This window comes from Pseudomonas sp. DWP3-1-3b3 (assembly GCF_049896305.1).
Classification (GTDB): Bacteria; Pseudomonadota; Gammaproteobacteria; order Pseudomonadales; family Pseudomonadaceae; genus Aquipseudomonas; species Aquipseudomonas azotoformans_A.
In genome coordinates this window covers 57063-287748 of record NZ_JAFCUA010000005.1, presented here as the reverse complement: position 1 = coordinate 287748, position 230686 = coordinate 57063, and the positions used below count along the sequence as shown (strand labels likewise).

General features: G+C 57.5%; 176 protein-coding genes and 8 pseudogenes (2 of these 184 only partly in view). 82 read left to right on the top strand and 102 right to left on the bottom strand.

What is annotated here, in order from left to right; all coding sequences use genetic code 11:
• Nucleotides 1–630, bottom strand: partial view of an SDR family NAD(P)-dependent oxidoreductase gene (locus ACP7BX_RS17530; protein WP_426129126.1) — the 5' portion only. The gene continues 120 nt to the left of window position 1, outside the view; 630 of the gene's 750 nt are visible here — the first part of the coding sequence; its start codon is at nt 628–630; its stop codon lies beyond the left edge, outside the window.
• Between the two features lie 303 nt (nt 631–933).
• Here ACP7BX_RS17530 and ACP7BX_RS17525 point away from each other — a divergent pair, with 303 nt between their 5' ends.
• The 4 genes from ACP7BX_RS17525 to ACP7BX_RS17510 all read left to right on the top strand — a co-directional run bounded on the left by ACP7BX_RS17525 (nt 934) and on the right by ACP7BX_RS17510 (nt 7893).
• Entirely contained in the window at nt 934–2151 is a 1218-nt protein-coding gene (locus ACP7BX_RS17525) for an MFS transporter (RefSeq protein ID WP_426128934.1), read from the top strand.
• Between the two features lie 62 nt (nt 2152–2213).
• Nucleotides 2214–3329 (top strand): efflux RND transporter periplasmic adaptor subunit, encoded by a 1116-nt coding sequence (locus tag ACP7BX_RS17520; RefSeq protein WP_426128936.1) that lies wholly within the window; start codon nt 2214–2216, stop codon nt 3327–3329.
• Nucleotides 3330–3347: 18 nt separating this feature from the next.
• Entirely contained in the window at nt 3348–6449 is a 3102-nt protein-coding gene (locus tag ACP7BX_RS17515; protein WP_426128938.1) for a MexW/MexI family multidrug efflux RND transporter permease subunit, read from the top strand.
• Nucleotides 6450–6459: 10 nt separating this feature from the next.
• Nucleotides 6460–7893, top strand: a complete 1434-nt coding sequence (locus tag ACP7BX_RS17510) for an efflux transporter outer membrane subunit (protein ID WP_426128940.1) — start codon at nt 6460–6462, stop codon at nt 7891–7893.
• Nucleotides 7894–8245: 352 nt separating this feature from the next.
• Here the strand turns inward: ACP7BX_RS17510 and ACP7BX_RS17505 are convergent, their stop codons facing one another.
• Entirely contained in the window at nt 8246–11473 is a 3228-nt protein-coding gene (locus tag ACP7BX_RS17505) for an ATP-binding protein (RefSeq protein WP_426128942.1), read from the bottom strand.
• A 210-nt stretch (nt 11474–11683) separates the two neighbouring features.
• On the opposite strand from ACP7BX_RS17505, the gene ACP7BX_RS17500 reads away from it, so the two are divergent.
• Entirely contained in the window at nt 11684–12538 is an 855-nt protein-coding gene (locus tag ACP7BX_RS17500) for an EAL domain-containing protein (RefSeq protein WP_426128944.1), read from the top strand.
• Nucleotides 12539–12629: 91 nt separating this feature from the next.
• Nucleotides 12630–16268 carry an ATP-binding protein gene (locus ACP7BX_RS17495; protein WP_426128946.1) on the top strand — a complete coding sequence of 1213 codons (3639 nt, stop codon included), beginning with the start codon at nt 12630–12632 and terminating at the stop codon, nt 16266–16268.
• A gap of 1 nt (nt 16269) precedes the next feature.
• Here the strand turns inward: ACP7BX_RS17495 and ACP7BX_RS17490 are convergent, their stop codons facing one another.
• The 7 genes from ACP7BX_RS17490 to ACP7BX_RS17460 form a co-directional block, all read right to left on the bottom strand.
• The gene (locus tag ACP7BX_RS17490) at nt 16270–16899 is read right to left on the bottom strand and encodes a response regulator (protein ID WP_426129128.1); all 630 of its coding nucleotides are present in this window, start codon (nt 16897–16899) and stop codon (nt 16270–16272) included.
• Nucleotides 16900–17022: 123 nt separating this feature from the next.
• A complete protein-coding gene (locus ACP7BX_RS17485; RefSeq protein WP_426128948.1) occupies nt 17023–18030 on the bottom strand; it encodes a fimbrial protein in 1008 nt (335 codons plus the stop codon).
• A gap of 58 nt (nt 18031–18088) precedes the next feature.
• Nucleotides 18089–20497, bottom strand: a complete 2409-nt coding sequence (locus ACP7BX_RS17480; RefSeq protein ID WP_426129130.1) for a fimbria/pilus outer membrane usher protein — start codon at nt 20495–20497, stop codon at nt 18089–18091.
• A 176-nt stretch (nt 20498–20673) separates the two neighbouring features.
• Nucleotides 20674–21396, bottom strand: a complete 723-nt coding sequence (locus ACP7BX_RS17475; protein WP_426128950.1) for a fimbrial biogenesis chaperone — start codon at nt 21394–21396, stop codon at nt 20674–20676.
• A gap of 54 nt (nt 21397–21450) precedes the next feature.
• On the bottom strand, nt 21451–22041 hold the full coding sequence (locus ACP7BX_RS17470; RefSeq protein WP_426128952.1) for a fimbrial protein: 591 nt from the start codon (nt 22039–22041) through the stop codon (nt 21451–21453).
• Between the two features lie 394 nt (nt 22042–22435).
• The gene (locus tag ACP7BX_RS17465; protein ID WP_426128954.1) at nt 22436–22981 is read right to left on the bottom strand and encodes an aldehyde dehydrogenase family protein; all 546 of its coding nucleotides are present in this window, start codon (nt 22979–22981) and stop codon (nt 22436–22438) included.
• Between the two features lie 293 nt (nt 22982–23274).
• The gene (locus ACP7BX_RS17460) at nt 23275–23469 is read right to left on the bottom strand and encodes an aldehyde dehydrogenase family protein (RefSeq protein WP_426128956.1); all 195 of its coding nucleotides are present in this window, start codon (nt 23467–23469) and stop codon (nt 23275–23277) included.
• Nucleotides 23470–23533: 64 nt separating this feature from the next.
• On the opposite strand from ACP7BX_RS17460, the gene ACP7BX_RS17455 reads away from it, so the two are divergent.
• Nucleotides 23534–24684, top strand: a protein-coding gene (locus tag ACP7BX_RS17455) for an IS3 family transposase (protein ID WP_426128958.1) whose coding sequence is annotated in 2 segments (ribosomal slippage) — nt 23534–23777 and nt 23777–24684 — 1152 coding nt in all. Because the reading frame shifts where the segments join, the coding sequence is not laid out codon by codon here.
• Between the two features lie 175 nt (nt 24685–24859).
• Here the strand turns inward: ACP7BX_RS17455 and ACP7BX_RS17450 are convergent.
• Genes ACP7BX_RS17450 through ACP7BX_RS17440 form a run of 3 tightly spaced genes read right to left on the bottom strand, consistent with a single transcriptional unit; the run spans nt 24860 to nt 28327 of the window.
• Nucleotides 24860–26668, bottom strand: coding sequence for a GldG family protein (locus ACP7BX_RS17450; RefSeq protein ID WP_426128960.1), 1809 nt, complete (start codon nt 26666–26668; stop codon nt 24860–24862).
• 4 nt (nt 26669–26672) lie between these two features.
• Complete coding sequence (locus tag ACP7BX_RS17445) at nt 26673–27407, bottom strand: ABC transporter permease (RefSeq protein WP_426128962.1); 735 nt, start codon at nt 27405–27407, stop codon at nt 26673–26675.
• On the bottom strand, nt 27407–28327 hold the full coding sequence (locus ACP7BX_RS17440; protein ID WP_426128964.1) for an ABC transporter ATP-binding protein: 921 nt from the start codon (nt 28325–28327) through the stop codon (nt 27407–27409). Before ACP7BX_RS17440 ends, ACP7BX_RS17445 begins: the two co-directional genes overlap by 1 nt.
• A gap of 238 nt (nt 28328–28565) precedes the next feature.
• On the opposite strand from ACP7BX_RS17440, the gene ACP7BX_RS17435 reads away from it, so the two are divergent.
• The 4 genes and pseudogenes from ACP7BX_RS17435 to ACP7BX_RS17420 all read left to right on the top strand — a co-directional run bounded on the left by ACP7BX_RS17435 (nt 28566) and on the right by ACP7BX_RS17420 (nt 32083).
• The gene (locus ACP7BX_RS17435) at nt 28566–29414 is read left to right on the top strand and encodes a hypothetical protein (protein ID WP_426128966.1); all 849 of its coding nucleotides are present in this window, start codon (nt 28566–28568) and stop codon (nt 29412–29414) included.
• A gap of 24 nt (nt 29415–29438) precedes the next feature.
• Nucleotides 29439–30293, top strand: a pseudogene (locus ACP7BX_RS17430) (transposase); the annotation flags it as partial.
• 460 nt (nt 30294–30753) lie between these two features.
• Nucleotides 30754–31023 carry a hypothetical protein gene (locus ACP7BX_RS17425; protein WP_426128968.1) on the top strand — a complete coding sequence of 90 codons (270 nt, stop codon included), beginning with the start codon at nt 30754–30756 and terminating at the stop codon, nt 31021–31023.
• Nucleotides 31024–31115: 92 nt separating this feature from the next.
• Nucleotides 31116–32083: pseudogene (locus ACP7BX_RS17420) on the top strand (DUF932 domain-containing protein).
• 80 nt (nt 32084–32163) lie between these two features.
• Here the strand turns inward: ACP7BX_RS17420 and ACP7BX_RS17415 are convergent.
• Nucleotides 32164–32417 (bottom strand): annotated as a pseudogene (locus tag ACP7BX_RS17415) (helix-turn-helix domain-containing protein).
• 198 nt (nt 32418–32615) lie between these two features.
• On the opposite strand from ACP7BX_RS17415, the gene ACP7BX_RS17410 reads away from it, so the two are divergent.
• From ACP7BX_RS17410 to ACP7BX_RS17400, 3 genes are all read left to right on the top strand, one after another.
• Nucleotides 32616–33059, top strand: coding sequence for a hypothetical protein (locus ACP7BX_RS17410; RefSeq protein ID WP_426128970.1), 444 nt, complete (start codon nt 32616–32618; stop codon nt 33057–33059).
• Nucleotides 33060–33223: 164 nt separating this feature from the next.
• On the top strand, nt 33224–33757 hold the full coding sequence (locus tag ACP7BX_RS17405; RefSeq protein ID WP_426128972.1) for a hypothetical protein: 534 nt from the start codon (nt 33224–33226) through the stop codon (nt 33755–33757).
• A 659-nt stretch (nt 33758–34416) separates the two neighbouring features.
• Nucleotides 34417–35418, top strand: coding sequence for a fimbrial protein (locus ACP7BX_RS17400; protein ID WP_426128974.1), 1002 nt, complete (start codon nt 34417–34419; stop codon nt 35416–35418).
• A gap of 858 nt (nt 35419–36276) precedes the next feature.
• On the opposite strand, the gene ACP7BX_RS17395 is transcribed toward ACP7BX_RS17400, so the two are convergent.
• The 4 genes from ACP7BX_RS17395 to ACP7BX_RS17380 all read right to left on the bottom strand — a co-directional run bounded on the left by ACP7BX_RS17395 (nt 36277) and on the right by ACP7BX_RS17380 (nt 40199).
• A complete protein-coding gene (locus tag ACP7BX_RS17395) occupies nt 36277–37074 on the bottom strand; it encodes an aldolase/citrate lyase family protein (RefSeq protein ID WP_426128976.1) in 798 nt (265 codons plus the stop codon).
• A gap of 11 nt (nt 37075–37085) precedes the next feature.
• Nucleotides 37086–37868, bottom strand: a complete 783-nt coding sequence (gene hpaH, locus ACP7BX_RS17390) for a 2-oxo-hept-4-ene-1,7-dioate hydratase (protein WP_426128978.1) — start codon at nt 37866–37868, stop codon at nt 37086–37088.
• A 96-nt stretch (nt 37869–37964) separates the two neighbouring features.
• Nucleotides 37965–39272, bottom strand: a complete 1308-nt coding sequence (locus ACP7BX_RS17385; RefSeq protein WP_426128980.1) for an MFS transporter — start codon at nt 39270–39272, stop codon at nt 37965–37967.
• A 51-nt stretch (nt 39273–39323) separates the two neighbouring features.
• Nucleotides 39324–40199 carry a polysaccharide deacetylase family protein gene (locus ACP7BX_RS17380; protein ID WP_426128982.1) on the bottom strand — a complete coding sequence of 292 codons (876 nt, stop codon included), beginning with the start codon at nt 40197–40199 and terminating at the stop codon, nt 39324–39326.
• Nucleotides 40200–40307: 108 nt separating this feature from the next.
• Between ACP7BX_RS17380 and ACP7BX_RS17375 the strand changes: the two genes are divergently transcribed.
• Both ACP7BX_RS17375 and ACP7BX_RS17370 read left to right on the top strand, forming a co-directional pair.
• Nucleotides 40308–41246, top strand: a complete 939-nt coding sequence (locus ACP7BX_RS17375; protein WP_426128984.1) for a LysR family transcriptional regulator — start codon at nt 40308–40310, stop codon at nt 41244–41246.
• A gap of 346 nt (nt 41247–41592) precedes the next feature.
• Entirely contained in the window at nt 41593–42765 is a 1173-nt protein-coding gene (locus ACP7BX_RS17370) for an L-dopachrome tautomerase-related protein (protein WP_426128986.1), read from the top strand.
• A 137-nt stretch (nt 42766–42902) separates the two neighbouring features.
• Here the strand turns inward: ACP7BX_RS17370 and ACP7BX_RS17365 are convergent.
• Nucleotides 42903–43827, bottom strand: a pseudogene (locus ACP7BX_RS17365) (extracellular solute-binding protein); the annotation flags it as partial.
• Between the two features lie 14 nt (nt 43828–43841).
• Here ACP7BX_RS17365 and ACP7BX_RS17360 point away from each other — a divergent pair.
• Nucleotides 43842–44201, top strand: a complete 360-nt coding sequence (locus tag ACP7BX_RS17360; RefSeq protein WP_426128988.1) for a hypothetical protein — start codon at nt 43842–43844, stop codon at nt 44199–44201.
• Nucleotides 44202–44972: 771 nt separating this feature from the next.
• Here ACP7BX_RS17360 and ACP7BX_RS17355 read toward each other — a convergent pair.
• Nucleotides 44973–45839, bottom strand: a complete 867-nt coding sequence (locus ACP7BX_RS17355) for a DNA-binding protein (protein WP_426128990.1) — start codon at nt 45837–45839, stop codon at nt 44973–44975.
• A gap of 78 nt (nt 45840–45917) precedes the next feature.
• Here ACP7BX_RS17355 and ACP7BX_RS17350 point away from each other — a divergent pair, with 78 nt between their 5' ends.
• The gene (locus ACP7BX_RS17350) at nt 45918–47078 is read left to right on the top strand and encodes a site-specific integrase (protein WP_426128992.1); all 1161 of its coding nucleotides are present in this window, start codon (nt 45918–45920) and stop codon (nt 47076–47078) included.
• 214 nt (nt 47079–47292) lie between these two features.
• On the opposite strand, the gene ACP7BX_RS17345 is transcribed toward ACP7BX_RS17350, so the two are convergent.
• The 3 genes from ACP7BX_RS17345 to ACP7BX_RS17335 are packed head-to-tail and all read right to left on the bottom strand — an operon-like array spanning nt 47293 to nt 50982.
• The gene (locus ACP7BX_RS17345; protein ID WP_426128994.1) at nt 47293–48327 is read right to left on the bottom strand and encodes a hypothetical protein; all 1035 of its coding nucleotides are present in this window, start codon (nt 48325–48327) and stop codon (nt 47293–47295) included.
• On the bottom strand, nt 48327–49193 hold the full coding sequence (locus tag ACP7BX_RS17340) for a TniB family NTP-binding protein (protein WP_426128996.1): 867 nt from the start codon (nt 49191–49193) through the stop codon (nt 48327–48329). The genes ACP7BX_RS17345 and ACP7BX_RS17340 overlap by 1 nt, the downstream gene beginning before the upstream one ends.
• Entirely contained in the window at nt 49183–50982 is a 1800-nt protein-coding gene (locus tag ACP7BX_RS17335; RefSeq protein WP_426128998.1) for a Mu transposase C-terminal domain-containing protein, read from the bottom strand. Before ACP7BX_RS17335 ends, ACP7BX_RS17340 begins: the two co-directional genes overlap by 11 nt.
• Before the next feature lie 739 nt (nt 50983–51721).
• On the opposite strand from ACP7BX_RS17335, the gene ACP7BX_RS17330 reads away from it, so the two are divergent.
• The 3 genes from ACP7BX_RS17330 to ACP7BX_RS17320 all read left to right on the top strand — a co-directional run bounded on the left by ACP7BX_RS17330 (nt 51722) and on the right by ACP7BX_RS17320 (nt 55901).
• Nucleotides 51722–52027 (top strand): helix-turn-helix domain-containing protein, encoded by a 306-nt coding sequence (locus ACP7BX_RS17330; protein ID WP_426129000.1) that lies wholly within the window; start codon nt 51722–51724, stop codon nt 52025–52027.
• Nucleotides 52028–52321: 294 nt separating this feature from the next.
• Nucleotides 52322–54226, top strand: coding sequence for a hypothetical protein (locus tag ACP7BX_RS17325; RefSeq protein ID WP_426129002.1), 1905 nt, complete (start codon nt 52322–52324; stop codon nt 54224–54226).
• Nucleotides 54171–55901, top strand: coding sequence for a chemotaxis protein (locus ACP7BX_RS17320; protein ID WP_426129004.1), 1731 nt, complete (start codon nt 54171–54173; stop codon nt 55899–55901). Before ACP7BX_RS17325 ends, ACP7BX_RS17320 begins: the two co-directional genes overlap by 56 nt.
• A gap of 12 nt (nt 55902–55913) precedes the next feature.
• Here the strand turns inward: ACP7BX_RS17320 and ACP7BX_RS17315 are convergent.
• Nucleotides 55914–56729 (bottom strand): annotated as a pseudogene (locus tag ACP7BX_RS17315) (transposase); the annotation flags it as partial.
• 344 nt (nt 56730–57073) lie between these two features.
• On the opposite strand from ACP7BX_RS17315, the gene ACP7BX_RS17310 reads away from it, so the two are divergent.
• The 6 genes from ACP7BX_RS17310 (at nt 57074) to ACP7BX_RS17285 (ending at nt 68930) form a co-directional block, all read left to right on the top strand.
• On the top strand, nt 57074–59026 hold the full coding sequence (locus ACP7BX_RS17310; RefSeq protein ID WP_426129006.1) for an ABC-three component system protein: 1953 nt from the start codon (nt 57074–57076) through the stop codon (nt 59024–59026).
• 2 nt (nt 59027–59028) lie between these two features.
• Nucleotides 59029–59622, top strand: a complete 594-nt coding sequence (locus ACP7BX_RS17305; protein WP_021492903.1) for an ABC-three component system middle component 1 — start codon at nt 59029–59031, stop codon at nt 59620–59622.
• Nucleotides 59619–62612 (top strand): AAA family ATPase, encoded by a 2994-nt coding sequence (locus tag ACP7BX_RS17300; RefSeq protein WP_426129009.1) that lies wholly within the window; start codon nt 59619–59621, stop codon nt 62610–62612. The genes ACP7BX_RS17305 and ACP7BX_RS17300 overlap by 4 nt, the downstream gene beginning before the upstream one ends.
• 1428 nt (nt 62613–64040) lie before the next feature.
• Complete coding sequence (locus tag ACP7BX_RS17295; RefSeq protein WP_426129011.1) at nt 64041–65294, top strand: tyrosine-type recombinase/integrase; 1254 nt, start codon at nt 64041–64043, stop codon at nt 65292–65294.
• An 11-nt stretch (nt 65295–65305) separates the two neighbouring features.
• Complete coding sequence (locus tag ACP7BX_RS17290) at nt 65306–66826, top strand: tyrosine-type recombinase/integrase (RefSeq protein ID WP_426129013.1); 1521 nt, start codon at nt 65306–65308, stop codon at nt 66824–66826.
• Nucleotides 66804–68930: a hypothetical protein gene (locus tag ACP7BX_RS17285; protein WP_426161314.1), complete on the top strand. Its 2127-nt coding sequence runs from the start codon at nt 66804–66806 to the stop codon at nt 68928–68930. Before ACP7BX_RS17290 ends, ACP7BX_RS17285 begins: the two co-directional genes overlap by 23 nt.
• Before the next feature lie 814 nt (nt 68931–69744).
• Here the strand turns inward: ACP7BX_RS17285 and ACP7BX_RS17280 are convergent.
• From ACP7BX_RS17280 to ACP7BX_RS17230, 11 genes and pseudogenes are all read right to left on the bottom strand, one after another.
• Nucleotides 69745–70800: a hypothetical protein gene (locus ACP7BX_RS17280; RefSeq protein WP_426161313.1), complete on the bottom strand. Its 1056-nt coding sequence runs from the start codon at nt 70798–70800 to the stop codon at nt 69745–69747.
• A 93-nt stretch (nt 70801–70893) separates the two neighbouring features.
• The gene (locus ACP7BX_RS17275; protein ID WP_426129019.1) at nt 70894–72921 is read right to left on the bottom strand and encodes a UvrD-helicase domain-containing protein; all 2028 of its coding nucleotides are present in this window, start codon (nt 72919–72921) and stop codon (nt 70894–70896) included.
• 2 nt (nt 72922–72923) lie between these two features.
• Nucleotides 72924–74966 carry an ATP-dependent nuclease gene (locus ACP7BX_RS17270; RefSeq protein ID WP_426129021.1) on the bottom strand — a complete coding sequence of 681 codons (2043 nt, stop codon included), beginning with the start codon at nt 74964–74966 and terminating at the stop codon, nt 72924–72926.
• 92 nt (nt 74967–75058) lie between these two features.
• Nucleotides 75059–75382 carry a hypothetical protein gene (locus ACP7BX_RS17265; protein ID WP_426129023.1) on the bottom strand — a complete coding sequence of 108 codons (324 nt, stop codon included), beginning with the start codon at nt 75380–75382 and terminating at the stop codon, nt 75059–75061.
• Nucleotides 75383–75524: 142 nt separating this feature from the next.
• Nucleotides 75525–76115, bottom strand: a complete 591-nt coding sequence (locus ACP7BX_RS17260; protein ID WP_426129025.1) for a hypothetical protein — start codon at nt 76113–76115, stop codon at nt 75525–75527.
• A gap of 480 nt (nt 76116–76595) precedes the next feature.
• Nucleotides 76596–77642 carry a ComEC/Rec2 family competence protein gene (locus tag ACP7BX_RS17255; protein ID WP_426129027.1) on the bottom strand — a complete coding sequence of 349 codons (1047 nt, stop codon included), beginning with the start codon at nt 77640–77642 and terminating at the stop codon, nt 76596–76598.
• A 9-nt stretch (nt 77643–77651) separates the two neighbouring features.
• Nucleotides 77652–80201: a hypothetical protein gene (locus tag ACP7BX_RS17250; protein ID WP_426129029.1), complete on the bottom strand. Its 2550-nt coding sequence runs from the start codon at nt 80199–80201 to the stop codon at nt 77652–77654.
• Nucleotides 80202–80559: 358 nt separating this feature from the next.
• Nucleotides 80560–80973 (bottom strand): DCL family protein, encoded by a 414-nt coding sequence (locus tag ACP7BX_RS17245; RefSeq protein ID WP_426129031.1) that lies wholly within the window; start codon nt 80971–80973, stop codon nt 80560–80562.
• An 81-nt stretch (nt 80974–81054) separates the two neighbouring features.
• Nucleotides 81055–83937 carry a UvrD-helicase domain-containing protein gene (locus tag ACP7BX_RS17240; RefSeq protein ID WP_426129033.1) on the bottom strand — a complete coding sequence of 961 codons (2883 nt, stop codon included), beginning with the start codon at nt 83935–83937 and terminating at the stop codon, nt 81055–81057.
• A gap of 221 nt (nt 83938–84158) precedes the next feature.
• Nucleotides 84159–85511 carry a DUF6602 domain-containing protein gene (locus ACP7BX_RS17235; protein WP_426129035.1) on the bottom strand — a complete coding sequence of 451 codons (1353 nt, stop codon included), beginning with the start codon at nt 85509–85511 and terminating at the stop codon, nt 84159–84161.
• A 413-nt stretch (nt 85512–85924) separates the two neighbouring features.
• A pseudogene (locus tag ACP7BX_RS17230) lies at nt 85925–86380 on the bottom strand (DNA/RNA non-specific endonuclease); the annotation flags it as partial.
• Nucleotides 86381–86729: 349 nt separating this feature from the next.
• Here ACP7BX_RS17230 and ACP7BX_RS17225 point away from each other — a divergent pair.
• Complete coding sequence (locus ACP7BX_RS17225) at nt 86730–87932, top strand: M48 family metalloprotease (RefSeq protein WP_426129037.1); 1203 nt, start codon at nt 86730–86732, stop codon at nt 87930–87932.
• Nucleotides 87920–93376, top strand: a complete 5457-nt coding sequence (locus ACP7BX_RS17220; RefSeq protein ID WP_426129039.1) for a WGR domain-containing protein — start codon at nt 87920–87922, stop codon at nt 93374–93376. The genes ACP7BX_RS17225 and ACP7BX_RS17220 overlap by 13 nt, the downstream gene beginning before the upstream one ends.
• A 392-nt stretch (nt 93377–93768) precedes the next feature.
• On the opposite strand, the gene ACP7BX_RS17215 is transcribed toward ACP7BX_RS17220, so the two are convergent.
• From ACP7BX_RS17215 to ACP7BX_RS17205, 3 genes are read right to left on the bottom strand one after another with little or no spacing between them, the layout of a single operon-like run.
• On the bottom strand, nt 93769–94857 hold the full coding sequence (locus ACP7BX_RS17215; RefSeq protein WP_426129041.1) for a hypothetical protein: 1089 nt from the start codon (nt 94855–94857) through the stop codon (nt 93769–93771).
• Nucleotides 94854–95837: a hypothetical protein gene (locus ACP7BX_RS17210; protein WP_426129043.1), complete on the bottom strand. Its 984-nt coding sequence runs from the start codon at nt 95835–95837 to the stop codon at nt 94854–94856. The genes ACP7BX_RS17215 and ACP7BX_RS17210 overlap by 4 nt, the downstream gene beginning before the upstream one ends.
• Nucleotides 95838–95847: 10 nt before the next feature.
• The gene (locus ACP7BX_RS17205) at nt 95848–97524 is read right to left on the bottom strand and encodes a hypothetical protein (RefSeq protein ID WP_426129045.1); all 1677 of its coding nucleotides are present in this window, start codon (nt 97522–97524) and stop codon (nt 95848–95850) included.
• 266 nt (nt 97525–97790) lie between these two features.
• Here ACP7BX_RS17205 and ACP7BX_RS17200 point away from each other — a divergent pair, with 266 nt between their 5' ends.
• Nucleotides 97791–98660, top strand: coding sequence for an isocitrate lyase/PEP mutase family protein (locus tag ACP7BX_RS17200; protein ID WP_033902205.1), 870 nt, complete (start codon nt 97791–97793; stop codon nt 98658–98660).
• A gap of 103 nt (nt 98661–98763) precedes the next feature.
• Here the strand turns inward: ACP7BX_RS17200 and ACP7BX_RS17195 are convergent, their stop codons facing one another.
• Nucleotides 98764–99663 (bottom strand): alpha/beta fold hydrolase, encoded by a 900-nt coding sequence (locus tag ACP7BX_RS17195; RefSeq protein ID WP_426129047.1) that lies wholly within the window; start codon nt 99661–99663, stop codon nt 98764–98766.
• A 105-nt stretch (nt 99664–99768) separates the two neighbouring features.
• On the opposite strand from ACP7BX_RS17195, the gene ACP7BX_RS17190 reads away from it, so the two are divergent.
• The 3 genes from ACP7BX_RS17190 to ACP7BX_RS17180 all read left to right on the top strand — a co-directional run bounded on the left by ACP7BX_RS17190 (nt 99769) and on the right by ACP7BX_RS17180 (nt 102883).
• A complete protein-coding gene (locus ACP7BX_RS17190; protein ID WP_426129049.1) occupies nt 99769–100671 on the top strand; it encodes a LysR substrate-binding domain-containing protein in 903 nt (300 codons plus the stop codon).
• A 235-nt stretch (nt 100672–100906) separates the two neighbouring features.
• A complete protein-coding gene (locus ACP7BX_RS17185) occupies nt 100907–101170 on the top strand; it encodes a peptidoglycan-binding domain-containing protein (RefSeq protein ID WP_314526705.1) in 264 nt (87 codons plus the stop codon).
• 9 nt (nt 101171–101179) lie between these two features.
• On the top strand, nt 101180–102883 hold the full coding sequence (locus ACP7BX_RS17180; RefSeq protein WP_426129051.1) for a peptidoglycan D,D-transpeptidase FtsI family protein: 1704 nt from the start codon (nt 101180–101182) through the stop codon (nt 102881–102883).
• Here ACP7BX_RS17180 and ACP7BX_RS17175 read toward each other — a convergent pair.
• Nucleotides 102880–103761, bottom strand: a complete 882-nt coding sequence (locus ACP7BX_RS17175; protein ID WP_426129053.1) for a LysR family transcriptional regulator — start codon at nt 103759–103761, stop codon at nt 102880–102882. The two genes, ACP7BX_RS17180 and ACP7BX_RS17175, sit on opposite strands and share 4 nt — an antisense overlap.
• A 294-nt stretch (nt 103762–104055) precedes the next feature.
• Here ACP7BX_RS17175 and ACP7BX_RS17170 point away from each other — a divergent pair, with 294 nt between their 5' ends.
• On the top strand, nt 104056–105090 hold the full coding sequence (locus ACP7BX_RS17170; RefSeq protein ID WP_426129055.1) for a D-cysteine desulfhydrase family protein: 1035 nt from the start codon (nt 104056–104058) through the stop codon (nt 105088–105090).
• Nucleotides 105091–105105: 15 nt separating this feature from the next.
• Here the strand turns inward: ACP7BX_RS17170 and ACP7BX_RS17165 are convergent, their stop codons facing one another.
• Nucleotides 105106–107715 carry a hypothetical protein gene (locus ACP7BX_RS17165; protein ID WP_426129057.1) on the bottom strand — a complete coding sequence of 870 codons (2610 nt, stop codon included), beginning with the start codon at nt 107713–107715 and terminating at the stop codon, nt 105106–105108.
• 215 nt (nt 107716–107930) lie between these two features.
• On the opposite strand from ACP7BX_RS17165, the gene ACP7BX_RS17160 reads away from it, so the two are divergent.
• On the top strand, nt 107931–108704 hold the full coding sequence (locus ACP7BX_RS17160; RefSeq protein WP_426129059.1) for an SDR family NAD(P)-dependent oxidoreductase: 774 nt from the start codon (nt 107931–107933) through the stop codon (nt 108702–108704).
• Here the strand turns inward: ACP7BX_RS17160 and ACP7BX_RS17155 are convergent.
• Nucleotides 108689–109603: a LysR family transcriptional regulator gene (locus ACP7BX_RS17155; protein WP_426129061.1), complete on the bottom strand. Its 915-nt coding sequence runs from the start codon at nt 109601–109603 to the stop codon at nt 108689–108691. The genes ACP7BX_RS17160 and ACP7BX_RS17155 overlap by 16 nt on opposite strands.
• A gap of 373 nt (nt 109604–109976) precedes the next feature.
• Here ACP7BX_RS17155 and ACP7BX_RS17150 point away from each other — a divergent pair, with 373 nt between their 5' ends.
• Nucleotides 109977–111299, top strand: a complete 1323-nt coding sequence (locus tag ACP7BX_RS17150; RefSeq protein ID WP_426129063.1) for an OprD family porin — start codon at nt 109977–109979, stop codon at nt 111297–111299.
• On the opposite strand, the gene ACP7BX_RS17145 is transcribed toward ACP7BX_RS17150, so the two are convergent.
• Nucleotides 111300–111782 carry a winged helix-turn-helix transcriptional regulator gene (locus tag ACP7BX_RS17145; protein ID WP_016975712.1) on the bottom strand — a complete coding sequence of 161 codons (483 nt, stop codon included), beginning with the start codon at nt 111780–111782 and terminating at the stop codon, nt 111300–111302. It abuts the gene before it with no gap.
• A gap of 107 nt (nt 111783–111889) precedes the next feature.
• Between ACP7BX_RS17145 and fabF the strand changes: the two genes are divergently transcribed.
• From fabF to ACP7BX_RS17130, 3 genes are all read left to right on the top strand, one after another.
• Nucleotides 111890–113158, top strand: a complete 1269-nt coding sequence (fabF, locus tag ACP7BX_RS17140) for a beta-ketoacyl-ACP synthase II (RefSeq protein ID WP_426129065.1) — start codon at nt 111890–111892, stop codon at nt 113156–113158.
• Between the two features lie 65 nt (nt 113159–113223).
• Nucleotides 113224–113604, top strand: coding sequence for a RidA family protein (locus tag ACP7BX_RS17135; protein ID WP_038843294.1), 381 nt, complete (start codon nt 113224–113226; stop codon nt 113602–113604).
• Nucleotides 113605–113674: 70 nt separating this feature from the next.
• Nucleotides 113675–115654, top strand: coding sequence for a peptidase U32 family protein (locus tag ACP7BX_RS17130; protein WP_426129068.1), 1980 nt, complete (start codon nt 113675–113677; stop codon nt 115652–115654).
• Here ACP7BX_RS17130 and ACP7BX_RS17125 read toward each other — a convergent pair.
• Complete coding sequence (locus ACP7BX_RS17125) at nt 115632–116534, bottom strand: DMT family transporter (protein ID WP_426129070.1); 903 nt, start codon at nt 116532–116534, stop codon at nt 115632–115634. The two genes, ACP7BX_RS17130 and ACP7BX_RS17125, sit on opposite strands and share 23 nt — an antisense overlap.
• A gap of 109 nt (nt 116535–116643) precedes the next feature.
• Here ACP7BX_RS17125 and ACP7BX_RS17120 point away from each other — a divergent pair, with 109 nt between their 5' ends.
• The 3 genes from ACP7BX_RS17120 to ACP7BX_RS17110 all read left to right on the top strand — a co-directional run bounded on the left by ACP7BX_RS17120 (nt 116644) and on the right by ACP7BX_RS17110 (nt 118806).
• On the top strand, nt 116644–117084 hold the full coding sequence (locus ACP7BX_RS17120) for an Lrp/AsnC family transcriptional regulator (RefSeq protein WP_426129072.1): 441 nt from the start codon (nt 116644–116646) through the stop codon (nt 117082–117084).
• Between the two features lie 99 nt (nt 117085–117183).
• The gene (locus ACP7BX_RS17115) at nt 117184–118035 is read left to right on the top strand and encodes an NmrA family NAD(P)-binding protein (protein WP_426129074.1); all 852 of its coding nucleotides are present in this window, start codon (nt 117184–117186) and stop codon (nt 118033–118035) included.
• A gap of 312 nt (nt 118036–118347) precedes the next feature.
• A complete protein-coding gene (locus ACP7BX_RS17110; protein ID WP_178952735.1) occupies nt 118348–118806 on the top strand; it encodes an REP-associated tyrosine transposase in 459 nt (152 codons plus the stop codon).
• A gap of 236 nt (nt 118807–119042) precedes the next feature.
• Here ACP7BX_RS17110 and xylB read toward each other — a convergent pair whose 3' ends face one another.
• From xylB to ACP7BX_RS17085, 5 genes are read right to left on the bottom strand one after another with little or no spacing between them, the layout of a single operon-like run.
• Nucleotides 119043–120503 (bottom strand): xylulokinase, encoded by a 1461-nt coding sequence (gene xylB / locus ACP7BX_RS17105; protein WP_426129076.1) that lies wholly within the window; start codon nt 120501–120503, stop codon nt 119043–119045.
• Between the two features lie 6 nt (nt 120504–120509).
• Nucleotides 120510–121511 (bottom strand): LacI family DNA-binding transcriptional regulator, encoded by a 1002-nt coding sequence (locus ACP7BX_RS17100; protein ID WP_426129078.1) that lies wholly within the window; start codon nt 121509–121511, stop codon nt 120510–120512.
• Nucleotides 121512–121533: 22 nt separating this feature from the next.
• Nucleotides 121534–122466 (bottom strand): ABC transporter substrate-binding protein, encoded by a 933-nt coding sequence (locus ACP7BX_RS17095; RefSeq protein ID WP_426129080.1) that lies wholly within the window; start codon nt 122464–122466, stop codon nt 121534–121536.
• 29 nt (nt 122467–122495) lie between these two features.
• Complete coding sequence (locus ACP7BX_RS17090; RefSeq protein ID WP_016975702.1) at nt 122496–123473, bottom strand: ABC transporter permease subunit; 978 nt, start codon at nt 123471–123473, stop codon at nt 122496–122498.
• On the bottom strand, nt 123466–124998 hold the full coding sequence (locus ACP7BX_RS17085) for a sugar ABC transporter ATP-binding protein (protein WP_426129082.1): 1533 nt from the start codon (nt 124996–124998) through the stop codon (nt 123466–123468). Before ACP7BX_RS17085 ends, ACP7BX_RS17090 begins: the two co-directional genes overlap by 8 nt.
• A gap of 281 nt (nt 124999–125279) precedes the next feature.
• Between ACP7BX_RS17085 and ACP7BX_RS17080 the strand changes: the two genes are divergently transcribed.
• From ACP7BX_RS17080 to ACP7BX_RS17070, 3 genes are read left to right on the top strand one after another with little or no spacing between them, the layout of a single operon-like run.
• The gene (locus ACP7BX_RS17080) at nt 125280–126620 is read left to right on the top strand and encodes a sensor histidine kinase (RefSeq protein ID WP_426129084.1); all 1341 of its coding nucleotides are present in this window, start codon (nt 125280–125282) and stop codon (nt 126618–126620) included.
• Entirely contained in the window at nt 126605–126988 is a 384-nt protein-coding gene (locus ACP7BX_RS17075) for a response regulator (protein WP_016975699.1), read from the top strand. Before ACP7BX_RS17080 ends, ACP7BX_RS17075 begins: the two co-directional genes overlap by 16 nt.
• 10 nt (nt 126989–126998) lie before the next feature.
• Complete coding sequence (locus ACP7BX_RS17070) at nt 126999–128195, top strand: EAL domain-containing response regulator (protein ID WP_426129087.1); 1197 nt, start codon at nt 126999–127001, stop codon at nt 128193–128195.
• Here the strand turns inward: ACP7BX_RS17070 and ACP7BX_RS17065 are convergent.
• On the bottom strand, nt 128181–129026 hold the full coding sequence (locus ACP7BX_RS17065) for a LysR family transcriptional regulator (protein WP_061436892.1): 846 nt from the start codon (nt 129024–129026) through the stop codon (nt 128181–128183). The genes ACP7BX_RS17070 and ACP7BX_RS17065 overlap by 15 nt on opposite strands.
• A 114-nt stretch (nt 129027–129140) precedes the next feature.
• Between ACP7BX_RS17065 and ACP7BX_RS17060 the strand changes: the two genes are divergently transcribed.
• Together ACP7BX_RS17060 and ACP7BX_RS17055 are read left to right on the top strand one after the other, a co-directional pair.
• Nucleotides 129141–129845 (top strand): haloacid dehalogenase type II, encoded by a 705-nt coding sequence (locus ACP7BX_RS17060; protein WP_426129090.1) that lies wholly within the window; start codon nt 129141–129143, stop codon nt 129843–129845.
• A 3-nt stretch (nt 129846–129848) separates the two neighbouring features.
• Nucleotides 129849–130637, top strand: coding sequence for an aldolase (locus ACP7BX_RS17055; protein WP_314526758.1), 789 nt, complete (start codon nt 129849–129851; stop codon nt 130635–130637).
• Nucleotides 130638–130669: 32 nt separating this feature from the next.
• Here the strand turns inward: ACP7BX_RS17055 and ACP7BX_RS17050 are convergent, their stop codons facing one another.
• Nucleotides 130670–131470 carry an alpha/beta fold hydrolase gene (locus tag ACP7BX_RS17050; RefSeq protein ID WP_426129092.1) on the bottom strand — a complete coding sequence of 267 codons (801 nt, stop codon included), beginning with the start codon at nt 131468–131470 and terminating at the stop codon, nt 130670–130672.
• A 144-nt stretch (nt 131471–131614) separates the two neighbouring features.
• Here ACP7BX_RS17050 and ACP7BX_RS17045 point away from each other — a divergent pair, with 144 nt between their 5' ends.
• A complete protein-coding gene (locus tag ACP7BX_RS17045) occupies nt 131615–132472 on the top strand; it encodes a cupin domain-containing protein (RefSeq protein ID WP_426129094.1) in 858 nt (285 codons plus the stop codon).
• On the opposite strand, the gene ACP7BX_RS17040 is transcribed toward ACP7BX_RS17045, so the two are convergent.
• Nucleotides 132434–133432 (bottom strand): succinylglutamate desuccinylase, encoded by a 999-nt coding sequence (locus tag ACP7BX_RS17040; protein ID WP_426129096.1) that lies wholly within the window; start codon nt 133430–133432, stop codon nt 132434–132436. The two genes, ACP7BX_RS17045 and ACP7BX_RS17040, sit on opposite strands and share 39 nt — an antisense overlap.
• A 90-nt stretch (nt 133433–133522) precedes the next feature.
• On the opposite strand from ACP7BX_RS17040, the pseudogene ACP7BX_RS17035 reads away from it, so the two are divergent.
• Nucleotides 133523–134062 (top strand): annotated as a pseudogene (locus ACP7BX_RS17035) (TetR/AcrR family transcriptional regulator); the annotation flags it as partial.
• On the opposite strand, the gene ACP7BX_RS17030 reads toward ACP7BX_RS17035, so the two are convergent.
• From ACP7BX_RS17030 to ACP7BX_RS17000, 7 genes are all read right to left on the bottom strand, one after another.
• Complete coding sequence (locus ACP7BX_RS17030; protein ID WP_426129098.1) at nt 134018–135016, bottom strand: DMT family transporter; 999 nt, start codon at nt 135014–135016, stop codon at nt 134018–134020. The pseudogene ACP7BX_RS17035 and the gene ACP7BX_RS17030 overlap by 45 nt on opposite strands.
• Nucleotides 135013–135711, bottom strand: a complete 699-nt coding sequence (locus tag ACP7BX_RS17025) for an ABC transporter permease (protein WP_177114152.1) — start codon at nt 135709–135711, stop codon at nt 135013–135015. Before ACP7BX_RS17025 ends, ACP7BX_RS17030 begins: the two co-directional genes overlap by 4 nt.
• Before the next feature lie 7 nt (nt 135712–135718).
• Nucleotides 135719–136423, bottom strand: a complete 705-nt coding sequence (locus ACP7BX_RS17020; RefSeq protein WP_426129100.1) for an ABC transporter permease — start codon at nt 136421–136423, stop codon at nt 135719–135721.
• Nucleotides 136423–137277, bottom strand: coding sequence for a transporter substrate-binding domain-containing protein (locus ACP7BX_RS17015; protein ID WP_025999693.1), 855 nt, complete (start codon nt 137275–137277; stop codon nt 136423–136425). The genes ACP7BX_RS17020 and ACP7BX_RS17015 overlap by 1 nt, the downstream gene beginning before the upstream one ends.
• A 25-nt stretch (nt 137278–137302) precedes the next feature.
• Nucleotides 137303–139297, bottom strand: coding sequence for an aminotransferase class I/II-fold pyridoxal phosphate-dependent enzyme (locus tag ACP7BX_RS17010; RefSeq protein WP_426129102.1), 1995 nt, complete (start codon nt 139295–139297; stop codon nt 137303–137305).
• 158 nt (nt 139298–139455) lie between these two features.
• Nucleotides 139456–140205, bottom strand: a complete 750-nt coding sequence (locus ACP7BX_RS17005; protein WP_177075091.1) for a CDP-diacylglycerol diphosphatase — start codon at nt 140203–140205, stop codon at nt 139456–139458.
• Nucleotides 140206–140265: 60 nt separating this feature from the next.
• Nucleotides 140266–141249, bottom strand: coding sequence for an aldo/keto reductase (locus tag ACP7BX_RS17000; RefSeq protein ID WP_426129105.1), 984 nt, complete (start codon nt 141247–141249; stop codon nt 140266–140268).
• A gap of 113 nt (nt 141250–141362) precedes the next feature.
• Between ACP7BX_RS17000 and ACP7BX_RS16995 the strand changes: the two genes are divergently transcribed.
• Nucleotides 141363–142283, top strand: a complete 921-nt coding sequence (locus tag ACP7BX_RS16995) for a LysR family transcriptional regulator (protein ID WP_426129107.1) — start codon at nt 141363–141365, stop codon at nt 142281–142283.
• A gap of 3 nt (nt 142284–142286) precedes the next feature.
• Here the strand turns inward: ACP7BX_RS16995 and ACP7BX_RS16990 are convergent, their stop codons facing one another.
• From ACP7BX_RS16990 to ACP7BX_RS16980, 3 genes are all read right to left on the bottom strand, one after another.
• The gene (locus tag ACP7BX_RS16990) at nt 142287–142421 is read right to left on the bottom strand and encodes a hypothetical protein (protein ID WP_256348987.1); all 135 of its coding nucleotides are present in this window, start codon (nt 142419–142421) and stop codon (nt 142287–142289) included.
• Between the two features lie 11 nt (nt 142422–142432).
• Nucleotides 142433–142594: a hypothetical protein gene (locus ACP7BX_RS16985; protein WP_010210501.1), complete on the bottom strand. Its 162-nt coding sequence runs from the start codon at nt 142592–142594 to the stop codon at nt 142433–142435.
• Between the two features lie 69 nt (nt 142595–142663).
• Nucleotides 142664–143209, bottom strand: a complete 546-nt coding sequence (locus ACP7BX_RS16980; RefSeq protein WP_033902169.1) for a hypothetical protein — start codon at nt 143207–143209, stop codon at nt 142664–142666.
• Nucleotides 143210–143667: 458 nt separating this feature from the next.
• On the opposite strand from ACP7BX_RS16980, the gene ACP7BX_RS16975 reads away from it, so the two are divergent.
• From ACP7BX_RS16975 to ACP7BX_RS16965, 3 genes are all read left to right on the top strand, one after another.
• The gene (locus ACP7BX_RS16975) at nt 143668–145077 is read left to right on the top strand and encodes a circularly permuted type 2 ATP-grasp protein (RefSeq protein ID WP_028616117.1); all 1410 of its coding nucleotides are present in this window, start codon (nt 143668–143670) and stop codon (nt 145075–145077) included.
• 2 nt (nt 145078–145079) lie between these two features.
• Entirely contained in the window at nt 145080–146030 is a 951-nt protein-coding gene (locus ACP7BX_RS16970; protein ID WP_016975680.1) for an alpha-E domain-containing protein, read from the top strand.
• Between the two features lie 108 nt (nt 146031–146138).
• Nucleotides 146139–146567: a nuclear transport factor 2 family protein gene (locus ACP7BX_RS16965; protein WP_426131121.1), complete on the top strand. Its 429-nt coding sequence runs from the start codon at nt 146139–146141 to the stop codon at nt 146565–146567.
• Here ACP7BX_RS16965 and msrA read toward each other — a convergent pair whose 3' ends face one another.
• From msrA to msrB, 3 genes are read right to left on the bottom strand one after another with little or no spacing between them, the layout of a single operon-like run.
• A complete protein-coding gene (gene msrA, locus ACP7BX_RS16960) occupies nt 146568–147263 on the bottom strand; it encodes a peptide-methionine (S)-S-oxide reductase MsrA (protein WP_426131123.1) in 696 nt (231 codons plus the stop codon).
• A 15-nt stretch (nt 147264–147278) separates the two neighbouring features.
• A complete protein-coding gene (locus ACP7BX_RS16955; RefSeq protein ID WP_426131124.1) occupies nt 147279–148997 on the bottom strand; it encodes a cytochrome c biogenesis protein DipZ in 1719 nt (572 codons plus the stop codon).
• 32 nt (nt 148998–149029) lie between these two features.
• A complete protein-coding gene (gene msrB, locus ACP7BX_RS16950) occupies nt 149030–149530 on the bottom strand; it encodes a peptide-methionine (R)-S-oxide reductase MsrB (protein WP_314530064.1) in 501 nt (166 codons plus the stop codon).
• Between the two features lie 141 nt (nt 149531–149671).
• Here msrB and ACP7BX_RS16945 point away from each other — a divergent pair, with 141 nt between their 5' ends.
• A complete protein-coding gene (locus tag ACP7BX_RS16945) occupies nt 149672–150382 on the top strand; it encodes a response regulator transcription factor (RefSeq protein WP_033902163.1) in 711 nt (236 codons plus the stop codon).
• The gene (locus tag ACP7BX_RS16940) at nt 150379–151845 is read left to right on the top strand and encodes an ATP-binding protein (RefSeq protein ID WP_426131125.1); all 1467 of its coding nucleotides are present in this window, start codon (nt 150379–150381) and stop codon (nt 151843–151845) included. The genes ACP7BX_RS16945 and ACP7BX_RS16940 overlap by 4 nt, the downstream gene beginning before the upstream one ends.
• Here the strand turns inward: ACP7BX_RS16940 and ACP7BX_RS16935 are convergent.
• The 3 genes from ACP7BX_RS16935 to ACP7BX_RS16925 form a co-directional block, all read right to left on the bottom strand.
• Nucleotides 151808–152740, bottom strand: coding sequence for an alpha/beta fold hydrolase (locus ACP7BX_RS16935; protein WP_426131126.1), 933 nt, complete (start codon nt 152738–152740; stop codon nt 151808–151810). The genes ACP7BX_RS16940 and ACP7BX_RS16935 overlap by 38 nt on opposite strands.
• An 80-nt stretch (nt 152741–152820) precedes the next feature.
• Nucleotides 152821–155076 carry an ATP-dependent DNA helicase gene (locus ACP7BX_RS16930; RefSeq protein WP_426131127.1) on the bottom strand — a complete coding sequence of 752 codons (2256 nt, stop codon included), beginning with the start codon at nt 155074–155076 and terminating at the stop codon, nt 152821–152823.
• The gene (locus ACP7BX_RS16925; protein WP_426131128.1) at nt 155073–156719 is read right to left on the bottom strand and encodes a VRR-NUC domain-containing protein; all 1647 of its coding nucleotides are present in this window, start codon (nt 156717–156719) and stop codon (nt 155073–155075) included. Before ACP7BX_RS16925 ends, ACP7BX_RS16930 begins: the two co-directional genes overlap by 4 nt.
• Nucleotides 156720–156905: 186 nt before the next feature.
• Between ACP7BX_RS16925 and ACP7BX_RS16920 the strand changes: the two genes are divergently transcribed.
• Complete coding sequence (locus tag ACP7BX_RS16920; RefSeq protein WP_033902158.1) at nt 156906–157130, top strand: YgdI/YgdR family lipoprotein; 225 nt, start codon at nt 156906–156908, stop codon at nt 157128–157130.
• Nucleotides 157131–157170: 40 nt separating this feature from the next.
• On the opposite strand, the gene ACP7BX_RS16915 is transcribed toward ACP7BX_RS16920, so the two are convergent.
• The 8 genes from ACP7BX_RS16915 to ACP7BX_RS16880 all read right to left on the bottom strand — a co-directional run bounded on the left by ACP7BX_RS16915 (nt 157171) and on the right by ACP7BX_RS16880 (nt 167824).
• Nucleotides 157171–158583, bottom strand: a complete 1413-nt coding sequence (locus ACP7BX_RS16915; RefSeq protein WP_426131129.1) for a polyurethane esterase — start codon at nt 158581–158583, stop codon at nt 157171–157173.
• 35 nt (nt 158584–158618) lie between these two features.
• On the bottom strand, nt 158619–159947 hold the full coding sequence (locus ACP7BX_RS16910) for a TolC family outer membrane protein (protein WP_177078478.1): 1329 nt from the start codon (nt 159945–159947) through the stop codon (nt 158619–158621).
• A gap of 2 nt (nt 159948–159949) precedes the next feature.
• A complete protein-coding gene (locus ACP7BX_RS16905) occupies nt 159950–161263 on the bottom strand; it encodes an HlyD family type I secretion periplasmic adaptor subunit (protein ID WP_426131131.1) in 1314 nt (437 codons plus the stop codon).
• On the bottom strand, nt 161260–163011 hold the full coding sequence (locus tag ACP7BX_RS16900) for a type I secretion system permease/ATPase (protein ID WP_426131133.1): 1752 nt from the start codon (nt 163009–163011) through the stop codon (nt 161260–161262). The genes ACP7BX_RS16905 and ACP7BX_RS16900 overlap by 4 nt, the downstream gene beginning before the upstream one ends.
• Nucleotides 163012–163113: 102 nt before the next feature.
• Nucleotides 163114–163482: an AprI/Inh family metalloprotease inhibitor gene (locus ACP7BX_RS16895; RefSeq protein ID WP_033902152.1), complete on the bottom strand. Its 369-nt coding sequence runs from the start codon at nt 163480–163482 to the stop codon at nt 163114–163116.
• Nucleotides 163483–163531: 49 nt separating this feature from the next.
• The gene (locus tag ACP7BX_RS16890) at nt 163532–164980 is read right to left on the bottom strand and encodes a serralysin family metalloprotease (protein ID WP_038850501.1); all 1449 of its coding nucleotides are present in this window, start codon (nt 164978–164980) and stop codon (nt 163532–163534) included.
• 366 nt (nt 164981–165346) lie between these two features.
• Complete coding sequence (locus ACP7BX_RS16885; protein WP_426131136.1) at nt 165347–166450, bottom strand: P1 family peptidase; 1104 nt, start codon at nt 166448–166450, stop codon at nt 165347–165349.
• A 9-nt stretch (nt 166451–166459) separates the two neighbouring features.
• Entirely contained in the window at nt 166460–167824 is a 1365-nt protein-coding gene (locus ACP7BX_RS16880; protein WP_038850497.1) for an APC family permease, read from the bottom strand.
• Nucleotides 167825–168023: 199 nt separating this feature from the next.
• Here ACP7BX_RS16880 and ACP7BX_RS16875 point away from each other — a divergent pair, with 199 nt between their 5' ends.
• On the top strand, nt 168024–168809 hold the full coding sequence (locus ACP7BX_RS16875) for a helix-turn-helix transcriptional regulator (RefSeq protein WP_269130545.1): 786 nt from the start codon (nt 168024–168026) through the stop codon (nt 168807–168809).
• Nucleotides 168810–168833: 24 nt separating this feature from the next.
• Here ACP7BX_RS16875 and ACP7BX_RS16870 read toward each other — a convergent pair whose 3' ends face one another.
• The 4 genes from ACP7BX_RS16870 to ACP7BX_RS16855 are packed head-to-tail and all read right to left on the bottom strand — an operon-like array spanning nt 168834 to nt 172608.
• On the bottom strand, nt 168834–169913 hold the full coding sequence (locus tag ACP7BX_RS16870) for a polyamine ABC transporter substrate-binding protein (RefSeq protein ID WP_426131138.1): 1080 nt from the start codon (nt 169911–169913) through the stop codon (nt 168834–168836).
• A gap of 60 nt (nt 169914–169973) precedes the next feature.
• Nucleotides 169974–170315: a cupin domain-containing protein gene (locus tag ACP7BX_RS16865; RefSeq protein WP_065891006.1), complete on the bottom strand. Its 342-nt coding sequence runs from the start codon at nt 170313–170315 to the stop codon at nt 169974–169976.
• Nucleotides 170316–170342: 27 nt separating this feature from the next.
• Nucleotides 170343–171749: an NAD(P)/FAD-dependent oxidoreductase gene (locus ACP7BX_RS16860; RefSeq protein WP_426131141.1), complete on the bottom strand. Its 1407-nt coding sequence runs from the start codon at nt 171747–171749 to the stop codon at nt 170343–170345.
• 49 nt (nt 171750–171798) lie between these two features.
• The gene (locus ACP7BX_RS16855) at nt 171799–172608 is read right to left on the bottom strand and encodes a helix-turn-helix domain-containing protein (protein WP_426131143.1); all 810 of its coding nucleotides are present in this window, start codon (nt 172606–172608) and stop codon (nt 171799–171801) included.
• A gap of 257 nt (nt 172609–172865) precedes the next feature.
• Between ACP7BX_RS16855 and ACP7BX_RS16850 the strand changes: the two genes are divergently transcribed.
• Complete coding sequence (locus tag ACP7BX_RS16850; protein WP_014718395.1) at nt 172866–173138, top strand: DUF1652 domain-containing protein; 273 nt, start codon at nt 172866–172868, stop codon at nt 173136–173138.
• A gap of 135 nt (nt 173139–173273) precedes the next feature.
• Here the strand turns inward: ACP7BX_RS16850 and ACP7BX_RS16845 are convergent, their stop codons facing one another.
• Nucleotides 173274–175721, bottom strand: coding sequence for a UvrD-helicase domain-containing protein (locus tag ACP7BX_RS16845; protein ID WP_426131145.1), 2448 nt, complete (start codon nt 175719–175721; stop codon nt 173274–173276).
• 218 nt (nt 175722–175939) lie between these two features.
• Between ACP7BX_RS16845 and ACP7BX_RS16840 the strand changes: the two genes are divergently transcribed.
• On the top strand, nt 175940–176635 hold the full coding sequence (locus ACP7BX_RS16840) for a pirin family protein (protein ID WP_314530089.1): 696 nt from the start codon (nt 175940–175942) through the stop codon (nt 176633–176635).
• A gap of 41 nt (nt 176636–176676) precedes the next feature.
• Here ACP7BX_RS16840 and pgm read toward each other — a convergent pair whose 3' ends face one another.
• The 4 genes from pgm to ACP7BX_RS16820 form a co-directional block, all read right to left on the bottom strand.
• A complete protein-coding gene (pgm, locus tag ACP7BX_RS16835) occupies nt 176677–178320 on the bottom strand; it encodes a phosphoglucomutase (alpha-D-glucose-1,6-bisphosphate-dependent) (protein ID WP_177110116.1) in 1644 nt (547 codons plus the stop codon).
• Nucleotides 178321–178426: 106 nt separating this feature from the next.
• Entirely contained in the window at nt 178427–179833 is a 1407-nt protein-coding gene (locus tag ACP7BX_RS16830) for a PLP-dependent aminotransferase family protein (RefSeq protein WP_426131148.1), read from the bottom strand.
• Nucleotides 179830–181239 carry a hypothetical protein gene (locus ACP7BX_RS16825; RefSeq protein ID WP_426131248.1) on the bottom strand — a complete coding sequence of 470 codons (1410 nt, stop codon included), beginning with the start codon at nt 181237–181239 and terminating at the stop codon, nt 179830–179832. The genes ACP7BX_RS16830 and ACP7BX_RS16825 overlap by 4 nt, the downstream gene beginning before the upstream one ends.
• Nucleotides 181240–181948: 709 nt before the next feature.
• Complete coding sequence (locus tag ACP7BX_RS16820; RefSeq protein ID WP_033902139.1) at nt 181949–182971, bottom strand: zinc-dependent alcohol dehydrogenase family protein; 1023 nt, start codon at nt 182969–182971, stop codon at nt 181949–181951.
• A gap of 247 nt (nt 182972–183218) precedes the next feature.
• On the opposite strand from ACP7BX_RS16820, the gene ACP7BX_RS16815 reads away from it, so the two are divergent.
• Together ACP7BX_RS16815 and ACP7BX_RS16810 are read left to right on the top strand one after the other, a co-directional pair.
• Complete coding sequence (locus ACP7BX_RS16815) at nt 183219–184133, top strand: LysR substrate-binding domain-containing protein (protein WP_028616088.1); 915 nt, start codon at nt 183219–183221, stop codon at nt 184131–184133.
• A 189-nt stretch (nt 184134–184322) separates the two neighbouring features.
• Nucleotides 184323–184631: pseudogene (locus ACP7BX_RS16810) on the top strand (MerR family transcriptional regulator); the annotation flags it as partial.
• Between the two features lie 13 nt (nt 184632–184644).
• Here the strand turns inward: ACP7BX_RS16810 and ACP7BX_RS16805 are convergent.
• Nucleotides 184645–185688, bottom strand: a complete 1044-nt coding sequence (locus ACP7BX_RS16805; protein ID WP_426131150.1) for an NAD-dependent epimerase/dehydratase family protein — start codon at nt 185686–185688, stop codon at nt 184645–184647.
• 143 nt (nt 185689–185831) lie between these two features.
• Complete coding sequence (locus tag ACP7BX_RS16800) at nt 185832–186995, bottom strand: L-dopachrome tautomerase-related protein (protein ID WP_426131152.1); 1164 nt, start codon at nt 186993–186995, stop codon at nt 185832–185834.
• A gap of 573 nt (nt 186996–187568) precedes the next feature.
• Between ACP7BX_RS16800 and ACP7BX_RS16795 the strand changes: the two genes are divergently transcribed.
• The 5 genes from ACP7BX_RS16795 to ACP7BX_RS16775 are packed head-to-tail and all read left to right on the top strand — an operon-like array spanning nt 187569 to nt 195104.
• Nucleotides 187569–189989, top strand: coding sequence for a TonB-dependent receptor plug domain-containing protein (locus ACP7BX_RS16795; protein WP_426131154.1), 2421 nt, complete (start codon nt 187569–187571; stop codon nt 189987–189989).
• 44 nt (nt 189990–190033) lie between these two features.
• Nucleotides 190034–191644, top strand: coding sequence for an ABC transporter substrate-binding protein (locus tag ACP7BX_RS16790; RefSeq protein ID WP_426131250.1), 1611 nt, complete (start codon nt 190034–190036; stop codon nt 191642–191644).
• Nucleotides 191641–192591: an ABC transporter permease gene (locus tag ACP7BX_RS16785; protein WP_426131156.1), complete on the top strand. Its 951-nt coding sequence runs from the start codon at nt 191641–191643 to the stop codon at nt 192589–192591. Before ACP7BX_RS16790 ends, ACP7BX_RS16785 begins: the two co-directional genes overlap by 4 nt.
• Before the next feature lie 3 nt (nt 192592–192594).
• Nucleotides 192595–193494, top strand: coding sequence for an ABC transporter permease (locus ACP7BX_RS16780; RefSeq protein WP_426131158.1), 900 nt, complete (start codon nt 192595–192597; stop codon nt 193492–193494).
• The gene (locus tag ACP7BX_RS16775; RefSeq protein ID WP_426131160.1) at nt 193491–195104 is read left to right on the top strand and encodes a dipeptide ABC transporter ATP-binding protein; all 1614 of its coding nucleotides are present in this window, start codon (nt 193491–193493) and stop codon (nt 195102–195104) included. Before ACP7BX_RS16780 ends, ACP7BX_RS16775 begins: the two co-directional genes overlap by 4 nt.
• On the opposite strand, the gene ACP7BX_RS16770 is transcribed toward ACP7BX_RS16775, so the two are convergent.
• Complete coding sequence (locus ACP7BX_RS16770; RefSeq protein ID WP_426131162.1) at nt 195085–196050, bottom strand: LysR substrate-binding domain-containing protein; 966 nt, start codon at nt 196048–196050, stop codon at nt 195085–195087. The two genes, ACP7BX_RS16775 and ACP7BX_RS16770, sit on opposite strands and share 20 nt — an antisense overlap.
• 110 nt (nt 196051–196160) lie before the next feature.
• Here ACP7BX_RS16770 and ACP7BX_RS16765 point away from each other — a divergent pair, with 110 nt between their 5' ends.
• On the top strand, nt 196161–196385 hold the full coding sequence (locus ACP7BX_RS16765) for a DUF2790 domain-containing protein (protein WP_426131164.1): 225 nt from the start codon (nt 196161–196163) through the stop codon (nt 196383–196385).
• Here the strand turns inward: ACP7BX_RS16765 and ACP7BX_RS16760 are convergent.
• The 7 genes from ACP7BX_RS16760 to ACP7BX_RS16730 all read right to left on the bottom strand — a co-directional run bounded on the left by ACP7BX_RS16760 (nt 196382) and on the right by ACP7BX_RS16730 (nt 203787).
• Nucleotides 196382–197638 (bottom strand): OprD family porin, encoded by a 1257-nt coding sequence (locus ACP7BX_RS16760; protein ID WP_426131166.1) that lies wholly within the window; start codon nt 197636–197638, stop codon nt 196382–196384. The genes ACP7BX_RS16765 and ACP7BX_RS16760 overlap by 4 nt on opposite strands.
• 39 nt (nt 197639–197677) lie before the next feature.
• Entirely contained in the window at nt 197678–199012 is a 1335-nt protein-coding gene (locus tag ACP7BX_RS16755) for an MFS transporter (RefSeq protein ID WP_426131168.1), read from the bottom strand.
• A gap of 54 nt (nt 199013–199066) precedes the next feature.
• Nucleotides 199067–199828, bottom strand: coding sequence for a 1,6-dihydroxycyclohexa-2,4-diene-1-carboxylate dehydrogenase (locus tag ACP7BX_RS16750; protein ID WP_426131170.1), 762 nt, complete (start codon nt 199826–199828; stop codon nt 199067–199069).
• Nucleotides 199829–199838: 10 nt separating this feature from the next.
• Nucleotides 199839–200861, bottom strand: coding sequence for a benzoate 1,2-dioxygenase electron transfer component BenC (benC, locus tag ACP7BX_RS16745; RefSeq protein ID WP_426131172.1), 1023 nt, complete (start codon nt 200859–200861; stop codon nt 199839–199841).
• Between the two features lie 10 nt (nt 200862–200871).
• Complete coding sequence (benB, locus tag ACP7BX_RS16740; RefSeq protein WP_426131174.1) at nt 200872–201360, bottom strand: benzoate 1,2-dioxygenase small subunit; 489 nt, start codon at nt 201358–201360, stop codon at nt 200872–200874.
• Complete coding sequence (locus tag ACP7BX_RS16735; RefSeq protein ID WP_426131176.1) at nt 201357–202733, bottom strand: Rieske 2Fe-2S domain-containing protein; 1377 nt, start codon at nt 202731–202733, stop codon at nt 201357–201359. Before ACP7BX_RS16735 ends, benB begins: the two co-directional genes overlap by 4 nt.
• Nucleotides 202734–202839: 106 nt before the next feature.
• Nucleotides 202840–203787, bottom strand: coding sequence for an AraC family transcriptional regulator (locus ACP7BX_RS16730; protein WP_426131178.1), 948 nt, complete (start codon nt 203785–203787; stop codon nt 202840–202842).
• A 408-nt stretch (nt 203788–204195) separates the two neighbouring features.
• Between ACP7BX_RS16730 and mexE the strand changes: the two genes are divergently transcribed.
• From mexE to ACP7BX_RS16710, 4 genes are all read left to right on the top strand, one after another.
• Entirely contained in the window at nt 204196–205437 is a 1242-nt protein-coding gene (gene mexE, locus ACP7BX_RS16725; protein ID WP_033901191.1) for a multidrug efflux RND transporter periplasmic adaptor subunit MexE, read from the top strand.
• A gap of 15 nt (nt 205438–205452) precedes the next feature.
• The gene (locus tag ACP7BX_RS16720; RefSeq protein WP_033901161.1) at nt 205453–208632 is read left to right on the top strand and encodes an efflux RND transporter permease subunit; all 3180 of its coding nucleotides are present in this window, start codon (nt 205453–205455) and stop codon (nt 208630–208632) included.
• On the top strand, nt 208629–210044 hold the full coding sequence (locus tag ACP7BX_RS16715; protein WP_178953037.1) for an efflux transporter outer membrane subunit: 1416 nt from the start codon (nt 208629–208631) through the stop codon (nt 210042–210044). The genes ACP7BX_RS16720 and ACP7BX_RS16715 overlap by 4 nt, the downstream gene beginning before the upstream one ends.
• Before the next feature lie 232 nt (nt 210045–210276).
• On the top strand, nt 210277–210801 hold the full coding sequence (locus ACP7BX_RS16710; RefSeq protein ID WP_426131181.1) for a hypothetical protein: 525 nt from the start codon (nt 210277–210279) through the stop codon (nt 210799–210801).
• A 58-nt stretch (nt 210802–210859) separates the two neighbouring features.
• On the opposite strand, the gene ACP7BX_RS16705 is transcribed toward ACP7BX_RS16710, so the two are convergent.
• Together ACP7BX_RS16705 and ACP7BX_RS16700 are read right to left on the bottom strand one after the other, a co-directional pair.
• On the bottom strand, nt 210860–211240 hold the full coding sequence (locus ACP7BX_RS16705; RefSeq protein WP_426131183.1) for a hypothetical protein: 381 nt from the start codon (nt 211238–211240) through the stop codon (nt 210860–210862).
• A gap of 262 nt (nt 211241–211502) precedes the next feature.
• Complete coding sequence (locus tag ACP7BX_RS16700; RefSeq protein WP_426131185.1) at nt 211503–212525, bottom strand: AraC family transcriptional regulator; 1023 nt, start codon at nt 212523–212525, stop codon at nt 211503–211505.
• Nucleotides 212526–212694: 169 nt separating this feature from the next.
• Between ACP7BX_RS16700 and efeU the strand changes: the two genes are divergently transcribed.
• The 4 genes from efeU to efeO (ACP7BX_RS16680) are packed head-to-tail and all read left to right on the top strand — an operon-like array spanning nt 212695 to nt 216911.
• Nucleotides 212695–213540 carry an iron uptake transporter permease EfeU gene (gene efeU / locus ACP7BX_RS16695; protein ID WP_426131187.1) on the top strand — a complete coding sequence of 282 codons (846 nt, stop codon included), beginning with the start codon at nt 212695–212697 and terminating at the stop codon, nt 213538–213540.
• Between the two features lie 10 nt (nt 213541–213550).
• On the top strand, nt 213551–214753 hold the full coding sequence (gene efeO / locus ACP7BX_RS16690; protein ID WP_426131189.1) for an iron uptake system protein EfeO: 1203 nt from the start codon (nt 213551–213553) through the stop codon (nt 214751–214753).
• Between the two features lie 14 nt (nt 214754–214767).
• Complete coding sequence (gene efeB, locus ACP7BX_RS16685; protein WP_426131191.1) at nt 214768–216066, top strand: iron uptake transporter deferrochelatase/peroxidase subunit; 1299 nt, start codon at nt 214768–214770, stop codon at nt 216064–216066.
• Between the two features lie 26 nt (nt 216067–216092).
• On the top strand, nt 216093–216911 hold the full coding sequence (gene efeO, locus ACP7BX_RS16680; protein ID WP_016979902.1) for an iron uptake system protein EfeO: 819 nt from the start codon (nt 216093–216095) through the stop codon (nt 216909–216911).
• A gap of 62 nt (nt 216912–216973) precedes the next feature.
• On the opposite strand, the gene pssA is transcribed toward efeO (ACP7BX_RS16680), so the two are convergent.
• A complete protein-coding gene (gene pssA / locus ACP7BX_RS16675; RefSeq protein ID WP_426131194.1) occupies nt 216974–218317 on the bottom strand; it encodes a CDP-diacylglycerol--serine O-phosphatidyltransferase in 1344 nt (447 codons plus the stop codon).
• Between the two features lie 125 nt (nt 218318–218442).
• On the opposite strand from pssA, the gene ACP7BX_RS16670 reads away from it, so the two are divergent.
• Both ACP7BX_RS16670 and ACP7BX_RS16665 read left to right on the top strand, forming a co-directional pair.
• A complete protein-coding gene (locus ACP7BX_RS16670; RefSeq protein ID WP_426131196.1) occupies nt 218443–219006 on the top strand; it encodes a TetR/AcrR family transcriptional regulator in 564 nt (187 codons plus the stop codon).
• A 53-nt stretch (nt 219007–219059) separates the two neighbouring features.
• The gene (locus ACP7BX_RS16665; RefSeq protein WP_426131198.1) at nt 219060–219539 is read left to right on the top strand and encodes a DUF1348 family protein; all 480 of its coding nucleotides are present in this window, start codon (nt 219060–219062) and stop codon (nt 219537–219539) included.
• 32 nt (nt 219540–219571) lie between these two features.
• On the opposite strand, the gene ACP7BX_RS16660 is transcribed toward ACP7BX_RS16665, so the two are convergent.
• Both ACP7BX_RS16660 and ACP7BX_RS16655 read right to left on the bottom strand, forming a co-directional pair.
• Nucleotides 219572–220729: a PQQ-dependent sugar dehydrogenase gene (locus ACP7BX_RS16660; RefSeq protein ID WP_426131200.1), complete on the bottom strand. Its 1158-nt coding sequence runs from the start codon at nt 220727–220729 to the stop codon at nt 219572–219574.
• Between the two features lie 12 nt (nt 220730–220741).
• Nucleotides 220742–221056, bottom strand: a complete 315-nt coding sequence (locus tag ACP7BX_RS16655; protein WP_426131202.1) for a hypothetical protein — start codon at nt 221054–221056, stop codon at nt 220742–220744.
• A gap of 184 nt (nt 221057–221240) precedes the next feature.
• On the opposite strand from ACP7BX_RS16655, the gene ACP7BX_RS16650 reads away from it, so the two are divergent.
• Together ACP7BX_RS16650 and ligD are read left to right on the top strand one after the other, a co-directional pair.
• Nucleotides 221241–222071: a Ku protein gene (locus tag ACP7BX_RS16650; protein WP_028616049.1), complete on the top strand. Its 831-nt coding sequence runs from the start codon at nt 221241–221243 to the stop codon at nt 222069–222071.
• 3 nt (nt 222072–222074) lie between these two features.
• On the top strand, nt 222075–224534 hold the full coding sequence (gene ligD, locus ACP7BX_RS16645; RefSeq protein ID WP_426131204.1) for a DNA ligase D: 2460 nt from the start codon (nt 222075–222077) through the stop codon (nt 224532–224534).
• A gap of 21 nt (nt 224535–224555) precedes the next feature.
• Here ligD and lpxO read toward each other — a convergent pair whose 3' ends face one another.
• Entirely contained in the window at nt 224556–225455 is a 900-nt protein-coding gene (lpxO, locus tag ACP7BX_RS16640) for a lipid A hydroxylase LpxO (RefSeq protein ID WP_010210619.1), read from the bottom strand.
• 251 nt (nt 225456–225706) lie between these two features.
• Nucleotides 225707–227017 carry a Wzz/FepE/Etk N-terminal domain-containing protein gene (locus ACP7BX_RS16635; protein ID WP_314530145.1) on the bottom strand — a complete coding sequence of 437 codons (1311 nt, stop codon included), beginning with the start codon at nt 227015–227017 and terminating at the stop codon, nt 225707–225709.
• A gap of 318 nt (nt 227018–227335) precedes the next feature.
• On the opposite strand from ACP7BX_RS16635, the gene ACP7BX_RS16630 reads away from it, so the two are divergent.
• Nucleotides 227336–227722 carry a TIGR03067 domain-containing protein gene (locus tag ACP7BX_RS16630; protein WP_426131206.1) on the top strand — a complete coding sequence of 129 codons (387 nt, stop codon included), beginning with the start codon at nt 227336–227338 and terminating at the stop codon, nt 227720–227722.
• Between the two features lie 137 nt (nt 227723–227859).
• Here the strand turns inward: ACP7BX_RS16630 and ACP7BX_RS16625 are convergent, their stop codons facing one another.
• Complete coding sequence (locus ACP7BX_RS16625) at nt 227860–228672, bottom strand: class I SAM-dependent methyltransferase (RefSeq protein WP_426131208.1); 813 nt, start codon at nt 228670–228672, stop codon at nt 227860–227862.
• A 155-nt stretch (nt 228673–228827) separates the two neighbouring features.
• Between ACP7BX_RS16625 and ACP7BX_RS16620 the strand changes: the two genes are divergently transcribed.
• On the top strand, nt 228828–230066 hold the full coding sequence (locus tag ACP7BX_RS16620) for an MFS transporter (RefSeq protein ID WP_314530238.1): 1239 nt from the start codon (nt 228828–228830) through the stop codon (nt 230064–230066).
• A 142-nt stretch (nt 230067–230208) separates the two neighbouring features.
• Nucleotides 230209–230686: the 5' portion of an ABC-F family ATPase gene (locus tag ACP7BX_RS16615; RefSeq protein WP_026000030.1), read on the top strand. 1109 nt of this gene lie beyond the right edge of the window; the window shows 478 of its 1587 coding nt (coding positions 1–478); the start codon lies at nt 230209–230211; its stop codon lies beyond the right edge, outside the window.

The following is a 230686-nucleotide window of genomic DNA, read 5'->3' as shown; positions in this document are numbered from 1 at the left end:
AATCGCTTCAATTTGCTGACGAAAGGCATCCTCGAAAAAACCGCTCGCGCGCACGCCCTCGGTTACGACCAGACCTGGATTTACGGAATTGACGCGAATATTCTTCGGCCCTAACTCATTGGCAAGGGTCTTGGTAATGGCATCCACGGCGCCCTTGGACGCGGTATATATCGTCGAGTTGGCGGGAGTGAATGAGGTGACGCAGGAGCTGATATTGATAATGCTCCCGCCCTCTGGGTTGAACACCTTGACCGCCGCCTGTGTGCATTGGATTAGCCCCAGTACGTTGAGATTGAACTGGCGGTGAAACTCTTGCTCGTTGATCTCGGCCAGTGGGCCAGTAGCATAGACGCCGGCATTATTGACTAGAATATCCAAATGCCCATGCTCATGTGCGATTGTCTTGAACAATGTTTTCACGTCGACACTGTTCGAAACATCAGCTTGTACCGCATAAGCCCTGGCACCCGTCTGAAGAATTTCGACGACCACATGGTCGGCATCTTCGCGACTATGCGCATAGTTTACGATGACTGTGGCGCCGTCCTTGGCCAGTTGCTTGGCAATCGCCGCACCGATGCCCTTCGATGCTCCAGTCACCGATGCGACTTTCTTGTGCAGCCTTCTCATATTCGTACCCTTCTGCTGGATCAAATGGATCAATCCAGCTTAGAAGCAATACCTCTGCCAGTTAATAGCTAGGCCTCCAAAAAAGCTTTGCGATCGTCCAGCTATCGAAGCGCTGCCGCAGATTTGCCGATCACCGCTGGCGCAAACCCTGGACGATGACGAATGAAGCCTGGGGTTTCGGGCATGGTGCCCATCGCTCTGACCCGTATCATGTGCCGAGGGGCAAATCCCTCGAAAACCCTTCTACATCCCTCTGGCAAACATCCACTCGGCAAAAGCCCTGAGCGCTGGGCTGGGAGACTCATGTCCGTCGATATCACTAAACACGGCTCCAAAGGCCTGTTGTTTTTTCTTGCGCTGTCGCTGACCGCAGCGCTCATGAACAGCAGCGCACCCACACCGCTTTACCCGTTTTACCAAGACCACCTGCGGCTCAATTCCGTGGACTTGACGTACATATTCGGCGCCTACGGTGCCGGTGTTTTGCTGGCTTTGATGACCCTGGCGCGCATCGCCGGGCATGTCAAAGACCAGCGTTTTCTGCTGCTGCCAGCCATTGCACTGGTGCTGATCGGCGCCTGGCTGTGTGCTGCATGTGATTCGCTGTGGGCCCTGTGCGCCGCGCGCGTTATTTCGGGGCTGGGTGCGGGAATCATGACCACCGCTGTGAACGTGACGCTCGTCAGGTTCGGCCCGCTCGACAACGGCAAGCTGGCGGCGACGCTGGCCACGTTAGCGATGATCATCGGACTGGCCCTCGGCCCGGTGCTTAGCGGTGCCGCGTTGCAACTGAACCTGTACCCGGCCAGCCTGCCCTTCTGGTTGATCATGGCATTGGTGACTGCCGCCGCCGTCGGCGTATTGCTGCTCTGGCCGCGCCACGCGATCCAGGCTAACACTCTTGTGCACCACCAACAGTCGTCGTTACGCGAAGGTTTGCGGGGTATTGGTCGGCCTTTCCACTTGTGTGCTTGGTCAGTGTTTTTTAGCTGGTCGTTCACGGCCTGCGTCTTCGTGATCGGCCCCGGCGCTGCCGAACAACAGCTGGGCCTGAGTGATCGCGGAGTGTTTGGCTACAGCATGGCCGTTTACCTGCTGATTGCAGGAGCCAGCCAGCTATATTGCAAACGCCTGGAGGCGGCGCATGCGCTGCGTTCAGGGCTGCTCGTCCAGTGTGCAGCCTTCCTGCTCTTGCTGACGGCATTCTCGATTCCTTCGCTGACGCTCGCTGCACTGGCCCTGGTGATCGGCGGCTATGCCTATGGCGCCATCTTTGTCGGCAGTGCGCGGCTGATCAATCAACTGGCACCCGCCAACTGCCATGCCAAGTTGGTGGCGTATTTCTATATGACCATCTACCTGTTCAACGCAGTGCCCATTCCGCTTGGGCTGCTGGTGGACTCGATTGGGCTGGCCCCGAGCGTTCTCGCCGCCTTGATGTTTTTTCTTGGGCTCGGTGCCGTGCTGGTGGTTCTCGCCACACGCGCCCGACTACCTCACGCACATCAACAAGCTCGTTGAATGCTCGTCACCGTTGAGCCCCTCGGGCTCTTAATTTGTTGTCTTACGTCGGTACCAGAATCATGAATAAAAAACTCACAGTGTGCGTCACGATTGCCGCAGTGCTCGCCATTGGCGGAGCCGTCGGCTTGTACCGGCAATCCACCACCGCTCGCCCCGCTGCTGCGGCGAATGCCGCACCGGCGCCTGCGATCCAGGTGGCCGTCGCCACAGCAACGCAGGCCGATATGCCCAACACCGCGGCAGGTATCGGCGAACTTGAAGCCACCCGCCAAGTCATGGTCACCGCCGAAAGCGGGGGGCTGGTACGTGCCATTGCGTTCCAACCGGGCGAGCAGGTGAAAGCCGGGCAAACCCTGGTGCAACTCAATGACGCGCCGGAACAAGGCGAGCTGACCAGACTCCAGGCCCAGGCCGCCAATGCCAAGGCCCAGTTGCAACGGACACAGCGTTTGCTGCCTCAACAAGCGGCGACGCAAGAGGAACTGGATCAGGCGCAGTCCACCTACTCCCAGGTGTTGGCCGATATCGTACGGATCAAGGCGCTGATCGATCAAAAACGCATCAAGGCGCCCTTCACCGGCGTGCTGGGTGTACGCAAGGTCAACCTGGGCCAGTTCGCGCAGGCCGGCGACGCCATGGTGTCGCTGACCGACGCGCAGACGCTGTACGCCAACATCACCTTGCCCGAACGCGCGCTGGCGCAACTGAAAACCGGCCAGGAGATGAGCATCAGCGTCGATGCCTACCCGCAACGCCCGTTCAAGGGCCGTGTCAGCACCCTCGAACCGCGCATCGACCCGGGCACCCGCACTGTGCTGGTCCAAGCCACGGTGCCGAACCCGGATAACCTGCTGACGCCAGGCATGTACGCCCAGGGCGAAGTGCATTTGCCAGCCAAAAAAGACGTGATCAGCGTGCCCGAAACGGCCGTGAGCTACAGCGCCTTCGGCGACTTTGTCTACGTGGTCGAGGGCGCTGATACGCAACTGATCAACACCGTCCGCCAGGTCTACGTGAAGACCGGTGACCGCACCGAAGGCCGGGTCGTGTTGCTTGACGGCGTAAAGGCTGGTGATCGCGTGGTTACCTCCGGCCAGTTGCGCCTGAGCAGCGGTGCCTCGGTACGCATCGCGCTCAAGGACACCGTCGGGCTTGATCAAGCCTCGAGCCGCTGAGACACCAAGGATCTAAAAATGAAATTTACCGACTTGTTCGTACGGCGCCCGGTGTTGGCGCTGGTGGTCAGCACCCTGATTTTGTTGATGGGGCTGCTGGCCATAAACAACCTGCCGATTCGTCAGTACCCCCTGACGGAAAGCTCGACGCTGACGATCACCACGCAATACCCCGGTGCTTCGCCGCAACTGATGCAAGGCTTCGTCACCCAGGCCATCGCGCAATCTGTCGCCACGGTGGAAGACGTCGACTACATGAACTCGACATCGACCCAGGGCAAAAGCGTGATCACGGTGCGCATGAAGCTCAATGCCGACTCCAACAAGGCCATGACCCAGGTGATGGCGAAGGTCAACGAGGTCAAATACCGCTTGCCGGAGCAGGCTTACGACCCCGTTATCGTGAAATCCTCCGGTGAAGCCACAGCCGTGGCCTATGTGGGCTTTTCCAGCCCGACCCTGTCCACCGCCGCACTCTCGGACTACTTGCAGCGCGTGGTGCAACCGCAACTGTCTTCCATCGAAGGGGTCGGCAGCATCAACCTCAGCGGCGGGCAGACAATGGCCATGCGTATCTGGCTGGATGCCAATCGCATGGCAGCCCATGGTATTTCTGGCAGCGATGTGGCCCAAGCCCTGTTGAATAACAACGTGCAGGCTGCGCCCGGCCAGGCCAAGGGTTTGTATGTGGTGTCGGATATCCAGATCAACACCGACCTGGTCGATGTCGCCGAGTTTCGCCAGTTGGTGGTCAAGTCCAGTGCAGCCGCTGTGGTACACCTGAGCGATATCGCCACGGTGGAACTGGGCGCCGCGTCCACCGACACCAGCGCTACCATGGACGGTGTTCAAGCAGTGTTTTTCGGCCTGAATGCCGCGCCCAATGCCAACCCGCTGGTGATCGTCAAGAAGGTAAATGAATTGCTGCCGGGGATCCGCGCCAACCTGCCGCCGGACGTGAAAGTCGCTGTGCCGTTTGAGCTGGCACGTTTTATCAGCGCATCGATTGATGAAGTACTCGGTACGCTGGGCGAAGCCATCGCCATCGTGGTGCTGGTGATTTTCTTGAGCCTGGGTTCGGCGCGGGCAGTGATCATTCCGGTGGTCACCATTCCCTTGTCGATGTTGGGTGCGGCCGCATTCATGTCGATGTTCGGGTTCAGCATTAACTTGCTGACCTTGCTGGCGATGGTATTGGCTATCGGCCTGGTGGTGGATGACGCGATCATTGTGGTGGAGAACGTTCACCGTCATATCGAAGAAGGCAAGTCTCCCACATATGCAGCCCTGCTGGGCGCGCGTGAGGTGGCAGCGCCGGTGATTGCGATGACCCTGACGCTGGCGGCCGTGTATGCGCCCATAGGCCTCATGGGCGGGATGACCGGCTCGCTGTTCAAGGAGTTCGCCTTCACCTTGGCCGGCTCGGTGGTGGTCTCCGGCATCATCGCGCTTACGCTGTCGCCGGTCATGAGCTCACTGCTGCTCAACAGCCAGATGAACGAAGGCTGGATGGCCCGCAAGGCCGAGAGATTCTTTCATCGCCTCGGCAACGTGTACGGCCGGGTGCTGGATCTGTCGCTGCACCACCGTTGGGTCACCTTTACGATTGCGGTCATCGTGCTGATCAGCGTGCCCTGGCTATACAGCCGTGCCCAAACCGAACTGGCGCCCACCGAGGACCAGTCCACGGTGTTAACGGCCATCAAGTCTCCACAAAACGCCAACATCGACTACGTCGAGAAGTTCGGCAAACAGTGGAACGAAGCTATGGGGACATTGCCGGAGCAGAGCAACCTGTGGCTGGTCAATGGCAGCAACGGCGTATCCAACAGCATCGGCGGGGTCAACTTCGTCGATTGGGAAAAACGTAAGCGCAACGCCGACCAGATTCAGGGCGATATGCAGAACCGCGCCAACACCATCGAGGGCAGCAACGTCTTTGCCTTCCAGTTGCCTTCACTGCCGGGCTCGACCGGTGGTCTGCCGGTGCAGATGGTGATTAAGAGCGCCGGTGACTACAGCGTGGTCTATGAGGCGATGGAAGCACTCAAGCACGCCGCACGTGAAAGCGGCTTGTTCATGGTGGTCGACAGCGACCTGGACTACAACAACTCGGTGATCAAGATCAAAGTCGATCGTACCAAGGCCAACAGCCTGGGCGTGACCATGAAGGATCTGGGTGACACCCTGGCGGTGCTGGTTGGCGAAAACTACGTCAACCGCTTTGCCATGGACGGCCGCTCCTACGATGTGATCCCGCAGAGCCTGCGCGGTGAGCGGCTGACGCCAGAAGCGCTGTCACGCTTTTATGTAACCAGCGCCACCGGTGGCCAAGTACCGCTGTCCAACCTGGTCAGCGTCTCCACCGGAGTTGAGCCCAATCAACTGACCCAGTTCGACCAACTCAACTCGGCGATCTTCCAGGCGATTCCCAACCCGGGCGTGTCCATGGGCGACGCGGTGAAGTTCCTCGAGGCGCGAGCCAAACTGCTGCCGCCGGGTTTCACCTACGACTGGCTTTCGGATGCACGCCAATACCATCAGGAAAGCGGCGCGCTGGTCATGGCGTTCCTGTTCGCAATCATCGTGATCTATCTGGTACTCGCTGCGCAGTATGAAAGCCTGCGTGACCCGTTGATCATTCTGATCAGCGTGCCGATGTCGATTTGCGGTGCCTTGATTCCACTGGCCCTGGGCATGGCGACTATCAATATCTACACGCAGATCGGCCTGGTGACCCTGATCGGCCTGATCAGCAAACACGGCATCCTGATGGTGGAGTTCGCCAATGAGATGCAGTTCAAGCAGGGCCTGGACCGGCGTGAGGCGATTCTGCACTCGGCGAAGATGCGTTTGCGGCCGATCCTGATGACCACGGCGGCGATGGTGGCGGGCTTGATTCCGCTGCTGTTCGCGTCCGGTGCTGGCGCCCATAGCCGCTATGACCTGGGCCTGGTCATCGTCGTGGGCATGTTGGTGGGCACGCTGTTCACCTTGCTGGTTTTACCGACCATGTATTCGTTCATTGCCGTCGACCATCGTACGGCGGCCACCACTCCCCGCGCCCTTGCGCTGGGCGCTGCCGATGCAGCCGACGCCGCCATGGCCCATCCCGTGTAAGGAGAGACACATGCATTCCTTCAAGACCTTCGTGCTTCACCCGCTGGTGCTGCTGGCCTGTTCGGCCTGGATGACGGGCTGTACCGTTGGCCCTGACTACCACGCCAGTCACGACCCCGCGGTACAACTGACTCAAAGCCCCGACGCGGCGCTGTATAGCAACACACGCCTGCAACAGGACTGGTGGCGGCAGTTCCAGGACCTGCAGCTAGATGCGTTGATTCATCAAGCGTTGTCACGCAACCATGACCTGCGCATCGCCCGAGCCCGGTTGCTGGAGGCGCGTGCGGTGCTGGACCAGCGTCAGCTAGACCAACTGCCCACAGTGACCGCCAGCGGGGATTATTCCCGTAGTCTGTCCCAGGCCAACCCCGGCCCCAGTGGTGAGCGCAACCTTGCCAAGACTTATCAGACCGCCCTGGATGCCCAGTGGGAGCTGGACTTGTTCGGCCGGCTGCAGCGCTTGTCGGAATCGTCTTCGGCACGCGCCGAGGCGGTCGCGGCAGACTTGGCACAGACACGCATCGTGGTGACTGCCGAAGTGGCGCGTCACTACTTCGAGATGCGTGGCGCACAACGCCAACTGGCGGTGGCCCGCGCCAACCTGCGCAATCAGGAAAAGACCGTCGAATTGGTCCAGGGCCGGGTCGATGCCGGACGCGGCACCGCCGACGAACTGGCCAGCGCCCTCGCCGAGCGCGCACAGGTGCAGGCCACTTTGCCAGGCCTGGAAACCCGTCAAGCGCTCAGTCGTTATCGACTGGCCGTATTGACGGGCTCGAGGCCCATTGACCTGCAAGCGCTGACCGAGCTGAAAGCCTTGCCGGCACTGGTCACACGCTTGCCAATTGGCCAGATCAGCGACTTGTTGCGCCAGCGCCCCGATGTTGCCAGCGCTGAACGCACACTGGCGGCCTCGAACGCTGACATTGGTGCAGTGACCGCCGAGCTTTACCCAAGTGTCGACCTCGGAGGTTTTCTCGGCTTCGTGGCCTTGCGCGGTGGGGATTTGGGCGACAGCGGCAGCCGCGCGTTCAGCGTGATGCCCTCGGTCAGTTGGCCAGCACTGCACCTGTTCAGCGTCAAGGCCCGGCAGCGCGAAGCCCAGGCGCGTGGAATGGGCAGCCGGGCGCGTTATGAGCAAGTGGTACTGAATGCGATTGAGGAAACCGAGAGAGCGCTGACGACCTATAGCCTGTCGCAACAACGGGTTCGCAGCCTGGCTGAAGCAGCCTCGCAGAGTGAACGCGCAGCGCGACTGGCACACGCGCGGTATGAAGCCGGCGGCGCGAAGTATCTGGTAGAGCTGGACGCTCAGCGCACGCAGTTGAAAGCTCAGTATACGCTGAGCCAAGCTGAAACAGCATCGTACCTCAACGTGGTGCAACTCTATAAGGCGCTGGGCGGTGGCTGGCAGGCACCTGAACCGCTAGTATCGAACTGACATACCCAGTGCCGTCCCTGACAGGGCGGCACTTGCACGCCTTCAAACCAGCAATTGCGAGTTCTATTCGCAAAGTTTTAGCCTTGCCTAGCGCCAACGCGCTACGAATCCGATGCATCAAGCGAACCGCCTGTGCGCTGCAATGCCGCGCCTCCAAGTTTCCGCTACGTGCCCCCCCCCACATAAAGACCGGCCAGAAAGGGTTTCCGGTACAGCGACCGGCCAAATGAGCACCACCCTCATTATTGTTGATCAATGCAGCTGAGTGTCATGACTGACTCATCAAATCGCCCGCCCATTCATATATCGCATAAGCCACACTTTAAAGAGTGCCGTCAACCTGCAGTCTTACTCATAAGCGCGCGACGGCCTCTCCGACCCGCTGGATAAATTCAGTCATCTTTTCGCTCGAACGGATGAAACCATCGCGCGCTACAGCAGCCTCCAACTCACGCGCAGCCTGAATCAGCACTTTGGCCTTTCCTACTGCTAAGGCACCACGGACACGATGAAGCAGACGAACCGCTTCCTGATCATCCTCATCGGCCCCCAACGCTTTTAGCTCGGCCAGATCTTGCGCAATGGTTTGGAGAAATAACTCCAGCATACGCGCCGGCACATGAAGATCGTCGCTCAGGTGGAGAGTGTTGGATACTTGCAACACATCAGGATCGAACACACTGCGCAAACACAGATAAAGACCTTGAATATCCATCGGTTTGGACAACCAACTGTTCATGCCTGCGCGAATACAACGCTCACCCTCCTCCCGAAGTGCGTTGGCGGTTATGCCAATGATTGGGATGTCCGAGTCACGCTGACGCAGCGTCTCTGTCAGCGTGTAGCCGTCAATGATCGGCATATTGACGTCGGTAAGCAGTACGTCATAGCCGCGGACATCCAGTTGACGCAGGGCCTGAGCACCATCGGGCACGACATCCACCAAGCAACCGATACGTTCCAGCTGTTCCTTAATCAGTATTTGGTTGACGAGGTTGTCTTCGGCAACCAGCACGGCTAGTCCAAGTTGCATCCGGACCGCAGGGGCTAGTTCATCCCGACACACTGCGGACTCTCCGGTAATAGCCATCGTTAAAGCGTGGAGGATGCCCGTGACGCAGGTTTGATTCACGACTACGTCATGCCCGATAAATTGAGGAATACAACTGAAATCGTGTTGGGCAAAGACTTTGACTGCAGCGTAACAAGTGCCCACCAGTTGCTCAGGCATCACCTGTAAAATAACATCGGGCATTGTACTGGACTCGCCAGCCATGACGCACGTCTGCGCGCCGTAGGACTCAAACCAGGCACAAAGATTATCTGTAAGAGCGTCGTAGGGCGTGTGGACATCAATGCACTTGCCAGAGAGCGCGGGCAAGGGTGGCCTGGTCGTTTCTAAGGTGTCAAGTTTCAGTTCAAACACAAACTCGCTGCCTTCGCCAGGCGTGCTGTCGACGATCAGTCGCCCCTGCATCAAATGGCTCAGCTGGGTACAAATGGATAGCCCAAGCCCTGTACCGGCCACCATATTTAGTTCACGATTAGCCTGGTAAAAGCGCTCGAACAATTGCGCCAGGACCTCCTCGGTCATGCCCGGACCAGTATCGACGACGCGCCACTGCAATCTGGCATCATTATCAGACCCGCTCGGCGCGAGAAACACAGCCACATGCCCAGTCTCGGTAAATTTGATTGCGTTGCTCAATAAGTTGCCCACGACCTGCTGGATACGCAAGCGGTCCCCCTGCACCAAGGCAGGCACACGAGGGTCAATGCAGCAGTACAATACTAAGCCCTTAGCTGCCGCCATTGCCGAGAAGCCGCGGACAGTCTCTTCGAGCATTTCCAGTGGCGCAAACGCGACCGATTCGAGCACTAACTGGCCGGCCTCAATTTTGGACAGGTCCAGCACATCGCTGATCAGGTGCAACAATAGTGCAGAAGAGCTGTCGATGGTACGCAAGTAGGCGCTTTGGCGCTCGTCCAGCGACGTCATGCTCAAAAGTTCAAGGGTGCCGAGTACACTGTATAACGGCGTACGGAGTTCATGGCTGAGAGTTGCGACGAAATGGCTTTTTTGTGCGTTCGCCGCGTCTGCCGCCTTACGCGCCCTGAGCATCGAGGCTGTCGCTTCTCGATGGGTGGAAATATCAGTGAATGTACAGAGCAATACGCTCTCCCCCTGATATTCGGTCGGGGTGTAACGCACATACAGGGCTCGCGCGCCCAATACCATGCACCCCTCTCCCGACAGCGGACTCGCCTGCTCGAACAGAGGCCAGTGCTCCATCAGTTGCTCAAAGTCCGCGGGATCGCCCAGCCACTCTAGATACAAGCTGTTTTGCGTTACAGGCTCGATTCCAGGCCATTTGACCACACACAATGCCAACGGCACCGTTTGCAGCAGTGAGTGATTGAAATCGTGATTGACCAGCAACTCCCGAAAGTCATTACTCGCCGGCACGACAATGCGCCGCCGATACCACTGGCTGAGCGACCAACCGAAAATGGCGCACAGGATCAGCAACCCGAGAAGTCCGAACAATTGCCAACGTGCATCCAGCAACATGTCCTCATAGGAAATTCGATACAGCGCCCGCCAGGTGCCAAAATCTCCCGCACTGCGCTTGATCAGAAGCCCGGATGAGGTCAGATGAACGCCGTTTTCATACAGATAAATCTGCTGAGAGCGCACATCGCCCACCACCCGCGTGCCGTCGGGCGCGACAATGTCCACGGCATCAAACAACGGTAGATCAAAATATTGCTTTTCTATCCTCACTCTTTGGGTCACGAACTCGTCCCAATTCAGCAACGTGGCCGCGACCAGTTCCCGAGGGGGTCCGTCGGGCTCCCAGACACTGACCTCAACCCGACCCGAGACGTAACCTAGGATCTGCTGGATGTCCTTGCCGCCCATGAAGTGCTGAGCGGGACTCCATCGTACAATCAGGTCACTGCTACGTGCGGGGAGCCTAAGTGTAGCCTGCTTTACCTTGGCCAGCACTTTGGAAAAAGAGGCGTTTTCGGAGTGATGTTCGGTGCTATCGACATTGATGGACGGGACGGCAATCTCAAAGTTGCCTAGCGGATCAAACAGGAACATCTGTGGGGGCTTGAATGTAGTGCCCCTCCAAAAGTCACCATGCACATTCGATAGCGCAATCGCCAATTGCAATTGCTGACTCAGTACCGCGCTATTGACATCCGCAACCTTGATAGGCAGTGCGGCCGAAAATGTCGTCGGGAATTGCGAGGACTGCCCCTCATAAACACGCAGATCGCCCTGACACCAGCGGTCAGTGACATATCCCTGTGGAGTAAACATCGGTTTGTATTCGAGCTGACTGCTGGCCTTGATCACACGTAGCAGGAAAACTTCATGATCGGACGCACGACTTACCAGACGCATGAAGTGATAGTCAACCTTAAGTACTTCTCCGCGGATGACCTTGTAGGTCACCCAGTAGCCGGTCACCGCAAAGAACACCACCAACAGCAGCATTATTAGCAAACCGAAGCTGAGGCGCAGCGAAACTTTTTCCAGTTTGCCAACGGTCGACTGCCTATAGCGCATCTTCGATTTCGCCTATTCGGAGCATAGAAAGATCATATCCTTAAATACCGATTGGGAGCTGACTGAGCAGTGAAAGGGTTCAGGTGAGTCTATAGGTTTTTCATCGATGGGTAAGACTAGTCCTACATGACATCTCGAAACCGCTGACATACGTAGTTTATCGTTTTCTCCAGAATTGATTATAGTCATTCTCAGCAGGGTTTTGTTTGTATGAGCTCCTATACGTTAATAACACCCGGCATAGGTCAGGTCTTGAGCCCTGCGCCAGCAATTCATCCTGATGAAATGGAATTGCGCCGAGCTTTATCGGATAGTGAATTTGTTGCTTTCTATCAACCGCAGTTCTCGCTGGAGAAAAACATCGTGGTGGCGGTAGAGGTACTCGCACGCTGGAGGCATCCGCAACGAGGGCTGCTGCCACCCGGTTATTTCTTGGAAGCCATTGAACATTATGGCCTGCTCGAAGAATTGTTCCTGCGCCTATTCGAGCAAGGACAAATCATGCGCCGCAAATTGGAGTGTTTAAATCTGCCTCTAAAAATGTCCTACAACCTTCATCCCAGACAATTGAACAACCCAATACTGATCGATGCAATCAAAGTGCTGTTAAAAGCACATGAATGTCCCGCCCAATCCATCACCTTCGAGATCACTGAAACGAGCCCGCTTGAGCTAACTCACGTAGTTACACGCAACCTGTTGCAACTGAGGGCCACTGGATGCGGTTTATCCATGGATGATTACGGAGCAGGGTACTCTTCGTTGGAGCGTCTTTGCGATATCCCCTTCAATGAATTGAAACTGGACGCCAGCTTCGTGCGTAAACTCGAAACGCACGCACCCTGCAAATCCGTCATCACCCACACCGTGACCCTTGCGGATTCCTTAGGCCTTGCGTTGGTAATCGAGGGCGTAGAAACCCTGACTCAGCTCAATTGGCTCAAAGCCATGGGCTGTTCAATGATCCAGGGTTATGTCATCGCACCGCCGATGGACGATAAAGAATTACTGTCCTTCCTCCTCGAAAACCTTTCCGGCTCCCGGGTTGTATCGGCTTCCTTTTAAACGGTTTCCTCCCGTCCATCATCTCTAACCGACTGGTCATTTCCGTGGCCGGCCTGGTCGCTTACGGCATTTGCAGTCGGGTATCAGCTACATGTTCAACAACTCCTCCCTTTGTGTCTTCTTAACACTCCTGTTACCAGCGATAACGTGTACAGCGCAGAGCGAAGCTCCCATATCTGCGCCACTGCCGCATCTGCTCAGTCAAATGAACGAGCCCCCACAGAAGCTCGATCTGTCGGAGCGGGATTGGGCCTGGCTGCGTCAGCGGCGCACCTTAACGCTCGGCGTGGTCGCTCCTTTTGAACTGCCGTTCGACATGATCTACAGCAGCGGTGAATACGAAGGCATCAGTGCCGACGTGATGTCAATGATCAAACAGCAATTAGGCGTAAACGTAAAGGTCATCAAATATGCGAGCCGTGCAAAAGCGACAATCGCATTAAGGGCTGGAGAAATAGACCTGATCAGCCGCTCCAGCAACTACGATCGCGATTCACCCAATACCGTGGTAACCCATCCCTATAGCATCAACGCTCCATCGCTTTATCGACGACCGGAAGAGGAGGGTCCAATACCTTTTGACCTAAAAGGTCTCACGGTGGCCGTCTCTAAGGACTACCTGCCCTATTCAGAGTTGGTTGAGCGCTACCCACAAGCGCAATTTTTCGTCTACAAAAACACATCTCAAGCCATGGCCGCCGTGGCATTCCAGAATATCAATATCTTTTTAGGCGATTCCGTTTCTAGCCATTATCTGATCAATCACAGCTTCTTCGGTTACTTGAAATTCGTGCGCTTCATCAAGATGAAATCGGGTGGCTACTGCTTTCTACTTCGGGACGATGATCAGCGACTGCTGAGTATTCTAAACGCGTCGCTCAGCTCTTTTGATCCACTCCGAATGAGCTACGTGGTGAAGCGCTGGACGGGCGGCGGCACAATAACGCCCGACGACAATGTGCAGCTATCGGATCAGGAGAAACACTGGATCGCGAAACATCCAGTGGCACGTTTCATGGTCAACGATGATATGGCCCCGTCTGCATTCTTCGGCGCCAATGGGCACTTCAATGGTGTGATTTCTGACCTATTCGACATCATCACACAGCGCACCGGCCTACAGTTCGAAATCCATCGCACCGACAGCTTCCAGAGCATTCAAGACGCGTTGCGCGAGGGCGATACCGATCTGGCGGTATTGACCCCCAGCGCTCAGCGTTTGAGCCACTTCCGCTTTAGTCATCCATTCGCGACGAGCTCATTTGCGTTAGTCATCCCGAGCAACGTCTCAGGGCGCGAACACTCGAGCCTTAGCGCCCTGGCCGGCAAGCGCCTGGCCATTGTCAAGGGCCACGTGTTGATAGACAGCATTCGACACGATTATCCGGATATTCAACTGCTAACGCCTTCCAACAACCTAGAAGCGATGAGCATGGTCGTCGGTGGGCAAGCAGATGTCGCGTTGATGACCCTATCCATGGCTCGCTACTACACCGCACGTCTATATGAAAAACAATTGCGTGTCGCCGGTATAGTCGATTTACGTGCGGCTAACGCCAACTTCGCCATGCGCCGTGGCGATACGGAGTTGCAGACAATCCTCGACAAGGCGTTGCTCAGCATTCCGCCTGACGAGCTCAACGCAATCACTATTCGCTGGCGAGCTAACGCAGCCATGAGTGGTCAGACCTGGCGTGACTACAAGCGCGTCATAGTGGAGATCGTATTCTGTGCCGCACTCATACTACTGATTTCGATCGTCAGGATCATTCAGCTACGTCGTCAGATCCGGCGACGAGTAATGGCGGAGAAAGCATTGAATGATCAACTGGAATTCTTGCAAACCCTCAACCATGCTATGCCAGTGCCAGTGTACGTCCGCGACCGTGAAGGACAATTGCTGTCCTGCAGCCGAAGCTATGAACATGTCATGCAATTGTGCCAATCCCAGTTATTGGGAAAGACGGCATTACAGATGCCGAATGATACTCGGGTACTTGCACCCTCACTCCACCAGAGCTACTTGCAAGCGATGGAGGACGGCATGGCCATCGAACAGCAGTTGGAGATCACCGTTGCAGGGCAGCTGCATGTCATTGACCATTGGATTCAGCCCTATCGCAACTCCAACGGTGCCATCGCTGGAGTTATCTGTGGATGGCAGGACGTTTCCCAGCACTATCAGCTAATAGAGCAGTTGCAGCACGCAAAGGATCAGGCCGACGAAGCTAACCGCGCAAAAACCCAATTTCTCGCGACCATGAGTCATGAAATTCGCACGCCCATGAGCGCCGTAATCGGAACCCTGGAATTGGCGCTCAAACGCGCCGACAACGGCGTACTGGACCGACAGAATATCGATATTGCATACACCTCCGCCAAGAACCTACTGGAGCTGCTGGGCAACACCCTGGATATTGCGCGTATAGAGTCCGGCCGTCTGAGTTTCTCGCCACGTAGGGCCAATCTCAAGAACCTGGTAGAAATGGTTACTCGAGTGTTCGAAGGACTGGCCAAGAAAAAGAACTTGCCGCTTGTTCTGGAGATCGATGCCGCCACCACCCAGGATGTATCGATCGACCCCCTGCGCTTCAAGCAAATACTCTCCAATCTGGTGAGCAATGCGATCAAATTTACTGAACGGGGCCGCGTGACCATCCGGCTGATTTGTCGTGCCATGGATAACGGGCAGGTGCTTGATATGCACCTGCAAGTCCAAGACAGCGGAGTTGGGATCCGGAAAGAAGATCACCAACATCTCTTCCGGCCTTTTGCACAGATAAATCAATCGGACCTATCCATACACCGCGGCAGCGGCTTGGGTCTGGTAGTTTCACGTTCCCTTTGTGAAATGATGGGCGGCCGGCTGGATCTGGTCAGCGCGCCAGGACAAGGCACCACGGCGAACGTCACCCTCAAGCTCGAGGTGCTGCCGACGTTGCTGGAGGAGCAAATCCCTGATACCCAGCCCTCTGAGACGCCCAAGAGTCGGGCCATTCGTACGCTAATCGCCGATGACAACGTCTTGAACCGACAGATGTTACGTGCCCAGTTGGAATATCTCGGTTGCACAGTCATCGAGACCGCCAATGGCGTAGAAGCCCTGGAGGCATGGCGACGACACCCCATCGACTGGTTAATAACGGACTACCATATGCCGCTCATGGACGGCGTTGAACTGACACTAGCAATTCGTCACGAAGAGCAGCACCGCAAACCCGGGCACTTGACAATCTTGGGGCTCACGGCCGACGCCCAGCAAGGGGAAATGGATCGATGCATGAATGCGGGGATGGGTGATTGCCTGATCAAGCCTGTCAGCTTGGCAATTCTGGAGCAGCGGCTTGCTGCACTGCCATCGTCCGGCAGCGCTGATCGGGCGGCCATGAAAAGCACGCTGCAACATCCAATCTTCGACATGAACCTGCTCAAGTCCATCACCAGAGGCAACCCGATGATCGTCGAGCAGTTCTGGACAGAACTCAAGCGCAGCAATCACCGGGACTTAGAAGAATTGCGCATGCTGTCTGAAACGCGTGATAACGCAGAGCTCTCGAAGTTATCTCACAGAATGCGCGGCAGCGCTGCGTTGATGCACAACTACTACCTACGTGAGAAATGCCGGGAGCTAGAGCGCTGCTGCGAGTATGAGCATGACGCGGTGACGGAGTTGATTCAGGAGATAGAGAGAGAGTTGTTGCGGGTTCAATGCATGCTGGAACCGCAATAAATTAAGCCAAACCGTTGCGCTTGGCTAACTCGCCCAGCGCAATCAAATTCTCTACGCTCAACTTGCGCTGCAAGCGAATTTTGTATGTGCTGACGGTCTTGTGGTTGATCATCAGTTCATCCGCAATTGCTTGGTTGCCCATACCTCGCGCCAACAACTTCAGCACAGTGATTTCACGGTCAGACAGCTGAGCTATCAGCAGACTCTCTTCACTGGCAGCACGAGTGTTTTCACGCAGCAGGTGAATGGTATTTACCGGAAAGTAACTGTAGCCCGATAGCACCGCCTTGACCGCCCCCACCAGTTCATCCAGATTGTCGTCCTTGCACACAAAACCTGAGGCTCCCGCTTGAAGTGAGCGCATGGCGAAGTTTCGTGTGTCGCCGGAGGTGAGGATCAGGACCCTCGTTGAAATACCAATCGCCTTCAGGTGCGCAATTACCGAGAGGCCATCCATTTTTGGAATACTCAAATCTAGGACGACCAGATCCGGAAGCAACTTGCGGATTACCTCTACCGCATCCACTCCATTATCCACCTCAGCGACAATCGTATGCCCCTCACGCTCGAGCATGACGCCTACTGCCATACGCATCAGAGGGTGATCGTCGACGATGACTATGTTGCCCATGAGGACATACTCCAGATGTTTGGAAAGGTAAATTATACGCTCATAGCTGGATAAAAACTGGCACTCGGCTTTCAACACTGCCAATGTTATTACCTCCTACAGGATCCTAAGTCTAAACGGACCTCACTCATAAACCAAATTAACCAAGACACCCGCTTTGATCAGGCCAGGCGTCATTTTGGCACCAATGCGTTTGTAGCGTGCCGTCAGTTGTTTGGTCAAGCTTCCACCGGCGGGGCCCACCGCACCTACTATATTCGAATTTGATCCGCTCAACTGCGGACCGAATTGGACAGGGTTAAGCCCATCCAAAATTTGGATAGCCAATCCATCAGCATTGCCTTGGCCCGTGGCAGACACTAGGTTTGAACTTGTATTATTCGCACTGTAAGCATCTGTCATGAAAAACCTCACTGGGTAGGCAGTAAATGAATCCGAGCATTTCAGATTCAGACTGAAGGCTGTATCACCCCCGGTATCACCCGCACTTGCAAATTGAGAGAAATTCGTACTTGGCAATTTCACTGCGCCAGGTGACGTTATGTTGCAAGATTTTATTTTTGCAATAATTGAAGACCCCGACGTAGAGGTCACCCCCATACCAATGTAGCCTGGAGTGGTTTTGAATACTGAGTTCACGACATCAAATGAGGGAATAGAGTAAGCACCAGGCTTGATGTTATTACTTCCAATCAAAAGCCTTATTCTAACCCCTAAACTGACAGGCTCATTAACAAACCACACAACCGACGATGAAGTCCACGTAACAAAGTCGGCACCTGAAACCGCCCCCCAGTTACCACTTTTGTATTGAAGCTCCATAATATAAGCGATACCCGCTGTAGCGCTCGCATATATATCATACATTTTCCCGCCAAAAACAGTAACACCTACCTTTTGGCCACTAGCCCTATGTTCAAATGAGTACACCCCACTACCGTTGCATGTCGTCAAGCGAGGATTGATCGCAACATGCCAATCTGAAGAAATCATAGTTCCAACAGCAGCATCCCCCTGAATACTCATTCTGGTCGGCAAATCAATACTTAACTTTGCCGGAGAGCCACAAGTGATATCCGCCCAGCAATTAAAACTAAACAATAAAAAACATAACAATACATACGACCTCATCACATCACCTCATAACAAAGTAAACACCACAACATGCCTCACCACTAGTAGAGTAAATCTACTTACTTGGAACGCAGGACACTGTGTACTTCTCATACATCAACTCTTTGTTTACCTCTGGGACTAGGTAATCCACATGGCAACTGCCACTCCCCCATTTCACGTCAAAGCTCCCTTTATCGCCAACACCAAACACCAGCAGCCTGGACGCCCCATCAAGACTGCCAAGCAGCCGACCATCGTCTCCGATCGCTTGCGCTCCAAACGGAACTTTTTGACCATCACTCATGTGTAATTCGAACTGGATTCTCCGTCCGGTTTCAGCTCGAAACTTTGTTTTTACTACCGCACCACGGGTGGGAATCACTTGTTGTGACGTCTCTGCGAACTCAAGACTGCTCCCAAACGTCGACGTTTCTAGGTTGATCCAGTTATAGCGATATGGCTGTGCGTATGGCACAACTGCATACCCTTGTCTGTCGGTGCGCACCACATTGGATGCATCAACGCCAATACCTTCGGTACCAGACACTTCCACCAACGCGAACGTTTCACCAACAGGCTGCCCAAGGGTGAGTCCCCCACTGTGAACAACCACCGAACCGGAAGCCCCGAGATCCAAATGCTTGTTGTCACGACCTTGCCCATAGTTGCCGTTGACTTTTCCCGTCGGTGTATCCCAGTTCAAACCTACGCTGCCTGAACTACCGCCGATCTTGCTATGGCTGCCTTGCGCCGAGTAACTCAGCGTGTTCGCGTCATTCAAGTTCCCAGAGACACCGGTCTGAACCGAAGAATCACCCTGGTTCGAGGCGGTGACGCTGGAGTACAGACGTTGCGATCTCCGCTTGTCGCCAAAGGGGATACTGAACGACGCAGTCATCTGGTTATCGACGCGCTGACGACTACCCTGCCCTTCCGTCCGGGACACTGCGAAGCTGTAGCTCACGTCCGAATAACTACCGTTATATCCGAACTGCCAGCGACGAGTTCGACCTACACGATTCCAGTAACTGGTCTCTCCGATACTCAGAAATAACGAACCACGGCTTGCAAGCGTCTGGTTGACGTTTATGTCGAAACGGCTTTTCTGTAGTCCATAGTAAGGCGTACTGATCTGGTCCTGCTCATCAACGTGCTGGCTGAAGGTTCGATAGGATTCCGTCGAGTAGCGATAGCCCACCATCGTAAATGTGGTATCAGTTTCGCTGAGAGTCTTGGAGTATAGAAAGCGAGCACTCTGACCCACGCTCTTACGGCCGGAGCGAGCCTGAGAACTGCTATTGGTGGCGTCGAAAGACACACCGCCCCACGGCGAGTTTACGCCCATCCCGAGGTTGAAGGCCTTATAGGCCTGAGCGGCGATCAAACCGCCGTAACCTGTGAAGTTGTCTGTGACCCCATACACCAGCGTGCCCTGGGTAAACTTGGGCGCGGGTTTGCCCTCTGCTGTATAATGCCCGGCCACCAGATTGTAGCGGACGCTGCCACGACGAGTCATGACGGGAAGGTAGGAGTATGCCTGTGTAAAAGTACGCTCGCGCCCGTCCGTCTCGATGATCTTGATGGTCAAGTCACCGTTGGAACCACTGGGGAAAATGTCGCCGATCTCAAACGCCCCCGCAGGCACCGTCGTCGAATAAATGACGTAGTTATTCTGGCTAATCTCTACAGTCGCATTTGTCTCGGCGATACCACGCACAACAGGCGCAAAACCTACTTCGTCATCGGTCAACATGCCCAGTTCAGAGGAGAGTTGCGCTCCCTTGAAGAGAACGCTGTCGAAGATTTCACCTTGACTGTACAACTCACCCGCCGCAAGCGTTCCTTTCATGCTGACAACGTCGCGCTCGACATAACTGCGGTTGCTGGTGAACTTGTCACGTGTGCCCGTAGAGCCGGAAATAGACGAATCATTACGAAAGCGCCAAGCACCGATATTGAAGCCATTGCGCAGGCCAATGTAACGGTAGTCGCTGGTATACCCTTGACTAACGTTGCGACTGAAGTTGGCCTGGTAGTTAGAATAAAATGCAGTAATACCGTGATCCCACAATGACGGATCTACGTACCCACGGGAGTGACGCTGAATGTATGCTTGGGGCATGCTGATTTGTAGCGCAAACGCGCTCACATCAAATTCAGCTGCCGCACCAGGGACGATCGAATCGAGAGGAACAGGCGATCTGTCTTCGCTTTTGGCTGCGACCAAGTTTTCCCGCTCAAGGCGTGCAACATCGACGCCAACCGCTTTGAGCAAGCTCAGAGGAATAACCGGCTTAACCTCACCATCTTTCCCATTAGCTGCAAACTCAATATTCTGACGCAGCATCAATTGTTGATTAAGGTAAATATCGACATCGTAACGACCAGGGGCAACCGAACTTCCCTGTTCGAAATATTTCAACTCTACCGGTGCACTTTGCTTATTTAAAAACGCGCCGTTAAACTCAACTGCATACGTCATCGCAGGAACTGAAGCCCCCACCACTGCTAAACTGGGCGTACTTAAACCTTCCAGAAGCGCAATAACATGCCGCCCTCTTAATCGAAAAACCCACATATAATGCTACCTCAAAGCCACCTGCATGCCGACACTGGAATCCACCCCTCAAACAAAAGCATCTAAATAACTAAAAAACATTAATTAGCACGCACTTCCGCCGTATAACTATTAGGCGCACCATAATCATTAATGGTTACATAGTCGACGCGAGATGCACTTTTAGCCGGTACTGCAGCGTTGGCATTGATCAGAAACCTAGAAACCTCACCAGGACCGACCATTTTGGCGCTAACCGGATATCTCTTACCGGAATGCGTTATCCAAACCTCACCGAACGATATATAGAATGGAGAATGATTAGTCGCCACCAGCCAAGATTTGCTAGCCTCATTAATGATCTTCCACTTCAACTGCTTGGATGATTCCTCTACCGAACCGAATAGCCCCTCGGGTCGATAAAAAATCTTGATTCGCTGACGAATGGCAATTTGGAGCGTGTTGTCGGCTTCGGACTTTTGAGGAATTTCCTGAACACTTAACCAAAAAACTGATTCTTTATCCGATGGCAAACCTTTGCCCGCGTAGAATATACGCAAATTTTGCTGTTTTTTACTGGCAAGTCGACTCAGTGCTGGTGTCAATGCAAACGGCACATCCTGTTCGGAAAAGGACTGATCGGGATCAATCCACGACTGCACCATGATATCTTTTTCACCATCATTCTTAACCATGATGGTGGTTTCCTTGAACTTTTGTTGGTATACAATTCGTGTCCCACCCAACAATATGCCCGCACTTGCAATAGCACTCGATAGTAACACCACCCCTACCAGTAAAAAGCTAAGGACCAACTTAATCATATCACTCCCCTCATAAAGCCGGAGAAGCAACTTAATACTTCTCCGGCTAGCGTTTTATTGGTACGTCAGGGTAAACGGCAGCTCGCCATTGGCCGTACCTGCTTGCATTACGTCGCCATTGGCTACATAGGCGGCACGCAAGTTCAAGCTGGCGGAATAATTGAAGGCAGGACCGGTACCAGTCTTAATCAGAGGCGCGTCAAACTTACCATTACCACCAAGATTGATTAGGGTGTTGCTCGAGTTATACATGCCGATACCAACGCCCGTTGCTGTACCAGTGGTTTTCAACAGGTTATTATTTTTCAGGTCAACGCCCGAACCCGAGTTCGGATCAAACTGGACACTTACAGTCGTTAACCCGGTGCCGGTACCGCCACAATCAAGATTGATATTAATGGCTGTTCCCGCAACAATCCCAGTGGGCGTACCACTCAAAGAGTCCATACTCACTTTTCCCATTTTTACGTCGTAAACTTGATTTCCTTTGGGCCCTGTCACACTAGTGCCGGCACCAGCAGTAGCAGTGCAAGAAGCCGCAGTGATCTCCCCGGTAAAGTTGATGGTACCGTCCGACGCCATCGCAGAAGTTGCGAATAGGCCAACGATGGATGATGCGAGAATTCGCCGAAATGAAATAGACACAGAGGTATACCTTCTAGGTTGGCAGAAAATAAGATGGCTTTGCTTTCTAAATGAGAGCTCACCAATCCTAATTTTTCTTAGAAATACGTCCAACCACCGAAATCCGCGCAAGGCCATAGAAATATCGACACGCTAAGTAGGATTATTCCTACAACACAAAGAAACGCACACCCACCACCACTCCACCATCATAGAGATTTAAATCAGTGTCTTTTAGGGTATTTTACTATTGAAAAAGTGTTAAATATTCTATAGAAGAGGGCCGTACGACCAGTTAACCTATCAGTCTGAAGACTGAAATAATTGGAGACGCTTCTGCACTCAGAATATCTCTCTGGCTAAGTTGATGTGGCAATGCGCGGAAATCAGCGCCCCCCTTTATTAACTTTACACCTCAAAATATTAATTCTCCGAGAACCAGGCTTCCGGTACTTGCGCTTAAACAGTAATCGTCTTGACTTAAGTGTATACACTCAGCGTTTCCCGGCAGAATCCCCCGTGCAATCCCACTAATTTTATACACTCCAAACGCCGTGCCATCGGTGATATTTGAATAGCGATTAATCCATACCGAGCCAGCCTCCAAATGCGCAGCATTTTCCATAGCATGCTTGAGGTTGCCGGTGTAGATGCCGGACGCCAAGCCATAATCGGTGTCGTTCGTCTGCGCAATAATCGCTTCGTAATCCTCCCGCACAATCAGCGATAACACTGGTTCGAAAATTTCCTCCCGACAAATACGCATGTCATCTTTCGCCAGGATTAGCATCGGCTGAGTGAAGAAACCATGTTCGCAGCCAGGAACGGTGGCACGCACTCCGCCCGCGAGCAATTCGGCGCCTTCGTCCAGACCCAGTTTGATGTAGTCTAATGCGCGCCGCCATTGCCTGGCTTTGATCAGACAACTGAGCCGGGCACCATCATCCAGCGGATGATCCAACACTGACGCGCATAAACGAGACAATCAGCTTCTGCTGGAATGCCGAAGCGATATCCACATGAACGAACAAGCGTGTCCCGGCCAGAAAGGACCGACCATCGTATGGATGGCAGCAAACGTGGCATTGTCCACTACAACATCAATATCCTCGATATCCTCAAATACGATGTTCGCGCTCTTACCCCCTAACTGTAACGATTAGGGGATCAAAGTACTGCTCCTGCGATCTCTCCCAAGCACGTAACCATATTGACGACACCTGCCGGGAAGATTTTGTTGATCAACACCCCAGCTCAAGCGTCGATAAGATGCATTTCAACAGGCTTCAACACCACTGAATTGCCCGCCACCAAAGCTGGCGCGATCTTGAATACGGCCATGATCGCCGGCGCGTTCCAGGGGATAATTTGCCCGCAAACACCCAGCGGCTCACGCCTAGTAATAGCAAAGCCACCGGCAATCTCACGGTCTAAGTCTTCATGCGCCATGATCGAATCGCCCCGGGTTTCCTAGATATCTCTTTGCCTTAAACTGAGGCTATTAGGAGGTGCCATGAGCAACCCGCGTTACCCCGAAGAATTGAAAATCCAAGCGGTCAACCAAGTGACCGAAAAGAAGCTGCCTGTCGCTGATGTAGCGGCCCGTCTCGGCGTGTCGACGCATAGCCTCTATGCCTGGATAAAGCGCTACAGCAAACCTCAAGAAGAACGGCAGCAGGACGATGATCAGCACGCTGAACTGCGGCGTCTGCGAGCGGAACTCAAACGGGTCACTGAAGAGCGAGACATCTTAAAAAAGGCCGCCGCGTACTTTGCCAAGGAGTGCGGTTGAAGTACGCCTTTATCAAGCAGTGCGCCGGTGACTATTCGATTCGACGGCATTGCCTGACGCTGAAAGTCCATCCCAGCGGTTATTACGCCTGGCTGTCTGAGCCGCAATCGGTACGCGCCAAAGACGACCAGCGCCTGCTGGGTTTGATCAAGCATTCCTGGCTGGAGAGCGGCGGCGTTTATCGCTATCGCAAAATCCATGACGATCTGCGCGAGGTCGGTGAAAACTGTGGTCGCTATCGTGTGGCGAAGCTGATGCGTCTTGAAGGGCTGCGCTCTCAGGCAGGGTATCGACGCCGCCCTGGAAAGTACGGCGGTAAGCCAGCGATCGCCGCACCCAATTTGCTCAAGCGCCAGTTCAATGTCGTGGAACCCAACAAGGTTTGGGTCACAGACATAACCTACATTCGTACGTATGAAGGCTGGCTGCATTTGGCTGTGGTGCTGGATCTGTTTTCTCGTCAGGTTGTTGGTTGGTCAATGAAATCGCAGATGACCAGTGATTTGGCCATTGATGCGTTCCTGATGGCGATTTGGAGGCGTAAACCGAAGCAAGAGGTGATGGTTCATTCCGACCGAGGCAGCCAGTACAGCAGCTCCGATTGGCGCAGTTTTTTGAAGGCGAACAATTTGGTTGCAAGCATGAGTCGCCGAGGGAACTGTCATGACAACGCCGTGGCCGAGAGCTTTTTCCAGCTTCTGAAAAGAGAATGGATCAAGCGGAAAATTTACACCACACGGGAGGATGCTCGTAGCGATGTGTTCGATTACATCGAAATGTTCTACAACTCAAAACGCCGGCATGGTTTCAACAATCAGCTGTCACCGGTAGAGTTTGAAAAGCGTCATGCAATGAGCTTGCTAGGTGTCTAAAGAATTCGGGGCGATTCAACCTTCGAAGTACCGGTGACCAACGCAATCTTACTATGCAGCTTTTTCATCTCTATTTCCTTTCCCAACGAGTTCAACAACATTGAATCCAGCCTAGGAGCATCGACCAGAGGAATTAATTGCCAGCACTCCATAAAAGCTTCGCAATCGTCCAGCCTCAGCGCCTGCGCCATAGCCACGCACAAAAATAGACAAGGGACAGCAGTAATGGTATCAGCACAATGTTGAACAATTTGACCTGCGCCCCCAATTGCTCGACTTGAACAGTGAGCTGCCGGACAACCTGCCGCATTTTCTGTTCAAGGGCGACTTTTTCTGAGCGAAATTGAGCCAGGGTGGCTTCCTGTTCCGCCGTCAAAGTAACGTTGTTTTGTTGGGCTACCACCAGTGTATTCAGGTGTGCCTCGGTTTCATCCAGCTTGGTTTGCAGATCACGGCTCATGTACCGAAAGTGCTCGCCCGCCCGTTGCTGCAACTTTTCAACAACGCTGAAGGTACGTCTATAGCGGCCACGGGAGCGTAGACTGATCAATGCATCCGACCCCGAGAGGCTATCGATTGCGTTGAGCACTAACACGCTGTTGTCGGCCCAAGGCATGCTAACCGAACCGCGACTTTGAGGCTCGGTCCACAGGTTGTCGCTGAGCACGTCGGTATCGGCCACAACTACGACGTTGATGTGTTCCGTCTGAGTAATCGCCCCAGGTGGTTCTGCGAATGCCGAACTTGCCGGCCCTTGCAGACGCACCGCGATTAAATAGCGCTCACCGTCAGCCTTGAAAGAGTTGGTCAGCTCTTCCGGGTGTTCAAGGTGATCAAGACGCGCTGCCTTGTACAGCATTGCCTGATCCGAGCTGTGCAGCAGTGGCCTCAAGTTGGTGGTTGCGCCAGGCAACGCGCTCAACACGCCGGCAGTGGTCAGATTGAGACTGCCTAGCCCGGCAGTGATCACGTCTTCCTGATTCATAGCCACGGGCGATAAACCTAACGCCGTAGGTTGCCAGATCGTCTCGGCGCTATGGGCCAACGACACATACTGCCCGTAGCGACCATCACCTAGCACATAACCCGGCATCAGTTTGATACCCCATGCCTTGAACAGAGGTGTTAGGTCAGAGGACTTGTCTTTGCTCGGGATACCAAAATAATAAACACCTCGGTCCTGCTCACTGTAAGGGTCGACGAACACCAGTAACCGCCCGCCACGCAGCACAAACTGATCGATACCACGTAGCGTTGCCGTGGACAAATGCTTGGGATGCACCAACATCAACACCTTGATTTCGCCGGGAATGCTATCGACGTCTTGCGCCAGTTCATGAACGTCGAAAAGCTTTTCAATCTCGGTGTAAATCCTCCAAGGCTGCCGCTCGCGCCCCGCCTCTACATTGAAGCCCCCCGACAGTGGCAACGAAGACATCAATCCGATCACTGGCCGCTCAGCACGCGACAGACTATTCACTAACCGGCTGATGTCGTACTCAAGAAACCCTTGTTGGTCCAGCGTAAAAAAAGGGATGCTAGCGTGGTGGTCCACCGTATCGGCTATGGCGAGCCCGAAGTAAACCGGCGCTCCACCTTTGCCAATAGGTACGGCTTGCATGCCAAGATTTTGTGCATGGGTTTCGTCCGTCGAAAACGGCGCCGGGTCGATGACATGCAGGCGCAACATCCCATTCGAAGCACGTTCGTATTCACGCAGCAAGGTTTCGATACGCACGCCGTAACTGCGCATGACGGGCAAGTCTCGGGCCGCCTGGCGGGAAAAGTAAAAGTACACGTCGGTTGGTTTAGCCACCTCCTGGATAATCTGCAGGGTGCCGGGACTGAGGGTGTAGAGTTGCTGCTCAGTCAGATCCAGACGCAGGGTCGGCAATCGCGGTGCCAATTCAAAATTCACCGCGATAAAGCCGCAAAGAATGATTGCCACTCGCTGGCATGTACGGATCAAGGGTCTGAAAAACATGGCGTCACACCGCCTTCTTCAATTCGACCACCATTACCGTCGCTGCCAACCAACCAATAATCAGGCTAATGAAATACAACAGGTCACGTGGCTCGACCACGCCGCGGCACAGACCTTGGAAATGCGCGATGAAACTCAACGATGCAAGCCCTTCTAGCCAGGCCACTCCTACCCAACTGCGAAACACATCCAGCACCGCCTCAGAACCACAACCGATAAAGATCAAACAAACCGCCATGGTCATCAAGAAGGCCACAAGTACATTTTTGGTCAAAGCCGACATGCAACCGCCAATGGCCAGGCAAGCCCCTGCCAACATCCAACTGGCCAGGTAACCACAAAGAATCACGCCATTGTCAGGATCCCCCAGATAGTTAACCGTCAACACCAACGGAAACGTCAACATAAGCGCAAAACCACTGATCAGCCACGCAGCCAAGAACTTCGCGATTACGGCGTCAGTCGCGCTGATTGCCATGCACATCAGCAACTCGATCGAACCGGTATGGCGCTCCAGCGACCACATTCGCATGGCCAGCGTCGGTAGTAGCAATACGTAGAGCCAGGGCAGATAATCGAAGAACGGTGCCAGATCGGCCTGGTTGCGCTGGTAGAAGTCACCTAGGTAAAAGGTGCTGACCCCGCTGAGAGTCAACAACAACAGGATGAACACATAAGCAACTGGCGTAATGAAATAGCTGTACACCTCGCGTTTGAGTAACGGCCAACGCGTGCTCATTACAGCGACTGCCGGGTAAGCAGGCGAAAAACATCTCCAAGCGACCCTCGCTCAACCTCCTGGCGAGGTACGTTCCATCCACGTGTGAGGATCAGCGAGTTGATCCCCGGCAATATGGTCGACCCCGGCCGTGCGAGGACGCGTACACTGTAGGGCTCCGGGCCCGCTTCGATACCCGCAACGCCTGGGAGCATTGCTAACGTCATAACATCCAAAGTCTGTGTGGCATACAACATCACAGCCTGGTGATAACGTGAGCGGCTTTCCAGTTCGCCGGGCGTGCTGTCAGCCAAGAGATACCCCTTGTTCATGACCAGCACACGCCCACACAACGCAGTGACTTCCTCCATGACGTGAGTGGAAATGATCACGATTTTATCACGTGCCATTTCCTTGATTTGCTGGCGCACACGGTACTTCTGATTGGGGTCGAGGCCGTCTGTGGGCTCATCCAGAATCAGGACTTTAGGATCGTGAAGCATCGCCTGGGCCAAGCCGATTCGGCGGCGAAAACCTTTAGAGAGAATATTGATGGTCTGCCCGCGCACCTCAATCAACTCGAACTGCTCGAGCATGGCCGCTACGCGCAGTTTTTTGTCTCGGCCCCGATACCCACGCATTTCAGCGATGAAATTCAAGAAACCTGATACGGACATTTCGTTGTAAGAGTTGCCGTTCTCTGGCAAGTACCCCATCAACCGTTGCGCATGTCGGGGGTGGCGACGGATATCAAAACCGCACAGGTTGGCAGTGCCCGAACTGGGTGAAATAAAACCGGTGAGCATACGCAGAGTCGTAGACTTGCCGGCACCGTTGGGACCCAGGATCCCAAGCACCTCACCGGATACGGCCTGGAAAGATAGGTCCGCGACCGCAAGAGACTTGCCAAATCGCTTGGATAAATGTGTTATCTCAATCATGAAAGTCGGATCACCTGCTGAAGCACATTAAAAGCGCGTTTAGGTGCGCTCTCTGTTTCGCGCTGCACAATAACCGCAGAATGCACACTATGAAACAGCGGTTCTGGCGAATCCGAATCGTCCTTGCTGCGTGTCGAATTATCTGTTGCAGAGTGCGGATTATCTGACAAAACTTCGTGGGCGATCTGCGTATTCTGGACGCTGAAAAGTCCCCCAGTCTCACTGAGCCGAATCCCCCATGCTGTTGCGAACACTAGAAATACCCGATGAGCAAGGCCGATCACTGAATGCAGTGCTGCTTTGCGGTTTTATTGCGAACACAAGCAACCAGCAGTTCCTGGTCTATAGCCTCAACGAGAAGGTTGCAGATGATCTGATCAAGATCTACCTGGCACCGATGGAAGGTGGAGGCATGGAGCGAAATATGTGCAACGCCTCGTCCGAGGATGTCATGGCCGCCACCGCTACACTCAAACGCATCATCCACGACGCCTGCAGCCCACAGGCAAGGCAAACCGACAACAATTACTCGTTGCTGGACATGACTGATGCACAAATTCGTTGCGAGCGCGCGCACCTCCATCACAGCCTGAAAATCAGTGAACACTGGTTGATGAAACTGCTAGCGTTCAATCCCGGTGCGCAGCAAGGCATTGAGACGTCAGCAACACAGGCAAACGTTACTTCGAAAACGCAGGAATATTCCCTTCCCCCGATGCCACTAAGACCACATGTCGAATCCCCGTCTCCCTCATCTGACAGGGCTATCTCACTCACGCCCATCGTGCAGAAAGTTATCTCTCACGATTGCAACGAGTACTCCTCGGCAGTCGGGCCAGAACCCACCCACTCGCAGAAGATCGAGACCAACCTCAAATCACTGATCGCAAGCGTGACCCAGCACAAGGAAACACTGCTGGGTAAATTTGTAATGCTTGATGAGCGTTTGCGTGAACTCAAACAGCGAGAAGAGAACATGGCCGTGCGCGAACATTCCCTCGCCAGTCGCGAAGAGGAACTAATCGCCGGCATGGATGCGCTGAAAATGGCGGAAGAGCAGCTTAATTTCCTGATGAAAGATAGTTGAATACGTCACAAGCGCGCTTATTGACTAAGCACTCGTGCTGTCAGTGAATACCTCAGTACTCGATGAGGAGCCGCTCGCTGAAGCTCCCCCTAAACGCTTCTCACTGACTGATCCTTTAGTCCGTTGGACGGCCGCCCCGAGCGGCCCCGCGTTTTTCGTCTGTTCCAAGAAATACCTGATTGATGTTGAGCATGGCGTGATCATGGATATAGAACCGACCACAGCTCATCGAACGGCCGAGGTCGAGAGCACCAAAACTATGATTGATCGAGTCGAAGACTTGTTCGACAGCAAACTTGACCTCTTAATCGGTGAGAACGCATACGGCCAGAACCGATGTTGGCCTGAATGGTAGAAAAGAAAGATATCGAACCGCATGTGCCGGTTTGGGACAAAACCGAGCGCAAGAACGACAGTCTTTCGAGCACCGATTTCCGCTGGAATGACGATACATAGGAGTACTCCTGCCCGGCCAGTAACCCATTGCTAAGCGAATGGCGAGCCTTCAAAAATGAGCGCTCACATATAACCAAAGCCAACACCATCATCTTCCGATCCAGGCAGACCGACTGAACGATGCGCCCTAAGAAATCCAAGTGCAACTCTAATACTGCGTTTCGTAGGATCGACCGCAGCGTCCCTGAAGCAGCTCGGGATACGGACCGGCGCATTGCAGTAACACCGGCGTATCAGCACTCTCGTCACGAACGTTAAAAGGTCGAAACGTTGTTTGCTCACCTCAACCGCATCCTGAAATTGAATCGCTTGCTACTACGTGGCATGAGGTACGCGACGGATGAGTTTATGCTGGCCGCTGCGGTGCAGAACCTACAACGGCTGACCAAATTTTCATATCAAGAGCCAGCAGTCACGAGATAGGTGCGCCTGCGCCAAGCGAAAAAAACCTCAAATTAACCCAATAATAGAGCAGCAACGGTCAACGAATGGCCGAAAAACTACTCAATGTGGTGAGTAGGCTTTCCAGTGTGTGTCGTGACAGAGTTTAGGCGATCTGGAAATCCGAATTTTTCAACAGAATCGACCGAAAGCGCAAGTTTGGGAGTAGCAGCTCTCGGCCAAAAGCAGTGACTCAGCATCGACAAAATCAGAGCCGATTAAGTTGGTTGAGGGCTACGCCCACGATGCACGTTGATTCGCCTAGACTGCGCTGAGCTGTCTACAAACCCACTAATCAAATCAGTCGTCAAAGACGCATATTCGATTCGAAAAGAAAATAAACCTACATCATTGCTATGACGCCCACACCATGGAGCCCCAAAACATGTCATTTCAGTGCCCTCGCTGTAACTCACCTAAAATCGCTTCGTGACATCACGCCATGAAAATTTTTGCAACCATCGGTACGGTCGGCGGTGCAGCGCGCGGCATCGGTGCAGCACTTGGCAGTCCGGTGGGGGCTACCATCGGAGTTATTGCAGGCACGTTCGGAGTTACCATCGGCGCCATTTCTGGCGCCATCTTCGGCGGGCTTGTTGGCGGCGCTGGCGGCTGTGCCTTAGGCGCTCAACTCGGCGATAAGCTTGACCGCCATATACTCGCCCATAATCTCTGCTTAATCTGCGGGCATCGCTTCAACCTCCCTGCTTAATCAGTCTTCTACTCCTTTCTTTCTATAACGTACGGACACCGCCACGCGATGCGAGGCGTTTACGCTAACTTGTACACTAAGGAACATTAATCATGACTCCTCAAATCGAACAAATGGCTTACGTTGGCGCGCCCCTGGCACGGCCTCGGCCGTCAACTGACACAGAAACAGCCGGTAGACGTCTGGCAGCGCGAAGCCGGTATGGACTGGCAGATTCAGGAAAGTTCGGTTCACTTTAAGGCCGACGCTGTCGGCCATGCAGCATTCACTCATTCCCGGAATAGAAGGTGCTGTACCGTTCCGACACAAAGGCTCCGCTGTCGGTGGTTTCCAATCGCTACCAAATTGTTCAGCCACGTGAGGTGATGGAGTTCTGTCGAGATCTGACCGAAGTGTCCGGCTGTGAGCTGGAAACCGCTGGAGTGCTCAAAGGCGGCCTTAAGTTCTGGGCGCTAGTACGAACTGGACAAAGCACCGCACTGAAGGGCAACGATCAAGTAAACGGCTATTTGTTGCTGGCGACGTCCTGTGACGGAACGCTCGCCACTACAGCCACGCCGACCACCGTTCGCGTGGTCTGCAACAACACTTTGACCAACACCCTGGAGGGCAACACACGCGCCATCAAGGTGCAGCACAGCACACGGTTCGATGCCCGGTCCGTCAAAAAACAATTGGATCTAGCGATCTCGCAATGGGACGAATTCATGTATTGCATACGCATACTGGCCGAGTGCAAAGTACAGTGGCATAAAGCTATGTGGTACTACATGAACGTACTGTATGACGTAACGCCCGTGATCGAATTACCTGAAGTCCTTCACAACGAAAGCGCACTGCGCAAGGTACAAAATTTGTACGAAGGGCACCGCCGTGGCGCAACGCTTGAGTCGGCGAAAGGCACTGCCTGGGACCTGCTCAACGCAATGACCGAGTATATCGATCACGAACACAGAGCACGGGGCAACGAATACCGCATGGACTACGCCTGGTTCGGCCAGGGGGCGCAAATCAAGTCAAGCGCCACGCATTGGAGACAGCTCTGCAACTCGCGACCTGAAGTGCCCTCTCCCCTCAACCATAGCGCCCGTCAGCATCCAGCTCAACGGCCGTTTTTGTGTGCGCAACCATATGACGGAATCACAAGCCTGCCTCGAAAAGTAAGTCTGACAGCTTACATTGCAACGCAGTTGCAATCAGGAGAATGTTCAAAAATGTAACATTTCTTTCTCCTCGCTCAATTTTCCCATGTGGAAGCGATCAATCCCAGCAGCATCTGCCAAGGCTTCTTGCGACAGCATATGTCCTAGTCGTCGCGCACGTACTACCTCACCAAGAGCTACCAGGTCACCGTCTTTAACGTAGTTTGCAGAGATTCTTACCGTAGTGAAAATTGTCGCGCTATGATGCTTTAATCGACACGGTATTTACGACCCTTTTGGCATTTCTATAACGCTGAGCATAGCTAGCTGAGGCTTTTCCTACCCCCTACATAGAGAATGTGAAATGTATCTCTACCGACCGTAAATGAATTAAATGACTCTCAAATAGAAACATTTCTAAAAGCCAAAAAATCTTTTGAGATTGTAAGCTTGCGAGGCCTATTTACTAAAAGCGAGGCAATTATCGAAAAGAGGATAGAAAGTCTAAATTTAAAGTGCCGAGTAAAAATCGATATTAAAGGTGCTATCGCTCAAGGTGGAATTCTGCGCACTATGATTGGAATAGCTTTACCTGCCGGCGCCACCTTAGCAGCCACGGGCTACCGTGGCCAGCAATGGCCACACTCTAGCAACCTACAATCCCAACTACAAAATCATAAAAGGCTACATCAACAAAAAACTAACAATCGCTCACAAGAAATAGCAGTCGAGCCAATCATCTATTCCCCTGCACATACTTCAGAATTTAATATATTGAAAACAAAATCAGTTATACTAAAAGCAGCCAGCTGTATTGCGTTCGCGCTTTCATTGAAGGCACAAGCTGAAGTTGACTACGGGTATATGTATCCACCCGTGCTGCCCAATGAATAAAGCATGAATAATATGCACTATGCCATTCCCTGCGCAGAGGCAAAAAACAAGTATGGTGCAAATTCTACCGCTCTACCTGGTACACGCTGCCTAGGAGTATTACCCAGTGGAATGCACAACAGCAACGCAACATCACCTTTAGTAACCACATCAGCGGCAAATGCGTGCGAGGTACTTGCCGTGCATCCAATGGATCAGGCATCTATGGCATTTACGACCAAGATCTCAGCTTTAGCCTCTCCATTTACTATTGCATCTATAAAAATGAGGATGGCTATCCGATTGCTTATCGAATGGATGGTGGGCCAAATAAAATGGGGAAAGCGGTTACCTACGCTCATACCCGTTCAACACTTCAGAACTTCTTGCTTGATCATGGTATTAGTAAGGCAAGCTCAAGAGACGCGGTTGCTGCTTACTTACTGGATTCAAATGTTAAGAGCTATTCGCCACTCGATGACGCGCCATGGGTCGAAAAGACACTAATGACAAAACCCATAAAATCTATCCTATTAAAAGAAGCTTGGTGCAATCCGCGTGCAGACGATGAATGTACCATCAATGGAGATAAAGTGCTCAAGGCGGAGCTCAAGCGATACTTGCCAACCGTCTATGAACTGGAAGTGCTCAACGCCGGTGGGTACTGCGAATATCCGATTTGTTATGACAAAAATGATATGCCTGTCGTAATCAATTAAAAATAGAAGCATGGCAAAAACTCCATGCCTCTATTTTTAACTCCTCACCGAGATCATTACTGCCAATCTAGGGATACTCCGATCAATTTGCCGCTCGCCTGCGGCAAGTCGGAAACTCTCTAGGCAAACAGCGTTATTCGCTGAAAATCGAGCGATATTTAGTGCAGAAGGGCGTTTACGTCGATCTTCTGTGTCAAGAATACACCTCCGCCTTATCCCTGCCCGCTCAACATCATGATTGATTTGTGCATCCAGTACGCTTTAAAGGGCTGCATCACATGATTGGTCATGGCGTCATCTGGCAGCGGTTTCCCACAGGGCATTCTCAAGTCAAATCCGCTTCTCAAACGCACTCCGACTCAGGAGCCCCCCCCCTTTGCGAGTTAAGACAATGGACCAGTACGAAAAATATCCACGCGCGCCTAAAACACAAGCAGTTCAAAGCCTTTTTTACCCAGAGAAAGACTTTTCCTACATACAAGATAGAAAATTCTTACACCCAGCTTTCACTTTCAGGCCTCATAATCATCATGGTCTTTGAAAGTGATAGGTTTTGAACTCTTATAAGAAAGTCAAAGCATGCGATCAAAGCATGCGAAAGGTAGCCTATTAAGCACAGACAACAGCAAGTCGAAATTCTTTACGGACACTTAACTCTTATGAAAAAACTATTGCTAACCATTATTTTTTTGAGCGGGCAAGCACTGGCAACTACATGCACCTTCAGCAACCTTGCTATTCCTGTGCAAATCCTCTCGATCACTAAGAGGGATAGTGCTCTACCGCTTATGATTTCAAGTACTTGGCATGAAATCCATGGCGGGCTCACCACCTGCAGTGATTATAAAGATCAGCGCTTTTTCACACTCTCTAATAACATCGTTGCTACGACATCGCAGAGCATGACCTTCGAGGGTGAGTCATATCAAATATATAGCTCAGGCGTAGACGGTATCGGTCTGATTATGAGCGCAGCCGACATTAACTCTCCTTACAAACCTTTTACATCTACTGAACTCATTCTATCTGACGCACCGACCACCACGCCCCCACTAACGACCAACAGCAAATACAGAGTTAGGTTTGTTGCAACTAAAAAACTACCTGCCAAAACGATAAACTTACCCTCGATTGATGTAATGCGCCACGGTATATTTATGAATGGTTATTTTGGCTGGGGCACTATCTCAACACAAAGCGCTACTATAAATGTGACGTACCCCAGCTGCAAATTAAATATACCAACGACTGTAAAGCTGCCCATAGTCGCTAGTCAAAGTTTTGACTCGTCGGTTGCTACTGCAGGAGACACACCTTTTTCAATAGAGTTAAACTGTGGGTCTGGATCGGCAGTAGGCGATGTTAAATACACCCTAACCGATATCTCATCACCGACAAATACTACGTCAACATTGGATTTGGCAAAAAACCCAAATTCAGCCTCCGGTATAGGTATTCAGATTCTGGAGGGCAGTATACCTGTTAGATTTGGCCCGGACTCGCCAGAGCCAGGAACTACAAACCAAAGAAACTTTGGCACACTAACCGGCACAAATGACCGATTCAGCAAATCATTTGTAGTTCGTTATATAAGAACCGCATCCCCCCTCGTCGCAGGCAAAGTAAATGCCGGCATGAGCATAACGCTATCTTATCAATAAACAGTGCTCCCACGAAATTATAGTTGGGCCGATCATCTATTGGCCCTCTCATGCAACCGATTTATTAAACTACGCCACCCACAAATTTTGCTAAATAATAGCCAAGACGGTTACCCTACGTGCCATTTCTTGAACCTTGTGCGCATGAGCCATTTAACCTTTTCTAGTCGAATAGATAACGTTCACGAAGACTTCGATCCCAAACTCTCTGGCACAATCGTCAGGTATTAATCCACAGTTTTTAAACACCCGTCATCGGGCGATTAAAGATGACGTCTAGGGTATAGGGCTCGGTGTCCCCAGCGCCTATCCGTTTCACTTATCAGTGCGACATCTCCCCATACAGCGCCATTGAAACTTCATCAAAAACAGAGCCCTGAGCACAGGGCAGTGCAGACTTCTGTCCGCCACAAACACACAGCAACCGTAGGGTCTTATAAGTCTCGCAGAATGTAAACGTGGAACGTCAAGTACTGACCCTCAAGACTAGATCTACACCGTCCGCTTTTGGCCGATGACTGCCCGTCGCGAAATTCAGTACACGAACATTCGCCGCCATCCGATATTCACCGGTCAATGGCCGGTGTTGGCGCATCAGCCGTATCGAAGACAGGACGGGTGAGACAAGCTCTCCAACCCCCATTTCGAAAACTAACTATTACATGAGCACCCAACGAAGAACTCAATATTAGAGTAGAGTCAGCATGCGACCTCGCGTTACGAATATTATCATTTGGGGGGGGCAATATTTACGCCCCCATAAAAACCCAGAAAAATAAAGAAAAGGTCAAATGTACAGCCCGCCATAAGCTAGCTCTTTAATACCAGGAATACTCCCGACCAGCACAAATAACTTACTCATCTTGGCTTATACTCACCATCGCCCTCTGACACCGTAGAAAGCTCGCTCGCTAATTTTTCAGCACTACGTGCCAAGATGCCAACATCGACTCCAACCGCAACAAATGTCGCACCGAGCGTAAGACATCTTCGGGCAAAGTTAACATCGAGTGTTAAAATGCCTGATGGTTTTCCAATTCGTTTCAGGCGTTTGATTGCATCTTCAATCGCATTAACAACAGCAGCACAATTGGGCTCTCCGGGAAAACCAAGACTAGCAGCAAGATCCGCTGGCCCGATGAATACGCCATCCACTCCTTCAATCAAGGCGATTTTTTCCAGTCTTTCGAGAGACTCTGCCGTTTCGACCTGGACCAACAGGCAAAGCTCCTCACGCGCGCGCTGGGCATAGCCGTCAATCCGGCCAAACCGGGTTGCACGTGTCAAACCAGAAACACCGCGAATACCTTCAGGCGGATAACGCATGGCCGCCACAGCACTTTCAGCCTCTATCTCATTCTGTACGTAGGGAATCAGCAAGGTCTGAGCGCCAATATCCAGAAAGCGTTTGATTAGAACGGCGTTATTGCTCGCTGGCCTGACAATGGGATTTACAGGATAGGGGGCAAGCGCCTGTAGCTGAGGAAGAACACTCAGTACATCGGAGGGTGAATGCTCTGTATCTAAAAGAAGCCAGTCAAAGCCTGTCGCCGCAACAACCTCGGCAACATAACTTCCGGGCAAACTGCACCATAATCCAATTTGCTTGCGTCTTTGCGCGATTGCATGCTTGAAGTGATTGACAGGAATTTGCACCTGGCACCTCTCTATTTAAATGATACGCCGATAGCCCCAAGCGGACCAAAATCCGCGTGAATCACATCACCTTTAGAAATATCGACTGGTCGCGTAAACGAACCGCAGAGCACAATCTGGCCCTTCTCCAGTTTCCCGCCCACGGTATGAAGTTTATTCACCAGCCATGCGATGCCAGCCGCCGGGTGCCCCATGATTGCGGCTGATACACCGGACTCTTCGATGATGCCGTTCTTCGAAAGCGTGGCACCTATCCACCGAACATCCACATCCATTGGACGAATTGTGCGCCCTCCAACGACTATCGCTCCAAAGGCGGCATTGTCGGCAATAGTGTCGGTGATCGCCCGCGGCACCTCGGTCCGATAATCAATTATTTCCATTGCAGGTGTCACGAATTCGGTAGCACGCAAGACATCGTAAATTCGGGTGCCTGGCCCTTCGAGGTCCTCGCCCATAATAAATGCCAGCTCAACTTCAAGGCGTGGTTTCAAGAATCCGGCAGCGTCTATGCAGGCACCGTCGTTGTAAAGAACATCGTCAAGAATACGGCCGTAATCCGGTTCAGTCATGTTCGATGCCTGCTGCATAGCTCTGGATGTCAAACCGATCTTGTGCCCGATTACGTGGGCACCTTTAGCAATCCTGAAGTCCGCCCAAAGAGCTTGTATTTGATAGGCATCCTCAATTTCTATATTCGGAAAAGTCTTACTCAATTGCGCAATTGGCTTTCGTTCAATTTCTGCTTGCATAAGTTGAACGGCGGCGCTGTGGCGTTCGATTTCGCTCAGCATGTTGACCTCCTCTACAAATTAAGAATTCACTACTTAACGACAGTATTAATTGAATTTTTCACTATGTGCCTTCCTTCCGATCAAATAAAGCGCGCCTCAATCTTCGTTCGCAATTTTTCGCAGAATTATCGCCAAGAGGCCTGCAATAAATAGACATCCCGCCAACACTGCGAGACCCGCCGTGAAGTTCCCCGTTTCTTCTTTCAACCACCCCATAATCCACGGGCCTAAAAACCCGCCAAGAGTGCCAATAGAATTGATGAGCGCGAGCCCGCCAGCCGCCGCAACGCCTACGAGGTAGCGCGACGGGATTGTCCAGAAAACGGCGCGGGCAGCGTTCACGCCTACCAATGCGATAGTCAACCCCACTAATGAAAATACAAACGACTGTGTGAGGAAGGAAACAAAGAACCCTACGCATGCAATCATGCAGGTGAGCGTTACGTTTTTGATCCGACGGCCGTTCTTGTCGACGTAAGCAGCCCAAGCGATCATTACAAAGACCGCAAAGAGATAAGGAATAGCGGTCAAAAAGCCGACAGTGACGTTCGAAAAATCCTCCTGCTTGATAATCTGTGGCAACCAGACTTGCACACCGTATGATCCGATGGAGAATCCCAGATATATACCGCTCAGTATCCAGACACGAATATCGGAAAGTACAGATCGCATATTGGTGGCGGGTTTTACACGTTGTTCGTTAGCTACCAGCCTGACTACGAGCTCCCGCTCATGAGGCATGAGCCATGAAGCTTTACCGGGAGAGTCAGCCAGTAGTTTTGCAACAAAGAGTCCAAGAGCAACGCAAGGGAGTGACTCTATTAAACACATCCATTTCCACCCAGCAATACCCAATACACCATCAAAATTGAGTAACAAGGCGGAGACGGGTGCGCCTATAAAAGAAGACGCTGGGATCGCGATTAAAAACCAACCAATGATTTGAGCGCGATATCTCGACGGAAACCAACATGACAGATAATACGCAACGCCGGGAAAGAATCCGGCTTCGGCGACCCCCAGCATAAAACGCAGTATATAAAAACTCATTGGCCCTGATGCAAATACCATGGCAGCAGATACCAACCCCCAGGATATCATTATCCTGGAGATCCACAGCCTGGCCCCTACGCGATAGAGAATTAAGTTACTGGGCACCTCAAAGAGAAAATAGCCCAAAAATAGAATGCCAGCCCCATAACCGAATTGAGATGACGTTAACCCGATATCTTCATTCATGGTTAATGCTGCGACTGAAATACTGGTGCGATCTATGTAGTTAAAAATATAAGAAATCATGAGAACTGGAAGAAACCTCCACGCAACTTTTGCGAATAGCTTCTTTTCTACTTCATCAGTAACGTTTTGCTGTGCAGGGGTGCTTACTTCTTGTATTAATGACATATTCCCTCCCGCCAAATGTCTGAATGCTGGTTTCCTAGCATGTCTCCAGCACTACACCACACGAATCGTCTTATTCAGAAAAAAGCGCTCAGCATAAGTAACCTCGGTTAAGCTGCGCCCCTTGAACCAGGATGCCAATTCATCATGTCGAGGATACCAAACATCTGGAAACTGCTTGAAATGATGAAGTATTTTATTGAACACCGACGCAATTAATGGACGAGCACCAAATTGGCAGTGAAGCGTCAGATTTATAAGCGAACCGGGCTCGTGCCGATATAAATAATCAAATGTTTCTTGATAGGCATTGAGATAGTCCGATGGGCTTTGTCGCAATACACGATTGTCAGCGAAATCGGTATGGGGCAACCCAACAATGGTACCTTTGGGCGTTTCAACCATGCGAGGAAGATCGGCATCATTGTAATCTCCATGCCAAAGAAATCCCTCCTGGGCCAGAAATTCTGCGGTTCGATCGGTTGCCGCGACCACAGGGGATAACCACCCTAACGGAGGATGACCCAACTGCTCTTCAAATATTCGCTTACAGTCGCGAATATTTTGCTCCTCTTCCTCAGGCTCCATATAAGCGTGAACTCTATCCTGGGTATATGAATGAGCAGCAATTTCATGGCCGTACTCCAGAACTGTCTTCATCGCCTCCGGGTACATTTCGATCGACTTGATGTTGGCACATACCGTCGCATTGATTCCGTGGTCATGGAGGATTCGAACCAATCGCCAAATACCTTCTCTACCGCCGTACTGGGACCAGGTAACACCTGCACGGTCATAAGTCCCCGGCTTAAGTGAGGTCGTCATTGGGCCGTAAGGCGGCGCCTTTCCTTCAGACCAATTCTCAAGTAATACGGTAACGATGACTGCGATGCGATTTCCATCCGGCCACGCAAATGCTGTATCTGACATATTTTCTCCGGTTACCTTGCCGCCCCGACAAAAGTATTTGGGGGTTGTGTAACCTAAAAGAACGGCGCTATATTCGTCCAATGGATTAATTGAATAGAATAATAAGCCATGTCAATAACACCTACATTGCGACAACTGGAAATTTTTCGCACCCTTGGGCGCGCTCAAAATTTTTCACGTGCCGCCGAAGCATTGCACATGTCACAACCTGCACTTAGCCAAGCGGTTAACCAGATGGAAAGCATAATTGGCACGAGGTTATTTGTAAGAACTAAGCGTTCTGTAAGCATTACGCCTGCTGGCCAGAGTTTTTTAGTTCGAGTAGATGCAATACTTAATGAGCTTAGCGAGGCGCTCACTGAATTATCTAAGGACAGTGACCCACGCAACGGGCGTGTTGACGTCGCGTGTCTTTCTTCCGTTGCCACTCGGCTGTTGCCGCGAGCAGTTTCATTATTTCGAAAAACATATCCAGGGGCTGTGGTCAGGGTTCGAGATGACGATCCGGATGGCATTATTAGCCGGGTGAAAACTGGAGCGGTTGATTTCGCATTTTCAGCGATGTTTGAAGAGGATGGCGGCGTCGTGTTTGAGCCTGTAATACAGGACGGTTTACATTTTGTATGCAGGGCTGATCATCCACTTGCTCGAAAAGAGAAAGTTGAATGGTCTGAGATTGCTTCATTCGACGTGGTTGCGTTGGCGCAAGGATCAGGCATTCGAAGGCTGATAGATAGACAACTCCCCACTGGGGGAGTGTTTTCGCACTCAACCTACGAAGTATCCCGAATACCTTCAATTCTGGAGATACTGGAGCAAAGTGACTGCGTTTCAGTTTTACCGGCTCTGTCGCTTGCTTATCCTGACGCGTCGAAAAAATTTCATCATCTCCCGATGTGCGACCCGGTAATAATCAGAGATATTGGCTTCATACTGCCGAACACGCCTCTGTCAGCGACCGCACAGGCTTTCAAAATGACTTTAAAACAGTCCCTAGAAGCACAATCACAACAACCATTTCGGGGTGTCACTTTTTGGAAAGGATAACGCCTTAAAGTAATCTACCAACTCAAAATTCTTGGATGATGACGAATAAACCCCGGCGTTCCAAGCATATCGGTTCTCGATTTCAGCCCCCATCATGCATTTGCGATCTGATCCGGCGACCTCACCATCTATCGTTGCGTGGTCACTCAAAGCCCTTCAAGGGGCTCAAGTCAATCAACCGCAAGATATTCTCTACCTTCAACAACATTTCTAACGCATTTACCTGGTTTAAGGCGAAGATCCGCGGTAGATCCCTTTTACCAACGCCGTGACCTGGGCTTTTACAAGACGCTCACCATCCGCCTTCACCTCAGGCCCGTCTGAAAGGAGGGCAAGGAGATCTTTCATGCACGTCAACACCTCAATCTCATGGGCCTCCTTAGCCTTAATGACAGCGCTCAGCGTTCAAGCTGTTCAAGCGGCCGCCCCTGACACTCTTCCAAAAGATAAGTCCATAGGGGAAGTTGAGCAGGTTTTTGCCCTCCACGACGCCATGCCCACGGGCGTAAGCGTCAGCGAAAAAGGCCGAGTTTTTGTCAACTTCCCGCGCTGGGGCGACAACGTTCCGTTCACTGTCGGGGAAATACGCGAGGATAGGATATTCCCCTACCCCGACCTTGAGTTGAACCAGGCAGATCCCAACCAGCCGGATAAAGGTTTTATCAGCGTTCAAAGCGTCGTGGCCGATGGCTTGGGGCACTTATGGATCCTGGATACAGCTTCGCCTAACTTCTCCGCACCGATTGTTGGCGGCGCCAAGTTGGTCGCGGTTGACCTGAAGACGAACAAAGTCGTCAAGACACTGGTTTTTCCAGACAATGTCATTTTGCCTAGCACCTACGTCAACGATATGCGTTTTGACTTCAGCGCTGGCGAGAGGGGCGTGGTCTATATCACCGACTCTTCTCTCAGCGGGCCGGGCGCAATCATTGTCATGGATATCGCCACTGGAAAAGCTGTACGTCGACTGAATGGCACAACCTCGACTTCAGCAGATCGGGACTTCGTACCGAGGGTTGAAGGTCAGATGCTCATGTTCCGCAATGCCGACGGCAGCAGTAAACCATTTACTGTGGCTTCTGACGGCATCGCTCTATCGGCGGATCGCCAAACCCTATACTTCTGCCCACTATCCAGTCGACACCTGTACTCGGTGCCTACAAAGCTGTTGCGTGATCCGACCGTTTCCGAGGATCAGCTTGCGGCAGCGGTTCAGGACCTTGGTGAAAAAGGGGCATCCGATGGGTTAGAGGCTGATGCCGAAGGCGCGATCTATGCTGGCGATTACGAAGACAACAGTATTCGTAAGCGACTCCCAGACGGGGCCTGGCAGACTGTGGTCCACGACCCACGGATACTTTGGCCGGATACTTTGTCCGTAGGGCCCGACGGCTATCTCTACTTCATAGTTAACCAGGTACATCGCCAAGCGGGGTTTCATGGAGGCAGAGACCTGCGGGAAAAACCCTACAGTCTGCTGCGAGTGAAAATCAACGCGAAGCCGGTTCAGACTCGCTGAACGCGACTGTCCGTAGCCTTGACAGGAGCGCAGTAAGTGATCAATGGCGCTCGATATCAGACTTATACTACTTCAGGTTGCCGCCTGCTAGGAATGATGTCGCACCACCTAAATATTTTGAATCTGGTGTGTGGTAATGTCCCGCTTTTGACTTTACTCCAAATGCGCGTACGCACCCGCTCCAATTTCAGCGGCAATGACTCTAAAGAAACAGCGCATTCGTCACCGTTTTCGACGGACAGACACCGGGATTGTCCCTGACCTTTTCATCAACCAGGCTCCTGGCATCCTAATGGACGTTGGCGTAAAGTTGGAGGACTGCGCGACCACTTCCGGGCGTAGCATATAGTCGATGAATGCGACACCTTGCTGAGAGTTCGGCGCGTACCTGAGCAGCACCAGGCTTTCGACCCAGACCGGCGCGCCTTCTCTGGGGATGCTGTACTGAATCTTCCGGCCACTGCCGGCGGCGTCGGCGGCTTTCTTGAAGTCCATTACCCCGCCAGCCCATCCCACTACGGCGCAGATATTGCCGCTGGCCAAGTCCGTAATAAACCGTGAAGAATCGACGGGCGCAACTTCAGCAGCAACGCCTGGGATTTTAATAGTCATCAGGATTTTGGCTGTTATAGGGCAAGTCCAGGTAATGCAAGGCGATGGGGATGATCTCGCCTGGCGCATCCAGCATAGCCACACCGCATTCGTCCAATTTGGCGAGGTTTTCTTCCTTGAAAATCAAATCCCAGGAGTTGACCGGTGAGTCGGTGCCCAGGATCGTCCGGACTTTAACTACGTCATAGCCAATTCCAGTGGTACCCCACAGGTAAGGTACGGCGTAGCGATTACCTGGGTTATTTGGTTTGCACCTTCGCCCGAATGTCCGGATCAAGGTGAGACAGATTGGTCAGTTGCGCGCGATCCAACTCCTTGAGCACACCGGTCTTGATGAGGTTCGGCAACAGGTCGCAGGTGGCCACTACCACGTCATAACCCCTGCGCCCGGCCATAATTGCTCTGCATGACCTCGCTGTTATCAAACACGTCATACGCGGCTTGCGTGCCAGGCGCACAACGATTTGCTGCTGGTCAAACATCGCTGGGACGACGGCCAATGGCGGCGAGAGTACCGCAGCCCGAACGAAAGTCCTGCCCTGACGGGGAGCGCCGGACAACAGTTACTGCTCGATGGCATCAGGCTGGAACGTCTGCGCCACATCGATCCGCGGGGCCAGGCTCATCTGAACTGGCCCGTGGGCCATGCTCCACTGAGCTTGCCCCAGGCCATTGAACTGGAATTTGACGCCCCTAGGCATCCTGGCCTACAGCGGGTGATCCTGCTGCCGGGATTCAAGGGGCAGGAAGTGGTTAAGGTCTATAAACAACGAGGCATTGCGCTGAGCAGCGTACTATTGATCACCTCACCCGCCATGACTTGACTGTCGAACGGATTCACGTCGATGCTAATTGCCTGCCGGAAACCCACCCGTAAGCCCTGCGCTGCAACGACCCTTGCTTAATTGGCGGGCCTGTCAGCAACGCCTGGCACTCGGTGACCAGACAATAGAGGAACTGGCGCCACTGCTGCCTGACAACCTGCAATACAGCCAGGAAATGCCCTGGCCACTATTGGCGCGGAGCAGCGCTCAAGCCATCAACCTGCGTCAGGGGGCATTCGCCCTGCGTAGCTCCTCAGGAACACCATGGAGGGCGCTTATCGCAATCATGGCCATCGCCTGGGGCTCCCAAGTGCCACAGGACGTGGGCCATCGATGGTTTCTGCAACACAATACCGCGCAAGTAACCGAAGCCAGCTTAGCGCTCTGGCAGCAACGGTTTCCCGATCAATCCCGAGTGATCGATCTCGCCCGCCAGAATGAGGCCCGCGCCCATTAAGCCAGCCAGCCGCGACAAAGCCTGGCGCGTAGGCTCGAAAGCCTGGCCAGCGAATGGACCACCGACGGCGATACCCTGATACGTCGACTGGACTACCAACGGGCGCAAAAATGGGTGCTGAACGTCAGCGCGCCGAATTTCTCCACCTTGGAACGTCTGCGTGAAGACCTCGCGCAGCAAGGAGCGAACGTGCAGCCCGACTCGGCTGTGATCGCCCCTGACGGGGTCAGCGCACGCTTGAATTCCCTGTGTGTCCTGCCCAGCCTTTTGTGCTCAGGCGCCGTATGCTGAAGACGTAGCCTGGCGTGCTTACTTCACTGGCTGGGCTCGGGCTTTTTCCTCACACGTGTCTTACGTTCGCTGACTGGCGATGAGCGCAGATGCACTAACTGCTGCTCCAGCGTGTCGCCACGCGCCTGCTGTGCTGCGGCGTTTTGCAGTGCATGACCCAGAGCAGCCTGGACGCCTTCAATCCTTTGCTGCAACTGCTCAAGTTGGCTACCTGCTTCCTTCACTTGGACGGTCATGCGCTTTCTCTCTTCCCGCGCACGATCGACTTCGCGATGCGCACGATTCTCGACCGCGTGCACGTAGATCTCCAGGGCGACGCGCTCCTGCTCGGCCTTGAATCGCAATTCCTGCAGCCCCTGATGCAAGGTATGGCTGTGTTGCTGCGCGTCACTGCGTTCCCGCAGCAGGCTGTCGCGCTGCTGCAGAAGGTCTTGAATCTGCGCAGCACGCTGTTCCAGAAGCACCTCCAGGTCCGCCATACGTGTCTCACTTATTTCCTGTGCGGCCTGTGCCGCCATCGCATGTTGTCGAGCCAGTGCGATGTCCTGAAGAGTCTGGTCCTCCACGACCGCGACTCGCTCGCGTTCGGCAGCCAAGAACAAACGTTGTTCGGACAACGCCTGCTCAGCAGCGCCATGCACAGGATGGGTCGCCTGTAGCCACACGGCGACAAAGGCCTGCGAGACCTCTTCCGGCAACGTCGGCAGGCGGGTCTCGCTGCTCAGCCTTTCGGCCAGACTCGCCCACCATTGATCGAGCAAACCGCCAACGCGAGCCGGACTGCCACGCCCCAATTCCAAGCGGACACGTTCAACCGTTGGCCGTTCGCCACGGGCTAACACCGCGTCGGCAGCGGCAAATACGTCATGGTCCGGCACCCCTATTGCCATGGCTCACCTCAGCGTATATTGGCTCTGATAATAGAATGTTATCCGCCCTTATCTTTCAAAATAAGGATTTAAAATACGTTGGACGTATTAAATATTACAAACCGGATTTCGCAGGTCGACGAAACGCTGCTGGATCTCCATTTTCTAACGTCAAACGCCCAGGAGGCAGCCGCAGCCTTTATTGCCGCTGGCACGGCGGACAATACCGTGCGCAGCTATCGCAGTGCCCTCGCCTATTGGTCGGCGTGGTTACAGCTGCGCTACGGACACGCGCTAGGGGATACGCCTTTGCCCGCCGCAGTGGCGGTCCAGTTTGTGGTTGATCACCTCGCCCGTCCGACGGACGACGGCAGATGGGTGCATTTATTGCCAGCATCCATTGATGCTGCGCTTATCCGCGCAAAGGTCAAAGCCAAGCCGGGTGTTCTGACCTACAACACCGTCAGTCATCGACTTTCGGTACTGGCCAAATGGCATCGACTGAATAGCTGGGACAGCCCCACCGATGCGCCGGCGCTCAAGAGCTTGCTAAGCGAGGCACGCAAGGCTCAGTCACGCCAAGGGCTATCGGTGCGTAAGAAGACCGCTATCGTACTTGAGTCTCTCCAGGCACTGCTGGCCACCTGCACCGATGGTCTACGCGGCCAGCGTGACCGCGCCCTCCTCCTGCTGGCCTGGAGCGGCGGTGGCCGACGGCGTTCTGAGGTGGTGAACTTACAAATTAGCGATGTACGCCAACTGAATAACGACACTTGGTTGTATGCGCTGGGCGTGACCAAAACCAACACCGGCGGGGTCCGCAGAGAAAAGCCGCTACGCGGTCCCGCAGCCGAGGCACTTACAGCTTGGCTGTTGGCAGCACCAGCGGAGTCAGGCCCTTTATTTCGACGTATGTATAAAGGAGACAAAGTTGGATCAACGGGTCTGTCCGCTGACCAGGTGGCGCGGATTGTTCAGCGCAGAGCCAAATTGGCAGGCCTCGAGGGCGACTGGGCAGCGCATAGTCTGCGCTCAGGATTCGTGACCGAGGCGGGTCGTCAGGGTGTTCCGCTGGGTGAAGTGATGGCTATGACTGAACACCGCAGTGTGACTACGGTGATGGGCTACTTTCAAGCGGGTGGATTACTCGAAAGTCGAACGACAACTTTATTTAGGTCGCCAATAGTAAATGAGGGAAAGCTCCCCGCGGATCCGAATGTAGGGGTACAAGAAGAAGATAGTCCTCTCTCGAGAGGCTGAAGTGATCAGCTCAGTTAGGAACTCGCAAAGTTAGTCAAGGCTATAAGTGCCGAGCTCAGAGGCCTTAGCAACTCAAACTTTATTATCAAACGAGATTGCGAATAATCGGCCGCGCACTCTATGAAAATCAGACTGATAAACGGCCGCTAAAATATATATAGATAAAATTATGCTACACCCTATAAAATATTGATAATCAGGTGAAATCAAACAGCTACCTAGAGCCAAATCTAAAGTCTCGGAAAAAAATACGCCGACCGACATCCCTTTCAAGTCGAGCAAACAAATCATCTATCTTGCTGCCAGGTATACGTTTAAACACCCCCAAAAAGCCATGTAGATATTCATAATCAGAAACATCACCACACCCAAAATATATTGTAGGAATAATGGATCTTGACGATGGAAATGAAATATTTACCACTCCGGCAACATTTGCGATGTTGTCTATTTCGCGATCCGTCAATAGGTCCATCAAATACGCTACCATGAAGAGACTTCCATATTTAGCCCTAGCGTCAGAAACTTCCACCCCATATTCTATTGAATCTGCATAAGATGTAACGCGCTCGAGAAACGGAACCGATCTTGAGCCAAACATGTAATGTGCTACTCCCGCCCGGGATCTGAACGTACGAGCCATTAGAAATACGTCAAATAATTTCGCAAACAATTCTAGTTCAGTATTTGAGCACTCTTTTTTACGTTTGAAAATCCTATTCGACAGGTTAAAACACAACATAGAGAGTCGTTCGACGTTAATAGTGGGGTTGGGGTGCATGGCATGCACGTTCTGTACAAATGCATCCCATGATTTAGAGATGGTAGGGGCATGTTCCAAGCTAACAAGTTCTTCTCTGTGATAAACGCAATGTACGGATTCTCTGTAACACCAGCTTTTACGCCACCCTGGCAATTGACCAGAAGCAATGTCTGCGTTTAGGCAGCTCTTACAAAATAGCGTGCGACGCGCCCAGCTAACTAACTTATAGGTTTGAGGAGCAAACGTTTTTGTTATTATTTTACTGCTCAAGCCGGTAATTAGAACAGCATTTTTGGCAAAATCAGAGGAAAAATCGAAGTCAAAATCAATACTATGCGGGACCGGGCCGCCCCATAACATCTCTACTTTTGGTAGAATATTGACCCGATTGATATTTATAACTTTTCGCTGAAGAGAAATACGGTAAAGCCATGAGCTAAGAGTCTCATCCTTAAAAGGACTAACATACGGACTCAGGGGCTTCATCAAAAGCCCCATGGGTCAGCTGTAGCGCTTACGATGCAGGCTTCATCTATACGCTCAAGTCTGCGCATCAACGCATAACAGCCAGCAGAGCGTATTAAATCTATAACCTTATCCATCCGACCGCCTGTAGAAACCAATATTAACTGTGTCAATTTTTTTTCATAAAGCCTAGATGGCTCTTTCAACGGAAGACACTGCTCCAGCCCTAATAAAAATGACCGGAAGTTTTCGCTTTCCGACCAATCATCCAATAGAACCTCAGTAAACCTCCTTTTGGTTTCGATTTTTGCATTTAGGACTCTTCGTGCCCCAACTGCTCCAAATGCGAACAGTTTCATTCCGTAGGGGTCGCTAAGCAAGGTTTTCAACATCGACCCGTTCATTCTCTGCTCATGCTTGCCAACGAGCAGAAGATCGTGAAACTCATCTATGACAAGCCCCCACTTGGACCTTAGGCTTAGCACTTCCACAAGCTCTCTAGGCAGTGAAACTGATGATTTTCCGCGCAAACCAGCAGATGAAAGAGGGACGCCTAATTCTTTGTATATTTCAGATTTTAAATCCTTTTTCCGCTCAAGTTCGTCAGGGTCGGCGGCCATATTTACAAAGATCAATCCGCTGCTATTCGTGATCCTATTTCTAATTTGCCTGACAATCGCCGTTTTGCCTGTTCCGCCCACGCCACTCACTAATAACGCTGGAGCAGTAATCCGCTTCGGAGCCATCTCGATGTTATTCATAATTTGGAAAATTTTTTCACTCGGAGAATAGTCTATCCATATATCTTGCAGCATTATTACTTTCCTAGCATCAACATCCAAATCTAAATAATGCTTAAGATCCTGTCTAATATGATCAGCTGCCATGACACTTCCCTCCGTTGAATGGTTTAGGTGGTCGCGTGTAATCAACATTTGATACATTTTCAGCGGGTACATTAGGGCTTGGGTGGGCAAGATGGTATTCTTCCTTGTGGGCCTTCGATCGCGCGGCGAGCTTTTTACTCTCGCCTACTATTCCCTCGGCCTCACGATAAGAATCAACTACTGCCATATCGGTAAACGTCCCAGGGATCTTACGACCACTAAAACATAAGCTTGCGCGATACTCTTCAAGTGTAAGGTCAGGCTCGCTCAAATCCGAGAATGGCACTGGGATGTAGCTGCTATCAACACGGAGCCATATTTGGCTTAGTGAAAAAGGATCATATTTAAAAACTGCTTTCTTTGCCCCAATATGCGGCTCGAGGATTGGATCCCAATAAAATTTTCCTTTGAATTGAATGCCGTATGGATGTACGTCTCGCGTGTCAGTAGGCATAAACTGTAGTCGGAACTGATGCGGATCTGTAACGATCGGAGGATATGGAGTTATACCCGCTGGCTTAAAATAACTATTCCAAGCCTCGGCTGGAGACTCCCCTAGCCCAGAGTGTACCTTGTTGTGGTATTCAAATACCTGCAGGCAAAACCAGCGACTAAACTCTCTGAATGTCATGGTAGGCTCAGCACACTTACTTAAATCTTTCCGCGCCCTTGAATCTGACATTGTTGTGCCGCTTAAAAGATGAACCTTATTCATCATCGTGCCGATATAGCGCTCCACATGTCCTCCATAATGTTTAGCTCCAAGGGGGCGGTGGTCGTAAGCAATTTGCGCCCGGGTTAACGCCGACAGAAACTTAGCGCTCGTGAATTCACCGGCGTTATCCATATAGACAATCGCTGGCACACCAAAAAAAGGATAAGAGTATTTAGCAAGATCAAGCCTTTCAAGAAATTCATTTTTCATTAGCACTGCGTGAGACATAGCCGAGGCCACAGAGACAGCGCTAGGAGAATGCAGACTTAAATAGTACCCCAGCAACACCCGCGTATTGACATCTATTACTACTGTTAGCCATGGGCGACCTATAATGTGAACACGGTCGTTTGCAAGCAAAATAATATCTACAAGCGTGTGATCCATTTGAACTAGCTCTAAAGGGCGTCCCGTTTTGCGTTTTCCGGGTCTAGCAGCGTGCTTTTGAGTTGCAACTGCCTTCCCTTCACGCAACCGGGTTACCTGTCGTGCGGTGAGCGTGGCCTTTATTCTTCTCACAATAGTCCGCTGACATGGACTGGCGATTCCCTTCTCCATGCATGCGATCTGCACATCATTCCAGACAGTCGACAGGGGAATACTTTCCTCGTTTTGGAATTTAGCGATGGATTTCATAATTTCAACTTGCGCGAGCTCCGACAGCCTACTCACTCCTCGCTTTACTCCTCGAAGCTTCCTTACAAGTCCTATAGGGCCTAGTTCTTTGTCAAAGTTTTTTTGCAGTTTGTACAGATGACTTTTAGCTACGCCCAATTCCAAAGATGCTTCTGTAAAATTCAATTCGCCACTTCTTAACTTTTCCAGTATTTCGAAACGACGGCATGCCTCTTTCATTTCCTGATCAGGCACATCTAACGGCCGAACTGTACTCAAAGGAACGACATTATGACGATTAGTTGGCTTTAGATACTCTATATCGGACAGCTTTAGAATCACTGTCTTTGACGTCGATACAAGCACAACCTCGACATGCTCACCCCCAAGAGCACGAGTTACAACTGCAGCCTTGCCTGCCGCGATCACCTGAAGACCCTCTACAAGCTCAATGGGCACGGGATCATCCTCCTGTCGAAGATATGACTTGCTTGGCCTTTTTTATCAAAGAGCGATTGGTTTTTGCAATAAATTTTTTTAAGTGTTCAGGATCTCTCAACGACCAGCTGAATTGCATAGCGATTGCCTTTCAATTCAGGCTTTAGTTCACCACCTCTATAAATGTTGATTTTTGTGTATGCATTTTGGGTTGGTGATTTCAAATTCAGAACACTCTTTCCAGCCCCGAGCAAGTCACCGCCTCTATTGGTATTACATGAGGTTTTTGAATAACTCATTTTTATTTTTCTTAAAGATTTTGCGCGGTTTTATATCGATTGCATCGCATGAAGACAGAAAACGTCCATTTTCAAGACACCGTTTTGGGATTGAGGGCTAGCCATGTCGAATGGTAGGCATAACCTACGAAAACAACAGCTATTGGGCCTTACAGTTCGTCTCGTCGACCTCAATTCATCATGTCACCGGTCATTACCGGCAAGCCATGCGCTTTGCTGAGTCACTATCACGTACTGGCAATGCATCCTGGGAAGACGGCAAGAGAGATTCCATATTGCAATGCGGCAGAGGGAGCCCCATGCAACCGGCTCCATTCGATCAACTCTTCGCTGATGCAGCCAACCAACCAACCAACCAACCAGCATCCTGGATACCACTCAAAGAGCATTCAAGAGTATCTGAGGCCAATGTGTCAGTATCGATGCAAAACTGACCCACTTGGGCAAAATGCAGCTTTTGCGTGCTGTCCATTCTGTCCAACGAGCACCACGTGGAAATCAGTGTTCTTGTTCATCAGGCTTTGCCTATTCGAGCGATTGCTCGGCAAATGGGCTGCTCACGCAATACCATTCGACGCCACCTCAAATTACAAGGCCAACGTCTACGGCCCGCGCGCGGAGTGCGTGCGCCTTTCGAGGCCTTCCTGCGTCAGCGCGCAGATGCCGCTCGACCGCACTGGATCCCCGCAATTGTTCCGCTCAGGGAGATCCGGGAACAGGGTCGGGAAATTGCACCCTACTTGACCACCCGTTTGCGTTGCATATGACCACCCATTTGCTTTCGACCTGACCAGTCATGTGCACCGTATTTGACCAGCAAGACTTGTGGAGACATGACCGGCAGAGAACGGCCAAAAACGGTTATCCGCCACCGCCAGCTATTTACCCAAGCCGTGTAAAAAAACGTAGACTCCGTTTTGAAGTCCTCATTTCACAGCGCTGGCAAACATGGAGTGGTCGCGGCGCAGACGCGTTACCTCAGACGACGCAATGCCATTCCCAGCCTACCCTCGCTACCGATAGAATTTGCCAACAAATTGCGCCCCACTGAGGAGCCACGGATGATCCTTCCCACCCTCGCAGATGTCGTCGAGCTAGCTAAAAATGGAACGCTGCTAGAGGCCGTTTTCAGCGATCGTTGGCAATGTCGGTATCAGCACTTCGATGCGATTGCTCAACTACTTGCCGACGCCCACAACGAGGGGGATTTCGACCTACTTGACTCTCTCTCTGCCAGCGGCCTGGCCTCTTTTAGTGGCTTTAAGGGTTATCAAGGGCGAAGGATCTACAGCTTAGCCATAGAGCGCCTAGACACCTCTGCAAAAGCTTTACTTCCATCACTTAGGATCCTCGCAGCCCAAGCGGACGGTGAACCTCACGAGGCTACTGAGACCTTCCGAAAGTGGTGCAGTGCCTCGCCGAACAGACCGAGGGAGCTAATTGCTCTCGTCGACTCTGGAGAGCTGGATGTCTGCGACTTCTACAGCTTGCACATTGCCATTCGCAACGGCCTAAAAGCGGATCTGCCCTACTTCACTGAACGGGCGTACGCGTTGATTGAGAATGGCACGGCTGTTGAGAAAGCTCAGGTTATCCAGGCTTTATCTTCCCCGCCATTTAACGATAACGCCCAATGGCGCCGAGCATTAGATGTGCTTGGGAAATCAGCTTTAACGGAGTCTGACGATGAGGTTCGTGGTGCACTGGTAAGAACACTATTGAGTTTCACAGAGTCGATTCCACAGCATTTCGCAATGGAGCTTGAAGATCTGACTAGCCAGGCCTCTCATCCGACCACATCAAAGGTTGCTCACCATCTTGCCTACGCACTCGCTTTCAGTTTCAAGGACATTGCACCTTCGTTAAGGGCAATGCTGCTGGCGCAGCTCGGAGCCATCCAGCTGGAAGTTCAAACTCAAAAGCTTGTCGACCTTGGCTTGGCAAACCTCGTAAAAGCGGGCGGTGCCGATGAAGCTCGCGCGTTCATCACTAACCTGCTTCTGCAACCGGGCTCCAATCTCCGGTTTGAGCTTTTCGATTCAACTATCCGAAACCTCATTGACGGCCCTGCCCAGGACTTCGAGACCTGGATTGTCGACTGGCTGAGGACAGCACCTAACTCGCTGTGCAGAGAAATGAATGAAGGCTTCTTCCGTAACAAGGAGGAGTACACGTTCCGGCTGGGATTCACCCTGTTCAATTTTACGGAAAGCGAATATGCGTTCATAGCTCGCAGATCGACGGCGGTCTTCTTCATGAACCCTGCAATCGCTGCCAGCTTTCTGGTTAATTTAGGGCGATGCGCTCAGCGTGCGAGCATCGACTCTACGCCCGCACACGTTGATCAGCCCTCTTCTGAGCAAACTCAAGAGCCGCCAAGCGAATCGCAAGGATCTGAAGATTGGGATACCGAAGTGAGCGATCTACTGTTCGACCCGCTGCTAATCAATTACACCAGTGCCCAAAAGCATCTTCAGCCCATTGCAGACGACACCAATGACAAAGCCGCTTCGATGGTAAAGCGCGCGCTCAACAGTCTTAAGCAGTACTGCGATGAAATTGAGAAGGTTGGGTTTATCGTCGAACTCCGGCCCTCTGAGCGCGAAAAACAGTTAGAGGGTCAGCGTCGTTCTGACGTCATGAATGATGCGATGCGGGCGAGTCGGAAAAACTCACCCTTTGCCGGCATTTTTGCCGAGAGCATTCTCCTTTATGGAAACGGGATGGTGACATGGATCGAGGACAGCTTGGGCTCCAACGATGGCGACAAGCAGGGCGATAGCCAACCTAGGCGCTTGGAGCATCCACTCGCAAGCATAAGCCACAGCGTTGAGTTCCCGCGCGAAGTGATTCTCGAACCCGTCGGTTTGCAGAGGAAGTTGCTGAGTCTTCAAACACACGTAAACCAGAATGAAGCTCGTATTCAGGGAATATCTCGCCTCTCTCCGAGAGCGCCGCGAGCTTGACGTGGTGCTACCTGACTTACTCAGCGAGTTAGATTTTAACGTGATTTCGCGCCCCTCGGTTGGAACACGTCAATACGGCGTGGACGTCGCTGCTGTGGGGAGTGAACTCGACCCGCAAACCGGTATCTCGGAGGAGAAGCTATTTTTACTTTCCATCAAGCAGGGTGATCTAACTCGCAACGATTGGGACGGTACAACGCAGGCGCTAAGGGGCTCAATCAACGAAATCACGGATTTCTATATTCCCGTTCGGATTGCCGAGCAATACAAGCACATGAAAGTGGTTATCTGCCTGTGTTTCGGGGGGGAAATACATGAGGCTATCCAGGATATCGTAACGCAGTACATCAAAATAAAGACGAATGAGCGCGTTTCCTTTCAGATCTGGAACGGCGATTTACTGGCCGGGAAGCTAACCCAGGGTGTGCTACAGCAGCAGTTGGTCGACGAGCGCCTACGCAGTAGTTTTCAGAAATCGGTCGCTATGATCGACGAGCCGGATATTGCCTACCAGCATTTTTGCAACCTGGCGAAGGGGTTGTTGGGCGTTGAAGACCTGAAACCACAGTCACGGCTAACCAGCGTGAGGCAGGTCTACATTTGCTTGTGGGTACTGTTCGTCTGGGCACGTGCCGCGGGCAATCTGGAGGCCCCCTATCGGGCCAGCGAACGCGTCATCCTGTTAGCCTGGGAACACATCAAGGTGCACATTGATGCCAAGCAGCAGAAGAAAATTGCGGACGACATGGGTGGCACGTTCGCAGCGCTCGTGGATCTTCACTTCCAAATCTGGGACGAGTTCTTAGGCAAAAAAGTTTTGCCCTACGTTCATGTGCGACATGGCATCTCTGCGGCGGTGAACACCTCGACATCAGTCGACATCAGTCTCAAACTATTCGAGACATTGGGACGGATCGCCCAGCGAGGCCTCTGGCTGCTTTGGCAGATAAACGGTGATGACACAGTCCCGCAGCGATGCCTGAAAACTGAGGCAGGCGACCCATCCAAATTCGACGAGGCCTCCAACCTGGCCTCACAGATCAGTCATCTGATCAGCAACAATCCGAGCTTACTAAGCCCGATCGCAGATGAGCAGTCGATCGACATAGGCGTCGCGCTGACCTTCCTCTCCATGATGGAAAAATGGAAGCCGTTTGCAGTCGACTACTGTGACCACCTACTCGAAAACTACCGATTCACCTACTGGACACATGGTGGTTACCCAACAATCGATGCGAGCTATCGAAACCTCATCAGCCACCCCAGAGAATCCACTGAGACCTATCGTGAAGGTCAAACCAAAGGTAGTACTTTGATCCCGCTCCTGATGGCCTGGGCAACATCGCGAGGCGAAACAAAGAGAACCAGAGAATTCGCAGCCTTCGCTAAGGAGTCTCTCAAGCACTGCACCATGCAGGCCTGGTTGCCGGGGGGAAATAGTGAGGAGATGTTGTATAGAGGTATATCGGGGCATGGCCTAGCACTAACCGACATTCCGGTAACTGCGGACGGCGCGGCGGCGATCAAAATGCTCAACTCCGAAGTTTCGAGAGATGGGCATCTAATGACGCTGTCAGCTGTGAAACATGGGCACTGGCCAATTCTGGTTATGGCGTGTAGGCACTACTGGTTACCACTGCCGCCTCACCTGTGGTTGCCGCTCCTCACTCCCTAGACTCTTAGGCTAAGCGGTGTCGCCAATGAGGCGTTCCGGCTTGACGTCGAACTGCGCTTCGACCCGATCGATCATCGTCTTGGTGCTCTCGACTTCTGCGGTTCGATGAGCCGGTGTGGGTTCCACAGCCATGATCACGCCGTGCTCGGTATCGATCAGATAATACGTGGAGTAAGCGTAGAAATCAGGGCCGCTTGGAGCAACCGTCCAGCGGGCCTGAGGATCCGTCAGCGACAGGCGTTTCGGTAGCGTTTCGGCCAAAGCCTCCTCATCGAGGCCTTCAAGGTACTCACGCACGGCGCGAGTGCTCAGGGTCGGATCGCTCCAGTTGATCTGTTCATCACCCGGTACGCGGCGCTGCCGACTCGCATCCGCCTTGATGATGCTGGCGCCCACGGCAAAGCCTTCACCTTTGACCAAGCCTGCGTCAATGCAACGACGCAGCACTTCATTGAACAACCAGCGAAACAGATCGCTGTCCCGAAAACGGCCGTGTCTATTTTTGGAAAAGGTCGAGTGGTTGGGGACTTCATCTTCAAGGCTTAACCGGCAGAACCAGCGATACGCCAGGTTCAAATGGGCCTCTTCGCACAGCCGCCGCTCTGAGCGAATGCCGTAGCAATAGCCCACGATCAGCATGCGGCTCATCAGTTCAGGATCAATCTACGGACGCCCGATAGGGCTATAGAAATCGGCGAGGTAATGGCGCAGGTCACTCAGATCGAGACACTGATCAATGCTGCTTAGAAGATGATTGGCTGGGATGTTATCTTCAACGTTGAACGAGTAAAACAGTCGCTCCTGCCCACTCGATAACTGTCCCATCATGCTCTGTGATCCCCCTCCGGCCAATGAAGCAATTTTGCCGCAGGTCAAACAGGGGAGCTAGTTTTTCAATAGAATCGGTCGTTTTCTGACTCTCAGGACGGGCAGAAAATGGCCGAGGCTGTGTAAAAACGTTTTTTGCGCGATAGGCACTCAAAACTGGTAAGCCTGAACCAGGCAGCTTTCTTACAGCGCTGAGTTGACTGCTCGCAGGCTGGACTCTAAAACCAGCTGCTACTGAATACGGGGAACCTCGGGAACCCTGTTCCTTCGGCCAAGCCCTCACGCTACTATGTGGCCACCTGCCATTGGTGCCTTGGGTGCCGAAATGCTTGAAGGGATTCAGAATGATAAGAAGGTTCCGGCTTGAGCAAAAAGGCCGCTACGAAAAGTTGGTAATTGCTCGGCATCTGTCGGACATGCTGGACAAATACTTGGATGGACGTACTGCACCGTTGCTGATCGGCGCCGAACAGGGCGATATCGGTGAGTGGGATGACGTGGTCATTTACCATGCGGATGAACATTACGAGCACTTCCAGATCAAGCGGCAGACGACCCCCTTTTGCGATAAGCACATCGATAAAGCCGACTACATCAAATCCTATATACCCAAGGCAGGTAGCAAGGCAGCAGCAAGTTCAACGCCAGTTGTCCCGCCCGATAGCGCCATCGACTCTGAGCTTGATAAGGCCATGAAGAGCTTGTCTGCATGGAGTCTCACACCCCAGTCCAAGCAGCTGCCAGCCCGTGCCTTTTCACTTATCCTGCTTGGCCTGGACGTCGCCCTCAAGGGCAAGCGGAGTGACTTCATCACCGCCAACCACTTGCATGAGTTTTGTCGACTCTGCAAGCAGGATGGCCTTGACTTGGCCGCCCTCTCCAGCCGCCCCGATACCCCAACGCAAAATGTCTACAAATGGTTGACGACCTGGTGCGGCTTTACCGACTGGAATCATGTTCGACAGACGATGCGGACACTCACGATTCATGCCGTTGGGAGCGAAGAGAACCTTGAAGATCGTGCGTGCGAGTCGTTAGGACGACACTTTAATGATTCGCGGGCAACCCTTGAGAAGCTGGTGGGGTACATTTCTACAAGTGCGACGGATGTTAACGCCATCAGCTGTCATGCGATAGCCAACCATCTCAAAGACGCACGCCGGTCAGATGCTGTGACCTGGACGCAATACCTAATTAAGCCGCAGGCTGGGTCGAGTTGGATGGTCGCCGGTACCCACAACCTAAATGGTACGACGAGCCTGCAAGTACTCCATGCTGCCACGGAAGTTGTCGGTCACCACTGGACAGCGGGCGGTAACAACAGAAAGCTGCGGCTGCACGCTACTTATTGCCCTCCCATACCAAATACAGTGGCCCTCCCCTCGGCCATCCTTCGCCTAGCTCTGCACTTGAAAAGCGGGAGCCATTGCCTGCTTTTGGGTGAGCCGCTCTGGCGACAAGGCGCCGGGAACGAGTTGGGTAGGACGCTAGGGATCAGCATCAATGATCTTGATGAGCTTCCTTGGATAGACAATTCAGAAGCACTGTCCTGTGCGTCGGGTCGAGAGCTCTCGACGATCCTAGAGACGCGAGATGAATCTTCAGAGCTTCACAGGGCAATGAATGATCTTGTGTGGGAGCAGCTGAAAGCCCGCATCACGGCCAGGTTGAACTCGGTATCCGACACGCCATTACTGGCAGCATTGGAACCGAAGTGGCGCTCTTGGGCCGCTGAGCTTACAGCTGACGCCGCTGCGCGTGATTCGCTGTTTGAGCAAATGATGTACCCCAAAACAGAAGGTTTGGACGGGAAGCACGCGCTGCGCGTAGGGCCTCGTACTGCAGATCTAATGGAAACCGCCATTTTGATGCTGCTTCTAGTGTGCGTCGCGATCGGTAATGACGATGGCAACTGGCGCGAAATCCCAAGTATCGGGGAAGTTCTCAGCATCGCTTTGAAAAACTGGTCAGGCGTATCCGGCGATCACAGCGGCGCGAGGCCTGTTGCGGATGAGCTAATGGCTGTTTTGGGGCCTTCACCGGCACCGGTAGTCATTCTTGCGGGCGTCGAAGGGTCTCCCACGAGCCTGCTTGATTCCGGCATGGCTGATGATTTTGAAACCAGTCACAGCATGGCAGCTGAGCGACAACCCAAGTTGCTGGTGACACGATTTGGGGTGCTCAAGTACCTGCGCACCGGAACACTCGCCCAGCTACAAGGGCAATTTAAACGTCATTGGGATGCTTGGCGCGACACGCGCGAAGCAGCAATCGAAGCTTATGGGGAAGGACACTAATCATGCTGACACTGCAGGAATTGACTAGCGCAATCATTCAGCGTGTAGAGGGTCGGTATGACTTGTGTCCCCGGGACGTAACGGAACTTATGCTGCCTGAGGTCGAGTACGACTCGCATGTTCTTCGGCTCAAGCGCTCCCACATCGAACGGGCGGGCTGGCGGACGGTTCTGCTCATCGAGCTTCCACTAACGGCCCTGCAGGCAGCCAACCAATGGGCCGCCGATGTCCGGGATGTGCTGCCGGAACCTGAGACTGCAGACCTCTATATGTTTCTGATGATCAGCGGTATCGCCAAGGATGATGCTGCTCGGATTGAGACTGATGACAGATTCTGCCGCAAGGTTGTTGTGCGCGAATCTGAAGCGGCTGGTGATTTTCTTAACCGGACATTCTTGGCGACTTTGGATCCTGCTGGCGATGTCGAGATGCTTAGCGACCCTTTGGTGTCGGCGTTGAATACTCTGTCCAATGAGCGCCCTTGGTCAGTTCCACACATCGCTGCCTGGAGAACGCAGCTTCTGACCAACCAAAACGGAGCGGATGTCGTGCGTGTACTCATCGGTTCGCTGAGTGAAAGTGAGGTTCAGCTGTGAGTAAGTTGAATTCAATCACCCTGTCGAACCTGCGTAAATTCGGGGCTAACGTCACCATCTATCTGAGTCCTGGTGCGACTATTTTGCTCGCACCAAATGGGACGGGGAAAACAACGGTATTTGAGGCGATCGAGTTTGGTCTGACTGGGAAAGTCGCACGACTCCGTGACGACATTGCCCACATCATTCGTGATGATCAGACCGAAGCGGCAGTCAGTTTGAATTTTTCTGAGCTGACCGCGACATCACGTGTGACTTCAGCTGGCAAGGTCAACCAGGACGGGGACTTAAGCAGCGTCTTTCCTAATGTGTCCTCAAGTGACATCCCATTTTTACTGCGCCTAACCCACCTTTTGGATCAAAGGGAGAACGGGTGGATCGTCAATGCGGAAGAAAAGGAAGCCGGATCCCAGCTGGCAAAGCTGCCGATTGGTCGCGACGGTTCTAAAGCTCGCGCCAACCTCGCAGCTGTGCGAAGGTCGCTCACGGAGCAAAAAGCCCGCGCAGAAGAAGTGCTGATTGGGCATGAGGCTGATTTGAACGAGTGGAACCGTCTACTTGACGAGCGTGGCATCGCTGCTGCTGGTGCAGTAGGTGCATTGCGTCCGCGCGATCGAATTGCGGACATTCTCTCTGACGCTGCAAACCAGACGAAAAGCTTGAGTCAGATTCCGCCTGGCTTGTTGACCGGGCCTGTGAGCCAGGAGGAGTTGACGATTGCACACTCCGCACTGTTCGAAATTTTGCAAGGAAAGGTCGAGCGTGCTCGGACGCAAATCTCAAACCTCGCCTTGGTAAATGATCTTGTTGAAAGCTTCGTTGCGGCGCGGGAGCAGCTTGAAAAGCTCAATGCAGACCTCACGGCAGCGAGTGAAACGTTTGGCCACCACACAACTAAAAGGGCTCAAGGCAGTGCCGCATTGCACGAGCATCAGGCCAGTATCCACTCTGCACAGCAAGAGCTCGCCAGTATCGGGCAGCAACTTGAGCGCCTGATCGGAGAAACAAGTGCGAAACAGGAGATCGATCACCGTAATGATGCGTTGACATCAGCGATTGCCGCCCTACGTGAGGCCGAAAAAGATTCTCGTGTACTTCGCGAGCAGCATGAGCACAACCAACGTGTTCGGAACCAGCATGCTCAGATTGACGCCCAGCTTCAGGGCATTAGCCAGACCGAGCGGCGCCTGGACGCGGGTCAACTAATGCTTGCCGACTGGCAGGCCACTGAGCAGCGGATCAGCGAGGTTGTTCAGCAAATCACAGCGCTCGAAGTGATCATCGATAAACAGGGCATCGATCGGGATGCCGAACGTTCCTCGTATGAGACGTGTAAAGCTGCGGAGGCCACTGCCCGATCACATTATGAGATGCTCAGTTCTTCCGCCGACGCAATCCGTCAGGCTGTTGCATCCATAGCGCAACATCTTCCCGCTGACCAAGATCAATGCCCGCTTTGCCTGGAGCCGCATGGTGCAGCCAAACTTCAGTCCCGTGTGGCTCAAGCCCTTGAGGCGATCAATCCTAGTTTGACCTCAGCTGAGCAGCAATTGCGGGCTGCGGTGGAAGCGGTAACGGCCAGTGAGGTCGCGGTTGAGAAAGTGCATCAAGCTCTAGACCTCAGTCGAGGGGAATTGGGTGCTTTGGAGTCCAGACGCGTGGAGCTGGGACGGCAAGTTACGCAGTTTCGTACAGATCCGATTTTGGCTAGTGACTCGCTCCCGTTGGCAAGAGAGGCGCTCAGGCAGCAACTCGATAGCATTGTTCCTGCCAAAAAGCGTTTGGCTGATCAGCGAGCGGCGTTGGACGCTTTCCCTACCCCTGAAGCCTTTGAACAAACCGAGCGAGCATTCAACTCGGCACAGCACATGCTTGACTTGGCCCGAGTTCAACAGAGCGAAGCGGCCACGCGGCTGGATCAAGCAGTCGCCTCACTGGCCGCGCTCACCTCTGGGGAACCGCTGGCTCGTACGCTCGAGCAACTCACTGCAGCAAAAGCTCAGCTGGAACAGAATATCAGCGATCTAAACGGTAAGGTCGGGACTGTGCAATCCGCCCTAGACATCCAACAGCATCTGTTGCTTGAGTCATCAACCGTTGTCCAGGGGACTGAGGAAGAAATCAGAAGGGTTCAAACGCTTCTTCTTCAATTCCGGGCAAGCTGGCAAGAACTGGAGTTGACCGGCGACCCACTTGCGGAAGCTGCGCAAGCCCGTGAAGCGACGCTGCGCGCTACGTTGACCCTCCTAGAAGGTTATGTTTCAGCACTAGAAGGCATTGGGGTGGAAATTTCTGCTTGGGCCAAGTTGAATGAATCACAACTGGCCCAGCGGCTGATTGATGCTCAGCGTCTTGACCGTTCAGAAGAGGCCTTCGAAGCTTTTCTCAATGACAGCATCAATGCGGCGCGATCCAGCTTCTTGCGATTGACCCTGATCTCGGACGCGATGGATTTGCTGGACGGCTCACTCAAGAAAGAAATTGAGAACGTTCAGAAGCATGTCGGCAAGGTGGTACCCCGCTGGCGGGCGCTGCTGAAACGGGTCGTGCGGGAGTCCAGATTCCACGAGGCAAGCTTGAAGTTCTTCAGCTCGTATAACAAAGATCGTGCCGGTGTTTCTGTACCGCTTGGCAATAAAGCGGTACCGGTACCTGATATCGCGAGTGAGGCACAGTTGACAGATCTTCAACTGACCTTCCTGCTCTCGATGGCCATTAGTCATCAGTGGTCTCCTTGGAAAGCACTGTTGTTGGATGACCCGACTCAGCACCACGATCTGGTGCATGCCTCTGCGGTTTTCGATTTGCTGCGTGACTACATCGTTGATCATGGTTTCCAGGTCGTGATCGCTACCCATGATGCTCTGCAGGCGCGTTACTTCCTGCGCAAGCTGCAAAACGACGGGATTGAGGCCAAGATCTGGACGCTCGTGCCGACTGAAAATGGTGTCACTGCGCAAGCAGGGAACTGGAAACAGCGCATTCAATAATGCAGATACCGTTCGGGCGACGATCTAAGTGCAAGCTGAGCGCGAGCCAAGCCCTAAAGGAGGTTTGGCTTCGCGCGGCGGTAGGTACGCATCTATAGATTCGCCATCTTGGGGCGGAAAAAAGCTCTTGGGAATGACTGTTTTTGCCGTTTTTAGTCGGTCGTCACCGACAGAAATCGGCCCAGAGTGTGTAAAAACGCTTCGCCAGAATTGAAGTGCCCGCGTCTACGTTAAATCTGAAATTTATCGGCACATCTGCAGATGTGGATTTCGCGTAGAAACGCAATTTCCAGTCTGGTTTTGAGCACCTGACGCGCCCAAAAACGTTTTTACACCGCCTCGGCCGTTAGCGGTACCTTGCAGACGTCCGGTTTCGGCGGGTAGTCTGTCGCAAATGCAAGCTTATGGCCGCGGTGATTTAGCTCTCAGGGTCGTAGCTAGCATTTTCCTCAACATTGAGAAAATTGCCGCTCGGGTTAATGATCGACCTTGAGAGGTTCTTCTATGCCCCCTATATGGATATTTACTCCATATCATTTTGTGCAGCTAGCCAAGGCAGGACGAAACTCTTAAAGGTTTTTAAAGAAAGTTATCTTATCAACCCACAACGTATTGATCCGTTTTGTTTTTTTAGGTAATCATGAATTTTGATTACTACTTCCAGCTATCGTCATCCTGTATGTATGGTCTGCCGAGAATTAGGCCGCTGCTGGCCTCCTGACGTTGTGCCAGCATTGGCTGGAATCATGGTTTGAAGATGTCAGCATGCTTGCCTTCAAATGCGCATTCGATCCTGTATGTACGAACATTGGAGGAGCATTCAGATTGAAATTGGCTGCAAAACTTTCAATTACGGTCTTTCGCGGGCCTATATTCATAGTGGTCCAGCCAATCGCGATACTCATAATATTCGATGAGGCTTTTGGGATAAGCCTTTATAGAAGCACGGTGCTTGCCTGAATGAGTAGGCTTGCTCAGAGGCTTTAACTAACCTCCGCGGATAGCTGCCATTTCCGCTGAGCAGGTCATTTTTTTGATGCTGATTCAGGTCGAAGAAATCATCAGATTCAAATCGCTGAATTCGATGTGCTCAAAAAGCCCTCGGCGGGTGCAACATCAAGTCAGAATGCAGTTCAGCAAGATGGGAAAAAATCAGCAAGTATGTGAACCACATTACATCGAAATGGTGATTTGCTCAGGTCAATCACGACTCAAAAAATGATAAGTCCCCTAACATTCGACTCGGAATCTATTTTTTTTAAAGTCATTTCCTTTTAACCTACTGAAAAATAGTTAATTTTTATATTTATCATTTTTGCTTACCGGTCACATAAGCCACTGATTCGACCAATTCGTTTTCGACGTCTACTCTTTCAACGGGCTATGTCCAAAGTGTTCATGACGATTCCTTGAACGAGGTGGCTGTCGATGAAACTGATTCAATGCAGGTTCTCTTCAGGTCAACGACTACCGCTGCTTGTACAAGCTGGTGATGCGACGCCTTTGCCCATACTCATTCCGTTCATCTACGTCCAACTCAAACTCAGGCACCGCGCTTACAACACGGCTGCGGCGCACCTGCGCGCGATTCAGGCTTTCTACGCCTACGCCAAAAGCCGAGATCTGGATATCGATGAGGCCATCTTGGCCTGCCACTTTGAGGCGATTCTGGCTTTGCTGGACGGTTACGCTATCTGGCTCCAAAGTGGCCGTCATGCCGATAATCTGATCGCCAGAATCGGCAAAGCTGGCACTGTACTTTTTCAGCAGATCAGTTCACGAACACGTGATCAGTACCTGCGCCTGCTGAAGAAATACCTGTCTTGGTGCGTCACCCGTTACATCCCGCGCGCCCGTCAGAATTCAGCCACACAGGCTGACATCAACGTGGTATTTGCCGATGTCGCCGATGTCATTGAGCGGCGCTTTGAGAGCCATATCATCAATGCTCGTCCCGACCGCACTCGTTACCGCAGCCTGACAGATACGCAACTACAGATCGTTCGCACACTGATTCGCCCCGGCGCTGCGGAGAATCCGTTCCCGGAACGTTTGCAACTGCGTAATTGGCTAATCATTGAATTGCTCTTGGACACCGGTATTCGTCGCGGAGAGCTTCTGAAGCTTTACACCACGGATATCAATAAAGGTTCTCAGCATGCCTACGTCAGCATTAATGACCGCGAGCATGATGCCGGCGACCCGCGCGTTGAAGAGCCTGCGCTCAAAACACATGGGCGGACCGTAGGTATCTCCGCACAGTTGTATGAAGTCTACGAGCGCTATATCCAGAGCGACCGGCGTCCTCTGCGTGACGGTAAACCGATGAAATTGCTGTATCGCTATTTGTTCATCTCGGATCGTGGCCGCCCGCTGTCGATCCGCGCGTTGTCTAACGTTCTTGATCGGCTGTTTCTGACCATTGAGCTGGCTCATCCAGGATTGTTGCCTACACTTTCTGCGCATGACTTCCGCCACACCTTTGCCGACCGGTTTTTGGCTTACCTGATTGAAAAGCGTGGGCATGACCTCGATCGGGCAACGGACGAACTCCGGCGAGTCTGCGGTTGGTCTGATACCTCGTCTATGCCACGCCGTTACGCAGGTCGTTACCTAGCCGAGTCGGCCAACCTCCATAATGCCCAGCGCAGCTCGGCAGCCTGGAGCCGACTTGAAAGTTAAGGAGGTTTGCCGTGACCAAATCAGCCGGTCAAGAACACGCTTCACCCTCCTCCTCTTTGCCAGCTTACGTGTTCAGGGGCCCCGCTTACGTTGCGATTCGAACTCGCACTAATGACCAACCGCGATATGTCGATACTCAACTGAAGGTGTGGACTTGGTACGACGGTGGAATTGCACTGAAAATTGATTGGAGTGCGATCCAGTTGAATTCAGAGCTAATCGAAATAGGCAAAGGCTTTATGGCTTATGCACTTGAGAAATATGCACCTCGAACTGCGGCAATGTTCGCGGATACCCTTCGATTTTTACCTGGTACAAATCTCGCGGCCGGACTTCCTTGGGCCACAGATCAACTAATCACTGCTCTCGAAGAGATCAAAAAAACGAGGACAGTACTGGTAGGATTTCGAAGGTTTTATCGTTGGGCCATGGATAGAGGAATCAATGGCTTCGATCCAATCACATATTTAAAAATCAAGGAGATAAAGTCAGATCGGGTTGACCCGTATGCTCGAATTTTTCTCTCGCAGTCTGGTTTAGAGCTTGATGAGGAAATTCGATTACTCAAACGCATTGAGCGAGAACTTAAACCTGACTCTTGGGAGGATGTTCAGTTTAATATAGTGCTTCACTTGGGTTTCGAACTCGCACCTCGGTCGATTCAATTTCATTCGCTCGACATTGCTGACTTTGAGTTTATTGAGAGCGCTGATCACGAGAAGTACTACACCCTGTGGTTACCCATGGCCAAAAAAGTCGGCCAGCGCAGACCTGAGCGGCGCCCCCGCCAAATAACCACCCGCCTGGGTGAGAAAATCTCACGGCACGTTTCAGAAATTCAACGCCGTTTTGGTAGCGACTGTGAACCATTATTTGTCAATCCTTGTGGAAGGCGTCTCTCGGTTATTGAAATCGGTTCAGGCCTCAAATACGAGCTGCGTGAAGCTGGGATAGATAGGCCGAATCAGGTAACCATGTTGTTGCGTCATCACCTCGGGCAAGGCTTGGCGGATCAGGGTACTCCGGCAGACATGATTGCCGAACTGCTCGGACACAACAGCACGGTTGCAGCGCGTGCTTACGTAACGGCCACCCCCAACATTGCCCGGATCAAAGAGAAAGCACTGGGTAAGAGCCCGGCCTATCAACGCATCATGCGCAGTTTATTAACTGGGAAAATCGTCCAACGCCGCGATACAGCTCCTGAAAGAGCCGTCCGCGGCGTCATTGATACACAGTACATAGGCGATATTGGCGCCTGCGCCCTGCCGGTCCATACCCATTGTCCCTACAACCCTATATACGCGTGCTACACCTGCAAGAAATTCCACCCCTTTGCTGACGGCCGCCATGAGCAGGTAAAGGATGCGCTCCAGCGAGATGCCCAACGGTTCATTGATATGGCAGAACTCGCCGGTGATCTCATTCACAACCGGCCCCTGGCTCAGCACCAGACAACCATTCTTGCGGTAAGCGCTACGATCGAGCGCTGCCGGCAGCATTCGGAGGATGCAGCAGATGATGCTGTCTAGGGCAAGGCTGAGCCTCGAAAGCTTTATTGCACAGGAGCAAGCGATTTTTCGGTCATTACCGATTTCAACACCGTGGGCAGAACCATTGTGGGGTATCGGAAATTGGTTACCGCAAAGGGATCATAACAAACATGCTCTTACCTTTGAGGCGCACCGACAATCCCTCGAGAAGACAGGTTATCCTGCTCCGACCAAGGGCCCACTGCCCTTCGAATTCCAAAACTTTAACAAGGCTCTGATTGTGTATTTGCAACGCACCCGAAACCTGAAGTTTTCGATGGTCGCTGCATACAATATTGCCGTCCGGCGGCTCTACAACCCCTTGTTTGAGCGCGGTGTATCCGACCCCACACAACTGACGCGAGGTGACTTTGATCGCGTCGTCGGATTTCTCCGTGAGAGCTGCTATAAGAACCTCTACGATGCAATCTCTCACCTTCAAGTAATAGCGGATACGATTGATAATCTGCAATTAACCGAGATCGCCATCCACTTTGAGCATGATGCAAAACCAGAAAAACGCCGACACGATTACATTTCATTGCACGATCCTGATCGAGCGGTAAAACAGCGTAAATCTGATGATAAATTACCTTCTCGTGAGGCGATGGAGGCATATGCCATATGTTCGAACAACCCACTCAGTGACGGCGAAGAAATTTTGCTGCGAGTGATCGATTTATTGATAGCGACTGGGCAACGAGGTAACGAAGTAGCAGTAATACCTTATGATTGTTGGGTCAAAAGGCCGATCAAAGGGACGACAGGAGAAGTAGTTGTCGATGCCCATGGCAAGCCTCTGGTCGAATGCGGAATTAGGTACTTCGCGGAAAAGCAATTTCAATCCCGTGTTCATTGGTTTGCAAACAGCGACATTCCTCTAGCTAGGCGTGCAGTCAAACGACTCAAGGTATTGACGCACGAGCAGCGAGAAATCGCTAGATGGCAAGAAGCCAATCCGGGACGTCTGTGGGATTGCTCGCCGCAGGAAGTTCTGACTGAAAATCAAGTTCTCCAGTGGCTTGGATTTAGTGACGGGTCAAGCTCAGGGCGGAATCTCTACTTGTATCTTTCTAGAAATGGAATTGACCCATTCGACGATGAAACAAAACTTAAATCCACCGAAGCCAGAAAACGGAGGTATCTGGCCGGTAAAATTGAAAAATTGCTCGTTCCTAAGTTGCGTGGCCACGATGTTCTAACGGAGAATTTTGGTGGTGCGCCTCGGACAGTACTTAAAACCAGCGAAACGCTTGCAATTGCGTTTGACGGACAATTTCGTTTAGGTGGGAGAGAGTCCAATGTGTTCCGTGCCATACCGCGACGAGTCATGTTGACTGACATCAACCGGGCGCTCGGCGCGGATCCACAATTCTCCTCCATATTCTCGCGCCGTTCATTATTGGAAGCTGATGGGGCACCGATTAGGCTGACTAGTCATCAACCGCGCCACTGGCGAAATACTATTTATCATCTGACTGGCATGAGCAATGTTCAACAAGCGCTTGCCTTGGGGCGGAAACGCCTCGACCAGAATGTCTATTACCAACACACAAGCATTGAAGAAAACACCGCTACCCATCATGAGTTCTTGGCGTTCAATAGCCATCACGAGCGTATCGACTTTCTACATGCGGGCATAAGAGATAAGCGCATTCAGGGCGCTTTGACCGACAGTTACCATGCGCTGCTGTCAGATAAAGGCACGATCACGGCAGAAGCATTCCTCACCGTACACGCAACGGCGCTGCACGTGACACCCTTTGGAGGTTGCATTCACGACTTCTCCCAAGCGCCCTGCCCTAAGCATCTTCAGTGCTGGAATGGCTGCTCGCATCTCCATCTGATGGGCACTCCATCGGAACGGACGAACCTTGAGAAACAAGCCGAAAATCTTACGGCCGCAATTACTATCATGCGCGATGCCGGCGCCGGAGAGGCAGGCAGCGATGTATGGCTGGCGGACCAAGAGGACAAACTCAATAATCTAAAATCCGTCCTAGCACGCGACACCAATGCAGGTGTGCAACGCGTGTTTCCAAATGGGCGTCCAATAACGGTTGCGGACTCGGACAAACGACACAGTTCGGTTTCAGATGACTAGGGGCAATTATGGCGCGACGACAGACATTGAGGGGCGGCACTCTTGACGAAGCAATAGACGCTCTCCTCGCCCAGATGATTAGCTCTGGAGTGGAGCTCGCTCCCATTTCCCGACCGGAGGTGCAGCGCCGGCTGGGCCTGACAAGCCGAGCTACGCTAGGAGGTGACCGTGGAGACAGAATTGAGGCCGCCCGTATTGTTCAAATGAGGGAAAGCGGGAGAGATCCGGATGGTGCCCGCCGGCGCAGAAGTCTCGAAGAGCGTATTGCAAGTCTTCAAGCGGAGAACGCTGCGTTGGCAATACAGCGAGACAAGCTTTTCGAGGCTCTGTCAGTAATAGCACACAACTGCCTTATGAACGGTTTGGACGTAGAGTCAGTAATGGCACCGTTGAGAACACCCAATAAATCAGCTTAGTAGTCTTCGTATCGACTACAGATTGCGGCATTGTAATCTGCCCACAGTGCTAGATAGGACTGCGTCAGCTCTGACGACTACACATTACGGTACACGTATCCTAACTACTTAGTCCCAGACGCAAAGCGTTGACATGTGCGCCAACCGCTCGTAGAGTTTCGGTGGTAGCCCCTGAGGCACTTGAGTTTATCTCCCTTTGAGGGATCTGCAAAGCCCGGTTAGTAAACGGGCTTTTGCCTTTGTGTGTCTGTTCTGCGGGCGGCGTACTGGCCTGATCAACAGGCGTAAGTTTGAAGGAAGAGCATTCAGGCGACCGTTTGTCCCCCAAGATGTATTGGCATTTTACTGGTTAATGGCTGTTGACTGGACCTTATCGCTGGCGTGTATTCGATGGCCTACTACTCGCTTTTTATTAGGACTCTACCGTCGACCAAAGAAACAAGCCCCACCTCGGTAGTTACCCCAAGAAACTCGTAAATCGTCCGGACCTTGTCCACAAAGACGTCGTCTGCGCTGAGCAGGATGTGAGCGCGGGATCCGATTGCCGCATGAGCAGCATCGCTGATGGCGGCAACATATCTGGATTCACGCTTGAGCTTGCTGTCGGCCTTGTAGCCAATGACGTTCAGCAAGTTGTAAATGGCCGTAACTTTTTCATGTACGTGCATGTCTCGGCTGTACAGAGGCGCGGCGGTGATGCCGAGGAAGTTTTCGATCGAGTAGCCCCGATCGCGGTAGCCATCAAGGTTCTGGTAGGCCTGCCATATTTTCTCAATGACGCGGGGAGGCTTTATGTTGTTGAGTTCCTTCGGACCCAATCCAACCGAAGCTCGGTAATTTTTCACTCCCGATTGATCTGTCTCATCGCTGATATGTTTCGTCATCTCAGCGGCGGATAGTACAGAAACTTGTTCGTACTGGGATTGTAGGGTTTGGAGGTATTGCTCGATGCGCGCGCGCAGATGAGGGTGGGTATGGTCGAGTTGGGCAAGAGGGGCAGACAGACTTTTGATTAGGCCATCAAACGCGTCGATTTGCTCAGAGGCTATTTCGGTGAAAGTCGAGTCGCTGCGGCCCCCGTAGAGCTTGAGTGTGGTTTGATGAGCTGCCGCCAACATGATGTCGTAGACCGGCTCCGCCTGGAGATAATTGTCATAGGCTTGGACGGGAGGAACCTCATGGAGGATCATTTCCCCAGTAGGCTCGAAGCTATCGTTGACCTGATACCTGAAGTGCATTGCGTTCAGGGAGTCGAGGGCTGCCAGGAATTTATCAGGCTGGCCGCTGCGCTTGATCTCACGCAGCGTCTCGTCCGAGTAGATGACCTGAAATCGGTCAAGTAACGATGTAAAGAATGCAGGGTCGTGGCCTTTGACAGCCATGGTCAGTACGTTTTGATCTATATAAACGGTTGTCTTGCCCACATAGGGTGGCAGACAGGGGCTTGCATTCATTCTCATTGTCTCTGAGGTTGCGCAGGAGATGAGTGCCAAAAATTCAAGACAAATAACTTCCACCTTATCGGAGGCTAACAAAAGCGCAAGTTTTCACGGAGTTGGATCAACACTATCGACGGTGTTTCTGGGTACTATCTGATGAACGTTCCAGCCTTGGTCGATCAACATCTGGCGACTCTGCTCAAACGCTTCACCTTCTCCCAGTGATCGCCTGCTAATCGCCAAACACAGCAGGTGTGTTGGCCTGGTCATGGCGACATACATCGCCAGAAGGCGCCTCCTCTGGCGAATCTTCACAGACTTGCCTCCATGACACTGTTGCCCCAGCATCCAGGGCATCAGGCTGTTGAGTACATGGCCATAGTTATACGTTTCCAGAACCAGTGTCGCGGTATGTGTTTGGCCCTTAGCCGAATGAACGGAGCCAAGCTTGATGTCGACCGTTCTTTGCTCGTGCACGCATCGATACGTATTCATTGACGGTGCGACGGTTTCCTCTTGGATAGTCTCCTGAGCGTCTTCTACCCAACCCAGATAGTCCTTTCCAGCCTCCGATAGCTCGTTGGTAGCCGCGAGTACCTTCGCAAGTGATGAGAAGCGATGTCGCAGTACCTTCCAGCGACGCTGGCTGATCGTTTCGGAGCTGAACAAAACCTTGACTACCAGATGTTGGTACTGTTGCAGATCATCAGGCTTGATCAACAGCTGTTGTACCTGAACGTGCTGCCGCGCTCCAGGCTTGATCCTCATACGAGGATCAGACAGGTTCGCCAGGTGGATCAACGCACGAGCCATCTCCTCCACCGCCTGATGCGCCGTTTCCCCTTTAGTAAGGTGATGCCTGGCTAAACGTAGTCGCTCCACCAGTGTGGGTGGCTTGTAACCTGAGCCGCCGGCGTTGCGGTCGTACTTCCCCCAGTAATGTGCCACTGTTTTGGGGTAATGCTCGTCCTGGTCTTCCGGGTCTATGCCCTTGTGCGTAAAGCCTAGAGCAGTGATGGTCGCTTTCTGAAGCAGCTCTATAGGAAGGTGCTGCAGTACGTGGCGACCATAAGCATCGAGCACCTCGCCGCAATCTCCATCCGGGAAAACGAAAATGGTATGAGGTAGCCGTTGCTCATTCCCCTTCGCGCGAAGCCCTCTAAGGCGCTGCGCGACGGGATGAAACGCAAAAGGGTTAGCGAGCAGCGCGATTGATTCGTCGAATCGAAAACTGCTGGCAATGTCCAGCGATTGTTCGACATCTGGGAAATCGTTGCCTTGGGAGCTTGCTTCAGAGTCGAAAATTGCCTGGTTAGGATCGCCCACTCGTGTCACGCAGAGGCCCCCATCTTCCCGTGGAAAAATGGTACTGAGGTATTCGTTCTGAAGATCAGACGTGTCCTGCATTTCATCAACAAGTACACAGGGGAAACGGTGCCGAAGGGATGCGCCAACGCCCGGTCGTTCGGTTAGTTGTGCCTTGCCCAGAACGAAGATCTCGTCATAGCAAAAGTAACCACGCTTGGCGGCCTCACCCATCGCGGCTGCCATGATTTTGTAGCTGTCAGCATCCGGACCACAGGGAAAGTTATTGCCTGTGAGCGGGTCGGTGAAGTCGGTGCTGGTCAGCCTGAGACTCTCAGCTTTGAAATTGCTACGCTCGAAATATCCACGGACTTTTTTTCTGTCCGCGAGCGTCATGCAATTGAAGCGCATGCGATGCGTCAGCTCATCATCGATGGCTGTGAACCGAAACCCGGCAGATAGCAGCCATGGCGTGGCGAGAAATCGGCTGACAAAGCCGTGGATCGTATCTATGTAGTGCGGGTAGCTGAGCAGCCGCTGTCCCATTTCGGTGTTCCCGAGCCGGTGCTCGATCTCGTGACGCGCAACATTCGTATGGGATAAGACGCAGATACCGCGGGTACGGCTCGTCCACTTGCGCGCGAGAATAGCAAGCTTCGCGACGACCATCGTCGTTTTGCCACTCCCAGGACATGCGGAGACATCCAGCGTCTCACGCGATCGTAGGAACTCAATTCGAGGCGCATCGAGCTCCTTGAGCTTCATGAGTTCAACGACCCAGGCAACGTCATCCTCCGTAATCTCGGACACCAAATCTCGAAACGCGGTCATGATCAATCTCCGGACGGTTCTTGAGTTAACTCGAGATGCGTTGTCACGTAGGTAATCGCCTCGGTTAGATACCCTGGCAGCCAACCCATAATCTGCTCGCGGCTGAGCACCTGGCGCTGCAGGCAATCCTCCAACAAGTCGACCAGGTATTGTGCAGTGATGGCTTTGGATGCAGTCCTAGACGTGAACAGGCTGTAAATGTGTGAGCAGAGATGGGCATGGGTGTCCGTTGACTGGCGAAGCTGCTCAAACTCTGCTTCTGCCGCCTCGACGACCTCCTTAACTTTTTTCCGCTCCATGTTCAGCGCGTCATCATTTGCCGCGAGCCTGGCGGCTACTAAAAGCTCCTTCGCCAGGCCCGCGTATGCCAGGTCGTATTCGAGCGTCCAGTGATTCGCGATGAAGGTTTGAACGTTCTGGGCATCGTCGCTTTTGAGGTTTGTGCGACGAGCCGCTAGGGCTTCATCACGGGTTTTCTCATCATCCCCGAAATGCCTCATGGCTTTCCACCGACGGTGCTTCCCGTTCCACCTGGGATCGTTGTCATCGTCCACCAGTCCCAGGATTGCCGGCGCGCAGTCAGGCATCACATCCATGTCTGCGACTCTGGCGACAGGGATATTGAGCGTACCCTCCTCCGGTATCGCCCGTTGCAGTATGCGGGAGTATCGACCGAGCCCGGTGCCGCCCACATTCACCACGGAAACCCCGTGCCGGGTGAAATCCCGGCCCATGATCTTCGCCAGTGCCGGCAGTAGGATAGCCTCCCCATCCCCCTCAACGATGAGCACACCTCGTGCAAAGAACAGGTTGGCTTTGGTGACGTCCAGGAACCGCGCCAGAAACCGGTAATCGGTGGCATCAAGGTTAGTTTGCTTCTCCGCGAGCGAGTAGGCCTTGTGCCGATGCATGAGCACGAGGTTATTCAATGCGATCTTGGAACTCAGATTGGGGCTGTGAGTGGTCAGGATGATCTGCACGGGGCGCTGCTGATTGATCTCTTCCAGGTTGGACTCTTCCAGCTTGCATGCCATTGGTTTGGCCGCTGCTTCCAAAAATTCCATCAACCGCAATTGCCGCTGAGGATGCAGGTGCGCCTCCGGCTCCTCGATCAGCAGCAAAGGCAGCCCGTCAGGCTCTCTACCCAGAAGTAGCAGCTCGCAGGCCATGAAAAGCAGGTTGTTGGAACCGAGTCCGTAGGAACCCTTCGTATCACCAGATTGCTGATCTAGTAGCCCGAGTTCCAGGCGCTCAAGGATCTGGCGCAAGCGCGATGACTCCGACCCGCCCTCTACAAAGTTGATGTGGCTGTGCAGATCATCGCCCTCCAACCCTAGGTGGGAGAGGTAGTTATCGTTGATCGTGTCCTGGGCCTTCTTCACGCCCCCGTGCAGGTTGACCAGGTGACGCAGATACTCCGCCAAACCCGCAAGGCTCAGGCTGGCAGGATCGAGGTCTGCAAGAGGTTGGTCAGTGTTAAAATCAGCACCGTGCTTGATGTGAGGAAAGTTTTTCAGAACCTGGGACAGTCGAGACCCACGGCCAGGCGACATCTCGCGCTCAGCATCGCGCAGCGGTCGCAGGTACGCGGCGGCTAGCAACTGACGCACATTGACGTCCAAGCTTGGCCCTCCTCCGCTATGGCCGCTACGGACCGCGATATCAACCCAGCGACGAGCCAACTGATCGTCATTCAGTCGGCGTGCAGTCCAGTGCACATACACCGCAGCTTCTTGCTTGTTAAACGTGACGTACTCCGATAATGCGCCTTGCTCGGCAGTCGAGAGGGCGGAGAACTTTGCTACGATCTTGATCTGATGGGCTTGTTGACCATTCTCAGGGAAATGGAAGTCGTCAGGCTGCAAGCGTACGTACTCCCCATCCCGGGTCTGCAGCACCAACCGCAATGCGTCAATTACGGACGACTTGCCCGCATCGTTCTCGCCTACCAGCGCTGTGACGCCATTGTTGAAGCGAATTACCAACCCCTGCCGTCCAGCTCCAAACTGCCGGAAATTCTGAATCGTGAGCGCTGACAAATACATCCGTGTTTTCCTGTCGCAAAAGGTTTTGGCACGATACGCGCCTGCAGTAGCACGCGGGCTTTAGCGAGTGACCTCAGCATGGTGGGTACCTCTTAGGTGCCTTTGCCTTCACTTCCTTGGGGTAGTTCTGCCACAGTTTTCGATTTTTTTGGGGGGCGTGGTTTGGCTGCTTTCGTCTTGTTGAACTCGATGTCCTTTCGCACTTTCGCTGCCTGCGCGGCATTGGAGACATCCAATACCACCACTGACGTTGTAGCAGCTAGCTCGGCTGGCAGCAGATTTTCCAGTGCCGCCTTCAACGCTTCAGGTTTTTCGGGTTTTATGCCTGCTGGAGGCCGCGTCACACCAAGCGCATTATCGAACCAGAAGATCACATAAATGCCTTGACCTTCGGTACTGTTTGCATAATTGCGCATAAAGCTATTTAGATAGCATTTGTAGCTAGTTTACCCTCCGATAGCGCCATGACGCACCAAAAAGTCACCATCTTCATTGACCTTGTCGACGACACTGCGGAATCAAACCGGTACGCGACTCACTCCTGCCATCGACCAGCCATTATGATACCGATGTTACACCCGCCCAGAAGAATCCGAACATCACTATCAGTGAGGAAAGAGCAATCACCCCGTAAGTGGCCCATCCATATCTTGCAAAGAGAACAACGAATCGAAGAAGTGATAACGATGTTATTGTGATCGCAAAAACTATTACCGCAAAGCAATAGATTCCGGCGATCGCCGCTCCAAAATTGAAAAAAACCTTGTGTGCCGTCAGCATGAGCACGCTGCCTAAAAAACCACCCACTGCTTGCTCACCCAGAAATCCCGAAACTACTGGAAACGTAATGGGTACTTCATTACCTGGCAAGGCGAGAAAGTTAGAGAGCCGGGTTTCTCCGGCCGCTTCAACCTTCCTTCTAGCGAAAGGAAGCCATAATATAAAGCCTCCCAGGGCGCTGATCATGACTGCTGAAAATATATAGACTGGCTCGCGATCAGATAGATAGAGTTGGAGATAGGTAATATCCAGAAGTGCTACAATAACCAAAACGACACCCGCAATCAGGAGCTCCCACCCGCCATAAACGCCATCTATAGGTGGCTCGTTTTTGCTGTCGCCGTTGCACTCCAATTTCATCTCGCTCATTTTTTGCACATCCACTATTCACTTTACGGTTACTGGGGCTAAAGATGTCTGGCTAGGTTGAGCTCGAAGTCGAAGCAAAAACCTTTAACTATGCGCAGGACAATGGGCTACTTGCTGTTTGAACATAATTTCCCGGCACACTCTTTTGTCTGATGTCCAACTGTACGACTTGTATCGGGCGAAGCTCCATGTAGATGTTTAAGGCGTACGATGATGTTTGCGGCCTAAAGTAGCACACCAACAGCGCTGAATTGTGCTTCTATCTCAGCCTACTATTGGGTAGAGGAAGTATAGTTCTCTGCATATTGTGCGATACGCTGTCTTGCTGAAAGCGCCTGCTTGGCCGACTCGATGACTTTTTCCAACTGTTTGATTTCCATTTCAATGGTCTCCTTACAAGGTACCGAGGGATCCAGATTGATTGTCATTTACAGCCGAAACCAGCTCGAGTAGTTCTCCCTGCCATCTTCTGCATTAGGCCTAGAGTAAAACATCCACGAACGCCTCTCCATCATTCGGATACTGCGTATTGTATGGAGGCCAGTTAGCGGGACTTCTCTGCCAACTCCCCGGCCAGTCTGCTGAATAGTTGAAAATAATTTTCGGGGTGTCATAGCGTGCAACCAATCGCGCAATCAGAGCATGATCCGGGTGTTTATGGTTTTTCCCACTGGTACTGATCAGAAATTTTTCACACTCGAGTAGATCCAAGAGAGCCTTGTTCGTATTTCCTTTACTGCCATGATGCGAGACCTTCAGTAAATCAATAGGCACTGGGCTCTCAAATTGCATTTTCAGCCCTTTCTCGACGACATCACTGTATGCGTCTGCACCGAGAAGTACTCGCTTATTGTCGAATTTGAGAAGCAACGCAATACTACTTTTGTTCGGCACCGACCTATCAGATACGAACGCACTCCCCCCATATTCGGCATACTTATTCGGTGGCCAGTTATCCGAGCGCCCCATTAGATCATCAGGGACAGATTCTGAGTCTGGCGGTGGTGATGTAGGATCGCGCCAATCTTTCGCGAGAGCCGCCATCCCCTCCTCGTCTGGTGACAAAACTCTTATCTCGAGCCCTCCCGAAAAAGTAATCGGTTGTTTGGACTGAAGTATGCGCCCTCCCTCCGTTTCGTTTTTATCCTTCCGGAAACTAGCGTTCCATGAAAGCCCGCGATCACGAATCAGTTTGGACAATGCATCTCCCTCGCTCGACCCCATAATGTCCGAAGGTTTTAGATGATGATATCCGTTAAACCATATCTCCTGAATATCAAGCCAATCAGGATTTTTTTCTAGCAACTTAATCACCCCTTGAATGTGATCGAGATCGTAATGAGTAACAACAAGCACTTCAAGCTTCAGTCGCTGCCCCCTACGAACATCGTTCAGTACGGATTCCAAGGTATCTGATGATTCAGAAGGACCACCGTCCACCAGCAGATGGCGTGGCTGCTTATCATCACCATAACTGATCAGTAATGAATCACCGTGCTCAACTTGAATAGCTCTGATACGAAACATAACCGACTCCTAAGTGTCTTTTCCAAGCACAATATCAGCGTCCCCGAACGCAACCACGGCCAAGCCTAAAGCCAAACCATCGGCCAACAATTCACGACGTATCGCGCTGATGATTTCACCAACTGTGGTCGACTCTCGAGCTACCGCAGCCCTTTTTAAACGCACGGCCAGTTCATTACCAACGCGATTTGCGTGACGACCAAGCACGTTCGTCATTGCCGCGACGACCACCCGAGCGCCATTTCTCTGAAAGATGGCGGGCAGACTTCCACCAGGAATATCTGCAAGACCCGAAGTGCAACCTATGGCTATAACCACAGATGCTCCCCCGACATGCTGAGTCCCAATAGAGCCTAGATTGAGACCGCAATCCTCGCCAACGTAGACCACCTCCCCATCTAGGTGGACCAACAGCAACAGTAGTGATGGAGAATCCTGTTGAAGTCGGAGTTTCCAATCCCTCCAATCGGGAATATTTTTCACTTCAAGTGACGTTTCAATGTTTGCGATGCGTACGACGGGATGGGGTAGAACATCTGTATCCGAGAATTTGTCAGCCCTGTCACTGGCCGCAAACGCAACAGTCGACAAGTCCTCTATTCGGTGACGCTTAGGCCTACCTTCTTCTACAAGATCCCACAACGCCGCACCCTGTCCGGGCTTCCAAGAATGCCGTTCAATAATTCCAGAAACGCCTAAAAAACCCATAGGGCAAAGCTGCTCTCCAGCTTCTCGGATGCTGCAATTTTCGACGGCACGCCCATTGCGCAAACACCCCTCTCGCTTAGTACACAGACTCGCCTGAGGTGATTCTGGTAACAGTCCGTCGTAAAGATATTCAATAGGGAAAAAAGCATCGCTCTGCGTCACGAGCTGCACACGCCCCTGACTCCCTGGCCAATTTGGGACAACTGACTGCAGTTCTTTCTGAAGTAGCGAGCCTCGGTTAGCAAGTTTCAACATTAAACTATCTAATGGCGCCTTAGGGTTGGCGACCGCTTGCTCTAGCGTCTGAAGTAGGCTTCCACGTGCCAGTTCAATCTGGTGGTCTGAAAGGGGGGAAAAGATGGCCTCTCCATCCCCGGTAATGAAAGTCACACTTGGACGGTTTCCGAGGCTCTCATTGACCAAAAGAGCAACGCCAAAGTCCTTTTTTTCATGGTGAACCGGCGTGATGATATTTTCGATGAAAAAACTGATTGGCTGACTTGGAGCTGTCTGAAGACGAGCCGTTTGAAGAATCTGTGCACCGTCGCTGACAAGGAAACGCAGATCGACCGCCGAGTGCCCAGCTTCCCGCCTGAACGTAGCATTGGTCGAGTCCCCCGTTCTCGTCAGAATCATCGATTCACTGATTGGCTGACGCCCCAGTTCGAACATGTGAACTTGGAGGTTTTTCTCCTCTCCACGCCACTCAACCCGTTCATCTGGAAATAACGGGCGATTGTTTCCATCTCGCAATGGCGTCTTGACTCGAATGTTTATGTTTATGTCAACGAATCCGACCTTGGGCCACTGCTTAACCTCGCGGTTATCTTGCAGCGTCGTTGCGTCCAGAACCCTTTGAATTGGTGGAGGTGGCGCATTGATAATTTCGCTCAATTTTCCGCTGGAGTCTACCTCTGTGATCTGATAGGTACTGCTTCTGTCTCGAATACCTACATAGTCGTAATCGCCACTGTCTCGACCTTTTACAATCGACTCACGGTAAAAAGAGCCATGACTCAAAAAGTAAGATTGAGTGGACGCAAGAACTGTTGTACGTAAGCCTGACTTATAACCGGAATACTCGATTGCGTCAGCGAAAGACATACCCAGTTCCGTAGACGAGTAGAAAAGATGTCGCAACCATTCTGCGACATCGATTTCGTTTGCTCCTACGTATATCGCGCATTGCACGCCTAGATTTCGCAGACGACTGACCCGGACCAATGCGCTATCGAAACTTTGTCCATACAAAATTACCAAGCGTGCCCTGGTAAACAGAAGTGAATCAACAGAATCCGAGACTGCAATATCGGCAACGGTAGAGTTGTAACGCCATTCGACGTAGCGCTGCAGATCATGAGTAACCCCAAATGGCTGCAGTCGTGGACTCGTTACTACGGTTGACCCTTCTTCGATCCTAGGCACAGGCGGAAAACGTGGTCTGAGATCTCTTTCCCATTCGGGAAATACTCGACCCGCCCCGACCAAGGCCGATAGCTCATGAAGGATTGCCCCCATCGTCAGCTCTCCATCAGGCCACCCCCACACCGATCTCACTATTTTGATCTTCGGTGGGCTGTGCTCAAAAAGCTCACAAAAAGCTAAACCAAGCCGTAATGCGCGACCAGGGTCTAGCCACTGATCGGCATCTATTACACTGGAATCTCCACCCCATTTGGCAGGTATGTAACGTGGAACCGCTCTACCGAGTGACGCCAATGTATGCGATGGTTCATGCCACCAAGTCCAGTCGCCCTGCTCTAGCAGGATGCCGAGCGCCGCTCGAATTGCCGGACCTAGATGAGCATCCTCATCGCCCAGCCACTGGGCGTCTCTTTGATTGTTTTCCATTTCTCATCATTACCGACTGGACGTCATACTATTGAGATGCGAGGCATCTGAAAGCTGCCAGGCACCGTGTGGTCTATAAACTGTTCATCCGTTCAGGTGCCCACAGCCTTTCGAAAGACTAAGCGACCACCCTTCGCGAGATTCACGTCTTTCAACAGCGGCTGTAGCTCAGCATCGTGCTGGTGAAAACTCCTTGAAGGCACTGGCGATCTCTTTATCCAAAAGCTCCAATGTTTCTCCATTTCCTATGGTCTCCAAGGTAAGCAGATCGACTTTTTGGTCTTGGCAAAATCGCTCGAGCAAATTACAGAAGGTTGCCTTGTGATCGATATGCAGATCTTTTCGGTGAATGATATTTTTACCAGTTTGAACATTTGACTGGCAGACCTAACGCATCACGAAACGCCTGCATCTGCGGGCGCACCACAAACCTCAGCGCTTCACATACCTTTTCATGTGGCGATTGGGGAACGCCGGTTATGCAACGCTCGTAAGAGAAGCTGTCTTCGCTCCCATCACTGCGGACCAACCAAAAACCATTGCCAGCACCCAGCGCATTTCTTTTGATTTTGAAATGGTCGACACCCACTCCGATTTTTCTCTCCGCATCAGGGTGCATCGCAATGAGCAGATGCAATCTTTTGATCGCGTGCTTGTTGGTAACCACGCCAGCGGTAGCTGTTTTCAAATAGATCCTCAACGCATCCAGAAGCGCTTTTTTAGATTTGTATTCGAAGAGCCCCAACCAATACATTTTTCTGAATGTCTCCATGACATGTGAAGCGGTTTTTCAACGACATTGAAACTTTCCGTGGGTAGTGATTTCGAGCTTTAACCACTGCCCTGGCGATGCCTATTGAATGACTGCCGGGGCCTTGCAACCTTCCGGTGGATCAATACGATATTCTTTATGCCTGCAAGAGCCGAGCTCTGTACCTTTATAGTCCGAACACCCCCAAAATGGTCTATCCGTCTGTTGCCAAACCATTCGACCTCCCGATTGTGTGCACAACGCAATCCAACCACCGCAGTTCTGCGCACAGATCAGGTAACGCCCTTCTCGGTGCATGGGCGAACGGCACTCTGGACAAGCCGACTCAGTGTGGGTGCAAATCGGAGAGAGGGAGCAATAGTAAAAATGTGCATCACCTTTTTTCTTCTTTCGCAACAGTAGCTCACCAGTTCCACACTCGGGACAAGGTGGACCAGAGACGCTTGGAGCAGGCGCACCAAACTCGTTGAGCTCCAGATCATATTGATCGTCAAGCAGCTCCTTGATGAAGCTGGAGACCTTGCCCTCGCCGGCTATGAGATAGACCCGGCGCTTTGCTCGAGTAAGCGCCACGTAGAACAGGCGCCTTTCTTCCGCATGAATGAAGGCTTCACGAGGGGGAAGCAATGCGTCTACCAGAGGATTGGAAGTCTTCTCCGATGGCAAACCAAACTTTCCTGACTTGTTGCCCAGCAACACCACAAAGTCAGCTTCCTGCCCCTTTGATGAGTGAATGCTGTCCACCCGGATCTTTAGTTTCGGGTACAAAATGGCCAATTGCTCCAGCTTGCTCTGATCCGGCAACCAAAACGTAAACCTGGCAAGAATGTAGACACTCGCCCCAGCGCCCGATCGAGCATCAATGCGAGCGAGAACCTCATCAAGTGCCTCCACATCTTTTAGATCCGTGCGAAACAACGAGACTGCTGGATCCTTCTCCTCGACGTGAGTGGACATGTCCTTGAACAGCTGAGCGGGGTTGCGCATGACGAATCGGCTGGCGACCTCACTGATGCGATCATTGAACCGGAAGGTCTTGTCCAGGGCGCTGGTCGCAGTCGGACCAAAGAACCCGTCGAAATCGGACGTCAGAGTGATGTCACTGCCGGTGAAGCGATAGATCGACTGCCAGTCATCTCCGACACAAAAAAGTGAGCCGTCTGGCTGCAGGCGTCGGAGCGATCGAACCAAGCGAGCCCTTGGATTTGACGTGTCTTGAAATTCATCAACGAGAATAAAGCGCCAAGGCGGTGTGTACCCTCCCGCTTCAACACGCTGGATCGCGCGTACGATCATGTCATCAAAGTCGATCTGTTGATTGAACTCCAGCTCCTCCTGGTACTTCTGGTACACGGGAAGCAGCAGCTCGATTGCAGCACGCATTTGATCTGGAGAAGACGCTGCCTTGATGCGCGCCTCCAAATCCTCTGAAGACAAATCAGCGGCCTTGTAGCATGTCAGCAACTCCTCCAGGAGTTCAGCAAGCGCTGATACCACTCCAAACTCACGCAGCGTCTCTAACTGGGCCTCCTCGGGCATCGGATCAAACGTTACCTCAGCAGCCACAAGGCGCTCCTCCAGCATCTTGAGCAGGACACCCTCCTGCTGTTCGTAGTGGAAGGTCTCTACCAAGCGAGTCTGGTGCTGTTTATGCAGTTGGCGCTTCCAAGCCATCCCTTCCTGATAGGTAGCCCGGTTGATGTATGGCGCAGTATTGCCCTTCCGATCAACACCGAAGTGCTCGATATAGAGGTCGAAATCAGGAAGGTAAAAATCGGGGTGGTACTGGCGTCGTTCAAGGGTCCGAGTGGACACCTTGTAAGGAGGTTCGTACCGGTACTCGACACCCATCTTGAACAAGAAATTGGCGATACGACATTCGGCCATGCTTTTGACGCGCTCTCCTTTGAAGGTGCGCACCTCATGCTCAGCCAGATAACGGAAATACTCACCCAAGGACGCAAAGTCGAACGGGTTCTTGATGGGGTAAAGATAATTCTCAAAGTACTGGAGAAGAAACTTTCGGTATGCCGGCGCACGCTGCAGACTTTCAAATACCAACTGTACAAATCGCTTGCGAGCAGGCTCATCATCAGCCAGTGGCGACAACGAAGGATGCTGCAATATCGACTTACCCAGTGAGTGAAATGTAAGCGCTTCGATCCCCTTGACGCCTAGACGTGACTCCAGCCGCTCCCGCATTTCTTTGGCGGCGTCGTTTCCATAAGCCAGGAGCAGAATTTCGTCCGGCCTTGCCTGGCCACTTTTAACCAAAAACGCGACACGTCCAATCGTAGTGCTGGTCTTCCCTGTGCCCGCCCCCGCCAAGACCAGATTGCTGTCCTCGTCGATGATGCATGCCAAACGCTGCTTGTGCGTCAGAGGCATCAACTCGACCTTGTCAAACAGATCGGCGTATTTCACCAGGCTGGTTTTCACATAATGCGCGCGCCATCGGCGCAGGCATCTTTCACCGTTCTCGACCCATGACCAGGCACGCGCCAATACCTTGCGCTCTTCTCTTGAAAGTACGCCGAGCCCTCTGTCTGGCAGTGGAGGCCACTGCGCGGATTTTTCAACGAGCTGGGCATGAAGGCGCGTCCATTGCGAACGACGACAGTAGCCAGATTTGCTCAGACTCTCGAAGAAAGAATTCAAAAATCTTGCAACGGATTGAACGCGATCGGCGTACCACTCACGCAGTGCCGCACGCCAAAGTTGGTAAGGCTTTTTGACGCCCCAACCAATTGCAACGACCGGTCCCGAAGCTGTGCTCAATTTCAGGTGGGAGAGCACCAACCATCGATTTAGCTCAGGCGGTTTGGGCATCCCCGCCACATTGAGTGTAGAGGTCTTCCCTCCCCAACCCATCACGATCAAAACGTTCGAAGCGATGTCTATCGAAGCACAACCAGACCCCAGCCACTTCACCCAACCAAAACTACGAAACGCCTCTTGAGTCATTTAGCCTTCCTGCTCAGCCGACACTTGCGAGGAGCAAGTGCCGCTGTCATCCAAATCCGCAGGCTCAGTCCATTCTGATCCCATCACGGGCACTCGAAGCGCCACTATTCGGCCATTATCACACAGTGTCTCTGATTGTTGTCGAGATCCGACGATCGCGCTTGGCCGCCTGCCGAGCTAAGTTTCATGTGAAAACTCGTATTATCTGTCACTTGAAAAGCTCACCCTTTTCTCCAGGAGTCTTCAGTACCTGCAAGCCAAGATTGGATATTTGTAATACGTTGCTCCTGATTCCGTAAATAAGCTTCAACTTCAGAATCATCGAGATCGCTGTCAACAACGGCCGCATAAGGACCCCATTCCGGGTCTGCAATATCTTGATGGCGTTGGACAAGCGTGTCGCTACCAAGCATGTCATCGATATAGGAAAAATAGTTATTTTTCGCAGCGTCGTATCGGAGGTGCGCAAGAAGCTCCTGCATAAACCAAGCCACCTGACTCTTTAAGCCGGTATTGCTTTTTTTGGTATACAGAGCGGGTATATATTCATTTAGTTTCGTCTTGCGATAACTCGAAAATACGTAACTTTTGCCGTATATGCATGCACATGTAATATGAGCGTATGGCTTGTTAACAAGCCCATACAGCTCGCTTCGACCCATATACCCATTCATATAATAATCATGAATATTACTACATATCGATTTTTCCGACATCGGACTTTTAAATGAAAAAACCCCTTTAAATATAGGTGGATACCCGTCATCATGTCGCCCTACCTGATACAGTATATCCAAACTCTTTCTCAGCTCCGTCGCACTCAAGGTGGTTTTAACCTCAATAACAGCTCGTACGGCGTTCGCCGGAATCACCACTAAATCGTCTTCTCTAAATAATGGCGCATACTCAATACAGTCGTATATGAGAACATCAAACTGCCTTGGACAACCATATATAAAGCCTGAGGCGATATGATACCGCTTTGGTAAATGCTTACGAAGCATGTTGATCAATAGCTGTTCGCGATAGGCTCCAACAGTAGGTCCGTGGGATACCAGAAGACCTATACGTTCGCTTAGAGTTTCCAGTTCGCTCGCCATTGAGGCTGCAAAGGCTCGCCGTCTTTCCATTTCCTGCTGATACTTACCCAACTCTAAAAACATCACCTTGCCCGCGGTACCTTTTCCGACTATTACATTGATCAACCCTTCCGTAACAAAAGCTTTAAGTACAAACTCAACGTGCTCCTTCGAAACCGTCACTCGCTTATCGCTGCAAATTCTATCAACAGCATCGGCTAGAGAAACCTTGTTGTTCTGCCCTGCTAGTGAACTCGTCAAATCCAGAATAAAGCTATACAATTCTTGATCGGGCGGGCTTTCGATATTGGCTCTAATTGAGAAAGGGTGCAACCTTAAATCCTCACTACTAGAAAGTATGCGCCGCGATCGTGGCTGGCGAACAGTAGCTATCACTCTCCCCCCTTGCTCATCGTACTCAACAAATCTGTAATGCATTAAGCTTTCCCACGGATCCGAGCTAACAAAACATAGATCCCCTTTTTTCATTCGCATCCTGAATTCCTTAAATTAAACCCTACCCCATCAAGTCCCATTATGGCTTTTTAAATGTCTTGCGATTCAAAAAAAGAAGTCTGCATCAAATTTCGAACAAAATGCAATCTGGCATTAAGCATCACATACAAGGCTTCTGTAGTGATTACTCAATGGTCTCCCCAGAGCTAAGAATCGATTGAGCTCGAAAACTTTTTCCAAACCATAATATACAAATCCGTTCTGGGGTCAGCTTCACCGCAATGTATACCACCGATCGTAGATGCCAAACTACTCCTCACCGCGCCAAGCGTAAGAGCTCGTCGCAGACATGGCGTTTCATTGAGCTATTTATTCAATTACTTACGTAACCTCAACGATCTCTTCGTCAGGTTTAACATCATGACGATGACCTGTTACTCATTGCTCATCTCTTAACTAGTAGGAGCGTCTGTCTGCGTCACGCAGCCGAATCTGGAAAGCAGACCGCCTTTTTCCGTCTTCAAACCCGTCTGAACGTCTTGTGGTAACGCACTCCATAGGATCAGCCCTGAGCGCTCCTCAATCTCCGACACCGTGACCTGGTAATGGCAGAAATTAGCAGCACGCGGCGTGCTCTGCTCCATGATGAACGCAGCATACTGCCCACCGACAGGAGTACTACCGACAAAGATGACCTTCCAGTAGCCGCTCGGAATCGTATGCACCTTATTGGTACCTGGCAGCGAACCGATATTCCTCTCATAAAGCGGCCCTGTAGCCACATACACCGCATCCACCCCTTCTGCCTTGCTGAGGTTCCGCTCCTGATCCTCCAATCGTGCCCACGCACCTTGATTGAGATCAGCCTTCTGCGGCGTAATGTTGGTCAAGTAATTGAGCGCCTTGAACCGCCCCGGACTCTCTAGAGACCTTCGCGCCTCAAAGTTGTGGCCGTCAGGAGGTGTCATGAGCTACCGGCTCCGGGACAAGCCACACTGCTCAACTCTTAGCCTGCCAAGTTCTGCCTGATTTTCAATCAGATTCCAAAACATTTTTTAAGAACTAGCATCCATCCGACTCTGCTCTCACACGCCCAATACCCGCCACACGTTTAACCCATGCACTTTCACAAGTAATTTCCCCCACCCCTAGGTATGCTCCGCGTTTATTGCCGATCACTGATACCGGGATGCCAGCCCAGTCTCTGCTGCCCACGCAGCGTATGGAGCCGTATCCTCTCAAGGACGTTTGAACACGATGAGTACCCCTGCGCTGGATATCAGCAGCCTGACGCCATTGCCTTACCACCAGCGTGTGGTCGACTACCTGAAAGCCCATGAACCTGCCGTGTGGGAATGGGCTTCGTCCTTGGTTGTTCAGCAGGAACACGCCCAGGATGTACGTGCGCAATTGCTGCGAGACACTTATCGCTTGAGCCCCGAGACCCATCCGCAGGCCTATCAGGCTTGTGAAACCGCATTGCAGTGTTTGCAGATCAAGGCACCCGCTACCCTTTACCAAGCTGGCGACGGCGCGATGAACGCGAGCCTGTATTACCTGGCCGATGAGGTGCATGTGGTGTTTTATGGGCCGATTCTTGAGCGTCTGGATGCCCAGGAGCTGCTGGCATTGCTCGGGCATGAGCTGGCTCATTACCGGCTATGGTCTGAGCACGGTGGTGACTTTCTCACCGCCGAGCGGATTCTCAATCACGCCATGGCCGACGTGAATACGCCGCCCAGCCTGGAACAGACTGCACGTCTATATAGCCTGCACACCGAAATCTATGCCGACCGCGGCGCGGCACTGGTGGCCAATGGGTCAGAGGCGTCGATTACCTCACTGGTCAAGATTCACACCGGCATTGTCAGCGTCGATGCGGCCAGTTACTTGAAGCAGGCCCGCGAGCTGGATGGCAAGGATGCGCAGCTGTCCCAGGGCGTTTCCCATCCGGAGACGTTTTTGCGCTCCCAGGCGGTGGACAGCTGGTGGCAGCAACTCCCGCAGACGGATAACTGGCTGGATCGCCGGTTGCGCGGGCCCTTGTCGCTCAATCGCCTGGATGTGACCAACCAGGTCGAGTTGACCGCCCTCACCCGCGGCTTTATTGCCCATTTCATCGGCTCCCCGGTGTTGCAATCCGAGGTTGTGCTCAATCAGGTACGTGGTTTTTTCCCGGACTGGAAAGACAACGAAACGCCACTCGACCTGACGACGTTGACTGCCGAGCGCATCGACGCCAGCATCCATGAATACCTGCACTTCATCATGCTCGACCTGAGCCTGGTGGACCGCGATTTGCGGGATGAGGCTCTGCTGCACGCCGCGCGCACCGCGAAGAAACTCGGGAGCGCCGACGACTTTATCAGCGTGCTCAAGCGCGATATCAAACTACCCAAACGTGAGCTCGACCCGCTTGTTCGCGCGCTCAAAGCGGAGGTCGACACATGGATCCAGTAATCCAACCCGTCACATTCACTCAATTACTGCAGAGCCACGATGGCGCGGCCGTGCCCATCGACGATGTGTTGTTCCTGGCGCTGCCACTGCTGCGTCAGGTGGCACAGCTGCACGAGCTGGGACGTGTCGCCCAGCTCAGTTATCTCGATGTGCTGCAAGGGCCGGAACGCACGCTGCAACTGCGTAACCCTGAAGGCGTGCCGCCACGGCTGGCGCTGGAAGCGATCAAGCAGGTGCAGCCCAACCCGGAATCGGCGCTGAACGTCGTCGGCAAAGTCCGCCTGACCCGGGATTCGGAAAGCGGCGTGGCCATTACCGACCTGCAAGTCCAGGAGGACCTGCATCAAGCCATCGACCACCCGGTATTCCTCCCGGACCTGCACAGTTGGGAGCATCGTCTCGGGCACCACGATGAGATCACCGACATATTCCAGCTTGGCCAGTTGCTGGCATGCCTGGCGTGCGGGTTGGATTTTGCCGATATCAATGACCTCAAGACGTTTGCCCGGCACCGGCGCAATCTGTTCCAGCTCAATGGCCGGCTCAACCCGGTGCTGGCCAACCTGATCGTCGAGATGACGGAGCTCAACCGCCACGAACGTGCCACGGATGTGGGCTCGCTGGCGCGGCGCCTGGAGTCCTGGCGCGAACAGCCGGCCAGCCTGGATGTCGAGCGTGTGCTGGCACAGGCCGAAGGCCCTGCGTCGCGGCGTACGGTGGTGCTGGAACATCTGCGCAACCGCTTGTTTGACCTATCGCGGCGCAATCGCTTGCTGTATTTCCGGCCGACCCAGGCCAATGTCAATCTGACCGTGGCCAGCGTGCCGTTGGTGATGCGCATTGAAAGCATCCGGCCTGAAGCGCTGTGCACCTGGCAGCCGACCTTCGGCGGGTTCTCCGAACAAGTGCTGAGCGGCAAGCCCGTTGGCCTGCAACAGTGGCTGCGCTTTGAAGACCAGACTTGGTTGCAGGCGTCGCTGGAGCGCATCATTCAGGAAACCCGGCGCGACCGTGCCGAGTTTGGCTTCAGTAACCTGCGCCTGGTGGTGGCCTTCATGCGCTGGCACAACCTCAAGGACACGCCAGAAGAACGCATAGTCACCCCGCTGCTGTGGCTTCCGGTGGAGTTGAGTCGCAAAAAAGGCGTGCGTGACCAGTTCGTGTTGCAGTGCGACGAAACCGAGGCCGAATTCAACCCGGTCCTGCGCCATCAACTGCGTCAGCTCTACGATATCCAGTTGCCGGAAACCGTTGACCTACAAAAGACCTCGCTGGAAGACATTCACGCCGATATTGCGCGCCAGATCAAACTGACCGAACCCGGCGTCGAGTTACGTCTGCAAAGCAAACCGCAAATCGAATTGATCCACCAAAAGGCCGTGCAGCATCTGCACCACTTCCAGCGCCGTCGTGCCCGCCAGCGCTCGGCGATGCCTTTGGTGAAACCGGATTTCAGCTACGACCGCGAAGATTTCCGTCCGCTGGGCCTGCAATGGTTCCAACAGAAGGTCATGCCCAGCGAATTGCCGCTGCGCCTGGCCGTAGGCGCCAAACCTGTGCTGCGCAATCAACATCCTCAGATGGTTGCGAGCAGCGCCGAAAACAGCACCTTCGCCCTGCCCGAGAACCAGGGGCATCGCTACGCCTGGGACATCGACCTGACCCAGGTGACCCTGGCCAACTTCAACTATCGCAAGATGTCGCTGGTGCGTGACTATGCCCAGTTGATCGACGAACCGGCGCAGAACGAAGCGTTTGACCGGATGTTCTCCATCGAGCCACGGGACGTTGAGGTCCAGGCCCCCGCCCCTATCCCACTATCCGAACAGTGGAACGTGGTGGCCGGCGACGCGACACAAAATGCTGCCGTCAGCCTGGCCCGCACCGGGCGCAACTTCATTATTCAGGGGCCGCCGGGCACGGGTAAATCCCAGACCATCACCAACCTGATCGCGGACTACGCTGGTCGCGGCCTGCGAGTGCTGTTTGTCTGTGAGAAACGTGCGGCGCTGGACGTGGTATTCCATCGCCTGCAACAAAGTGAACTGGGCGACTTGTGCTGCCTGATCCATGACTCCCAGACCGATAAGAAAGCCTTCGTGGGTAACCTGCGCGATTGCTATGAGCGTTGGATCGCCGGCGATGCCCAGTCGCCGCAGTTGCAAGCGCGGCGCGACACCTTACTGGCCGGCCTGAGCCAACAGCTGGGCTTGATCGAGCGTTTTGAGCAGGCCATGACGGGCGTGCCGGAGTCCTTGGCATGCCCGGTACGCGAGCTGGTGCGTCATCTGATCGAGCTGCCACCCGTGGTTGCCAAGCTACCACCCGAAGCCTTGGAGCGTCTGCCCGAGTGGCGTCATTGGCATGCCCAAAGCGAGCTGACCGGCCGCGTGTATCAGGCGATCAAAGAACGTTTCGGCCTCGACAGCTTTGCACGGCATCCTTTCAGCCGCTTGGCCTCAAGCCTGATTACCCATGAACATGCCTATGGTCAACTCAAGGCATTCCTGGATGAAACCAGTGGGTTGATGGACAGTGTCGAACTGTTTCTGGAGTCATCGTCGAGCCTACTGTCCGGTAATACTCGCTTGGCAGATGCGTGCGTACTGACCCAGGCCGCCGAACAACTGACCAGCGCCAACCTGGCCGCGCACCTCGATCTACTGGAACCAGGGTCATCAGGCTCTCAAGCGCTGCATGCCGAACAAGCGGCGTTGCAGGCACTGGCCGTGCAGCAACACAACGCCCGCGAATCCACCCACTACTGGCGTGAAAAACTTGCGCCACAGGACACCCAAGCGGCCCTCGAGCTGGTACAGCGGCTGGAAAGCTCGCCGCTGCGTTGGCTGCAACCCGCCTGGTGGCGGCTGCGCGGTGAATTGCAACGACGCTACGACTTCAGCCAGCACGCGATTCGCCCGAGTTTGCGCAGTGTGCTCGACAACCTGGCGGGCGAGCACCGCGCCACGGCCCAATTGCACGCCGAGCAGCAACGCTTGCAAAGCCGTTATGGCATCCCGGACATCGACCTGTTCGTGCACAACCTGCAAGCCCTGCTCCAGCAACTCAGCGCATCACCGCTGCTGCGCCAATGGGTCGAGAGCCTACGGAGTAACCCGGATGCCCTGCCCGGCGTGCGCCAGGAAGCCAGCCTGCGTCAGCCGTTGGCGCGCCTGGTCGAGCTGGTCGCGCAACATTGTGTGTTCGACCCCGTGCCAAGCCTGGGCGAGTTGGCGGAATACCTGCGCGATCTACGTGAAGAACTCGACGAACTGCCCGATACCCTGCCCCTGCTCAATGAGCTGCACCAGGCCAATCCTGTCTGCCTCGCGGTCGTGCAACAGTACGCCTTGGCGCAACGTGCACTGGACGGCTTGATTGCCCAGGAAAACCTGACCCGCCTGTACCGCGCCAATCCTCAGTTGGCCCGCTTCGATGGCCCTGCCTTGAGTTTGGCTGCGCGCCAGGTCAGCCAGGCAGAAAGCAACCTGCTCAAAAGCAACGCTCACGTACTCAGCGCCACGCTGCACCAGCGATTTCTGGAGCATGTGAAGCAATCGGCGATGTCGATGACGCAACTGGACGCCCAGGCGCGCGAGTTCAAGAAGGCCTACGCCAAGGGGCGCCGTGAATTGGAGCATGAGCTGGGCAAGACCATGCGCTATCGCTCCATTCGTGAAATGGCCAGTGGTGACAGCGGCCGGGTGATCAACGACCTCAAGCCCATCTGGTTGATGAGCCCACTATCAGTGTCCGACACCCTGCCATTGACGCCGGACCTGTTTGACGTGGTGATTTTCGACGAAGCCAGCCAGATCCCCAGCGAAGAAGCCGTGCCGGCCCTGAGTCGTGCGCAGCAGGTGATTGTGGTGGGTGACGAGATGCAGTTGCCACCGACCAACTTCTTCTCCAGTGCCGGCGACCAGGACGATAACGAACTGATTGCCATGGAGGATGGCGAACAGATCGCTATCAACCTTGATGCCGATAGCCTGCTCAGCCAAGCTGCGCGTAACCTGCCGGCGACCCTGCTGGCCTGGCACTACCGCAGCCGCCACGAAGCCTTGATCAGTTTTTCCAACGCGGCGTTCTATGAAGGGCGGTTGATCACCATTCCCGACCGTCGTATCGAGCGCCCTGCCCCGGCCCACGCCGCGCTGGACTCCACGGATACCGGGGCCGTGATCCAAGGTGCCGACACGCTGTTGGAAAGCCCGATCAGCTTCTTGAAGATGAGCGACGGTGTCTATCTCAGCCGCAGCAACCTGGCCGAAGCACGCTATATCGCCAACCTGGTGCGTGAACTGCTGCAACGCGAGACCGGCCTGAGCCTGGGCATCGTGGCGTTTTCCGAGGCCCAGCAAGGCGCTATCGAGCAGGCTTTGGAAGACTTGGCCAGCAGCGACTCGGCCTTTGCCACACGGCTTGAGCGCGAGTATGTGCGTGAAGATGCCGGGCAATTCAATGGCCTTTTCGTCAAGAACCTGGAAAACGTCCAAGGGGACGAGCGTGATGTGATCATTCTGAGCATCTGCTACGCGCCAGGGCCGAACGGCAAGATGCTGATGAACTTCGGCCCGATCAACCAGCGTGGCGGGGAAAAACGCCTGAATGTGATCTTCAGTCGCGCCCGCAAGCGCATGGCGATCGTCTCCAGCATTGAGTCCGAGGCCATCACCAACACCCACAATGATGGTGCCGCTGCACTGCGTGCGTTCCTGCAGTTTGCCCAGGCCAGTGCCATTGGGGATGCGCCGCGCTCCCAAGGCATCCTCGCCAACCTCAATCCAGGCGCCAAGCAATCCTTTGCCGTCAGCCTGCCCAAGGACCACCTGCGCAGCGCCCTAGCCGCTGCGTTGCGCAAACGCGGGCATTCGGTCCAGGAATATGTCGGGCGTTCACAGTTCCGCTGTGACCTGGGGATCAGTGACGCCAGTGGCCAACACTTCAGCCTCGGCGTACTGCTGGATGGTGATACGGCGGCGTCCGCCGACGTGCGTGAGCGTTACATCTTCCGCCCGACCGTACTGCGCAGTTTTGGCTGGAAGATCATCGACGTGCTTAGCCATGACTGGCTGCGCGATCCGGAAGACGTGCTCAATCGCATCGAAACGCTCCTGCGGGGTGAGGAGACCCCGGCGCTGCCGGAACCGGAGTCGGTAGAGAAAAGCGTCGAGATCGAGGCTGAGCCGCCTGTCAGCGCTGAAGCGACACCCTTGATGCGCGAGTTCACCTTCGGTGAAGGCAACTCCAACAAGTTCTGGCGTATTGGTGTCGCAGAGGCCGAGGTGACGGTGAATTTTGGGCGTATCGGCACCAAGGGTCAGACCCTGATCAAGTCCCTCGACAGTCCCGAACGTGCTTTGCGTGAAGCGGAAAAGCTGATCGGGGAGAAACTGCGCAAAGGGTATCAAGAGCAGGCAGGTTCAATTACCCCGGGGTGAGCTGAGTAGGTCCAGCATGAACCAGACAAGCGCGTTCAATCTGAACGCGCTGCAGCGGTCCGAAAAAGGGGGCGGGGCCCTAGAGCTGTCTCTCATGAGCATCAATTTATGAACATTCGGCTCCACAATTTGAGCAAGGCGCCGGACATAGCGATTTCAGGACTCTTCGTGAACCACGGCGATGTCTTTCCCCCCTATTTGAGGTTGCCCATCTCCAAGCAGACGCTGCTGCCGTTTTACTTGACGAATAAGGTTCATGAACACATATAGATGAACAACCACTCCCATTCGTAGAACGCTAACCCGCTATAACGGCGCTTTGACCGACACATGAACATCTGACATCGCCCACTTGTTAAATCATGTATTACCCAAGCCGCTCCCCTGGTGTCCTATGGATCAAACCTGCGCCGTATCCACGACAAAGGCCCGACAATGCAGAAAACAACGTAAAGCACTACTCGCGCCACACCTCGTGTCGGCCTGCTCGCGGGTTGCCATCTCACCTCGGGCACAAATGTCCCTGCAGGTTTGAAATGTGCTAGCGGTTTCGTCAGAAAGCTGTACCACAATCCGCCATCAGCGATCTGAGCACGTAAATTCGATGGTACAAAAAAATCTGAGTGGCCAAACCCTGTATTACGCACGTTGAGCGTGCTGGTGCATGCATAACCCTCTTTGCCCCCAGGTCCTGCGCCCGGGATAGTGTATTGAGCAAGCGGCACGGCCGAGTCCTTAGCTCCGACGTGATTCATCACCGCTTCCACTCGGCCTGACGCGATAAGACTGCGCCAATCAAAGTCGGGGCGCACGATGCTGCCGGCCGTGATTACGCGCCCGAACGCGAGGTCGTGAAAATCTGGATCGTTCAGAATCAGCGAAAACAATCGCGTGCCGAAGCTGTGCGCAATAATGTCTGGCCTTGAGGGACGACCGCTGTCGGTCGCCTGCTTGATCGCAATCCTGATTCTTTCCCCTAGCCGCTTTGCCAACCTTCGATGTAACGGCATAACCAGCACATCGATGGTCGCCCAGCCATACTTGTAGATGAGTACGGGCGCCGAATAACGTAATCGATTGGCTATCTGCCAACTGAACTCTTCCTGCCAGGGCGCGCGACTGTTCATGCCATGGATGACGATGACCCAACGTATGTCGCGGCTGTTGGCTCCCGCAAGGCGATAGAAATACTCGACCAGAGTCTCGACGCCTTCCTGCTGAAAGTCCGTGTGGCAATAAAGACACTCGGATAGCTGCGCTACGAGTACTTTGGTACATATTGGGCAGCGAAACGCCTCAATTCTTTTAGCCTTCCCTGATGTCACTAGTTGGTCGACAAATGCGATCAGCACCGGGTCCATCACTGCAGCGCCTACGGAGTGCGCAAAAGCCGCGAGGGTAAATTCCAAACCGTCGCCCTGCCCCGTACGTCGGTTGATTTCTGCCGCCCAGCGATGCTCATTCGACTCGAGACTGGTCATGGTTGGTTGTTGTAATCCCAGAGCGTTTCGACCACTTTAAATACATCCTCGCGCTTGCATTGCGCACCAATCCTCAAACGGCCCTCACTGCCATAGACCTGCACGGGAATTCGGCGAGTCGTGCCGTGGTCCTCCGGTGCAAAATGCAACATGCCTTGGGCTCGAGTGAACTGGCTAGCGTCGACGGCGTGAAGAACACCGCGCACGGCTGCCACAGACTCGATGCCGCCTTCGGCGAGTGTTGATGCCATTTCCACATAGCCACTGTCGAGTTCATAACGCGTCGAATGCACACCGTGGTCATCCCTGGCGGCCACCTTTACCGCCTGGCTAAATGAGATTTGGACAAGGGATACCGCCGGACAGCCGATGGCCCAGAGTGCTTCGGTCACCTGTGTAAACACTACGGCATGATCGATATCCGGATTACGGTGTATCAAAATAGCGCAATAAGGCTGAGTAAAATCCCACTCGAAGCGCACCACGCTACGATCAAAGCGTTGACGATAGGCGTCGAACCGGAAACGCTGCAGCCCCTCCTCCACCACATAGTCTCTCGGCGTCCATCGATTCCAGCCTTCCTTGCTCTGATGCCACTCCATCGATAGACCGGGCCTGCCCAGGCTGATCTGCTTAAGATCCAGCCCCTCGGGAAAGTCCAGGCTCACTCCCGCATCCAATGCACGCGCATGGGGGCTCGCAGCAATGCCAGCGGCCAAAGCGGGAGCGTCAGTCTCAGGTGCTTGGAACAAGTAAAGATGCTGATCACCCCAACCTTCAACCTCCGCAAGCCATGCTTCCAGCTTGGCTTGCGTAATGACATCTTCGTCAATGGCGGCATTAAGGTTGTTTGAAAAATCATCCTTTGTGACACCAATTCGCGTTCCGTTATCACGCAGCAGATCTTTGATAAACGTATTGCCCTGGGCAACCACCACCCGACGTACCAGTTCCTTGAGTTGCAGCTTGCTCATCGCCATGGTCGCGTCCTCAAGGAATAACGACAAAGGGTACGCTTTGGATCACCGGCATCATCTCTCCCGAACTGGTGACGACCAACTGATGTCTTCCTTTTTTAAAGGTGTTCGCAGCGTAATTGAAGCACGCTAAATTCGTTGATCCACTGACGCTGACAGGGGTCAATCCCGTGACTTCTGTGGGAGGCTTCGCTTCCAGGTTGAATATCCGATAAGCGGGCGACGTGACGGGTTTGTTATGACTCAGGCAAAAAGACGTGCCGGCGGTCGCACTGGGGGCAAACTCCCCTTTGTCGTTCAAGGGCGATACGAAGGTGATCCCATTGCGGCTGGTCTGTTCCAATTCCTGCGCAGTGTCCAGCGCAGTTCTGGCCCGCTCGTAACCGGCATTCATCAGTAAGGCACTGGTGCTTTTCTTGTTGATGGATTGCACCGCCTGCTCCGCTTCGATCAAGGCACGACGACGGCCCCACAAACCGGCGTCACCGCCCTTGACGATCGAAAAAGCCAGCCAGGTCTTGTCTTTGAACAACTCACCGCCCTTGCGTAAGCCGTGGTTGGAGGGCTGGATAGCGTGGGAGCTCAAATCAATATCTTCAAGAGATACCCGGTCCGGCGTGTCGGCCCAACCACGCCGAATGGCGGTAGGAATCAGCATCAATGAGTCGCCAATCCAGGCCAGTGGATTCTCCTGGTTACCCCTGCCCGTAAGATAGAAATAGCAATTGGTGGGTGCGCAGCGTTCTTGGTTGATCAACACGTAGTTGCCTGGATTGAGCGGCAGCATCGATCCATTTTCATCAGCCGTGGCGTCCGCAGGGCGGGCAACCATGTCCAAATCGATCTGCATCACCACATCGTCCTTATTCAAGGCGAGCAAGCTCTTGGCGACTTCTTTGGCGAACACTTGCTCTGCTGCAGTGATCGGATTCGCCAGCGACAGCGTCTTGCTGGCAGAACCGAGGAAGTCGAGAAAGGCCGCGGTGTCTTCGTTTTCACCCTGGTCGTATTCCAGCACCGTCAACTTCATTGACAGGTGATCGGAGTCCAACTTCTTCGGACCATACAGCAGCTTGTTCAAAATCGGAGGATTGGCACCATCGGCGACGCCAAGGTAGGGACCGAGCACCTTGGTGATGGTTTCTGTTTTTTCATCGTTTCCCACCTCCGTGAACTCGGCAACGATCAGCACTTCATTCACCCCTCCCATGTCCTTGAGGTACTTGAAGTAGGCGTCTGTCAGATACACCGCAAATACATCGCCGCCACTGCCGTTACTGTCTGGCTTGCGTATGGCGCGTGTAGAGTCGGTGCTGAACAAGTCGGCCGAGACGCCTCCGGCGCGGGAGTTCCTCAAGTCCTGCAAGGATTGTTCGTACTGATCGCTGGCGGCGCCAAGTTTATCCCGTGCTGACTTGATCGCTTGGTCCGTCGCTTGCGGCTTTTTCAGCGCGTCCAGTTCGTTTGCAGCACGGGTCCTCGCTTGCAGCAACCCGGCGGTATCGATGAGTTTTTTATCGACCACCTCGGTTTTCGCCGGTTGGACTTGGTAAAGATGAGCGGTTGCAGTCGGCACGGCACAGCCGGCGGTCATCAACGACAGTCCGACGATGAGTGCGGATAGGACATAACTGCCAGCAAATGCACTCAGCCTGGCAGCGGAGTGTTTTGGCCTCTTGGAGGTACGCATCCTTTCTCCCTAATGAATGCTGGCAGTTTGCCTGTCTGCGCAGACTAGATCAGGCCCAGTCGGAATGCAATCGGGTACAGCAATGCGTAAAAGTAATCAAGAGTACGCATAGACGTGTCCACCCTCAAACCGTAAACCCACACTCCATACCTCAGCCCCGGCTAATGCTGAAACGTCATCACCTCCTATTCGCCCGCATGTTAATCTCGCCCCACCACGAATAGACATTGATCGTCACAAGACGATGACCAGAACCAGGAAAGCCCATGCCAAAGATTTCTCACTCAGCCCTGCGCCGCACATTCCGTGAATTGCTTGCCACCCCAACCTGCGTTGAAACCGCTTCCGTGTTTGACCCGATGTCGGCGCGCATTGCCGCTGACCTGGGTTTTGAAGTCGGCATCCTCGGTGGCTCCGTTGCGTCGTTACAAGTATTGGCCGCACCCGATTTTGCGCTGATCACCCTGAGTGAGTTCGTTGAGCAAGCCACCCGCATCGGGCGTGTCGCCCAACTGCCGTTCATTGCCGACGCCGACCACGGCTACGGTAACGCGCTGAACGTGATGCGCACCGTCGAAGAGCTTGAGCGTGCCGGTGTGGCCGCGTTGACCATTGAAGACACGTTGCTGCCTGCGCAGTTTGGCCGCAAGTCCACCGACCTGATCTCCATTGAAGAAGGCATCGGCAAGGTCCGCGCCGCGCTGGAAGCCCGTGTTGATCCTGAGTTGTCGATCATTGCCCGGACCAATGCCGGTGTGCTGCCGACCGAAGCCGTCATCGAGCGCACCCTGGCGTATCAGAAAGCCGGCGCCGATGGGATTTGCATGGTCGGTGTAGCGGATTTCGAGCATCTGGAGAAAATCGCGGAGAACCTGACGGTGCCACTGATGCTGGTGACTTACGGCAATCCCAAGCTCAATGATGCCAAGCGCCTGGCAAGTCTCGGCGTGCGTGTGGTGGTTGCCGGTCACGGCGCTTACTTTGCCGCGATCAAGGCGACTTATGACAGCCTGCGTGCCCAACGCCAGTTGACCCACAGCACTGATAACCTCAGCGCCACCGAGTTGACGCACACCTACACCTTGCCGGAAAACTACGTGGCGTGGGCTGAAGAGTTCATGGACGTCAAAGAGTAAAGCGCCCCGCTCCGCTTTCCTTGCTGGCAAAAAAAGTTCCAACGCCCCGGTTGATCAATGGCTGTCGAGGGCGCTGGAACAAAACTGAATAAAACCGCTGGGTTTAAGCGACCCGGGCTGCTTGCTGCAGAAATCTCAAGATTTCATAGGCGATCAATTCAGGCGCCTCGCGCTGTGGAAAATGCCCCACCCCCTCGATAACGACCCGTTCGTAGTGCCCGGAAAAGAACGCTTCACGGCCTTTGGAGCTGTCTGGGTGATTGCACGTATCGGCACCGCCATGCAGGACCAGGGTTGGTAGCGACAGGACCGGGGCTGGAATCAGTTTCAAATCTGCGGCATCCGATACCGCATCGCCGTCAACGAATCCCCATCGATGGCGGTAGGAATGCAACACCACCTCCGCCCAATCCGGCCCCTCGAATGCACGGCCGGCGGTCTGGAAATCGTCCTCCGTAAACCATCCGGCAGGTGACCAGGTCTCCCACAGAGTGCGGGCGAATTCATGCCGATTCTGTTCAACTGTTTCGCGCCCCCTGGGTGTCGCCATAAACCAGTGATACCAGTAATTTCGCGCTTGCTGGAGGGAAATGGGTTGATGAGGATCATTGGTCCCGTAGCCCACCGACACCATCACCAAGGCCGAAGCAACACCCGGCCGGAGCCCGCAGGCGTTGGCAACAGCCCTGGCTCCCCAGTCATGGCCGACCAGCACGGGCGCTTGCAAATCCAGGGCGTCGATGAAATCCAGCAGGTCCAGCCCCAAGGTTGCCAATGCGCCACTGCGTGGTGTGTCGAGGTCACGGAACGTGGTGGGCGCGAACCCCCGCAGTGCCGGCGCCAATACGCGAAAGCCGGCATCGGCCAAGGCTGTTGCGGTGCGCATCCAGGTTTCAGGACTGTCCGGCCAGCCATGCACCAGTACGGCGACTCTGTTCGAGCCGGGGTTCCATTCCAGATAACCGACGTTCAACAGCGGTGTGGACACAAAGGCGTAATTCATGATGGTTCAGGCTCCAGGCGATTAGCTCAGACAGATGCTATCGCCGCGAAACAAACTGATTCATGATGAATCACGATTGATTGACAACTTTTTGAGGTGAATGCCGTGAGCCTGGACAATCCCGCCGTTTCCCTGGATATCTCCCTGCTGCGGACCTTTTTGACGGTGGTCGATTCAAGCAGTTTCGCCTCAGCAGCGGAGGTACTGGCCATCACGCCTTCGGCCGTCAGTGGCCATATCAAGCGTCTGGAGGACGACGTCGGGGTCCGGCTGCTGACCCGGACAACCCGCCGTCTGGCGCTGACCCCCGAGGGAGAATTGCTTTACACCTACGCACGAAACATCACCTCGCTGGAACGGGAGTTTCGCGCAAAGTTGCGCGGCTCGCATGTCGAGGGCCGAATCCGTGTTGGCTCTTCCGAGGACTTCGCAGGCACGTGGTTGGCCGAGGTACTGCAAGCCTTCGGGCGCAGTTTTCCGCGCACGGCCATTGAAATGAAAGTCGGCATCACCTCCGATCTACTGCAACAGCAGCAGCAAGGCAAACTCGATGTGGTGTTCGGCAAACAGTGCAGCCGAGTAACGGATGAAGGCGATCTGTTGTGGGAAGAACCGCTGGTGTGGGCGTTCAATTCAAAGGCCGTACTCACTGACGACAGCCCTGTTCCACTGGCGGTATTCCCGGAGCCCTGCGTGTATCGTGAAGCCGCCATCCGCGCATTGTCGGGTGCAGGGCGACCTTGGCGGCTGGCATTCGAGAGCAGCAGCATGGCCGGGTGCATTTCCGCCGCCCTGGCCGGTTTTGCCGTTGCACCCTTGGCCCGTAGCCAACTGCGCGAAGGTATTAAAGAGCTGGGGGCAGCTGAAGGTCTACCGCCCCTGGCCTGCGCACGGTTCTATGCCTTTTACGACAAAGCCGAAGGCCCCCTCAGGGCCTTGGTCGAGTCCGTCAAGGACATTGGCAGGCGCCGCCGTTTTATCTCGCACTCATTCCAAACCAGCGGTTAATTCAAAAAGTACCCGTGCTGCGTTTTTTAGCGTGTATCCCTGCTGTATCGTAAAACCGATACACGCTTTCAAATCAACGCAACGAGGCAGTACCGTGAATAGGATATGCAACAAGGTTAGGGTTCACGGCGCTGTACTGTCTGGGTGTTTGTTAGTTGCGACATGCACTCAGGCCTCCCAGGCACCTGTACCTGCCTATGGGCTGTATAACGTTGCCGATTCATTGAAGAAGAACATGCAACAGCCGTATTACACGGCCCCTTACTTACTGTCTGATGCACTGGCCTCACGCCAGGGTGTTGCCTTGGTTGTTTGCGTACAAAAGGCCCTGGCCGAGCGGGAGTATTACACCGGGGAGATCGATGGCATCGTCGGACAGGAGACCGAAACCGCGCTGTTCCTGTTTCAAATGGACCTGGAGTTGAATATCACCGGCAGCATTAACTCCGCCACCCTGGAAAAACTCAATATCGACACACCTGAATGGTTTAGCCAGTAAGCCATTTCTATGAACCTGTCTGTCACTGAATTCCCCTGGCGCTTTCGAGTGGTCATCTCACTCTTTGCAGCGCTGGTCGCTTTGATCTCCTGGCGCATCCTCGATTTGCAGGTCATCAACCGGCAGTTCCTGATAAAACAAGGGGACGCCCGCAGCCTGCGCCATCTCCCACTCCCCGCGCAGCGCGGCCTGATCACCGACAGAAATGGCGAACCGCTGGCTGTCAGTACCTCCGTCATTTCCTTTTGGACCAATGCCCGGGAGCTTGCCATTGCGCAAGACAAATGGCCGTTGCTGGCGGCGCTGCTGGAGATACCTGAACCCCGGCTGGCCGCGTTCCTGGAAAAAAACGCGCATAAAGAGTTTGTTTACCTGAGCCGGCGCCTGCCACCGGACAAAGCCGACGCGATCATCCACGGGGTCCATGACAACCACATCCCCGGCGTGTACAGCCTGGAGGAATCCCGTCGTTTCTATCCGGCAGGTGCTCTGACCGCCCATGTCGTGGGGTTCACCGACCTCGACGACAAAGGCAGCGAAGGCATCGAATTGGCGTTCGACAATGTGTTGAACGGGGTTGCGGGACGCCAGCAAGTCCTGAAGGACCGGCGTGGCAGCCTCATCCGCGACCTGGGTACCGCCAAGCCGGCAAGGCCAGGGCAAGACCTGGCGCTGTCGCTGGACCTGCGCTTGCAATACATGGCAAACCGGGAGCTTCAGGACGCCATCAGCGCCAATGATGCCTTCGCCGGCAGCGTGGTCATCATGGATGTCCGCACCGGGGAGGTGCTGGCGATGGTCAATTACCCCACCTACAACCCCAACAACCGAAGCCATCTCCAACCGGTGATGATGCGCAACCGGGCCTTGATTGATGTGTTTGAACCGGCCTCGACGATGAAGCCCTTTTCCATGAGCGCGGCGCTGGAGTCCGGACGCTGGAAGCCTACCGATACCGTCGAGGTCGGTTCGGGGATTCTCAAGATCGGCCGGTATACGATCCGAGATCTGTCCAGGACCCAGGGGCCGGTGCTGGACATGACCGGCATCCTGATCCGCTCGAGCAACGTGGGAATGAGCAAAGTGGCATTCGATATCGGCGGTGAAAAGGTCTTCGACCTGATGCGCCGTGTCGGCCTGGGGCAGGAAACCGGGCTGGGTTTTCCCGGTGAGCGGGCCGGCAACTTGCCCAGTTACCGGGAATGGCGCCCGGCCGAGACCGCGACGCTTTCATATGGGTATGGGTTATCTGTCACGGCCGTCCAATTGGCCAAGGCCTACGCGATCCTGGCGGACGGTGGCAAAAGCGTGCCGATCACCCTGCTTCGGCGGTCCTCGGCGCCCGCCTCCGTCCAGGTGATTCCAGCCACCGTCGCGGATACCCTCAAGCACATGCTGCAACAAGTCATCGAAGCCCCCAAGGGCATATTCCGGGCCAAGGTGCCTGGCTACCATGTGGCCGGTAAAAGCGGCACGGCGCGCAAAACCAGTACCGGCGTAAAGGGCTACACAGCGAACGCCTACCGCTCCGTCTTCGCGGGGTTTGCGCCCGTGCAGGATCCTCGGTTTGCCACTGTGGTGGTCATCGATAACCCACGCAAAAACGGCTATTTTGGCGGGCTGGTAGCGGCTCCGGTGTTCAGTCGGGTCATGGCAGAAGCTTTGCGGATGTACAACATCCCGCCTGACAACCTGGGCGAAAACACGCGTTAGCCCAGGCGGGCCATGACGAAGTCGACAAAAGCCGCCAGCTTGGGCAGGGACTTTTTCTGGCGCGGGTACACAATTTGTACCGGCTTGGGCTCAGGCAAAAATGCCTCCATGATGCTGACCAGCTTGCCGTCTTTAACGGCATTGGCGACCAGAAAGTCGGGCTGCATCAGTATGCCGTTACCTGCAACGGCGGCCTGGAGCAACACTTGGCCGTCATTGCTCTTGAGCACTGCGCGCTCTGGCCAGGGAAACTCCGCATCGCCGCTTTTCAGCGACCAGGCAAATGTGTTGCTCCAGGAGGTGTGCGTCAGAATATCGTGCGTACGCAAATCCTCGGGCGTGGTGGGTGTTTGCCGCGCCTGGAGGTACTGAGGCGCCGCACAGATCACCATGCGATAAGGCGGAAGCGGCTTGGCAATCAGATTGGCTTCGATCAGTTCGGAAATCCTGAAGCCTATATCGAATGAGCTTTCGTACAGGTCCATGACCTCGTTGCTCAGGATCAACTCGATCTGGATGTCCGGGTAAGCGCGCATAAAGTCCGAGACCAACGGCGCCACCAGGGAAACCCCCAATGTCATGGGCGCGGTGATGCGCAACAACCCGCTGGGCTTGCCGGTGGAGGCCTCGACCAGGCTGTAGGCATACTTGACCTGCTCCAACGCGAGTTTGGCTTCCTCGTAAAACAGCCGGCCCTCGCCCGTCACCGATTGACGTCGCGTTGTTCTTTGAATCAATTTGGTGTTGAGTGTGGTTTCCAGGCTTTGAATGTGGCGGCCTACCATGACAGCGGACATGCCCACCAATAAAGCAGCGTCGGCAAAACTTCCGGCTTCGACCACTGCCACAAATACTTCCATCTGCCTGAGTTTGCTCATGAGCGAATCTTCACACCTTAAAAAACGACGCTAACAACAAGGCCGCAGAAAAATACGCACGCTTGTTAAGTTCGTCAACACTCACTATCGGAGCGACAACTTTATAAGTTAGATAACGGCGTATTAAGTACTTCGGGTTCGACTATTACTAACTCACGCTACTTTTCTATTGTGAAGCGCAAAGGCTGGATTGCTAACCTCAGGTTAGTAGACAGCAAACGGCCGGTCCATTTATTGCTGGCGCGTTTGTGCATAAAGTCATCCGTCATCACCCTGAGCGACGAGGCTTTCCCCATGCAAACCCCACTGGATACCGCACTCAGCGCCTTTCCCAAGGCCGACCTGCTGCAAGGCCCAACCCCGATTCAGCGGGCGTCTCGGTTGGAACAGCACTTGGGCTTGGTCGAACAAGGCATTGGCCTGTTCCTCAAGCGTGATGACCACATGCTCATCGGCGGTGGTGGCAACAAGCTGCGCAAGCTGGAATTTCACCTGGGGGCTGCGCTTGCACAAGGCGTTGACACGATTATCACCGTGGGCGGTATTCAGTCGAACCATGCACGCTTGACCGCGGCCGTCTGCGCAAGGCTGGGAATCGCCTGCGAATTGGTACTCACACGCTCGGTGCCCAAGACGGAACTCGAGTATGAGCTCAACGGCAACGTGCTGCTGGACCAGCTGTTTGGTGCCCAAATGCACGTGCTGGACAAGGGCGCTGACTCGTTGGCCGGAGCCGAGGCCAGGGCGGCACACCTGCGCGAACAAGGCCGCAAGGTCTTGGTGCTTCCAACCGGAGGGTCGACGGCGGCAGGCAGCCTGGGTTATGCGCGCTGCGCTGCGGAAATCGTTCGCCAGGAAGCGTCACTCGATCGCGCCTTTACCCAAGTGGTGGTGGCCAACGGCAGCTCCGGCACCCACGCGGGGCTCTCTGCAGGCTTTGAGCTACTGGGCAGGGGCGCTTCCATCGTCAAGTCGTTTTCCGTACTCCATGATCAACAGACCAGCACCCACCGAACCTTACAATTGACCCTGGAGACGCTAGCCTTGCTTGGTAGCAAGGTCGACCTCGACGCAGCGGTTATCCATGTCGACGGCGGTCAACTGGGCGAAGGTTACGGCGTGCCCACTGAGGCCATGGTGGACGCCGTGCACCTGATGGCCCGCTTTGAGGGCTTGCTGGTGGACCCTGTGTACTCTGGCAAGGCGTTTGCCGGGGTGTTGGCCGACCTGCGCCAAGGTCGTTTTCGCCGTGGCGACAATGTGTTGTTCGTCATGACGGGTGGCACGCCTGGGTTGTTTGCCTACCGCGCGGCATTGACCCAGGCGTGAGCGCCCTTCCGTCGGTCAGTAGTTGGCGCTGGGGTTGCCCACCTCGATATAGCCGTTCTTCGGCGCGATAATCACGTCCAAGGGCGGCGGTGTAACGCCAAAATCATCCAATTGGTCCTTGAGCCCGGTGTACCAATCCTCTTGCTGTTTCTTGCGTGCATTGTCGGCCTTGATGTCGGCAATGATCGCGTAGATCAGCCCGCCGACTGCAGCAATACCGCCCACGGCACCGGCCAAGGCGCCCGCAGCACCGCCGATAACCCCTGCGGCTTCGGCGACACCTGCCGCCACGGTCGTGATTCGCGGTACCACATACGTGGCCACTTCCACCGCGCCTGCCACCGCCGACAGGCCATTGAGCCCGGCAAAGGTGCCCTGGAAGCCTGCGCCGACCTTGTCACCACTCTGGGCGGAGTTCTTCGCAGAAATCGCCCCGGTCACCAGGCCGAGCACGTTACCCGCCACGCCGCCCAGGCTCTTGCCGATGTTTTCCACGTCTTTCACGTACTTGGGCGCGTCAAACTTGTAGGTGCCTTGTTTGGTGCGGTCGAACTGATCCTGGACAAACTTGGCGCCGCCCTCCAGGAACAGACCCGCCGCCTGGAATGACTGGCCCACCGTCTGCGCCGTGCTGCCGCCCTTACCGCTGGCGATACGCGTGCCGATAGCGCCGGCGAGCAACACGCCGGACACGCCGTGCATCACCCCGGCTTTATACGCATCGCTGACCCCGGACGGCAGGTTACCGCCCCAACTCAGTTGGACTTTCTTGATCGCATCGTCGAACTTGGCGCCGCCACGCATCGCATCGTCCACCGCACGGATACCGCTGATGATATCGGCGGTCTTCGGCGGGGCTTCTCCCGGAGGCGTGAACGCGGCAATGTTGTCGTTGATCACCTGTTCCAGGCGCGGATCATTGGCGCCGCTGACGCCCAGGCCACGGTAGAAGTCATCGATGGTCTGGCCCTTGAGCAAGTCCTCGCGACCCAGCTTGGCGGCAGCGTCGTTGAACGTCGAGGTGCCGGCTTGCACGGTCTTGTCATCGAGCACCGCGTCGAAGATCGCCTTGTTCACCCCGGACTGGATCACCGCCTTGTCGGCCGGCATGCCGCTGGCAATCAGGTCGGACATTTCCTTGCCGGACGTGATGTGTGCGTACTCGGCCTTGACCTTGTCCTTGATCGCCTGCGGCGCGTTGTCCAAGGCCTTTTTGTAGTCCGGCTGCTTGCCCAGGGCCTGGGCGTAGAAGTCCGGGTACTTGATAAAACTCGACAGTGCGTCGGTGGTGCTGGCGCCCTTGGCGGAGAAGGCACTCTCCAAGGCATCGGTGCTGGATGAGGCTTCCAGGCGCCGCTCCATTTCCGCCTTGAGTGCCGGGTCGGCGGCGACCACTTTCTGCAGTTGCGCGGTGCCCTGGGTGTTGAGGAATTGTTGTACGTCAGGGTCCTTGCTCAACGTGTCGATGCGGCTTTGCACGTCCTTGATGAAGTCTTCGCGTTGCTGGCCTGGGGACTTCCCCTCGCCTGACCACTCCTTGGCAGCATCCGGCCCCTGGTGGGCGAAGGCATCCGCCCCGGCCTTGTAGTTGGCCAAGCCTGTGGACAGCTGGATGATCGCAGCGACTTTATCGGCGCCGCTGGCGCTGGTCTTGCCGGTGGTGAAATAGTCGGCGCCGACCTTGGACGCGTCCCCTCCAGCCGCCTTCACCGCGTCTTCCGTGGCCTTGGCGTTGAGGTCCTTGATCTGGTCGTCGGCACTGTTACCGTCCAGGCCCTTGAGGTTGTCGTAGCCGTACTTGCCAAAGTCCTGCAGACGGCCCGCCTCGGTCCCATGGCGGGCTTCACCGTCCTTGGTGAAACCGTCGATGCGGCCGTTGCCGACGTCACCGCCGTCGATGTGCTTGCCGGTTTCGTCGTAGTTCTCGACATAGTTGAGTACTTGGGCGGCACGCCAGGCGGCATCGGGGTCGTGTTCGAAATCACCGACACGCTCGCGCAGCTTGTCCTTGACCCCGCTCTGGTTGCCGAGGTTTTTCAGCAACGGGTTGTCGTCGATGATCTGTTGTGCGCTGCGGGTATCGCCCATCGGCCGGCCTTCGCCTGGCAGTGGCAGGTGGTTGGACGGTGCGTCACCCTTGGGCGGCGTTTTCGGCTTGGGTTGCGGCAGTTCGCCCTTGAGCGTGTCCCAGCCGTATTTGCCAAAGTCCTGCAGGCGCCCGGCCTCTGTCCCGTGGCGGGCATCGCCGCCTTTGGTGAACCCGTCGATACGCCCATTGCCAGCGTCATTGAGTTCGGCGCGCTTGACTGTCGGCTTGCCGTTCTCGTCGAGTTTCTCGATGTGTTCCAGCACGCGGCTGGCGCGGTAGGCGGCGTCTGGGTCATGTTCGAAATCGCCGACGCGCTCGCGCAGCTTGTCCTTCACGCCGCTCTGGTTGCCGAGGTTTTTCAGCAGCGGGTTGTCGTCGATGATCTGCTGGGCAGAACGAAAGTCCCCGCTTGGGCGTCGGGTGTCAGGGCCGAGACCGTTGTCGCCCGGTTGATTGTCTACCGCCCTGGATACCGCTTTGTTCCAGTTCGCGTTGGCGCCTGCGGTGGGTTTGCTGTCGACCGAATTGACCTGCATCACCTATCTCCTGTTTGGGCGTGGGGACAGGGATTATTGAAGGGTGAGTGCAACAGTCTTGTGACATGCGGACGATCGGCGCATTCCAGGCAATTATGAACTTCAAGCGCATAACTCGTTTGTGTTTGCGTGGATTATCGAAGGCAATCCCTCACCGTAACCTGTGCCCATAGCGCAAGCACACCGCCTTGCGCAGCACACAAACGGAGCTTTCCATGACCTTATCCACTCCCCGCCAGCTTGAAGGCAAAGTCGCGCTGATCACCGGCGCCAGCTCTGGCATTGGCCGTGCAGCCGCCGTTGTCCTGGCGCAACGCGGCGCAAAGATCGTTGCCGCTGCCCGCCGCCAGAGTGAGCTGGACGAGGTGGTTGCCGAGATCACCGCTCAGGGCGGTATCGCTTCCTCCATCGTGGTCGACGTAACCCGCGAAGCCGACATCATTGCCATGGTCCAGTTTGCCGTGGACACTTACGGCCAGTTGGACATCGCCTTTAACAATGCCGGCACCGAAGGCGTGTTCGCGCCGCTGATCGAGCAGGACAATGCGCGTTTCGACCTGGTGTTCGAACCCAATGTGCGCGGCGTCTTCAACTGCATGAAGTACGAGGCCAAGGTGATGCTGGAACAGGGCTTTGGCAGCATCATCAATAATGCGTCCATGGGCGGCGTGATCGGTTTCGAGAATGCCGCGCTGTATATCGGCACCAAGCACGCCGTGGTGGGCATGACCAAGACCGCATCCATCGAGTGGTTCAAGCAAGGGGTACGGGTGAATGCGCTGTGCCCAGGGCTGATCGAAACACCCTTCCACCATCGCGGGATCTGGCCGTCGGTAGACGCCCAACAGGCGTTCGCCGCCAGCACGCCGGCCAGTCGTTTCGGCACGGCTGAAGAGATGGCGACGGTCGTGGCGTTCTTGGGCTCGGAAGATGCCAGCTACGTGTCCGGTCACGCCCTGCTGGCCGACGGCGGCTACTCGGTGGCCTGACGGTTACGCGCCTGGAAGAAGTCGATAAATGCCCGGAGCTTTCCGGGCATTTGCGCACGGTTGGCGTAATACAGGTGGAAGGTCTCGGCGGGCGCCGCGTATTTCTCCAGCAACGCGACCAACGCGCCGCTGGCGATGTCCGCCTGGGCAAACGGCCGGAACACCAGGGCCACGCCACACCCCAGGCGCGCCGCCGACAAGGTGGTGCGCATCTCATCCAGCACCAGGCGTCCCTTCACCTGTAGCTCGACATTGGCCTTGCCGATGCGAAACGTCCAATCCATCAGCGGCCCGCGACTGCTCAAACGCTGATGGATGCAGTCGTGGGCCAGCAGGTCTTCAGGTGTGTTCAACGGCGCCGAGCGTGCCAGGTACTCCGGCGTGGCCACGGCCACCATCGGCTGCGATGCCCCCAGCGGCACGGCGATCATGTCACGCTGCAAGGCCTGGCCCAGGCGGATACCGGCGTCGAAGCCTGCGCCGATGATGTCGCTCAAGCCATTGTCCAGGGCGATATCCAGGCTGATGTCCGGGTAATGCGCGAGAAACGCCGCCACATGGGGTTCGATCAGCGAGGCGTAGGCCACGTAGGAGCTGTTGATTTTCAACGCGCCATACGGGCGGCTGGCGGTGTCGTGTACCTGCTGCACCGAGAAGCGAATCTGCTCCAGGGCCGGGGCCAAGGTGTCGAGTAATTGGCTGCCCGACTCGGTCAACGCCACGCTGCGCGTGGTGCGGTTGAACAGACGCACGCCCAATTGCGCTTCGAGCTGCTTGATGGTCTTGGACATCGCCGTGGGCGTGACCTCCATCTCGGCCGCCGCCCGCGCGAAGTTCATATGACGGGCTACGCATTCGAACGCGATCAAGGCTGGCAGGTGGGTGGATTTCAGGCTCATGCAGCGTCTCGAAGGGTGGATGCCAATGGTGTGGCGCAGCATAGGTGAGTTCAACTAACCCGGCCACGCAAAAAAAACCGCCGCAGAATCTGCGGCGGCAACCAAAGGATTTTGTCGAAGCAGAGCGGCTAAGACAGCGTCCACGCTACACCCGCAGTCGATTAAAAATAGTGAAGTTTAATTAATCGAGTTTCATCCCTTGGCCCGCTGCAGGCCCCGCAGACTGGGCTTAGAATCAAGCTCGGCAACCACGCCGAACACAATAAAAAACCGTAACAGCTCACCTGCAAACATCTGCCCATACACCTTTATGCACCCTCCAATCAGTGCGGTGTTTCTGTGCGCGCGTTCATTCTTCCGGGGAAGTTACAACATGATTAAACAGTCGAGCCTGTTAGCACTGGCGGTGTGTGCCAGTATCAGCCAACTGGCGTTTGCCGAAACGGTCACCGACCAGGCGGATTCCAAAGGGTTTATCGAAGGCAGTAGCGTCACCGGGTTGTTGCGCAACTACTACATGAACCGTAATCGCGAAGGTGGCCGGGCCGATAACATCGACTGGACCCAGGGCGCGATGCTCAACTACGCCTCGGGCTTCACCCAGGGCACCCTCGGCTTCGGCGTGGATGCCTACGCCTACGGCGGGCTGAAACTGGACGCCACCCACGCGGACGCCGGCACCGGCAACCTGCCGACAGACCGGCATGGCGACCCCGAAGACGCCTACGGCTCCGTGGGTGCGGCGGTGAAGATCAAAGTCTCCAAGACCCAACTGAAATTCGGTGACATGCAACCCACCGCCCCGGTCTTCGCCACCGGCGGCACCCGCCTGTTGCCGCAGACCGCCACCGGTTTCGACCTGACCAGCAGTGAAATCGGCGGTCTGGACTTGGAAGCCGGGCATTTCACCAGCACCAACAGCGGCATGACCAGCAACCATGACCACGATATCTACGCGACCTACGCCAATATCGCCGCCAACAGTGCCAGTTTTGTCGGTGGCAAATACACCTTCAGCCCGTCCCTGAGCGCGACCGTCTACGCCGGTGAACTGGAAGACATCTGGCGCCAGTACTACACCAACCTCAACTACGTGATCCCGCTGGCCCATGACCAGTCACTCGCGCTGGACGGCAACCTCTATCGCACCCTCGATACTGGCAGCGCCAAGGCCGGCGCGATCAACAACACCACCTACTCGCTGGCGGCGGCGTACTCGTTCCTGCAGGCGCACACGTTGACGCTGTCGTTCCAGAAAGTGCATGGCGACACGCCGTTTGACTACATCGGCACCGGTAACAACGGCGCGGGCGAAGGCGGCGATTCGGTGTACCTGGCCAACTCGGTGCAGTGGGGGGACTTCAACGGGCCGGGTGAACAGTCCTGGGGCATTCGGTATGACCTGAACATGGCCAGTTATGGCGTGCCGGGGCTGAGTTTCATGGGGCGCTATATCAATGGCTCGGACATCAATGGCACCCACACACCGGATCACAGCGCCTATGTGGGCGACTACGGCGCCGACGGCGCGCATCACGAAACCGACCTGGAGGCCAAGTACGTGATCCAGAGTGGCCCGGCGAAAAACCTGTCGTTGCGTGTCCGCGATGCGATCGTGGCATCGAACGCCGACCAACGTGATGGTGATCTGAATGAGTTGCGGCTGATCGTCGACTATCCGTTCACCTTGCTCTAATCAATCCGGCATCGCCCCCAACCGCTGGCGCATCCCTGCGCTGGCGGCTGGACCGGCTTGGATCGTGCACTGGTCCAGCGGCACACACTGGCCTGCGGCATTCGCCATCGCTGGCTGCACCGGCAACCCGGTCGCACGCTCTACCACTTCCACACTGTGACCTTCTTCGGCGAAATGCCGGTTGCCCCAGGCCACCAGCGACATCAGCACCACACTGAAGTCCTCGCCCTTGGCTGTCGGCACATATTCGTAGCGTGGTGGGCGCTCGCTGTAGGGCCGACGCTCCAACATCCCCGCCTCCACCAGGCCATTCAAACGGCGCGTGAGCATATTCGGCGCGATGCCCAGGCTGCGCGAGAACTCGTCGAAGCGGCGCAGGCCGTGCAAGGCGTCGCGCATGATCAGAATGCTCCACCACTCCCCTACCCGCTCAAGGCTGCGGGCGATCGGGCATTCGTCGCTGATGAGGGACTTGCGTTGCATGGCGTTTCCTGTGGGTCAGTGCAAATGTGGGTGACGCCATGTTACTTTCATGATGATAGTGACGTCCATAGGGTCTGTTCCCTCACCGCAACCGGAGTCGATTGATCATGAGTAAACGCATCGTTGTGACAGGCATGGGCGCGCTGACGCCGTTGGGCGCTGACGTGGAATCCACCTGGCGCCGCCTGTTGGCCGGGCAATCGGGCATTCGTCGCCTGCCGGAAGAGTTGATCGGGGATTTGGCGGTCAGCATCGGTGGCCAGGTGCAGAGCGCTATCCAGGATCCTGAAGCCGGATTTGACCCGGACCGCCTGCTGGCGGCCAAGGAACAACGCAAGATGGACCGCTTTATCCTGTTCGCGCTGGCGGCGGCGGATGAAGCCTTGACGCAGGCGGGCTGGGCGCCGAACACAGTGGAACAACAGGAACGTACGGCGACCATTATTGCGTCGGGCGTCGGCGGTTTCCCGGCGATTGCCGATGCAGTACGCACCACTGACAGCAAAGGCCCACGGCGTTTATCACCGTTTACCATCCCGTCCTTCTTGAGCAACATGGCCGCTGGGCATGTGTCGATCAATTACGGTTTGAAAGGCCCGCTGGGTGCGCCGGTGACGGCCTGTGCCGCAGGTGTGCAGGCCATCGGTGATGCGGCGCGAATGATTCGAGCCGGTGAAGTCGATGTGGCGGTGTGCGGCGGCGCGGAAGCGGCGATTCATCGGGTCAGCCTGGCGGGTTTTGCGGCGGCGCGGGCGCTGTCCAGTGACTTCAACGGCACGCCTGAATTGGCTTCGCGACCATTCGATCAGGCGCGCGACGGTTTTGTCATGGGCGAAGGCGCCGGCATCCTCGTTATCGAAGAACTGGAGCATGCCCTGGCGCGGGGCGCACAGCCCATTGCGGAGTTGGTGGGCTACGGCACCAGTGCCGATGCCTACCACATGACGGCCGGCCCGGAAGACGGCGACGGTGCGCGACGCGCCATGCAGCAGGCATTGCGCCAAGCCGGAATCGAGGCAGCCCAGGTGCAGTACTTGAACGCTCACGCGACTTCCACACCGGTAGGCGACAAAGGCGAACTGGCCGCGATCAGGACGGTATTCGGTGCTAACGGCAGCCCGGCGATCAGTTCGACCAAGTCCGCTACCGGGCATCTGTTGGGCGCTGCGGGCGGAATCGAAGCCATCTTCACCGTACTTGCCCTGCGCGATCAGGTCGCCCCGGTCACCCTCAACCTGCAAAACCCCGACGCGCTTGCGGACGGCCTGGACCTGCTGCACGGTGCAGCCCGGCCGATGCCGATTGAATACGCGCTGTCCAACGGCTTCGGCTTTGGCGGCGTGAATGCCAGCGTGTTGTTCCGCCGCTGGGCGTAGTTTGCCCCTGCGGTATTTTTCGGGGACCATGGGCGCCTTTCTGAACCTGCCAATGAGAGGCGCCCATGGCCAACCACGACCTGCACTACACCCCGGATCCCGATGCCGACTCGATTTCTTCGGATGTGATCGGCTTCAACGGCATCTTGGTGTCCACCCAGATCCCGACCCGCGCCGATGGCAGCCTGGAGCTGGGCGATATCACCCTGCAAAGCGAATGCACCCTGCAAGCCTTGAAAGTCGCCCTGGAAAAGGCCGGCAGCTCCATGGACCGGGTGATGCACCTGACCATTTATCTGACGGACATGGCTGATCGCGGCGCCTTCAACGAGGTCTACAAGCGCTTCTTTGCCAAGCCCTGGCCCGTGCGTGCGGCGGTTGGCGTTGCCGCGTTGGCGGTAGAGGGCATGCGCGTGGAAGTCACCGCGATGGCCGCTCAAGCCTGATTGGGTGCCGGTCAGGCATTTCACAGCTACAATGCGCGCCTCAACCGTGACAAGCCTGACTAAAAAAACTATGTCCTTGCCCAAGCATCACCTGGAATTGCTCAGCCCTGCCCGCGATGTCGCCATCGCGCGCGAGGCGATCCTGCATGGCGCCGACGCCGTGTACATTGGCGGCCCGAGCTTCGGCGCGCGCCATAACGCCTGTAACGACGTGAGCGATATCGCGTCCCTGGTGGAATTCGCCCGCCGTTACCACGCGCGCGTCTTCACCACCATCAACACCATCTTGCATGACAACGAACTGGAACCCGCGCGCAAGCTGATCCATCAGCTCTACGACGCCGGCGTCGACGCGTTGATCGTGCAAGACCTGGGCGTGATGGAGCTGGATATTCCGCCCATAGAGCTGCACGCCAGCACCCAGACCGACATTCGTACCCTGGGCCGCGCCAAGTTTCTCGACCAGGCTGGTTTCTCGCAGCTGGTATTGGCCCGTGAGCTGAACCTGCAGGAAATCCGTGCCATCGCCGACGAAACCGATGCCGCCATCGAGTTCTTCATCCACGGCGCCTTGTGCGTGGCGTTCTCCGGGCAGTGCAACATCTCTCACGCACAGAACGGCCGCAGCGCCAACCGGGGCGATTGCTCCCAGGCCTGTCGCCTGCCGTACACCTTGAAAGATGACCAGGGCCGCGTCGTGGCCTTTGAAAAGCACCTGCTGTCGATGAAAGACAACAACCAGAGCGCCAACATTCGCGCACTGGTCGAAGCGGGCGTGCGTTCGTTCAAGATCGAAGGCCGCTACAAGGACATGGGTTATGTGAAGAACATCACCGCCTATTACCGCCAGCGCCTGGATGACGTGCTTGAAGACCGCCCGGACCTGGCTCGCGCCTCCAGCGGCCGCACAGCGCACTTCTTCCTGCCGGACCCGGAAAAAACCTTCCACCGTGGCAGCACTGACTATTTTGTTACCGACCGCAAGGTCGACATCGGCGCCTTCGACACTCCAACCTTCACCGGCCTGCCGGTGGGTGTGGTGGAAAAAGCCGGCAAGCGTGACTTGCAAGTGGTCACCCATGAGCCGCTGTCCAATGGCGACGGCCTGAACGTGCTGATCAAGCGCGAAGTGGTGGGTTTCCGCGCCAACATCGCGGAGCCTAAAGGCGAGTTCGAGGAAGATGGCGAGAAGCGCTACCGCTACCGCGTCGAGCCCAATGAAATGCCGGCCGGGCTACACCAGTTGCGCCCGAATCATCCGCTGAACCGTAACCTGGACCACAACTGGCAACAGGCGCTGCTCAAGACCTCATCCGAGCGCCGTATCGGCCTGACCTGGGCCGCGCGCCTACGTGAAGAACAGTTGGAAGTCACCGCTACAAGCGAAGAAGGCATCAGTGCCAGCGTCACCCTGCCCGGCCCGTTCGGCGTGGCCAACAAGCCGGAGCAGGCGCTCGATACTTTGCGCGACCTGCTCGGCCAACTGGGCACCACCGAATACCATGCGACCGACATCCAGTTGGATGCGCCGCAGGCGTTCTTCATCCCCAACTCACAACTCAAGGCCTTGCGCCGCGAGGTGATCGAAGCGCTGACCGCTGCCCGTGTGGCCGCTCACCCGCGTGGTGGACGCAAAGCCGAAACCACTCCGCCGCCGGTCTATCCGGAAGCGCATCTGTCGTTCCTGGCCAACGTCTACAACCAGAAAGCCCGTGATTTCTATTACCGTCACGGTGTGAAGCTGATCGACGCCGCCTTCGAAGCCCATGAAGAAACCGGCGAAGTGCCGGTGATGATCACCAAGCACTGCCTGCGCTTCTCGTTCAACCTGTGCCCTAAACAGGCCAAGGGTGTCACGGGCGTGAAGACCAAGGTCGCGCCGATGCAACTGATTCACGGCGATGAAGTGCTGACCCTGAAGTTCGACTGCAAGCCGTGCGAGATGCACGTCGTGGGCAAAATCAAGGGTCACATCCTTGGCTTGCCGCAGCCGGGCAGCGCAGTGGAGCACTTCAACCCGGAGAACATCATTTTCCAGGGTACGCACTGACCCTCTGGGAGCGGGGCCACCACCAGCCCCGCTGCAACCCCGCCGCCGCCAGCAGAATTGCCGCCACACCCAGCCATTGCAGCCAGCCCAGACGATGCCCGAAGGCGATCCAATCGACGAAGATCGCCGCAATCGGGTAGATGAACGACAGCGCACCGGTAATGGCCGTGGGCAGTTTCTGGATCGCGCCGTACAGCAGCACGTACATCAAGCCGGTATGCACCACACCCAGCGTCACCAATGCCGTCCAGGCATTGGGGGTGGCCGGCAGACTGTTCCAAGGCACCATCGGCGCGAGTAACAGCGCGCCGGTGGTCACCTGGATCAACGCCATCAGATGCGGCGGCACTTCTTTCAGACGCTTGATGATCAGCGCCGCAATCGCGTACAGAAAGGCCGCGCCCAGCGCCAGGGCGATGCCGACCAAGTAGTCGTCGCCAGTCGGTTGGTCGCCATGGGCAGTGACAATCGCGAGCATGCCCAGGAATGCCACACTCAACCACGCGAGTTTCTGCGCGGTGATCTTTTCTCCCAGGAACACCGCCGCCAGCATCACCAACATGAACGGCTGCACGTTGTACACCGCCGTGCTGATGGCAATCGACGCACGGGAATAGGATTCGAACAGCAGCAACCAATTGCCGACAATCGCCACGCCGCTGAGCATCGCCAGGCCGAGCTTGGCCCAGCTCAGCAGGTCCAGGCGCAAGTAACCCAGCAGTGCGCAGACCAGCAACAGTGTCAGCCCGCCGATCACGCACCGCCAAAACACCACTTCGATCACCGACACGCCAGACACCAATACAAACCAACCAATGGTGCCCGAGATCAGCATGGCGGCGATCATTTCCCACGACCCGCGACGGATGGATGTGTCCATGATTGAAGCTCCTCAAGTGAGGCTCAATTATGGCAATCTGCTCAGCAGCGGCTCCAGCGCCTAAAAAAGGCCAAAACGCTGGATTGCCTTTACTTATTAGGTGGACACCATGATTGACACCATCGACCAGCAACTCATCGCGGCTTTGATGGACGACTCGCGCCTGTCCCTCAAGGCCCTGGCCGGCATTACCGGGCTGTCTTCGCCCAGCGTCGGCGAACGTTTGCGCCGTCTCGAAGAACGCGGCGTGCTGACCCACTACACCGTCGACATCGACCCCAAGCATTTCGGCTACCTGCTGCAAGCCATCGTGCGCATCCGCCCCCTGCCCGGCAAATTGCATGAGGTGGAACGGCAGATCCAGGCGATTCCCGAATTCACCGAGTGCGACAAGGTGACCGGCGAAGACTGCTTCATCGCACGCCTGCATGTGCGCACCATGGATCATCTGGACAGCCTGCTCGACAAGCTGAATGCCTACGCCGAAACCAACACTGCCATCGTCAAGAAAACCCCGGTGAAACGCCGCCTGCCGCCGCTGGGGGATTAGTGATTTTGAGTCACTAGCGCAATGCCTGAGCGAGCATTCCGTCATGACTGTGCGCTGTTTATCCTGGCGCCACTCTTTGGAACAACAGGTAGAACGCTCATGTACGTCATTACGGGAATCACAGGCAAAGTCGGCGGCGCCCTGGCGCACAATTTGATCAAGGCGGGCCAACCGGTGCGCGCGGTGGTGCGCGATGCAGGCAAAGCGGTCTACTGGGCTGACCTGGGCTGCGACGTCGTGCTTGCGGAAATGGAAGATGCTCAAGCGCTGACGGCAGCATTCACCGGCGCGACCGGCGTGTTCATCCTGCCGCCGCCAGGCTTTGATCCGCAACCCGGCTTCCCCGAAGCCCGCGCCGTGATCAGCGCCGTCAGCCAGGCCCTGCAGGCCGCCGCACCGCCGAAAGTGCTGTGCCTGTCGACCATCGGCGCCCAGGCCGAGCAGGTCAACCTGCTGACCCAGCGCACCTTGATGGAGCAAGCCCTCAGCGCCCTCGACATCCCCGTTACCTTCCTGCGCCCGGCGTGGTTCATGGAGAACTCGCTGTACGACGTGATCTCAGCCCGCGACACCGGCGTGATCCACAGCTTCCTGCAACCACTGGACAAAGCCGTGCCGATGATCGCCACGGCGGATATCGGCAGCGTGGCGGCACAGTTGCTGCAGCAGGACTGGGCCGGCCAGCGTGTGGTGGAACTGGAAGGCCAATGGGTGAGCCCCAACGACATCGCCCGGACCTTGGCGCAATTGCTGGGCCGCGACGTGCATGCCGAGGTGGTTGAGCGGCATACCTGGGAAGCGCTGCTGCGCTCGCAAGGTGCGCAGAACCCACTGCCGCGCATGCGCATGGTGGATGGGTTCAATGAAGGGTGGATTTGTTTTGAGCATGATCAGGTGCTTAAGGGGACGACGCCGTTACAAACCGTATTGCGCGAGCTGATGAACCAATAAACAGACTTTCTGTGGTGAGCGGGCTTGTTGTGGAGAGCAGGTTTCCTGTGGCGAGCAGGCTTGCCCTGCGTTGGGCTGCGAAGCAGTCCCAAGTCCAGGCAATGCGGTTTTGCCTGACACACTGCGGTGGCTTTGGGAGGGGCCGCTTCGCGCCCCAACGCGGGGCAAGCCCGCTCGCCACAACAAGCCCGTTTGCCACAAGAAGCCCATTCGCCACAGAACTGGGGTAACACAAAGACACTGAACTCAACGCGACAGAGTCATCTGCGCTGCTAGCGTGAAAAATCCCTATCCATTCAAAGGAGCAACGGATTGCCTCGCCAGCCCAACTCTCATCTTTTACGTCGTGGTCGCTATTCAGAATCAGGCCGATCTTATCTGGTCACTGCTGTAGTGCATCGACGCCAGCCCCTATTCAACGATTTCAAGCTAGGGCGGTTATTAGTCGCTGAATTCAAGCGAGCCCATGATGCGGGTCTGGTGAACTCCCTCGCCTGGGTGGTCATGCCAGACCACTTTCACTGGTTGTTTGACCTCAATAACGCAACGCTTCCTGATGTGATGCGCCAGACCAAGTCACGCAGTACCTTGAGCATTAACAAAGCCCGTCGCAGCCAGGAAAAGTTTTGGCAGCGGGGTTACCACGACCGGGCTGTCCGCGCAGAAGAGGACCTGTTGAAAATGGCTCGTTACATCATTGCCAACCCATTACGCGCAGGGTTGGTTGAGCACATTGGCGACTACCCATTATGGGATGCAGCCTGGCTATGAGGTGTTCATAAACCTCTTGTGGTGAGCGGGCTTGTTGTGGTGAGCAGGCTTGTTGTGGCGAGCGGGCTTGCCCCGCGTTGGGGCGCGAAGCGGCCCCTTTCAAGATCACCGCAGTGTGTCAGGCAATACCGCATTGCCTGGACTTGGGGCTGCTTCGCAGCCCAACGCGGGGCAAGCCCGCTCGCCACAGGAAGCCTGCTGGCCACAACAAGCCCGCTCGCCAGAGAGAGCAGCCGTCAGCCATGCAGTGCTTTTGCCGCAGTAAGCAAGCCTTGGAACTTGCGATATCGCACTTCCAGTACCGCCTGCTGCTTGGCATCCGGCAAGTATCGCGCCTTCACCGCCATCCCCGCTTGCAACAGTCCCTCCCCCTGCCCGATCGAAAGAAACCCCAGCTTCGCAGCCCCGATACAGGCACTCAACTCACTGCCATGCAACGTAAAAATCTCCCGCTGCAGGATGTTGGCCAGCAACTGCGCCCAATACTCGCTGCGCGCCCCGCCGCCCACCAAGGCGCAGGCCCCGACGTCGGCGCCGGCCGATTGCAAGGCGCGCAGCGCATCCAGCAAACCGAAACCCACGCCTTCCATCACGGCATAACCCAGCATCGCGGGTGTGCAGTCGTGGCCCAGGCCCATGAAACCGCCGCGCAGCAGTGGGTCGTTGTGGGGGGTGCGTTCTCCGGCAAGGTACGGCAGAAACAAAGGCGTGCTGAGTGGCACGGGTTGTTCGATTGGCAATTGCGCCTGCACCTGGTCGAGCAACGTCTGTTCATCCGCAGTGCCCGTCAGCCGTGTGACCCAGCGTAGGCAACTGGCCCCGGCGAGCATGGCGCCCATGGTGTACCAACGGTTGGGCAGCGCATGGCAGAAACTGTGCACGGCGCTGGCCGGGTTGCCGGCGGCGTGGTCGGTGATTGCGACGATGGCTGCGCTGGTGCCGAGGGTGATGAAGCCGTCGCCAGCATTGATCGCACCGATTCCGACAGCCGCCACCGGGTTGTCGCCACCGCCGCCAGCGATCACGACGTCAGCCGACAACCCAAGGCCCATCGCCGTCAAACAAGCGCTCGCGGCACCGCCTTCGATCAACCGGGGCATTTGCTCCGGCGCAAGTCCCGTAGCGCGCAGCATGGGAGCGAACCACGCGCGTCGTGCCACATCCAGCCATAACGTGCCGGCAGCATCCGACATCTCACTGATGCGCTCGCCACTCAGGCGCAACCGCAGGTAGTCCTTGGGTGACAGCACACAGTCAATGGCCCTGAACACTTCAGGTTCATGGTGTTGCAGCCACAGCAATTTCGGCGCCGTCAGCCCGGCCATCGGCAAGCTGCCGGTGATGCCGGCGAATTCCGGGCCCAACTGCTCGGCCTCGGCGACCGCACGGGAGTCATCCCACAGAATCGCCGGGTACAACACCCGATCATTCGCCCCCAACAACACCGCGCCGTGCATCTGCCCGGACAGGCCAATACAGGCCACACGCGCAAATGCCTCATGCGGGCGCAACTGGGCCAGCGCTTGCACACAGGCCTGCCACCAATCCTGCGGGTCTTGCTCGGACCAGCCGCTATGACGCCGCGACACGCTCAAGCGCACGCCGGCATGGGCCAGCACCGTACCGTCGAGGTCCATGAGGATGGCCTTGAGTTCCGAGGTGCCGAGGTCGATGCCGAGGGAAACGGGATTGCTCATACGGGGTCATTCCACTCCATTACAGCCACATGAATGACGCCATTGCAGGGTCGGCGCCAGGCGCAGGCTCTGGGTCGGCGCGTGGGGCGAAGCCATGCGTTGCAGCAACAGGTTCACCGCCTGGACACCGAGTGCCTGCACGGGCTGCGCGATCAAGGTCAGGCGCGGCACGAAAAAATCCGCCCAGTCGAAATCATCAAAACCCACCAGCGCCATCTGCGCCGGCACGTCGATCTGCGCGTCACGCAGGGCCTGCATGGCGCCCAGGGTCATCAGGTTGTTGCCGGCCATGATCGCCGTCGGCGGTGCCGCCAAGCCCAGCAACTGCACCGTGGCCTGGCGCGCCGGCTCAGTGTTGGAGCCGCCATTGACCAGCAGCTCCGGATCAAACACCAGCCCCGCCCCCTGCAATGCGGCGCGGTAACCGGCGACACGCTCATCGGTGGTGCTGAACCCCTCGCGACCGGCGATAAAGCCGATCCGCCGATGACCATGGGCGATAAGGTGTTCAACCAGCACCTGGGTAGGCTTGGCATTCTCCACCCCAACCTGGTCGAAGTCTTCACTCATCATGCGGTCAACCAGCACCGCTGGAATTTCGTTGGTGCGCAGATAATCCAGGGCCTTTGAGCCGTTCGAAGGCGCCAGCACAATCCCATCGACCCGCCGATGATGCAGCGCCATGACCACTTTCAGTTCCTGCTCTGGATCATCATGGGTGTCGACAAACAGCATCATGTAGCCGTGCTGGGCGCACGCGGTTTCAATCGCGTGCACCGTTTCGCTGAAATAGTGGTTGGACAACGCCGAGATCGCCACGCCAATCGTGTTGGTGCTCGACCGGGCCAACGAGCGCGCCAGGGTGTTGGGAATGTAGCCCAACGCCTGGATCGCCTGCTGCACCGCCAGTACGGTGGCCGGGCTGACCTTGCGGGTGCCGTTCAACACGTGGGACACCGTCGACGTCGACACCCCCGCCCTGCTTGCCACGTCATCCATGGTGACCACGACGCTGTTCCTTCTCAGTGGATCAATGTTTGCTCGACCAACCGCTGTACGTCGCGACGTTGTCACGGGTGATCAGTTTGGGCGTGAGCAGGGTAACCGCTTCGGCCGGGGCTTTGTCATTGAGAATGTCATTGCCCACATTGACGGCGGTCTGCGCCATGGCCCACGGGTCCTGGCTGGACGACGCCTGGATCTGCGTCTCGGTCTTCAAGGCATTCTCGATATCCGGTGCGCCGTCCACCGAGGTGATGATGATGCCGCTGCGCTTGAGCTGCTTGGCCGCCAGGTCGCTGCCGATGGCTTGCGGGTCGTTGATCGCGAACAGGCCGTCGATTTTCGGGAAGCGTGTGAGGTAACCCTGCATCACATTCAAGCCACCTTCGCGGGAGCCTTTGCCGTCCTGGTCGTCGGACAGCACCTTGATATCCGGCGCAGCGGCCAGCGCGGCCTTGCAGCCTTTGACGCGGTCAGTCACGGCGGTGACTTGCGGGCCATTCTGGATGATCACATTGCCTTTGCCGGAGAGTTTGTCCACCAGGTACTGGCAGGCCAGCTTGCCGGCTTCGACGTTGTCGGTCTGCACGGTGGCGTTGACGCCCTTGGCGTCCACATCCACGGCGACGACAACAATGCCGGCGTCGCGGGCCTTCTTGATGGCCGAGGCCATGGCAGAGGGGTCGACGGCGTTGATCAGGATCAGGTCGACCTTGGATGAAATGAAATTGTCGATCTGTGAAAACTGCTTGCTCAAGTCGTAGTCAGCCGACACCGAGGTCACCTTGACGTTGGGGTTCAGCTCCTTGGCCCGCGCCGTGGCGCCATCGGCCAGCGTCACGAAATACGGGTTGCCCAGCGAGCCCATGCTGATACCGAGGGCCTTCAACTCACGGGCTTCGACGGCTTGGGACATCAGGGCAGCCAAGGCAACGACGGGAAAGATACGTTTAAGGTTCATGCGGTTCTCTCTTGTGATTGTTGTAGGAATCAGGTCCGCGCACCGGACTGGCGATAACGATCCAGCGCCACCGCGCCAATGATCACGATGCCCTTGATGATGTATTGCCAGATATCCGACACACCCAGCAGCACCAGGCCGTTGGTGAGCACGGCGATGATCAGCGCACCGATCAACGTGCCGCCGATGGTGCCGACGCCGCCGGTAAAACTGGTGCCACCGAGGATCACCGCCGCAATTGCATCCAGCTCATAGGATTGCCCCAGTTGCAGGCCATTGGCGGCAAACAACCGCGAAGCGCTCATCACCGCGCCCAACCCGGCCAGCGCACCGGACATGGCGTAGACGAACAGCAGCACTTTCCACACCTTGATCCCCGACAAGCGCGCCGCTTCCGGGTTGCCGCCCACCGAGTAGATCTGCACGCCCATCACCGTGCGGCGCAGGATGAACCACGACAGCGCCACCACGGCCACGGCAATGATCACCAACCACGGCACGCCGAGGACCGAGTCATTACCGATAAAGGCAAACGGCAGGTCCGGGTTGAACACGGTCTTATCGTCCGCCAATAGCCGCGCCAGACCGCGCATGGCCGTCAGCGCGCCGAGGGTGACGATAAACGGCGGCAGGCGCATAAACGCGATCAATCCACCATTGACCAACCCCAGCAGCAGGCCAAAGCCGATACCGGCAGCAATCCCGAACATGCCGAACTGCGGCGACATCGACGCCTGCAACGCCACCACGGCCGATGCCGCCAGGATCGCGCCCACCGACAAGTCGATACCGGCGGTGAGGATCACAAAGGTCATGCCCGCTGCCAGCACCACATTCACCGACGCCTGCTGGGTGATGATCGACAGGTTCTGCACCGTCAGGAAGTTTTCGCTCGCCAGGGCAAACCCCACCAGCAGCAGGATCAGCACCGGCAACATGCCCACCGTGCGCATCAACTCGCGTGCGCGTTCCGCTTTACCGATTGTCGCGATATTCAACTCAGCCATGGGCAACCACCTGATCGCCACCGGTGGCGAGGTCAATAATGCGTTCCTGGGAAATAGCCTGGCCGGAGGCGCCGCCGACTTCAGCGACGAGCTGGCCTTCGCGCATGATCAGCACGCGGTCGCAGGTGCCGATGATTTCCGGCAGCTCGCTGGAGATCACCACGATGCCGACACCGGCCTGGGCCAATTGATTGATGATGCGGTAGATCTCGGATTTGGAGCCGATGTCGACACCACGCGTAGGTTCGTCGAGGATCAGCACGTGAGGCTTCACCTCCAGCAGTCGCGCCAGCAACACCTTCTGCTGATTGCCACCGGACAGCGCGCCGACATTGACCTTGCCTGACGCCACGCGAATCGACAGCGACTTGATCGCGTCATTCGAGCGCTGCAAGGCATGCCCGCGATCCAGCACGCCACCGGCATGGGCATCCGGCACGCAGGCGCAGACGTTGATGTTGTCCGCCACGCTCATGTCGAGGAACAGGCCCTGGGCCTTGCGGTCTTCGGTGAGGTAGACCACGCCTGCGCGGATCGCGTCCGCCGGCGTGCGCAGTGGGGTGACGGTCTTGCCGACCACTTCCAAGGTGCCCGAGGTGCGTGGGTCGGCGGCAAAGATCAGCCGCGCCAGCTCGGTGCGCCCTGCCCCGACCAGCCCGGCAATGCCCAGCACTTCACCGGCATGCAGGTCGAAGCTGCAATGGCGCACGCGCTTGCCGTCGGCCATGTCGCGCACGCGCATCACCACGTTGCCAGGGTTGTAGGCGGCGTGTTCCTTTTTGTAGAAACCTGACAGGTCGCGGCCCACCATCATTTTCACCAGCACTTCGGCCGACAGCGCGTCGCGGGTCAGTTCACCGATGTATTGGCCGTCGCGCAGCACCGAAACGCGGTCAGACAGCTCGTAGATCTCGGCCATGCGGTGGCTGATGTAGATGATCGCCAGGCCCTGGCTGCGCAGTTGCTTGATCAACGCGAACAACCGGTCGGTCTCGCGGGATGACAATGGCGTGGTCGGCTCGTCCATCACCAGAAGCTTGGCGTGGGCATGCAGGGCGCGGGCGATCTCCACCAACTGGCGCTCGGCAATCGACAGGCTGCTGACCCGTGTGGCGGGTGTGAACTCGGCGCCGAGGCGTTGCAGCACCTCGATGCACCCCGCCTCCATGCCCTTGCGGTCGATGGTCCAGCCACGCCGCAGTTCGCGGCCCAGGTAGATGTTCTCGGCCACGCTCAGGTTGGGGCACAGGCTCAATTCTTGATAGATAACGGCAATGCCGAGGGTTTTAGCTGTGGCGGGGTCGAAACAGGTAATGGGTTCACCGGCAATGCGGATTTCACCGCCGGGGTCGGCTTGATAGGCGCCGGAGAGGATTTTCATCAGCGTGGACTTGCCGGCGCCATTCTCCCCCATCAACGCGTGGATTTCGCCGGGGTAGACCTTCAGGCCGACATTCTTGAGCACGCGCAAACCGTTGAAGGTTTTGCTGATGCCCTGCATTTCAAGCAAGGGTTCAAGGCTCATGAATGAGCTCCTGGTTTTATTATTTTTGTCGTCAGTGGGCCGACTCTAATGTAGAAACATTTCTTTACGCAAGCGCTTGCCTACCGGTTTTTCTGCGTGAAGAAACGTTTCATCAAGCCAATTTATTGAATAGGCACACAAAGCATCGGTTTTACCGTTTGTCTGCTATTGTCCAAGGACCGCATCTCCTCCTCATCGCCCCCAAGCGATCTTCTGTGAGCATGCTCTGCGCCATTGTCGGTTGACGGTGGCGGGCCTGAACGTCACGGAACGCCCAAGCGATGGACACACCGTTACCCGAACAGCCGCAATCGCGCGCCGAAAAAATCGTCGAGTTCAAACGGCAGAAAACCCTGCTCAAGACCGGCGCGCTGCAAGACGCCATCTTCAACAGCGCCTACTTCTCCAGCATCGCCACCGATGAAAAAGGCGTGATCCAGATCTTCAACGTCGGTGCCGAACGCATGCTCGGTTATGCCGCCGACGACGTGGTCAACCGCATCACCCCCGCCGATATTTCCGACCCTGTCGAGCTGATCACCCGTGCCGCTGCCTTGAGCCTTGAGTTGGACACACCGATCACGCCGGGTTTCGAAGCCCTGGTGTTCAAGGCCTCACGCGGCATCGAAGACATCTACGAGCTGACCTACATCCGCCAGGACGGCAGTCGCCTGTCGGCCATGGTTTCAGTAACCGCCCTGCGCAACCGGCATGACACCATCATCGGCTACCTGCTGATCGGCACCGACAACACCGCGCGCAAGCAGGAAGAAGCCGAGCGCAAAGGCTTCGAGCGCGCCCTGGAAGAAAAGAACCTGGAGCTGGAGCACGCCAGCCACATGAAGTCCGAGTTCCTCGCCACCATGTCCCACGAACTGCGCACGCCGTTGAATGCGGTGATTGGCTTTTCCGAGGCGCTCAAGGATGGACTCGTCGGTGACATGAGTGAGACCCAGCGCGAGTACATCGGGGACATCTTCACCAGCGGCCAGCACTTGCTGTCGTTGATCAACGACATTCTCGATCTGTCCAAGGTCGAGGCCGGGATGATGGAACTGGAGCTGGAAAGCGTCGAGCTGGCGGGCCTTTTGGCCAATAGCTTGCTGATCGTGCGGGAAAAGGCCGCGCTGCAACGTATCCAATTGAAACTGGAATGCCCCGACGACCTCGGCCACCTGGAACTGGACCTGCGCAAGACCAAGCAGATCGTCTACAACCTGCTGGCCAACGCGGTGAAGTTCAGCGAACACGGCAGCTCGGTGACGCTGACAGTACGCCAGGTGGCTCGCGAACAGGTCGGGCAGATTCCCGGCGATTGGCCGGTGTATCGCTTTGCCTTGCCCACGAGCCCTCAGCAGCAATTCCTGGAGTTGAGCGTCAGCGACACCGGTATCGGCATTGCCGAAGATGACATGGGCAAGCTGTTCAAGGCCTTCAGCCAGATCGACAGCAGCCTGGCGCGCAAATTCGAAGGCACGGGCCTGGGGTTGGCGATGGTCAAGCAACTGGCCGACTTGCACGGCGGCAGTGTCGCGGTGGCCAGTCGCGAAGGCTGTGGCGCGCGGTTTGTGGCGTGGTTGCCACTGCACCGCGCAGCGGAGGCTCCATGGCCCACGTCCTGATCGTTGAAGACAATGAAGCCAATATGCGCCTGGCGCGCCTGCTGCTGGTGAACGCCGGCCATACAACCGTGTGGGCGCCCGATGCCGAGACCGGCCTGACCCAGGCCCGCGAACAGCAACCGGCCTTGATCCTGATGGATATCCAACTGCCCGGCATGGACGGCCTGGCCGCCACGGCTCTGCTCAAGCAGGACCCGCTGACGGCGCACATTCCGGTGATCGCCCTGACCGCCATGGCGATGAAGGAAGACCGTGAAAAGACCCGGCTGGCCGGCTGCGACGCCTATGTGATCAAACCCCTGCGCTACAAGGAGCTGTATCAGGTGATTGATACGCTGCTGCAAACCCACAACGACCCTCTCAGATGAGAATGCACCCATGGCCACGCTGCTGATCGTTGATGATGAACCTCAGGTGCGCAAGCTCCTGGAAACGCTGTTGCACCACGAAGGCTACCAGACCGTCAGCGCGAGCAGCGGCGAAGAGGCGCTGCAGGTGGTGGCGCAACAGGCGCCCGACCTGATCCTGCTGGACATCATGATGCCGGGGATGGATGGGTATGAGGTGGCCAGCCAATTGAAAAGTGACGACGTCACGGCGGGTATTCCCATCATCATGCTGTCGGCCCTCAGTGATCCTGGTGCGCGCGTCAGTGGCCTGGAAAGCGGTGCCGAAGAGTTCATCAGCAAACCGATCGAGCGTATCGAACTGTCCTTGCGTGTGCGCAACCTGCTGCGGCTCACCGCGCACGGCGAGCGGGCGGATAACCTACGCCAAGCCCTGGAACCCGACGTCGACCGTCGGGACCTGGAAAGTGCCTTGCGCCAGGCCGTGGAACGCAATGAATTCATCGTGCACTACCAGCCTAAAGTCGAGCTTGCGACGGGCCAGCTTTGCGCGCTTGAGGCCCTGCTGCGCTGGGACCGGCCGGGGCATGGCGCGGTGTCCCCCGCGGTATTCGTACCGGTATTGGAGAGCCTTGGCCTGATCGTAGCGGTGGGACGCTGGGTGATCGAAGCCGTTTGCCAACAGATCGCCGCCTGGCAACGTAGTGCCATTGGCGCCGTGGAGGTGTCGGTCAACGTTTCCGGCCACCAACTCATAGAAGGCGACCTGATTGCCGATATCGCACGTATCCTCGCGCAAACCGGCGTCGAGCCGCACTGGCTGGAAGTGGAGCTGACCGAAGGCTCGTTGATGGAAAACACCCAGCACACCATCGCCAGCCTGCAACGCTTGCATGCCATGGGCGTGAAAATCTCCATCGACGACTTTGGCACCGGCTATTCAAGCCTGGCGTACCTGCGGCGTTTTCCCATCGACACGTTGAAGATTGACATCGCGTTTATCCGCGAAGTCACCAGCAACCCCCAGGACGCCGCAATCACCCGTACCATCATTGAGCTGGCCCACAGCCTCAACCTGCGGGTGGTCGCTGAAGGCGTAGAAACCCAGGCCCAATTAGCGTTCCTGAAGGACGCCGGCTGCGATCAGATCCAAGGCTACCTGTTCAGCCGGCCATTGCCTGTGGCCACCCTGGAGCGGCTGCTGCTGGAGCGTTCAGAGACTCCGTGAAATCTCCTCGCGCAGGCACTCGATCAATCCACGGTGAGTCGCGCTCAGGCGCTCGGCGCCGCTGACCAACGCCAGTTCCGACGGCGGCACAGGAGGAAGCTCGGTGCAGATGCGGTGGCTGGGCAGTACGGCACTTTTCGGCAGGATGCTGATGCCCAACCCTGACGTGACCGCCGCCTGGATGCCGGTAAGGCTGTGGCTGCCAAACGCCACGCGCCAACTGCGCCGGGCCTTGTCCAAGGTGCGAATGGCGCGCTGGCGGTAGATGCAGCCTTGGGGAAACAGCGCCAGGGGCAAGGTGTCGAGTTGCATATCCTGGCCCTGGCCACATACCCACACCAAGGGCTCAGGCCAGCTGGCGTGGCACTCGCCGCTGCCGGCTTCGCGCTTGACCAGGGCGATGTCGATTTCGCCGCTTTCCAATTGCCGGCGCAGGTCGGTGCTCATGCCGCTGACCGTCTCCAGCCGCGCCTCGGGGCGGGCACGTACGAAACCCGAAAGCATCGACGCCATGCGCGTCGCGTCGAAATCCTCGGGCACGCCCAGGCGCACCGGCACTACGCTGGCCTCAGTGTCCAAGGCATCGCGGGCTTCGCGGGACAGGTTCAACAGGCGGCGCGCGTAATGGGTCAGCAGTTCGCCGTGTTCGGTGGCACTGACTTGCTGGCCCGAACGGTCGCGCACCAGCAACACCTGGCCGACGCTTTCTTCCAGCTTGCGAATCTGCTGGCTGACCGTGGACTGGGTGCGGTGCACGCGCTCGGCGGCACGGGTGAAGCTGCCTTCGTCGACCACGCAGACCAGTGTGTGCAAGAGTTCCAGATCAAACATGGCGGCAACCTTCTTATCGACAATTCAACTGTGATGTAGAGGTTAATTTAATTTCCTACTAAGGGCGAGGTTTCCTATGCTGCATCGACCACCCACTCTTTTCACAGGTGCTCCATGCCACTCGAACACTCCCCTCGCCCGTTGTGGCTGACCTTTGATTGCTACGGCACCCTGATCCAATGGGATGAAGGCCTGCGTGCCGCCATCGACCGGATCCTGGATGAGAAAGGCGAACACCAGGTCGACCGCGAAACGCTGCTCAGCGTCTACGACCACCACGAACACGCCCTGGAGCAAACCCCACCGCACCGCAGCTTTCGCACCCTGGCCGGGCTGAGCCTGCAACTCGCGCTCAAGGAGCTGGGCTTGCCTGCCAATGACCACGATGGTGCGACGCTCACTGACAGCATCAGCGCCATGCCACCGTTTCCCGAAGTGGTGGATACGCTCAAACAGTTGAAGGCCCTGGGCTACAAACTGTGCATCGTTTCCAACACCGACGATGACGTGATCGCCGGCAATGTGGCGCAACTGGGTGGCTACATCGACCGGGTGATCACCGCCCAGCAAGCCGGTGCCTACAAGCCCAACCGCCGCCTGTTCGACTATGCCCATGAACAACTGGGGGTGAGCCTGGATGAGGTGGTGCACATCTGTGCCAGCCCGCACCTGGACCATGCCGCCGCGCGCGATATCGGTTTTCGCTGCGTATGGATCGACCGTGGCACCGGCCGCCAATTGCTGGCCGACTACACACCCGACGCGATCCTGCCAACCCTCGACGGCGTTCCCGAACTGTTCAAGTCCTTAGGATGGTGAACCATGGCCCATACCTTCACGCCCTCCTCCCTTGGCCCGCGCGCCGGGCGCTTGAACCTCGATAGCCTGGCCGCCATCGACGCCCGCGTAGAACTCGCGGCTTGCCTGCAATTGGCGGCGCTGCATGGCATGGAAGAAGGCATCTGCAATCACTTTTCAGCGACGGTGCCGGGGCATGACGATGTGTTTTTCGTCAATCCGTTCGGCTACGCCTTCGAGGAAATCACTGCCTCCCGTCTGCTGGTGTGTGATTTCCACGGCAACGTGATCGACGGCGACGGCACGCCGGAAGCCACGGCGTTCTACATCCACGCCCAGCTGCATCAACAGCAGCCGCGCATCAAGGCGGCGTTCCATACGCATATGCCGAATGCGACGGCACTGTGCCTGCTGCAAGGCCCGCCCTTGCTGTGGCTGGGGCAGACGGCGTTGAAGTTCTATGGGCGCACGGCGGTGGATGAGGATTACAACGGCCTGGCGTTGGATAACGGTGAAGGTCAGCGTATCGCTGCAGCGTTGGGCGATGCCGACATTCTGTTCCTGAAGAATCATGGAGTGATGGTGGCTGCGCCGAACATCGCCGAAGCCTGGGATGATCTGTACTACCTGGAGCGGGCGGCCGAGGTGCAGTTGAAAGCCATGGCCAGCGGGCAGCCGCTCAAGCCGATTGACCCGGCGGTGGCGCAATTGGCCTATGAGCAGATGCGTGAAGGCGACCCGGCCAGTGCGCGGGCGCATCTGGACAGTGCGATGCGGCGGTTGAAGCAGCGCGGTTCACCGTTCGATCAATAACAAAATGGGGGCCTGGGCCCCCACTCTTTTGGTTACTGCGCGTTGGCCTTGGCCGCATCATTGATGATCGCCACCACCCGCGCCGGGTTCGACACCATCACCACGTGCGAAGCCCCCTTCACGTCCACGGTTTCCTTGGAGCCCGCACGGTCAGCCATGAATTTAAGCGCGGCCTCCGGAATATTTTTGTCCGCTGAACCGTATATGAAGTAGGACGGCACGGTTTTCCAGGCCGGGTCACCCGAGGGTTCCTTCAGCGCAGCTTCGGTGATCGGGCGTTGCCCGGCTGCCATCAACTGGGCGTCCTTGGGCGCCACGTCGGCGGCGAACTGGCTGTTGAACTTGTCTTGCTGGATGTACAGGTCGGTCACTCCGTCCTTGGAAATCACGGGTTTGTCCAGGGTCGGGCCGAGGGTGCCGCCAGGGTAGCGGCCGGACAGCTCAAACGCGGTCTCGCCTTTTTCCGGGGCGAATGCGGCGACGTAGACCAGCGCCTTGACCTTGCTGCTGCCATGCACGGCGTTGGAGATCACCGAGCCACCGTAGGAATGGCCGACCAGGATCACCGGGCCTTGGGTGTGTTCGACGATATCGGCCACGTAGTCCGAGTCGGTCTTGACGCTGCGCAGCGGGTTGGCCACGGCGACCACCGGGTAGCCTTCAGCCTTGAGCCCGGCGATCACGCCGTTCCAGCTGGAGGCGTCGGCGAACGCGCCGTGCACCAGCACGACGGTGGCTTTCTGTGGGGCGGCAACACTGGCAGTGGCGACACCGAGGGCGAGTGCGCCGGTGATCAGGGCGGCGGCGACGCGGGAGATCTTGAAGGTTTTCATGAACGTTTGCTCCGTTGGGGGGTGGGCGCTCAAGGCGTTGAACGTGAGGCCATGATGCCGAAGCGTGTTTTACAAATGGAGGCTAATAGTCGACGATATGGCGCAGATCGTCTAAAAAGATCATTAATTGAAATCAGGTGAGTCATGGATCGTTTGTCCATACTGCTGGTGCACTTCGGCATCTGTGCCGATACCTTTCACAGCGGGCCGCTGCACGGCGCCCTCGACACCCGCGATCTGCAGCAGCGCGGCCGGGTCTACCTGGTCAAGGACGGCCAGGCCAGCCTGGAAATGCCCGACGGCACCCTGCGCATTCCCGAGCCCAGTTTGGTGCTGGTGCCGCGTCCCCTGCCCCATCGGCTGGTGGCGGCCAAAGCCGATGGCGCCCAGGTGGTGGCGGCTTCGCTGCGTTTTGATGGGGGGATCGATAACCCGTTGTCCGTGGCGCTGACCGACACCATCGTGATGCCGCTCAAGCAGATCCCGATGATCGCCGGCACACTGGACTGGCTGTTCGATGAAGCCTTCGCTGAACACTGCGGACGCGAGGCGGTGATGAACCGGCTGTTCGAGCTGATGGTGATTCAGTTCCTGCGCCACATGATGGCCTATCACAGCATGACCACCGGCATGATGTCGGGCCTGGCCGACCTGCGCCTGGCGCGGGCCATGACCCTGCTGCACAACAACCCCGAACGCCCGTGGACCGTGCAGGAAATGGCGGTTGAGTCGAACATGTCCCGTGCCAGTTTCGCCGCGCACTTCCATAAGGTGGTCGGCCAGACGCCAGCCGACTATGTGCTGAGCTGGCGCGTGAGCCTGGCGCAGAAACGCCTGCGTGAAGGTCGCCCCATCGCCCTGATCGCCGATGAAGTCGGTTACGAGAGCCCCTCGGCGCTGGCCCGTGCGTTCCGGCGCAAGATCGGCACCAGCCCGCGCGAGTGGCTACAGCTGCAGGCGCCGCTACGGGTCCAGCACGCCGCCGCTGTAGCTGTCGGATAAGCGTGTACCGGTGACCTTGGCGACCACCGAACCTTGCGCCACCAGGCGTTCGCGATGCCCCGTGATCATGCGTCCGGCCTGGGTGGCGTGCAGGGTCACTTCGGAGGTCGGGTCACCGGGGCGGCCGATAATGCGTGCGAAACGCTGGCCTTCTTCCAGGTCGTCGCCCAGGCCCTTTTCGAACACCAGTACGCCGGCGCAAGGGGCCAGGACGGTTTCCATGCACCCCATGTCGACCACGTCGCCTTGCCATTCAGCAATGTCGGCCACCTCGTCGATCACACCGTTGATGCACAGCCAGGCCCACAGCCCATCCGCGTCCTGCTGCGCCAAGGCATCGCTGACATCCGCTTGCCCGCGCAGCTCAAGGGTGGCCGCCAATTGCGGCGAAGCGTGGTTGATGAGGGTTTCTTCAAAGGAGCCATCACCGCCTTCATCCCAGACAATCACCAGGTCCACCTGCAACGCCGCCGCCAGTGCCAGGCCTTGTTCGGGCCAGAAGCTGCGGTGGATGTAGAGATAAGGCAGCGCCTCGTCGTCGGTGTGCAGGTCCAGAATCAAGTCGGCATCGGCGGCCAGTTGCACCAGGCGTTTCTGCCATTGCGCCAGGTTGCTCGCCGGGCGCGCCATGGCCAGCGAACAATCGAAGGCACGGTTGAAGTTCTGCCCGGTGGCTTCGTGAAAGCGCCCGAGCAAGCGGCCCTGGCGAAACTGGCCGATACCAAAGGGATTGGCTTGGGGCACCACCGTGACCGTGCCTTTGAGCCGGCCCTGCTCGGCGCACGCCTGCAAGCGCGGCAGCAGCTTATGCAGCACCAGCATCCCGGCGATTTCGTCGGCGTGTACACCGGCCTGCAGGTGTACCTTCGGCCCGCTGCCGTCGCCTTCGAAACGCCAGGCCCCGATATGCAGCGCATTGCCGGAATCGCCCGTCACCTGCCACGAAAGGTCTTTCGCCATGCCTTGCCCTCCTCTGATCAATTAATCGGTAGAGATTGAACACATGTTCAACTAACCTGAGCGCTGTGCTGTTTCACCCAAGGCCCGCCCATGACTCCCGAGCTTCCCAAACTGCGCCGCGCCGACCCCGACGAACGCCGGGACCTGCTGATTGCTGCCACCCTCACCTGCCTGGCCCGCGATGGGCATGCGGGGATTTCCGTGCGCCGTATCGCTTCCGAGGCCGGGGTGTCGGTGGGGTTGCTCAACCACCATTTCGGCAGCATCGACGCGCTGATTGCCGAGACCTACCACAAGCTGGCCAACGAGCTGACCAGTGCCCTCTGGGCGCACGTGGAACAGGCCGAAGGCCCTGCTGCGCGCCTGGATGCATTCCTCAGCGCCTCGTTCTCGCCCCGGGTCATGGACCCCGACCTGCTGGGCGTGTGGGTGGTGTTCTGGAGCCTGATCCGCCATTCGCCCCACGTGAACCAGTCCCACGAAAACAGCTACCACGCCTACCTGGCATTGATCCAACAACTGCTGGACGATCTGGCCCGCAGTGAAAACCTGCTGATCCACGACAGCCACCTGGCCGCCATCGGCTTATCGGCGATGCTCGACGGACTCTGGCTCGAGGGGTGCCTCAACCCCGGCACCTTCAGCCCCGCCAACGGGCTGCACATCTGCCGCTGCTGGGTACAGGGGTTGCGTCACGGTGCATTCGGCGCCGACCACGTCCTGTGACACCGGATGCCGTGCGCTTAGCATGGCCAGGGTGCCGCTGATGGCGATCAACACCGCGCCGATGATCAGCGAGCCATCCATCAATGTGCCCCACACCAGGCTCGACAGGAGGAACGCCCAGATCAGCCCGGTGTATTCGAATGGCGCGAGTAATGTCGCGGTGGCGCGGCGAAAGCTGGCAAACAGCAGGAATTGCCCGATGCCGCCGACCAAGCCGGCCGCCAACATGCCCAGCCAGGCTGGCGTGGGCGCCGGTGTGTGAGTCCAGGGCAAGGTCACGCCCATGCACAGCACAAACACGACGTTGGTGATGAGCATTTGCTCCAGCACCGAACTGCTCGGGTCGACCTGGCGCAACTGGATATAGGTAAACGCCCAGCACAACGCCGCGCCCAACGTCAGAGCGATGGGCCACGGGTCGAGCATATGCGTAGGACGGCAGGCGATGACCACCCCGACAAAGCCGATGATCAACGCGATCCATTGGCCCCGGCTGGCGCGCTCCTTGAGGATCAGCGCAGCCAGCAGCGTGACCATGATCGGCGCAGAGAAATACAGCGTGGTCATTTCCGCCAGGCTCAGGTCTTTGGCCGCCGTGTAGTACAGCAACCATGCGAGCAACGACAACAAGCCGCGAATGATCAGCAAGCGCCGGCTGACCGACGTCCAGGCACTGCGCACCAGGCCCATGCGCCCGGCGATCAAACATGCGACCACCACCACCAGGCTGCGCCAGAACAGAATGGTGAACACCGAGTAATCGGCCACCAGCCACTTGACCACCGCGTCCTGCAACGCCAGGAACAAATACGCCAGCGAACACAGGGCAATCCCTTGCAACGAGCGGTCCTGTTTCATCCGGCCGACCTGCGCAGCGGCGTACCGCGCCGTTCGGCGATGGCGTAGACACCTTCGATGAGAAAGGTCAGGCACAGGTAGACCGCCGCCACCAGCAGCAGCGGCTGGTAGATCTGCAAGGTCTGCGCGCGGACCACGTTGGCCGCGCCCAACAGGTCGACCACGGCAATGGTCGAGGCCAGAGCGGTGGATTTGAGCAACATCACGGTCTCCCCGGCCAAGGTCGGCAACAACAGGCGCATCGCCCGTGGCAAACGCACGCGCAACAAGGCCTGGCGGGGTGTCATGCCAAATGCCGAGGCGGCTTCCATTTCGCCCTTGGGCACCGCCAGCAGGCCACCGCGAATCACTTCGCCGACGTAGGCACCCACCGACAACACCAGCGCAAACACGATGTACCAGTAACCGTCACGCAGGTACGGCCACAGAAAACTGCCGCGAATCATCGGGAACTGGGCAAACAGGCTGCCCAGCCCGTAGTAGAAAATGTAGATCTGGATCAGCAGCGGCGTGCCGCGCAACACACTGGTGTAGGCCAGTGCGCCACGGGCCAGCCATTTGCGCCGCGACAAACGCGCCAGCGCCACCAGCACCGCGAGGGCAAAACCCAACACCGCCGAGATCAGCAGCAGCGACAAGGTGGTCTGCAAGCCTTTGGCGATCAGGCCGGCGTAATAACTTATCCATTCAGGCATGGCCCGCTCACTCGACAACCGGCATCCAGCGACGGATTCGTCGCTCCAGGCGCCCGGACAGGTAGTTGGAAGCCAGCGTCACCAGGTAATACAAGGCGGCGGCCGTGAGGTAAAACAGCAGGTACTGGCGGGTCGAGCCTGCGGCCTGCTTGGCGGTGTACAGCAACTCGTTGGTGCCGACCACGCTGATCAAGGCGCTGTCCTTGATCAGGTTGATCCATAGGTTGGACATGCCGGCCAGGGCGAACGGCGCCATGATCGGCAAGGTCACCCGGCGGAACAGGCCAAACCCGCTCAAGCCAAACGCCCGTGCGGCTTCGATCTGGCCGTGGGGAATCGCCAGGATCGCCGCGCGGAAGATCTCCGACGCGTAGGCGCCCTGCACCAGGCCCAACACCAGGATCGCCACCAGCGGGCCGCTGATGTTCATCTGCTCGAAGCCCAACCCCAGCATCAACGCGTTGAGGCCCATGGAGCCGGCGTAATACAGCAGCAGGATCAGCAGCAGTTCCGGCACCGCACGAAACACCGTGGTGTAGCCGCGCATCAGCAGCGCAATCGGGCGTGGCGCACTGAGCTTGGCGCAGGCCACCACCAGGCCGATCAACAAACCCACCGCAAACGAGCCGGCGGAGATCTGCAGGGTCATCCATAACCCTTTGAGCAACGCATTGCCCCACCCTTGTTCGCCGAAGCTTAAGAGGTCGAGCATTATTCGGTCTTCTGGGCGACTTGTTGATAAGGGCTGTCACAGGTCTTGCTGACAAACGCCGGGGTGTCGCCGCGCTTGCACGGGCTGACCGACAGCCCGAAATAGTGCTGCGACAGGTCGTCGTAGTCCTTGCTCACCAGCAATTCGCCGATGGCCTTATCCAGCCGCGCCTTGAGTGCTGTGTCTTCCTTGCGCAGGCCGGCGCCGACGCCTCGGCCGATGATCGGGTCGTAGGGCACGCTGGCGATATGCGCCAGGCCGCTGGCTTCCGGGGTCTTGACCATCATGGCGATGGCGGTGTCGTCGGCCATCATGTAGTCGATACGCCCGGCGATCAGGTCGGCGTTGGCCGATTCCTGGGTGTCGTAGTACTTCAGGTCCGCGATGTTTTCGTAATACTTCTTCAGGTAGTTGGCGCTGACCGTGGAGATCTGCACGCCGATCAACTTGCCCTTGAGGCCCGCCGGGGAGATCTCGACTTCGCTGCCTTTGGGCCCGGCAACGCCCAACAGGGAATCGTAGTAGGCGCGGCTGAAAGCGATCTGTTTTTCACGCTCATCGGTCACCGACATCGACGAGAAAATCACGTCGATTTTCTTCGCCAGCAACGAAGGAATAATGCCGTCCCACGCCACTTCCTTGATCTGGCACTCGGCTTTCATGCCTTCGCAGAGTTTGTGGATCAAGTCCACTTCAAAGCCGGACCACTGGCCGTTGCCGCCTTTAACGGTGAAGGGCGGATAGGGTTCCGCGGCGACCGCAAACACGATGGGCTTTTCCGCCGCCTGGGTGAAACCTGCAGCCAACATCAACACAGCACTGCTCAACCACGTTGCCATACGCTTGGATTTCATGATTTTGCCCCGTCTTTTTATGGAGTTAGCGAGTTTGATGCGCGTTGACGAACTGTCGGCAACGTTCACTGCGTGGGTCGATAAACACCGCATCCGGCGAGCCGGTTTCTTCGATCATGCCTTGGTGCAGAAACGCCACTTTCGACGACACATCCCGGGCGAAGGCCATTTCATGGGTGACCAGGATCATGGTGCGACCTTCCTCGGCCAGGGAGCGGATCACCCGCAGCACTTCGCCCACCAACTCCGGGTCGAGGGCCGAGGTGGGTTCGTCGAACAGCATGACTTTGGGACGCATGGCCAACGCGCGGGCAATCGCCACCCGTTGCTGTTGGCCGCCGGAGAGGAACGCCGGGTATTCGTTGCGCTTGGCGGCCAGGCCGACGCGGTCGAGCAAGGCTTCGGCGCGTTCGATGGCCTCGGCACGGCTTTCGCGCAGGACCTGGGTGGGGGCTTCGATAAGGTTTTCCAGGACCGTGCGGTGTGGCCACAGGTTGAAGTTCTGGAACACCATGCCCAGGGTGGAGCGAATGCGTACCAGCTGTTTGGCATCTGCGACCAGAGGCGCGCCGGGCCGACCGTAGTTGAGCTTGATACTTTCGCCGTCTACATGGATGCTGCCCTGGTCCGGCACTTCGAGCATGTTGATGCAGCGCAGCAAGGTGCTTTTGCCCGAGCCGCTGGCGCCGATCAGCGAGATCACCTCGCCTTCGTGGGCCGTGAGGGAAATACCCTTGAGCACTTCGATATTGCCGAAGCGCTTATGCAGGTCGATGACCTCGATCATCTTTTTGACTGCGGCCGGCGGCACCCCTTCGATCCTGGGCGCCGCCGCAACACGCGGCTCACCGGCCAGCTTGGCGACAAATTGCACGATGCGTTGGCAGGCTTCGCTCAGGCGCTCTTCACCCAGCGTGAACGACAAGCGCACGAAGCCCTGGGCCGGCTCGCCAAAGGCGGCGGCGTCGAGCACCGAAACCCCGGCTTCTCGAAACAGGCGCCAGGCAAAATCGAGGGAGCCCAGGCCGGTGCCGCGCACATCCACCAGCACAAACATCCCGGCTTGCGGTGCCTGCACCTGGATGCCAGGGCACGCACTCAGCCCTCTCACCACTAGGTCGCGTCGGCGCCGATAGATCTCGCGCATGCCCTGGGTCACCTCGTCATGGGCCAGTACGGCGGCGGTGGCGGCTTCCATCACAAAGCCCGGCAGCCCGTAGAGCATGCTGAGCACCAGGGTCTCGGCGTGGGCGACCATCTGCGGCGTGGCGATGATCCAGCCAATGCGCCAGCCGGTCATGGCATGGGACTTGGACAGGCTGCCAATCACTACGCAGCGCTCGGCCATGCCCGGCAACGCCGCAAGGCTGTGGTACTCACCGTCGAACACCAGGCTTTCATAGACCTCATCCACCACCACCCACAGGTCGTGGGCGATGGCCAGGTCGGCAATGGCTTGCAGCTCGTGGGGGTTGAGCACCACGCCGGTCGGGTTGTTCGGGTTGGAGAAGAAAATCGCCCGCGTACGCGGTGTGATGGCTGCTTCGAGCAATTGGGCATCGAGGCGAAAGCCGGATTCCGGCGAACAGGGCACACGCACCAGTGTCGCACCGCTGGCCTTGAGCGTGGCCTCGTAGGTGACGTACATCGGGTCGAGCACCAGCACTTCATCACCCGCTTGCAACAGACACAGGGAGGTCACAAACAAGGCGTTCTGTGCACCCGCGACGGTGATCACGTTTTCGGCGTTCAGCCGACGGCCTAGGGTCTGGCTGTAGCGTGCCGCAATGGCCTCGCGCAATGCCGGGCGACCGGGAATTTCGGTGTAGTGGGTGTCACCTTCGCGCAAGGCGCTCACGGCGGCGTCGGTGATGAAGGACGGCGTGGCGAAATCCGGATCGCCAACGCTGAGGATGATGATGTCTTCGCCCTGGCTGGCCGCCTGGAATGCGGCGTGGTGGATGTCCCAGGCGGCTACGCCCTGCCCTGCAATTCGTTCGACGAAGGGGGAAAACCGCATGCCAGAGCCTCTCGTTCAAGAAGAAACAGCGCGAACCCGTTACGTGACAAACGGGTGGATGCGGTCAACATAGTTCAAACTGAACAGTCGTTCAATGGGTAAGTTTGCGGCCGTGTCGTTTATGCTCCAAAGAGGTCGTTGTGGTGATTTTTGTCGGTTTACAACTGGCTCATCAGGTCGCAGCGATAGTCCTGCAGTTCGCCGGCCGAGCCGAGGTTCAGCTCGCTCAACGTGACATGGGTGCTCAGCAGCACGAAATTGCCATCGGCACGCGGTGCCATCAGCAGGCTGTACTGGCTCATCGAGTCGCCTTGGGCGTCCACATAATCACGCAACACTGCCAGTGGGTCGCGCAGCTCGGCATCGGCCGCCGACAGCAGCCGGGCGCTGTAGGTGTGCCCCATCAACTGCACCGGCAGTGTGCGCCACTGCTCATCCAGCACTTGCTGGTTGAGCGTGCTATAGACGTCCGGGCGCAGGCAGGCGATATGCACGTGCAACTGGTTCTGGGAGCGACCGTAGCGAGAGTTGATCGCCACCGAAACGAACTGATCGGCAATCGGTTTTTTCAAGCCCTCGGACAACACCCGCCGATGTTGCCAGGCCTGTGTGAAGTAATGCGGCAGCAGCTCGCGGCCAAGGGCCGGGTCTTCAATACCGGTGACCTTGTCTGCCGGCATCAGCAGGTTGTGCAGCGGGCCGTTGCGGTCTTTGTACAGGACGTAGCCGCGGTCCAGGTCCACCGCCAGGCAGGGGTCGGGCTTGAGCTGCTGTTGCTGGTGGGGCACACATTGCTGGCTGACAGTCTGCCACAAGGCATCCGGGTTACCCCGCCACTTCCAGGCCCCCACGAGCACCAACCCACAGAGCAAACCACCAGCGATCGTGACTACGGAACCGCGCTTCATGCAAAAACCTCGACGTACAGGGATGTTGTGTGTGTTGCTGGCGACATCCCTGTCGCAGGGTTAACGCTTGGGCGGCGCCAAAAATTCCGGGCCGATCGGATCTTTTATCGTGCTGGCCAGGATACGGTCGATATGCGTCAGGTCTTCGGGCGTCAGGTGCCAGCCGAAGGCTTCCTCGTAGCCTTTCAACTGCTCCGGGCGCCTGGCGCCCCACAGGGCGATGGTCGGGCCTTGATCAAGCACCCAGCGCAGGGCCAGGGCCAGCACCGATTTGCCGTGGCACTCGCGGGCATACATATCCAGCGCGGCCACGGCGGCCAGGTATTGTTCGAAACGCGGCGCCTTGAACTTGGGGTCGAGCTTGCGCACGTCATCGCCAACAAACCGCGTGGCCGAGTGCATGCTGCCGCTCAGTAAACCTCGGCACAGCGGGCCGTAGGCCAACACCACCAGCGAATGCTGCTTGGCGTAGGGCAGGATGTCGCTGTCGATGGCCCGTTCGAACAGGTTATAGGGCGGCTGCACCGTGGCCAGTGAGGTGTACTGGCTGAAATCGTCCATTTGCGCAGAGGAATAGTTACTCACGCCGACCGCGAGGATCTTGCCTTCACGGCGCAGGCGTTCCAGTTCATCGGCGGTTTCTTCCTGGGCCACCAGCGGGTCGGGCCAGTGGATCTGGTACAGGTCGATGTAGTCGGTTTGCAGGCGTACCAGGGAGTCTTCGACTTCCTTGCGGATGCGCTGGGCCGTGGCGTTGCGCCGGGGAGTGCCGGTGTCCCATTGCAGCCCGGCCTTGGTCGCGATCACCGCGCTGTGGCGCACGCCACGCAGGGCCTTGCCGATCAGCTCTTCGGACAGGCCAAAGCCGTACACGGGCGCGGTGTCGATCAAGTTGATACCGATGGCCAGGGCATGGCGCAGCGTGCGGATGGCTTGTTCATTATCCGCCCCGCCCCAGAGGTGCCCGCCCATGGACCAGGTGCCGAGGGCAATCCGCGAGACCGCTTGGTCGATGCCGGCAATTCTGATGGTCTCAACGTGCATAAAAAAATCCCGTGGCGCGCAATAATGCTTAGAAAAACAATTACTCTAAGTCATCTACGGTTGAATCGGGCTCAACGCCGCATGCAGCCGAATTCCCGCTCAAGAGACTTGAAATGGCTGCTTTCAACCGTTCCGAATTGGCTGATCTCAATGTGTTCATGGCGATCATCCGCCGCCGCAGCTTCCGCCACGCCGCCCATGAACTGGGGGTGACCACCTCGGCGTTGAGCCACACCATGCGCAACCTGGAAACCCGCCTGGGCGTCAAGCTGCTCTATCGCACCAGCCGCGCCGTGGAACCCACCGATGCGGGCTCCCTGCTGGCGGAAAAACTCCTCCAGGGGTTTGCCACCATCAAGGACGGCCTAGACACCCTGGAGTTGTACCGCGAGGCACCGATCGGCCGCCTGCGCCTGAATGTGCCACGGGACGCGGCGGTCTTGCTGCTGGCACCGATTCTTGGGGACTTTTGCACGGCGTACCCGCAACTGCGCCTGGACCTGATCGTGCAGGACCAGATGATCGATATCATCGCTGAAGGTTACGACGCGGGTATCCGCTACGGTGCCACCGTGCCTCAGGACATGGTCGCTGTGCCGCTGACGGCTGAGCTGCGCTGGATCATGGTCGCCTCCCCCGCCTATCTCGCCCGACGCGGCACGCCCCAGGCCCCCAAGGACTTGCTGGAGCATGCCTGCATCCGCATGTACCTGGGCGACAAGACCACCTACAAATGGGAATTGGGCAACGGCACACGGCAACAACGCATCGACGTGCCCGGCCACTTCAGCGCGGCCGATACCGAGACTATCGTCAACGCCGCGCTGCAAGGGGTGGGGATTGCCTACTGCCTGTCCAACCGTGTGGAGCAGGAGCTGAACGAGGGCCGCCTGGTGGAGGTGATGCCTGACTGGGCCTGCATGGGCGAGCCGCTGTGCATGTATTACCCCAGCCGGCGCCAGTCACAGCCGGGGTTGCGGCAGTTGATGGATATGATCCGGATGAAAACCATTGGCTCACAGATGATCGAGTGACGCTCAGTCCTGGTTTTCGGTATTGCCCACATCCGCCGCGTCATCCAGATCGTTGAGCGGCACTTCTGCATCGTCCATCAGTGAACCCGGGTCTTCGTTACCTGGGTCGTTGAGTTCATCGTCGAGTTCTTTGGACATGACCGTCTCCTCTAACCGCCTTGGGTGTCGATATCGGCATCGGTTTCAGGCTTGGGCTCAGGCTTGGGCTTGAAGTCTGGACTGTAGTCGTTTTCCTTGGCCTTGGGGTCTTTGGCCGGCACCGGGTCTTTGGGCGCATCCGCACCGGTGGCGGGCTGTTTGTCTGTGCTCATGGTTACCTCTCGGAAAATATCGCCTGGGTAGAGTTAAGGTCATGTCCAGGGCGGTGAAGTTCCATCGGCTTACGACCCTGGGTTGTCGACCTGGATGTAAAACGCATAAGCGGCGAGCAGCACCCAGAACACCATGAACAGCCACGGCGCGCGCATGGAGAACAGCAGCGACTTGCGGTAGCCCTTGTGGGACGACTCCATTTCGGAAAACAGCGGCGATTCGTCGTACGCCATGCCCATCACCGGCTCGCTGCGCAACAACTCGCTTTGCTTGAAGTGCCAGTGGTCGATGATGTCATACGCCGCGCGTATCCCAGGCCAGGCGTTGAGGGAACTGAGGATGCCCAGCGCCGCGAGGAAAATCGGCACCACCACGGTGAACAGCTTGCCCCACTCGGGGTTGAGGTTGCCCATGCCGGAGACGAATGCGATCACCAGGAAGGACTGCGCAGTGAGATAGGCGTCCGTACGGTTGGCGAGAATGGTGGTTTCGTATTGGATTTCACGCCGGTAGAAGTCCAGGCGGTCCTTGGGCGAACCGAAGATCTTGGCGTTGTGTTCGCTGTGATCGGGCAGGCTCGATTCCGGGGTTTCGGGTGAGATGATTCTGGGCACGGCGGTGCTCCATGCAGGTTCGTGTGCTGTTAGAAGAATCGCGGGCGGATGAAGTTCAAGTTTGTTCATGCACCAAGTCGGAGCATGGCGTGCACTGTGGTGAGCATGGGCTTCTGTGGCGAGCGGGCTTGCCCCGCGTTGGGCTGCGCAGCGGCCCCAAGAAAAGCGGGAGCGCTGCGCACTCCAACGCGGGGCAAGCCCGCTCGCCACAAAAGCTCGCTCACGACAGAAGCCTACCCACCACAAAGGGATTGGTATTTTGGGGTTTCCGGCACAAGCATTGCTTTATCCATTCATCTGCCCGGATACAGGAGCATTGGTTACCCCCCGACCCAGAGCCGACCCCATAAGAAAGTAAGGACCAGGCCCATTGGCACCCACCGCCACGGGCTCATAAAAAATGCGTTTTTTGAAACGGCAGTGCCACCTGTTCCCCTCGGCACTGACAAGGTACTGGAATGGCTCGATCTTTCTTTGATGAAATGAATGACGCAAACGGCGTGTGCCGTGCGCATTACCAGGATTTCTCCCGCTGGCTGGCGAATACGCCGCCGGAGCTGCTGGCCCAGCGTCGCCGTGAAGCCGATTTGCTGTTCCACCGCGCCGGAATCACCTTCACCTTGTATGGCGACGAGCAAGACACCGAGCGCCTGATCCCCTTCGACATCATCCCGCGCAGCATCCCCGCCAGTGAGTGGAGCGTGATCGAACGCGGCTGTATCCAGCGCGTCAACGCGCTGAACATGTTCCTCGCCGACATCTACCACGACCAGCGCATTATCAAGGCCGGGATCATTCCCGCAGACCAGGTGCTGGGCAACGAGGGTTACCAGAAGGCCATGGTCGGCCTGGACCTGCACCGCGACATCTATTCGCACATCTCCGGCGTGGACCTGGTGCGCGATGGCGACGGCACCTACTACGTGCTGGAAGACAACCTGCGCACCCCCAGCGGTGTGAGCTATATGCTCGAAGACCGCAAGATGATGATGCGCCTGTTCCCCGAGGTGTTCGCCAAGCAGCGCATCGCACCGGTGGACCACTACCCCAACCTGCTGCTCAAGACCCTGAAAAGCTCAAGTCGCCTGGACAACCCCAACGTGGTGGTGCTGACGCCCGGTCGCTTCAACAGCGCGTTCTTCGAGCATGCGTTTCTGGCCCGTGAAATGGGCGTTGAGTTGGTAGAAGGTGCGGACCTGTTCGTGCAGGACCTCAAGGTGTTCATGCGTACCACCGACGGCCCCAAGCCGGTGGATGTGATTTACCGGCGTATCGACGACGCCTTTCTCGATCCCAAGGCCTTCAACCCCGAGTCGATGCTCGGCGTGCCCGGCCTGGTCGCCGCCTATTGCGCTGGCAATGTGGTGCTGGCCAATGCCATCGGCACCGGCGTGGCCGACGACAAATCGATCTACCCCTATGTGCCGGAAATGATCCGTTTCTACCTGGACGAAGAACCGGTGTTACAGAACGTACCGACTTTCCAGTGCCGTAAGCCGGATGAACTGTCCCACGTGCTGGCCAACCTGCCGGAACTGGTGGTCAAGGAAACCCAGGGCTCCGGCGGTTACGGCATGCTGGTCGGCCCGGCCTCCAGCGCCGCCGAGATTGAGGATTTCCGCCAACGCATCAAGGCCAGGCCCCACGCCTACATCGCCCAGCCGACGTTGAGCCTCTCCACCTGCCCGACCTTTGTCGAAAACGGCATTGCCCCACGGCATATCGACCTGCGGCCGTTTGTACTCTCGGGCAAGGAAACCCGCCTGGTGCCCGGTGGCCTCACCCGTGTGGCGCTGAAGGAAGGCTCGTTGATCGTCAACTCGTCGCAAGGCGGCGGAACCAAGGACACCTGGGTGGTGGAGGGCTGAGTATGTTGAGTAGAACCGCCGCAGATCTGTACTGGATGTCCCGTTACCTGGAGCGCGCCGAGAACCTGGCGCGCATGCTCGAAGTCAGTTATTCCCTGTCGTTGATGCCCCAGGCCGGGCGCAGTGACGGCCTGGATGAGCTGGCCATGTCCTTGCTCAGCAGCGGCACCCTGGACAGTTACCTGGAGCGCCATAAACAGCTGGACGCCGAGCGCATGCTGCACTTTTTCGCCCTCGACGAAGAAAACCCGGCGAGCATCTACAACTGCCTGCGCGCCGCACGCGGCAATGCCCACGCGGTACGCGGGCGCATCACCGCCGACATGTGGGAAAACCTCAACGCCACCTGGCTGGAAATGCGCAGCATCGCCGCCGGCGGCCTGGCCCGGCATGGCATCAGTCACTTCTGTGATTGGGTCAAGCAGCGCTCGCACCTGTTCCGGGGGGCGACGTCCGGGACGATCATGCGCAATGACGCCTATCGGTTTATCCGCCTCGGCACCTTTGTCGAGCGCGCCGACAACACCCTGCGCCTGCTGGATGCGCGCTACGAGATGTTTGGCGAGGAGTCGGAAGAAGTCAGCGACTTGTCGGCACGCGGTTATTACCAGTGGAGCGCCCTGCTCCGCGCGTTGTCGTCGTTCGAGGCGTATACCGAGCTGTACCCGAATGCATTGAATGCCCGCTCCGTGTCCGAGTTGCTGCTGTTGCGCAGTGATGTGCCGCGTTCGTTGCATGCCTGCATCGAAGAACTGAGCCATATCCTGGCGGACCTGCCCGGCAGTTATGGGCGCACGGCGCAGCGTTTGGCGGCAGAGTTCGAGGCGCGGCTGAGGTATACCGGGATCGACGAGATTCTTGAGGAGGGATTGCACGCCCGTCTCACGGACTTTATCGACACCGTGCGCGAGTTGGCGCGGGCGATTCACAGCTCGTACCTGGAGATGGTCTAAGTGCGCTTAGGTCACTTATCTGTAAGTTAGGGTGATTGACCCTGTTTGGATACCGCTCTTATGTTGGGCAGGTGAAATACCTTCCCACCATAAGAACAGGTACAGAACATGTCCGAACTCACGCTCAACACTGCAGCGGCACACACCCTGCAACGCTGGCATGCCATGTTGGCCAATCGTGACCTCAAGGCCCTGCCCGAACTGTTGGCGCCCGACGCCGTCTTCCGCTCACCTATGGCTCATACGCCCTACCCTGGCGCGCCAGTGGTGTCGATGATCCTCAATACGGTGATCAACGTCTTCGAAGACTTTACTTATCACCGTGAACTCGCTACCGGCGATGGCCTGAGTGTGGTGCTGGAATTCAGCGCGCGCGTGGGCGACAAGCAGCTCAAGGGCATCGACCTGATCCGCTTCAACGAACACGGGCAGATCATCGAGTTTGAAGTGATGGTCCGCCCGTTGAGCGGGCTGCAAGCCCTGGGTGAGGAAATGGGCCGGCGCCTGGCACCTTACCTGACCAAGGCCAAAGGCTGATTACTGGTTTTTCACCAGCACCGGCTCGGCGCTGTATTGCGTCGGAAACAGCTTTTTCAGTTGCGCCACTTTCGGCAGGTCGTTGATCACAATGTAGGGGTAGGACGGGTTCTCGGTGAGAAAGTCCTGATGGTAGGACTCCGCCGGGTAGAACGCCTTGCCCATCTCGATTTTCGTGACGATGGGTTTGCCGAACGCGTTGGCCTCTTCCAGTTGAGCGATGTAGGCCTGGGCGACTTTTTGCTGCTCCGCGTTCTGCGCGAAGATTGCAGATCGGTATTGGGTGCCGGTGTCCGGCCCCTGGCGGTTGAGTTCGGTGGGGTTGTGGGCGACCGAGAAGTAGATCTGCAGCAGCTTGCCGTAGCTGACTTTACTCGGGTCGTAGGTGACGGACACGGACTCGGCGTGGCCGGTATCGCCTTCACTGACGGCTTCATATTGGGCGGTACTCGCCGCCCCACCGTCGTAGCCGGATACAGCGTTTTTCACCCCTTGCACGTGCTGGAATACCCCCTGCACGCCCCAGAAACAGCCACCGGCGAACACGGCGGTTTGCAGGTTGCCTGAGGTTGCAGGCAGGTCCAGGGCCGGCGGCGCGATGACAACGGCATCGTCGGAGGCGCCGAAGGAGAAGGCAGAGCTTTGGCCGACGAAGGCGGCGAAGGCCAGTGCGGGCAGGTATTTGAATACATTCATGACAGGCACTCCGGGTTAACCAAAGGTAAAGGCATACGCCGACACGTTGGGGTCAAGGAATTCGATGGTGAAGGTGCGGTCCTGCACGGCGCCCGGCTGACGCACAAGCTGGTACAAGCGTTGTTCGGTGACGGTGCCGCTACCATCCGGGGCCACGTCGGTGCCATGGGCGTCGGCTGGGGCCTGGCCATCGATCGTGACTTTGAAGCGCACCGGTTTTCCATCGGCGCCAGGACCCAGTACCAGATGCAGGTCGCGGGCATGGAAGCGGTAGACGATGCGCCCGCCGGCCTGGTCGAGGGTGACCTGCTGGCCGCCGACGTTCCATTGGCCTTCCAGGGTCCAGTTGTTGAGGGCCAGGGGGCCGGATTTGACGAAGTTCTCGGCACGCTGGGCGCCCAGGTAGGTTTCCGGCGATTGCACTTCGTTCATGTCCGGCGCTTGCTGCACGCCCTTGGCGTCGGCTTCGATCAAGCCGCCAGCGACGTGCTGGGCACCGGCTTCACGCAGCAACTGTTGGATCACCCGCTCCGACTCCGCATAGTCGCCCTCGCCAAAGTGGTGATAGCGGATCTGGCCCTTGGCATCGGCAAAGTAATGGGCCGGCCAGTACTGGTTGTTGAACGCGCGCCAGACCTTGTAGTTGTTGTCGATGGCCACCGGGTAGGTAATGCCCAGGTCCTTCATGGCCTTGGTCACGTTGTTCACGTCGCGTTCAAAGGCGAATTCCGGCGCGTGCACGCCAATCACCACCAGGCCCTGGTCGCGGTATTTCTCGGCCCAGGCTTTCACATAGGGCAAGGTGCGCAGGCAGTTGATGCAGGAGTAGGTCCAGAAATCCACCAGCACCACCTTGCCCTTGAGCGCTTCGGCGCGAAGGGGCGGGCTGTTGAGCCATTGCACGGCGCCGTCCAGGGGCGGCAGCGCACCTTCGATGGGCAGTGTGTCGCTGTGGTTGGCGGCGGCCATCATTGCGCCCCCCGCCATCATCGCCCCGCCCTTTTGTTCCGGCTTGGCGCTGAGGGTGTCTACCAGGCGTTGCTCCAGGCCGCCGGTGGAGGCAGTCGATAACCGCGATAGCACGCCGGTGTCCAGGCCCAGCGCAATGGCGGCCACCCCGGCCAGCATCAGCGCACCCAGGCCTCGGCGCAGCCATTCACCGGCACCCAGGGACTTTTTCATTAAACCAAAGACTTTACCGCCGACCATCAAGGCCAGCGCGAGGGAGGTGGCAGCCCCGGCGGCGTAAGCCAGCAAGAGCAAGGTAGTGCCGATGCTGGCGCCCTGCAAGGCGGCGCCGGTGAGCACCAGCCCCAGGATCGGCCCGGCGCACGGCGCCCACAGCAACCCGGTGGCGACGCCGATCAGGAACGATGCACCCGGACGCGGCCTGGCGTCGGCCCCGGCCGCTTCCGACAAGCGACTGCCGGCGGCCACCAACGGGCGTGTCAGACGTTCCGACAGCTGCGGCAGCAATAGCGTTAAGCCGAACAGCGCAACGCACAGCAACGCGAGCCAGCGACCGTACTGATTGACTTGCACCACCCAACCGCCGCCCACCGCCGCGAGCGTTGCCACCAGGGCGAATGTCACCGCCATCCCCGCTAACAGCGGCAAGCCACTGCGCAAAAACGGCTGCCCGGTGCGAGCGAAGACAAAAGGCAGAACAGGCAGGATGCACGGGCTGACGATTGTCAGCACGCCGCCCAGGTACGCGAGAACCAGAAGCCACATGGCAGGGAACCTTATAAGAGAAAGACATCGGCTTAAGCCGCCGTGAACGTCATGGCGGCGCCATTCATGCAGTAGCGCAGGCCGGTGGGTTGCGGACCGTCATCGAACACGTGCCCTTGGTGGCCGCCGCAGCGACGGCAGTGGATTTCCTTGCGCACCACGCCGTAGGACGTATCCCTGCGACTGGCAACGGCGTTGTCCAGGGGCTGCCAGAAGCTCGGCCAGCCAGTGTGGCTGTTGAATTTGGTGGCTGAGGAAAACAGCGGCAACGCACAACCGGCGCAGGCGAAGGTGCCCGCACGGTGTTCGTCGTTCAGCACGCTGGTGTAAGGACGCTCGGTGCCCTCCTCGCGCAGGATTTCGTACTGTTCGGCAGTGAGCAGGCTGCGCCATTGCGCGTCGGTGTGAGTGACTTCGAAGGGTTCGGCGGCTTCGGCTTCGGTGACCAGGTCGAGCTGTTTGAGCAGGCCACCGGCCAGGACGGCGACACCCAGTCCGCCACTGGCGAGGAGTAATTGTCGGCGTGAGTACATGGGGCATTCCTCCATAAACATTGAAACCATCCTGAGCCCTGGCCGGTCGCGGAATCCTCACGCAGAGTTAAACAATTCGTGATAACTACACTGTTGCAAAACCCGCACAATGCGCGGACTACAAGCGAAGGTTTCTCTTACATGGATCAGCCAAAACGTGTCCTGGTGGTTGAGGACGATGCCCATATCGCCGACCTGATCTGCCTGCACCTGCGTGATGAACAATTCCAGGTGGTGCACAGCGCCGACGGCACCGAAGGCCTGCGCCTGCTGGAGCAAGGCGGCTGGGACGCGCTGATCCTCGACCTGATGCTGCCCGGCGTCGACGGCCTGGAGATCTGCCGCCGCGCCCGTGCCATGACGCGCTACACACCGATCATCATCACCAGCGCGCGCTCCAGCGAACTGCACCGCATCCTCGGCCTGGAGCTGGGCGCAGATGACTACCTCGCTAAACCCTTTTCCATGCCGGAACTGGTTGCTCGCGTAAAGGCGCTGTTACGCCGGGTCGACGCCATGGCGCGTAACCTGAAGATGGACGCCGGCAGCCTCGATCTGGGCCAACTGTTCATCAACCCGCTGACCCGCGACGCCACCCTGCAAGGCCAGCGCCTGGACCTCACCCCTCGGGAATTCGACCTGCTGTACTTCTTCGCCCGCCAGCCGGGCAAGGTGTTCTCACGCATGGACCTGCTCAATGCGGTGTGGGGCTACAGCCATGAGGGTTATGAACACACGGTGAACACCCATATCAACCGCCTGCGCGCCAAGGTCGAAGACGACCCGGCCAACCCGGCGCGCATCCTCACGGTGTGGGGTCGTGGCTACAAATTTGCCGAGAGCCCACCATGAAACTGACCCTGACCCAGCGCCTGTCGGTGGTGTTCGCTGTGTTGCTGCTGATCTGCAGCGGCACCTCGGCCTGGTTGCAGGTGCGCTCCAACCGCATGCATGAGTTGGAGGTGGTGCAAGGCCTGTCCCGCGACCTGGCGGCGCACATTGCCCGCGATACACAACTGATGGACGCCGATGGCCTCAAGCCCGACGCCGTGCGCAACCTGTTCAGCCAGTTGATGCTGGTCAACCCGAGTGTCGAGGTGTACCTGCTCGACATCGACGGCCGCGTGGTCGGCAACGCCGCGCCCAGTGGTCACTTGCTGCGTGATCGGGTCGACCTCGCACCCGTGCGACGTTTCCTGGCCGGGTTCATGCTGCCGATCCTCGGCGATGACCCGCGCAGCCTCGATGGGCGCAAGGTGTTCAGCGCGGCGCCCCTCATGGCAGGCGGTCAGCAGACCGGTTTCCTGTATGTGGTGCTGCTCGGCGAGGCCCACGACGTGTATGACGCCAAGGATGCCACCGGCATGGCGTTGAAGATCGCGCTGTGGTCCATCGGTCTGGTCGCCCTGCTCTGCTTGTTGGCCGGCCTGATTGCGTTCGCCTGGATCACCCGACCGCTGCGCCAGTTGACCGACAAAGTCGGCCAGTTCGACATCAATGGCGCACCGAAAGCGGCTGAAACCGCTGCGCCGGAACTGACCAGCGGCGATGAAATCGCTGTGCTCGACCACGCCTTCGTGCAGATGGAAAACCGCCTGGGCGAACAATGGCGCGCCATCACCCATCAGGACCAGGAACGTCGCGAAATGGTCGCGAATATCTCCCACGACCTGCGTACGCCGTTGGCCTCGCTGCATGGTTACCTGGAAACCCTGTCGCTCAAGGATGCCAGCCTCAGCCCCGAAGAACGCCGCCGTTACCTCGGCATTGCTCTGGACCAGAGCCGCAAGGTTGGCGGTCTGGCCCAATCATTGCTGGAGCTGGTGCGTCTGGAACACGGTTTTGTCCAGCCGGTGATCGAAGGGTTTTCATTACCTGATTTGGTGCAGGACATCTTCCAGAAATTTGAACTGACCGCCGAAGCACGCGGTATTACGCTCACCGCGACCTTGCCGCCGCAAGTGCCCACGGTGCTGGCGGACCTGGGCCTGATCGAGCGAGTGCTGACCAACCTGCTGGATAACGCCCTGCGTCATACACCGGTGAACGGCGAAATCGAGGTGACGTTGTCGCCGGAACCCAATGCTGTCGCCATCACCGTCAGCGACAGCGGCCCAGGCATCGACGCCGAGCTGCGCGAAGGCTTGTTCCTGCGCGCGTTTACCATTGGCGGTGCCCGGCGCGACGGTGGCCTGGGCCTGCGCATCGTGCACCGCATCCTGCAACTGCATGGGCGCAGCATCCGCCTGGTGGATCAACCGGGTCGAGGGGCAACCTTTACGTTTTCCCTAGAAACCCGAGCATCAGCGCGTTGACCTTTTGGGCTTGTTCGTTCTGGATCCAGTGACCACAGTTGGCCAACACGTGCTGCTCAAGCTGCGGCACTGAATCCGGCATGCGCTTGAGCGTGTGCGCCTCGAAGACCCCGACCGGGTCGCGGTCGCCGATCAGGAACAACGTGGGTTGCAGGACCTGCTGCCCCGCCAGGCTTTCAGTGCGTTGCCAGTTGCGTTCAAAGTTGCGATACCAGTTCAGCGGGCCACGAAAACCGTGCTCGGCAAAGGTGTTCACATACACGTCCAAGTCCGCCTGGGAACACCAATGCGGCAATGCACCGGGCGCCGACACGCCTTCGAGCAAGGTGGCGCTGGCTGGCTTGCGCTGCAGAAACACATCCTGGTCCTGCATGAACAGGCGCAAAGTCCGTTCGATATCAGCATTCAACTCCTGCTCGGCAACGCCCGGCGCCTGGAAATACAGGATGTAGTTGAAGCGATCAGCATACAGCTCGCGCATGATTTCGATCACCGGCCGCCGTGCGCGCCCAGCGAACGGGACTGACATCGTGATCAAGTGTGTGACACGCTCAGGCTCAAGCAACGCCAAGTGCCAAGCCACCACAGCGCCCCAGTCATGGCCAGCCATCACCACCTGCGTATGGCCAAAATGGGCCATGGCTTGTTGGATATCGCCGCATAGGGTCAACAGGTCATAGTCGGCAACTTCACTGGGCGAACTTGTCTGGCCATAACCACGCATTTGCGGCGCAAATACGCGATAACCCGCCGCTGCCAGTGCGGGAATCTGTTCGCGCCAGGAGTGCCAGCACTCAGGGAAACCGTGAAGCAACCAGATCGGCGTCCCCTGTTCTGGGCCCGCAATATGAACGCTTAACTCAATACCGTTGACGCTGATGAGGTGCTGGCGCATGGGCATGACCTATTTGAAGGTTTTCCCCAGCGTGGACCCTGGCAGCTCAAGCCGCCAGCATCATTGACGACAGGAATGACTCAAGCCACCGCCCACCAGCGCGGCAGCAATTGACGTACCCGTGCCTCGCCAAATCGGTCATCGATCAACATCACCACGCCCTGGTCCTGCTGACTGCGGATCACCCGGCCCGCCGCCTGCACGACTTTCTGGATGCCGGGGTACAGGTAGGTGTAGTCGTAGCCCGCACCGAAGATCGCACCCATGCGCAACTTCATCTGTTCGTTGACCGGGTTCAACTGGGGCAGGCCAAGGGTGGCAATGAATGCGCCGATCAAACGGGTTCCGGGCAAGTCGATGCCCTCGCCGAACGCGCCGCCCAGCACGGCAAACCCGATGCCCTGGCTGTGCTCGGCGAATTGGTCCAGAAAGGCTTGGCGCTCGCCCTCGGCCATGCCGCGTGACTGTTGCCACAGCGCGATTTCCGGATGCCGCTCGGCCAGTAACTGCGCCACCTGCTGCAGATAATCAAAACTCGAGAAAAACGCCAGGTAGTTGCCCGGCTGTTGCAGGTACTGGCGAGCGATCAACGCAACGATCGGCTCCAGCGAGGCCCCGCGATGCACGAAGCGCGTGGAGATTGCATCGACGATATGCACCTGCAACTGCTCGGCCTTGAACGGCGACTCCACATCGATCCACGCCGTATCAGCGGGCAGGCCCAGCAAATCCGCGTAGTAATGACGGGGGCTCAGGGTCGCGGAAAACAACACGCTGCTGCGGGCCGCCGTCAACCGTGGGCGGATGAACTCGGCAGGCACCACGTTGCGCAGGCACAGGGTCGAGCTGCTGCGCTTGCCGCCGAGCTGGCGCTTGCTGATGTCGAAAATGAAATGTTCGTTGAACAGCTCGGCGACCTTGCCGAATTGCAGCACCTCGAAATAGAAATTTTGCAGGTCGCCGCTTAGGGATTCGGGGTGATCGTTGAAGTATTCGCCCATGGCGCTCGCGCACAGGCTCAGGGCCTGCAGCAGTTTCTCGGGGCGGACGCTGTACGCCTGGTACGGCGCGAATTGGTCTTTATGCAGCGCGTTCCACTCACGGTTGAGGCGCTGCAAGGGCTTCTTCAAGGGCTCGGGGGCTGTGTCGCGCAGGGTCTTGAGGTGGTACTGGTCGAGGCTGGCGCTGTACATCGAGCGGGCCCGCTCGACCAGGTTGTGCGCCTCGTCCACCAGCACGGCTGCGCGCCACTGGTTGAGCTGGGCCAGGCCGAACAGCATGGCGCCAAAATCGAAGTAATAGTTGTAGTCGGCGACCACCAGGTCGGCCCAGCGCGCCATTTCCTGGCTCAGGTAATAGGGGCAGACGTCATGGGCCAGGGCGACCCCGCGCAGGCTGCGCTGATCGAGCAGGCGCACCTTGGCGGCGGCGATGCGTGCGGCGGGCAAACGGTCGTAGAAACCCTTGGCCAAAGGGCAGGAATCGCCATGACAGGCCTTGTCCAGGTGTTCGCAGGCTTTGTCCCGCGCCACCAGCTCCAGCACACGCAGTGGCAGCTCCGGGCTGCTGGCATGCAGCACCTGGGCGGCATCCAGGGCCAGTTTGCGGCCGGGCGTCTTGGCGGTGAGGAAGAACAGCTTGTCCAGTTGCTGGGGCGCCAGGGCCTTGATCAAGGGGAAAATCGTACCGATGGTCTTGCCGATACCGGTCGGTGCCTGGGCCATCAGGCAACGGCCGGTGCTGACCGCCTTGAACACCGATTCGGCAAGCGAACGCTGGCCAGGACGGAAACCAGCATGGGGAAACGCCAGGGTTTGCGCGGCGCTGTTGCGCGCTTCGCGGTGTGCCATTTCCTGCTCGGCCCAACCGAGGAACAGCGCGCATTGCTGGTTGAAGAAGGGTTCCAGCTCGGCGGCTTGAAAGCGTTGGTTGAGCACTGTCTCGCCTTCGCCGACGATGTCGAAGTACACCAGCGCCAGGTCGATTTCCGCGAGGTTGAGCTTCTGGCACATCAGCCAGCCATACACTTTGACTTGGGCCCAGTGCAATTGCCGATGGTTGGCCGGCTGGGCGTCGAGGTCGCCGCGATAGGTCTTCACTTCTTCCAGACGGTTCGCGTCCGGGTCGTAGCCGTCTGCCCTGCCACGTACCTTGAGCTGCTGGTACTCGCCCTCAAGCGCCACTTCATTCTGGTAGTGCGCGCTGCGCCGCGAGGCGACGGTGCGGTGGCCGACAATGCCTTCCTGGGCACTGGGTGACGGTGTAAAGCGCAGGTCCAGGTCACCGACCTTGGCCGTGAACTCACACAGCGCACGCACGGCAACGTTGTAGCTCAAGCGGACTCTGCCCAACGCACATAACAGACCGTCACCGGCATCTGGTATTCGCCGCAGAATTCCAGCCAGCGCAACTGGTTGTCCTGCAAGCGATCGCCAGGCCCCTTGACCTCGATCATGCGGTAGGTTTTTTGCGCCGGCCAGAACTGGATCAGGTCGGGCATACCGGTGCGGTTGGCACGGATGTCCAGCAGCAGCCGTTCAAACCAGTAGCGCAGGTGTTCGGCGGGCAGGCAGGCCAGGGCCTGTTCCAGCAGCTCTTCGCTGAGCAGGTTCCAGAACACGAACGGTGACTGGATCCCCCACTTGTCGCGGTAACGCTGGCGAATGGTGGCTTTGTAGCGTTCGTCCTGCAATTGCTCGAAACACGCGGCGAACAGCGGTGCACGGCGCTGGTGGAAGTCTTCGCTGTGCAGGTCCGCTGGCCCGCGTTGGAACGGGTGGAAAAATGAGCCCGGCAGCGGCGTAAAGATCACGTCCCAGCACAGCAGGCCGAACAGTGAATTGATCAGCCCGTTTTCAACGTAGTGCACTGGCCCATCGGGCTCGCTGAGGTGGGCCTGCACGCAGTATTCCACCGACATCAGCGGCTCGGGCAGTGCAAGGGCCAGGTCCAGTCGGGTGACCGGACGTGGCTTCGTTTTGGGCAACGCAGGCTCACCCAGTTTGCGGCGCAGGCGTGGCACGACACGCAATAAGTGTTGCTGCTCGGCGGCGCTTTCCGGGGCCTGTTGGGCGGCAGTTGCCAGGACCATGGCTTGGCCGTAGTCCTCCTGGCGCTCCAGCACGCGAATCAATCGTGAGCGGGCACCAGGATAGGTACAGGCGCGGTAAATCTGTTCCGCCAACGCCAACTCGGCAATGCGCTCGCAATATTGACCGACCTGGAACAACAACTTGGCCCGGCGTTTTTCCAGCCAGGGGTTGTCGGTACTCAGGGTTGCGATCCTGGCAAGGACCGCCTCCAACGCTTCACCGGTTTCAAAGGCCTGCTGGCATTGGTGCAGGAACAGAAAGCCGTGCACATCGTCACGGCTGCGCAGCCCACGGGATTCTGCGCAGAATTCGACTTTTTCGTAGGTGTAGATGCCCAGGTCGGCCAGCACGAATTCCGACCAGTCCTGATGCAGGTTGCCGAAGAACATCAGGCGCAGGCGATCACACAATTCCATGACGGTAAGGCTGTACAAGGTGTCGGCAAGGTCCGGACACCAGCTGGCGAAACTGCGGCTGTCGGTGAATTGCGTCGCCAGCCCTTCCAACCAATCGGACTTCTTGCCCTTGGGCTGGTCGATCCAGGGCTTGAACACACCGAGTATCTCGCCTTTTTGCAGCAAGCCGAACAGCGCTTCAAAGGCCAGCAGGGATTGATTGTCGACCCAGCCCAAGGCAAGCAATGGCGCGGCAGCGGCGTGGGTGCAGCCGATCTCCAGGTAATTGAGCTTGCCCGCGCGAAAATGCACACCCTTGCGCATCACCATGCGTACTAAAAGCGCCTGGGAGGGCTGCGGCAACCTGTCAAATTGCTGAATGAAATGCTGTTCGTCCGCATCCAGCAGGTCCGCATAGCGTTGCCCCAGCCAATGCAGGACCTGGCGGAAGTTATGCAGGTAATAGAGCGGGTCTTCGAGGGGGTTGGCCATGGCGTGCAGCGTTCAAATACTGGTTATGCATACAGAGTGCCGTCGCCAAGGCCAGGTTGCAATGGCTAATAGATAAATGGCGCCTGCAACTTTTCACATAAAAGTGATCAGATGGGTGAGCCGATGGCGTAACATTTGTTGCCCGCGCCTCTGGCGTGGGACTTTTCAAGGTTAAAGGTAAGGGTTATGAACATGAAGAATTTGGGTCTGCCACTGGTTGCACTCACTTTTCTGGTATTGGCCGGTTGCGCGACGCAGACCGTAGTGACGCTGCAAAACGGCACACAGTATTTGACGAAGGACACCCCGAAAACCAAGACCGCCGACGGTTTCTACGAATTCACTGATATCGCCGGCAAGCGTGTACGGGTCAAGGCCGACGATGTGGCCACCGTGCGCAAGGAAGACTGATTGAGCAATCATGTGGGGGCCTGGCCCCCACATGTGTCTGTCAGACGATGACAACACCCTCCCCCGACCATCCGCTAACCCCCACCAGTGTCACCGAATCCCCACCAAAACTGATCACCGTATCCCCACCGTGCTCACGGTAATCCACACTGCCCTGCACATCCTTGAACACCAGCGTGTCCGTCGATTGATAGCCAATCACCCGGTCCTGGCCGAAATGCCCGCTGAACAGAAAGGTGTTGTGCCCGCTGTTATCGCGGATCGTGTCATTGCCCTTGCCGCCCTCGATAAAGTCCGCGCCCTTGCCGCCCTGGATCAGGTCATTGCCGTCGCTGCCAATGATGAAGGTATTGCCTTTGTGCGGTTCGGCATTGCGGTTGAGATCCTGCACCCAAGTATTGGCCCGCGCCGGGTCCGACAGGTTGGCGACAATCACCGTGGAATCACGGGTCATCTGCTCGTAGAAGCCTGACTCAAGCACCCGCGTCAGGCCATCGCCATAACCGGTGGGCAAGTGCGAGATCCAGGTCGGCAAGTTGACAATGGAAAATGGCAGCACATTCCACAACGTCGAGGCGTAGTGGTCGTTGAAGCTGACGATATTGTCGGTGGTCGACTCATGGGGCTTGTCATGCACGCCCAGGGAAGACAGGTTGAAGGACGAGCCATCCAGCGCACGGAACACCGGGTCGTTTTCATAGCCGATATTCAGCACCTTGTCGCCGGCACTCTGGGTTGGCGACGCATAGGCCACATAGTTGGCGTCCTTGTAGAAGCCGGCCCATTTGCTGTTACTCAGGTCGGCCATGCTGTTGACGGCCAGCCCGCCCAGGCTGTGGCCGCTGACCACCACGTCCTTGCCGCTCAAACCGTGGGCGCTGGCATAGTCAGCGACGTTCTTGAGCAAACCGCCAAAGGCCTCCCTGGCATAATTTTTCGCGTAATCCTTGGGGCCCAGTGCGGCCAGCAGGTCACTGACCAGATCGCCGATGGAATCGCTGATCAAGGTTTCCCGAGGCCCTGAGGTGCCGCGAAAGCCGATGCCGATTTCCAGCAGTTTTCCGGCGTCATCGTACTTGCCCAACACCTCGACCTGGGCCGTGGTGTAGCCGGCTTTCTCACCGAAGAACGTCCCTCGCGCATCGACCTTGCCGCCGTAGCCCAGGGTACTGGCGCTGATGGGTGTCCAACCGGCCTTTTGCACCGCGTCCAGCGCGGCTTTTTCCGAATCCGGGTTCCAGGGAATACCAGGGATCACGCCCTGGGAATCCGTACTGCCCAGCAACGCGCCGACCAACGTGGCCGGCAAGCCCAGCCCCAGGCCATTGTGCTGGTAACCCACGGCAAAGCCGTTATCCAGGTTGTGATAGGAATACAACGTGATCGCCATCGCATCGGCGAACAACGCCTTGGAACCCTCGGTGCCGAGGTTTTTATAGTCAAAGATACCCATGTCAGTGCCTCTCTTATTGTTGTGAACACCCAAAATCAACGCCCAAACGCCTCATCGACCTTGGCCAGGTCGGTATCGCGCAGGTTGCCGGCGTAGTAATGCAATTTGGTCCAGGCCATCAGGTAGTCGTACCGCGCCTGGGCCAGGTCGCGCCGCGTGCTGTAGAGCTGCTGCTCGGCGTTCAGCGCATCCAGGTTGACCCGCTCCCCCCCCAGGATGCTTTGCTGGGTCGACACCACCAGCGCTTCGGCCGACACCAAGGCCTTCTGATACGCACGCAGCTTGCTCACCCCCGACAGGCAGGCACTGAACTGCCGACGCAGTTCGATCAGGGTTTCGCGGGTCTTGCCCTCCAGTTCGTACTCGGCCTGTTCCATGGCGCGGCTGGCCTGGCGCGTGGACGCCGAGATACCGCCACCGGCATACAGCGGCAGACTGACTTCGACGCCGATGGTGTTGGTGTCATAGCGCTGGTTGTAGGTGTTGCCGCTGTCGGACTCCTGCTGGCGCGAGCTTGCGTACGCGGTGACTTTCGGCAGATGCCCGGCGCGGTTGCGTTCCACTTCATAACGCGCCACTTCCAAGGCCTGGCGCTGGGAGGCGAGCGTAGGGTTATTGCTGATCGCCAGTTCATGCCAGGTGTCGTAGTTGGCCGGCGTCAGGGTGAAGGCGGCAAAGCCCTGGTTCAGCGGGGCCAGGTCGTGGATGTTGACGCTTTGCACGCCGATCAGTGCGCCCAGTTCCCGCAAGGAGGCGTCCTGTTCATCCAGGGCCTGGATCTCTTCGGCAGTTGCCAGCTCATAGCGTGATTCAGCTTCCAGAATGTCGGTGCGAGTGCCCTCGCCTTGTTGGAACAAATGCTGGTTCTGCTGGAACTGCTGCTCGAACGCCTTCTTCTTCGCGCGGGCGATGTCGATCTGGTCCTGGGCAAACAAGGCCTGGGTGTAATAGGTCAGCACGCGCACCAGCAGCGCCTGGCTCTTGTCGCGAAAGCTTTCATCGGCAAACAGCGCCTGGGCCACGCCTTTGCGGTAGTTGGCGTAGGCCTCGTAGTCGAACAGCGGCTGTTGCAGGCTGAAGGTGGAGCCGTAGCTGTTGTAGTTGCGGTCATCGTGGTAATTGCCGCCGCGCCCGTCCGGCAGGGTGGCCTGGGAATTGTTGCGGCCCTTGTTGTAGTTGTACGAGAGCTTCGGCAACAGCCCGGCGCGGCCGATGGCGCGGTTTTCCAGGCCGGCGTCGCGCTCCTTGATCGCTCCGAGGAACACCGGATCGTTGCGCAAAGCCTGTTCGTACACATCGAACGGGCCCATGGCGGCCTGGGCACTGGCGCTGGTCAACAGCAAGGCGATAAACACGTGCTTCATGTCTATTCCTCGGTCAACGCGGAGCCGGCGCGGTCGAGCAGCGGCTTGAACAGGTAATTGAGCAGCGAGCGCTCGCCGGTGCGCACGAACATCTCGGCAGGCATGCCGGGTTTGATCACCAAACCGTGGAGTTTTTCCAACGCCGCTTCGCTGACCGTGGTGCGCAGCACGTAGTAGGCCGCGCCGGTTTTTTCATCGAGCATCTGGTCGGCGGAAATCAGGCTGACCTCCCCCGGCACACGCGGTGTGCGGCTCTGGTTGAAGGCGGTGAACAGGATATCGACCGGCAAGTGCGTGCCGACCTTGTCGACCAAATGCACCGGCAAGCGCCCTTCCACTTCCAGGCGCGTGTCCTGGGGCACGATCTCCAGCAGGGTTTCACCCGCCCGCACTACGGCGCCTTCGGTGTGCACGCTGAGATTGACCGCGATGCCATCCGCCGGGGCGTTGATTTCGCTGTGTTGCAGGTCGAACCCGGCGGAGGTGAGTTGCTGTTCAAGGGTCAGGCTGCGCAATTGCGCGTCGGCCAACTGGCTGCGCACTTCCTTCTGGTATTCCTCGCTGTGCTGTTGCAGTTTCAGACGCGATTCAAGAATGCCCTGCTCGACCCGGCCGCTTTCACCGGTGTTCTGCGCCAGGTCCTGCTGCACCTGGGACAACTGGCGCTGGTAGTCCATCAGCCGGTTGCGCGGGATGTAGCCGTTGTCGGCCAAGGGTTGCAAGTTGCTCAGTTGATCACGCAGGGACTGGGCCTGGGCGGTCAGGTCGCTGCGGGCGCGGCGCATGCCGCCCAACTGCGCGGTGGCGCCGTCGATATTGGCACGGATACCCGCCTGCTCACGGGCAAAAGCTTCGCGACGGCTGCTGAACAATTGGCGCTGGCCTTCCAGCACCAGCGCCAGGGCCGGGTCGGGATTGGCACTCAGTTCAGCCGGAAAGCGGATGCTGGCCTGGTTGTCGCGCTCGCTCTGCCAGCGCGCCACGCTGGCCCAGGCCATGCGGTACTGGGCTTGCAGGGATTGCACGTCGGCCTGGTGCTGGGTCTGGTCGAGACGAAACAGCGGCTGGCCTTGTTTCACAAGCTCGCCCTCCTTCACCAGGATTCGGCTGACCACGCCGGGGCTGAGGGTTTGCACCGCCTTGCGCTTGCCCGACACCACCACCGTGCCCTGCACCGGAATGCCCTGGTCCAAGGGCGCCAGGCTGGCCCACAGGAAGAAGCCACCGGCACCGACCACCGTCAGCAGCCAGCCCATGCGGGCGAAGAAATTGGCGTCGTGTTCTTTGAAGCGTGGTTCAACAGTGAGGCTGCTCATGCGCCTGGATTCCTTCCGGCCTGGTACTGACGACTGAAACTCACGCCCGGTTTCTCCTTGGGCGGCTCCTGCTGGCCGGACAACGCCCGCAGCACTTCCTGGCTCGGCCCGAATGCCTGCAAATGCCCTTCGCTGAGCACCAGCAATTTGTCGGCCTGGGCCAGCGCCGACGAGCGATGGGTGACCAGCACCACACTGCTGCCCTGGGCTTTCATCTGCACGATGGCGCTGGCCAACGCGGCTTCGCCGACAGTGTCGAGGTTGGAATTGGGCTCATCCAGCACGATCAATCGCGGCCCGCCATACAGGGCGCGGGCCAACGCCACCCGTTGTTTCTGGCCGCCGGACAGGCCGCCGCCGTTGTCACCCAACAGCGTGTCGTAGCCCTGGGGCAAGCGCAGGATCAGCTCATGCACGCCAGCCTGCTGCGCGGCATGTACGACAAGTTCGGGATCAGCCTGGCGAAAACGCGCGATGTTGTCGGCGATGCTGCCGCTGAACAGTTCGATGTCCTGGGGCAGATAGCCAATGTGGGGGCCGAGGTCATCGCGATCCCAGCGGTGAATATCCGCGCCATCCAGGCGCACCGTCCCGGCCAGCGTCGGCCACACGCCCACCAGCACACGGGCCAGGGTGGACTTGCCGGAGCCTGACGCCCCCAGAACGCCGAGCACTTCACCCGCGCCGAGGTTGAAGCTGACTTGATGCAAGGTCGCCACCCGCCGCCCCGGCGGGCCTGCACTGACCTGTTCAAAGCTGACCTGGCCCTTGGGCGCCGGCAGCTTCATCTGCTCGACTTCCGGAGGAAATTCACGCAACAAATCATCCAGCCGCTGGTACGCCAGCTTCGCCGAACTCCATTGCTTCCACACCGCAATCAACTGGTCGATGGGGCTGAGCACCCGGCCCATCAGGATGGAACCGGCGATCATCATCCCGGCGGTCATATCGCCCTTGATCACCAGCAACGCCCCCAGGCCCAGCACCAACGATTGCAGGCACAGGCGCAGGGATTTGCTTAAAGACGTCACCACCGAGCCGGTGTCACTCGCCTTGTTTTGTAAACCGAGAAACTTCGAATGCACCGCAAACCAGCGCTGGCGCAGCGCACCGAGCATGCCCATGGCCTGGATGGTCTCGGCGTTATGCAAGTGGCTGGTGGCCAGTTGCGTGGATTGCTGGGAATAACCACTGGCCTCGCCCAATGGTTTTTTGGTCAGGTATTCGTTCAGGCAGGCGAGGCCGATCAACAGCACCGCGCCCGCAGTGGCCAATACGCCGAGCCACACGTTGAACAGGAAAATCACAAACAGGTAGATGGGAAACCACGGCGCGTCGAAAAACGCGAACAACGCAGGCCCCGTGATGAATTGGCGGATATGAGTCAAATCGCCCAACGATTGCCCAGCATGCCCCTGCCCGCGTTGCAGGTTGCGTTCAAACGCGGCTTTGTACACGCGCAGGTTGAAACGCCGCTCCAACTGGCTGCCGATACGGATCACAATAAAACTGCGGATCACCTCAAGCGTGCCAATAAACGCAAAGAAGCCGACGACCATCAGCGTCAACATCACCAGGGTGGTTTCATTCTGGGAGGACAGCACGCGGTCATACACTTGCAGCATGTAAATCGATGGCACCAGCATCAGCAGGTTAATCAATGCGGTGAAACAGCCCACACTGATCAAGATACGTTTGTACTCACCCAACGCCTTGAATAACGGCGCGACGGCATGGGACTTCGCCATGGCTTCTGATCTTCCCTGAAACAAATTTCGCGCAATAGTTTCCCCAACCCCAAATAACGGAGCGGTCAACTAATAAATTCAGTTATAAACTTATAGCGACAACTAAGGTGTGCGTTGCAATACAACTTCCAGGCCAGTAGGCGTGCGACCTTTATATTCGCCCTCTTGCTCTCGGTTGAGGTGGGTTATCCCGCTGCCTTCGGCATTCATCAGCCAGATGCCATCCGGTGTCGGCGTCCAGGTCAGGGGTTTTTCACCGAGCCATTGCGCCGCGCAGGCGACGTCGCCGCCCAAGGCATTCGCCTGTTCCAGCAGGTCCAGTGCGCACACCTGATCCTGCTGGTGCAATTGCCAATGGCCAGCCAACTGGGCGCTGGTGGGTAATACAAGACTGCTCGCCATCACGTGGGCTCCTGCCGATACGAACATCACCTGCAACACGCCGGTGATCACTTTGAAAAAACGCTGCATCTTCACGCTCCATCGCTAAAGCGCGGCGCCGAAGCGCCGCGCCCGTGCATTACGCCACGATGTCGCTGACGGCTGCCTGGCCGACGGTGGTGACGAGGAAGTCCGCCACGCCGTGCCCGGAGAAGTCCACTGCCAAGGTGCCCAGGTTGGTGCCTGCGGCATAGGTCAGTACAGCATCGCCGGCATGTCCGGTGAAGGCATTGACGAAGGTCAGGCCTGCGCCCTTGGTGATGCCCGACAAATCGATCTTGTCCGAACCCGAGGTAAAGTCAAAGATCTTGTCCGCAGCGCCTGGCTTGGAATCGGAACTGGCACCGAACACAAAGGTGTCGTTGCCCGCGCCGCCCCATAGTTGGTCCGCACCGCCGCCGCCGTAGATGATGTCGTTGCCGGCCCCACCCTTGATCACGTTGGCCGCGTTGTTGCCAATGATCAAGTCATTGCCGGCGCCGCCGAAGGCGTTCTCGATGGTCACGCCCTTGGCGATGGACACGTTGCCCACCAGGCCGCCAACGTCGGAGAACGACGCTTCATTGAGGTTGATCTTCTGGTTCTGGGTGAAACCGGAGAAGTCCAGGGTATCGTTGCCACCGCCGTCCCACACCGAGAACACCAGCTTGTCGGCATTCGAGGTGGCGCTGAGGAAATCACGCCCGGTGTTGGAGTTGAAGCCGTAGGTGGTGTCACCGGCGCGGGTGTTGTAGTTGGCGCCGTAGAGCTTCTGGATTGCCGCGATATCATCGATCAGCGGGCCGGACGCGTAGGCTTCGACGCCGCCTTTGCTGAAGTTCTGGTTGGTGTTGCTCTCGCTCCAGTAGCTCATGACGCTGTAGCCACGCGTGTCCTGTCCATAGTCCGCGTCTTTGTAGGAAGGGTTACCGGTCCCGGCGTTGTAGTCGCCAGGGTGGTCCAGGCCCAGGGTATGCCCGATTTCGTGGGTCAGGGTCTGGCGGCCGTAGTTGTTCAGGTCCGGCGTTTTGTTCGGCGTGTAACTGCTGTTGGTCAGGTACCAGGAGGTGCCGTCCAGGCCGCTTTCGTGGTACTTGTCGTTGGTGCCCGGCAGATAGGCAAACGCGGCCGCGCCGTCCTGGCCACCGCTGTAGTTGCCAAACGTCATGTGGAAGTCACCGCCCGAGGCTTTCTCGGTGAAGGTCACATTGGCCACATCCGCCCAGGATTGCATGGCCAATACGGCCTGTGCTTTCTGTTGGGTGTTGAACTGGCTGAACCCGGTGATGCCATGTTTGTTCATGGTTGCCGAGGACGCCGAGGTGAGGAAGGTGTAGGTCAGATCAATCTTGCCGTTGCCATCCAGGTCACGATAGGCCGCGTTCTCGCGCAACAGGTGGTCAGCTGCCTGATCCACCGAGAACGACGGTTTACCGTTGACCGTGAGGTTGCCGCCACGGTCATACAGGTGGCTGAAGCTATCGATTTGCGAGTAAGCGGTGCTGGCTTGCGCCGCCGACACGATAGCCTTGTCTTTAACTTTTGACATAAACGTACTTCCTTGTTTGCAAGTGCATCAGTCTTTGTTCGATAGGAACCTCGCGGGCGAGATCGTCCTATCACTCGCCTCTTTTGAAGGCGTAAGAAAACTGACACAACTTGAAATCTTTCGTCTACATCTTTTCCAGCACTCTAAACCACTCGAACAACAACTTAGTTAAGTCCTGTGCCGTGTTTATTGGGTGGCAGTGGTTTTGTCCGACAAAAAACAGCTGGCTCATATTTAAATATTAAATAGCACTAACGCCGTTCAAGTAGAGCGGCGCCGCCATTTAATGGATCCAATATATTGGCAGGGTGTCATTAGCAACATTAAACAGCCACTACTTGTATTAATAACTTAAGGTGCCCCCTATTACCGGGACACACTCCAGCCCGTCTTGTGCAATACCGCCAACAGCGTTTCACCGTCTAATCCGGGCACCTGCACACCTTGATCGGTGAGCATGTCCTCCCCGGCCAGGATCGCATTGATGATCGCCTCTTCCACCGCCTCCGCTGCCGCGCTGAACAGCGGGGAAATATGGTCGTTGTTGACCATCTGCAACGTGCTGCTGAAAGGCAGGCCCTTGCGTCCATAATCCGCTGGCGGCAAATCCTGGTTACCCGTAGCGAACGCCAGGAACAGGTCACCGCTGGAATCTTCGGTGCCGCCGCCAGTGCGGGCGATGCCGATGGATGCGCGTTGCGCCAGGCGCTGGCATTGGTGCGGCAACAGCGGCGCATCGGTGGCCAGGATCACCACGATCGAGCCCATGCCCGGCGTGCCTTGCTCGGCAAAGGGCGACGCAATCTCCATCAACTGGCGCCCCACCGGGTAGCCGTCCACCCGCAGCTCCTGGCGCTTGCCATGGTTGGCCTGCACCAGCACGCCGACAGTCCAGCCGCCCTGCTCAGCCGGCAAGCGCCGCGAGGCCGTGCCGATGCCGCCTTTGAATTCATGGCAGATCATGCCGGTGCCGCCGCCGACCGCGCCTTCCTGCACCGGGCCGGTTTCGGCATTGTCCACGGCTTCGCGCACATGCTCGGGGCCGACGTGCTGGCCCCAGATGTCGTTGAGCAGGCCGTCATAAGTTTCCATCACCACCGGCATGCACCAGTACACCGCCGGGTCCGCCAGGCGCTCGCGCTCCAGGGCGATCAGGCTGTCGCGCACAATGCCGATGCTGTGGGTGTTGGTGATGGCCAACGGCGTGGTCAACAGCCCCGCTTCGTTGATCCATTCAAGGCCGGTGGCATCACCATTGCCATTGAGTACGTGATAGCCGGCGAAGCACGGTTGCAGGCGGGCTTCGCCGGCACGCGGTTGGATCACGCTGACGCCAGTACGCACGTGCTTGCCGTCGACCAGCGTCTTGATCGTGCTGTGCCCGACCCGGACACCCGGCACATCGGTGATGGCATTCCACTCACCGGGCGTGCCCAGCCCCAACGTGATGCCCAATTGACGTGCGCGCATAACCACTCCTTACAATTTCTGGAAGACCGGACTCAACCGGCCACTGATGCAATACAGAATCACCGACAGCGCCAGCAAACCGATGATGATCATGATGTCGCGGATCGACGCCGCCGCCACCAGGGTGACCAACAGATAACCCGCCCCGAGTACCGCGACCAACGCCGGCAGCGGCCACAGCGGCATGCGATAGGGATGCTCGCGATCACGCAGCAGCACCCGGCTCATCAACGCACTCAACGCCACCACCAGGTACACCAGCATGATCAGCAACACGCTGAACGAGGTCAGGTCGGCCAGGTTGGAGCTGAAACTCAACAGCGCCGAAGGAATCGCCAGGAACAGCGTAGCCAACCAGGGCGAATCCCAGCGTGGATGAATACGCGTGAACAGTTTGTTGATGCTCGGCGTCCACAGGGCGTCGCGCCCGCTGCTGAACACCACGCGGCCGATCTGGATCACGATGGCAACGATGGCGTTGAACACCGACAGGAAGATTCCAGCGCTGACCAGCCGCGACAAGGTTTCATTACCGTGGCTGGTCAACAGGTAGCCGATAGGGTCCGGGCTGCTGATCATCTCACTGAGCGATGGCGCACCGATCAACAGCGCGGTGATCGGCACCAGTTCGATGATCACCACCAGCCCCAGGGACCACAGCACCGCCTTGTGCACGCCTTTGCCGCCGCATTTCATGTCCTCGGCCAGCAACACTGCCGGGCCATAGCCGTTGTAGGAAAACAGGCCGATACCCACCGCGCCGATCACCAGGGCCCACGGCGCCAGGTGCAGCACGCCGTTTTCGACGATCTGCGGCTGGAACAGCACGCTGGCCGGCTGTACCGGATTGCCAAAGCCGATCACCACGATCACCAGCAGCGCAGCTACTTCAAGCAGCAGGCAAGTGCCGGTGATCCAGGCATTGAGCTTGATATTGAGGATGCCCAAGGCGTAGCTGCACACCACGATTACCAGCGCGACGGTCTGGGAGTCGAACTTCGTGCCCAAGGCGTTATTCAGATAAGTCGCCGCGCCTGTGGCCAGCACCGGCGGGATAAACAGCAACATCACCAGCACCGTCAGAAACGTCGCATAGCCGGCCATGCCGCCAAACACGCGCTTGGCATACACATACTCGCCCCCGGCGCTGTTGTGGGCGCGGCCCAGTTCGGCGTAGCAAAAGGCGAACATCAACGCGAGCAAGCCTGCCATCACGAACGCCAGGAACACGCCACTGCCGGCTTGCTGGATGGCAAAGGGCGCGATCACAAACACGGAACTGGCCGGCGTCACCGCCGACACGGTGATGGCGACCACATCAAAGACACTCAAGGTGGGTTTCAGCACGCCGTCAGGCGTGGGGGAAGTGCTCATATCGTTATCCTCTGTCGTTGTTCTTGGTGTGAGGCAGAAACGAAACGTCTGAATATCGCGGGATATGTTTCCCGCTGAATGATGGCAACCATAAACAGAGCGTTCATGTCAGCCAATTCCCCTATTGGCGTACTCCCCTTGACGCCACCGGGCAAAAGCCGAACCCTTGGCCGATCTTTTGCGGGTGGGAGCCTGCCACATGAGCCTGTTTCGCGAAGTCGGCATGCACGCCGGCCTGGGCCGCACCGTTGCGCACATCGGCACCGAGCATTTCTGGAAACAGTTGGTGTTGTTGCTGCACCAGTGCCTGCCGTTCGATAACGCCTTGGCGATCTTCTACCCGGTGGATGGCCCGCCCCAGGCCTTGGAAGAATACGACGCCCAGCCCAGCAGTAAACCGGCGTCGATGCTGGTGTACCTCAATGGCTTGTATTTGCTCGATCCGTTTTTCCAGGCCTGTCGCGAGGGCTATGCCAGCGGCGTGTACCGCCTGGAGGAAGTGGCACCGGATCATTTTCGCCAGAGCGAATACTTCCTCAATTACTTCCACGACAACGTGCTGGAAGACGAGGTGCAATTCATTCTGCAATTGCCGGGCGCGGGGACGTTGTCGCTGTCGTTGGGCATGCAGCGGCGTTTCAGTTTTGATGAGACCGGGCTGATGACCACTGTGGCCGCCTGGGTATTGCCGCTGATGCAGCAGCACTGGCAGCAAAGCACCCAGCGTGCGCCGGCGATGGACAGTCAGATCAGGGACGCGTTGAGCCAGTTCGGTTGTGGTGTGCTGTCGGACCGCGAGCTGGAAATCGCCCGGTTGGTGTTGCGCGGGTTCTCGTCCAAGGCCATGGCCGAGCGGCTGAATATCTCGCCGGACACGGTGAAGGTGCACCGTCGGCATTTGTACGCCAAACTGGATATATCGTCACAGCCGGAGCTGTTTTCGTTGTTTATCCAATCGTTGGGGCATGATCTAGAAAACCCCTGAGGCCAGGGGTTTTCCTGTTTTTCTTCAGCGCCCCATTCGAATGGTGTTCCAGATCCGCGTCCGAATCCGGTCAATATTCAACGGCATCGCTTCCAGCGCAAACAACTTGCCCATCATTTCCTCGCTCGGGTAGATCTTGGTATCCGCCTTGATCTCGGGATCCACCAGGCTGTCCGCCGCGCTATTGCCGTTGGCGTAGTGCACGGAGTTGGTGATGTCCGCCATGACCTGCGGCTCCAGCAGGTAATTCATGAAGGCATAACCGGCCTTTTCATCCGGAGCGTCGGCGGGCATGGCGACCATGTCGAACCAGATGGCGGCGCCTTCTTTGGGGATCTGATAGCCAATTTTGACGCCATTCTTGGCTTCCTTGGCGCGGCTTTCGGCCTGCAGCACATCGCCGGAAAAGCCGACAGCCACACAGATGTCACCGTTGGCCAAGTCGCCGGTGTACTTCGAGGAATGGAAGTACGCTACATACGGTCGCACTTTCATCAGCAGAGCTTCGGCTTTCTTATAGTCATCCGGGTTCTTGCTGTGCGGCGGCAAGCCCAGATAGTTCAGGGCGATGGGCAGCAGCTCCGGGCCGTTATCCAGGATGGCAACCCCGCATTTGCTGAGCTTCTCCATGTACTCGGGCTTGAAGATCAGGTCCCAGGAGTCCACGGGCGCGTTGTCGCCGAGTACCGCCTTGACCTTGTCGATGTTGTAGCCGATACCGGTGCTGCCCCACAGATACGGGAACCCATGGGCATTGCCCGGATCGTTGTTTTCCAGGGCCTTGAGCAGCACCGGGTTGAGGTTCTTCCAATTGGGCAGCTGGCTCTTGTCGAGCTTCTTCAAGGCACCGCCCTGAATCTGCCGCGCCATGAAGTGGTTGGACGGAAACACCACGTCGTAGCCGGATTTACCGGTCATCAACTTACCGTCGAGGGTTTCGTTGCTGTCGTACACGTCGTAGGTGAAACCAATGCCGGTTTCTTTCTGGAAGTTTTTGGTGGTGTCCGGTGCAATGTAGTCCGACCAGTTGTAGATTTTCACCGTCTCGGCGGCCTGGCTGATAGAGGCCACCAACATCAAGGGCAACAGGGCAATGGCTTTCATGGTTCGATTTCCTGGCGGTTTTAGGGCTGTTTTTATGGCAGGCGATCAAGGATCAAAGCGTTACAGGATCAATACGTAGGTCTTGCGCACGGTTTCCTGGATGTCCCAGATGCCGGTGCTGTTGGCCGGCAACATCAGTGCGTCACCGGCTTGTATGTGGACGATTTCACCGTTGTCAGGGGTGAAAGTGCAGCGGCCCTGGATAAAGTGGCAAAACTCCTGGGATTTGATCTGTCGACGCCAGACGCCTGGGGTGCATTCCCAGATGCCGGTCTCGACGCCGTCGCTACGCTCGACGCTCAGGGTCGAGGCCACGGCAATGGGCTCGCCCAACGGCACGGCGACGGGCGACGAGTCCGGCAAGTGGGCGTTCAGCGTGTCTTTGAATTGCGTGATGCTCATGGGGTTTTCCCGTGTGAGTGAAACGACTTAGTGCATGAAACCTTCCATGAACCCGGCCACGCCGGTCGCCAGCTTGCGGCGCCAAGGGGCGGTATTGGGGTTGGCCAACACCTGGTCTTCATGGACAAAACTGCGAATGATCGCGTTGTAGCCCAGCCAGCGGCAGGGTTCGGGCTCCCAGGGCTTGAGGGCGTCCAGCCCACGTTCACGGATTACCCAGGGTTGATGGGTCAGCGGCGTGTCGCGGCCAAGGATCAGATCGGCCAGGGTGCGGCCACCCAGGTTGGTGGCGCCGACGCCCTCCCCGCCATATCCGCCGGACAGAGCGATGCCGGTCTTGTGGTCGCACAGCATGTGCGGTCGGAAATTGCGCGACATGCCCAGGTTGCCGCCCCAGGAATGGGTAATCTTCACGTGTTTGAGCTGTGGGAAAAGCTCACCGAACAGGTAGCGACGCAGTTCCACTTCGCTGTCAGTCAGATCGAAGTTGTGGCGCAGCTTCCCGGCAAACTGGTAGCCGCCACGGGCGCCGAACACCAGGCGGTTGTCCGCCGAACGCTGGCCGTAGGTCACCTGGCGACTGCTTTCGCCAAAGGCTTGGCCGTGGCTCAGGCCGATTTCATCCCAGGTGCTGGCCGGCAACGGCTCGGTGGCGACGATCAGGCTTTGCACCGGCAGTTGATAACGGCCCAGGGGCGGTAAGGTGTTGGCGTAGCCCTCCACTGCCGGCACCACCCAAGCGGCACGAACACCGGCCTTCGCCGTGCATAGACCGCCGGATTGCCAATGGGTCACGGGGCTGTTTTCGTAGATCGTAACGCCCATGCTCTCAACCACCCGCGCCAGGCCACGCACCAACTTGGCAGGGTTAATGGTCGCCACGTGGGGTGCATAGATACCGCCATAAGGTTTGGCGATGCGAATCTGTTCGGCCAGTTGCTGCGGGCCGAGCCAGCGATAGTCGGCTTCGGTCAGGCCCTGGGCGTAGAGTTTGTCGAGGTAACTGCGCAGGCTGCCTTCCTGCTCGGGGTAACGCGCGGCGCAGTACAGCGCGCCGCCCTTGCGGTAGTCGCAGTCGATACCTTCACGCGCCAGCACTTGGGCGACTTCATCAGGGATGGCATGCAGCAGGTCAAACGAGGCGCGCCGTTGTTCGGGGTTCAGGCCAGCCAACAGGCGGTCCTCGCCCAGCAGGTTGCCCATCAGCCAACCACCATTGCGGCCGGAGGCGCCGAAGCCGGCGGTTTGCGCTTCGATGATCGCGATGTTCAGTTCGGGCGCCTGGCGTTTCAGGTAATACGCGGTCCACAACCCGGTATAACCGGCGCCGATGATGGCCACGTTGACGTCCAGGTCCTGCTCCAGCGATGGCCGCGCGAGCAGCGGGTCATCCAACTGGTCCATCCATAAGCTGATGTTGCGCCATGCCGGCATGCCGGGTTCCCCTACCTCGTTTCGATAGGGTGGATCCTAGAGCGCGGTGTCAGGGGCTGTCTTGCGCGCGTGCACGCAGGGAAATTTGTTTGACGTAGGCCTTGGGTGACTGCCCTGTGTGCTGCCGAAAAGCACTGTAGAACGCCGAGAGCGAGTTGAAACCGGCGGCAAAGGCTAGGTCGTCGACCTTTATCGGCGGTGCTGCCTTGTCCAATGCGGCCAGCAAATGCTGGAGCCTGGCCTGGTTGACGTAACGATAGAAGCTTTGCCCCAGCACCTGGTTCAGCAGATAGGAAATCTGATTGCGACTGTAGCCACACTCCTTGGAGACGCGCTGCAGGTCCAGTTCCGGGTCCAGATAAGGTTGCTTGCGTTCGAAATACTGCTGCAGGTCATTGGCCATATGCCCCAATTGCTGGGGCGACAACCCCAAGCGGCTGACCGAAGGCCGCGCGGCCTGGACAGGTTGCTCGTGCACCAGGGAGGCGTACTCATTGACGCGCCAGATCAGCCCGTCGCGCACGGTGATGGCTTCGCTGGTGCGAAATGACACCAGCCCGTGGCCGCCACGCAATGTGATGCGGTACTGGATGAAGGCCGTATCACCATCGGCGCGGATGCGGTCGGTGTGCTCGATGGCTTCATCGGCCTCACGCGGCATGCTGGCTTGCAGGTAATCACGCAGCTCGGCGTAACCGACGACACGGTTCTGGAAAAAGTCGTGGTACTGGATATCCGGATGGTAGTAGGACATGACGCCCTCCAGGTCCCGATGACGCCAACACAGGTGGTGACGCAGCACCAATTTGCGTGTGGCGTTGGACTGCTGGGGCTCATCGTCTTGGGCGATGTCGGGCATGGAAGGCTCTGCGGCGGGTAAACCCTGGAGATTGCCGAATTTTGCTGGGGGCTTCAATGGCGAAATGGCACTTCTGACTAATGGCCTTTTGCCCAATTCCAGGTAGGACATGACCCACATCAAACTTATGAAAAACAACCGCCGAACGGGGCAAAAAAAGTCACCTTGCGTTTGCGAACGGATGCTATTTTTAAGTTCTTATATGCCACGACCAGTGAAGGTCATGGCCCCCTGCCGCGAGCTAAAGGAAGCGCTCAATGAACAAGGTGGGCAACATGAACAAAGTGACGTTCCCCAACGCCTGCCAGCTGATGCGCTGGCATTTTCATCCGATGGGTTTCGAGGGCAGCATGGATGCGCCTGGCAGTATGATCGCCCGATTGTTCGACCGCGCCAGCGGCGAGACGCTGATCGCCATCGCTGGCATCCCCTGCGCCACCGTGATGAATGCCGCCGATGTGGAGCGCATCATTGAGGCCGTGGAGGATGAGCTGGAGTCGTTTGTGCCGCCGGTGTCACTAAGGGCCTGACCCAACCCCATCAAGCAATGAGTTTCCAATGTGGGAGCGGGCTTGCCCGCGAAAGCGGAGTTTCAGTCACTGGATGTGTTGCTGATACACCGTATTCGCGGGCAAGCCCGCTCCCACATTAGGTCCGACGCGCCTTCAGCTGCGTTGATCATCAAAGAAGGCTTTCTTGCTATCCACCCGCTCCGAGGCCCTCGGCACGTTCACGGCCTGACCTTCAGGCTTTTCCACGTACCAGTAGCAATGGCTCACGGCGCGGGTTATGCCCACGTACGCCAGGCGCAGCACTTCGTCCCGTTGCGCATTGTCATAGGGTTCGCTGTCGCCAGCCTTGCCCAGGCCCGCCATGCGGTAGACCTGGTTTTTGTACGGCGAGCTGGTGACATGCTGGCAATCCCCAAGCAGAAACACCGCGTCTGCCTGAAGCCCCTTGGCACTGTGATAGGTCAACTGCTTCAGCCTGCGCACCTGGGGCGGCAAGCTAGAATCCACATTAACTACAGATTGAATATGCTCTTTAATCAATAGCTTATCGCTGCTTTTTCGATAAAGCATCAAAATCGATTCACCCTTCTGGTAATGCTCCGACAGCTGCCGCCCCAATGCCGCATCGTCGCGCTCCAGCACCTTGACCGGCACCAACGCCTTGGGCGCGCCACTGGCCTTGGTCTTCTTGCCAGGAATCGCCGGTGCGGCGCGCACGATGTGCTCGGCCGCATCAATGATGTGCTGATGACTGCGGTAGTTTTCACCCAACATCACGCGGGTAGTCGACGGCGATGGGAACTCCTTGTCGAACTCCATGAAGTACTTGGGCGAACTGCCGCGCCAGCCATAGATCGACTGCCAATCATCCCCCACACACAGCAGGGATGAGCGCTGCGCGCCGCGCCCCACATGCATGGCTGGGCCACGGCTGCGGATCTCGCGCAGGCTGGCACGGATCCACGAGACGATCTGCGGCGAAACGTCCTGGAATTCGTCGATCATCAAGTGCGACAGGGGACGCAGTAGCGGATCGCTGAGCAGCTTCAAATTTTCCGGGGTGTTTTCGCCAAACAGCGAGAACATCCGGTTATAGGTCATGATCGGTGGCGATTGGTCCAGCAAGTGATCTTCCAGGGCTTTCCAGAAAATACTCAGGGCTTCGAAGAAGAAGCGGTCCGGGTCATCCTTGGCAAAGCTCATCTGCCCAACGGCGGTGGGTACGTCCAAGCCGAGGTTTTCGATGAATCCGGCGGCCATCACAAAACTGTCCAGCAACGGCGCTGAAGCCAACTCGCCTTTGACCTTGTAATCAAAACCGGGGCCGGCGGTGGCATCGCCGGCCAGACTGCTTAGCAGGCGCTTTGATGATTCGTAGCTATCTAGCCATATCAAAGACTTACGACAGAAAGCTTGAAACAACGTGCGCTTTACCGCCCATTCTGCGCGCACCGACAGCTTCGAGTTTGGCCGGCTGGTCTGCGCGTTTTCCCGTGAGTCGAAGCCCAGGACCACCCAGGCATCCAGCTCGGGAATGTAGCCATGGCAGTGAAATTGCGCCCCGTTGATTTCCACGGTCTGGCGGTTGGGTTCAATGCCCTTGATTGGCCAGGCGCCTGCGCGAAACCACAGGTCCTCGATCACATCGCAGAGTTCTTCGTCGCGCTTGGCCGCAAGCTCGGTCACGGCCACGCGTTTTTGCACATCCGGATGATCGCGCTCCAGCTCCTTGAGTTGCAGCCCGTGGCGCGCCAGTGGCGCAATCAGCTCACGGAAACGCGGGTGCTGCCCCTGCAGCCGGTGATAGCAGGCATTCATCTGCTGGCGCTGGGCATCGTTGATACGCAGGTCAAAGGGATTGCTGTCAGCGTCTTCAAAACCCGAATTCAGGTTCTCGAAGGCTTGCAGGCGCTCAAAGCCCGGCAGGCTGCGTACCATGGGCAGAATGCGCGAGTGAAAGGTCCGCACCACGGCTTGCGCTTCTTTCATACCAAGGGGTTGGCCCCAAAGGTTGAGAATCTCCATGAGCTTGTTGATGAAGTCCTTGCGCGATTCGCGGGTGAAGGTCACCACCGTCATCGAACTCAGCTCAAAGCCCAGGTAATGGGTGAGCAGCAAAATGCGCAGCACCAACGACGTGGATTTGCCCGCACCGGCCCCGGCGATCACGGAGGTCGAGGGTGTCTCGCTGAAAATCATCTTCCATTGCGCCGCGCTCGGCTGGGCGTGAGCCGGCAGCAATCGCGCGACGTCGGCCTTCATGCGCTTTTTCAGCTCGGCGGTGAGCGGCAGGCGCCAATCATCGAACAGGCTGTCGTCCACGCCCGGCGCCCGGTGTTCATCCGGGCGGAAGTCACGAATCAACAGCACCTGGCGACCTTCTTCGATGCCATCGGCCTTGCCTTCGCGATAACCGTACTCCACACCCGCTTCATGCCCGCTGCGAAAACCGTCCGCCTGCCCGTGCAGCCAGGAAAACCGGTGCTGGGCGCGCAAACGGGTCAAGCCGTGGCCAAACAGGCGCGCAGCCAGGCGTTTGAATAGCGGCATGTCCGCCAAAGGGCGCAGTTCGTGAGGAAGATCAGGCTTTTGTTGCGACACGCGGACTCCTGCGATGAGCTGGGTTCAAACAAGTGCGCCATGGTCGCCGGAATCGACGCTCAGTTCCAGCCAATTGCTTTGCCGTCATGCAGTTAGGCGATGAACTGAAAGTCAAAGCGCCACTAACCAATCTAATCGACTGATAGGAATCAGGCAGTTTTTACGCTTTTTATCGATCATGACCTGCAGGATCATAGGGCCATTCACAGGAGACGATCATGCTTGAACTTCGACCTTTCACTTCCCTGGGCGGCGCCCACCACGGCTGGCTTGACGCTCATCACCACTTTTCGTTTGCCGAGTACCACGACCCCAAGCGCATGCACTGGGGCAACCTGCGGGTGTGGAACGACGATATTATCGCGCCGGGCACCGGCTTCCCGCAGCACCCGCACCGCGACATGGAGATCATCACCTATGTGCGCGAAGGTGCGATCAGCCATGCCGACAACCTCGGCAATAAAGGCCGTACCGAAGCCGGTGATGTGCAAGTGATGAGCGCAGGCACCGGGATTGCCCACAGCGAGTACAACCTTGAGGACACACCGACCAAAATCTTCCAGATCTGGATTATTCCGAACGAAGCCGGTTTGCCACCTTCCTGGGGCGCCAAGCCGTTTCCCAAGGGTGACCGGGAGGGTTTTGTAACGCTGGCGAGTGGTAAGGCCGGGGACAGCGAGAGCTTGCGCATTCGTGCGGATGCACGCCTGGTGGCGGCGAACCTGAAGGCTGGGGAAAGCGCTGAATACCGGCTGGACAGCGGGCGTCGGGCTTACTTGGTGCCGGCGACCGGGGTGATTGAAGTCAATGGCTTGCGTGCACAAGCTCGAGATGGTGTCGCGGTTGAAGATGAACAGGTGTTGCGGGTAACGGCAATTGAAGACAGCGAAATTGTGTTGGTCGACTTAGCCTGAATGTATGCAGGAGCTGGCTTGCCAGCTCCTGCAAAGGCTACTTATTGGCTGATAGCACCGTCTACCAGCACCTGCGCCTCCTCCACGAGTTGCTTGAGGTGATCCTCACCAATAAAGCTCTCGGCGTAGATCTTGTAGATATCCTCAGTACCGGATGGTCGTGCGGCAAACCAGCCGTTTTCAGTCATCACCTTCAACCCGCCGATCGCCTGGTCATTGCCTGGCGCATGGCTGAGGATCTGCTGGATGCTTTCACCGGCCAATTCGGTAGACGTTACCTGGTCTGGCGACAGCTTGCCCAGCAGGGCTTTCTGCGCCGGAGTGGCTTTGGCATCCACACGAATCGCGAACGGTTCGCCCAATGCGTCGGTCAACCCACGGTAGATCTGGCTCGGATCCTGGCCTTTGCGCGAGGTCATTTCCGCGGCCAACAGCGCCGGGATCAGGCCATCCTTGTCAGTGCTCCAGACAGTGCCGTCCTTGCGCAGGAACGAAGCACCGGCGCTTTCTTCGCCACCAAAGCCCAACGACCCTTCGAACAGACCATCAGCAAACCACTTGAAGCCAACCGGCACTTCATACAGACGACGGCCAATGCGCGCAGCGACGCGATCGATCAAGCCGCTGCTGACCACGGTTTTGCCCACGGCGGCGTCTGCGCGCCAGTCAGGACGGTTCTGGAACAGGTAGTCGATGGACACCGCCAGGTAGTTATTGGGCGCAAGCAAGCCACCGGACGGCGTGACGATGCCGTGGCGGTCGTGATCTGGATCGCAGGCGAACGCCACATCGAAGCGTTCCTTGAGACCAATCAGGCCCTGCATGGCGTAGCTGGAGGACGGGTCCATGCGAATCTGGCCGTCCCAGTCGACGCTCATGAAGCGGAAGGTGGAATCGACTTCGGTATTCACCACGTCCAGGTTCAGGCGGTAATGCTCGGCAATCGCCGACCAGTAGCGCACCCCTGCTCCGCCCAGCGGGTCCACGCCCAGGCGCAGGTCGGCGCTGCGGATGGCGTCCATGTCGATCACATTGACCAGGTCAGCCACGTAGCTGTTGAGGTAGTCATGGCGATGCGTGGTATCCGCCTTGAGTGCCTGGGCGTGGGTGATGCGCTTGACCCCGGCGAGTTTGTTGGCCAACAGTTCGTTGGCCTTGGCTTCGATCCACTTGGTGACGTGGGTATCGGCTGGGCCGCCATTCGGCGGGTTGTACTTGTAGCCGCCACTCTGCGGCGGGTTATGCGACGGCGTGATGACGATACCGTCCGCCAGGCCGCTGGTGCGGCCACGGTTGTAGCAAATGATGGCGTGGGAAATCGCAGGCGTTGGCGTGTATTCATCGCCTTCAGCCAGCATCACATGCACACCATTGGCAGCCAGCACTTCCAGGGCGCTGGCACCGGCAGGTGTCGACAGTGCGTGGGTGTCCAGGCCGACGAACAGTGGGCCGTTGATGCCCTGGGCTTCGCGATACAGGCAGATGGCCTGGCTGATGGCGAGTACGTGCCATTCGTTGAAGCTCAGTTCAAACGAGCTACCACGGTGCCCGGAAGTACCGAATGCCACACGCTGGGTGGAGATTGCTGCATCAGGCTGGCCCGTGTAGTAGGCCGTGACCAGTCGCGGGATATCCACCAGCAGTTGGGCTGGCGCCGGCTTGCCCGCAAAAGGACTGATTGTCATGCATAAACCTCGGAAAGAAGGATTTGGAATAAAATGGCAGTTTACTGAGAGTTGGACTGCTGCGCGACGTTATCGATCCTACAGCACTAAGAGAAACTTCACGCGATCATCCTATCTGTGCCTTACGCAACGCTTCGCTGAGAGCCGCCAGGACAATATCCAGGTTCGGCTGCCCCTGAAAGGTATGGCTCAGGCGCAAATGCTGCTGATGCAGGCCACTGATACTGAACAGTTCGCCAGGGGCAATCACCACTTGCTGGGAGAGCAGGCGCTGGAAGACCTGGCGCATATCCACTGCTCGTGTGGCGTTCAACCAAAACGCCGCGCCGGCAGCGGGTGCACGATAGGCCATTTGGTCTCCCAGGTGCTGGTCCAGGCGCTCGCACATTTCGTCTGCCTGCTGACGCAGCTGCTGGCGCAGCCCACGCAGGTGCTGGTCGATCCGCCCGCTGTGATAAAGACGGGCAATGGCGCGCTGGCGAATCGGCGACAAGCGAAAGGAGCGCAGCAGGAAATGGCGCTGCAATTCGCTGTTCATACGCCGAGACAGCAGGTAACCATAGGGCGCTTCCGAGCCCAGTACTTTCTCGAACGAGGAAAACACCATCAATCGCTCAGGGTTCACCAACTCGCGCAGCGCGACCTGTGGCTCGTGGAAACCCAGTTCGCCAAAGGTGTCGTTCTCCAGCAGCCAGCAACCGTACTGATCCAGCATGTGCGCGATGGCCACTCGATCCTGGGCCGGCATGGAAACCCCGGCTGGCACACTGACCCTGGATGACAGCAACACCAGATGCACCGACTCGGCGCATAACAATTGATCAAGGCACACCAGGTCGAGCCGCCCTTCTGGCGTCCAGGGCAGCTCGATGATCCGTACCCCGGCATCCTGAAGCAGGCGCAGGACCAGCCAATCACACGGCGACTCCACAATCACCGCAGCCCCCCTCAGGCCCAAGACTTCGATGAGGATGTCCAATACACCGCGCAGGTCGGCGCCGATATAGACGTCATCGGCATGCCAGCAGCGGGTCGGCGACGACGTATAACGCGCCGCCAGCGCTGCACGCAGCTCCCAGACCCCGCAAGGCTGGGACCAGGGTTGAAGATATTGCGGATACTGGCGGACCAGTTCTCGCTCCAAACGCAACAGCGTGCCATCCAGCGAAGCCAGCAGCGCAGGCTCATCGCCGCTGAGCACCACCATGCCTGGGCGCCGTGCCGCTGCGTAGAGCCGATCCAATAGGTCACCGCTGGCACCTGCCAGCGGATTTGCCGAGAGCGGCCAGGCGTAATAACCCGATTTGGCCACCGAATAGACCCGGCCCTCTTTTTCAAGCAGCGAGTACGCATACTGGACGGTTGAAATCGACACGTTCAAGCGCCCCGCCAATTGTCGCAGGGAGGGCAGTTTTACCCGTGCGTCAGTACTGACTTCGTTGATCAGGCTGATCATGTAGCGATAGACCGCCTGATACGCGAAATCTGCCTGCCGCTCGCCGCGCAGCGTCATCGTCCGGACAATTGACAGGCCTGCGCGCTGTCATGGGCCGCAGTACCGACATTGCGCAATTTGCCGCCTGCATAGCCCAGCGGACGTTTGCGATAGAGGTGTTGCAACAAAGTCATCGGCAAGCCGCTGGTGTCAGTGACCCACTGTTGCAGCATGTCGGCGGACGGCTTGCCTTGCAGGACCTTGTGCAATTCGGGCAAGGCCACCAGCATGCCTGGGTGGCATTGGCGCAAATAGCCTTCCAGGCGTTCACCGTGATGGATAAACGGCGAAAACAGCAGGCAAATCAATTGAGTCTCGTCCAAGCCAAAGAACTGCTGGGCGTAGGCGCCTGACTGGATGCGACCTTCGCGGCCCCCCACCTGCGCAAGCAGTTCATCGGGCATGCAGTGTGGGACCTGCTGGATAAAGCGCTGTACCCCCTCCTCGTAATCCAGGTCCCGCAAGCACTGGGCTTGCAGCCCACGTAGATGTGCCATAAGCCGAGGGTTGGAATACGCGGGATGACTGAAGTGAAATTCCTGAGGGTCGGGTGCGAAGGCCATGAATTCGTTGAGCATGGCCGAGGATGAAAGGTCGACATCGTCCAGCAAATCGGCAACGCCAATGTAAGCCAAGTGGCGATGTCCGTTCTTGCTGGGGTTGTCACTTTCAACATGATGTTCCCCATACACATCACGGTAATATCCAGTACTCCATTCATCCATGCGCGCGAACAACCCGGTGAGTGACGACGGCCAGCCTTGCGGTATAGCGATACCAGCGCCCAACGCGGTGTTCTTGAGCCAGGCAAGGAACTGACTTTGCTTGCGCGGGGAGTCGCCGCTCACCAGTGCGTGCACCCCACCATTCCAGGTCGTGATGCGCTGGTAGAAATCCCCCAGCGCCAGGTACGTATCACTGCACAGGGTGGCGCGGCAGTCGCCTGAACTCAAATGGCCCACCATCAACATGTTGCGCTGGCTGATTTCTCGCCCAACGGTGGAAACAGGTCGCAAATGGTTGAAGGGCAGCACTTCCTGGTTTTCCACCATCAGCAGGTCAACCCTTGGGTCATCGTGCAGAAACAGGCGGCCGTAGCCCTGGTTGATGCCGTCGAGCATGCCCTCGGTCATTCCCGCATGGCGTAATGTCGCGACACGCAGTTGAAAGGTTCGAGGGGATCGACCAGCGATGGTCAATTGCGCGGCCCGCAACAAGGCCAGCGTGTAGCTACTCACTTTGCCACCGCCATGGACTACCAGCACTTTGTAGCCCCCCACTTGCTCCATGCCACCTGCCGCCACAACGATTCGCTGGACCAACAACTGGAGTGCCGTGCGCTCTTCGCGAGCGAAGTGCCCGATCAAGCGCTGTAGAACTTGCTGATAAACATAAGTCATAGCCTGTTCGTGAATAGTGCTCATCATTCTATTACCTGAGTTTGGATATTCAGTTTCAAGCAACTGCTGACAGTATTTGCTCGACCTATCGCACGTGTAAGAAATTCGCGCGCAGCCTGTGCGGTTATGACTAGACACTAGCACCACGCAATAAAATGACATCAGTGCCATAGGATTGGGGGGGGCACGCCCTGCAAACACACGCAAGCGCCGTATTTGCTGGGGCCAGGCGAACATAATCGCGATCCTAGGATCTTTCCGACAAACCCTTACACGCATCTAACCAACTATTCGAGGAAGCGTCTTACAAATAACTGCGACCAACTTTCCAACTTGTTGCATTGAGTCTTTTCATGGGCGCATGTATTTCCCTGGCGCCCGACGCTTACCACGAGATTAGTTTCAACAACTCGCAATAGTGGTATCGGATATTCAATCATTGCTCAGTCCTTGAGATGAAAGTGAAGGCGCAATTATCAGTGCTGGAATAATGATTAATAGATACAGAACCCTGCCGAAAACCAGTGCAGATGACTTGCGGCCACTCCCTGAATCACGCACACACGAAAACGCCGCGCTGGAATCCAGCGCGGCGTGAGGGAAAAAGTCAGGATTCAGGCGTTAAAACACCAGACTTATCGTGGAGGAACACTACAGTTTCAGCCCTTTCAAATGGCGCATATGCCCCACAAGGTAGGAGCGAGGAATACTCATTTGAGAATATTCCTACACCCTAAACAGCCTCAACCTGCAACGCAACGCGCTCGCGGCACGGGCATTCGTCCATGTAGCGATGCGCTTCCACGAACTGATTGAACGGAAACACCGTGGTTTTCAGCGGCACCAACACGCGGTCGGCGGTCAGTTGGTTGATATCCCGCAAGGCCCGCTGCAAGGCGACCTGGTCCTGGATAATGCCCAGTTCAGGCTTGCCGGTGAAGTTGCCGATACAGTGCACGAAGAACTGAATGTTCTTCTGGAACGCCGCACACGCCGGGAATGGCGTCTGGTTACCGCCCTGCAAGCCATACAACACCAGGCTGCCACGGGGCGCCAATACATCGCCGAGCAACGACATCTGCGGGCCGCCCAAACCGTCGAACACCACGTCGACGCCGCGGTTGTCGGTGAACTTGTTGATTTGCATCAGCAGGTCCTGTTCTTCAGTGACGATGACTTTCTCGGCACCAAGGGACAGCAGGTATTCACGCTCATCACTATCTTTGGTCGCGGCAATCACCCGCACACCCAGGGCCTTGCCCAGTTGCACAAAGGATGGGCCGGCGCAGTGGCTGGCGTCAGTCACCAAGGCAAACTGCCCAGGCTTGACCCGTGCCAAGTCGACGTAGGCAAAGTAGGCGATCAACAGCGGCGTGTAGTGCACGCTCGCCTCGATAGGGCTCAAGACATCCGGGTACCGGGTCAGGGCCGAACGGGGCAGGACGATCTGTTCGCCATACACCGGGTAGTCATTGGGGCTCTCGGCCGGAAAACTGGCCACTTTATCGCCCACGGTCAAATCATCCACGCCATCGCCTACGGCGACCACGACACCGGCCATTTCATGGCCAAGGCCAGACGGCAGGCGTGCATGGGAAGACGCCAGGTTCTGGCGCCACAGAATGTCATACCAGCTGATGCCAATCGCTTCGACACGCACCTGCACTTCGCCCGGTGCGGGCTGCGCGGCTGCATGCTCTTCGCATTTGAGCACCTCGGCCGGACCAAACTTGTGAAAACGGATCGTGCGGGACATCGCAAACCTCGTCAAAGTAACCTCTAATGCCATGAACTCTATCTGGGCTTTCCGGGTAAGACCACCGGTCGCCATTAATAGTCGACATGCCTGTCATTGATTCCGCATGTGAGGAATAGACCTCAGCTATCGTAGGAAAACTCAATTATCCTGTGCAGAGTACCAGCCTTTCCCCGTAAGATTCATGCCGGTCATTGTTTACATATGGCCGCTCTCGTCAAGTTTGCTGACTCTTCCAGGACACAAGATGAACCGTAACGACCTGCGTCGTGTCGACCTTAACCTCTTGATCGTATTCGAAACCTTGATGCATGAGCGCAGTGTGACCCGCGCCGCCGAGAAATTGTTCCTCGGCCAGCCGGCCATCAGCGCGGCCTTGTCACGCCTGCGCGGGCTGTTTGATGACCCTTTGTTTGTGCGCACCGGCCGCAGCATGGAGCCATCGGCCCGTGCGGTAGAAATCTTCGCCCTGCTCTCCCCGGCCCTGGACTCGATTTCCACCGCCGTGAGCCGTGCCGCCGAGTTCGACCCGGCCACCAGCACGGCAGTGTTCCGCATTGGCCTCTCCGATGACGTGGAATTCGCGCTGCTGCCCCAACTGCTCAAACGCCTGCGTGCCGAAGCCCCCGGCATCGTGCTGGTGGTGCGTCGCGTCAACTACATCCTGATGCCGGGCCTGCTGGCCTCCGGCGAAATCTCCATCGGCGTCAGCTACACCGCCGACCTGCCGGCCAACGCCAAACGCAAAGTGCTGCGCCGTAGCCTGCCGAAACTGCTGCGCGCCGACAGCGTACCGGGCTCCCTCAGCCTGGACGACTTCTGCGCCCGCCCCCACGCGCTGGTGTCGTTTGCCGGTGACCTGAGCGGGTTTATTGACGAAGAACTGGAGAAACTCGACCGCAAACGTCACGTGGTACTGGCCGTGCCACAGTTCAACGGGTTGGGTACCTTGCTGGCCGGCACGGATATTCTGGCGACCGTGCCGGATTATGCGGCCGAGGCGCTGACCTCGGCGGGTGGCTTGCGCGCGGAGGACCCGCCGTTGCCGGTGCGCAGCTTTGAGCTGCACATGGCGTGGCGTGGGTCGCAGGATAATGATCCGGGGGAGCGGTGGTTGCGGTCGCGGATTCAGATGTTTTTTGGCGATCCAGATAGCCTCTAGGCATCCTCGCCCACGGAATAGACCAAGCGTTCGGCAGCGCATTCATTGATGACGACACCGAGATGAAGCCAGGGATGATCCGCTACCGACCCCAACCTCGACATTTTTCGATTTTCATGTGACGGCGTTTGCAACTCTGGGGATCAAACAACGCTAGAGTATTTGCTGTCTCACATAAGGAATTGACAGATGTTCATTGGACGACTCGCCGAGCTGACCGGCTGCACCCCTAAAGCCATTCGACTGTACGAGCAAATGGGCCTGATCAACGAGCCCGAGCGTGAGGGGCGCTATCGCCTCTACAACGCTCACCACTTGGAAATCGTCCACCTCATACGCAAGGCGCAGATGGCCGGGTTCAAGCTGGCCGAGATGAACCCGCTGATTGCCGCCAAAAACAAGTTGAAGTCCTTTCCGCTGGCGTTGGCCAACCAAGCCGTCGACGACAAGCGCCGGCAAGTCCAGGACCGGATCGCCGAATTACAGGCGCTTGATCTTCATCTGATTGAACTCAAGAGCGAGATGAACTCAATGTTTGCGTCTCGCCCTGTAGCGGGGCTTCATAAGGCTGATGCGCCTGTGTGTACAGATAAGCAAACGCTTGCCTCAAGGCCACTTCAGGCGGCCGTGGGTTGAAACCCAGTTCGTTTTTCGCCTTGGTAATGTTGTATTCCTGCGCCACGTTGTGAAACAGGCGCACCTGACTCAAGAGCAACTGCGCGGGTTTGCCCACTAATTGCGCCCAGTGTTCTTGCAGCCAGGCCACGCCCTGCAGTAGCCAGCGTGGCGCCGGGGCAGGCTGGCGATACCCAGGCGCCTGAGTGTTGGCGGCCACGATCAGATCGCTGAGCGGCGACGAACGCGCATTGGCCAGGATATAGCGCTGCCCGGGCCGGCCTTTTTCGGCAGCGAGTATCATCCCGTCGGCCACATCGCGAACATCCACGAAGTTGAAACGAAACCCCGGGTCAAAGGGCATCTGCCGCTGCCGAACCGACTGAAGGAAGCCCATGGTGTCCGTGAGGTGGCCGGCATTGGGACCCACCATGGCAGAAGGCAATACCGACACCATGCTCAACCCCAACGCCTCAGCGCACTGCCAGGCCGCCTGCTCGGAGAGAATCTTCGATTTGTAGTAGGCGTTTTCGCTTTCCGTATTCCAGTGCGCCTCATCCAGCGCCGTACCATCATGACCGACGGCGGCCACCGAGCTGACGTAGACCACCCGCTGCACATTCGCCCGCGCAGCGGCTTGCAGCACACGCCGTGTGCCCTGGATATTCGGCTCGACAATCTCGGCCTGCGGGTTGCGCGCCCAGTGCTTGAACACTGCGGCCACTTGAAACAGCACCTCCACGCCCTCCAACGCCTTGTCCAAGGCCGCACTGTCCAGCAACTCGGCATACACCAACTCGCATTCCAGCCCGACAAAGGGCGTGTGGTCATGGATATCGCGGACGCCAGCTCGAACCTGATAGCCCTGTTCAAGCAGTGCTCGCACCAAGGTGTTGCCCAGATGGCCGTTGGCACCCGTCACCAGACATAAACCTTTCACACTGGAACTCCTCGTTCGTAGCGCGTCAGAGTGTGCGCTTGAAAAAAGCATACGAGATGTCCCATGGGACAGAGTCAAGTAAACGTTTCACAAGCGGGGTTCGAACCCCAGGCCCTGCGCATGTTCAGATCCATCAAGAAGTCTCAATGGGTCGGCGCCGGCAGAGCATCGATCTTCACGCGCAACAGGCTGTAGGGCTTCTGCCGCAAGTCCTTGCCTGCATGAAAAATCGCCTGGCGATGCAACTGGTTGGCCATGAAGTACAGATAGCCGTCCGGGCCGATCGAGAACGTGTCAGGCCAGAGCACCCGAGGGTCATGCACGATAGTTTGCCACTGGCCGTCCGCGAGGCGCTTGCGCACGCTGTTGTTTTCATAATCGCCGGCATAAACCGCCCCTGATGCGTCGGCCTCCAGCCCATCGGACGCGCCTTTTTCTTCACCAAGGTCCTTGACCGCTTCGGCGAGTTGCGCCTCATTGATCGATGCATCACGCAGCAGTACGGTGGGCACTGAATATAGGTGCCGGCTCGACAGTGGGCAGAAATACAAAGTCTGGCCATCCGCCGACAGTGCAATGCCATCGGACGCCACGGCAAAGGGTTGTGAGCTGCCGTCGGGTTTGCGGACTTTAAGGATTTCACCTTCGACCTTGGGCACGAAACGCGTATCGACTGAGGTCGATGCCGAGCCGCTGAGGCGGCGCAACGCCGTGCCGCTGGCAATGTCCATGACGATGATTGCGCCAGGGCCGCTGAGGGACGAGTCCGTGAGGTAGATCACGCCTTCGTCGCCCACACGAAAATCAAAGCGCATGTCGTTGACGTAGGTGCTGGGCAGCATGACGTTTTCAGGGAAGACCAGCGTCTTCACCACCTTATTAGTGGCCAGGTCAACCGCGACCAGCTTCGCGCCACCGGGCTGCGGCGCCGAGAACCCAGGAGCTGCGGTATCGAGAATCCAGAGCCGCCCGCGTCCGTCCGCCACGACGCTTTGAACACTGATAAAACCTTTGGCTGGATCCTTGGGGTTGGCTTGGTTCATGGCCAGGTCTGGGTAAGGCACCACCTTGCCGTTACGCAGTTCTGCAACGGTAAAAGGAACGTTGTCGCCCCAACGCGGAAAGTTGACAAAGAGGCGGCCTTTCTCAGTGACCGTCACGCCGGTGGGCATGGCGTCATGGAAGGCGAATACCGGCTCGATGACGCCCTGGTGCTGTTCACTGGGCAATGCGGCATGGGCGACCTGGCTGCCGAGGGCAACTGTTGTCGCGAGGAAAAAACAGGCGAGTGGACGTTTTACGTGCATGGCGGTGCTCCAAGCCCTGTTGGTCAGGCCAGTGGGCTTCGGTTGGACAGGATGGACGGAATTGCCCAGCGACTGTCGAAAACAGTTTCATCGAAATGAAGATAATGCGATCAGGGTCGCTTGAGTCGATCAGGGCATTGATCACAGAACTGGGAGGACATACCGACAGGCCTCAAGTGGAGGCGCCACAGCTTGAAAAGAACGGCGTCGACACGCTTGGCAACCGTGATAATCGTAGTGAGTGACATGAAAGATATCCGCTGCTGGGGTTAGAGGTGTGACCAGCGTAACGAAGTGCGTACCGCGATAGCAGTCTGTGAAAACGGATACACCTTCAATACTAAATTGAAAATAACCCGAGACACCCCGCTCAATATAAATTGCCAGGAGTGGCAGCGAGAGCCGCGCACTAAATAAAAATATGTGATGTTATGCACCATAATAATGCCTATTTATAATAATTAGCTTATTCCAAAAAAGACTTTCCACGCAGTTTTTTATAGAGATATCTTCACTTCACAGACCGACCCCATACCTGGCGGAGGCGTACCCCCTAGCCCCCAGGTTGCCTACATGCCAGACATCGCACTCCCCACCGCCCTTAACAAATTTCACCTGTCACTCTTGGCCAGCTCCATGCTGATGGCCGCCGCGCCCGCCTTCGCCGAAGACGCCAAGCTCGACACCGTGACCGTGATCTCCACGGGTCTGCGTGGTCAGGAGCGCACAGTGGCCGACAGCCCGGCGCCCATCGATGTGATCAACAGCGACCAGTTGCTCAAGACCGGTCGCGCGGAGCTGTCCGAAGCAATCGCCAAGCTGCTGCCGTCGTTCAACTTCGGCACCAACATCGCCGGCTACAACTCAGTGACCCGCCCGTTGAGCAACCGCAGCCTCGGCCCGGCCTACACGCTGGTGCTGGTCAACGGCAAGCGCCGCCACAACGGCGCCACCGGCCAACGCGGTTCGATCGACAACAGCGGCGCGAATGCGGTGGACATCGACCTGATCCCGGTCAGCGCGGTGGACCATATCGAAGTGCTCAAAGACAGCGCTGCCGCACAGTACGGCTCCGACGCGGTGGCAGGTGTGATCAACATCATCCTCAAGAACACCAAGAGCGGCGGCCACCTGGAAACCAGTTTCGGGCAGTTGTATTCCGGCCAGGGCGAGACCATCAAGGTGGCGGGCGACCAGGGTTTTGAACTGGGCCAGGGCGGCTTCTTCCACTTCTCGGCCGACGCGCGCAAACGCGGCAGCGCGTCCTGGAACGACAAAGCCGACCGCAGCGTGCGGGCATTCAGTGACCCCGCCAAGGAAGCGGCTTGGGACCGTGTCGCGATCAAGAACGGTGACCCGGACCTCAAGGCCTTCAACCTGGCGTACAACGCCGAACTGCCGCTGGAAGACCTGACGTTGTATTCGTTCTCTACCTATGGCGAACGCGATGCCGAGGCTGCCAACTACTTCCGCCTACCGACCGGTACCGCCGCAGTCCCTGAGGTATTCCCGGACGGCTACTTCCCGCTCAACAACATCAAGGACCGCGACTACCAGCTGCTGTTCGGCGGCAAGGGCCTGGTGGCCGACTGGAACTGGGACCTGAGCACCACTTACGGGCGCAATAACGTGCACCATTCCAGCGACCTCAACATCAATCCGTCACTGGGCACGGCGTCCCCCACCAAGTTCGACAACCTGGCGACTTTCCGCTTTGAGCAATGGGTCAACAACCTGGACTTCACCCGCCGCTACGACAGCCTGTTCAACCTGACGCCACCGGTGCAGGTGTCGGCGGGCCTGGAGCATCGTTGGGAGCACTTCAGTACCTTCGCCGGCGACCCCGAGGCCTATATCACCGGCACCTACCCCGCCGCTTCCGGCGCTCAGGCCGCGGTAACGATTCGCCCTGAAGACGAAGTGAGCCTGATCCGCAACAACTACGCGGGCTACCTGGACCTGGGCTTCGACCTGACCGAGCGCTGGTTTCTCGACGTCGCTGGCCGTGTCGAACATTACGACGATGACTCGGGCAACACGTTCGGCCTGAAGCTGAATTCGCGCTATGAATTGACCGACACCGTGGCCGTGCGCGGCACCGTCGGCACCGGCTTCCGTGCACCGTCCCTGACCCAGATCGGCTACACCGTGGCCGACAACCGGGTGGCGACCGACGTGAACGGTAACGTGGTGCCGGCGGTAACCCGCCTGACGCCGTCCGGCAGCAACCTGGCCAAGGCCCTCGGTGGTGGTGACCTCAAGCCGGAGAAATCGCGCAACCTGGGGCTGGGCCTGACCTGGCAACCGGCGCCACGCACCAGCATCACCGCCGATGCCTACCTGATCGACATCGACGATCGCATCGCCCTGACCAGCAACATTTATGACCGTGGCAATGGCGCGATCAACGCCATCCTCGCCGCTCAGGGCGTGCCCACCGGCACCTGGGTCAACTACTACACCAATGCGTTCGACACCCGCACCAAGGGCCTGGACGTGGTCGCCGACCACACCACGCCACTGGATGCCTGGGGCGATGTGCGCTGGAGCCTGGGGTTCAACTGGAACAAGACCACCATCGAAGGCACCCGCGACACGCCCAGTGCGCTGGCCGGTTCAGGCGTGACCCTGGTGGGCCGTGACCGTGAAGGCGACCTGACCGATGCATCCCCCAAGACCAAGTGGATCCTCGGCGCCAACTGGAAGGTCGAGGACCTGGCGGTCAACCTGCAAACCGCCCGCTATGGCGCGGTCAAGACGCTGGCGGTCAACCCGAGCGGCGACCGCAGCTTCGGCGCCAAATGGATCACCGATCTGGACATCAGCTACACCGTCGTCGACAGCCTCACCGTCAGCATCGGCGGCACCAACATCTTCGACGTGCGCCCCGATAAACACGCGGTGTACAGCAACCTCGGCCTGGCTGCCTACGGCAACCCGCCGTTCTACCCCGGCGGCGGCTACTGGTACACCAAGCTCGCCTACGACTTCTGATCCAACCGCCACCTGAGGGCCCCCCATTGAATACCTCCAACTTGATGAGCCGTCTGCTGGCCCCCTGCGCCTTGGCGCTGAGCCTCGCCGCCTGTTCGCCCGGGACTGATACCCAGGCGGGCAAAACCTTGAACATTGCGTTTTTTGGCGACAACACCACCCTGGTCAGCGTCGACCCGTTCCAGGTGTATTGGCTGGAACACCGCGTGCTGCTGCGCAACGTCGCCGAGTCCCTGACCGACCAGGACCCGGACACCGGCAAGATCATTCCCTGGCTGGCCAAACGCTGGGAAGTCAGTGACGACGCGCTGACCTACACCTTTCACCTGCGTGAGGACGTCACCTTCAGCAATGGCGAGCGCTTCGATGCCAAGGCGGTGAAAACTGCGTTTGACAGCGACAAGGCCCTGGCGACCGAGCTACCCGCCACCTTCGGTGCCACCTACCTGGCGGGTTACGACCATGCCGAAGTGGTCGATGACTTCACCGTCAAGCTGGTGTTGTCCAAGCCCAACGCGGGCTTCCTGCAAGCCACTTCCACCACCAACCTGGCGATTCTCGCGCCCGCCTCCTACGCACTGACGGTGAAAGAGCGCTCCTTGGGCAAGATCATCGGCACCGGGCCGTTCGTGCTGGCCAGCTACACGCCGGAAGTCGGGGCGCACCTGACCAAGCGCAAGGGTTACGCCTGGGCCTCCGCGAATATGAAGAACCAGGGCGAGGCGCACCTGGATGCAGTAGACATCAGCTACATCCCCGAAGAAAGCGTGCGCAACGGCCTGTTCCTGCAAGGCAAGGCCGACATCCTGTGGCCGCGTAACCCGTTCTCGGAAGTTGACCTGAAGTTGTTTCAGTCCAAGGGCGCGACGATCCAGAGCCGTTCGTTGCCGGGCCCCGCACTCAACCTCTTCCCCAACACCCGAGGCGAACGCCTGCTGGCTGACAAACAAGTGCGCCTGGCCGTGCAAAAGTCGATTGATCGCAAGAGTTACGCCAGCACGGTGTACAACGCCGAATTCCCGGTGGTGGACGGCGTGTTTGATGTGACCACGCCGTATGTCAAAAGCCAGGCGGCCAAGCTCGGTTATGACCCGGCCGGTGCAGAGCGCTTGCTGGACGAAGCCGGCTGGGCCAAGGGCGCGGATGGCTACCGGCAGAAAAACGGCAAGCGCCTGAGCCTGAGCTATAACATCAGCCCGGCCGAGACTGCCGGCGATGTGCTGATCCAGGACCAACTGCGCAAGGTCGGTATCGAGTTGAAACTCAGCGTGGTCACCCGCGCTGAGTGGGTCGCCAACAACTCCGCCGGCAACTACGACCTGACCATTAATTACATGACCCGCGCCGACCCGATCATCCTGCAAACCATCCTCGATCCGCGCAGCGCCAACAGCTCAACCGTGGCCACCAACACCTACGAACCGGCGGTACTGGACAAAGCCAAGGCGTTGTTTGATGCCGGCATCACCGCCACCCAGAGCCCGCAGCGCGCAGCCGCCTACGGCGACCTGCAAGACCTGCTGATTGATGAGAGCTCGGCATTCCCGATCTACGAGCGTGTGTGGCAGGCGGCAACCTCGCCCAAGGTGAAAAACTTCCGCTGGACCGCCGAGGGTTTTGCGCTGTTGGGTGATATCGAGATCGGCACGCCATGAGCCGCTACCTGATCGGTCGGATCGGCCAGGCGCTGCTGGTGTTGTGGGGTGCCTATAGCATCACGTACTTCATTCTCTATCTGCTGCCGGGCGACACGCTGTCACTGATGCTCAGCGCTTCGGGCATGGAAGCCGACGCGCTGTCGGTAGAAGACCTGGCAAAGGCGCGGGCCTATTACGGTTTGGACAAGGGCGTATTCGAACAATATTTCGACCTGCTGTGGGGCGCCGTTCGAGGTGACTTCGGGCAGTCGCTTTCGCTAAACCGCCCGGTCGCCGAGCTGCTGGTTGAACGCCTGCCGCAAACCTTGTCGTTGGCGGGCCTGGCTATCGTCCTGTCGTTGCTGGGCGGCATTGGCCTGGCTTACCTGACCGCCTATATCCGCTGGCAACCGTTGAAGAAAGCGTTGACGCGCTTGCCGTCCCTGGGCTTTTCGGTGCCGGTGTTCTGGATGGGGCTATTGCTGATCCAGGTGTTTGCCTTTGGCCTGGGTTGGTTTCCCGCCACCGGCAGCCGAGGTTTCGAAAGCCTGGTGCTGCCGGCTGTCACCCTGGCGATTCCCAGCGCGGCGGTGTACGCCCAGGTACTGCAACGCAGTTTCCAGGGTGTCTGGAAAGAGTCCTACATCACCACCGCCTACGCCAAGGGCCTCAGCCGGGGGCAGGTGCAGGCGCGCCATGGGTTCAAGAACGCCGCACTGCCGATCCTGACCCTGATCGGCTTGCAGGTCGGCAATACGGTGTCCGGCGCGGTGCTGGTGGAGACCATTTTTGCGCGATCCGGCATTGGCCGATTGGCGCAGGAGGCGGTGCTGCGCCAGGACATCCCGGTGGTACTCGCCATCGTCGCCGTGTCGGCTGCGGCCTTTGTATTGGTGAACCTGTTGGTCGACCTGCTTTACCCCTGGTTCGACCCGCGCATCTCCCACACGCCAAAGGTGTCCTAGCCCATGACCATCCTTGAGCAGAACCTTCGCGGTACAGCCATCCCGGCCAGCCAACCGCTATGGCGTCGCCGCAGCCGATGGCAGCGCGCGACAACGGCGTTGTTGCCCTTGCTGCGACGGCCTGATTTCAGCCTGGCACTGTTGCTGGTGCTCTTCGCACTGGTCTCAGCCGTGGCGCCACACCTACTGACAAGCTTTGACCCCTACGCCACCTCGCCCGTCGACAAGCTGCGCGCACCAGGCCTTACCCATTGGTTTGGCACCGATGAACTGGGCCGCGACCTGTTTACCCGTGTGGTTTATGGGTCGAGCCTGTCGATGCTGGCCGCCTCGCTGGCCGTCGGCATCGCCCTGCTCGGCGGCTTGGGGCTGGGCATCCTGTCGGGCTTTGCCGGCGGGCGTATCGACTCGGTGATCATGCGCTTCGTCGATGTGCTGCTGGCCTTGCCCGGCGTGCTGCTGGCCCTGGCGATTGTCACGGCGATTGGCTTCGGCACCGTACCGGTGGCCATCGCAGTGGGCGTCGGCATTATTCCGGGGTTCGCCCGCACCACCCGCGCCGAGGTGCTGCGGGTCAAGACGTTGCCCTATGTGGAGGCCGCGCGCCTGGGCGGTGCAAGTTGGGGCCGTACGCTGCTGCGCCACATCCTGCCGAATGCCTGGGGCCCGGTGGCAGTGTTGGCGACGCTCGACTTTGGCGCTGCGATCCTGGCGACCGCGGGGCTGAGCTTCCTCGGTTTCGGCGCAGTGCCCCCCGCCGCCGAGTGGGGCACGCTGATCGCCAATGGTCGGCACTTCCTAATCACCGCCCCGTGGGTGTCGCTGCTGCCGGGCCTGTTCCTGGTGGCCGTGGTGTTCAGTCTCAACCATATCGCCCGCACCTTCGAGGAGACCCCGCGATGAATGCTTTAGTGGATGTTCGCCAACTCAGTGTCAGTTATCGGCACGGCAACACGGCGGTTAACCGCCTGTCCTTGAGCATTGCCCAGGGCGAGACCGTGGCGATTGTCGGTGAGTCCGGCTCCGGCAAATCGACCCTGGCCAACGCGATCCTGGGTCTATTGCCGGAGAGTGCGCAGATCAGCGCTGGCCAACTGTGGGTAGACGGCCAGGACCTGACCCACGCCAATGAACGCCAAAAACGTGCCTTGCGCGGCCGCACTATCGGCCTGGTGCCCCAGGACCCGATGGTCAGCCTCAACCCCACATTGCGCGTGGGCCAGCAAATCGCCGAGGCGCTGATCCTGGCCAAGGGCAAACGCTACCCCGCTGTCGATGCGGACATTGTCGAGCTGCTGCAACAGGTGGGCATCGACAAACCCGTGCTGCGCGCCCGTCAGTATCCCCATGAACTGTCCGGCGGCATGCGCCAGCGCGTGCTGATCGCCATTGCCCTGGCCGGCAACCCGCGCCTGATCATCGCCGACGAGCCCACCAGCGCCCTCGACGTCACCGTGCAGCGCAAGATCCTCGACCACCTGCAACGGCTGGTCAGCGAGCGCGGCATTTCGCTGTTGATCATCACCCACGACCTGGGTGTGGCAGCCGACCGCGCCGACCGGATCCTGGTGATGCAACAAGGCGAACTGGTCGAACAGGGGCCGCCACGGCAGATTCTCGATGCCCCGCAGCACGACTACACTCGCGCGCTGATTGCCGCCGCGCCCGCGTTTGCCAAGCGTCGTGAACCGCTGGTGCAGATTGATCCGGCACAACAGCCGATATTGCGCCTGCAAAACGTGGGCAAGACGTTTGCGCTGCCCAAGGTAAAAGGTGAGCAGTCGACTTTTGTGGCGCTTGAAGGTCTCAACCTGCAGGTGTATCCCGGCCAGACCCTGGCCATCGTCGGCGAATCGGGTTCGGGCAAAAGCACTGCATTGCGCATCGCCCTGGGCTTGGAAAAACCGAGCCAGGGCCAGGTCTGGTTCGAACAGCAGGACGTCACGCACCTGAGCTGGCGCGACTTCCGCCCGCTGCGCCAGCGCCTGCAACTGGTGCAGCAAAACCCGTTCGCCGCGCTGGACCCGCGCTTCACGGTGTTCGACAGCATCGTCGAGCCGCTGGTCTCGTTCGGCTTGCTCAAGGGGCCAGCGTTGGAACAGGCCGCGCGGGAATTGATCAGTCGCGTGCACTTGCCAGTCAGCTACCTGGACCGCCTGCCACGCGAACTGTCCGGCGGCCAATGCCAACGCGTCGCCATTGCCAGGGCGCTGGCGTTGAAGCCGGACCTGTTGCTGCTGGATGAGCCGGTCAGCGCGCTCGACGTGTCAGTGCAGGCGCACATTCTGGATCTGCTGGAAGAGCTGCAACGGGAGATGGGCATTGCCTATGTGCTGGTGTCCCATGACCTGTCGGTGGTGGCCAACTTCGCGCATGAGGTGCTGGTGCTGCGCAATGGCCGGGTGGTTGAGCAGGGTTCGGTGGAGCGGATATTCAATCGGCCGGCGAGTGATTACACGCGAGAGCTGATTGCTGCGATTCCGGGTCGGCACGTCACGGCAACCGCCGCCTGACCAGGGCTACAGCGGATTTGGCTGCATACGTCGGGTCATCAATCACTCGGACATGTTGCGACAGTAGCCATGGCAACTGCGCCTGCAACAACTCCACCCACGTACGCACCTTGGCATCCAGAAAGCGCCGCGAAGGGTACACCGCGAAAATACTGCGTTCGCGCAGCCGGTAATCCGCCAGCAAACGCACCAGCGAGCCGTCCTGCAACGACTGCGAGACACTGAAAAACGGCAACAGGCTGATGCCCATGCCTTCCTGTGTCGCCTTGACCATGGCATCGGCCACGTTGGTCCTGAAGGTGTCGCCGGGTGAAACCGCGAGCTCACCCGCCTCGTTTTTGAACAACCAGGCATCTTCCTGGAAGTCTTGCAGGTGCAGGCACTGATGCTGACTCAGGTGCTCCGGCTGTTCGGGGATGCCGTGCTGTTGCAAATACCGGGGCGCAGCGCAGGGCACGCTGAACAACTGGCCGATGGTCTGGCTGACCAGCGCAGAGTCCGGTAGCGAGCGAGCAATCGATATCACCACATCGTGGCCTTCTTCCAGCGGGTCCGGGGTGTGCTGGGAAAGTGTCAGCTCCACGCCGACGTGCGGATATCGCTCGCTGTAGCGGGCGACCAGCGGGGTGATCAGCACCCCCAGGCCGCTCATGCAATGCACACGCAGACGCCCACGGGGGTTGAGGTGAGCGCCACTGGCTTCTGCCGTCGCCTCCCTGACGTCTTCCAGAATGTCACGACAGCGCAGCAAAAAACGTTCGCCCGACTCCGTCAGGCACAGACGCCGTGTGGTGCGTTGCAGCAGGCGCGTCTGGAGGTGTTTCTCAAGCTCGGAAACCAGCCGGGACACCTGCGCCCCAGACAGCGCCAGAGACTCAGCGGCGGCAGCGAAGCTGCCACTGTCGACGACACGGGCAAATACCTGCATGCCATTGAGCATGTCCATCAGTGTTGCCCCGCGATTGCTACGTAATCCGTATGAGTCATTTACCTGCCCCTGCCTTTAACCCTGCGCGGTTCTGACTAAACTGAAGCCAACTGACCGAGGGCCACCGTATGAAGATCAAATTTTCCAGCCTTATCCTGCTTTTCGTCGCCAGCGGTGCCTTTGCCCAGGGCAGCCCTGAGAACGCTGCGCCGGATATCCAGCGCATCGTTTCCGTGACGCCCGTGCCAGGCAGTTGTCAGGTCGAGCCCGCGATCCTGGTGTACGTCGACAGCCAGGGCGTGAGCCATAGCGTGAACTACCTGGTGATGGGCACGTGCCAGGGCGGCGTTTAAAGCAGCGTCCAGGTGTAACTGAGGATCAGCCGGTTCTCGTCGATATCGCTGCGGTAGTTGGAGCGCGCCATGACGTTGCGCAACCGGATACCCAGGCCACGCAGAGCACCGTTCTGCACGGCGTAGCCGATATCCAGGTCACGCTCACGGTCCTTGCCCTCGTAACCGGCCCCGGTGTTCACGTTGTCGCCGGTGATGTAACGCACCGTCGTGATCAACCCTGGAAGCCCGAGTACCCCGAAGTCGTAGTCGTAGCGCACTTGCCAGGAGCGCTCGTCGGTGTAGGCAAACTCGTAGGTGGGCACCTCGTTGCCCAGCGGCGTGACGTTGGCAAACACCCGTGGGAACGCGCTGTCACCGTACATCGCCTGGTAGCCGACATAGACGGTATGGCCACCGCGCCGGGCTGATAGCAGCGAGAAAAACGCCTGGTTGTCGATCTTGCCGAGCAATTTATCGCCGTCCTCTCGCGCTGCGTAGTAACCCAGGTTAGCCCCCAGCACCCAATCACCCATCGGCTGGCTGTGCTTGAAGCCAAGAAAGTTCTGCGCATAGATGTCTTGCAACTGGCCACGCCAGAGGCTGACGCTGGTGCGGTTGCCATTGAAGGCGTAGTCGCCGCCGACATAGTTGAAGGCGTCGCTGTCGGCACTGCGCTGCGGTACATGGCCGAGCATGGCGATCATCTTTTCGTCGCCGGCCTCATTGCGCAGGCTAGTGGTGGTCAGGTGCCCGGCCTGTAGCGTGAGGCCTGCGACCTCACTGGAGCTGATATTCACCCCTTGATAACTCGGCGGCAGCAGGCGGATATCGCTGAAGGCCAGCACCGGCAGGTTGGGCTGTAACTCACCCACTTTCAGCTCGGTCTTGGAAACCCGCGCCTTGAAGGTCAGGCCAAGGCGGCTGTAGTCATCTGCCGCACGGCCATCGTCCTTGACCGGCAACAAGCCGCTGTTGACCCGGTCCGGGCTGCTGTCGAGCTTGAGGCCCAGGGTGCCGAGCGCATCCAGGCCGAAGCCGACAGGCCCTGGGGTGTAACCGGATTTATAGGTAAGGATGAAGCCCTGCCCCCACTCTTCGGCCTTGGATTGTTTGTTGGCCCCGACAATGTCGGAGAAGTCACGGCTGAAGTAATAGTTGCGGGCTTGCAAGGTGGCACTCGAGCCTTCGAAAAAGCCGCCTTCGGACGCGGTCGCCGCCAAAGGCATGCCGAGTAGGGGCAGCCAGATACGCTGTAGGTTCTGTTGATTCATGTCGTTGCTCTTTTAATTGTTGTTATCGACGGTGGCAGATCAACGCGCGCCAGCAGCCTCCAGATGGCTGCGCGGCCGACGCTGACTCAGGGCGTAGGTCATCATCGCCAGCGCAGCAATCGCACCCGGAATGGCAAAGACCAGGAAGTTGAGCTGCAACGGCAGCTCCGCAGACATCAAGGCGCCGCCCAGCAACGGGCCGACGATTGCGCCATTGCGACCGATCCCGGACGCCCAACCCAGGCCGGTGGCACGCATGGACAAACCGTAGAGCTGCGCCGCAGCGGCATACAGCAGGATTTGCGTGCCGATGGTGGTGGCGCCCGCGAGGAAAATAAGCAGGTAAAGGACCGGCATCGGGCTGTTGATCCCCAGCAAGCTGATGGAAACCACACCAGTGACGAAGAAGCCGATCATCACCTTGATCAGGTTCAACCGGTCACCCAGCCAACCACCGACAAGCGCCCCGGCCATGCCGCCCAGGTTCAATGCCACCAGGAACGACAGACTGGACCCCAGGCTGTAACCGGCACCCGCCATCAGTTTTGGCAGCCAGGAACTCAATGCGTACACCATCAACAGGCAGCAGAAAAACGCGGTCCAGACCATCGCCGTGCGCACGCCCAGGCCATTGCGAAACAGCTCCACCACCGAGGCGCCCTTGGCTTTCACCTCGTTAAGCAGCAGTTCATCACCTGCCTCGATCTGCGTACTCGGCGACAAACGCATCAGCAGCGCGCGCGCCTGCTCCTGGCGACCCTGACGCACCAGAAAACCGATGGATTCGGGCAGCCAATACACGATCAACGGCAGCAGCAACAGCGGAATGGCCGCCGCGAAAAACATCGACGACCACCCATAGTTGGGCAGCATGAAAATCCCGACACTGGCCGCGAGCATGCCGCCCAGGGAATAGCCGCTGAACATCACCGCCATCAGGGTGCTGCGCAGTTTCTTCGGCGCATATTCGTTCATCAGCGCCGCCGCATTGGGCATCAGTCCGCCGCAGCCCAGGCCCGCGATAAAACGACAGATGCCGAATTCGGTGGGACTGCTGGCAAACCCGTTGATCACCGTGGCAACGCTGAACAGCGCGAAGCACACGGCGATGCCTTTTTTGCGCCCGAACCGGTCCGCCAGGCTGCCGAACACCAGCGCGCCGAACATCATGCCGAACAGTGCATAACTGCCCAGCGCACCGGCCTGCAGCGGCGACAGACTCCATTCTTTCATGATGGACGGCAGCACCACGCCGTAGATAAACAAGTCATAGCCGTCAAAGATCAACAGCAAGGCACACAGGCCCACCACCCTCCAGTGAAAACGGCTGAAGCGGGCATTATCGATAATCGAATGAACGTCATGGGTACGCATGGCAGTGCTCTCTTTATTGTTGTTGTGAGTCAGTGTCTGCAGGGGTGATGGCGCTCAGCCCAGGTCGCCGCCTCCTACGGGCAAGGTCACGCCGGTGATGTAGGAGGCTTCGTCAGAGGCCAGGAACAGGATCGCGCCGACTTGCTCGTCAATGCTGCCGTAGCGTTTCATCGGGCTGCTGTCGAGGGTCTGGTCGACGATCTGTTGATACCAGACGCGTTCCTGTTCGGTTTGCGGCTGGTTGTTGCGCGGAATGCGCCGTGGCGGTGCCTCGGTGCCGCCGGGTGCCGTGGCGTTGATGCGAATGCCACGGCCGGCGGTTTCCAGGGCCAGGCAGGCGGTCAGCGCATTCACCCCGCCCTTGGCCGCCCCATAGGGCACCCGGTTGATGCCCCGTGTGGCAATCGACGACACGTTGACGATGGCGCCGCTGCCCTGCTCCAGCATGTAAGGCAACACGCAATGGCAGCACCACAGCGTGGGGAACAACGAGCGACGCACTTCCGCTTCGATTTCCGGCTCGGCGTAGTGTTCGAAGGGTTTGGCCCAGATGGTGCCGCCGACGTTGTTGATCAGGATGTCGATGCGCTTGAAACGCGCCTCGGCCTGCGCCATCACCCGTGCGCATTCGGCGTACTGCTCCAGGTCGGCGGTAAGGGTCAGCGCCCGCGTGTGCTGCAATTCATGCACCAGCTCCGAACGATCGACCGCCACCAGCCAGGCGCCCTCCTCCAGCAAGCGTTCGGCAACGCGCCGGCCAATGCCCTGTGCTGCGCCTGTGACCAGCGCGACCTGGTTATTGAAACGTAGTGTCATGTGGATTTCCTCAGGCGGCGTCGCCGGTGACGATGGCGTTGGGCGTGAACTTCTCGTAGTAGAAGCTGGCCGGGCTGACGCCCTGTTGCTTGAAGTGCTGGCGCACGGCATCCACCATCGGCGGCGGGCCGCACAGGTACACATCGACGTCACCGTGGTTAAGCTGGTCGTTCGTCATGTGCTGGGTGACATAGCCCTGGCGTGGATGGGGGGTCTGCGGGTCGGCCACGCAGGTGACGACGCTCAAGTTCGGCAGGCGCTGGGTAAACGATTGCAGCGCCTCGACCATTACCAGGTCCGCGTCACGGGTCACGCCGTAGATCAGCGTGATCGTGCGCGTCTCCTGACGCTCCGCCAGCACTTCAAGCATCGACAAAAACGGCGCCAGCCCGGTGCCACCGGCCAACAGCAACAACGGCCGTGTCACTTCGCGCAGATAAAAGCTGCCCAGGGGGCCGGTCATCGGCACCGCGTCACCCACCTCTGCCTGTGCAAGCCAGCCGCTCATCAACCCGCCGGGCACATGCTTGATCAAGAACGAAGCGCACGTGTCGCCGGGGCGGTTGCTGAACGAATAGGAACGAGTCTGCCCGCTGCCCGGCACGCCGATATTCACGTATTGGCCCGGCAGGAAAGCCGGTGCCTGATCCATTTCGAAACACACCTCCAGCGCCGCATCGGCGTGCGGGGTAATACGCGAGAGCGTTGCGGCAAACTGCGAAGTGCCGGTCTTGCAGGCACTGGAGGGCACCGGCACCGCTATCACGCAATCGGACTGCGGCACCATCTGGCAGGTCAGCACCTGCCGTTGCTGGGCTTCGTCTTCGCTGAGGGCGTCGTCGATGTAATCGTCCCCCAAGTCGTAGACGCCGGTTTCACAGCGGCATTTGCAGGTGCCGCAGACACCGTCCGAGCAATCCATGGGCAGGTTGATACGTTGGCGAAAGGCCGCATCCAGGACCTTTTCACCCACCTTGCAGTCGATGAAACGGGTGACCCCATCCTCGAAGTTCAGGGCAATGGCGTACGTCATTGGGGCGTCCTCAGATGTGGTAGATGTCGATGACCTGATGGATGTAGTCGTTTTTCAGCACCACCTTCTTGCGCGTGATCAGCGGCTGTTCGCCGCGCATATCGAGGCTGTAGAACGAGGTGCCGAAGTACGTGTCCGTGGTCTTGTAGCGGTGGCTGAGGGTTTGCCAGTTGAAGCGCAACATCACGTGCTCGCCGTCGTCGGCCAGCACTTCGAGGTTGGTGATCAGGTGCGCGGTGCGCGGCTCCGGCGTACTGGCGCTGGAGCGCTCGGTCTTGATGCGGAATACGCGGTCTTCCAGGCCATCGCGGCTGGGGTAGTAGATCAGCGAGATTTCGCTTTGCGGGTCTTCGGTGAGGGTGTCGTGATCGTCCCACGCCGGCATCCAGAATTCGACCTTGGGCGAGTAACACTCCAGCCACGCGTCCCACTGGCGATCATCCAGCAGGCGCGCTTCGCGGTAGAGAAAGTCGAGCAGGCGGTCGCGGAAAGTACTCATGACAGCACCGCCTTGTCGCTGGCAATCAGGCCCTGCTGCTCATGCTGGATGGCGCGTTGCAGGCTCTGCGCCCAATGGGCGTGCTGGCGTACGAACAGGCCTTCGTCTTCGGTCTTGATCCCACTGAGCTGCGGGTGCATGCCCATGGCCTGGGCGTTTTCATCGGCGCCTTCGACCCACTGCTTGGCGCCACGGCTTAGGTCGTTCCACAGGGTCGTCGCGCCCTGGTAGCCGGTCTGGCAGGCGCGGAATTCTTCCAGGTCATCCGGCGTACCCATGCCGCTGACGTTGAAGAAGTCTTCGTACTGGCGGATACGGGTGGTGCGCTCCTCGGCGCTTTCGCCGATGGGCGCCATGCAATAGATAGTGACTTCGGTCTTGTCGACGGCAATTGGCCGTACCACGCGAATCTGGGTGGAAAACTGGTCCATCAGGTACACGTTGGGATAGAGGCACAGGTTGCGCGTCTGATCGACGATAAAGTCGGCGCGCTCCTTGCCCAGACGCTCTGCAAGGGCCTCGCGGTGAGCATGCACCGGGCGTACTTCGGGGTTGAGCAGGCGTGTCCACAGCAGGATATGCCCGTGTTCGAAAGCATAGACGCCGCCCAGGCTTTTCGACCAGCCATTGGCGTCCACGGTGCGGGTGCCTTCGGCTTCGTAGTTGCGCCGGCCCATGGTCGCCGAGTAGTTCCAGTGCACCGAACTGACGTGATACCCGTCGGCGCCGTTTTCGATCTGCAGCTTCCAGTTGCCGTCGTACACGTAGGACGAACTGCCGCGCAGCACTTCCAGGCCCAAGGGCGCCTGATCGACCATCTGGTCGATGATCACGCGGGTTTCACCCAGGTAATCGCTGAGTTCCGGTACGGATTCGCTGAGGCTGCCAAACAGGAAGCCACGGTAGTTTTCGAAACGACCCAGGCGCGTCAAGTCGTGGGAGCCGTCGCAGTCGAAGCTGTCCGGGTAAGCGCCGGTCTTGGGGTCCTTCACTTTGAGCAACTTGCCGGCATTGCTGAAGGTCCAGCCGTGGAACGGGCAGGTAAACGAGCCTTTGTTGCCTTGCTTGCGCCGGCAGAGCATGGCGCCACGGTGCGCGCAGGCGTTGACCAGGCCATGCAGGGTGCCGTGTTTATCGCGAGTGATGACCACCGGTTGGCGGCCGATCCAGGTGGTGAAGTAGTCGTTGATCTCGGGCACCTGGCTTTCGTGCGCCAGGTAGATCCAACTGCCTTCGAAGATGTGTTTGATCTCCAGGGCGAACAGGTCGGGGTCGGTAAAAATGTCGCGGCGGCAGCGGAACACCCCAGTGGCGGGATCTTCCTGAACGGATTCGCCGAGTTGCCGGGCGAGGCGGTCGAGCGTGCTGATCATGGGGTAGGCCCTCGGTTGTTCTTGTATCAGGCGCCTTCACTGTAGGGGCACGCTCCACTCCTCAATATCCGTTGGCTGCAAAACGTTATCCGCCGGGCGCAGGCTGTCAGCGCTGGCGTTTCCAGGTCTGCGACGGCAATTCGCCGAAGCGTTTGCGGTAGGCCTCGGCAAAACGCCCCAAATGTACGAAACCATGATCCAGCGCCACTTCGGTCACGCTGCGAGCCGAGGGCAATTGCAAGCGCGCGTGCACGCGCTCCAACTTGCGTTGACGCACGTAGTCGCGCGGCGACAGGCCGACCTGACGTTCGAACAGGGTATAGAGCGAGCGCTCGCTGACCTTGGCGGTGGCCATCAGCTGTTCGACGCTGATGTCTTCGGTCAGGTGTTCCTCGATGAACTGGCGCACCGCTTCGAAACCACCGCCTTGAGCCGCTTGCGGGGCAACGCGCAACACGTTGCTGGCCAACAGCGCCAAGAGTTTATTCGCCACGATGCGTTCATACAGGCCTTGTACTTCGCACTCGGCGGCGTTTTCAGCCTCATGGCAGATCAGCCCCAATAGTTGCAGGAACCCACTCATCTCACTCAGCGCATGCCGCGCCGTGGCAAAACGGATGCCCTGTTGCGGCAGCGTCCAACGCTGTTCCAGGCAGGCGTTCTCCAGCAGGCGCACCGGCAACTTGATGATGAATTTCTCGCAGTCGGCGGAATAGGTCAGGTCCACCGGGTCATCCGGGTTGATCAGCAGGATCTCACCGGGTTGGAAGACCTGCTCTACCCCACGGGCATTGGAGCGACAGTGACCGCTCAGCAGGATTTGCAGGTGATAGATGGTTTGCAGCGCATCCGACGTCACTCGCACCGGCGCACCGTAGCTGATCCGGCACAGGTCCAGGCTGGAAAAGGTGCGGTGGCTGATGCTCGCCTGTGGCCGCCCTCGGGGCGGCAGGCGAATGCAGTGGCTGCCGACATGCTGGTTGACGTAATCGGAGACCGCATAGGCATCGGCACGTTGGAAAATCTGGCTGCGCTCGCTCAATAGCACGGTCATGGTTGCGCCTCTTTATAGTTATAGGGTTCAGGCTGACGCTTGGCGGTGCAAGGCGTCCAATATGGATAAGGTCTCAATGAATACTCTGCGGGTATGGAACCCACGCGAACCGCCTTGTACCGCGCTACTGGCGGGCGCTGGATCTTCAGTCTGATTTATTCCGAAACAATCTTAAGGTGTCCTGCACCGGCCAGACCCTGAGCGGCGCAATCAGGTTCCTTACCGGTACGGCAAAAGACTTTTGCCATTAATCTCATTGATAGCCTGCTAACGAAACCCCCATGCTAGAGGGCTAATCCCGCGCTTATATCATTCCGAATGATAGTTACCTTTGCTTCATTCGATTCGTGACATAGCACATCGCCGCGCATGATCCGCCCATCTCAAATACATTGGCGGATGCACCTCATGGAACAGTCACTCAAACATTTGCGCTTCCCCCTGGCGATCCTGGCCGTGGTGGTGATGAGCGCGTGCGGCAAGACCCCGGACCAAGCGGCCGCCATGCCAGCGGCCAAAGTCAGTGTGGCCAAGGTGCTGGAACAACCGGTCAACGAGTGGGATGAGTTCACCGGTCGCCTGGAAGCCCCGGAAACCGTGCAGATTCGTCCGCGCGTGTCAGGCCAGATTGACCAGGTCGCTTTCACCGAAGGCGCTTTGGTCAAGAAAGGCGACCTGCTGTTCCAGATCGACCCACGGCCGTTCCAGGCTGAAGTGCGTCGCCTTGAAGCCCAGTTGCAACAAACCCGCGCCGCGGCCACCCGCAGCGATAACGAAGCTCAACGCGGCGAACGCCTGCGCCAGAGCAATGCGATTTCCGCCGAACTGGCCGACTCGCGCACCACCGCCGCCCAGGAAGCCCGCGCCGCTGTCGCCGGGATCCAGGCGCAGTTGGACCTGGCCAAGCTGAACCTGAGCTTCACCCGCGTCACGTCGCCGATCAGCGGCCGTGTCAGCCGTGCCGAAATCACCGCCGGCAACCTGGTGACCGCCGATGTCACCGCGCTGACCAGCGTGGTCTCCACTGACAAGGTCTACGCCTACTTCGATGCCGATGAGCGCGTGTTCCTCAAGTACACCGAACTGGCTCGCCAAGGCCGTCGCGGTGCGACCACCCCGGTGTACCTGGGCCTGTCCAACGAAACCGGCAACCCGCACCTGGGCCAGATGAACTTCGTCGACAACCAGGTCAACCCGGCCACCGGCACCATCCGTGGTCGCGCCGTGTTCGATAACAGCAAGGGCGAATACACCCCTGGCCTGTACGCCCGCCTGAAGCTGGTCGGCAGCGGCACCTACTCCGCCGTGCTGATCAACGACGAAGCCGTCGGCACCGACCTCGGCAAGAAGTTTGTGCTGGTGATGGAAGGCGACAAGCCCGCGTATCGCTCGGTAGAACTGGGGCCGAAAATCGAAGGTTTGCGCATCGTGCGCAGCGGTCTCAATAAAGAAGACACCATCATCGTCAAGGGCCTGCAACGCGTGCGCCCAGGATCGCCGGTCGCTCCGGAAACCATTCCGATGGCCAGCAAGGAAACCCTCGCCGCCTTGGCCCAACAACGACAAGCGCTTGAAGCCAGCAACCTGGAACAAGTGGCGCCGGATAAAGCCGCGCCCAAACTTGCCAGCGCTGCGACTCCACGCGGTTAAGGGATACGACTCAAGATGAATTTTTCCAAGTTCTTCATTTCGCGGCCGATCTTCGCAGCGGTGCTTTCGCTGCTGATCCTGATCGCCGGCGCGATCTCGCTGTTCCAATTGCCGATCAGCGAATACCCGGAAGTGGTGCCGCCGACCGTCGTGGTCCGTGCCAACTTCCCGGGCGCCAACCCCAAAGTCATCGGTGAAACCGTGGCCGCTCCGCTGGAGCAGGCGATCACCGGCGTCGAGAACATGCTGTACATGTCCTCGCAGTCGACCGCCGACGGCAAGCTGACCCTGACCATCACCTTCGCCCTGGGCACCGACCTGGACAACGCGCAGGTGCAAGTGCAAAACCGCGTGACCCGGACTCAGCCGAAACTGCCTGAGGAAGTGACGCGCATCGGTATCACCGTGGACAAGGCCTCCCCCGACCTGACCATGGTGGTGCACTTGACCTCCCCGGATCAGCGCTACGACATGCTTTACCTGTCCAACTACGCCTTGCTTAACGTGAAGGATGAGCTGGCGCGTCTGGGCGGTGTAGGCGACGTGCAACTGTTCGGTATGGGCGACTACTCCCTGCGGGTGTGGCTGGACCCGAACAAGACCGCTTCGCGCAACCTGACGGCCACTGATGTGGTGACGGCAATCCGTGAGCAAAACCGTCAAGTGGCCGCCGGCGCCTTGGGTGCACAACCTGCGCCGACCGCCACCGCGTTCCAGTTGTCGGTGAACACCCAAGGTCGCCTGGTGACCGAGGAAGAGTTCGAGAACATCATTATTCGCTCGGGCGCTAACGGTGAAATCACCCGCCTCAAAGACATCGCACGGGTGGAGCTGGGCTCCAGCCAATACGCCCTGCGTTCGTTGCTGAATAACCAGCCGGCCGTGGCGATCCCGATCTTCCAGCGCCCTGGCTCCAACGCGATCGAGATCTCCAACGAAGTGCGCGGCAAGATGGAAGAGCTGAAAAAGAGCTTCCCGCAAGGCATGGACTACAGCATCGTCTATGACCCGACCATCTTCGTGCGTGGCTCCATCGAAGCCGTGGTGCATACGCTGTTCGAAGCGCTGATCCTGGTTGTATTGGTGGTGATCCTGTTCCTGCAGACCTGGCGCGCCTCGATCATTCCGTTGGTGGCGGTGCCGGTATCGTTGATCGGCACCTTTGCGGTGATGCACCTGTTTGGCTTCTCGCTCAACGCGCTATCGCTGTTCGGCCTGGTACTGGCCATCGGTATCGTGGTGGACGACGCCATCGTGGTAGTGGAGAACGTCGAGCGGAACATCGAGCTGGGCCTGGAACCGTTCCCGGCCACTGAAAAAGCCATGAGCGAAGTGACCGGCCCGATCATCGCCACCGCGTTGGTGCTGTGTGCGGTGTTCGTTCCAGCCGCCTTCATCAGTGGCTTGACCGGGCAGTTCTATAAGCAGTTCGCCTTGACCATTGCGATTTCGACAGTGATCTCGGCCTTCAACTCGCTGACCTTGTCCCCTGCCCTTGCGGCCGTGTTGCTCAAAGGCCACAACGCGCCGAAGGATGCGTTCTCCAAGTTCCTCGACAAGTTGCTGGGCGGCTGGCTGTTCAAACCGTTCAACCGCTTCTTCGACAAGGCCAGCCATGGCTATGTCGGCACCGTCCGCCGTGTGATCCGTGGCAGTGGTATCGCGCTGTTCCTGTACGCCGGCCTGATGGTCCTGACCTGGCTGGGCTTTGCCCACACACCCACCGGTTTCGTACCGGCCCAGGACAAGCAATACCTGGTGGCCTTCGCTCAATTGCCGGATGCCGCGAGCCTGGACCGTACCGAAGACGTGATCAAGCGCATGTCCGACATCGCGCTGAAACAACCCGGCGTGGAAAGCGCCGTAGCCTTCCCCGGCCTGTCGATCAACGGCTTCACCAACAGCCCGAACAGCGGCATCGTGTTCGTGACCTTGAAACCGTTCGACGAGCGTAAAGACCCGAGCATGTCCGCCGGCGCGATTGCCGGTGCCCTGAACGGCAAGTACAGCAGCATCCAGGAAGCCTACATGGCGATCTTCCCACCGCCGCCGGTACAGGGCCTGGGTACGATTGGTGGTTTCCGCCTGCAGATCGAAGACCGGGGCAACCTGGGTTACGACGAGCTGTACAAAGAAGTGCAGAACATCATCACCAAGAGCCGCACCACGCCGGAGCTGTTCGGCCTGTTCACCAGCTACACGGTCAACGTGCCCCAGGTCGATGCCGCCATCGACCGTGAAAAGGCCAAGACCCACGGCGTGGCGATCAGCGACATCTTCGACACCCTGCAGATCTACCTGGGTTCGTTGTATGCCAACGACTTCAACCGCTTCGGCCGGACCTACCAGGTCAACGTGCAGGCTGAGCAGCAGTTCCGCCTGGATGAAGACCAGATCGGCCAGCTGAAAGTGCGCAACAACAAAGGCGAGATGATCCCGCTGGCGACCTTCATCAAGGTCAGCGACACCTCGGGTCCGGACCGCGTGATGCACTACAACGGCTTCATCACCGCAGAAATCAACGGCAACGCTGCACCGGGCTACAGCTCGGGCCAGGCAGAAGCTGCGATCGAGAAACTGCTGAAAGAAGAACTGCCCAACGGCATGACCTACGAGTGGACCGACCTGACCTATCAGCAAATCCTCTCGGGCAATACCGCGCTGTTCGTGTTCCCGCTCTGCGTGCTGCTGGCGTTCCTGGTACTGGCCGCCCAATACGAAAGCTGGAGCCTGCCATTGGCGGTGATCCTGATCGTACCGATGACGCTGCTGTCGGCGATTACCGGGGTGATCATCTCGGGCGGCGACAACAACATCTTCACCCAGATCGGCTTGATCGTACTGGTGGGCCTGGCGTGTAAGAACGCGATTCTGATCGTCGAGTTCGCCAAAGACAAACAGGCAGAAGGCCTCGACCCGCTCGCTGCGGTACTGGAAGCCTGCCGTCTGCGTCTGCGGCCGATTCTGATGACCTCCTTCGCCTTCATCATGGGTGTGGTGCCACTGGTGTTGTCCAGCGGTGCTGGTGCCGAGATGCGTCATGCCATGGGCGTGGCGGTGTTCTCCGGGATGATCGGTGTGACCTTCTTCGGTCTGTTGCTGACGCCAGTGTTCTATGTACTGATCCGTCGCTATGTGGAGCGCCAAGAGGCACGCAAAGCGGCCAAGGCCTTGAAGCTGGAGACACAGCAATGAGTGTGAAAGTATTCCTGCCGAGCTTGCTGGTACTGGCGCTGAGCGCCTGTGCCGTAGGCCCGGACTACAAAGCCCAGACCCCGGAGGCGGCCAATATCACGGCCGCTGCCGATGCCAAAACGTATGACCACGCCAAGTTCGAAGGCATCTGGTGGCAGCAGTTCGAGGACCCGACCCTCAACCAGTTGGTGACCCAATCGCTGCAAGGCAACCGTGATTTACGCGTCGCTTTTGCCCGTCTGCGGGCGGCCCGCGCGATTCGCGATGACGCCAGCAATGACGCCATGCCGACCATCACCAGCCGGGTCAGCAGTGACCAGGGCAAAGGCCAGATTCCGGGCCAGACCACCAGTCGCGTCAAGACCGAGCGTTACGACCTCGGCCTGGACATGGCCTGGGAACTGGACCTGTTCGGTCGCATCCAGCGCAACCTGGAAGCCACCGACGCCGACCAGCAGGCCGCCGAGGCTGACTTGTACCAACTGCAAGTCACCCTGATTGCCGAACTGGTGGATGCCTACGGTCAACTGCGTGGTGCGCAACTGCGTGAACGCATTGCCCTGGACAACCTGAAGAACCAGCAGGAATCGCGCACCATCACGGTCAGCCTGCGGGATGCCGGTGTGGGCGACCAACTTGACGTGGAGCGTGCTGACGCACGCCTCGCGGCCGTCGAAGCCAGCGTGCCGCAACTGCAGGCCGAGCAAGTGCGCGAGCGTAACCGCATCGCCACCCTCCTCGGCCAGCGTCCCGACAAGCTGACCGTCGACCTGGGCCCGAAAGACCTGCCGGCGATTGCCAAGGCGTTGCCGATTGGCGATCCAGGACAACTGCTGCAACGTCGCCCGGACATCCTCAGCGCCGAACGCAAACTGGCTGCCGCCACCGCGCGTATCGGCGTGGCCAAGGCCGACCTGTTCCCACGGGTCAGCCTCAGCGGCTTCCTCGGCTTCACCGCCGGGCGTGGCTCGCAGATCGGCTCGTCCGCCGCGAATGCCTGGGCGCTGGGCCCAAGCATCACCTGGGCAGCCTTCGACCTGGGCAGCGTGCGCGCCCGTTTGCGCGGCGCCGATGCCGAAGCGGATGGCGCCCTGGCGACCTACGAGCAACAAGTGTTGTTGGCCCTGGAAGAATCCGAGAACGCCTTCAGCGACTACGGCAAGCGTCAGCAACGCTTGGTTTCGCTGATCCGCCAAAGCGAATCCAGCCGCGCCGCCGCCGACCTGGCCGCGATCCGCTACCGCGAAGGCACCGTGGACTTCCTGGTACTGCTCGACGCGCAACGTGAGCGCCTGGCCGCCGAAGACTCCCAGGCCCAGGCCGAAGTGGATTTGTATCGCGGCATCGTCGCGATCTACAAAGCGTTGGGCGGTGGCTGGCAGCCGGATACGGTGGTCGCCAGCGCCAAGTGATGTAAAGAGCTCCTTTGGTTGGTCGCATCCAGCCAATTTTTTGCCCCGTGGTCCATTCGGTCACGGGGTTTTTTTTGGTCGACTGTTTATACAAGAATGCAACATAAGAAATTACCCACAAATTCTTAAGACTTCCCCGTCAGAGCACTCTGAAATTGCACTATCAAGCTAATGCTGGGTTAACGAGTGTCGATAATGGCAGTGTGATCCTTACTAAAGGCGGGAAATCAACATGGGCATGCTCGTTACGAACACAGCCACCACAATGTCGAAGCAAACTGATGCTCGCGTGATCAGGGAACCGACAATGGTGGCAAATGCGTTTACTTTCACGGAACATTCCAAGGCAGCGGAAACCCTCAAAATAAACAACCCAGAGAAAATCAACGATTTGAAAACATTCTTAAAAAAATACGACCTGACCTCTATCAGCACCAACGAACTCAGAGAAGTGGGAAATAGACTTTATGATAATGGAATCATAGACGACAACACCTTCATGATGTTCATCTCGGGAGATGGCGCATCCGATGCAAATGGTCGACAAACAAAAATGGATGTCAAATTCAATGCAATCGCCTTATTTAAAGAGAAGCTAGAGGACAACGTGGCGTTTTTCAAGACCGATCGCTATTCTAAACCGGAGCACATTGCCTATATCACTCACCGGATGGTGAGTGCCAACCAAGCAATCAATGCGCTGGCCTACTTTGGAAACCCCGCAGCCAGTACCTTATCGATAGATGACCATGCGTGATCAACATACTCACAAACAGCGCGTTGAAGGAGCCTTCAACGCGCTGTCTGCAATCGTATTAACGTCCGTATCTGACGTTCCCTGAATAAGATTTTGGGATTGCTTCAGGATTATCGAGCCTCACTCGATACGTACCGAAATTTCCGACATGAGAAACACTATTCCCTATGCTGGTCGCGACCGACTGCCAGCCACCGCCCAACTCACGTTCAATTGAAATTCTAGGCGCACTCCCCGCTCCACCTGGAGAGACGACTGCATCAATACTAGCTCCTGAACAGCCATTGGCAGGTGTAATCGCAAACGGCCCGTGCACAATCAGTTCCGTCCGACTTTCGATAATACCGCTATAACTTTCAGAAACACTCAAGCACAGCGCCGACGCTTGAAACGAAACACCCATCAACACAGCAACTGGCAATGCAATAAGACCTTTCATAAATTCACCTTCCTAAATCAATGATCAGGGCATCAGCATGCAATGCATAGAGCAACGCAACCACCACATCTCAATCTCTTATAGATTTCGCATCGCTATGCCATAAGTGGTAATCAGCGAATGCCGATAAGTACCACACAAACATTTGTGCACGAATTATCGACTGAGGTAAGGCATCCACGTCCTAAATATTTGCGGGAAAGGTCTTCGGACGCTTATCAAGAAAAGGAAGAACGATTTACTTAGCATCTAACACGCACAACTAAATCTGCGCCACTTCATTCAAAATCAAACTCCGATAATGCCCCGGATTCGAGCCACTCCACTTACGAAACGCCTTATAAAACGAACTCGTATCAGCAAACCCCAGCCGCGCCGCAATCTCGGCAAAGCTGATCTGCGGCTCCGCCAGCCACACAATCGCCAGTTCCTTACGCACACTGTCCTTGAGGCCCTGATAGGTCTGCCCTTCTTCTGCCAGGCGACGGCGCAAGGTTGAGGCCGAGATGCACAGGCTGACCGCGAGGCCTTCGGTTTCCGGCCAGGTATCGGGGGGCAATTGGCGAAGGTCGTGCTTGATGCGGGTGGCGAGGCTGTCGGGGTCGCGGTACTTGACCAGGATATTGGCCGGTGCATGGGCCAGGAAACGCTTGAGTTCTTCCGGGGTGCGCTTGATCGGCAGGTCCAGGCAGTCGGCGGAGAAGATCATGCGTGTGCGGGGTCGGTCGAAACGCAGGTTGTCGGAGAACATCACCTGGTAGTCGTCGCAGAAGTGCGGCTTTGCGCAGCGCAACTCAATCGCCAGGATTGGAATACGGCGTCCTGCCAGCCAACAGGCAACGCCGTGCACAATCATCCAATAGGTAAAGTAGGTGAAGGCCCGATTGGGTTCGGTGTCGGGCTCAATCAGCACGATCTCCGCCAGGCTTTGTTGACGCACCAATTCAGCGGGCAGTCGCTCCAGCATCAGTGACAGGAACCCCAGCCCGGCTTCCAGGGCGGTGGCAAGCGTTGGCTGCGCCATTGCAGCGCGGCAGAGAAACGCCAGGCTGCCGGACCTGAGTTTGCGCGGGTCCATCCCGAAGAACTCATCGTCGGTGCGCCGTGCCAGGAGGCGCCACAGCCGTGCATAGGTGGTAGCCGAAACCCGCGCGGCAGACTCGGCCAGCCACTGCGGGTCAATCCCGGCGTTGTGCAGCACTTCGGCGCTCGTCGCCCCGAGCGCACAGCTTTGCAACAAGGCTTCACGCACAAGATGAATGGAGATGGTGTCTTTTTCCGACATGGTGGACCGCGTATCCAGAGCTGCGCAAAGAATGGCACGCATCATAAGGGTGGACGCGCATTGCCACCACCGTTCAGCCACTGTTCAGCAAACGTCAAGAATTGTTGTTTAGCAATGAGTATCATTATGTTACAACTTAGCACCCTATCTAGTTGTGACGCGGTGCCGAATGCTCGTTCCTTTCCTCATCATGCTGCGTGAAGGCATTGAAGCCGCATTGATCGTTGGCATTATCGCCAGCTACCTGCAACAGACCGGCCGTGGCCAGTGGATGCCCGCCGTGTGGATCGGTGTATTTCTCGCCGCCGCACTGGCCCTGCTGGTCGGCGGCGGCCTGGAACTGGTCAGCGCCGAATTCCCGCAAAAACAGCAGGAACTGTTCGAAGGCATCGTCGGCCTGGTCGCCGTGGGTATCCTCAGTTCCATGGTGTTCTGGATGCGCAAGGTGGCGCGCTCCATCAAGCATTCCCTGCACGAATCCCTCGATCACGCGTTGGTCGGCTCCAAGCACCAAGTCACCGCGCTGATCCTCATGGTGTTTTTCGCCGTGGCCCGCGAAGGCCTTGAAACCGTGTTCTTCCTGCTGGCCGTGTTCCAACAAAGCGAAGGCCCAGGCGCGCCGATTGGCGCCCTGCTCGGCCTGATCCTGGCGATCATCGTCGGCTTCCTGATCTACACCGGCAGCATGCGCCTGAACCTGGGCGCGTTTTTCCGCTGGACCGGCCTGTTTATCCTCGTCGTGGCCGCCGGCATCCTCGCCAATTCAGTGCAAGCCCTGCACGAAGCGGGCGTATGGAATCACTTGCAAACCGTGCTGTTCGACTTCAGCGCCGCACTGCCCATGGACAGCCCGTTGGGCTCGGTACTGGCCGGCATGTTCGGCTACCAGGAAGCGCCGACCATCAGCACCCTCGGCGCCTACCTGATTTACCTGGTGGTGGCGCTGGTGATGTTCTTCCTGCCCGCCGCACCGTCCAAGCCTGCCGCCTCGCCCTCTTCCGTTTCCAGCCAGTAAGGACCGCCTCTTGTCCAAGCCTACTCCTCAACCCTCCTCGCCACCCCGCGCTCTGCGCTGGGCCGTGGCGGGTTCGGTGGTCGTGATGATCGCCGCCGGAGGCCTGTTCTATTACGCCTCGCAACTGGCGGCCAGCAAGCGCCAGACCAACCACAATGAAATCGCCGTGACCATCCATGGCCACGCCTGCGAACCGAACGAGCTGACGGTGCCCGCCGGCCACGCCAGCTTTCGCATCATCAACCGGTCCGACCGTGCGGTGGAATGGGAAATCCTCGACGGCGTGCTGGTGGTCGAAGAACGTGAAAACATCGCCCCCGGCCTGAGCCAAGTGATCAACGCCAACCTGCTGCCCGGCGACTACGCGATCACCTGCGGCCTGCTGAGCAACCCGCGCGGCACCTTGCACGTAACACCGACCGCCGAGTCCGACGCGCAAGCCAAGGCCAAGCCGTCGATGGTGGCGTTTATCGGGCCGCTATCGGAGTTCCGCGTGTACCTGAGCAGCCAAGGCAGCGCCTTGGTCAAGGCCGTCACCGCCTTGCAACAGGCCGTCGACGCCGGCGACCTGGCCCAGGCTCAAGCGCTCTACGTTCCGGCGCGCGAGGCTTACCAACGACTGGCCCCCGCGTCGCAACGCCTTGCCGAGCTGGACAACGCGATCAACGCCCGCGCCGACTACTTTGAAAAGCGCGAGCAGGACCCGGCCTTCAGCGGCTTCCATCGCCTGGAATACAGCCTGTTCCAGCAACGCAGTCTCGATGGCTTGGCGCCGGTTGCCCAGCGTCTGCTGGCCGACGTCACCACCCTCAAGCAACAACTGCTCGCCCAGTCGCTGCCGCCGGAGCAACTGGTGAGCATTGTGGTTCGCAACCTCAACAGCCTGGCCGATGTACGTGCCATCAGCGGTGAAGAGGAGCGCTACAGCCACGTCGACCTGAATGGTTTCGCCGCCAACCTGGAAGCTGCCCACAAGGTTGTCGACCTGATGCGCCCACTGCTGACCAAGTCTGCCGCCGACCTGTTACCCAAGGTCGACAGCGCCCTCGCCGCCTTTGATGCCGAACTCCAGGTCTTCAAGGTCGACAAGGGTTACGCCACCTATGACAGCGTAACCGCCGATCAGCGCAAGCAGATCGCCGACAAGGCCAAGGCTCTGGCCGCTGCACTCGATGGAATCGACCCCGCCCTTGGCCTCTCCGGCCTGCAGTGAAGACGACCGCACACATGAGTGATTCGAAACAATTTGACCTCCAGCGCCGCCGTGTCCTGCTGGGCATGGCCGCCACCGGCGCCGCGATTGCCGGCAGCACCCTGACCTGCCCGGCCATGGCCGCCGAGCAAGTCACCACTGCACCGCGCAGCGACAAGACCCAGGACCACCACGATTTCTTCGGCAAGCACCAGAGCGGCATCGTCACCCCGCGCCCGGCGTGCGGAATGCTCGTGGCATTCGATGTATTGGCCAGTGATCGTGAGGACCTGGAGCGGCTGTTCCGTACCTTGAACGAACGCATCAGCTTCCTGATGACCGGCGGCACCGTACCGCAAGTCGACCCCAAACTGCCGCCGACCGACTCCGGCATCCTCGGTCCGGTGGTCACGCCAGATAACCTGACCATTACCGTGTCCGTGGGCGAATCCCTGTTCGATGAGCGTTTCGGCCTCAGCGCCGTCAAGCCCAAGCGCCTGAGCCGCATGGTGGGTTTCCCCAACGATGCGCTGGAACCGGCGCAGTGCCACGGCGACCTGAGTCTGCAATTCAGCTCCAACACGCCGGACACCAATATCCACGCCCTGCGCGACATCGTGAAAAACCTGCCCGACTTGCTGCTGGTGCGCTGGAAGCAGGAAGGCAGCGTGCCGCCCCAGGCGCCGAGCAAATCCGGCGAGCCTGCGCAGAGTGCGCGCAACTTCCTGGGTTTCCGTGACGGTTCGGCCAACCCGAACTCCAACGACGCCAAGACCATGGACCAGATTGTGTGGGTGCAGCCTGGCAGCGACGAACCGGCCTGGGCGGCCAACGGCAGTTATCAGGCAGTGCGCATCATCCGCAACTTCGTCGAGCGTTGGGACCGTACCCCGCTGCAAGAACAGGAAAGCATCATCGGCCGCATCAAGCCGACCGGCGCGCCCATGGACGGCGACAAAGAAACCCAGGTGCCCGACTACAGCAAGGACCCGGAAGGCAAAGTGACCAAGCTCGATGCCCACATCCGCCTGGCCAACCCGCGCACCCCGCAGACTCAGGCCAACCTGATCCTGCGCCGGCCGTTCAACTACTCCAACGGCGTCAACAAAAACGGTCAGCTGGACATGGGGCTGCTGTTCATCTGCTACCAGGCTGACCTGGAGAAAGGCTTTATCAGCGTGCAAACCCGGCTCAACGGCGAGCCCCTGGAGGAATACCTCAAGCCGGTCGGCGGCGGGTACTTCTTCACCTTGCCGGGGGTCACCGGGCCCAAGGATTTCATCGGCCGCACGCTGCTGGCTGCAACGCACCCTCACACCACTGCCCATACCTAAAACAAACCCAGAGCGGAAATCGTCCCATGAAAAAGTCGTCTATCGCGTTGTCGTTGTTGCTGACCCTTTCGCCACTGGCAGCCTTCGCCGCTACCGCACCGCTGGACCTGGTAGGGCCGGTGTCGGACTACAAAATCTACGTCACCGAAGAAATCGGCGAGCTGGTCACCCAGACCCAAGCCTTCACCGACGCCATCAACAAGGGCGACCTGGCCACCGCCAAGAAACTCTACGCGCCGACCCGCGTGCACTATGAGTCCATCGAGCCAATCGCCGAGCTGTTCAGCGACCTCGATGCGTCCATCGATTCGCGCGTCGACGACCACGAAAAAGGCGTGACCGCCGAAGACTTCACCGGCTTCCACCGTATCGAGTACGCGCTGTTCTCGCAGAACACCACCAAGGGCCTGGAAGCGCTGACCGCCAAGCTCAACACCGACGTCAATGACCTCAAGACCCGCGTCGACGGCCTCACCTTCCCGCCGGAGAAAGTCGTCGGCGGCGCAGCAGCCCTGCTTGAAGAAGTCGCCGCCACCAAGATCTCCGGCGAAGAAGACCGCTACAGCCACACCGACCTGTATGACTTCCAGGGCAATATCGACGGGGCGAAGAAAATCGTCGACCTGTTCCGTGGTCAGATCGAGAAACAAGACAAAGCGTTCCTGGCCAAGGTCGACAAGAACTTCGCCACCGTGGACAAGATCCTGGCCAAGTACAAGACCAAGGACGGTGGTTTCGAGACCTACGACAAGGTCAAGGAAAACGACCGCAAGGCCCTGGTGGGCCCGGTCAACACCCTGGCGGAAGACCTGTCTACCTTGCGCGGCAAGCTGGGCTTGAACTAAGCGACACACAAGAAAAGACCCAGCGCCTGTTGAAGGCGCCGGGTCTTCTTTTGCCTGCCGGTTTACAGGATGCGGTACAGCAAGCGTTCGATCCGCACACGGCTGACACGGCGCAGGAACTTGCCGACTGCCTCCGGGTAGTCCGGCAGCGTTTGCAGGTCCTGATAACGCTCGATCCGCGTGGTGTGCTGGAAAATCTGCGCCAACTCAGTGCGTCGCGGCGCCAGCCATTCACTTTTGGGATCATCGATCAACAAGGCGTTTTCCAGGTCGAGGCGAAACGCGCGCGGGTTGAGGTTGTTGCCGGTGAGCAAGGTGTAGCGCTGGTCGACCCACATGCCCTTGAGGTGGTAAGTGTTATCGCCGTCACGCCACAGGTGCAGGTTCAACTGGCCGCTGTCGATCATCGGCTGATGGCGTTTGGCAAAGCGGCGCAGGCTGATTTCGTAGAGGTAAGGCAGCGCCGCAATGACCTTGAACGGCTCGCTGGGCGGGATGTAGAAGTCGTTGGCGGTCTTGTCGCCGACGACGATGTCGATCTTCACCCCGCGCGCCAGGGCGCGGTTGATTTCGCGGGTCACCGGCAGCGGCAGGTTGAAGTACGGGGTGCAGATGGTCAGTTGATGCTGGGCGCTGGCGATCAGTTCGAGAATCACCCGGTTCAGGGGGTTGTTCTTGCCGACCCCGAGCAAAGGGCTCACTGACAGGTGACCATTGGGCAGTTGCCCGGCCGTGGTGTCGTAAGCCGCGTGCTTCAGGCGGCTGCGCAGATCGCCGATGTCATTGCGCAGGCTGCGGGTGGTGGGCGGGTTGGGCAGGTCCAGGCGATTGACCGCCTTGGACGCCACCAGGCCGTGTTCCACGAGGTGCTGCATGGAATCGGCGAGCGCTGGGTTGTGGATCAAGTGGTAGCGGTCGAAACGGTACTTGTCGAACTTGTGCAGGTACACGTTGTTCAGGCTGGCACCGCTGTACAGCACCGTGTCGTCGATCACGAAGCCCTTGAGGTGCAGCACGCCGAACAACTCGCGGGTTTGCACCGGCACGCCGTACACCGGCACTTCGCTGCTGTGGCTTTGGGTCATGGCCTGGTACCAGGCACTGTTGCCCGGTTGTTTGCCGGCGCCGATCAAACCACGCTGGGCGCGCAACCAATCGACCACCACCACGATGTCCAATTCCGGCCGCGCAGCCTTGGCGGCGTGCAGGGCGTCGTAGATTTCCTGCCCCGCTTCGTCCTGCTGCAAGTACAGCGCGACGATATAGATGCGCCGGGTGGCCAGGGCAATCTTCTCCAGCAGGCAGCGACGATAGGCGTCGGCGCCGGACAGCACCTCAAGGGCCTCGGGAGTGAGGGGGAAACCGCGCAGTTTGGGCAACAGGGAGCGTTTGAAGAACGACTGCATAAGGCTCGCAATGGGTCGAATCCGAAGAGGCCCCGAGCTTACACCATGGGGGTGCTCAGGTCTCGCTGCGACGCATGGAAAAATTTTAATTGACCAAGAAGAACGATCGTTCTACTGTTCGAAGCATGAACGACATGACCAGTAATGAAACCCGCGACATTATCCTCGACGTCACAGAAAAGTTGATCTATCGCCATGGCATCGCCGCCACCGGCATGGACTTTCTGGTGAAAACTGCCGGCGTTTCGAGAAAAAGTATCTACCGCTACTTTGCCAATAAAGACGAGTTGGTGATGGCCGCGCTGCAACGTCGCGATGAGCGTTGGATGCAGTGGCTGCGCACTGAAGTGGAACGCCGCGAAGACACAGGAGAACGCCTGCTGGCGCTGTTCAGCGCGCTCAAGGACTGGTTCGGCACCGCCGACTTCCGGGGCTGCGCGTTCATCAACACCAGTGGTGAAACCGGTGATCCGCAAAACCCGGTGCGCCTGCTCGCCAAGGCGCATAAACAGAAACTGTTCGAGTACGCACTTGAACTGTGTCAAGCACATGGCACCCCCGACCCCGAACGGCAGGCCGCGCAACTGCTGATCCTGATCGATGGCGCCATTACCGTTGCCCTGGTGATGGGCGATTCAACGGCTGCCGATAATGCGCAATGCATGGCGCGAACATTATTGGGACTTTGAACCCGCCAGTAGGCGCAACTTCCGATCAATCCTTATTCATTGAGGAATTGCCAATGTCATCGACTGTAGAAACACGTCCGCCCCTGCCGCCGTTCACCCGCGCGTCGGCCATGGAGAAAGTCCGCCTGGCCGAAGACGGCTGGAACTCCCGTGATCCGCAGCGGGTATCCCTGGCCTACACGCTGGACACACAGTGGCGTAACCGTGCCGAATTTGCGCATAACCGCGAAGAAGCCAAAGGTTTCCTCGCCCGCAAATGGGCCAAGGAACTGGACTACCGACTGATCAAGGAGTTGTGGGCATTTACCGATAACCGCATCGCGGTGCGTTATGCCTATGAGTGGCACGACGATTCGGGCAACTGGTTCCGCTCCTACGGCAACGAAAACTGGGAATTCGACGAGAACGGCCTGATGGCCAATCGTTTTGCCTGTATCAACGATCTACCGATCAAGGAAAGCGAGCGCAAGTTCCACTGGCCGCTGGGCCGACGCCCGGATGATCATCCGGGGTTGTCCGATTTGGGGCTGTAAAACAGTTGGGGCCGGTTTGCCGGCCCCACTGCTTAATCCTGATTCAGCCCAACCCGATACAACATGCCATCCTCTTCATCCGTCAGCACATACAAGAACCCGTCCGGGCCCTGCCGTACATCGCGGATCCGCGCCTTCAGGCCGCCGAGCAAACGTTCTTCGTGGATCACCTTGTCGCCATCAAACTGCAACCGGATCAACTCCTGGCTGAACAGCGCACCGATAAACACGTTGTGCTGCCAGGGCTTGAAGCGATCCGCATCGTAAAACGCCATGCCACTGATACCCGGCGACTTTTCCCACACATGATGGGGCGGCACTGTGCCTTCCACCGTTTTGCCCTTGGCTTCGGGAATCGGTGTCAGGGAGTAGTTGATGCCGTGGGTGGCCAACGGCCAACCGTAATTCTTGCCGCGCTCGATGATGTTGATCTCATCACCTCCGCGTGGCCCGTGTTCGTTTTCCCAGATCGTGCCGCTCCACGGGTTGAGCGCCAGCCCTTGAGGGTTGCGCTGGCCGTAGGACCAGATCTCCGGGCGCACGCCTTGCTGGCCGACAAAGGGGTTGTCATCCGGCACGCGGCCGTCCGGGTAGATGCGCACGACCTTGCCTTGCAACTTATCCAGGTCCTGGGCCGTCGGGCGATCGTTGTTTTCACCCAGGGTCACGAACAGGTAGCCATCGCGGTCGAACGCCAGGCGCGAGCCGAAGTGGTTACCGGTCGACAACTTGGGCTCCTGGCGCAGGATCACATGGAAGTCGGTCAAGCCACTCAGATCTGCCGCCAGGCGCCCACGGCCCACGGCTGTGCCAGCGGTACCGCCTTTGCCGCCGCCTTCCGCGTAGGAAAGGTAGACCATGCGGTCCTCCTTGAAGTCCGGCGACAACACCACATCCAGCAGACCACCCTGCCCTTTGGCCCAGACTTCAGGCACACCCTTCAGTGGCGCGGACAGCTTGCCGTCGGAGCTGACAAAGCGCAGGTGACCAGGGCGCTCGGTCACCAGGAAGCCTTGCTTGTCCGGCAAAAAGGCCACCGCCCATGGGTGGTCCAGGCCTTTGGCGATCGGCGTCGCGGTGATGCTGCCCTGTTCGCTGGGGAACTGCTGGGCGTCAGCGGCGTGAGCGGCCGTCAACGGCAGCAGCGTGGTGGCGCAAAGGGCGGCTAACAGGCTTTTGCGTAGAAACATAAGGCGAGATCCTTACCGGCGATTGCCGTTGGCATCATAAGTGGGGGCTTTGGTTTCGGTGGCCGGGCGGCTGGGGGCGGCATTACGTTTGGGGTAGCTGTTGCCGATGCCGCCGTTTTCCAGGGTCGGCGTGCGTGTGGTCGGCCCGGTCTGGATACCGCGAACGGCCGGCGCATTCGGCTGGGTGCCTTGCATGCTGTTGGGATTGGCCCGGTGGATCGGTCCGTTGTTGCCATTGTTGCTGCCGGGCAGGTTTTGCGCCTGGGCCACCGGGATAAGGGCCAGACCCAACAACAGCGCTGCTACGTGACGCATACAACTGTTCATGACAAAGCCTCTCTGGGGCGAGGAGTACGTGCTTTCGATAACACGCTACGCCTTGGGTTCGGCTTTCGACACTAAATAGTTTCTCATCAGGTGTAACACGATCTGTCCGCGCATCTGCTCGGGGAAACTTTTCCCACCGCCTTCGAGTCACCAGAACACAGCCTAATCAAAAGGAATCGCACCTATGCCACGGGCAATCTGGAAAGGCGCCATCAGCTTTGGCCTGGTGCATATCCCGGTCTCATTGGTCTCGGCCACCTCCTCCCAAGGCGTTGACTTTGACTGGCTGGACAAGCGCAGCATGGATCCAGTGGGTTACAAGCGCATCAACAAGACCACCGGCAAAGAAGTGACCAAGGACAACATCGTCAAAGGCGTTGCGTTCGAGAAAGGCCGCTATGTGGTGCTCAGCGAAGAAGAAATCCGCTCGGCCCACCCCAAATCGACCCAGACCATCGAGATCATCGCGTTTGTCGCCAGCGACCAGATCCCGTTGCAGAACATCGACACCCCCTACTTCCTCGCACCGGATAAGCGTGGCGGCAAGGTCTACGCCTTGCTAAGGGAAACCCTTAGAAAAACTCGCAAGGTCGCCCTGGCCAATGTGGTGCTGCACACCAAGCAGCACCTGGCGGCGTTGATGCCCCTGGACTCGGCGCTGGTGCTGGTGATGCTGCGCTGGCCGGCCGAAGTGCGCAGCCTGGACGAACTGGAGCTGGGCAGCGACGTGACCAAACCGAGCCTGGCCAAGGGCGAACTGGACATGGCCAAGCGCCTGGTCGACGACATGAGCGCCGACTGGCAGCCGGATGACTACCGCGACAGCTTCCAGGAAAAAATCATGGCGCTGGTGGCCAAAAAGGCCAAGGCCGGCAAGATCGAGGATGTGGAGACCAGGGACAGCGAAGAGCGCAAGTCCGCCGATGTGATCGACCTGACGGAACTGCTCAAGCGCAGCCTGGCTGGCAAACCCGCGAAAAAGCCGGCTACGAAGAAATCCACCAAGGCCTCTTGAGTCATGTCCAAGCCCCTCAGCGAATACAACCGCAAGCGCGATTTCGGGATTACCGCGGAACCGGCAGGCAGTGCGCCTGGCACTAAACGCAAAGCCTCGGCGCTGTCCTTCGTGATCCAGAAGCACGATGCACGCAACCTGCACTATGACTTTCGCCTGGAACTCGACGGCGTGCTGCTCAGTTGGGCCGTGCCCAAAGGCCCGAGCCTGGATCCCAGCCAGAAGCGCCTGGCCGTGCATGTAGAAGATCATCCGCTGAGCTACGGCGGCTTTGAAGGCAGCATTCCCGCCGGTCAATACGGCGCCGGTGATGTCATCGTGTGGGACCGTGGCATCTGGCAGCCCCATGACGAACCCCGCAAGGCCTACGCGGACGGCAAGCTCAAATTCACCCTGGTCGGCGAGAAACTCTCCGGCGACTGGGCGCTGGTGCGCACGCGCTTGAAAGGCAGCGGCGACAAGCAACAATGGCTGCTGATCAAGGAAAAGGACCCGCAGGCGCGCGCGGCCGACGACTACGATATCGTCCAGGCCCAGCCGAACAGCGTGCTCAGCGATACTTCAGTGGGAACATCCAAGGCTCGGGCCAAAGCCAGGAAAACCCAGTTTCCCGAGCAATTCACCCCGCAATTGGCCACCCTGGTGGATCGCGCCCCCGAAGGCGATTGGCAATACGAAATCAAATTCGACGGCTACCGCATGCTTGCACGCATTCAGGACGGCGACGTGCGCCTGTTTACCCGCAACGGGCATGACTGGACCGACCGTCTGCCGCGCCAGGTCAAGGCCTTGCAGGCTCTGAAGCTCAAGGACAGCTGGCTGGATGGCGAGGTGGTCAGCCTCAATGGCGACGGCCTGCCGGACTTCCAGGCGCTGCAAAACGCCTTTGATATCGGCCCCAGTCTGGACATTGTTTATTACTTGTTCGACGCACCGTTTCTCAACGGCCAAGACCAACGCCAGGCGCCCGTCGAGGATCGCCGCGCCGCCCTCAAAGTCGCTCTGGCCGGTAGCCACAGCCAATTGCTACGTTTTTCCGAGGCATTTACCGCGCACCACCGTGACATCTTTGAAAGCGCCTGCGACTTGGCCCTCGAAGGCGTGATCGGCAAGCGCCTGGGCAGTCCGTACGTCTCCAGCCGCAATGCCGACTGGATCAAACTCAAATGCCGGTTGCGCCAGGAGTTCGTGATTGTCGGCTATACCCGGCCGCAAGGCTCACGCACGGGGTTCGGCGCGTTGTTGCTGGCAGTCAATGATGAGACTGGCCTGGTGTACGCAGGCCGCGTGGGCACGGGTTTTGATCAAGCATCGCTCAAGACTATTTATGCGCAACTGACATTGTTGGAGCGCAAGACATCGCCGCTTGAGAAACCGCTGACCAGCACCCAAGCACGTGGCGTGCATTGGGTGGCGCCCACGTTGGTCGGTGAGGTGCAGTTTGCCGAGTGGACACGCGAGGGCGTGGTCCGCCAAGCCGCGTTCGTCGGGCTGCGCACCGACAAGCCGGCAGCGCAGATTGTTCATGAACAACCGCGAACGGCCAAATCCATGAAGCCTGCCAAGAACACCCGCAGTGATGTGAATATCACCCACCCAGACCGCGTGATCGACCAACAAAGCGGCACGCAAAAACAGCAACTGGCGCAGTTCTACGACAGCATCAGCCAGTGGATTCTGCCCTTTCTGCACCATCGGCCCGTGTCACTGCTGAGAGCACCCGAAGGTATCGAGGGCGAGCAATTCTTCCAGAAACACTCGGAGCGCCTGGCGATACCCAACATCAAGCAGCTCGACCAAGCACTCGATCCCGGCCATGCGCGGCTGATGGAAATCGACAACGTCGGCGCGCTGATCGGTGCCGTGCAAATGGGCTCAGTGGAGTTTCACACCTGGGGCGCCACCTCGGACAAGATCGAAACCCCAGACCTGTTTGTGCTCGACCTCGACCCGGACCCGGCATTGCCCTGGAAAACCATGCTGGAGGCCGCGCAACTGACCCTGTCGGTGCTGGATGAGCTGGGGCTGCAAGCGTTCGTCAAGACCAGCGGTGGCAAAGGCCTGCACCTGATCGTACCGTTGGCGCGTCGTGACGGCTGGGACACCGTCAAAGCGTTCGCCAAGGCCATCGCCCAGTTCATGACCGAGCAGTTGCCCGAACGTTTTACCGCGACATCAGGGCCCAAGAACCGGATCGGCAAGATCTTTATCGATTACTTGCGTAATGCACGGGGAGCCAGCACCGTAGCCGCGTATTCCGTGCGTGCGCGGCCGGGTTTGCCGGTGTCGGTGCCAGTCAGTCGTGAGGAGTTGAAGGGGCTACGCGGTGCGCAACAATGGACAGTCGCCAATCTGCAGCAACGTTTGAATGCTTTGAAAGCGGATCCCTGGGCGGGATATGCCAATCGACAGAAGATCAGCAAGAGGATGTGGGACAAACTGGGCGCCCATCCACCGGAGTGAACAGCGCCCATGAAGCGGGCCTCAGATCAGCAGGAAGATGGCCGCCAATCCAGCAAAGATCGCCCACTTTTCCAGGTAGTAGCGCGTGCGATTGCGTTTTTTCAATTCCTTGCCGCGCAGACGAATCTTGTACAGGCGTGTGAACGCGCGGTTGAGCCCACCGGTCTTGTCCCCGGCATCGTTGGGCGAGCCAGCGGCCGCCATCACGTTGCGGCTGAACCAGCGGTTGAACGCAGCGGCCCAGCGATACTTCATCGGGCGCTCAATGTCGCAGAACAGGATGATGCGGTTCTGCTGCGTGGTGTTTTCGGCGTAGTGGATGTAGGTTTCGTCAAACATCACCGGCTCGCCGTCACGCCAGTAGTAGTTTTCGCCATCCACATTGATGTAGCAGCCAGGATCGTTCGGAGTATCCAGGCCCAGGTGATAGCGGTATGAACCGGCATACGGATCACGGTGGCGTACCAGCTTGGAGCCCGGTGGCAGCTCGGCGAACATCGCGGCCTTGATCGAACCGATGCTTTGCACCAGCTCAGTGGTGCGCGGGCACAGCTTCATCGCTGAAGGATGGCTGTCGCCATACCATTTCAGGTAAAAGCGCTTCCAGCCCGACTTGAAGAACGAATTGAAACCCACGTCGTTGTACTGGTCCGAACGCTTGATTTCTCCGGCGCGCATTAGATTCTGCCCTTCCAGGCGGATTTCTTCCCAGTGTTCCTGGAGCGGGCTCAAATCGGGAAAATCGCTGGGCGACAGATACGGTCGGCTGGGCAGCTTGGAGAAGAGGTAGAGAAAGCAGTTGATCGGTGCCAGGAAGGTCGAATGATCACTGAGTTGGCGGCCCAGCTTGTGCCGCACCCGGCCACGCAGGTGCACATACGCAATCGAGGCAACGTAGAGAACAACAATGATGAGTTTCAAGAGATTTCGTCACAAGTCAGAAGAGAACAGGCTGCTCCTGCGTGCCCACAACGGCCGAGGTTGGATAGCAGCACCTGAAATCACAATTCACACAATGGGCACGACCGGCTGAGTGACAACCCGGCTCGTGGCCCTTTGCAGTTATTTAGCCACAGGTTGTAACTAAAAGTTAACCAAGAATTGTGAAAAGCTGTCTTGTGAATGTGTTGGGCGGGCTTGTTGTGCGGCAAGCCCGAGAAAGCTCTGGGGACCTACGGGCGTGGCAAACGGCGCTCATCGTGCACCGAAAAGGGACCGGTTTCGCGGCGGACCCGGACGAAGTGTCGGATCAGTGCCACCAATACGCCCAGCATCAGACCCGCCATCAGGCTCACTGCAACGATCATGGACTTTTTGGGGTTGATTGGCCCAAGCGGCTCCTGGGCCTGGCGGTCGACCGTTACCAGCTTCAGCGCACTCATATCAATATTGAGGCTGCGCAGCCGGGCTTCTTCTGCCCAGAGGGGTTCGACATTTTGCAGGAACATGTCTTCACTCTTACGGCTGTCGAGGACTTCCACTTCGCGGTTGACCTCAAGCATGCGCAATTCCTTGCCTATCTCAGCAATGCGCGGGTTGGTGAAATCGTTGTTGGTACGTCGCGCTAGCGCAGCACGTTCTGCTTCCAGTGCTTCGCTGCCCATGAAGTACAAGGGAATTTGCTGATTGGTCACTTCAGTGCGCATCACCTGGACGGAACCATGCTGTGTTTCGCTGCCCATTGCGGAAGGCGTGGTGGGATTCCTGATGCCGATTGACTTGGCAATGGAGATGGCTTCGGCCAGTTCGGCCAGGCGACTGGTACGCAGCGCTTCCATCTGTAAGCGCAAGGCGCTGAGTTCGTCGCGTAATTGCGCACGCCTTACGCTATCCGCCTCCAACAATTTGGCGATCTGCGATGCCTTGCCGGTCTCATAGTTGGCGCGTGCCGAATCGATCTTGCCTTTGAGTTCGCTGAGGCGGTTATTGACGATGACCTTCAGGTCCGCCCCTACTTGCTGCTGTTGTCGTGCAATGGCATAAGCCACGAATCCATTTAAAATGGCCACCCCATCTATCCCGTGGGGGTACTGCATTTCAAGACGAATGGTATTGCTGTCGGCCTTTTTAGGATCCGGCATCACAAGATGGATGGCACTGTTGTTGAAAGCCTCGAAACTCTGTTCAAGGCTGCGCCCTGGCTGCTGGAATGCTTCAAACAGCACGGGATTGGCCCGGAAAAACCCCAAGCGGGTTTCGTAGGAATCCAACTGCGCGGCGACTTTGGTCAACGCGTCAGCCGGCGGCAGCATGTAGATATCGGAACGATTGAGGGCATCCAGCTCATTGATTGCCGCAGGTCGCAGCACGCTGCTGACCTCATAGACCTTGGGCAAAAGGTACGCATAGCCTACTCCCAGAAGGCCCGCAAAGATCGCACAACCGAAGACAAGTTTTTTTTGCTTCCAGATCGCGCCGAACAATTCAAAGAGATCTATCTCATCTGAGGATAGATATTGATGAAGCTGGGGAGTGTTGTTCAAATGCCTTGCATCCTGATGAGTTGAAATCAGCGTCCTACTACTAAAGTAAAGGCTTGACCAGCAACTTGATAAACAGGGAGCAACGTAAGAGCACACGAACCTTGAGGCCTTCGGCAGGCATCGGAGCATAGAGGGTTCGTTTCAGACGTCGCGCCATGGGCAGGCAAATTAACGCTAATCGCCTGTCGAAGTTACGAAAAATCGTATATCAATTTGAAAAATAAGACTATCCCTACACGCAATGACGCATTAATTAAAAAAAAGCGCCGCATTTAATACAGCGACCAGCGAAAAACCCTTCAGCAAAAAGGAATTTGTATGTCATCCATTCCAGACCCGGACTTTCAAGCCCTGCAAGGCGCCTGGGAGCAGATCTCACTCGAAGACAGCGGCGTGCTCAATCCAATCGATGCCCACAGCGCGCCAGGGGCAATCACCACCATTACCGGCGACCGCTTCGAAGTGAAGACCGTCAGTGGCGAGGTGTTGCTGGCTGGCCGGTTTTACCTGGACAGCAGCGCCGCGCCCAAGAGCATTACCTGGGTGGACTCCATAGGCGATGACGCCGGCAAACATTTGCCCGCCAGCTATCGCCTGGAAGCGGATGAGTTTATGTTTATTGCCGCCGATGAAAGTATGCCCAGGCCTACTGTTTTCAGTACGGCCGCAGGTCAAACCATGCGCACTTTTGTGCGTCGCGCCTGATCAGCGCGCCATCCGAACTTACGACCGTATTTTCACAAAGCCTTCACTCTCAGATCTTTAGGGTGAAAGCTACCTACTCCAGTGAATCCCTTAGCCCGCCTCTTCTCGCGGGCTTTTTTTGCCTGGGGTACACCGATTTATTCCGCACGCTTGGTGGCGGTCAACGTAAAGCACATCGGCAACTGCGCCGGCTGGTGCTCGTATTGGTCGTACAGCTCTTCGCGATTGGAGTGCGCATATTCCTGCAGGTGGCCTATCTGCAACTGCGCGCAGATTGCGGCAGTGACCACGTCACCCAGGGTATGCACATACCAATAGGATGTGGGTCCTGCCACCTCGCCCTGGCCTTCATAGACAATCGACTCCTGCAGCACAAACGGCTCACGCTGGAAGTAGGAACTGGCCGGCAGGAACGGGGTTGACGCTCGCGGATCGAACACCTCCAGGAACGGATGGGTTTCATACATCACCAGCGTGCCGCCGGGTTTCAAGGTGCTGGCAACATGGCGCATGAACTGCGCCACATCCGGCATCCAGCCCAGCACGCCGATGGTCACCAGCGCGATATCGAAACGCGCCTGCAAACGTTGCGGCAATTGGTGGATATCACTTTCTATGAACTCCGGATTGTGCGGTGAGACGTCGGCCAGTTCACGGGCCTGTTGCAGAAACGCCCGGGATTGATCCACGCCCACCACCGAACGCGCACCCAGGCCATATAGCGAAAGGCTTTCGCGGCCGTTGTTGCAGCACAGTTGCACTACATCCTTACCGTCCACACCCACGGCTTGCAGCAAGCCGGTCAGCGTCGGGTCCAGGCAAGAAAAGCCAGCCGCGCCGACACTGTTGAGCAGCGCGTTCCAGGTGTCAGTGGTTTTGTGCAGGCTGGCGGATTGGTCCCAGGCGTCCTTGTTGCAGTCGATTGCCTGTTGAGCTGAGGGCATGTCCATTGCGTCTCCAGATATTCATAACAGCGGGGCCCAGAAAATAAGCCAAGTGCCCTCGGATTAAAACCCCGAGAAGCGGGCGAAACTTAACGCAGGGCCCACAGGTCATTAACGCAATGCGTGTTCAGCCCCTGAACGCCGCCTCCGAAGACCTCGCCGTGGCCAAACACTCCGACCTGCGTAATGCCTTGTCCCTGGACAGCCTGAATTTCTTCCTGGCGGATGTGCGCGACGGCCTCGGCCCTTACCTGGCCATTTATTTACTGGCCGTGCACAAATGGGACCCGGCCAGCATCGGCGTGGTGATGACGCTGGCAGGCATCGCCGCCCTACTCACCCAAGGCCCGGCGGGTGCCCTGATCGACCGAACGCGCAGCAAGCGCGCAGTGGTGGCGCTGGCCGCTATCGTGGTGACCGGCAGTTGCCTGCTGCTGCCCTTTGTCAGTTCCTTCAGCCTGGTGGCGTTGACCCAGGCCGCCAGTGCTGTCGCCGCGTCCGTATTCGCGCCCGCCATCAGCGCAATCTCGCTGGGTATCACCGGGCCACGCGCGTTCACCCGCCGTACGGGGCGCAACGAGACCTTCAACCACGCCGGTAATGCCGTCGCGGCGCTGTTGGCCGGTGGCCTGGCCTATCTGTTTGGGCCCGTGGTGGTGTTTTACCTGATGGCCTTCATGGCCGTGGCGAGTATCGTCGCGATCAGTTGCGTGTCGGCAGAAGCGATCGATCATGAGGTCGCCCGTGGTTTTGACCCGGAGCATCACACGGACCACGAACAACCCTCCGGCGTGAGGGTATTACTGGCGAACCGTCCATTGCTGTTGTTTGCGATCTGCTGCGCCCTGTTCCACCTGGCCAATGCCGCGATGCTACCGCTGGTCAGCCAGAAGCTCGCGCAGATCAACCTGCAGATGGCCACGCCGCTGACGTCGGCGTGTATCGTCGCCGCGCAATTGGTGATGGTGCCGATGGCCTGGCTGGTCGGACTCAAAGCCGACATCTGGGGACGCAAGCCTCTGCTGATGGCCGGCTTTATGATCCTGCCGCTGCGTGGCGTGCTTTACACGCTGTCCAGCGACCCGTACTGGCTGGTGGCCGTGCAAATGCTCGACGGCATCGGCGCCGGGATCTTCGGCGCGCTGTTCCCGGTGATCGTCAAGGACCTGACCCAAGGCACCGGACGCTTCAACGTCAGCCTGGGTGCCCTGTCCACCGTCTTCGGCCTGGGCGCGGCATTGAGCAGCAGCCTGGCCGGTTTCGTGGTGCAACAGGCCGGCTACAACGCGGCCTTCCTGACCTTGGCCGGCGTGGCGGCACTGGCGTTGGCGCTGCTGTGGCTGGCGATGCCGGAGACCTTGGCAAAACCATCCTTCGCCGGACATACAACTGTCGCCTGACATATGCGACAATGCGCGCCAAATTCCAACACACATCCAAAATTTTCTGCTCAGCGACCGGGTTTCGCGCCTTGATGTCGCTGTTGACGCATGCCTGAAGGCTCCTGCCGCCACGCTCGCAACCCATTGATAGGTAAAGTAATTGATCTCCACAGCTAACATCACCATGCAGTTCGGCGCCAAGCCGCTCTTCGAGAACGTCTCGGTCAAGTTCGGCGCCGGCAACCGTTATGGTTTGATCGGTGCCAACGGTTGCGGCAAGTCGACCTTCATGAAAATCCTCGGCGGCGACCTCGACCCGTCCGGCGGCCAGGTCATGCTTGAGCCGAACGTACGCCTGGGTAAACTGCGCCAGGACCAGTTCGCCTACGAAGAATTTACCGTGCTCGACACCGTGATCATGGGCCACGAAGAGCTGTGGAAGGTCAAGGCCGAGCGCGACCGCATCTACTCGCTGCCGGAAATGAGCGAAGAAGACGGCATGGCCGTGGCCGAGCTGGAAACCGAGTTCGCCGAAATGGACGGCTACACCGCCGAATCCCGTGCCGGTGAATTGCTGTTGGGCCTGGGTATTCCTCTGGAACAACACTTCGGCCCGATGAGCGAAGTGTCCCCAGGCT

Bases quoted from the DNA above. Each gene is read 5' to 3' on its own strand.
- ACP7BX_RS17265 (WP_426129023.1), bottom strand. From the start codon at position 75,382: ATGCGCAATTATGCAAACAGTACCGAAGGTCAAGGCATTTATGTGATC.
- ACP7BX_RS17205 (WP_426129045.1), bottom strand. From the start codon at position 97,524: ATGCGTACCTCCAAGAGGCCAAAACACTCCGCTGCCAGGCTGAGTGCA.
- ACP7BX_RS17045 (WP_426129094.1), top strand. From the start codon at position 131,615: ATGGATCGTTTGTCCATACTGCTGGTGCACTTCGGCATCTGTGCCGAT.
- ACP7BX_RS16705 (WP_426131183.1), bottom strand. From the start codon at position 211,240: ATGAAAGGTCTTATTGCATTGCCAGTTGCTGTGTTGATGGGTGTTTCG.
- ACP7BX_RS16735 (WP_426131176.1), bottom strand. From the start codon at position 202,733: ATGATCAGCACGCTCGACCGCCTCGCCCGGCAACTCGGCGAATCCGTT.
- ACP7BX_RS17010 (WP_426129102.1), bottom strand. From the start codon at position 139,297: ATGCGGTTTTCCCCCTTCGTCGAACGAATTGCAGGGCAGGGCGTAGCC.
- ACP7BX_RS17325 (WP_426129002.1), top strand. From the start codon at position 52,322: ATGATCCTTCCCACCCTCGCAGATGTCGTCGAGCTAGCTAAAAATGGA.
- ACP7BX_RS17460 (WP_426128956.1), bottom strand. From the start codon at position 23,469: ATGGCGCATGAAGACTTAGACCGTGAGATTGCCGGTGGCTTTGCTATT.
- ACP7BX_RS16710 (WP_426131181.1), top strand. From the start codon at position 210,277: ATGGGCATGCTCGTTACGAACACAGCCACCACAATGTCGAAGCAAACT.
- ACP7BX_RS16990 (WP_256348987.1), bottom strand. From the start codon at position 142,421: ATGTCCAAAGAACTCGACGATGAACTCAACGACCCAGGTAACGAAGAC.
- ACP7BX_RS17445 (WP_426128962.1), bottom strand. From the start codon at position 27,407: ATGAGCACGCGTTGGCCGTTACTCAAACGCGAGGTGTACAGCTATTTC.
- ACP7BX_RS16840 (WP_314530089.1), top strand. From the start codon at position 175,940: ATGCTTGAACTTCGACCTTTCACTTCCCTGGGCGGCGCCCACCACGGC.
- ACP7BX_RS17450 (WP_426128960.1), bottom strand. From the start codon at position 26,668: ATGTTTTTCAGACCCTTGATCCGTACATGCCAGCGAGTGGCAATCATT.
- ACP7BX_RS16660 (WP_426131200.1), bottom strand. From the start codon at position 220,729: ATGTTTCTACGCAAAAGCCTGTTAGCCGCCCTTTGCGCCACCACGCTG.
- ligD (WP_426131204.1), top strand. From the start codon at position 222,075: ATGTCCAAGCCCCTCAGCGAATACAACCGCAAGCGCGATTTCGGGATT.
- ACP7BX_RS16970 (WP_016975680.1), top strand. From the start codon at position 145,080: ATGTTGAGTAGAACCGCCGCAGATCTGTACTGGATGTCCCGTTACCTG.
- efeO (WP_016979902.1), top strand. From the start codon at position 216,093: ATGAAAAAGTCGTCTATCGCGTTGTCGTTGTTGCTGACCCTTTCGCCA.
- ACP7BX_RS16860 (WP_426131141.1), bottom strand. From the start codon at position 171,749: ATGCCGGCATGGCGCAACATCAGCTTATGGATGGACCAGTTGGATGAC.
- ACP7BX_RS16865 (WP_065891006.1), bottom strand. From the start codon at position 170,315: ATGAGCATCACGCAATTCAAAGACACGCTGAACGCCCACTTGCCGGAC.
- ACP7BX_RS16800 (WP_426131152.1), bottom strand. From the start codon at position 186,995: ATGCACGTAAAACGTCCACTCGCCTGTTTTTTCCTCGCGACAACAGTT.
- ACP7BX_RS17485 (WP_426128948.1), bottom strand. From the start codon at position 18,030: ATGAGGTCGTATGTATTGTTATGTTTTTTATTGTTTAGTTTTAATTGC.
- ACP7BX_RS17320 (WP_426129004.1), top strand. From the start codon at position 54,171: ATGAAGCTCGTATTCAGGGAATATCTCGCCTCTCTCCGAGAGCGCCGC.
- ACP7BX_RS17260 (WP_426129025.1), bottom strand. From the start codon at position 76,115: ATGAGCGAGATGAAATTGGAGTGCAACGGCGACAGCAAAAACGAGCCA.
- ACP7BX_RS16925 (WP_426131128.1), bottom strand. From the start codon at position 156,719: ATGGCCAACCCCCTCGAAGACCCGCTCTATTACCTGCATAACTTCCGC.
- ACP7BX_RS17025 (WP_177114152.1), bottom strand. From the start codon at position 135,711: ATGCCTGAATGGATAAGTTATTACGCCGGCCTGATCGCCAAAGGCTTG.
- ACP7BX_RS17000 (WP_426129105.1), bottom strand. From the start codon at position 141,249: ATGCACGTTGAGACCATCAGAATTGCCGGCATCGACCAAGCGGTCTCG.
- ACP7BX_RS16820 (WP_033902139.1), bottom strand. From the start codon at position 182,971: ATGTCCCGCACGATCCGTTTTCACAAGTTTGGTCCGGCCGAGGTGCTC.
- ACP7BX_RS17270 (WP_426129021.1), bottom strand. From the start codon at position 74,966: ATGTATTTGTCAGCGCTCACGATTCAGAATTTCCGGCAGTTTGGAGCT.
- ACP7BX_RS17510 (WP_426128940.1), top strand. From the start codon at position 6,460: ATGCATTCCTTCAAGACCTTCGTGCTTCACCCGCTGGTGCTGCTGGCC.
- ACP7BX_RS17175 (WP_426129053.1), bottom strand. From the start codon at position 103,761: ATGAGCAAACTCAGGCAGATGGAAGTATTTGTGGCAGTGGTCGAAGCC.
- ACP7BX_RS16910 (WP_177078478.1), bottom strand. From the start codon at position 159,947: ATGAAGCACGTGTTTATCGCCTTGCTGTTGACCAGCGCCAGTGCCCAG.
- ACP7BX_RS16630 (WP_426131206.1), top strand. From the start codon at position 227,336: ATGTCATCCATTCCAGACCCGGACTTTCAAGCCCTGCAAGGCGCCTGG.
- ACP7BX_RS17070 (WP_426129087.1), top strand. From the start codon at position 126,999: ATGGCCACGCTGCTGATCGTTGATGATGAACCTCAGGTGCGCAAGCTC.
- ACP7BX_RS17495 (WP_426128946.1), top strand. From the start codon at position 12,630: ATGTTCAACAACTCCTCCCTTTGTGTCTTCTTAACACTCCTGTTACCA.
- ACP7BX_RS17235 (WP_426129035.1), bottom strand. From the start codon at position 85,511: ATGCGAATGAAAAAAGGGGATCTATGTTTTGTTAGCTCGGATCCGTGG.
- ACP7BX_RS17355 (WP_426128990.1), bottom strand. From the start codon at position 45,839: ATGGCAATAGGGGTGCCGGACCATGACGTATTTGCCGCTGCCGACGCG.
- ACP7BX_RS17060 (WP_426129090.1), top strand. From the start codon at position 129,141: ATGCCACTCGAACACTCCCCTCGCCCGTTGTGGCTGACCTTTGATTGC.
- ACP7BX_RS17425 (WP_426128968.1), top strand. From the start codon at position 30,754: ATGAAAATTTTTGCAACCATCGGTACGGTCGGCGGTGCAGCGCGCGGC.
- msrB (WP_314530064.1), bottom strand. From the start codon at position 149,530: ATGTACTCACGCCGACAATTACTCCTCGCCAGTGGCGGACTGGGTGTC.
- ACP7BX_RS17090 (WP_016975702.1), bottom strand. From the start codon at position 123,473: ATGGCTGAGTTGAATATCGCGACAATCGGTAAAGCGGAACGCGCACGC.
- ACP7BX_RS17275 (WP_426129019.1), bottom strand. From the start codon at position 72,921: ATGACCGCGTTTCGAGATTTGGTGTCCGAGATTACGGAGGATGACGTT.
- ACP7BX_RS16755 (WP_426131168.1), bottom strand. From the start codon at position 199,012: ATGCGTACCCATGACGTTCATTCGATTATCGATAATGCCCGCTTCAGC.
- ACP7BX_RS16940 (WP_426131125.1), top strand. From the start codon at position 150,379: ATGAAACTGACCCTGACCCAGCGCCTGTCGGTGGTGTTCGCTGTGTTG.
- ACP7BX_RS17155 (WP_426129061.1), bottom strand. From the start codon at position 109,603: ATGAGCCTGAAATCCACCCACCTGCCAGCCTTGATCGCGTTCGAATGC.
- ACP7BX_RS16815 (WP_028616088.1), top strand. From the start codon at position 183,219: ATGAACCGTAACGACCTGCGTCGTGTCGACCTTAACCTCTTGATCGTA.
- ACP7BX_RS16780 (WP_426131158.1), top strand. From the start codon at position 192,595: ATGACCATCCTTGAGCAGAACCTTCGCGGTACAGCCATCCCGGCCAGC.
- ACP7BX_RS16965 (WP_426131121.1), top strand. From the start codon at position 146,139: ATGTCCGAACTCACGCTCAACACTGCAGCGGCACACACCCTGCAACGC.
- msrA (WP_426131123.1), bottom strand. From the start codon at position 147,263: ATGAATGTATTCAAATACCTGCCCGCACTGGCCTTCGCCGCCTTCGTC.
- ACP7BX_RS16765 (WP_426131164.1), top strand. From the start codon at position 196,161: ATGAAGATCAAATTTTCCAGCCTTATCCTGCTTTTCGTCGCCAGCGGT.
- ACP7BX_RS16795 (WP_426131154.1), top strand. From the start codon at position 187,569: ATGCCAGACATCGCACTCCCCACCGCCCTTAACAAATTTCACCTGTCA.
- ACP7BX_RS17520 (WP_426128936.1), top strand. From the start codon at position 2,214: ATGAATAAAAAACTCACAGTGTGCGTCACGATTGCCGCAGTGCTCGCC.
- ACP7BX_RS16825 (WP_426131248.1), bottom strand. From the start codon at position 181,239: ATGAGCACTATTCACGAACAGGCTATGACTTATGTTTATCAGCAAGTT.
- ACP7BX_RS16890 (WP_038850501.1), bottom strand. From the start codon at position 164,980: ATGTCAAAAGTTAAAGACAAGGCTATCGTGTCGGCGGCGCAAGCCAGC.
- ACP7BX_RS17400 (WP_426128974.1), top strand. From the start codon at position 34,417: ATGAAAAAACTATTGCTAACCATTATTTTTTTGAGCGGGCAAGCACTG.
- ACP7BX_RS16750 (WP_426131170.1), bottom strand. From the start codon at position 199,828: ATGACACTACGTTTCAATAACCAGGTCGCGCTGGTCACAGGCGCAGCA.
- ACP7BX_RS16670 (WP_426131196.1), top strand. From the start codon at position 218,443: ATGAACGACATGACCAGTAATGAAACCCGCGACATTATCCTCGACGTC.
- xylB (WP_426129076.1), bottom strand. From the start codon at position 120,503: ATGAGCAATCCCGTTTCCCTCGGCATCGACCTCGGCACCTCGGAACTC.
- ACP7BX_RS16920 (WP_033902158.1), top strand. From the start codon at position 156,906: ATGAACATGAAGAATTTGGGTCTGCCACTGGTTGCACTCACTTTTCTG.
- ACP7BX_RS17295 (WP_426129011.1), top strand. From the start codon at position 64,041: ATGAAACTGATTCAATGCAGGTTCTCTTCAGGTCAACGACTACCGCTG.
- ACP7BX_RS16945 (WP_033902163.1), top strand. From the start codon at position 149,672: ATGGATCAGCCAAAACGTGTCCTGGTGGTTGAGGACGATGCCCATATC.
- ACP7BX_RS16900 (WP_426131133.1), bottom strand. From the start codon at position 163,011: ATGGCGAAGTCCCATGCCGTCGCGCCGTTATTCAAGGCGTTGGGTGAG.
- ACP7BX_RS17480 (WP_426129130.1), bottom strand. From the start codon at position 20,497: ATGACGTATGCAGTTGAGTTTAACGGCGCGTTTTTAAATAAGCAAAGT.
- ACP7BX_RS17245 (WP_426129031.1), bottom strand. From the start codon at position 80,973: ATGGAGACATTCAGAAAAATGTATTGGTTGGGGCTCTTCGAATACAAA.
- ACP7BX_RS16625 (WP_426131208.1), bottom strand. From the start codon at position 228,672: ATGGACATGCCCTCAGCTCAACAGGCAATCGACTGCAACAAGGACGCC.
- ACP7BX_RS17310 (WP_426129006.1), top strand. From the start codon at position 57,074: ATGATAAGAAGGTTCCGGCTTGAGCAAAAAGGCCGCTACGAAAAGTTG.
- ACP7BX_RS17280 (WP_426161313.1), bottom strand. From the start codon at position 70,800: ATGAATGCAAGCCCCTGTCTGCCACCCTATGTGGGCAAGACAACCGTT.
- ACP7BX_RS17285 (WP_426161314.1), top strand. From the start codon at position 66,804: ATGCAGCAGATGATGCTGTCTAGGGCAAGGCTGAGCCTCGAAAGCTTT.
- ACP7BX_RS17135 (WP_038843294.1), top strand. From the start codon at position 113,224: ATGGCCAACCACGACCTGCACTACACCCCGGATCCCGATGCCGACTCG.
- ACP7BX_RS16885 (WP_426131136.1), bottom strand. From the start codon at position 166,450: ATGCGCGCACGTCAATTGGGCATCACGTTGGGGCTGGGCACGCCCGGT.
- ACP7BX_RS17125 (WP_426129070.1), bottom strand. From the start codon at position 116,534: ATGGACACATCCATCCGTCGCGGGTCGTGGGAAATGATCGCCGCCATG.
- ACP7BX_RS16985 (WP_010210501.1), bottom strand. From the start codon at position 142,594: ATGAGCACAGACAAACAGCCCGCCACCGGTGCGGATGCGCCCAAAGAC.
- ACP7BX_RS17505 (WP_426128942.1), bottom strand. From the start codon at position 11,473: ATGCGCTATAGGCAGTCGACCGTTGGCAAACTGGAAAAAGTTTCGCTG.
- ACP7BX_RS16785 (WP_426131156.1), top strand. From the start codon at position 191,641: ATGAGCCGCTACCTGATCGGTCGGATCGGCCAGGCGCTGCTGGTGTTG.
- ACP7BX_RS17220 (WP_426129039.1), top strand. From the start codon at position 87,920: ATGGATCCAGTAATCCAACCCGTCACATTCACTCAATTACTGCAGAGC.
- ACP7BX_RS17040 (WP_426129096.1), bottom strand. From the start codon at position 133,432: ATGGCGAAAGACCTTTCGTGGCAGGTGACGGGCGATTCCGGCAATGCG.
- ACP7BX_RS17440 (WP_426128964.1), bottom strand. From the start codon at position 28,327: ATGATTGAGATAACACATTTATCCAAGCGATTTGGCAAGTCTCTTGCG.
- ACP7BX_RS17150 (WP_426129063.1), top strand. From the start codon at position 109,977: ATGATTAAACAGTCGAGCCTGTTAGCACTGGCGGTGTGTGCCAGTATC.
- ACP7BX_RS16770 (WP_426131162.1), bottom strand. From the start codon at position 196,050: ATGGACATGCTCAATGGCATGCAGGTATTTGCCCGTGTCGTCGACAGT.
- ACP7BX_RS17080 (WP_426129084.1), top strand. From the start codon at position 125,280: ATGGACACACCGTTACCCGAACAGCCGCAATCGCGCGCCGAAAAAATC.
- ACP7BX_RS17225 (WP_426129037.1), top strand. From the start codon at position 86,730: ATGAGTACCCCTGCGCTGGATATCAGCAGCCTGACGCCATTGCCTTAC.
- fabF (WP_426129065.1), top strand. From the start codon at position 111,890: ATGAGTAAACGCATCGTTGTGACAGGCATGGGCGCGCTGACGCCGTTG.
- ACP7BX_RS17200 (WP_033902205.1), top strand. From the start codon at position 97,791: ATGCCAAAGATTTCTCACTCAGCCCTGCGCCGCACATTCCGTGAATTG.
- ACP7BX_RS17375 (WP_426128984.1), top strand. From the start codon at position 40,308: ATGTCAATAACACCTACATTGCGACAACTGGAAATTTTTCGCACCCTT.
- ACP7BX_RS17250 (WP_426129029.1), bottom strand. From the start codon at position 80,201: ATGGAAAACAATCAAAGAGACGCCCAGTGGCTGGGCGATGAGGATGCT.
- ACP7BX_RS17120 (WP_426129072.1), top strand. From the start codon at position 116,644: ATGATTGACACCATCGACCAGCAACTCATCGCGGCTTTGATGGACGAC.
- ACP7BX_RS17050 (WP_426129092.1), bottom strand. From the start codon at position 131,470: ATGAAAACCTTCAAGATCTCCCGCGTCGCCGCCGCCCTGATCACCGGC.
- ACP7BX_RS17030 (WP_426129098.1), bottom strand. From the start codon at position 135,016: ATGAAACAGGACCGCTCGTTGCAAGGGATTGCCCTGTGTTCGCTGGCG.
- ACP7BX_RS17170 (WP_426129055.1), top strand. From the start codon at position 104,056: ATGCAAACCCCACTGGATACCGCACTCAGCGCCTTTCCCAAGGCCGAC.
- ACP7BX_RS17020 (WP_426129100.1), bottom strand. From the start codon at position 136,423: ATGCTCGACCTCTTAAGCTTCGGCGAACAAGGGTGGGGCAATGCGTTG.
- ACP7BX_RS16700 (WP_426131185.1), bottom strand. From the start codon at position 212,525: ATGTCGGAAAAAGACACCATCTCCATTCATCTTGTGCGTGAAGCCTTG.
- ACP7BX_RS16975 (WP_028616117.1), top strand. From the start codon at position 143,668: ATGGCTCGATCTTTCTTTGATGAAATGAATGACGCAAACGGCGTGTGC.
- ACP7BX_RS17345 (WP_426128994.1), bottom strand. From the start codon at position 48,327: ATGAAGCCCCTGAGTCCGTATGTTAGTCCTTTTAAGGATGAGACTCTT.
- ACP7BX_RS16880 (WP_038850497.1), bottom strand. From the start codon at position 167,824: ATGAGCACTTCCCCCACGCCTGACGGCGTGCTGAAACCCACCTTGAGT.
- ACP7BX_RS17475 (WP_426128950.1), bottom strand. From the start codon at position 21,396: ATGATTAAGTTGGTCCTTAGCTTTTTACTGGTAGGGGTGGTGTTACTA.
- ACP7BX_RS16655 (WP_426131202.1), bottom strand. From the start codon at position 221,056: ATGAACAGTTGTATGCGTCACGTAGCAGCGCTGTTGTTGGGTCTGGCC.
- ACP7BX_RS17165 (WP_426129057.1), bottom strand. From the start codon at position 107,715: ATGCAGGTCAATTCGGTCGACAGCAAACCCACCGCAGGCGCCAACGCG.
- efeB (WP_426131191.1), top strand. From the start codon at position 214,768: ATGAGTGATTCGAAACAATTTGACCTCCAGCGCCGCCGTGTCCTGCTG.
- ACP7BX_RS17255 (WP_426129027.1), bottom strand. From the start codon at position 77,642: ATGTTTCGTATCAGAGCTATTCAAGTTGAGCACGGTGATTCATTACTG.
- benB (WP_426131174.1), bottom strand. From the start codon at position 201,360: ATGAGTACTTTCCGCGACCGCCTGCTCGACTTTCTCTACCGCGAAGCG.
- benC (WP_426131172.1), bottom strand. From the start codon at position 200,861: ATGACGTACGCCATTGCCCTGAACTTCGAGGATGGGGTCACCCGTTTC.
- ACP7BX_RS17160 (WP_426129059.1), top strand. From the start codon at position 107,931: ATGACCTTATCCACTCCCCGCCAGCTTGAAGGCAAAGTCGCGCTGATC.
- ACP7BX_RS17305 (WP_021492903.1), top strand. From the start codon at position 59,029: ATGCTGACACTGCAGGAATTGACTAGCGCAATCATTCAGCGTGTAGAG.
- ACP7BX_RS17185 (WP_314526705.1), top strand. From the start codon at position 100,907: ATGCAACAGCCGTATTACACGGCCCCTTACTTACTGTCTGATGCACTG.
- ACP7BX_RS17180 (WP_426129051.1), top strand. From the start codon at position 101,180: ATGAACCTGTCTGTCACTGAATTCCCCTGGCGCTTTCGAGTGGTCATC.
- ACP7BX_RS17500 (WP_426128944.1), top strand. From the start codon at position 11,684: ATGAGCTCCTATACGTTAATAACACCCGGCATAGGTCAGGTCTTGAGC.
- pssA (WP_426131194.1), bottom strand. From the start codon at position 218,317: ATGCAGTCGTTCTTCAAACGCTCCCTGTTGCCCAAACTGCGCGGTTTC.
- ACP7BX_RS16905 (WP_426131131.1), bottom strand. From the start codon at position 161,263: ATGAGCAGCCTCACTGTTGAACCACGCTTCAAAGAACACGACGCCAAT.
- ACP7BX_RS17490 (WP_426129128.1), bottom strand. From the start codon at position 16,899: ATGGGCAACATAGTCATCGTCGACGATCACCCTCTGATGCGTATGGCA.
- ACP7BX_RS17055 (WP_314526758.1), top strand. From the start codon at position 129,849: ATGGCCCATACCTTCACGCCCTCCTCCCTTGGCCCGCGCGCCGGGCGC.
- ACP7BX_RS16720 (WP_033901161.1), top strand. From the start codon at position 205,453: ATGAATTTTTCCAAGTTCTTCATTTCGCGGCCGATCTTCGCAGCGGTG.
- efeU (WP_426131187.1), top strand. From the start codon at position 212,695: ATGCTCGTTCCTTTCCTCATCATGCTGCGTGAAGGCATTGAAGCCGCA.
- ACP7BX_RS16935 (WP_426131126.1), bottom strand. From the start codon at position 152,740: ATGCGCCAGCACCTCATCAGCGTCAACGGTATTGAGTTAAGCGTTCAT.
- ACP7BX_RS16850 (WP_014718395.1), top strand. From the start codon at position 172,866: ATGAACAAGGTGGGCAACATGAACAAAGTGACGTTCCCCAACGCCTGC.
- ACP7BX_RS17130 (WP_426129068.1), top strand. From the start codon at position 113,675: ATGTCCTTGCCCAAGCATCACCTGGAATTGCTCAGCCCTGCCCGCGAT.
- ACP7BX_RS16715 (WP_178953037.1), top strand. From the start codon at position 208,629: ATGAGTGTGAAAGTATTCCTGCCGAGCTTGCTGGTACTGGCGCTGAGC.
- ACP7BX_RS17525 (WP_426128934.1), top strand. From the start codon at position 934: ATGTCCGTCGATATCACTAAACACGGCTCCAAAGGCCTGTTGTTTTTT.
- ACP7BX_RS17075 (WP_016975699.1), top strand. From the start codon at position 126,605: ATGGCCCACGTCCTGATCGTTGAAGACAATGAAGCCAATATGCGCCTG.
- ACP7BX_RS17370 (WP_426128986.1), top strand. From the start codon at position 41,593: ATGCACGTCAACACCTCAATCTCATGGGCCTCCTTAGCCTTAATGACA.
- ACP7BX_RS17215 (WP_426129041.1), bottom strand. From the start codon at position 94,857: ATGACCAGTCTCGAGTCGAATGAGCATCGCTGGGCGGCAGAAATCAAC.
- ACP7BX_RS16790 (WP_426131250.1), top strand. From the start codon at position 190,034: ATGAGCCGTCTGCTGGCCCCCTGCGCCTTGGCGCTGAGCCTCGCCGCC.
- ACP7BX_RS17340 (WP_426128996.1), bottom strand. From the start codon at position 49,193: ATGGCAGCTGATCATATTAGACAGGATCTTAAGCATTATTTAGATTTG.
- ACP7BX_RS16875 (WP_269130545.1), top strand. From the start codon at position 168,024: ATGAGCCTGTTTCGCGAAGTCGGCATGCACGCCGGCCTGGGCCGCACC.
- ACP7BX_RS16870 (WP_426131138.1), bottom strand. From the start codon at position 169,913: ATGAAAGCCATTGCCCTGTTGCCCTTGATGTTGGTGGCCTCTATCAGC.
- ACP7BX_RS17210 (WP_426129043.1), bottom strand. From the start codon at position 95,837: ATGGCGATGAGCAAGCTGCAACTCAAGGAACTGGTACGTCGGGTGGTG.
- ACP7BX_RS16915 (WP_426131129.1), bottom strand. From the start codon at position 158,583: ATGGGTATCTTTGACTATAAAAACCTCGGCACCGAGGGTTCCAAGGCG.
- ACP7BX_RS17085 (WP_426129082.1), bottom strand. From the start codon at position 124,998: ATGAGCCTTGAACCCTTGCTTGAAATGCAGGGCATCAGCAAAACCTTC.
- ACP7BX_RS17115 (WP_426129074.1), top strand. From the start codon at position 117,184: ATGTACGTCATTACGGGAATCACAGGCAAAGTCGGCGGCGCCCTGGCG.
- ACP7BX_RS16665 (WP_426131198.1), top strand. From the start codon at position 219,060: ATGTCATCGACTGTAGAAACACGTCCGCCCCTGCCGCCGTTCACCCGC.
- pgm (WP_177110116.1), bottom strand. From the start codon at position 178,320: ATGACAATCAGTCCTTTTGCGGGCAAGCCGGCGCCAGCCCAACTGCTG.
- ACP7BX_RS17145 (WP_016975712.1), bottom strand. From the start codon at position 111,782: ATGCAACGCAAGTCCCTCATCAGCGACGAATGCCCGATCGCCCGCAGC.
- mexE (WP_033901191.1), top strand. From the start codon at position 204,196: ATGGAACAGTCACTCAAACATTTGCGCTTCCCCCTGGCGATCCTGGCC.
- ACP7BX_RS17095 (WP_426129080.1), bottom strand. From the start codon at position 122,466: ATGAACCTTAAACGTATCTTTCCCGTCGTTGCCTTGGCTGCCCTGATG.
- hpaH (WP_426128978.1), bottom strand. From the start codon at position 37,868: ATGCTGAGCGAAATCGAACGCCACAGCGCCGCCGTTCAACTTATGCAA.
- ACP7BX_RS17005 (WP_177075091.1), bottom strand. From the start codon at position 140,205: ATGAAGCGCGGTTCCGTAGTCACGATCGCTGGTGGTTTGCTCTGTGGG.
- ACP7BX_RS16995 (WP_426129107.1), top strand. From the start codon at position 141,363: ATGGCTGCTTTCAACCGTTCCGAATTGGCTGATCTCAATGTGTTCATG.
- ACP7BX_RS16760 (WP_426131166.1), bottom strand. From the start codon at position 197,638: ATGAATCAACAGAACCTACAGCGTATCTGGCTGCCCCTACTCGGCATG.
- ACP7BX_RS16855 (WP_426131143.1), bottom strand. From the start codon at position 172,608: ATGCCCGACATCGCCCAAGACGATGAGCCCCAGCAGTCCAACGCCACA.
- ACP7BX_RS17015 (WP_025999693.1), bottom strand. From the start codon at position 137,277: ATGAAATCCAAGCGTATGGCAACGTGGTTGAGCAGTGCTGTGTTGATG.
- ACP7BX_RS17240 (WP_426129033.1), bottom strand. From the start codon at position 83,937: ATGACTCAAGAGGCGTTTCGTAGTTTTGGTTGGGTGAAGTGGCTGGGG.
- ACP7BX_RS17515 (WP_426128938.1), top strand. From the start codon at position 3,348: ATGAAATTTACCGACTTGTTCGTACGGCGCCCGGTGTTGGCGCTGGTG.
- ACP7BX_RS16830 (WP_426131148.1), bottom strand. From the start codon at position 179,833: ATGACGCTGCGCGGCGAGCGGCAGGCAGATTTCGCGTATCAGGCGGTC.
- ACP7BX_RS16775 (WP_426131160.1), top strand. From the start codon at position 193,491: ATGAATGCTTTAGTGGATGTTCGCCAACTCAGTGTCAGTTATCGGCAC.
- ACP7BX_RS17380 (WP_426128982.1), bottom strand. From the start codon at position 40,199: ATGTCAGATACAGCATTTGCGTGGCCGGATGGAAATCGCATCGCAGTC.
- ACP7BX_RS17065 (WP_061436892.1), bottom strand. From the start codon at position 129,026: ATGTTTGATCTGGAACTCTTGCACACACTGGTCTGCGTGGTCGACGAA.
- ACP7BX_RS17385 (WP_426128980.1), bottom strand. From the start codon at position 39,272: ATGTCATTAATACAAGAAGTAAGCACCCCTGCACAGCAAAACGTTACT.
- ACP7BX_RS17195 (WP_426129047.1), bottom strand. From the start codon at position 99,663: ATGAATTACGCCTTTGTGTCCACACCGCTGTTGAACGTCGGTTATCTG.
- ACP7BX_RS16895 (WP_033902152.1), bottom strand. From the start codon at position 163,482: ATGCAGCGTTTTTTCAAAGTGATCACCGGCGTGTTGCAGGTGATGTTC.
- ACP7BX_RS17435 (WP_426128966.1), top strand. From the start codon at position 28,566: ATGCTGTTGCGAACACTAGAAATACCCGATGAGCAAGGCCGATCACTG.
- ACP7BX_RS16650 (WP_028616049.1), top strand. From the start codon at position 221,241: ATGCCACGGGCAATCTGGAAAGGCGCCATCAGCTTTGGCCTGGTGCAT.
- ACP7BX_RS16730 (WP_426131178.1), bottom strand. From the start codon at position 203,787: ATGACCGTGCTATTGAGCGAGCGCAGCCAGATTTTCCAACGTGCCGAT.
- ACP7BX_RS16955 (WP_426131124.1), bottom strand. From the start codon at position 148,997: ATGTGGCTTCTGGTTCTCGCGTACCTGGGCGGCGTGCTGACAATCGTC.